This is a genomic window from Streptomyces sp. NPDC050508 (genome assembly GCF_040655155.1).
GTDB lineage: Bacteria > Actinomycetota > Actinomycetes > Streptomycetales > Streptomycetaceae > Streptomyces.
Genome location: NZ_JBFAJJ010000007.1, coordinates 1 through 230686 on the forward strand (window position 1 = coordinate 1; position 230686 = coordinate 230686).

Annotated in this window: 198 protein-coding genes, 4 tRNA genes and 2 pseudogenes; 136 read left to right on the plus strand and 68 right to left on the minus strand. The window is 69.8% G+C overall.

The features are described 5' to 3' along the window. Window positions 1-91: 91 nt before the first annotated feature. The 14 genes from AB0I69_RS20940 to AB0I69_RS21005 all read right to left on the minus strand — a co-directional run bounded on the left by AB0I69_RS20940 (window position 92) and on the right by AB0I69_RS21005 (window position 19172). Window positions 92-1843, minus strand: a complete 1752-nt coding sequence (locus AB0I69_RS20940) for an FHA domain-containing protein (RefSeq protein ID WP_363097135.1) — start codon at window positions 1841-1843, stop codon at window positions 92-94. A 41-nt stretch (window positions 1844-1884) separates the two neighbouring features. Next, window positions 1885-3231 carry a VWA domain-containing protein gene (locus AB0I69_RS20945; RefSeq protein WP_363097136.1) on the minus strand — a complete coding sequence of 449 codons (1347 nt, stop codon included), beginning with the start codon at window positions 3229-3231 and terminating at the stop codon, window positions 1885-1887. Window positions 3232-3329: 98 nt separating this feature from the next. Further along, complete coding sequence (locus tag AB0I69_RS20950; protein WP_363097137.1) at window positions 3330-4670, minus strand: protein phosphatase 2C domain-containing protein; 1341 nt, start codon at window positions 4668-4670, stop codon at window positions 3330-3332. Beyond that, complete coding sequence (locus tag AB0I69_RS20955; RefSeq protein WP_363097138.1) at window positions 4671-7211, minus strand: tetratricopeptide repeat protein; 2541 nt, start codon at window positions 7209-7211, stop codon at window positions 4671-4673. A gap of 26 nt (window positions 7212-7237) precedes the next feature. Then, window positions 7238-8569: a hypothetical protein gene (locus AB0I69_RS20960; RefSeq protein WP_363097139.1), complete on the minus strand. Its 1332-nt coding sequence runs from the start codon at window positions 8567-8569 to the stop codon at window positions 7238-7240. A gap of 69 nt (window positions 8570-8638) precedes the next feature. Then, window positions 8639-9697 carry a glutamate ABC transporter substrate-binding protein gene (locus tag AB0I69_RS20965; RefSeq protein ID WP_363097140.1) on the minus strand — a complete coding sequence of 353 codons (1059 nt, stop codon included), beginning with the start codon at window positions 9695-9697 and terminating at the stop codon, window positions 8639-8641. 14 nt (window positions 9698-9711) lie between these two features. Next, complete coding sequence (locus AB0I69_RS20970; RefSeq protein ID WP_363097141.1) at window positions 9712-11157, minus strand: hypothetical protein; 1446 nt, start codon at window positions 11155-11157, stop codon at window positions 9712-9714. A 185-nt stretch (window positions 11158-11342) separates the two neighbouring features. Continuing rightward, a complete protein-coding gene (locus AB0I69_RS20975; protein WP_363097142.1) occupies window positions 11343-12314 on the minus strand; it encodes a BadF/BadG/BcrA/BcrD ATPase family protein in 972 nt (323 codons plus the stop codon). Beyond that, entirely contained in the window at window positions 12305-13570 is a 1266-nt protein-coding gene (locus AB0I69_RS20980) for a 6-phospho-beta-glucosidase (RefSeq protein ID WP_363097143.1), read from the minus strand. The genes AB0I69_RS20975 and AB0I69_RS20980 overlap by 10 nt, the downstream gene beginning before the upstream one ends. Before the next feature lie 89 nt (window positions 13571-13659). Then, a complete protein-coding gene (locus AB0I69_RS20985) occupies window positions 13660-14553 on the minus strand; it encodes a carbohydrate ABC transporter permease (protein WP_363097144.1) in 894 nt (297 codons plus the stop codon). A 2-nt stretch (window positions 14554-14555) separates the two neighbouring features. Continuing rightward, window positions 14556-15497 (minus strand): sugar ABC transporter permease, encoded by a 942-nt coding sequence (locus AB0I69_RS20990; protein ID WP_019065641.1) that lies wholly within the window; start codon window positions 15495-15497, stop codon window positions 14556-14558. Between the two features lie 7 nt (window positions 15498-15504). Beyond that, entirely contained in the window at window positions 15505-16842 is a 1338-nt protein-coding gene (locus tag AB0I69_RS20995; protein ID WP_363097145.1) for an ABC transporter substrate-binding protein, read from the minus strand. 106 nt (window positions 16843-16948) lie between these two features. Further along, on the minus strand, window positions 16949-18160 hold the full coding sequence (locus tag AB0I69_RS21000) for an ROK family transcriptional regulator (protein WP_363097146.1): 1212 nt from the start codon (window positions 18158-18160) through the stop codon (window positions 16949-16951). A 178-nt stretch (window positions 18161-18338) separates the two neighbouring features. After that, window positions 18339-19172 carry a hypothetical protein gene (locus AB0I69_RS21005; protein WP_363097147.1) on the minus strand — a complete coding sequence of 278 codons (834 nt, stop codon included), beginning with the start codon at window positions 19170-19172 and terminating at the stop codon, window positions 18339-18341. Window positions 19173-19590: 418 nt separating this feature from the next. Here AB0I69_RS21005 and AB0I69_RS21010 point away from each other — a divergent pair, with 418 nt between their 5' ends. Beyond that, window positions 19591-20112 (plus strand): hypothetical protein, encoded by a 522-nt coding sequence (locus AB0I69_RS21010; RefSeq protein WP_363097148.1) that lies wholly within the window; start codon window positions 19591-19593, stop codon window positions 20110-20112. A gap of 200 nt (window positions 20113-20312) precedes the next feature. On the opposite strand, the gene AB0I69_RS21015 is transcribed toward AB0I69_RS21010, so the two are convergent. Together AB0I69_RS21015 and AB0I69_RS21020 are read right to left on the minus strand one after the other, a co-directional pair. After that, window positions 20313-20486 carry a DUF397 domain-containing protein gene (locus tag AB0I69_RS21015; protein ID WP_363097149.1) on the minus strand — a complete coding sequence of 58 codons (174 nt, stop codon included), beginning with the start codon at window positions 20484-20486 and terminating at the stop codon, window positions 20313-20315. 3 nt (window positions 20487-20489) lie between these two features. Then, a complete protein-coding gene (locus AB0I69_RS21020) occupies window positions 20490-21371 on the minus strand; it encodes a helix-turn-helix transcriptional regulator (RefSeq protein WP_363097150.1) in 882 nt (293 codons plus the stop codon). Window positions 21372-21511: 140 nt separating this feature from the next. On the opposite strand from AB0I69_RS21020, the gene AB0I69_RS21025 reads away from it, so the two are divergent. The 4 genes from AB0I69_RS21025 to AB0I69_RS21040 all read left to right on the plus strand — a co-directional run bounded on the left by AB0I69_RS21025 (window position 21512) and on the right by AB0I69_RS21040 (window position 22980). After that, window positions 21512-21958: an ATP-binding protein gene (locus AB0I69_RS21025; protein ID WP_363097151.1), complete on the plus strand. Its 447-nt coding sequence runs from the start codon at window positions 21512-21514 to the stop codon at window positions 21956-21958. A 62-nt stretch (window positions 21959-22020) separates the two neighbouring features. Continuing rightward, window positions 22021-22374, plus strand: a complete 354-nt coding sequence (locus tag AB0I69_RS21030) for a hypothetical protein (protein WP_363097152.1) — start codon at window positions 22021-22023, stop codon at window positions 22372-22374. Continuing rightward, entirely contained in the window at window positions 22367-22618 is a 252-nt protein-coding gene (locus tag AB0I69_RS21035) for a hypothetical protein (RefSeq protein WP_363097153.1), read from the plus strand. The genes AB0I69_RS21030 and AB0I69_RS21035 overlap by 8 nt, the downstream gene beginning before the upstream one ends. 41 nt (window positions 22619-22659) lie before the next feature. Next, a complete protein-coding gene (locus AB0I69_RS21040) occupies window positions 22660-22980 on the plus strand; it encodes a hypothetical protein (protein WP_363097154.1) in 321 nt (106 codons plus the stop codon). 80 nt (window positions 22981-23060) lie between these two features. Here the strand turns inward: AB0I69_RS21040 and AB0I69_RS21045 are convergent, their stop codons facing one another. Then, window positions 23061-24155 (minus strand): mechanosensitive ion channel family protein, encoded by a 1095-nt coding sequence (locus tag AB0I69_RS21045; RefSeq protein ID WP_363097155.1) that lies wholly within the window; start codon window positions 24153-24155, stop codon window positions 23061-23063. A gap of 323 nt (window positions 24156-24478) precedes the next feature. On the opposite strand from AB0I69_RS21045, the gene AB0I69_RS21050 reads away from it, so the two are divergent. Then, window positions 24479-25015 (plus strand): HNH endonuclease, encoded by a 537-nt coding sequence (locus AB0I69_RS21050; RefSeq protein ID WP_019063156.1) that lies wholly within the window; start codon window positions 24479-24481, stop codon window positions 25013-25015. A 98-nt stretch (window positions 25016-25113) separates the two neighbouring features. Here AB0I69_RS21050 and AB0I69_RS21055 read toward each other — a convergent pair whose 3' ends face one another. Genes AB0I69_RS21055 through AB0I69_RS21065 form a run of 3 tightly spaced genes read right to left on the minus strand, consistent with a single transcriptional unit; the run spans window position 25114 to window position 27700 of the window. Next, a complete protein-coding gene (locus AB0I69_RS21055; protein ID WP_363097156.1) occupies window positions 25114-26475 on the minus strand; it encodes an ABC transporter permease in 1362 nt (453 codons plus the stop codon). Then, window positions 26472-27170 carry an ABC transporter ATP-binding protein gene (locus tag AB0I69_RS21060; RefSeq protein ID WP_363097157.1) on the minus strand — a complete coding sequence of 233 codons (699 nt, stop codon included), beginning with the start codon at window positions 27168-27170 and terminating at the stop codon, window positions 26472-26474. Before AB0I69_RS21060 ends, AB0I69_RS21055 begins: the two co-directional genes overlap by 4 nt. Further along, window positions 27167-27700, minus strand: a complete 534-nt coding sequence (locus AB0I69_RS21065; RefSeq protein ID WP_363097158.1) for a PadR family transcriptional regulator — start codon at window positions 27698-27700, stop codon at window positions 27167-27169. Before AB0I69_RS21065 ends, AB0I69_RS21060 begins: the two co-directional genes overlap by 4 nt. A gap of 218 nt (window positions 27701-27918) precedes the next feature. Between AB0I69_RS21065 and AB0I69_RS21070 the strand changes: the two genes are divergently transcribed. The 3 genes from AB0I69_RS21070 (at window position 27919) to AB0I69_RS21080 (ending at window position 30750) form a co-directional block, all read left to right on the plus strand. Further along, window positions 27919-28230, plus strand: a complete 312-nt coding sequence (locus AB0I69_RS21070) for a hypothetical protein (RefSeq protein WP_363097159.1) — start codon at window positions 27919-27921, stop codon at window positions 28228-28230. Next, the gene (gene malQ, locus AB0I69_RS21075; protein ID WP_363097160.1) at window positions 28231-30402 is read left to right on the plus strand and encodes a 4-alpha-glucanotransferase; all 2172 of its coding nucleotides are present in this window, start codon (window positions 28231-28233) and stop codon (window positions 30400-30402) included. Between the two features lie 66 nt (window positions 30403-30468). Next, a complete protein-coding gene (locus tag AB0I69_RS21080) occupies window positions 30469-30750 on the plus strand; it encodes a hypothetical protein (protein WP_363097161.1) in 282 nt (93 codons plus the stop codon). Window positions 30751-30846: 96 nt separating this feature from the next. Here AB0I69_RS21080 and AB0I69_RS21085 read toward each other — a convergent pair whose 3' ends face one another. Then, a complete protein-coding gene (locus AB0I69_RS21085) occupies window positions 30847-31440 on the minus strand; it encodes a TetR family transcriptional regulator (RefSeq protein ID WP_363097162.1) in 594 nt (197 codons plus the stop codon). 113 nt (window positions 31441-31553) lie between these two features. Here AB0I69_RS21085 and AB0I69_RS21090 point away from each other — a divergent pair, with 113 nt between their 5' ends. Continuing rightward, window positions 31554-33029 carry an FAD-dependent monooxygenase gene (locus tag AB0I69_RS21090; RefSeq protein WP_363097163.1) on the plus strand — a complete coding sequence of 492 codons (1476 nt, stop codon included), beginning with the start codon at window positions 31554-31556 and terminating at the stop codon, window positions 33027-33029. 49 nt (window positions 33030-33078) lie between these two features. On the opposite strand, the gene AB0I69_RS21095 is transcribed toward AB0I69_RS21090, so the two are convergent. Further along, window positions 33079-33573, minus strand: a complete 495-nt coding sequence (locus AB0I69_RS21095) for a MarR family transcriptional regulator (RefSeq protein ID WP_363097164.1) — start codon at window positions 33571-33573, stop codon at window positions 33079-33081. A 121-nt stretch (window positions 33574-33694) separates the two neighbouring features. Here AB0I69_RS21095 and AB0I69_RS21100 point away from each other — a divergent pair, with 121 nt between their 5' ends. The 3 genes from AB0I69_RS21100 (at window position 33695) to AB0I69_RS21110 (ending at window position 36817) form a co-directional block, all read left to right on the plus strand. Then, window positions 33695-34774, plus strand: coding sequence for an EamA family transporter (locus tag AB0I69_RS21100; protein WP_363097165.1), 1080 nt, complete (start codon window positions 33695-33697; stop codon window positions 34772-34774). Continuing rightward, a complete protein-coding gene (locus AB0I69_RS21105; RefSeq protein WP_363097498.1) occupies window positions 34756-35937 on the plus strand; it encodes a sigma-70 family RNA polymerase sigma factor in 1182 nt (393 codons plus the stop codon). The genes AB0I69_RS21100 and AB0I69_RS21105 overlap by 19 nt, the downstream gene beginning before the upstream one ends. 106 nt (window positions 35938-36043) lie before the next feature. Then, window positions 36044-36817 (plus strand): SDR family oxidoreductase, encoded by a 774-nt coding sequence (locus AB0I69_RS21110; protein WP_363097499.1) that lies wholly within the window; start codon window positions 36044-36046, stop codon window positions 36815-36817. 81 nt (window positions 36818-36898) lie between these two features. Here AB0I69_RS21110 and pepN (AB0I69_RS21115) read toward each other — a convergent pair whose 3' ends face one another. Then, window positions 36899-39472: an aminopeptidase N gene (gene pepN, locus AB0I69_RS21115; RefSeq protein WP_363097166.1), complete on the minus strand. Its 2574-nt coding sequence runs from the start codon at window positions 39470-39472 to the stop codon at window positions 36899-36901. Window positions 39473-39584: 112 nt separating this feature from the next. Between pepN (AB0I69_RS21115) and AB0I69_RS21120 the strand changes: the two genes are divergently transcribed. Continuing rightward, window positions 39585-40067: a DUF1203 domain-containing protein gene (locus tag AB0I69_RS21120; protein WP_363097167.1), complete on the plus strand. Its 483-nt coding sequence runs from the start codon at window positions 39585-39587 to the stop codon at window positions 40065-40067. 79 nt (window positions 40068-40146) lie between these two features. On the opposite strand, the gene AB0I69_RS21125 is transcribed toward AB0I69_RS21120, so the two are convergent. Then, window positions 40147-41163 carry an aspartate-semialdehyde dehydrogenase gene (locus AB0I69_RS21125; protein WP_363097168.1) on the minus strand — a complete coding sequence of 339 codons (1017 nt, stop codon included), beginning with the start codon at window positions 41161-41163 and terminating at the stop codon, window positions 40147-40149. Window positions 41164-41351: 188 nt separating this feature from the next. Between AB0I69_RS21125 and AB0I69_RS21130 the strand changes: the two genes are divergently transcribed. Beyond that, on the plus strand, window positions 41352-41873 hold the full coding sequence (locus tag AB0I69_RS21130; protein WP_363097500.1) for a sigma-70 family RNA polymerase sigma factor: 522 nt from the start codon (window positions 41352-41354) through the stop codon (window positions 41871-41873). Window position 41874: 1 nt separating this feature from the next. Then, entirely contained in the window at window positions 41875-42627 is a 753-nt protein-coding gene (locus AB0I69_RS21135; protein ID WP_363097169.1) for a hypothetical protein, read from the plus strand. Window positions 42628-42681: 54 nt separating this feature from the next. Here the strand turns inward: AB0I69_RS21135 and AB0I69_RS21140 are convergent, their stop codons facing one another. Both AB0I69_RS21140 and AB0I69_RS21145 read right to left on the minus strand, forming a co-directional pair. Next, window positions 42682-45975, minus strand: a complete 3294-nt coding sequence (locus AB0I69_RS21140) for a S8 family serine peptidase (protein WP_363097170.1) — start codon at window positions 45973-45975, stop codon at window positions 42682-42684. Window positions 45976-46088: 113 nt separating this feature from the next. Then, a complete protein-coding gene (locus AB0I69_RS21145; protein WP_363097171.1) occupies window positions 46089-46637 on the minus strand; it encodes a CGNR zinc finger domain-containing protein in 549 nt (182 codons plus the stop codon). 106 nt (window positions 46638-46743) lie between these two features. Here AB0I69_RS21145 and AB0I69_RS21150 point away from each other — a divergent pair, with 106 nt between their 5' ends. The 6 genes from AB0I69_RS21150 to AB0I69_RS21175 all read left to right on the plus strand — a co-directional run bounded on the left by AB0I69_RS21150 (window position 46744) and on the right by AB0I69_RS21175 (window position 53069). Beyond that, complete coding sequence (locus AB0I69_RS21150) at window positions 46744-47193, plus strand: VOC family protein (RefSeq protein WP_363097172.1); 450 nt, start codon at window positions 46744-46746, stop codon at window positions 47191-47193. 29 nt (window positions 47194-47222) lie between these two features. Then, window positions 47223-48113 carry a pyridoxamine 5'-phosphate oxidase family protein gene (locus AB0I69_RS21155; protein WP_363097501.1) on the plus strand — a complete coding sequence of 297 codons (891 nt, stop codon included), beginning with the start codon at window positions 47223-47225 and terminating at the stop codon, window positions 48111-48113. Window positions 48114-48217: 104 nt separating this feature from the next. Next, a complete protein-coding gene (locus tag AB0I69_RS21160; protein WP_363097173.1) occupies window positions 48218-48676 on the plus strand; it encodes an NUDIX hydrolase in 459 nt (152 codons plus the stop codon). A 252-nt stretch (window positions 48677-48928) separates the two neighbouring features. After that, window positions 48929-50713 carry a TIGR03767 family metallophosphoesterase gene (locus AB0I69_RS21165; protein WP_363097174.1) on the plus strand — a complete coding sequence of 595 codons (1785 nt, stop codon included), beginning with the start codon at window positions 48929-48931 and terminating at the stop codon, window positions 50711-50713. A gap of 108 nt (window positions 50714-50821) precedes the next feature. Next, window positions 50822-51958 (plus strand): serine hydrolase domain-containing protein, encoded by a 1137-nt coding sequence (locus AB0I69_RS21170; protein WP_363097175.1) that lies wholly within the window; start codon window positions 50822-50824, stop codon window positions 51956-51958. Between the two features lie 82 nt (window positions 51959-52040). Next, window positions 52041-53069: an aldo/keto reductase gene (locus AB0I69_RS21175; protein WP_363097176.1), complete on the plus strand. Its 1029-nt coding sequence runs from the start codon at window positions 52041-52043 to the stop codon at window positions 53067-53069. Between the two features lie 137 nt (window positions 53070-53206). Here AB0I69_RS21175 and AB0I69_RS21180 read toward each other — a convergent pair whose 3' ends face one another. Next, complete coding sequence (locus AB0I69_RS21180; RefSeq protein WP_363097177.1) at window positions 53207-53428, minus strand: DUF397 domain-containing protein; 222 nt, start codon at window positions 53426-53428, stop codon at window positions 53207-53209. An 81-nt stretch (window positions 53429-53509) separates the two neighbouring features. Between AB0I69_RS21180 and AB0I69_RS21185 the strand changes: the two genes are divergently transcribed. Further along, entirely contained in the window at window positions 53510-53905 is a 396-nt protein-coding gene (locus AB0I69_RS21185; protein WP_363097178.1) for a helix-turn-helix transcriptional regulator, read from the plus strand. Here the strand turns inward: AB0I69_RS21185 and AB0I69_RS21190 are convergent. After that, window positions 53837-54124 carry a DUF397 domain-containing protein gene (locus AB0I69_RS21190; protein WP_363097179.1) on the minus strand — a complete coding sequence of 96 codons (288 nt, stop codon included), beginning with the start codon at window positions 54122-54124 and terminating at the stop codon, window positions 53837-53839. The two genes, AB0I69_RS21185 and AB0I69_RS21190, sit on opposite strands and share 69 nt — an antisense overlap. 4 nt (window positions 54125-54128) lie before the next feature. Continuing rightward, window positions 54129-55010 (minus strand): helix-turn-helix transcriptional regulator, encoded by an 882-nt coding sequence (locus AB0I69_RS21195; protein WP_363097180.1) that lies wholly within the window; start codon window positions 55008-55010, stop codon window positions 54129-54131. 168 nt (window positions 55011-55178) lie between these two features. On the opposite strand from AB0I69_RS21195, the gene AB0I69_RS21200 reads away from it, so the two are divergent. Both AB0I69_RS21200 and AB0I69_RS21205 read left to right on the plus strand, forming a co-directional pair. Continuing rightward, window positions 55179-55631, plus strand: a complete 453-nt coding sequence (locus AB0I69_RS21200; RefSeq protein ID WP_363097181.1) for an ATP-binding protein — start codon at window positions 55179-55181, stop codon at window positions 55629-55631. Between the two features lie 154 nt (window positions 55632-55785). Then, window positions 55786-57000, plus strand: a complete 1215-nt coding sequence (locus AB0I69_RS21205; protein WP_363097502.1) for a glycosyltransferase — start codon at window positions 55786-55788, stop codon at window positions 56998-57000. A gap of 81 nt (window positions 57001-57081) precedes the next feature. On the opposite strand, the gene AB0I69_RS21210 is transcribed toward AB0I69_RS21205, so the two are convergent. Together AB0I69_RS21210 and pepN (AB0I69_RS21215) are read right to left on the minus strand one after the other, a co-directional pair. Continuing rightward, a complete protein-coding gene (locus AB0I69_RS21210; RefSeq protein ID WP_363097182.1) occupies window positions 57082-58119 on the minus strand; it encodes a hypothetical protein in 1038 nt (345 codons plus the stop codon). Between the two features lie 206 nt (window positions 58120-58325). Further along, on the minus strand, window positions 58326-60932 hold the full coding sequence (gene pepN, locus AB0I69_RS21215; RefSeq protein WP_363097183.1) for an aminopeptidase N: 2607 nt from the start codon (window positions 60930-60932) through the stop codon (window positions 58326-58328). A gap of 179 nt (window positions 60933-61111) precedes the next feature. Between pepN (AB0I69_RS21215) and AB0I69_RS21220 the strand changes: the two genes are divergently transcribed. Continuing rightward, a complete protein-coding gene (locus AB0I69_RS21220; protein WP_363097184.1) occupies window positions 61112-61762 on the plus strand; it encodes a disulfide bond formation protein DsbA in 651 nt (216 codons plus the stop codon). 24 nt (window positions 61763-61786) lie between these two features. Here AB0I69_RS21220 and AB0I69_RS21225 read toward each other — a convergent pair whose 3' ends face one another. From AB0I69_RS21225 to AB0I69_RS21235, 3 genes are all read right to left on the minus strand, one after another. After that, window positions 61787-61990 carry a hypothetical protein gene (locus AB0I69_RS21225; protein WP_363097185.1) on the minus strand — a complete coding sequence of 68 codons (204 nt, stop codon included), beginning with the start codon at window positions 61988-61990 and terminating at the stop codon, window positions 61787-61789. A gap of 108 nt (window positions 61991-62098) precedes the next feature. Then, complete coding sequence (locus tag AB0I69_RS21230) at window positions 62099-63526, minus strand: FGGY-family carbohydrate kinase (RefSeq protein WP_363097186.1); 1428 nt, start codon at window positions 63524-63526, stop codon at window positions 62099-62101. Window positions 63527-63786: 260 nt separating this feature from the next. Continuing rightward, window positions 63787-64839 carry a 2-hydroxyacid dehydrogenase gene (locus AB0I69_RS21235; protein ID WP_363097187.1) on the minus strand — a complete coding sequence of 351 codons (1053 nt, stop codon included), beginning with the start codon at window positions 64837-64839 and terminating at the stop codon, window positions 63787-63789. Window positions 64840-64910: 71 nt separating this feature from the next. On the opposite strand from AB0I69_RS21235, the gene AB0I69_RS21240 reads away from it, so the two are divergent. Both AB0I69_RS21240 and AB0I69_RS21245 read left to right on the plus strand, forming a co-directional pair. Beyond that, on the plus strand, window positions 64911-66353 hold the full coding sequence (locus tag AB0I69_RS21240) for an FGGY-family carbohydrate kinase (RefSeq protein ID WP_363097188.1): 1443 nt from the start codon (window positions 64911-64913) through the stop codon (window positions 66351-66353). Next, entirely contained in the window at window positions 66350-66967 is a 618-nt protein-coding gene (locus AB0I69_RS21245; protein WP_363097189.1) for a histidine phosphatase family protein, read from the plus strand. The genes AB0I69_RS21240 and AB0I69_RS21245 overlap by 4 nt, the downstream gene beginning before the upstream one ends. A 17-nt stretch (window positions 66968-66984) precedes the next feature. Here the strand turns inward: AB0I69_RS21245 and AB0I69_RS21250 are convergent, their stop codons facing one another. The 7 genes from AB0I69_RS21250 to AB0I69_RS21280 form a co-directional block, all read right to left on the minus strand. Beyond that, entirely contained in the window at window positions 66985-68346 is a 1362-nt protein-coding gene (locus tag AB0I69_RS21250) for an amino acid permease (RefSeq protein ID WP_363097190.1), read from the minus strand. 129 nt (window positions 68347-68475) lie between these two features. Then, window positions 68476-69366 carry a TauD/TfdA family dioxygenase gene (locus tag AB0I69_RS21255; protein WP_363097191.1) on the minus strand — a complete coding sequence of 297 codons (891 nt, stop codon included), beginning with the start codon at window positions 69364-69366 and terminating at the stop codon, window positions 68476-68478. A gap of 12 nt (window positions 69367-69378) precedes the next feature. After that, window positions 69379-70722, minus strand: a complete 1344-nt coding sequence (locus tag AB0I69_RS21260; RefSeq protein ID WP_363097192.1) for an LLM class flavin-dependent oxidoreductase — start codon at window positions 70720-70722, stop codon at window positions 69379-69381. A gap of 342 nt (window positions 70723-71064) precedes the next feature. Beyond that, entirely contained in the window at window positions 71065-71799 is a 735-nt protein-coding gene (locus AB0I69_RS21265; RefSeq protein ID WP_363097193.1) for an ABC transporter ATP-binding protein, read from the minus strand. Continuing rightward, the gene (locus AB0I69_RS21270) at window positions 71775-72647 is read right to left on the minus strand and encodes an ABC transporter permease (protein WP_363097194.1); all 873 of its coding nucleotides are present in this window, start codon (window positions 72645-72647) and stop codon (window positions 71775-71777) included. The genes AB0I69_RS21265 and AB0I69_RS21270 overlap by 25 nt, the downstream gene beginning before the upstream one ends. A 5-nt stretch (window positions 72648-72652) precedes the next feature. Then, entirely contained in the window at window positions 72653-73723 is a 1071-nt protein-coding gene (locus tag AB0I69_RS21275) for an ABC transporter substrate-binding protein (RefSeq protein WP_363097195.1), read from the minus strand. A 259-nt stretch (window positions 73724-73982) separates the two neighbouring features. Then, window positions 73983-75194 (minus strand): ROK family protein, encoded by a 1212-nt coding sequence (locus tag AB0I69_RS21280; protein WP_363097196.1) that lies wholly within the window; start codon window positions 75192-75194, stop codon window positions 73983-73985. Window positions 75195-75610: 416 nt separating this feature from the next. Between AB0I69_RS21280 and AB0I69_RS21285 the strand changes: the two genes are divergently transcribed. Then, window positions 75611-76192 (plus strand): biotin transporter BioY, encoded by a 582-nt coding sequence (locus tag AB0I69_RS21285; protein ID WP_363097197.1) that lies wholly within the window; start codon window positions 75611-75613, stop codon window positions 76190-76192. Window positions 76193-76286: 94 nt separating this feature from the next. Here the strand turns inward: AB0I69_RS21285 and AB0I69_RS21290 are convergent, their stop codons facing one another. Then, entirely contained in the window at window positions 76287-77015 is a 729-nt protein-coding gene (locus tag AB0I69_RS21290; protein ID WP_363097198.1) for an LPXTG cell wall anchor domain-containing protein, read from the minus strand. A 179-nt stretch (window positions 77016-77194) separates the two neighbouring features. Between AB0I69_RS21290 and AB0I69_RS21295 the strand changes: the two genes are divergently transcribed. Beyond that, window positions 77195-79240, plus strand: coding sequence for a serine/threonine-protein kinase (locus tag AB0I69_RS21295; protein WP_363097199.1), 2046 nt, complete (start codon window positions 77195-77197; stop codon window positions 79238-79240). Between the two features lie 6 nt (window positions 79241-79246). On the opposite strand, the gene AB0I69_RS21300 is transcribed toward AB0I69_RS21295, so the two are convergent. Continuing rightward, on the minus strand, window positions 79247-80677 hold the full coding sequence (locus AB0I69_RS21300) for an amino acid permease (RefSeq protein ID WP_363097200.1): 1431 nt from the start codon (window positions 80675-80677) through the stop codon (window positions 79247-79249). A gap of 214 nt (window positions 80678-80891) precedes the next feature. Here AB0I69_RS21300 and AB0I69_RS21305 point away from each other — a divergent pair, with 214 nt between their 5' ends. After that, complete coding sequence (locus tag AB0I69_RS21305; RefSeq protein ID WP_363097201.1) at window positions 80892-81377, plus strand: ribose-5-phosphate isomerase; 486 nt, start codon at window positions 80892-80894, stop codon at window positions 81375-81377. Window positions 81378-81446: 69 nt separating this feature from the next. After that, window positions 81447-82262: a DNA-formamidopyrimidine glycosylase family protein gene (locus AB0I69_RS21310; protein WP_363097202.1), complete on the plus strand. Its 816-nt coding sequence runs from the start codon at window positions 81447-81449 to the stop codon at window positions 82260-82262. Window positions 82263-82278: 16 nt separating this feature from the next. Here AB0I69_RS21310 and AB0I69_RS21315 read toward each other — a convergent pair whose 3' ends face one another. Then, the gene (locus AB0I69_RS21315) at window positions 82279-83538 is read right to left on the minus strand and encodes a GNAT family N-acetyltransferase (protein WP_363097203.1); all 1260 of its coding nucleotides are present in this window, start codon (window positions 83536-83538) and stop codon (window positions 82279-82281) included. 162 nt (window positions 83539-83700) lie between these two features. Between AB0I69_RS21315 and AB0I69_RS21320 the strand changes: the two genes are divergently transcribed. The 14 genes from AB0I69_RS21320 to AB0I69_RS21385 all read left to right on the plus strand — a co-directional run bounded on the left by AB0I69_RS21320 (window position 83701) and on the right by AB0I69_RS21385 (window position 99598). After that, a complete protein-coding gene (locus AB0I69_RS21320) occupies window positions 83701-84879 on the plus strand; it encodes a PP2C family protein-serine/threonine phosphatase (protein ID WP_363097204.1) in 1179 nt (392 codons plus the stop codon). A 178-nt stretch (window positions 84880-85057) separates the two neighbouring features. After that, window positions 85058-85390 (plus strand): hypothetical protein, encoded by a 333-nt coding sequence (locus tag AB0I69_RS21325; RefSeq protein WP_363097205.1) that lies wholly within the window; start codon window positions 85058-85060, stop codon window positions 85388-85390. Between the two features lie 59 nt (window positions 85391-85449). After that, on the plus strand, window positions 85450-85764 hold the full coding sequence (locus AB0I69_RS21330) for a pore-forming ESAT-6 family protein (RefSeq protein WP_363097206.1): 315 nt from the start codon (window positions 85450-85452) through the stop codon (window positions 85762-85764). 104 nt (window positions 85765-85868) lie between these two features. Further along, entirely contained in the window at window positions 85869-86279 is a 411-nt protein-coding gene (locus AB0I69_RS21335) for a DUF6507 family protein (protein WP_363097207.1), read from the plus strand. After that, window positions 86276-88951 carry an ADP-ribosyltransferase gene (locus AB0I69_RS21340; protein WP_363097208.1) on the plus strand — a complete coding sequence of 892 codons (2676 nt, stop codon included), beginning with the start codon at window positions 86276-86278 and terminating at the stop codon, window positions 88949-88951. Before AB0I69_RS21335 ends, AB0I69_RS21340 begins: the two co-directional genes overlap by 4 nt. A 41-nt stretch (window positions 88952-88992) precedes the next feature. Then, on the plus strand, window positions 88993-89397 hold the full coding sequence (locus tag AB0I69_RS21345; protein WP_363097209.1) for a hypothetical protein: 405 nt from the start codon (window positions 88993-88995) through the stop codon (window positions 89395-89397). A gap of 17 nt (window positions 89398-89414) precedes the next feature. Beyond that, on the plus strand, window positions 89415-89819 hold the full coding sequence (locus tag AB0I69_RS21350) for a hypothetical protein (protein ID WP_363097210.1): 405 nt from the start codon (window positions 89415-89417) through the stop codon (window positions 89817-89819). Window positions 89820-89825: 6 nt separating this feature from the next. After that, on the plus strand, window positions 89826-90539 hold the full coding sequence (locus AB0I69_RS21355; RefSeq protein ID WP_363097211.1) for a DUF6508 domain-containing protein: 714 nt from the start codon (window positions 89826-89828) through the stop codon (window positions 90537-90539). 149 nt (window positions 90540-90688) lie between these two features. Continuing rightward, complete coding sequence (locus tag AB0I69_RS21360) at window positions 90689-91234, plus strand: HD domain-containing protein (RefSeq protein ID WP_363097212.1); 546 nt, start codon at window positions 90689-90691, stop codon at window positions 91232-91234. Between the two features lie 36 nt (window positions 91235-91270). Further along, window positions 91271-91558, plus strand: coding sequence for a hypothetical protein (locus AB0I69_RS21365; RefSeq protein WP_363097213.1), 288 nt, complete (start codon window positions 91271-91273; stop codon window positions 91556-91558). A gap of 14 nt (window positions 91559-91572) precedes the next feature. Continuing rightward, the gene (eccD, locus tag AB0I69_RS21370; RefSeq protein ID WP_363097214.1) at window positions 91573-92928 is read left to right on the plus strand and encodes a type VII secretion integral membrane protein EccD; all 1356 of its coding nucleotides are present in this window, start codon (window positions 91573-91575) and stop codon (window positions 92926-92928) included. Between the two features lie 25 nt (window positions 92929-92953). Next, window positions 92954-94108 carry a MinD/ParA family protein gene (locus AB0I69_RS21375; protein ID WP_363097215.1) on the plus strand — a complete coding sequence of 385 codons (1155 nt, stop codon included), beginning with the start codon at window positions 92954-92956 and terminating at the stop codon, window positions 94106-94108. A 52-nt stretch (window positions 94109-94160) separates the two neighbouring features. After that, complete coding sequence (gene eccCa / locus AB0I69_RS21380) at window positions 94161-98138, plus strand: type VII secretion protein EccCa (protein ID WP_363097216.1); 3978 nt, start codon at window positions 94161-94163, stop codon at window positions 98136-98138. A gap of 35 nt (window positions 98139-98173) precedes the next feature. Further along, complete coding sequence (locus AB0I69_RS21385; RefSeq protein ID WP_363097217.1) at window positions 98174-99598, plus strand: DUF6177 family protein; 1425 nt, start codon at window positions 98174-98176, stop codon at window positions 99596-99598. Between the two features lie 24 nt (window positions 99599-99622). On the opposite strand, the gene AB0I69_RS21390 is transcribed toward AB0I69_RS21385, so the two are convergent. Beyond that, a complete protein-coding gene (locus AB0I69_RS21390; RefSeq protein ID WP_363097218.1) occupies window positions 99623-100729 on the minus strand; it encodes an acyltransferase family protein in 1107 nt (368 codons plus the stop codon). A 304-nt stretch (window positions 100730-101033) separates the two neighbouring features. Between AB0I69_RS21390 and AB0I69_RS21395 the strand changes: the two genes are divergently transcribed. Beyond that, window positions 101034-101228: a hypothetical protein gene (locus AB0I69_RS21395; protein WP_026178055.1), complete on the plus strand. Its 195-nt coding sequence runs from the start codon at window positions 101034-101036 to the stop codon at window positions 101226-101228. A 77-nt stretch (window positions 101229-101305) separates the two neighbouring features. Here AB0I69_RS21395 and AB0I69_RS21400 read toward each other — a convergent pair. Then, a tRNA-Gly gene (locus AB0I69_RS21400) sits at window positions 101306-101379 on the minus strand. 164 nt (window positions 101380-101543) lie between these two features. Between AB0I69_RS21400 and AB0I69_RS21405 the strand changes: the two genes are divergently transcribed. The 5 genes from AB0I69_RS21405 to clpX all read left to right on the plus strand — a co-directional run bounded on the left by AB0I69_RS21405 (window position 101544) and on the right by clpX (window position 106288). Beyond that, window positions 101544-101620: transfer RNA gene (locus AB0I69_RS21405), tRNA-Pro, on the plus strand. A 181-nt stretch (window positions 101621-101801) separates the two neighbouring features. Beyond that, window positions 101802-103169 carry a trigger factor gene (tig, locus tag AB0I69_RS21410; protein ID WP_363097219.1) on the plus strand — a complete coding sequence of 456 codons (1368 nt, stop codon included), beginning with the start codon at window positions 101802-101804 and terminating at the stop codon, window positions 103167-103169. 338 nt (window positions 103170-103507) lie between these two features. Then, window positions 103508-104110, plus strand: a complete 603-nt coding sequence (locus AB0I69_RS21415; protein ID WP_363097503.1) for an ATP-dependent Clp protease proteolytic subunit — start codon at window positions 103508-103510, stop codon at window positions 104108-104110. A 50-nt stretch (window positions 104111-104160) separates the two neighbouring features. Beyond that, window positions 104161-104841: an ATP-dependent Clp protease proteolytic subunit gene (locus AB0I69_RS21420; protein WP_363097220.1), complete on the plus strand. Its 681-nt coding sequence runs from the start codon at window positions 104161-104163 to the stop codon at window positions 104839-104841. A gap of 160 nt (window positions 104842-105001) precedes the next feature. Beyond that, window positions 105002-106288 (plus strand): ATP-dependent Clp protease ATP-binding subunit ClpX, encoded by a 1287-nt coding sequence (gene clpX / locus AB0I69_RS21425; protein WP_328683355.1) that lies wholly within the window; start codon window positions 105002-105004, stop codon window positions 106286-106288. A gap of 90 nt (window positions 106289-106378) precedes the next feature. On the opposite strand, the gene AB0I69_RS21430 is transcribed toward clpX, so the two are convergent. Further along, the gene (locus AB0I69_RS21430; protein WP_363097221.1) at window positions 106379-107308 is read right to left on the minus strand and encodes a hypothetical protein; all 930 of its coding nucleotides are present in this window, start codon (window positions 107306-107308) and stop codon (window positions 106379-106381) included. A 135-nt stretch (window positions 107309-107443) separates the two neighbouring features. On the opposite strand from AB0I69_RS21430, the gene AB0I69_RS21435 reads away from it, so the two are divergent. The 15 genes from AB0I69_RS21435 (at window position 107444) to AB0I69_RS21505 (ending at window position 127002) form a co-directional block, all read left to right on the plus strand. Next, the gene (locus tag AB0I69_RS21435; protein WP_363097222.1) at window positions 107444-110068 is read left to right on the plus strand and encodes a valine--tRNA ligase; all 2625 of its coding nucleotides are present in this window, start codon (window positions 107444-107446) and stop codon (window positions 110066-110068) included. Between the two features lie 183 nt (window positions 110069-110251). Then, the gene (locus tag AB0I69_RS21440) at window positions 110252-111739 is read left to right on the plus strand and encodes a folylpolyglutamate synthase/dihydrofolate synthase family protein (RefSeq protein ID WP_363097223.1); all 1488 of its coding nucleotides are present in this window, start codon (window positions 110252-110254) and stop codon (window positions 111737-111739) included. Between the two features lie 5 nt (window positions 111740-111744). After that, window positions 111745-112110: a DUF4233 domain-containing protein gene (locus tag AB0I69_RS21445; protein WP_363097224.1), complete on the plus strand. Its 366-nt coding sequence runs from the start codon at window positions 111745-111747 to the stop codon at window positions 112108-112110. A gap of 99 nt (window positions 112111-112209) precedes the next feature. Next, window positions 112210-112623: a nucleoside-diphosphate kinase gene (ndk, locus tag AB0I69_RS21450; RefSeq protein WP_363097225.1), complete on the plus strand. Its 414-nt coding sequence runs from the start codon at window positions 112210-112212 to the stop codon at window positions 112621-112623. 276 nt (window positions 112624-112899) lie between these two features. Continuing rightward, entirely contained in the window at window positions 112900-113919 is a 1020-nt protein-coding gene (locus tag AB0I69_RS21455; protein WP_363097226.1) for a rod shape-determining protein, read from the plus strand. 178 nt (window positions 113920-114097) lie between these two features. Next, window positions 114098-115030: a rod shape-determining protein MreC gene (mreC, locus tag AB0I69_RS21460; protein ID WP_363097227.1), complete on the plus strand. Its 933-nt coding sequence runs from the start codon at window positions 114098-114100 to the stop codon at window positions 115028-115030. Window positions 115031-115051: 21 nt separating this feature from the next. Then, window positions 115052-115720 (plus strand): rod shape-determining protein MreD, encoded by a 669-nt coding sequence (mreD, locus tag AB0I69_RS21465; protein ID WP_363097228.1) that lies wholly within the window; start codon window positions 115052-115054, stop codon window positions 115718-115720. 79 nt (window positions 115721-115799) lie between these two features. Next, the gene (gene mrdA, locus AB0I69_RS21470; RefSeq protein ID WP_363097229.1) at window positions 115800-118064 is read left to right on the plus strand and encodes a penicillin-binding protein 2; all 2265 of its coding nucleotides are present in this window, start codon (window positions 115800-115802) and stop codon (window positions 118062-118064) included. Then, complete coding sequence (gene rodA / locus AB0I69_RS21475) at window positions 118061-119257, plus strand: rod shape-determining protein RodA (protein WP_363097230.1); 1197 nt, start codon at window positions 118061-118063, stop codon at window positions 119255-119257. Before mrdA ends, rodA begins: the two co-directional genes overlap by 4 nt. A gap of 88 nt (window positions 119258-119345) precedes the next feature. Further along, a complete protein-coding gene (locus AB0I69_RS21480; RefSeq protein WP_363097231.1) occupies window positions 119346-120875 on the plus strand; it encodes a CYTH and CHAD domain-containing protein in 1530 nt (509 codons plus the stop codon). Window positions 120876-120953: 78 nt separating this feature from the next. After that, entirely contained in the window at window positions 120954-122924 is a 1971-nt protein-coding gene (locus tag AB0I69_RS21485; RefSeq protein WP_363097232.1) for a TIGR03960 family B12-binding radical SAM protein, read from the plus strand. Between the two features lie 372 nt (window positions 122925-123296). Next, window positions 123297-123698, plus strand: coding sequence for a hypothetical protein (locus tag AB0I69_RS21490; protein ID WP_363097233.1), 402 nt, complete (start codon window positions 123297-123299; stop codon window positions 123696-123698). After that, on the plus strand, window positions 123686-124180 hold the full coding sequence (locus tag AB0I69_RS21495; RefSeq protein WP_363097234.1) for a hypothetical protein: 495 nt from the start codon (window positions 123686-123688) through the stop codon (window positions 124178-124180). The genes AB0I69_RS21490 and AB0I69_RS21495 overlap by 13 nt, the downstream gene beginning before the upstream one ends. Then, complete coding sequence (locus tag AB0I69_RS21500; RefSeq protein ID WP_363097235.1) at window positions 124177-124620, plus strand: hypothetical protein; 444 nt, start codon at window positions 124177-124179, stop codon at window positions 124618-124620. The genes AB0I69_RS21495 and AB0I69_RS21500 overlap by 4 nt, the downstream gene beginning before the upstream one ends. A 1467-nt stretch (window positions 124621-126087) precedes the next feature. Next, on the plus strand, window positions 126088-127002 hold the full coding sequence (locus AB0I69_RS21505) for an aminoglycoside phosphotransferase family protein (protein ID WP_363097236.1): 915 nt from the start codon (window positions 126088-126090) through the stop codon (window positions 127000-127002). Between the two features lie 3 nt (window positions 127003-127005). Here the strand turns inward: AB0I69_RS21505 and AB0I69_RS21510 are convergent. Next, window positions 127006-127737: pseudogene (locus tag AB0I69_RS21510) on the minus strand (sporulation protein); the annotation flags it as partial. Between the two features lie 105 nt (window positions 127738-127842). Between AB0I69_RS21510 and AB0I69_RS21515 the strand changes: the two are divergent. Both AB0I69_RS21515 and AB0I69_RS21520 read left to right on the plus strand, forming a co-directional pair. After that, window positions 127843-129081 (plus strand): IS256 family transposase, encoded by a 1239-nt coding sequence (locus tag AB0I69_RS21515; RefSeq protein ID WP_363097504.1) that lies wholly within the window; start codon window positions 127843-127845, stop codon window positions 129079-129081. Between the two features lie 498 nt (window positions 129082-129579). Then, window positions 129580-130407: a hypothetical protein gene (locus tag AB0I69_RS21520; protein WP_363097237.1), complete on the plus strand. Its 828-nt coding sequence runs from the start codon at window positions 129580-129582 to the stop codon at window positions 130405-130407. Window positions 130408-130441: 34 nt separating this feature from the next. On the opposite strand, the gene AB0I69_RS21525 is transcribed toward AB0I69_RS21520, so the two are convergent. Continuing rightward, a complete protein-coding gene (locus AB0I69_RS21525) occupies window positions 130442-132061 on the minus strand; it encodes a recombinase family protein (RefSeq protein ID WP_363097238.1) in 1620 nt (539 codons plus the stop codon). A gap of 228 nt (window positions 132062-132289) precedes the next feature. Here AB0I69_RS21525 and AB0I69_RS21530 point away from each other — a divergent pair, with 228 nt between their 5' ends. Continuing rightward, entirely contained in the window at window positions 132290-134347 is a 2058-nt protein-coding gene (locus AB0I69_RS21530; protein WP_363097239.1) for a restriction endonuclease, read from the plus strand. A 13-nt stretch (window positions 134348-134360) separates the two neighbouring features. Here AB0I69_RS21530 and AB0I69_RS21535 read toward each other — a convergent pair whose 3' ends face one another. Continuing rightward, window positions 134361-135053, minus strand: a complete 693-nt coding sequence (locus AB0I69_RS21535; RefSeq protein ID WP_363097240.1) for a DUF899 family protein — start codon at window positions 135051-135053, stop codon at window positions 134361-134363. A gap of 175 nt (window positions 135054-135228) precedes the next feature. Next, window positions 135229-136113: a hypothetical protein gene (locus AB0I69_RS21540; protein WP_363097241.1), complete on the minus strand. Its 885-nt coding sequence runs from the start codon at window positions 136111-136113 to the stop codon at window positions 135229-135231. 318 nt (window positions 136114-136431) lie between these two features. Between AB0I69_RS21540 and AB0I69_RS21545 the strand changes: the two genes are divergently transcribed. Further along, window positions 136432-137583 carry a glycosyltransferase gene (locus AB0I69_RS21545; protein WP_363097242.1) on the plus strand — a complete coding sequence of 384 codons (1152 nt, stop codon included), beginning with the start codon at window positions 136432-136434 and terminating at the stop codon, window positions 137581-137583. A gap of 19 nt (window positions 137584-137602) precedes the next feature. Here AB0I69_RS21545 and arsM read toward each other — a convergent pair whose 3' ends face one another. Next, window positions 137603-138496, minus strand: a complete 894-nt coding sequence (gene arsM / locus AB0I69_RS21550; RefSeq protein ID WP_363097505.1) for an arsenite methyltransferase — start codon at window positions 138494-138496, stop codon at window positions 137603-137605. Window positions 138497-138602: 106 nt separating this feature from the next. Between arsM and AB0I69_RS21555 the strand changes: the two genes are divergently transcribed. From AB0I69_RS21555 to AB0I69_RS21565, 3 genes are read left to right on the plus strand one after another with little or no spacing between them, the layout of a single operon-like run. Further along, complete coding sequence (locus AB0I69_RS21555) at window positions 138603-138983, plus strand: metalloregulator ArsR/SmtB family transcription factor (RefSeq protein WP_363097243.1); 381 nt, start codon at window positions 138603-138605, stop codon at window positions 138981-138983. Further along, the gene (locus AB0I69_RS21560) at window positions 138980-139741 is read left to right on the plus strand and encodes an MIP/aquaporin family protein (RefSeq protein WP_363097244.1); all 762 of its coding nucleotides are present in this window, start codon (window positions 138980-138982) and stop codon (window positions 139739-139741) included. The genes AB0I69_RS21555 and AB0I69_RS21560 overlap by 4 nt, the downstream gene beginning before the upstream one ends. Next, window positions 139738-140193, plus strand: coding sequence for an arsenate reductase ArsC (locus AB0I69_RS21565; RefSeq protein ID WP_363097245.1), 456 nt, complete (start codon window positions 139738-139740; stop codon window positions 140191-140193). Before AB0I69_RS21560 ends, AB0I69_RS21565 begins: the two co-directional genes overlap by 4 nt. 9 nt (window positions 140194-140202) lie before the next feature. On the opposite strand, the gene AB0I69_RS21570 is transcribed toward AB0I69_RS21565, so the two are convergent. Then, window positions 140203-140688: an Rrf2 family transcriptional regulator gene (locus AB0I69_RS21570; protein ID WP_363097246.1), complete on the minus strand. Its 486-nt coding sequence runs from the start codon at window positions 140686-140688 to the stop codon at window positions 140203-140205. Window positions 140689-140814: 126 nt separating this feature from the next. Between AB0I69_RS21570 and AB0I69_RS21575 the strand changes: the two genes are divergently transcribed. Further along, window positions 140815-141552: an NAD(P)H-binding protein gene (locus AB0I69_RS21575; RefSeq protein ID WP_363097247.1), complete on the plus strand. Its 738-nt coding sequence runs from the start codon at window positions 140815-140817 to the stop codon at window positions 141550-141552. 5 nt (window positions 141553-141557) lie between these two features. Here AB0I69_RS21575 and AB0I69_RS21580 read toward each other — a convergent pair whose 3' ends face one another. After that, a complete protein-coding gene (locus AB0I69_RS21580) occupies window positions 141558-142406 on the minus strand; it encodes a helix-turn-helix transcriptional regulator (protein WP_363097248.1) in 849 nt (282 codons plus the stop codon). Window positions 142407-142560: 154 nt separating this feature from the next. On the opposite strand from AB0I69_RS21580, the gene AB0I69_RS21585 reads away from it, so the two are divergent. Beyond that, window positions 142561-143313 carry an SDR family oxidoreductase gene (locus tag AB0I69_RS21585; RefSeq protein ID WP_363097249.1) on the plus strand — a complete coding sequence of 251 codons (753 nt, stop codon included), beginning with the start codon at window positions 142561-142563 and terminating at the stop codon, window positions 143311-143313. A gap of 13 nt (window positions 143314-143326) precedes the next feature. Here AB0I69_RS21585 and AB0I69_RS21590 read toward each other — a convergent pair whose 3' ends face one another. Both AB0I69_RS21590 and AB0I69_RS21595 read right to left on the minus strand, forming a co-directional pair. Continuing rightward, a complete protein-coding gene (locus tag AB0I69_RS21590) occupies window positions 143327-144160 on the minus strand; it encodes a hypothetical protein (protein WP_363097250.1) in 834 nt (277 codons plus the stop codon). A 101-nt stretch (window positions 144161-144261) separates the two neighbouring features. Further along, window positions 144262-144813: an isochorismatase family cysteine hydrolase gene (locus tag AB0I69_RS21595; protein ID WP_363097251.1), complete on the minus strand. Its 552-nt coding sequence runs from the start codon at window positions 144811-144813 to the stop codon at window positions 144262-144264. A gap of 144 nt (window positions 144814-144957) precedes the next feature. Between AB0I69_RS21595 and AB0I69_RS21600 the strand changes: the two genes are divergently transcribed. The 17 genes from AB0I69_RS21600 to AB0I69_RS21680 all read left to right on the plus strand — a co-directional run bounded on the left by AB0I69_RS21600 (window position 144958) and on the right by AB0I69_RS21680 (window position 167653). Then, window positions 144958-145572 (plus strand): TetR family transcriptional regulator, encoded by a 615-nt coding sequence (locus AB0I69_RS21600; protein ID WP_363097252.1) that lies wholly within the window; start codon window positions 144958-144960, stop codon window positions 145570-145572. Between the two features lie 210 nt (window positions 145573-145782). Beyond that, the gene (locus AB0I69_RS21605) at window positions 145783-146862 is read left to right on the plus strand and encodes a hypothetical protein (RefSeq protein ID WP_363097253.1); all 1080 of its coding nucleotides are present in this window, start codon (window positions 145783-145785) and stop codon (window positions 146860-146862) included. 46 nt (window positions 146863-146908) lie between these two features. Further along, window positions 146909-147688, plus strand: coding sequence for a TIGR03936 family radical SAM-associated protein (locus AB0I69_RS21610; RefSeq protein WP_363097254.1), 780 nt, complete (start codon window positions 146909-146911; stop codon window positions 147686-147688). Between the two features lie 263 nt (window positions 147689-147951). Beyond that, window positions 147952-151977 carry an Rne/Rng family ribonuclease gene (locus tag AB0I69_RS21615; protein WP_363097255.1) on the plus strand — a complete coding sequence of 1342 codons (4026 nt, stop codon included), beginning with the start codon at window positions 147952-147954 and terminating at the stop codon, window positions 151975-151977. A gap of 230 nt (window positions 151978-152207) precedes the next feature. Next, on the plus strand, window positions 152208-152528 hold the full coding sequence (gene rplU / locus AB0I69_RS21620; RefSeq protein WP_006374708.1) for a 50S ribosomal protein L21: 321 nt from the start codon (window positions 152208-152210) through the stop codon (window positions 152526-152528). A 14-nt stretch (window positions 152529-152542) separates the two neighbouring features. Continuing rightward, the gene (rpmA, locus tag AB0I69_RS21625; protein ID WP_019063244.1) at window positions 152543-152797 is read left to right on the plus strand and encodes a 50S ribosomal protein L27; all 255 of its coding nucleotides are present in this window, start codon (window positions 152543-152545) and stop codon (window positions 152795-152797) included. Between the two features lie 151 nt (window positions 152798-152948). Continuing rightward, a complete protein-coding gene (obgE, locus tag AB0I69_RS21630) occupies window positions 152949-154385 on the plus strand; it encodes a GTPase ObgE (RefSeq protein ID WP_363097256.1) in 1437 nt (478 codons plus the stop codon). 174 nt (window positions 154386-154559) lie between these two features. After that, window positions 154560-156110, plus strand: coding sequence for an alkaline phosphatase D family protein (locus AB0I69_RS21635; RefSeq protein WP_363097257.1), 1551 nt, complete (start codon window positions 154560-154562; stop codon window positions 156108-156110). Between the two features lie 96 nt (window positions 156111-156206). Further along, on the plus strand, window positions 156207-157373 hold the full coding sequence (locus tag AB0I69_RS21640) for a hypothetical protein (RefSeq protein ID WP_363097258.1): 1167 nt from the start codon (window positions 156207-156209) through the stop codon (window positions 157371-157373). 148 nt (window positions 157374-157521) lie between these two features. Then, window positions 157522-159015, plus strand: coding sequence for a bifunctional cytidylyltransferase/SDR family oxidoreductase (locus tag AB0I69_RS21645; RefSeq protein ID WP_363097259.1), 1494 nt, complete (start codon window positions 157522-157524; stop codon window positions 159013-159015). Window positions 159016-159074: 59 nt separating this feature from the next. Continuing rightward, window positions 159075-161117, plus strand: coding sequence for a hypothetical protein (locus tag AB0I69_RS21650; protein ID WP_363097260.1), 2043 nt, complete (start codon window positions 159075-159077; stop codon window positions 161115-161117). 155 nt (window positions 161118-161272) lie between these two features. Beyond that, on the plus strand, window positions 161273-162463 hold the full coding sequence (locus AB0I69_RS21655; protein ID WP_363097261.1) for a glycosyltransferase family 2 protein: 1191 nt from the start codon (window positions 161273-161275) through the stop codon (window positions 162461-162463). A 247-nt stretch (window positions 162464-162710) separates the two neighbouring features. Then, window positions 162711-163817: a glutamate 5-kinase gene (proB, locus tag AB0I69_RS21660; protein WP_363097506.1), complete on the plus strand. Its 1107-nt coding sequence runs from the start codon at window positions 162711-162713 to the stop codon at window positions 163815-163817. Between the two features lie 146 nt (window positions 163818-163963). After that, the gene (locus AB0I69_RS21665) at window positions 163964-164422 is read left to right on the plus strand and encodes a hypothetical protein (RefSeq protein WP_019063252.1); all 459 of its coding nucleotides are present in this window, start codon (window positions 163964-163966) and stop codon (window positions 164420-164422) included. Window positions 164423-164504: 82 nt separating this feature from the next. Continuing rightward, window positions 164505-165791 (plus strand): glutamate-5-semialdehyde dehydrogenase, encoded by a 1287-nt coding sequence (locus AB0I69_RS21670; protein ID WP_363097262.1) that lies wholly within the window; start codon window positions 164505-164507, stop codon window positions 165789-165791. Between the two features lie 120 nt (window positions 165792-165911). Then, window positions 165912-166493 carry a hypothetical protein gene (locus tag AB0I69_RS21675; protein WP_363097263.1) on the plus strand — a complete coding sequence of 194 codons (582 nt, stop codon included), beginning with the start codon at window positions 165912-165914 and terminating at the stop codon, window positions 166491-166493. Window positions 166494-166582: 89 nt separating this feature from the next. Next, window positions 166583-167653, plus strand: coding sequence for a hypothetical protein (locus AB0I69_RS21680; RefSeq protein WP_363097264.1), 1071 nt, complete (start codon window positions 166583-166585; stop codon window positions 167651-167653). A 43-nt stretch (window positions 167654-167696) separates the two neighbouring features. Here the strand turns inward: AB0I69_RS21680 and AB0I69_RS21685 are convergent, their stop codons facing one another. Then, complete coding sequence (locus AB0I69_RS21685) at window positions 167697-168845, minus strand: M48 family metallopeptidase (protein ID WP_363097265.1); 1149 nt, start codon at window positions 168843-168845, stop codon at window positions 167697-167699. Between the two features lie 101 nt (window positions 168846-168946). On the opposite strand from AB0I69_RS21685, the gene AB0I69_RS21690 reads away from it, so the two are divergent. The 11 genes and pseudogenes from AB0I69_RS21690 (at window position 168947) to AB0I69_RS21740 (ending at window position 175003) form a co-directional block, all read left to right on the plus strand. After that, window positions 168947-169108, plus strand: a complete 162-nt coding sequence (locus AB0I69_RS21690; RefSeq protein ID WP_019063257.1) for a hypothetical protein — start codon at window positions 168947-168949, stop codon at window positions 169106-169108. Between the two features lie 120 nt (window positions 169109-169228). After that, entirely contained in the window at window positions 169229-169390 is a 162-nt protein-coding gene (locus AB0I69_RS21695) for a hypothetical protein (RefSeq protein ID WP_266768615.1), read from the plus strand. Between the two features lie 67 nt (window positions 169391-169457). Continuing rightward, complete coding sequence (gene nadD / locus AB0I69_RS21700) at window positions 169458-170147, plus strand: nicotinate-nucleotide adenylyltransferase (RefSeq protein ID WP_363097266.1); 690 nt, start codon at window positions 169458-169460, stop codon at window positions 170145-170147. A gap of 16 nt (window positions 170148-170163) precedes the next feature. Beyond that, window positions 170164-171864, plus strand: coding sequence for an LCP family protein (locus tag AB0I69_RS21705; RefSeq protein ID WP_363097267.1), 1701 nt, complete (start codon window positions 170164-170166; stop codon window positions 171862-171864). A gap of 153 nt (window positions 171865-172017) precedes the next feature. Continuing rightward, on the plus strand, window positions 172018-172461 hold the full coding sequence (gene rsfS, locus AB0I69_RS21710; protein ID WP_043676438.1) for a ribosome silencing factor: 444 nt from the start codon (window positions 172018-172020) through the stop codon (window positions 172459-172461). Further along, a complete protein-coding gene (locus AB0I69_RS21715; RefSeq protein WP_033285926.1) occupies window positions 172458-173123 on the plus strand; it encodes a histidine phosphatase family protein in 666 nt (221 codons plus the stop codon). The genes rsfS and AB0I69_RS21715 overlap by 4 nt, the downstream gene beginning before the upstream one ends. A gap of 93 nt (window positions 173124-173216) precedes the next feature. Further along, window positions 173217-173289 (plus strand) — tRNA-Ala (locus tag AB0I69_RS21720). A 271-nt stretch (window positions 173290-173560) separates the two neighbouring features. Beyond that, window positions 173561-174318 (plus strand): annotated as a pseudogene (locus AB0I69_RS21725) (hypothetical protein). A gap of 69 nt (window positions 174319-174387) precedes the next feature. Continuing rightward, entirely contained in the window at window positions 174388-174561 is a 174-nt protein-coding gene (locus AB0I69_RS21730; RefSeq protein ID WP_019063265.1) for a hypothetical protein, read from the plus strand. A gap of 3 nt (window positions 174562-174564) precedes the next feature. Continuing rightward, window positions 174565-174798, plus strand: a complete 234-nt coding sequence (locus AB0I69_RS21735) for a hypothetical protein (protein WP_003976229.1) — start codon at window positions 174565-174567, stop codon at window positions 174796-174798. 132 nt (window positions 174799-174930) lie between these two features. Further along, window positions 174931-175003: transfer RNA gene (locus tag AB0I69_RS21740), tRNA-Ala, on the plus strand. Window positions 175004-175126: 123 nt separating this feature from the next. On the opposite strand, the gene AB0I69_RS21745 is transcribed toward AB0I69_RS21740, so the two are convergent. Both AB0I69_RS21745 and AB0I69_RS21750 read right to left on the minus strand, forming a co-directional pair. Continuing rightward, the gene (locus AB0I69_RS21745; RefSeq protein ID WP_363097268.1) at window positions 175127-176740 is read right to left on the minus strand and encodes an NADH-ubiquinone oxidoreductase-F iron-sulfur binding region domain-containing protein; all 1614 of its coding nucleotides are present in this window, start codon (window positions 176738-176740) and stop codon (window positions 175127-175129) included. Continuing rightward, window positions 176737-178071, minus strand: a complete 1335-nt coding sequence (locus AB0I69_RS21750) for a cytochrome b/b6 domain-containing protein (RefSeq protein WP_363097269.1) — start codon at window positions 178069-178071, stop codon at window positions 176737-176739. Before AB0I69_RS21750 ends, AB0I69_RS21745 begins: the two co-directional genes overlap by 4 nt. A gap of 430 nt (window positions 178072-178501) precedes the next feature. Between AB0I69_RS21750 and leuS the strand changes: the two genes are divergently transcribed. The 8 genes from leuS (at window position 178502) to holA (ending at window position 189848) form a co-directional block, all read left to right on the plus strand. Beyond that, window positions 178502-181381 (plus strand): leucine--tRNA ligase, encoded by a 2880-nt coding sequence (leuS, locus tag AB0I69_RS21755; protein ID WP_363097270.1) that lies wholly within the window; start codon window positions 178502-178504, stop codon window positions 181379-181381. A gap of 151 nt (window positions 181382-181532) precedes the next feature. After that, window positions 181533-182264, plus strand: coding sequence for a hypothetical protein (locus tag AB0I69_RS21760; RefSeq protein WP_363097271.1), 732 nt, complete (start codon window positions 181533-181535; stop codon window positions 182262-182264). A gap of 126 nt (window positions 182265-182390) precedes the next feature. Continuing rightward, window positions 182391-183236 carry a DegV family protein gene (locus AB0I69_RS21765; RefSeq protein ID WP_363097272.1) on the plus strand — a complete coding sequence of 282 codons (846 nt, stop codon included), beginning with the start codon at window positions 182391-182393 and terminating at the stop codon, window positions 183234-183236. Between the two features lie 664 nt (window positions 183237-183900). Further along, on the plus strand, window positions 183901-184791 hold the full coding sequence (locus tag AB0I69_RS21770) for a ComEA family DNA-binding protein (RefSeq protein WP_363097273.1): 891 nt from the start codon (window positions 183901-183903) through the stop codon (window positions 184789-184791). Window positions 184792-184904: 113 nt separating this feature from the next. Then, window positions 184905-187493: a ComEC/Rec2 family competence protein gene (locus AB0I69_RS21775; RefSeq protein WP_363097507.1), complete on the plus strand. Its 2589-nt coding sequence runs from the start codon at window positions 184905-184907 to the stop codon at window positions 187491-187493. Between the two features lie 99 nt (window positions 187494-187592). Then, window positions 187593-188450: an arylamine N-acetyltransferase gene (locus tag AB0I69_RS21780; RefSeq protein ID WP_363097274.1), complete on the plus strand. Its 858-nt coding sequence runs from the start codon at window positions 187593-187595 to the stop codon at window positions 188448-188450. Between the two features lie 51 nt (window positions 188451-188501). Next, on the plus strand, window positions 188502-188756 hold the full coding sequence (locus AB0I69_RS21785) for a hypothetical protein (RefSeq protein ID WP_363097275.1): 255 nt from the start codon (window positions 188502-188504) through the stop codon (window positions 188754-188756). Between the two features lie 105 nt (window positions 188757-188861). Then, entirely contained in the window at window positions 188862-189848 is a 987-nt protein-coding gene (gene holA, locus AB0I69_RS21790; RefSeq protein WP_363097276.1) for a DNA polymerase III subunit delta, read from the plus strand. Between the two features lie 198 nt (window positions 189849-190046). Here the strand turns inward: holA and rpsT are convergent, their stop codons facing one another. Continuing rightward, on the minus strand, window positions 190047-190313 hold the full coding sequence (gene rpsT, locus AB0I69_RS21795; RefSeq protein ID WP_363097277.1) for a 30S ribosomal protein S20: 267 nt from the start codon (window positions 190311-190313) through the stop codon (window positions 190047-190049). Window positions 190314-190602: 289 nt separating this feature from the next. On the opposite strand from rpsT, the gene lepA reads away from it, so the two are divergent. After that, window positions 190603-192477 carry a translation elongation factor 4 gene (lepA, locus tag AB0I69_RS21800; RefSeq protein WP_363097278.1) on the plus strand — a complete coding sequence of 625 codons (1875 nt, stop codon included), beginning with the start codon at window positions 190603-190605 and terminating at the stop codon, window positions 192475-192477. 249 nt (window positions 192478-192726) lie between these two features. After that, window positions 192727-194601: an AMP-dependent synthetase/ligase gene (locus AB0I69_RS21805; RefSeq protein ID WP_363097279.1), complete on the plus strand. Its 1875-nt coding sequence runs from the start codon at window positions 192727-192729 to the stop codon at window positions 194599-194601. An 88-nt stretch (window positions 194602-194689) separates the two neighbouring features. On the opposite strand, the gene AB0I69_RS21810 is transcribed toward AB0I69_RS21805, so the two are convergent. Both AB0I69_RS21810 and AB0I69_RS21815 read right to left on the minus strand, forming a co-directional pair. Continuing rightward, the gene (locus AB0I69_RS21810; protein WP_363097280.1) at window positions 194690-195274 is read right to left on the minus strand and encodes a response regulator; all 585 of its coding nucleotides are present in this window, start codon (window positions 195272-195274) and stop codon (window positions 194690-194692) included. Next, window positions 195271-199428, minus strand: a complete 4158-nt coding sequence (locus tag AB0I69_RS21815) for a HAMP domain-containing protein (protein ID WP_363097281.1) — start codon at window positions 199426-199428, stop codon at window positions 195271-195273. Before AB0I69_RS21815 ends, AB0I69_RS21810 begins: the two co-directional genes overlap by 4 nt. Window positions 199429-199530: 102 nt before the next feature. Here AB0I69_RS21815 and AB0I69_RS21820 point away from each other — a divergent pair, with 102 nt between their 5' ends. The 3 genes from AB0I69_RS21820 to AB0I69_RS21830 all read left to right on the plus strand — a co-directional run bounded on the left by AB0I69_RS21820 (window position 199531) and on the right by AB0I69_RS21830 (window position 203337). Further along, window positions 199531-201435, plus strand: a complete 1905-nt coding sequence (locus AB0I69_RS21820; protein WP_363097282.1) for a SpoIIE family protein phosphatase — start codon at window positions 199531-199533, stop codon at window positions 201433-201435. A gap of 31 nt (window positions 201436-201466) precedes the next feature. Continuing rightward, window positions 201467-202699 carry a radical SAM family heme chaperone HemW gene (gene hemW, locus AB0I69_RS21825; RefSeq protein WP_363097283.1) on the plus strand — a complete coding sequence of 411 codons (1233 nt, stop codon included), beginning with the start codon at window positions 201467-201469 and terminating at the stop codon, window positions 202697-202699. Window positions 202700-202767: 68 nt separating this feature from the next. Beyond that, window positions 202768-203337 (plus strand): Uma2 family endonuclease, encoded by a 570-nt coding sequence (locus AB0I69_RS21830; protein ID WP_363097284.1) that lies wholly within the window; start codon window positions 202768-202770, stop codon window positions 203335-203337. Here the strand turns inward: AB0I69_RS21830 and AB0I69_RS21835 are convergent. Together AB0I69_RS21835 and AB0I69_RS21840 are read right to left on the minus strand one after the other, a co-directional pair. After that, complete coding sequence (locus AB0I69_RS21835; RefSeq protein ID WP_363097285.1) at window positions 203315-204124, minus strand: DUF3097 domain-containing protein; 810 nt, start codon at window positions 204122-204124, stop codon at window positions 203315-203317. The two genes, AB0I69_RS21830 and AB0I69_RS21835, sit on opposite strands and share 23 nt — an antisense overlap. Window positions 204125-204155: 31 nt before the next feature. Then, window positions 204156-204881 (minus strand): MBL fold metallo-hydrolase, encoded by a 726-nt coding sequence (locus tag AB0I69_RS21840; protein ID WP_363097286.1) that lies wholly within the window; start codon window positions 204879-204881, stop codon window positions 204156-204158. A 181-nt stretch (window positions 204882-205062) separates the two neighbouring features. Here AB0I69_RS21840 and hrcA point away from each other — a divergent pair, with 181 nt between their 5' ends. The 10 genes from hrcA (at window position 205063) to AB0I69_RS21890 (ending at window position 215862) form a co-directional block, all read left to right on the plus strand. Next, a complete protein-coding gene (gene hrcA / locus AB0I69_RS21845; protein WP_019074081.1) occupies window positions 205063-206079 on the plus strand; it encodes a heat-inducible transcriptional repressor HrcA in 1017 nt (338 codons plus the stop codon). Continuing rightward, window positions 206080-207213, plus strand: a complete 1134-nt coding sequence (gene dnaJ / locus AB0I69_RS21850) for a molecular chaperone DnaJ (RefSeq protein WP_328683406.1) — start codon at window positions 206080-206082, stop codon at window positions 207211-207213. It abuts the gene before it with no gap. Between the two features lie 100 nt (window positions 207214-207313). Then, the gene (locus AB0I69_RS21855; protein ID WP_363097287.1) at window positions 207314-208390 is read left to right on the plus strand and encodes a nitronate monooxygenase; all 1077 of its coding nucleotides are present in this window, start codon (window positions 207314-207316) and stop codon (window positions 208388-208390) included. Continuing rightward, window positions 208387-209139: a 16S rRNA (uracil(1498)-N(3))-methyltransferase gene (locus AB0I69_RS21860; protein ID WP_363097288.1), complete on the plus strand. Its 753-nt coding sequence runs from the start codon at window positions 208387-208389 to the stop codon at window positions 209137-209139. The genes AB0I69_RS21855 and AB0I69_RS21860 overlap by 4 nt, the downstream gene beginning before the upstream one ends. A 16-nt stretch (window positions 209140-209155) precedes the next feature. Continuing rightward, complete coding sequence (locus tag AB0I69_RS21865; RefSeq protein ID WP_363097289.1) at window positions 209156-209548, plus strand: VOC family protein; 393 nt, start codon at window positions 209156-209158, stop codon at window positions 209546-209548. Between the two features lie 144 nt (window positions 209549-209692). Continuing rightward, window positions 209693-210199 carry a hypothetical protein gene (locus AB0I69_RS21870; protein WP_363097508.1) on the plus strand — a complete coding sequence of 169 codons (507 nt, stop codon included), beginning with the start codon at window positions 209693-209695 and terminating at the stop codon, window positions 210197-210199. 45 nt (window positions 210200-210244) lie between these two features. Beyond that, window positions 210245-213463, plus strand: coding sequence for a S41 family peptidase (locus AB0I69_RS21875; protein ID WP_363097290.1), 3219 nt, complete (start codon window positions 210245-210247; stop codon window positions 213461-213463). Between the two features lie 123 nt (window positions 213464-213586). Beyond that, a complete protein-coding gene (locus tag AB0I69_RS21880) occupies window positions 213587-213940 on the plus strand; it encodes a histidine triad nucleotide-binding protein (protein ID WP_363097291.1) in 354 nt (117 codons plus the stop codon). A gap of 6 nt (window positions 213941-213946) precedes the next feature. Further along, a complete protein-coding gene (locus AB0I69_RS21885; protein WP_363097292.1) occupies window positions 213947-214852 on the plus strand; it encodes a ribonuclease Z in 906 nt (301 codons plus the stop codon). A gap of 20 nt (window positions 214853-214872) precedes the next feature. Then, window positions 214873-215862, plus strand: a complete 990-nt coding sequence (locus AB0I69_RS21890) for an adenosine deaminase (protein ID WP_363097293.1) — start codon at window positions 214873-214875, stop codon at window positions 215860-215862. Here AB0I69_RS21890 and AB0I69_RS21895 read toward each other — a convergent pair. Both AB0I69_RS21895 and AB0I69_RS21900 read right to left on the minus strand, forming a co-directional pair. Next, window positions 215859-217079, minus strand: coding sequence for an MFS transporter (locus AB0I69_RS21895; RefSeq protein WP_363097294.1), 1221 nt, complete (start codon window positions 217077-217079; stop codon window positions 215859-215861). The two genes, AB0I69_RS21890 and AB0I69_RS21895, sit on opposite strands and share 4 nt — an antisense overlap. 224 nt (window positions 217080-217303) lie before the next feature. Then, a complete protein-coding gene (locus tag AB0I69_RS21900) occupies window positions 217304-218086 on the minus strand; it encodes an IclR family transcriptional regulator (RefSeq protein ID WP_363097295.1) in 783 nt (260 codons plus the stop codon). 147 nt (window positions 218087-218233) lie between these two features. On the opposite strand from AB0I69_RS21900, the gene AB0I69_RS21905 reads away from it, so the two are divergent. From AB0I69_RS21905 to AB0I69_RS21915, 3 genes are all read left to right on the plus strand, one after another. Then, window positions 218234-219130: a 5-dehydro-4-deoxyglucarate dehydratase gene (locus tag AB0I69_RS21905; protein WP_363097509.1), complete on the plus strand. Its 897-nt coding sequence runs from the start codon at window positions 218234-218236 to the stop codon at window positions 219128-219130. Then, window positions 219127-220416, plus strand: coding sequence for a glucarate dehydratase family protein (locus tag AB0I69_RS21910; RefSeq protein WP_363097296.1), 1290 nt, complete (start codon window positions 219127-219129; stop codon window positions 220414-220416). The genes AB0I69_RS21905 and AB0I69_RS21910 overlap by 4 nt, the downstream gene beginning before the upstream one ends. 198 nt (window positions 220417-220614) lie before the next feature. After that, window positions 220615-221772, plus strand: coding sequence for a PfkB family carbohydrate kinase (locus AB0I69_RS21915; RefSeq protein ID WP_363097297.1), 1158 nt, complete (start codon window positions 220615-220617; stop codon window positions 221770-221772). 49 nt (window positions 221773-221821) lie between these two features. Here AB0I69_RS21915 and AB0I69_RS21920 read toward each other — a convergent pair whose 3' ends face one another. Next, window positions 221822-222547: an FAD binding domain-containing protein gene (locus tag AB0I69_RS21920; protein WP_363097298.1), complete on the minus strand. Its 726-nt coding sequence runs from the start codon at window positions 222545-222547 to the stop codon at window positions 221822-221824. Between the two features lie 326 nt (window positions 222548-222873). Here AB0I69_RS21920 and AB0I69_RS21925 point away from each other — a divergent pair, with 326 nt between their 5' ends. From AB0I69_RS21925 to AB0I69_RS21945, 5 genes are read left to right on the plus strand one after another with little or no spacing between them, the layout of a single operon-like run. Continuing rightward, window positions 222874-225000 (plus strand): PhoH family protein, encoded by a 2127-nt coding sequence (locus tag AB0I69_RS21925; RefSeq protein ID WP_363097299.1) that lies wholly within the window; start codon window positions 222874-222876, stop codon window positions 224998-225000. 12 nt (window positions 225001-225012) lie between these two features. Then, window positions 225013-225510 carry an rRNA maturation RNase YbeY gene (ybeY, locus tag AB0I69_RS21930; RefSeq protein ID WP_363097300.1) on the plus strand — a complete coding sequence of 166 codons (498 nt, stop codon included), beginning with the start codon at window positions 225013-225015 and terminating at the stop codon, window positions 225508-225510. Window positions 225511-225542: 32 nt separating this feature from the next. Beyond that, window positions 225543-226850, plus strand: coding sequence for a hemolysin family protein (locus tag AB0I69_RS21935; RefSeq protein WP_363097301.1), 1308 nt, complete (start codon window positions 225543-225545; stop codon window positions 226848-226850). Continuing rightward, a complete protein-coding gene (locus AB0I69_RS21940; protein ID WP_363097302.1) occupies window positions 226847-227206 on the plus strand; it encodes an MmcQ/YjbR family DNA-binding protein in 360 nt (119 codons plus the stop codon). Before AB0I69_RS21935 ends, AB0I69_RS21940 begins: the two co-directional genes overlap by 4 nt. 42 nt (window positions 227207-227248) lie before the next feature. After that, complete coding sequence (locus AB0I69_RS21945) at window positions 227249-228283, plus strand: S66 peptidase family protein (RefSeq protein WP_363097303.1); 1035 nt, start codon at window positions 227249-227251, stop codon at window positions 228281-228283. 4 nt (window positions 228284-228287) lie between these two features. Here AB0I69_RS21945 and AB0I69_RS21950 read toward each other — a convergent pair whose 3' ends face one another. Next, window positions 228288-229712, minus strand: coding sequence for an MFS transporter (locus AB0I69_RS21950; protein ID WP_363097304.1), 1425 nt, complete (start codon window positions 229710-229712; stop codon window positions 228288-228290). Between the two features lie 144 nt (window positions 229713-229856). Between AB0I69_RS21950 and AB0I69_RS21955 the strand changes: the two genes are divergently transcribed. Beyond that, window positions 229857-230672 (plus strand): helix-turn-helix transcriptional regulator, encoded by an 816-nt coding sequence (locus AB0I69_RS21955; protein WP_363097510.1) that lies wholly within the window; start codon window positions 229857-229859, stop codon window positions 230670-230672. Window positions 230673-230686 lie beyond the last annotated feature (14 nt).

A 230686-nucleotide genomic window follows, 5' to 3' on the forward strand; every position in this document is an offset into this window, starting at 1 on the left:
TCGGCCACCGCACCTCCAGCGATCGGATCGGACGTCACCGCACATCCAACCGCCACGACCACCAACCCGGCCAACCGATGCGGTCACAGCACTAGCCGCGGCGGACCGTGATCGTCGTCCACGCGCCGACGTGCACCCGGTCGCCGTCCTGCAGCGGCACCGGCACGAAGGGCTGGATCGGCTCCTCGCCGCCGTTGACCGTCGTACCGTTCGTCGAGTTCTGGTCGACGACCGCCCAGCTGCCGTCGGGCTGCTGGACCAGTACCGCGTGCTGGTGCGAGACGCCCGGGTCCTCCGGCGGCACCGACAGGTCGATGTCGGGGGACTCGCCGGTGGAGTGGCGGCGGCGGCCGATGGTGATCTGGTTGCCGATGAGCTGCCGCTGCTGCTCGGGGGAGTACGCGGGCAGGTTGAGACCCGCGGCCTCCGGGCCCGAGCGCTGCATCATCGCCAGGAAGTAGTCGCGGTCCGGGCCGATCGTCGCCAGCCATGTCGTCGGCTGCTGCTGGTACGCCGGGCGGGGCGGGGGCGGGGCCTGGGTCGCACCGGGCTGCGGATAGCCGTAGCCGCCACCGCCCTGACCGGGACCGCCAGGTCCACCGGGACCGCCCGGAGAGCCGGGGGTCGGCGGGGAGATCACCCAGTCGTCGTCACCGCCGCCGAAGGACGGACCGCCCTGCTGCGGACGGTTCGTCTCCTGCGGGAACCCGGGCGGGGCCGGCGGCGCGGACTGCTGGAACGCCTGCGGGGCGCCGCTCGTCCCACCGGGGCCCGCGGGCGGGGTCGGTCCGGGCGGTGGCGGGACCGGCCGCGACGGGTCGGGGCCGAAGTTGGAGGGACCCTGCGGGTTCGGGGGCTCGTTGCCGAACGGTCCGGGCGGACCCTGCCGCTCGCCGCCGAAGGCGCCGGGCCGGCCGCCGCCGAACTCGCCCTGGCCGGGGCGCTCGTTGCCGAACTGGCCGCCGGGACCCGGGGGTTGCTCGTTGCCGAACGGTCCGGGCCGGCCGGACGCCTCGTTGCCGAAGGGCGCGGGCGGACCGGGGGGTTCGGTGCCGAAGGGGCGCGGGGGGCCGGACAGGTCGTTGTTGCCGAAGGGCGGGGGACCGCCACCCTGCCGCTCACCGCCGAAGCCCTGCGGGCCGGGTCCACCGGGGCCGCCAGGACCGCCGGGTCCGCCTTGCCGGTCGTTGCCGAAGCCCTGCTGCGGGCCGGGACCGCCAGGGCCGCCCTGTCGCTCGTTGCCGAAGCCCTGCGAGCCCGGACCGCCGGGGCCTCCGGGTCCGCCCTGTCGCTCGTTGCCGAAGCCCTGCGCACCGGGTCCGCCCGGACCACCGGGCCCACCCTGCCGTTCGCCGCCGCCGAAGCCACCGGGGCCGTTGGGACCGCCAGGCGCACCCGGTCGTCCCGTCGGTTCGGTGCCGAACGGGGGTATCGGCTCGGCGGGCCGGTTCATCTGTGAGGGGCGTGAACCCTGGTACTCGTAGGAGTCACCGCCGTACGACTGGCCGGGCGGGGGCTGCTGCTGGAAGCGTGCGGCCGGGCTCGGGCCGGGGGCCGACGGGCGCGGGGCGGCCGGGGTGTACGAGGTCGCCGTGTTCGTGAGGAAGTTCCATCGGCACTCCTCGCAGAACGGCGCACCCCCCTCACGGGGCGTACGGCACTGCGGGCAGAGCTCCGCCTCGGCGGACGGGTTCGGGCGACCGCCGGGCGCGGGCGGCGGGAAGCCGTAGCCGCCGCCGGGGGGCGGTGGAGGGGGCGGGGGTACGGCACCGGCCATGCGGTGACCGCAGACCTCGCACCAGTCGTCGGAACCCGACTGGTGTCCGTTCGGGCAGGTCGGCATGTCGGCGCGTCCCCCTTTCGCACAGGGTCGTTCTAGCTAGGTCACTTCTTTACACGAACAGTCTTTGTGGACCGTGTTTCGAGAGTCATCTCGTCGGCCTCCGCGACCTTCGCCTTCAGTCGCACAGTACCCGCCGCGGCATCGACCACGTCCACCACCTTCGCAAGCAGTTTCGCAGTATCCGCGTTTCCGGAGACGCTGGCGAGCTGAACGGCCCGTCCCAGTTTGGCCGTTGCTCCATCGACATCACCCGATTTGCGGAGATCAAGCCCTTGTTGGATGACTTGTGCCAGTTCGGCCTGGCCGGTGTAGTGCGCGACCTGCGGATTGATGGACGTGGACGCCACCATGTCGTCGGTCCACACGGCCTTCACCAGGCCCTGGGCGCCCAGGTTTTGGGTACTTCCGTCGGGCTGCGGGACGACCAGCGAGACCCGGGCGGCGAGCATCTCCTGGCCGATGCCGGCCTCGGGGACCTCGACGCACACGTGGTAGTCACGGGACTCGTCTCCCCAGGACCCGGTGGGGTAGTCCCCGGCGCGGGGGCCCGCCTCGGTGCGGCGGTCGGTCAACTCCTCGACCCTGGGCGCGACTTGCTTGACGAACTTGATGGCGGTGCCCACCGGCGTCCACAGCCGCAGCGCGACGTCCGCGACCTCCTTGCCCATCGCCGCCTCCATCATCTGCGTGAAGTCGGTGGCGAGGTTCGCCGGGTCGGCGACGATGTCGGCGGTGCCGAGCAGCGCGGAGGCGATCCCTGTGACTTCTTTCACTTCCCAGTCGGTGCCGACGCCCCGGGCGTCACAGGTGAACCGTCCGGCGCAGGAGCCGAGCGCGGCCTTCAGGTCCTCCGGCGCCTCGTGCTCGTTGCGACCGTCGGTGAGCAGGATGCCGTGGCGGATGGAGACGTCCGCCGAGGACAGCAGCCGGTCGGCCAGCCGCAGCCAGGTGCCGATGGCCGTACCGCCGCCCGCGCTCAGCTTGCGCAGCGCCTGCTTGGCCTGGTCGCGGGTCCGGGAGTCGGCGACCGCGAGCGCGCCGCCGCCCGGATAGACCTCCTTGGCGACATGCGTGCCGCCGATCACCGCGAAGTGCACCCCGTCACGCAGGGTGTCGATCGCGGCGGCCGTGGCGTCCCGGGCGTTGCGCATCTTGGTCGGGGGATAGTCCATCGACCCCGAACAGTCGACCATGATCGCCACGGCCGCGTCCGGGCCCTGACCGGCCGAGTACAGATGGGGCGCCGCGACCGCGCTCCCGACGGTGCCGCCGCCGGTCGAGGTCACGGTGACGATCGCGTTGACCTCGCGTCCGCCCTCCGGCAGGTACTCGTTCTGGTACACGTCGACCGAGAACTGTGGCACGTTCGACTTCGAGAAATTGGCCATGCCTACTCTGATCCCCCTCAAGTACCCCACCTGAATGGGGCGATGACTATATGCGGACCGGTCCCCACCGGTCCGAGGCCGCCCCCGTTTGTACGGCCTCAGCCGATTACTGCCCCTTGCGGCGGGGCCGGGAACGGCACGACGGCCACTGTTACGTTGTCGTGGCCCCCGCCGTCCAGCGCGTGGCCGACCAGGACCTGGGCGCTGTGCAGCGGGCGGACCATGGCATCGGGGGGCACGACCTCGGCCATCTCCTCGGCCGACTCCGCGTAGTTCCACAGGCCGTCCGTGCACACCACCACTACACCCGGCCGGTCCGGCTTGAAGGAAGCCGTGTGCGGCTCCAGTTCGTACGCGTCCGCGCCGAGCCAGCCGGTGATCGCGTGGGCGCGCTCGTCGGCGTAGGCCTCCGCCTCGCTCATCAGGCCCGCGGCGACCATCTGCGCCGCCCACGAATCGTCCTCGGTGAGCCGGGCCGGCGGTGAACTGCGGTCCACCGGGATCCAGTAGGCGCGGCTGTCGCCGACCCAGCCGACCACGAGGAGCGCCGGGGTGACGACGGAGGCGACCAGGGTGCAGGCCGGCGCGTTCTGGTGCGGGGCGTGCTCGCGGGCCGTCGCGGGCTCCTCGGCAAGGGAGTTGACCGCGTGCGAGGCCGCGATGATCGCCTCGTGCATCGCCTGCTGCGGGTGCGTGCCCTGCGGCAGCGCGGTCAGCAGCGACTCGCCCGCCTTCCGGGACGCGGCCAGCGAGGCCGCGTCGGGCCGGGTCGCCGAGGACACCCCGTCGCACACGACCGCCACGAGCGCGGGCGTCCCGTCGGGCAGCGCGCACTGTCCTACGGCGAAGGCGTCCTCGTTGCGATGGTGGCGCAGCCCGCGGTCGCTGACCGCCGCGAGGGGGCCCAACTCCTGTTCCATGTGGTCGCGTTCGCGGGGCTGGGCGTGCCCGCAGTTCTCGCAGTAGCCGTCGGGGTCGACCCGGCCGGACCGGCAGGCCACACACACCTTGGTGCCCTCCGCGGGGGTCGGCGGGTCGGCGGCGACCCGCGGGTCCGGCGCCTGCAACGGGTACTCGTCGGGCTCCGGCGGCCGGTCGAACCGTACGCCCGTGGCCGGGGACAGCGGCGAACCGGACGGCGGGAGCGGGGCGTTGGACGGCAGCGGGGTGCCGCCCGAGTCCGTGCCGGCCAGATCCGTCGGCAGATGGACCGTCGGCGGGCTCTCGGAGCCCTCGGGCTGGGGTACCACGGGCCAGTCCACGTCCGCGGCCTCCTCGGGAGGGTGCGCCGAGCCGTTCATGGTGAGCGTCGGGTGGTCGTCCGGCGGTGCGGGCACCGCGGACAGGTCGTATCCGCACGCACCGCAGAAGCGGTCACCCGACTCCAGCGGCTCTTCGCAGCTCGGGCAGGCGGAGAGCTGGGGCATCTGCGACATCAACTACACCCACGTCCGGGGGCGGTAACGGTTGGCACGTTCCACCAGGTCGATCCTCTCCTCGCCGCCCCGCGCCAGCCGGGCCAGCGTGCGGTACGAACGCTCCAGGCCGAAGCGGAGTCCCCGCTCGTCCAGCTCGCTGCCGAGCAGCTCCCGCCGCGTCGGCGGCACGGAACCCTGGCCTCCGGAGAGTATCCAGTCGAGGGCACAGCCGAGGACCTCGGCCGACAACTGCTCGCGCCGGACCGCGTCCAGACCGTATCCCTCCAGCGCTTCCACCTGCCCGGCGGACGCCGTCAGATCGTCCAGGAACGGCGTGTCGCCGGCCGTAGCGGTCCGCCGCCGAAGCCGCGCCCGTACGGCGGCCACCCGCGCGGCCGTGTAGTGGATCGACGCCTCGGGCACCGACTCCAGCGCCCGTACGGAGCCATGGCGGTCGCCCGTCGCGAGCTGGACGCGGGCCAGCCCGAAGGCCGCGCTCACATAGCTCGGGTCGGTCGACCACACCAGCCGGTAGTACTCGGCCGCGTTGTCCAGCTGCCCCAGCACCTCGGCGCACAGCCCGAGCGCCAGCTTCGGCGCGGGCTCGCCCGGGAAGGCGTCGTAGATCGCGTCGAAGGACAGCGCGGCGGCCTCGAAGTCACGGGTCGCCAGCGCGGCCACGCCCGTGTACCAGACCACCCGCCAGTCGTCGGGCCGCTCGTCCTCCAGCTTCGCCAGGGCGTCCAGCGCGGTGTACGAGTCGCCGTTCTCCAGCCAGGCCCGGATCTGCCGCAGCCGGGTCTCGACGGACGGCGACGGCGCGGACGCGAGGGCACCGAGCAGTTCGGTCGCCGCGGTCGTCATCAGGCCCGCCAGGAAACCCGCGTTGGGGTCGGTCGGGTCCACGTGCGGGACGGGCAGGGCGAGCGCGACGGCGGGGGAGTCGACCTGCTTGACGATGCCCGGCGTACCGCCGTTGAGCCCGTTGACCGCCGCGTCGCCGGCCGGCCGCTCGGCGACCGCGGTGCGGGAGCGGGCGGCCAGGACTCGCTTCGGCGGCTGCACCACCCGCGCCCCGAGCGACGACACGTCGCCGTCCAGCTTCGGGAACAACTCCGTGTCCGTGACCTTCAGTTCGGGCCCGAACAGGGTGGACAGGGACGGGCGGGCGCGGCCGGTCTGCAGCGAGACGACCTCGCGCAGGACACCCGTCAGCTGCTCGGCCATCTCCTGCGCGGAGGCGAACCGGCGGGCCGGGTCGGGGTCGGTGGCGCGGACCAGGAGCCGGTAGAACGACTCGTAGCGGCGGAAGACCTCGATGTTGTCGGGGTCGGGCAGGGAGTCCACGAAGACGTTCGTGTAGCCCTGGAAGTCGAAGGTCATCACCGCGAGCGTGCGGGCGACCGTGTACAGGTCGCTCGCCACCGACGGGCCGACCTCCGCGACCTCCGGCGCCTGATAGCCCACCGTGCCGTAGATGGCCGACTCGTCGTCGTCCATTCTGCGCACCGCGCCCATGTCGATCAGCTTGAGCTGGTCCTCGGTCTGGATCGCGTTGTCGACCTTGAAGTCGCAGTACAGCAGGTTGCGGCTGTGCAGGTGGCCGAGCGCCTCCAGCGCCTCGATGCCGTACGCGCACGCCTGCTCCACCGGCAGCGGATCGCGCTTCCCGGTCGCCGTACGACGGTCGTTGGCGATCTCCTTGAGGGACTTGCCGCCGACGTACTCCATGACGATGTAGCCGTCCAGCGAACCCGTCCGCTGGTCCAGGTGCTCCACGAAGTTGTAGATCCGCACGATGTTGGCGTGCTCGATCTCGGCGAGGAAGCGCCGCTCGGAGATCGCGGCGGCCATCGCGTCCTCGTCACCGGTGTCGAGGAGACCCTTGAGCACCACCCAGCGGTCGGAGACCGCACGGTCCACGGCGAGGTAGACCCAGCCCAGGCCGCCGTGCGCCAGACAGCCCATGACCTCGTACTGGCCGTGCACGACGTCACCGGTGGTCAGCTTGGGCGTGAACGAGTACGGGTTGCCGCACTTGGTGCAGAAACCCTCCGTACGCCCCGGGCTGTCGCCGCGGGCCCGCCCCACCGGCGCACCGCAGTCCGAGCGCGAGCAGAACCGCTTCCGCTCGGGCACCTCCGGGTTCTCCAGGACCATCTCGCGCGGGTCGGGCCGCGGCACGGCCGGCACCTGCACCAGGCCGACACCGAGCCGGCCGCGGCTGGAGGTCCCCGACGACGAGCCGGAGCTGCGCACCGACACCGAGCGGCTGGAGGACTGCCCCGACTCCGAGCGCGAGAGCCGTCCCGACACCGAGCGCCGCGACTTCGACGACTGCGACGACGTACGCGAACTACGGCTGCTGGCACGGGAACTGCTGCCCGAACCCCGCGAGCCCCTGCCGCCGCCGGTCATCCCGGTGGGCGGCGAGCTGATCGCGCCGCTCTGCGACACCACCGGCGCCAGACCGCACGTGTCGCAGTACAGCTCGCCGCCGCCCACGTCCTCGTACGACCCCTCGCAGCCGGGCCGTTGACACTTCCGCTGTGCCTCACTCATGACCGACCCCGCTTCTCCCTCGTCACTCACGCGCCCGGCCCCCTCAGGTCCTCGGGACCACCCTGCGGCTGTGCCCGCGGAGCACTGAGCTGCTCGGCTGCCGCGTGCTGGTAGCGCAGCACCGCCTGTTCGGCGACGCGCAGGTCACAGGGCGCGCTCCACAGCATGCGGCGCGCCGCGTCGTACCGCTCGATGAGGAACGGGTCCTCCGCGAGGCCGTGCCGGGCGACCTTCGCCTTGTACGCGTCGAGGCGGCCGCGCAGCTCCGCGCGGACCGCCAGCGGCTGGGTGACCGCCGTCAACGACTCGCGGGCGCGCAGCAGTTCGTCCTCCGCCTTCTGCTCCAGGGACTCCAGGAGCGGGGACAGCCGGTGCCACTGGGCGTGTCTGCGGTACTCGGCGGCCGTCGACAGCTGCTCCTGCAGCACGGTCGGCGGTCCGCTGACGACCGGCACCTCCGTGGCGGCGATCTTCGCGAGGACCTCGCCGCGCGCGGTGCGCGCCTCGGCGAGCGTGCGGTCCGCGCGGGAGAGCACGTCCCGCAGCTTCACCAGGCGTGCCTCCGCGTCCTGCCGGACGGTCAGCACGGCGTCGATCTCGCGGCGTACGTCCTCCAGGGCGCGCGCCTCTCGGTCGTAGATCGTGGTGTCCGGTCGGCCTCCGCCGGGTGCCGAACTGCCCTGCGCGCGCACCCAGAAGGCCAGCGGGTCGGAGATGACCCGCTCGCGCAGGCCGGTCAGGGTGTGGGTGATGCGCTCCAGGTCGTCGCCCGCCGGGTGTTCGCCCGGGCGGACGCCGACGGAGTGGGCGAGCTGGCGGGTGCGCTGCAACTCCGCGGCCAGTAAATCGATCCGGGCGGGCAGCGCCGACCACACCGCGTCGGACGTGACAACCATGTCAAGAGAGTTCGCGTACAGGTCGTTCATCTCGTCGACGAGCGCGCTCAGCGAGAACTGGTGGCTCAGCTTGCTCGAACCGCCGGTCAGCGTCGGCATGTTGGCCGTCGCCGTGGTGGAACCGGCGACCGTGACGGACTCGCCGCGCAGCAGCTCGGTCAGCTCGACCAGGTCCTCACGGCTGGACCAGCGGCGCCGCGAGCGGATGCTCTGGGCGGCGTGGAACGCGTCCGTGTACGCGTCGAAGTACGCCCACAGCAGCGTGATCGACGCGTCCGTGGACACCCAGCGCTCCTTGGTCGTGCCGGTGAGCTCGGCGCCTTCGAGGAGTCTGCGGCCCGCGTGGTCCTGCAGGGCGAGGAGCGAGGTCTCGATGGCCTCGTGCTCCGCGCCGAGCCGCGCCAGCGCACGGTCCACCTCGTCCCGGTCCATTACCGGCCCGGGGGGTCCCGTGACGCCCATCGATCACCTCTCGCTGCGTTGTGTTCCGTCGGTGGTCCGTGTCTGTGCCGTTCGGTGGTCGACGATCCGTCACTTGTACTGCGGTACGGGCGGGTTGGCCGACTTCGAGTCGGCCTGCAGGGTGGGCTGCAGCCATTTCGTGTACGACGCCCGCCAGCCGGTGGGGCTGGTGCGGTAGGTCTCCAGTATCCGGTTGACCCGGCGTACCAGATCGGTGGCCTTCAGATTCATCGCCACGCCGTAGTACTCGGTGGTGAAGGGGCTGCCCTTCAGCTCCACCGTCGGGTCCTGCGCGGCCTGGCTGGCGGCGAGCGCGCCGTCGGTCACCACCGCGTCGGCCTCGCCGAGTTGGAGCTTCACCAGACAGTCCAGCTGGTTGGGGACGGGCTTCATGATCTCGACGCTCGCGGGGATCTTGTGGCCCTTGTCCGCGTTCAGATGGTCGTTCGCCGTGGAGGTCGCCGCTGAGCAGATCCGCTTGCCGGCGAGGGAGTTGTTGTAGCCCGTGATCGTCGACACCTTCGGGGCGAGGACCTGCTGGCCGGTGACGAAGTACGGGGCGGAGAAGGCGACTTGCTCGGCGCGGGTGCAGGTGATCGTCATGGTGCGGACGACCATGTCGACGCGGTTCTTCTGGATCGCCGGGATGCGCTCGTTGGTCGGGATGGCCAGGAACTGGATGCTGTTGTCGGTGTAGGCGCTGCCGAAGATGTTCTTGGCGATGGCCGTGACGAGGTCGATGTCGAAACCCGCCAGGTCACCCTTGGCACTGTTCGGATCGCGGTAGCCCCAGCGGTAGCTGTTCTGGTCGACGCCCACCCGCAGGACGCCGCGGGCCTTGATGGCGTCGATCGTGGTGCCCCCGGCGTCCGACGGGGACGGGCTCTGGTTCTGGATGGTGCTCTCGTCGCACTTGGGGGCCTTGGCCTGGGTGCCCTGGGTCGTGCGCTGTCCGTCGAGGTCCGCGCCGGCCTCGCCGCGCGACTGGGTGAGCGGCAGCAGCAGGACGAACGCGACCGCGAGGACGCAGACGGCCGCCATCGCACCCACCCCGCCCCAGCCCTTCAGGCTGATCCGCAGGCGTCGTACTGCCCTCAGGCGGCGAAAAAAGTCACTGCGTGCTCGCATGGTCACGCCCCCCTTCACCGGTACTCCGACAGCCTGCGCCCGATGCCCAGTACAGCGCCGGCCGCGCCCAGCACGGCGAGCACCGCGGCGCCGACGGTGAGGCCCGTCATGGCGTCCAGGCCGTCACCCGCGGACCGCTGGAACTCCTTGGTCTCGTGGGTCAGCGCCTGATCCAGCGAGGCGTCCACGGACTTGAAGCACTCGGCCGTCGCGCCGTCCTTGCCGATGACACCGTCGCGGGCCTTCTGGTAGTCGCCCGCGTTGTTGTCGTCGCTGACCTTGTTGTGGCGGGATATCCACACCGTCATGGAGCTGTTGGCGACCGCGACGGGCTTGCGGCCCGCGGAGTCGTCGGCGAGCGAGTCGGCCTTTTTCAGGCCCTTGCCCAGCGCGGCGATCTCCTGGTCGTAGCCCCAGTCGTAGGCGTCCATGACCGTGCCGTCCGCGAGTTGATGGGTCTCGGCGCCGCGGCTGACCAGCGTCAGGTTCTCGTCGCTTCGGGCCTTCAGGGAGGCGATGCGGGCGTCGTGCAGCACGTTGAGCGACTTGACCCCGTGGTCGTAGGAGTCGTTGAGGCCCGCGCGGGCGACGGTGTGGCCGACGACCACCCACAGCAGGACGACGGCGGTGGTGGCGGAGGCGGCGACCAGGCCCTGGTTCAGCACGCGGTTCGTGCGCTGGTAGTGGCGCCGCTGGGCGTAGGCCAGACCGCCGAGTGCGAGGACCCCGAGACCGATCGCGAACCAGGGGTACGGTGTCGCGTCCGCGTAGTCGGCGCTCAGCCGCGCGTTCTCGTTCTTGTAGAGCTCCTGGGCCTTCGGGAGCATCTGGTTCTGCATGGTGTCGTTCGCGGCGCGCAGATAGGCGCCGCCGACCGGGAAGCCCTGCCGGTTGTTGGCGCGGGCCGACTCGACCAGGCCCTTGTATTCCGGGAGGAGTTCGTTGAGCTTCTTGATGATGGCCGCGGACGACGAGCCCGGGTCGGTGTTGGCGGCGGCCGTGACGAGCTTCGAGGCGGCCGTCTTGATGTCGAGCTCGTACTGGTCGCGGGTCGCCTGGGTCTCCTGCAGGCCCGCCAGATAGCCGCTGGCCGCCATCGTGTTGGCGTCCGCGAGCGAGCGGTAGATGTCCGCCGCGTCGGAGCTGAGCGGCTGGCTGTGGTGGAGCACGTCGCCGGCGGCCGTGGCGCGGCTGTCGGTCTGCCAGGCGGTGACCGCGCCGAACGCCACCACCAGCACGGCCAGCAGCGCGCCGATGGCCCGCAGTCGGCCCGGCTCGGTGGTGGCCGCCGCGCGCAGCCGGTCGACGCCCTCGGCGAACGCCGTGCGGCGCGCGGGTGCGGCGTCCGGCGTGCGCCGGGGCGCGGGCGCCCCTGACCGGCCCGACTGCGGTGGCAGCACCGGCATCGTGGGCGCGCCGGAGCCCGGTGGCGCCGTACTGCTCTTCGGCGGTTGTGTCACTGCTGACCTCCCCCAGGGTCATCCCGTCGTCGCAAGTATCGCCGCCAGGACTGACATTCCGCACGGGCCTTCACTGGATCTTGATCGGATCGCAGCGTGATGTCCGGATTTCCGGCACCACACAACGCCCCGCACCGCCCCCTTGTCCATGAATACGCCGTGGGAATCTGTTCGGTTCCCGGGTGTCAGTGCTCGTAATAGGCCCTGGCCCGCGCGTGTGCCTCGGCCGGGACGCCCACGTGGTCCAGGCCGAGCAGGACGGCGCCGAGGACCGGCCGCGCGGTGACCACCGTCGCCACCGCCTTGGGCGCTCTGGCAGCCAGCAACTCCCTTATACGGTCGTCCAGTTGGGGATGCCGGGCGGCGAGGACGCTGCCGCCGAGCAGCACCGGCGCCTCCTCGTCGAGCAGGTCGAGGCGGGTCAGCGCGACCGTCGCCATCGCCACCACCTCGTCGGCCAGCCTGTCGACGATGGAGCGGGCCACCCGGTCGCCGTCCACAGCCGTCGCGAACAGCACCGGCGTCAACTCGTGCCGGCGACGGTGCGCGACGTGTTCGAGATGCAGGGCTTCGAGCAGGTCGTACATCGAGTCCAGGCCGAAGTACGCCGGGAGCGTGCGCGCCAGCGCCGTAGGGCCACCGCGTCCGTCCTCGGCGCGTGCCGCGTGCCACAGGGCCTCTTCCGCCAGGCCCCAACCGCCGCCCCAGTCACCGGAGATACGGCCCAGCGCCGGGAAGCGGGCGGTGCGGCCGTCGGGCCGCATGCCGACGCAGTTGATGCCGGCCCCGCACACCACGGCGACACCGCGCGGCTCCGGGATGCCCGCCCGCAGCACCGCGAACGTGTCGTTGCGGACCTCCACGCTCGTGCCCCACCCGCGCGCGTGCAGCGCGGCGGCCAACTGCTCCTCCTCCACGGGGAAGTCGGCGTTGGCGAGACAGGCCGACACATGGTCGACCGCGCTCACCCCCGCGTCCGCGAAGGCGCGGGCGACGGCTTCGGCGACGTTGTCCACGGCCGTCTCGACGCCCACGACCGGCGGCCGGAACCCGCCGCCGCGGGCGGTGGCGAGGACTTCCCCGTCGGCCGCCACGACCGCGACGTCGGTCTTGCTGTTGCCCGCGTCGACGGCGAGGACACTTGCGGTCAGGCCCACGCGAGGTGCTCCCGGTTGTGCGCGATCAGCTGGTCGGTCAGGGCTTCGGCGTACTCGTACTGGCCGATCAGGGGATGCGAGAGCAGCGCCCGGAACACCCGGTCCCGGCCACCGCGCAGCGCGGCCTCCAGAGCGAGGTCCTCGTACGCCGTCACGTTGGCCATCAACCCCGCGTACAGCGGATCAACTTCCGCTACGGCAAGGGGAGTCGCGCCCTTGGCGCCGACGGCGGCCTGCACCTCGATCACCGCGTCGTCCGGCAGGAACGGCAGCGTGCCCCTGTTGTACGTGTTGACGACTTGGTAGGGGCTGCCGCCCGCGCCGAGCAGCGAGGCTGCCAGGTCGACGGCGGCTTCGGAGTAATAGGCCCCGCCGCGCTTGGCGAGCAGCGCGGGCTTCTCGTCGAGGGCCGGGTCGGCGTACATCTTCAGCAACTCACGTTCCATCTCGGCCACTTGGGAGGCCCGGGACGGCTTGGTGCGCAGTTCCCGTACGACCTCGTCGTGCGCGTAGAAGTAGCGCAGGTAGTACGACGGGACCACGCCGAGCCGGTCGAGCAGGACCCGGGGCAGGCTCAGGTCGGCGGCGATGGCGTCGCCGTGTTCGCCGAGCAGCTTGGGCAGCACGTTCTCGCCCTCGGGACCGCCCAGCCGCACACCGGTTTCCCAGGTGAGGTGGTTGAGGCCCACATGGTCGAGGTGCACATCGTTCGGGGTGACACCGAGGAGTCCGGCGAACTTCCGCTGGAATCCGATCGCCACGTTGCACAGGCCGACTGCCTTGTGTCCGGCCTGGAGCAGGGCGCGGGTCACGATCCCCACCGGGTTGGTGAAGTCGATGATCCAGGCGTCCGGGTTCGCACGGCGGACCCGTTCCGCGATGTCGAGGACCACCGGTACGGTCCGCAGCGCCTTGGCGAGGCCGCCCGCGCCGGTCGTCTCCTGGCCGACGCAGCCGCACTCCAGCGGCCAGGTCTCGTCCTGCTCACGGGCCGCCTGCCCGCCGACCCGGAGCTGGAGCAGCACCGCGTCGGCGCCCTCGACGCCGGCGTCCAGGTCGTCCGTCGTGACGATCCGGCCGGGGTGCCCCTGCTTGGCGAAGATGCGGCGGGCCAACCCGCCGACCAGTTCCAGGCGTTCGGGTGCCGGGTCGACGAGGACGAGTTCCTCGACGGGCAGGGTGTCCCTCAACCGGGCGAAGCCGTCGATGAGTTCGGGTGTGTAGGTCGAGCCTCCGCCGACCACGGTCAGTTTCACTGGAGGTTTCCTCGCTTCCGGGCGCCGGGGACGGTTTTCATCTGCCGGGGGTCCTGGGGTTGTCCCCCGGGAAGGCACAGCATGCGGGGTTAACCCTTCACTCCGGTGAGCGTGACGCCCTCGACGAACGCCTTCTGCGCGAAGAAGAACACGAGGATCACAGGGGCCATGACCAGCACGGTCGCGGCCATGGTGAGGTTCCAGTCGGTGTGGTGCGCGCCCTTGAACGACTCCAGGCCGTAACTCAGCGTCCAGGCACCGGGGTTCTCGGACGCGTAGATCTGCGGCCCGAAGTAGTCGTTCCAGGCGTAGAAGAACTGGAAGAGCGCCACAGCGGCGATACCGGGCTTGGCCATCGGCAGGACGACCCGCACGAGCGTCTTGAAGTCGCCGCAGCCGTCGACCTTCGCCGCGTCCAGGTACTCGTTCGGGATGGTCATCAGGAACTGGCGGAGCAGGAAGATCGAGAACGCGTCCCCGAACGCCATCGGGATGATCAGCGGCCACAGGGTGCCGGACAGGTCCAACTGCTTTGCCCAGAACAGGTACATGGGGATGATCACGACCTGCGGCGGCAGCATCATCATCGAGATGACCAGCATCAGCGACAGATTCCGGCCCCGGAAGCGGAACTTGGCGAGCGCGTACGCCACCGGGATCGACGACACGACGGTCAGGACGGTGCCGAGACCGGCGTAGATCAGCGTGTTCTTCCACCAGGTGAGGAAGCCCGGGGTGTCGAAGACCTTCTTGTAGTTGCCCCACTCCCAGGTGTGCGGGATGAGGTCGCGGCTCAGGGCCTGGCTGTCGCTCATCAGCGAGGTCAGGAACACGAACACGAAGGGGAGCGTGAAGAAGAGGGCCGCGGCGACGCCGAGCGAGTGGACGGCGATCCACTCCATGAGCGCCTTGCGGCGGGCGACGCGCTCGGCGGGGGTCACCGGCGCCCTCAATTCCACGGGCTTGTCGAGTACTTGGGCCATGGTCAGTCACCTGCCAGGTTGAGGCCGCCCCGGCGCCGCATCAAGAACGCGGTGAACACCATCGACAGGGCGAACAGGACGAGTGCCACCACGCAGGCCGAGCCGTAGTCGAAGCGCTGGAAGCCGAGGTTGTAGACGAGCTGGGGGAGGGTGAGCGTGGACTTCTCCGGGTAGCCGGGTTCGAACTGCGTGCCGGCGCCCTGGATGACGCCGGACGCGACCTTCCCGGCGATGAGGGGCTGTGTGTAGTACTGCATGGTCTGGATCACGCCGGTGACGACGGCGAACATCACGATGGGCGAGATGTTCGGCAGCGTGACGTACCGGAACCGCTGCCAGGCCGAGGCGCCGTCCAACTCCGCTGCCTCGTACTGCTCTTGGGGTACGTCGAGCAGCGCGGCCATGAAGATGACCATGAGGTCGCCGATGCCCCAGAGGGCGAGCAGGGTGAGGGCCGGCTTGGACCAGGTGGGGTCGTTGAACCAGCCCGGGGCCGGGATGCCGACCTTCTCCAGGATCGAATTGACCGGTCCCGTACCGGGGTTGAGGAGGAACGCGAACGCCATCGTCGCGGCCACCGGCGGGGCGAGGTACGGCAGGTAGAAGAGCGTGCGGAAGACGCCCGTCGCCGTCTTGATCTTGGTGATCAACAGGCCGACGCCGAGCCCGAACACGACCCGGAGCGAGACCATCACCACGACCAGCCACAGGGTGTTGCGCATCGCGGGCCAGAAGTACGGATAGTTCTTGAAGACGTACGTCCAGTTCTTCGTCCCCACCCACGTCGGCGGCTTGAAACCGTCGTAGTGCATGAACGAGAAATAGACCGTCGAGATCAGCGGGTACGCGAAGAAGACCGCGAAGCCGATCAGCCAGGGCGACATGAAGGCGAGTGTCCGAAGCGCCGACCGGCGGCGCTTCGACGCCAGGGTAATTGTGCTCATCCCGCTGCTACTTCGCCTGCGCGATGTCCGTGTCGATCTGCTTGGCCGTGCTCTTCAGGGCCGAGTCGAGATCCTTGACCTTGCCGCTCTCGTAGTCGTACCCGAGGTTCTGAATGGTCGTCAGATACACACCGCCGTTGATGGAGGCGGGACTTGTCGTCGAGTACTGGTTCGACGCGATGTCCAGGAACGTCTTGAAGCGCGGGTCGTACTTCAGCTTCGGGGACTTGAGGGCGGCGAGGGTGGAGGGCACGTTGTGGATGCCGTTGGAGAAGTTCACCACCGCGTCCGTGTCCGTGGTGATGTACTTGACGAACTCCCAAGCGGCGTTCTGCTTCTTGCTGTTGGCGGCGATCCCGGTGATCGTGCCGGTGATGTAGCCCTTGCCGTACTGCGCGACCTGGTCGTCCGGCACGGGCAGCGGGGCAACTCCGATGTCCAGCTTGGGATTTGCGGCCGTGGCCATCCCCAGCCGCCACTCACCGTCGAGCTGCATCGCGACCTGGCCGGTGTGGAAGGGGTGCTTGTCGCCCCACTCGTCGCCGAGCGTGGAGCGGTAGCTCTCCAGCTTCTTGAAACCGCCGAGTTCGTCGACGAGCTTCTTCTGCAGGGTGAAACCGGCCTTGAACGCGGGGTTCGTGGCGAGCGCCGACTTGCCGCTCTTGTCGAAGTACGTCGGCGAGAACTGCGCGAAGAGGTGCTCGGTCGTGGTCTCCCAGCCGTGGTAGTCCGGCATGAACCCGAGCTGCGAGTACGAGTCACCCTTGCTGATCGTCAACTTCTTGGCGTCGGCCTCGAATTCGGACCACGTCTTGGGCGGGCTGGTGATGCCGGCCTTCGCGAACTCCGTCTTGTTGTAGTAGAGGCCGTACGCGTCGCCCAGCAGGGGTGCGGTGCAGCGGTTGCCGTCGAACTGGGTGTACTCGTTCATCGCCTTCGGGAACGTCGTCTCCGGGTCGATGCCCGCCTTCTTGAAGAAGGGGTTGAGATCGACCAGGGCGCCCGAGGAACAGAACTTGCCGACGTTGTTCGTGGTGAACGACGAGATCACGTCGGGTGACTTGCCGCCGCCGGTGCGCAGCGCCTGGTTGATCTTGTCGTCGGTCATGTTGCCGACGACGTTCACATGGATGTTGGGGTGCGCCTTCTCGAAGCCGGCGACCAGCGACTTCACGGCGCTCAGCTCGGAGGCCGCGCTCCAGGCGTGCCAGAAGTTGATGGTGACGTCCTTCGAGGCGTCGTCGGAGGCGCCGGACGAGGACTGGCCGGTACAGGCGGTGGCGAGGAGGGCGAAGGAGGCGGAGGCGGCGACTGCGAGAGCCGCTTTCCTGGACATTCCGGGCATGGCAAGGTCTCCCAAGGGCGGGGCGGGGCAAGGTGGTTGGGGGAAGCCGAGGGGGTGGGTCGAAGTCGGTCCGGGGGAGCCGGAGTTGGCCGATCAGGAACGGGGTTCAGCGCGAGGTGTCGAAGACCTCGTCGCGGGTGGTTGCCAGCGCGCTCTCCAACGCGCCGCGCAGCACGGGGTGTTCATGGACGTCGCCGACGACGAGCCGGGGCCGTGACGCCGCCAGCTCCTCCAACTCGGCCTGGACGAGGGCGCGTAGAGGTTCACCGCCCGCGGTCAGCGATCCACCGCTGAGGACGACGAGTTCGGGGTCGAGCACCGAGACGAGCGAGGCGAGACCGGTGGCGAGGTGGGTCGCGTAGATCTCCAGGAGCCGCCGCTGGGGTCCGGTGGTGTGGTCGGCGGCGGTGGCGACGAGGGCGGTGGCGACCTCGGCGTAGGGACCTGTCGGGATCTCGGTGATGCCGAGTTCGCGGGCGAGCCCGGGCAGGGCCTGCGAGCCGGCCAGTGCCTGGTAACCACCGCTGTTGGCCTTGGTCACCTGGCGGACCAGGGGTGCGCCCGGCACCGGCAGGAAGCCGACCTCGCCCGCGCCGCCGGTCCAGCCGCGGTGCAGCCGGCCGCCGAGGACCAGGGCGGCGCCGAGACCGCCCTCGTTCCACAGCAGCACGAAGTCGCCGTGCCCGCGGGCCGCGCCGAGCCGCTGCTCCGCTATGGCGACGAGGTTGACGTCGTTCTCGTACTCCACCGGCATCGGCAGCGCGGCGGCGAGTTCGTCGAGGAGGGCCGGGGAGTGCCAGCCCGGCAGGTGCGAGGCGTACCGCAGCCGGCCGGTGTTGGGGTCGAAGGCGCCGGGGGTGCCGATGACGAGGCGGTGGATGTCGTCGCGGGCGAGCCCGGCGGCCTTCACCGCACCGTCGAGGGCATCCGTCACCTGCTGCACGACGGGCTGGGCGGGCCGCCGGCCGGGGGTGGCCAGCTCGAACTCACCCACCGTGCGACCGGTGACGTCGGCGACGGCGGCACGGATGCGCTCCGGCGTCACATCGAGCCCGGCGGCGTACGCGGCGCTCGGATTGACCACGTACAGCTGGGCGTTGGGGCCCGGGCGCCCCTCGCTGGTCCCGGTGGCGAGGACGAGCCCCGCCGCTTCGAGTCGGGCGAGCAGCTGGGAGGCGGTCGGCTTGGAGAGGCCGGTGAGCTTGCCGATCCGGGTGCGGGACAGCGGGCCGTGCTCCAGGAGGAGGTCCAGGGCGGCGCGGTCGTTCATGGCGCGCAGGACGCGAGGAGTGCCCGGGGTGCCGGAGGTTCCTGCCATGTCTTACGCCACCTGCCTCTCTGACTTTCGAACTACCCAGCGTGTCACGTGATCACTGTTAGGAAAGTTTCCTATTGGGTGGGAGGAACGTAAGCCCGGGGCGAAGGGGGCGTCAATAGACACCGCCCCCGAGGCAACAGACTCGTTACCTGCGGGGGCGGTGGGGAAGGCGCTGGTGTTACTTGACGTCGATGAAGTCGCCGACGGCGGTGGCCGCGCCGGTGGTGGCGGTGCCGGCGAAGGTGTAGCGGAAGTAACCGTCCTTGACCGCCTTCACGGTCGTCTTCAGCGCACCGCCGGTGGTGGAGGTGACCGTCTTGACGGTGGTGTAGGTGCTCGAACTCTTCGCGCGGAACTGCAACTTGGCCGGCTGTGAGACATAGCCGGTGTACTTGCCGGTCTCCCAGTCGGCCCGCGTCAGCGCGCCGGTGACCGTGATGGTCTTCCCCTTCTTCACCGGCTCCGGGGAGGCGTTCACGGTGAGCTTGGCGGCGCGCTGGATCTTGACCTTGCCCTTGCCGCCCCAGGCCGCGAAGTCGGTGGAGTAGCTGATCTGCTCGTCCGAGTCGTCCAGGTCGGCGTCGATGTGGGCGTAGACGCCGGCGACGTTCCAGGTGGTCGCATCGGTCCTGTCGTACAGGCTGTCCCCGGGGTCGATCGCGATCGTGTCGGAGCAGGACTCGGTGACCGTGGTGTCCGTCGTCGCGGTCGTCGTGCACGTCGGAGACATGCCGGCGTCGAGCTCGTTGTCGGAGTCCGCGAGTCCGCCGCGGTAGAGCATGATCCCGGCGAACGTCGTCTTGTAGTCGATCGTCACGTCGGACGGCCGCGTCAGCGTGTACGTGACGGGCACCTTCACCGTCGCGGTCGTCCCTACGACGATCGCCTTCCCCTTGTTGACCGTCACCCCGCTGAAGACCAGGGCCGGCGTCGCGGCCTGCGCGAGCGGCGCGGCCAGACCGGTCAGGGCCAGGGCACCGGTCAGGGCGGCGCCGATGGCGAGCTTTCTCATTCTTGTCCCCACATTCGAAACGGACCCCTGGGCATTGCGCTCCAGAACAAGGGCCCGTCGTGGGGCGACCTTAGGCATGGGGAGGCTGCGAGGGGAATGAGTAAGAGCTGTGAAGGTGCCCGCATCACGGGTTCGTCACGATGGGTAAAGCCGCAGGTGGGGGTGGGGTGGCGGGATTTTGATGATCTGCCGGATTTGCGGTCACGGTGTTGGTCGTGGGTGGCGTGAATCGTGCGCGGCTGAGGCCGATTTGTGATGTCAGGGACCTGAATTGCCAGTCGCCTCACAGGTTTTTGACTTTTGATCAGCGGCGTTTGCGGATCGAGGGGGATCGAGAGGACGAAAGGACGGGGTGTGGGGCGTGAGGGTGTTGGTGGGGTGCTGGCGTGATGCGGCGCGTGCGTTCGCCGTGTTGTTCGTGACGATCGAGATCCTTCTGGAGGCCTTCGACCGGGACGGCGTCACCTGGGGCGAAGCGGGCGAGGACGTCGCGCTGTGGGCTGTGGTCGGCGCCGCCTGGGCAGTCATGACATGGCTGTTGCTACGACGACGGGCCCGTACCGCGGGCATCCTCCTCACCCCGGATGTCCTCGCCGGCCGCCAGACCCGCCAACTCCGCGCGCTACGGCCCTCCGTGGGTTGGTCCGACCGCATGCGCACGGAACTCAAGGCATCGGACCGCGCCTCCGTCGCCGCCGAGAAGGGCCGCGAGGAAATCTGGTTCCACTGGCGCCCGGGCTGCCGTAAGCGCACCGTCTGGGGCTCGATCACCTTCGACGAACCTTCGGGAACGGTCCGGCTCGATCTGCGGGACGGCGCGGCGTACACGGGGGGTGGGGAGTTGCGCAGGGGGGCGGCGTTCGTCGCGTTGTGCCAACTGGCCCGGGAGTTGGGGCTGGTGGAGGCCGAGAGTCGGTGGAGGGACGGGGATCCGGCGTGACACGCGATGTACGTGGAGGACGACGACTGGGGGTCTTCGAAGTTGGGCGGTGTGCGGGGGTGCTCGGTGTCGGGGGGTGGGGCGCGGGAATGTGACACTCGGTGCCGGAAGTGTCACATTTTTGGTGGGGAGGGTGCGGGGTGGCGGGCACCAGGCAAAGGGCCACGCCGCCCAAGTCCGAGACCCGGCAAGGGAGCTGGTCAGCGCAGGGCTGCGGTGAACTTCGTCCAGGTGGTGGGGGTCAGGCGGAGTATCGGGCCGGTGGGGGACTTGGAGTCCCGAATGGCTATGGTGCCGGGGATGTTGCGGGCGACTTCGAGGCACTCGTTGGACGGCGTGCTGTAACTGGACTTCGTGAAGTTGAACTGGAGCACGGTTCACATCTCCTTGCGCAGGCTGTCGATGAGGGTTGCGGAGTCGCGCGGGGCGAGGCTGAGCCGCGATGTCCGATCGAACAGCACGCTGTAAGCGTTGCTCTCCACCTCGTTCTCCACCCACACCATGCCCGTGATGGTGTCGCTCTGGACCACGTCGAGGGCCTCGTCCTCCGCGAAGGAGATGATGCTGAACGGGCCCGCGATGCACGGGTGCGCGCCGGCTCGGAACGGGAGTACTTGAAGGCGTACGTTCGGTAGCTCGGCCAGTTCGAGCAGGCGCTCCTGCTGAGCGCGCATGACGACAGGGCCGCCAACTTCCTGGCGCAGCGCGGCTTCCCAGATCACTGCGTACACCTGGAGCGGATGTTCGCCCAGCAGTCGCGCTTGGCGCTTCTGCTTGATCTCGGCGCTGCGCTCGATGTCGTCCGGGTCGTCCCAGGTGCCCTCGGCGACCGCCAGTGCGCGTGTGTACTCGGGGATGTGGAACAGGCCGGGAATCAGTGACGACTGCCAGTTGCGGATGTGGGTCGCCACGTCCTCCATTGCGATGTACTCCGCCATGGTTCCGGTGTCGACCGAGTCACGCCACCAGCCTTTGGCCTTGCGTCGCTCGCGGTCCAGCTTCGCCAACTCCAGCAGTCGTCCTACGACTTGGCTGTCCTCGGTGCCGTAGAACTCGCACAGGACCCGGATGTCCGGGTCCCGCATCGGTACCCAGCCGCGTTCCATCTTCACGATCTTCGTGCCGGTCGCGTTGATCGACTCGGCCGCCTGTTGCTGAGTCTTTCCGGCGGCGTCGCGCAGGCGCAGAAGTTCTCCACCGAGCTTGCGGCCCAAGACAGTTGACGCCCGGTTGTTCGCGGGCTGGGTTGATCGGTTCACGGTCACAGTCTGTCTCTTGTGCGTCACGGGGTCGACTCCCTTTCGCCCCTTGGGGAAGAACTTCCCCGAATCGATTGCTTCCGGGAAGGCGAGCCGCTACTTTCGGTGCTCGACCCGCTACGAAGAGAGGCGCGTTTCCCATGACCGAAGCCCCACCCGCTCCCCACGAGGACCGCCTCGACTACACCCCCCTCGCCCGCAGCGTCACCCTCGCCCGACGCCGCTCCGCAAGGCTCGTAACCGAGTGGGGGCATCCCGCCCTCGCCGGTGATGTCGCCCTCGTCGTATCCGAGTTGATGACCAACGCCCTGCTGCACGGCAGCCTGCGGGACCGGCTGATCCGGGTACGGATCAACGTCTCCGGGGTCACCCTTCGCGTCGAGGTCAGCGATCCGCGCGGTGAACGGTCGCCGAGCCCGTGCTCAGTAGGGGACACGGATCAGTTCGGGCGAGGATTACTCCTGGTCGGAGCCCTGGCTCATCGCTGGGGATGGGAGCCCCGGTCCGTCGGCAAGACCGTGTACGCGGAGTGGGTGCTCGGGGCTGACCCCGCCGTGGGCAATCCGCTCGTGGGCGTGAGGGAGTGACGGGAATGGCGTTAGCGTGGGCACGTGCCACAAGGGCGCTCGGTAAGTGGAAGGGGCGGCCGATGACCATGCCGTACACGGAGGGGGACGCTCCGCTGATCCCCCGTCCGCATCTCACGCTTCCGGCACTTCGGCAGGCCGTGGCCACCGTCGTCCCCTCTCGCCTCCCGGAGTTCTTCGAGGACGTGCAGAAGGCGTTCGTGCGGGCCGGTGACGAGGACAGCGTCGTACCGATCCGCATGTTCTACCGGGAGTGGGGCGTGATCGTCGAGATCGAACGCCACCCGGAGACGGCGCGCCGCCTGCACGCCGCCGAACAGGCGATCAACAGCGCCGACCCCTCTGTACGCGAGCGTGCCATCCGTGAGGCCGGGGAGATCGTACGGGCGGCGCACCGTGAGGTCGCGGGTGGCTGACTGGCGCTGGGAGCTGTTCCAGGACGACCTGCTGGACGGACTCCCGGGTGCGGCACGCGCCGAGACGGAACGGCTGGCCAACGAGATCGCCGTACGCGAGTCCATGGTCTTTCTGGAGGGTGCGACCTATACCGGACCTGGTCCCGGAGTGCGTACCGAGAGCCGCGGGCTGCTCATGCTCACCTACCTGACGGATGTGCGTGGGGAGCGGATCGTGGTGGTTCAAGTGGGCTGGTTCGGCTAACGGTTCACCGATTGTGTGACGGTGATGAGTGGGAGCAACAGGTGAGTGAGCAGTCCTGGTACGGCGTCCGGTGTGTGTTCCGGCATCGCGAACTCGGCGTCTACGAGGAGCGGTTGACCCTGTGGCGGGCGTCCTCGCTCGGCGAGGCCATCAGCCGTGGGGAGTTGGAGGCGCACGAGTACTGCGCGGACCTCGACGGCGTCGAGTACGCCGACTTCGCGGAGGCGTACCGGATGTTCGACGAGCCGGAGGAGGGTGCCGAGGTCTTCTCGCTCATGCGGGAGAGCGGGTTGCCCGCCGGCGAGTATGTGGGGCGGTTCTTCGCTACGGGGGCGGAGCGGGCGGGGTTGGGAGAAGCCTGATGGCGGGTTGAGGTGACCTCACCGAACAGGGGATGCGCGATGCCCACCTGGCCCCGTACACCCCCCTGCACTCCGTACGACTACCGCCCCGTCGGCCGCTGCGAAGAAAGAGGCGAAGTGTTCGCCACCTGAGGCGAATCCGAGTTCGAGTACACCGACGGCGCCGCAACCGACTCCGTCGGATCCGCCGCATCGTCCACTAGGTCCGCCGTCGCACCCCCCACGATGCGGATGTTCGCCTCGTCGAAGGCCCGCTTCACCCGCCACCGCAGCTCGCGCTCGACGCTCACCGACTTGCCCGGCATGGTCTTGGCGGAGAGGCGGACGACCATCGAGTCGATGAGGACGCTGTCGAGGCCGAGGACCTGGATCGGGCCCCACAGCAGCTCGTTCCAGGGTTCTTCCTTGCTCATCCGCTCGGAGACGGAGTCGAGTGTGGCCTTCACCCGGTCCAGGTTCTCGGAGGCGCGGACCGTGACGTCGACCCCCGCCGTCGCCCAGCCCTGGGAGAGGTTGCCGATGCGCTTGACCTCGCCGTTGCGGACGTACCAGATCTCGCCGTTGTCGCCGCGCAGCTTGGTCACGCGGAGGCCGACCTCGATGACCTCGCCGGAGGCGACGCCCGCGTCGATCTGGTCGCCGACGCCGTACTGGTCCTCAAGGATCATGAAGACGCCGGAGAGGAAGTCCGTGACCAGGTTGCGGGCGCCGAAGCCGATCGCCACGCCCGCGACACCGGCCGACGCCAACAAAGGGGCGAGGTTGATCTCGAACGTCGCCAGCACCATCAGCGCGGCCGTGCCCAGGATCACGAACGACGCCACCGAGCGGAGGACCGAGCCGATCGCCTGGGAGCGCTGGCGGCGGCGCTCGGCGTTCACGAGCAGGCCGCCCAGCGCCGTGCCGTCCACCGACTCGACCGTACGGTTCATCCGGTCTATCAGCTTGGTGATCGCCCGCCGCACCGTCATTCTCAGGACCGCCGCGATCACCACGATCAGCAGCACCCGGAGCCCGATCGCCAGCCATGTGGACCAGTTCTGCTCCACCCAGCTGGCGGCGTTGGTCGCGCTCTCCTGGGCGTCCTGGAGCGAGGGCACGGTCACCGCGGTCTCCGAGGGGCTCGGAGACGGCGACGGCGAGGCGGCGGCCAGTAGGACGGCGGACAAGGACACGGCAGGTACCTCCAGGTGCTGCGTCTGCCCCCGGCACGGTCCGGCACGGTCAAGGTCACGAATAGGTCACCGAGAAGGCAGGCCCACCACACTATCGGGGCATCGTGTGTGGATCGTTGCCATGTTCAGGGGAGAGGCTGTGCTCAGCCGGGAATGAACAGGTGGGACCGACCCACACCCGTCCCGGCCCCGCATCACATGTGGTCGAAAACACTCCCAGCCCGTTACCGGGACATGGTGGCGCTTCCACCAGGCATGAGGGGAGACTGACTACAGATCGTCCCGGCGCGAGCCACGCGCCGCCGACGCACAAGGAGGCATCCGTGCCGCATGTCCTGGTCCTCAACGCGTCGTACGAGCCACTCGGCGTCGTACCGCTCCGCCGCGCGCTCGTCCTCGTCCTGGAGAACAAGGCTGTCTCCCTTGAGGAATCCGGCGCCTTTATGCACAGCGCAACCGTCACAGTCCCCGCACCCAGCGTGGTCCGGCTCAAGCGATTCGTGCGGGTTCCCTATCGGGGGCCCGTTCCTCTCACCCGGCGGGCGCTGTTCGCGCGCGACGGGGGCCGGTGCATGTACTGCGGTGGCGTCGCAACCAGCGTCGACCATGTCATTCCGCGCAGCCGCGGGGGCAAGCACGTGTGGGACAACGTGGTGGCGTCCTGCCGCCGCTGCAACCACACCAAGGCCGACCGACACCTCTTCGAGATCGGCTGGCGGCTGCGCCACAAACCAGCCCCACCCACCGGCCTGGCCTGGCGCATCATCGGGACAGGTCATAGGGACCCGCGCTGGCTGCCGTACTTGCAGCCATACGGCGCGGAGGACGCGATGGCCCGGATCGACGGCATCTCCGCCTGACGATCCGGGCTTTTGTGTACCCCCTGTACGGCGCTACCCGTGTACGGCGGTACGGAGTCGTCCGCCCCGGCAGTCCCCTGTGCCGCCGGGGCGGACGGTCATGCGTACCGCAGCTCGCCCGGGCGTACCGAGCGGCGCAGCAGCGGCAGTGACGTGGCCGCCGCCAGCACGCAGCACGCGTACACCCCGACCGGGACCAGCAGCAGCGCGCCGTACGGCACCGGCACGTCCGTGTGCCGCGAGACCGCGGCGCCGTACCAGAAGCTGATCGTCGCGCCGCCGAGGCCCGCCACCGCGATCGCCGGGAACAGCGGCAGCGCGGTCTCCAGGAGGAGCGCGCGGGCCAGTACGGCGTGCGGCACCCCGGCGGCGGCCTGCGCGGCCAGGCCCCGGCGCCGGGTGGCGAGGGACTCGGCGGTGCCGACGGCCAGGGCTGTCAGGACGAGCGCGAAGGCGACGAGGATCGCGGCGGCCGTCAGGTCGATGCCGGTCGTGTAGTAGGCCATGCTCGTGCCGAGGTGGCCCTCGCGGCGCATCTCGTTCAGGTCCGCGAGCAGCACCTGCCGTACGCCCGCGAAGCCCGAGCCGACGACCGTCAGCAGCAGCAGCGCCGCGTGGGTACGGGCGTTCGACCAGGGGTCCTCGCGCATCCGTTCCGCCGCGATCAGCAGCGCGGGGCGAGAGGTGCGGGCCGCGAAGCCCTCACCCAGTTGGCGGGACGAGGCGCCGGAGAGCCAGATCGCGATCAGGCTGAACAGCACGGCCAGCACCAGCACCAGCACCGCCACCGGGCCGAGACCGAAGGAGACGGGGCTGCCGAAGAGCGGGGTCAGGGCGATCGCCACCGCCGTCACCGCGAGCAGCCGGGTAGCCGTACCGAACAGCCGCCCCGGTCCGCGCACCGGCCGTACCCGCCGCACCCGGCCCAGCGGATCGGCCACCACCCGGCGCAGCGCCCCCGCGCTCACGACCGCCCCCAGCACCGGCACGGCCAGGGCCACCAACACGACACCGGCCCAGTCCGTGGCATCCGGCGGCAGCAGCGGTACGACGGCCGCCGTCGCCACCACGGCACCGGCCAGGCACGCGAGCCCCGCCTCCAGCGCCGCGATCCGCCGCACCTGCCAGGGCGCGGCCCCCGCCAGCCGCAGCGCGGCCAGCCGCCGGTCCCGGTGCACCGCCCCGATCCGCGCACACTGCCCGAGGAACCCGAGCACCGGAATGAGCAGCAGGCCGAGTGCCAGGCTCACGTTCTGCCGGTCACTGGGCGAGTCGAACAGCCCCGACCCGAAGGACACGGCGTAGAACCCGTCCAACGACTGCAGCGCTACGACCGCCAGTCCGATTCCCGTCGCCAGCGCGGCCCCGACCGCCGTGAGCCCGACCCGCCACCACTCCCGCCGGTCCGAACCCCGGGTCAGCAGCCAGGCCAGCCGCAGGTCGGACCCCAGGGACCTCATGCCGTCACCCCCGCCGTCGCCACGGTCCCGTCCGTCAGCCGGATCTCGCGGTCCGCGTACGCCGCGACCTGCGCGTCATGCGTGATCAGCAGGACCGCCGTACCGGACTCGCGGGCCGTGCTGATCAGGGCCGTCATCACCTGCTCGCTCGCCAGGGAGTCCAGCGCGCCCGTCGGCTCGTCCGCGAAGACGACCTTCGGGGCGGTGACCAACGCCCGGGCGAGGGCGACCCGTTGGGCCTGGCCGCCGCTCATCTCGCCCGGCCGCAGCTCCGCCTGTCCGCGCACCCCGAACCGCTCCAGCCACTCGCCGGACCGCGCCTGCGCGTCGGTGCGGGTGGCTCCGGCCAGCAGCAGGGGCAGCGCCACGTTGTCGACGGCCGTCAGCTCCGGTATCAGCTGGCCGAACTGGAAGACCACCCCGAACTCGGTGCGCCGCAGCTCGCTGAGCCGCTTCTCGGACAGTTCGTCCAGCCGCTCGCCGGCGTACGTCACCGACCCCTCGTCGGGGCGGACGATCCCGGCCAGGCAGTGGAGAAGGGTGGACTTGCCGCTGCCGCTGGTCCCCGTCACGGCGAGGATCTCGCCGACGCCCAGGTCGGCCGAGGCACCGCTCAGCGCCCGGGTCCTGCCGTGCGTCTTGGCGAGGTCACGGGCCGCGAGCAGCGGCACCGCCGTACCCCCGTTGTCGCTCATGCTGTGTCGACCTCCGCGGTCAGAGTGGTCAGCCGGGCCGCCGTCGTCGCCATCCAACGGAGGTCCGCGTCAAGGTGGTTGAGGGCGTAGTCCGCCGAGAGCACGGTCGCCAGATCGGTGCCCTTGGCGGTCTTGACCGCCGTGAGCTCCCGCATCCGCTCCATGTGGGCGGCGCGTTGGGACCGGAGATACGCCTCCGGGTCGCCGTCGGCCAGGATCGAGACGACGACCTTGGCGAAGATCTCGTTCGTCACGAAGGGCGCGGGCGGCGCGATCTCCCCTGCCCAGCGGGCGAGTTCACGCGAACCGTCGACGGTCGAGCGGTACGCCGTCCGCTCCGGGCCGCCGTCCGAACCGGTGCCGTCGACCTCCGCGAGACCGTCCCGGACCAGGCGCTGCAGGGTCGTGTAGACCTGCCCGTACGCCAGCGGGCGGGCCTGCGGAAAACGTTCGTCGTGCCGTCGCTTGAGGTCATAGCCGTGGCTCGGTCCTCCGGCGAGCAGGCCCAGCAGGATGTGGCGGGTGCTCATGGAGCTCAGTATGCACTGGATACATGTACTGAGTGAATAGTGATCAGCGGGAAAAGTACGGGGAGTGCGGTACGGGAGTGGCTGCGCCGCCACCTGTACCCCAACCTGGAGGTCTGCCGTCGCGCCCACTGGGTAGGGCTGCGGTGACCCTCCCCCACTCTCGGCTTCGCTCGAGCGGGGGGACCCCCATGCACGCCCGACACGACAAGGAGGCCCCCATGGCCGCAGCATCGGCATCGCTTCCGCGCCCGGCCCGCTCCAAACCCACCCCGGAGCCGCCCGCCGACCTCGCACCCGACCTGTTCTTCGTCAACTCCGAGGGCGCCTGGGCCGAGACCCCGCTGACCAGCGAACCGCCGCTGACCGACGCCGAACCCCTCACCAGCGAGCCCCCGCTCGCCGACGCCGCCCCGCTCACCAGCGAGTCCGCCACGATCGCCGCACCGCTGACCAGCGAGGCCGCCGCGTTCGACGACCCGATGAGCGGTGAATCCGGCGCGTTCGCCGACCCGGACTCGACGAGGCCCTAGATGACCGCACCCCGGCCGGCCGACACCCTCGGCGAGGACCTGTCCCGGCTCGCCGAACTGCACGGCGTCGCCACCGCCTACAGCCCCTCCCCGGACCACGCCGTCCCGGCCTCGCCCGGCGCGGTCGTCGCCGTCCTGGCCGCCCTCGGCGTCGACGCGAGTACCCCGCAGGCCGCCCGCGCCGCGCTCGCCGCCCGCCAACAGGAGCTGGCCGAACGGCTGTTGCCGCCGACCGTCGTGGGCCGGCCCGGCAGCACGCCCGCCGCGCTCGACGCGCTGCCCGAAGGCACCGTGGTGCACATCGAGACCGAGCAGGGCGAGTCGCCGGCGAGTGCCGGGCAACTCCCGCCCGGCGTGCACCACTTGACCGCCACCGCACCGGACGGCCGCACCGCCGAGGCTCATGTCGTCATCGCCCCGGACCGGTTGCCCACGCCCACGGGACGGTCGTACGGGCTGATGGTGCAGGTGTACTCGCTCCTCTCCCGGCACTCCTGGGGCATGGGCGACCTCGGTGACCTGGGTGAACTCACCGCCTGGGCCGGGAGATCGCTCGGGGCCGGGTTCGTACAGGTCAACCCCTTGCACGCGGCCGTACCGGGCGCGCCCACCGACCCGTCGCCGTACCGCCCGTCCTCGCGCCGCTTCCCCGACCCGGTGTATCTGCGGGTCGAGGACATCCCCGAGTTCGCGTACGTCGGGGAGGCGGAACGGGAGCGGCTGCGCGGGCTCCTCGAACGGGCCGCCCGGCTGCGTGAATCCGTCCTGGAAAAGGGCGCGTTGATCGACCGCGACGCCGTGTGGGAGCTGAAGCGGGAGGCACTGGAACTCGTCCGCGAGGTCCCCCTCGGACCCGGACGACGGGCCGCCTACGTCGACTTCCTCGCCCGCGAGGGCGAGGCGCTGGAGGACCACGCCACCTGGTACGCCCTCGCCGAGGTGCACGGCTCGAACTGGCGGGAGTGGCCGGCCGCCCTGCGCGACCCGCGCTCACCCGAAACCGCCCGCGCCCGCACCGAGTTGATGGACCGCGTCGACTTCCACTCCCGCCTCGCCTGGCTCACCGACACCCAACTCACCACCGCCCAAAGGGCCGCACGGGAAGCGGGCATGCCGGTCGGGATCGTGCACGACCTCGCGGTGGGGGTGCATCCCGACGGCGCCGACGCATGGGCGCAACAGGACCACTTCGCGGCAGGCATGTCGGTCGGCGCACCCCCGGACGCCTTCAACTCCCTCGGCCAGGACTGGGGTTTGCCCCCTTGGCGCCCGGACCGCCTGGCCGAGTCGGGCTACGCCCCGTACCGCCGCCTGCTCCGCGCGCTCTTCCGCTACGCCGGTGCCCTGCGCATCGACCACGTCATGGGCCTGTTCCGCCTCTGGTGGGTCCCACAGGGCCGGCCGCCCACGGAGGGCACCTACGTCCGCTACGACGCCGAGGCCATGCTCGCGATCCTCGCGCTGGAGGCCTCGCGCGCCGGGTCGGTGGTGATCGGCGAGGACCTCGGGACCGTGGAGCCGGGTGTGCGCGAGACGTTGCAGGAACGCGGGGTGCTCGGCACGTCGGTGCTGTGGTTCGAGCGGGACTGGGAGGGCGACGGCCGTCCCCTCGCCCCCGAGCAGTGGCGCGCCGACTGCCTGGCCACCGCCACCACCCACGACCTGCCGCCCACCGCGGCCCGCCTCACCGGCGAACACGTCGAACTCCGCGACCGGCTCGGCCTGTTGACCCGGCCGGTGGAGGAGGAGCGGATCGAGTCCGCCACCGACGTCGGCGAGTGGCTGGCCCTGCTGTCCCGGCTCGGCCTCTACGAACACGCCACGGGCGGCGGCCGGCCCGCGTCCGAGGAGGAGGCCGAGATCCACGCCGTCCACCGCTTCCTGCTCCGCACCCCCGCCCGCATGATCGGCATCTGGCTCCCGGACACGGTCGGCGACCGCCGCCCGCAGAACCTTCCCGGCACGTGGGACCAGTACCCGAACTGGCGCCTGCCCGTCGCCGACGCGGAGGGGCGTCCCGTGACACTGGAGGAACTCGCCGCGTCCCCGAGGCTGCACGCGCTGGTGGACGTGCTGCGGGTGGGGTTGGGGGCGGGTTCGGAGGACAGCTCAGAAGACAACTCAGGAGGCGGTTCAGGAGACAGCGGAGACAGTGGGGACGGGGGTCCGTGAGGCCCGTACGCCCCATACGGCACCCCCGGGCGCGCGGCTCGTTCGGGCGTTCGCTACTTTTGCGGTGTGGACAAGAAGAACGCCCTGCGCGCCGGCGCCCTGGCTGCCGGTACGACGCTGATGATGCTGCTCATGACGTCCCCCGCGCTCGCGCTCACCCGCGACGACGGTGACGACCCGGGCAAGGGCCTGAGCGTCGCCGAGACGCTGGGGCTCTATGTCCTGTGCCCGCTCGCCCTGTTCGCGATCATCGCGGGGCTCGTGCTCGCCCTGGACAAGTCCAAGGACCGCGCGCCGAAGGCCAAGTCCGGCACGAAGGCCGGCAGCGCCGTCGACGCGAAGGTCTGACCTTTCCCAGGCCTGACCTCACGTTTTTCCGGAGGGCGTCCGCATCACCCACAGCGGTGAGGCGGGCGCCCTTGGCATGTCTTCCGGTATGTCCGCTCACGGGCTGGGCGCCGTCAGGTAGCGCTGCACCGTGGGCCCGAGCCAGGCCACGACCTCCTCGCGGGCCAGCGCCACCGTCGGCGCGAAGCGCAGTACGTACCGCGTGAGCGCGAGCCCCAGGAGCTGGGAGGCGACCAGCCCGGCCCGCGCCGGAGCCTGCTCCGGGTCGGGGCACGCCTGCCGCGCGACCGGCATCAACTGGTCCCGGAAGATCCCCTGCATCCGCTCGGCACCGCCCTGGTTCGTGGCGCCGACCCGGAGCATCGCCGTCAGCTCCTCGTTCTCCTCCCACATGGCGAGGAAGTGCGTCACCAGCGCCCGCCCGACCTCGTCCCGCGCGGTCGAGGTCAGGTCCGGCAGCCGCAGGTCGTAGGAGACGGCCGCCGCGAACAGGCCCTCCTTGTTGCCGTAGTAGCGCATCACCATCGACGGATCGATCCGCGCGTCCTTGGCGATGGCGCGGATCGTGGCGCGCTCGTAGCCGTCGGCGGCGAAGCGCTCGCGGGCGGCTTCGAGGATCGCGTTGCGGGTGGCGTCGGAGCGGCGACTGCTGGTGCCGCTGCTGGTGCTTGGGGCGGTGCTGTCGTTCATGCCAACAAGCGTAGGCCAACGCGTGTTGACAGTCCAGGAGTCGAGTTTTATGTTGGTCAACGAGCGTTGGTCAACAAGTGTTGGCAAACGGACGTTGGCATTTGGAGGCCACCATGAACGGCACCAGCACCAGCACCAGCACCAACACCAACCGAACCGACCGCACCGTCATCGTCGTCGGCTCCGGCCCCACCGGTCTGCTTCTCGCCGGTGACCTCGCCACCGCCGGCGTTCCGGTCACCGTGCTGGAGAAGCGCCCCCAGAAGATCAGCAACCTCTCCCGCGCCTTCGTCCTGCACGCCCGCACCCTGGAGCAGCTCGACGCCCGCGCGCTCGCCGACGAGCTGGAGGCGGCCGGTCAACCCCTCGACCGGCTCCGCCTGTTCGGCCGCCTCACCGTCGACCTCACCCCCCTCCCCTCCCGCTTCAACCACCTCCTCGTCCTCCCGCAGTACGAGGTGGAGAAGGCGCTGCTGCGGCGCGCGGTCGAGGCCGGGGTGGACTTCCGGTACGAGACCGAGATGGCCGGGCTGTCGCAGGACGCGGACGGCGTGACCGTCGAGGTGCGCGGGCCCGGCGGGGCGACCGAGTCGCTGCGCGCCGCGTACGTCGTCGGCGCCGACGGGATGCGCAGCGCGGTGCGGGACGCGATCGGGCTGACGTTCCCCGGTCACTCCGTCATCCGTTCCGTCGTCCTCGCGGACGTGCTGCTCGACGAGCAGCCCGAGACCCTGCTCACCGTGGCCACCGTCGGCGACGCCTTCGCCTTCATCGCGCCCTTCGGCGACGGCTACTACCGCGTCATCGGCTGGAACCGCGCGCACGACGTCGCCGACGACGAACCCCTCGGCCTCGACGAGGTCAAGGAGATCGCCCGGCTCGCCCTCGGCCGTGACTACGGGATGCGCGACGCCCGCTGGATGTCCCGCTTCCACAGCGACGAACGCCAGGCGCCCGCCTACCGGGTGGGCCGCGTGTTCCTCGCGGGCGACGCCGCGCACGTCCACACCCCGGCCGGCGGCCAGGGCATGAACACCGGCCTCCAGGACGCGGCCAACCTCGGCTGGAAGCTGGCCGCGGTGATCGACGGCCACGCGCCGCACGCCCTCCTCGACACCTACCAGGCCGAGCGCCACCCCGTCGGCAAGGCGGTCCTGCGCAGCAGCGGCGGCATCGTCCGCCTCGCCATGGCCAAGCGCCCCTGGACCCTCGCCCTGCGCGCGGCCCTCACCACCGTCCTCGACAAGGTGCCCCCGGCCCGCCGCAAGGCCATCGCCCAACTCACCGGCATCGGCTACGCCTACCCGGCCCCCCGAGGCTCCCACCACCTCGTCGGCACCCGCGCCCCGGACATCTCCCTCGCCGACGGCGGTCGCCTCTACGAGGCCCTGCGCGGCGGCCGGTTCGTACTGATCACGCCGGACCCGTACGAGAGCCAGGGCGCCCGCAAGGACCGGCTGGCCGTGGAGCGCTGGGCGAGCGACCGCCGTACGGCCCTGCTGGTGCGGCCCGACGGATACGTGGCCTGGGCCGCGGACACCGCCGACCCGGTTGGGGTCGAGGCGGCGCTCGTCGAGCATGTCGGCTGAACGGGCCGTAGAGCAGTCGGTCGAACGGGTCGGCCGGGAGCGGGACTTGCTACCGCTCGGTCGAGGTCAGCAACTTCCTCAGCAGGTCGGCCAGTTGGCCGGCCTGTTCGGTGTCGAGGCCGGACAGGGCCGCCGTCTGGGTGGCGAGCCCGGAGCCGACCGCCTCGTCGATCAGCGCCAACCCCTTCTCCGTCAGGGTGACTTGGAGGCCGCGGCGGTCGTGCGGGTCGGGGGAGCGGCGGAGCAGGCCGGCCCGTTCCAGTTTGTCGAGGCGGCCGGTCATGCCGCCCGTGGTGAGCATCAGCGTCGCGGAGAGCTCGCGCGGCGAGAGGGTGTACGGCTCGTCGGCGCGGCGCAGGGTCGCGAGGACGTCGAACTCGCCGCGCGAGATGCCGTGCGGCGCGTACGCCTTCTCCATGCGGTCGCCCATGGCCCGGGAGAGCCGGAAGATCCGCCCGAAGACCTCCATCGCGGCGGTGTCGAGGTCGGGCCGCACCGCCGCCCACTGCTCGACGATCGCGTCGACGGGGTCCTTGTCGTTCATGGGACGAGTATCCGCCGGTCAGCCGGTCGGTCGCAAGAAAGTGGATCACAGGTTAGTGGCTTGACGGTAACTAGCTCAGCGCTAAGCTAGTTGCCAGTGACCTATCTGAAGGGTGTGCCCCATGCCCACCACGAGCCGCCGCTCGACTCTCATAGCCCTGACCGCCCTCGCCCCCGTCTCCTGGGGCACCACCTACGCCGTCACCACCCAGTTCCTCCCGCCCGACCGACCGCTCTTCACCGGCCTGATGCGCGCCCTCCCCGCCGGTCTCGTGCTCCTCGCGCTCGCCCGGGTGCTGCCGCGCGGTGCCTGGTGGTGGAAGGCGAGCGTGCTCGGCGCGCTGAACATCGGTGCCTTCTTCCCGCTGTTGTTCCTGTCGGCGTACCGGCTCCCCGGCGGCATGGCGGCGGTCGTCGGCTCGGTCGGGCCGCTGATCGTCGTGGGCCTCTCGGCACTCCTGCTGGGGCAGCGGCCGACGGCCCGAAGCATGCTCACCGGCGCCGTTGCGGCCTTCGGCGTCAGTCTCGTCGTACTGAAGGCGGCCGGGGCGCTCGACCCGGTCGGCGTGCTCGCGGCCCTCGCGTCCGCGGCCTCGATGTCCACCGGCACCGTGCTGACCAAGCGGTGGGGCCGCCCCGACGGCGTCGGCCCGCTCGCCCTCACCGGCTGGCAGCTCACCGCGGGCGGCCTGCTCATCGCGCCCGTCGCCTTTCTGGTCGAGGGGGCGCCGCCCGCGCTCGACGGCCGGGCGATCGGCGGTTACGTCTACCTCGCGCTGGCCAACACGGCGGTCGCGTACTGGCTCTGGTTCCGCGGCATCGGGCGGCTCTCCGCCACCCAGGTCACCTTCCTCGGGCCACTCTCCCCGCTGACCGCGGCCGTCGTCGGCTGGGCGGCGCTCGGGCAGGCGCTCACGCCGGTGCAGGTGGCGGGGATGGCGCTGGCGTTCGGCGCGACGGTGGCCGGGCAGATCGGTCCGCGTACGTCTCGTGTTCGCGTTCGGGAGGTAGCGTCACGCGGGAATACCGTGACGCAACGCCGGAGGCGCTCGTGGCCGAAGAGTTCTGCCCCAGTTGTGGCAAGCCGCTCACCGCGCGGGCGGGCCGTACCGGTCGGCGTTCCGTGTACTGCTCCGCCGCCTGCCGGCAGAAGGCCTACCGGGAGCGGCAGGGGAGCGTCGGGATCGGTGTCGACGGGCTGATCAAGGAGATCGGGCGGCAGGTGGAGGAGCTGGTGCCGCAGCCGCCTTCCGTCTTCTACTCCGGCGTGACGGAACTGTCCTCGTCCGTCGCACGGCTCCGGCGGGTGGCGCGTACGGCGCGGGACACCGCTCAGGAATCCGTCACCCCCGTGCCCGTCACGGATGTCGCGGGGCTCGCGGAAGTCCCCGTCGACGAAGGCGAGTTCGCCGCCCTCGTCGAGTCCCACCGCCGTGAGATCCAGGTCCACTGCTACCGCATGACCGGGTCCTACGACGACGCCGAGGACCTGGTGCAGGAGACGTTCCTGCGGGCCTGGCGGGCCCGGGACACCTTCCAGGGGCGGGCCGGTGCCCGTACCTGGCTGTACCGCATCGCCACCAACGCCTGCCTGGACTTCCAGCGCCGTACGGCCCGCCGCCCCAAGCGCTACGAGCCGTTGCCCGGCATGAACCACGGCACCGGAGAGCCACCCGCCCGTATCACCTGGCTACAGCCCTACCCCGACGACGAGTTGCCCTCCGCGGAGGAGCAGCCGGAGGCCGCCGCGGTCTCCCGGGAGACCCTCGAACTGGTCTTTCTGGCCGCCGTCCAGCATCTCCCGCCGCGCCAGCGCGCGGTGTTGGTGCTGCGGGACGTGCTCGGGCTGACCGCCGTGGAGACCGGCGAGGCGCTCGACATGACCGTGGCCTCGGTGAACAGCGCGCTGCAACGGGCCCGTCCCACCCTGCGCGACCGGCTGCCCGGCCGGCGTGCGGACTGGACGGCCGACGGGCCCACCGAGCACCAACGCGCCCTGGTCAAGCGGTACATGGCCGCCGCCGAACGCCTCGACCTGTCCGAGGTCGCCGCCCTGCTCAGCGAGGACGTCACCCTCACCATGCCGCCGAACCCGTTCTGGTTCACCGGCCGTGACGCGCTCGTGGAGTTCCTGAGTGTCAGTCTCGACGCCAACTCGCCCATGTTCCTGGGGCATTGGCGTCATCTCCCCGCCCGCGCCAACGGGCAGCTGGCGGCCGGGGGTTATGTCCGCAGGCCCGGTACGACCGTCTACCGCGCCCAGGTCCTCGACGTGCTCCGCTTCGACGCCGACGACCGGATCGTCGAGATCACGTCCTTCGAACCGCACCTGTTCCCGGCCTTCGGACTGCCTCTGCGGTTGTGAGCGATGAGTGGTGGGCCCCCTGTGCGTCTGTACTGCCGACACGAACGACTCGTACGAGTCGTATGACTCGAACGACACGGACATGACGACTCGCAAGGAGATCACCATGCTGCTCACCGACAAGACCGCGGTCATCTACGGCGCCGGTGGCTCGATCGGCGGTGCGGTCGCCCGCGCCTTCGCCGCCGAGGGAGCCCGCGTCCATCTGGTGGGACGCACCCTGAAGACGCTGGAAGCCGCGGCCGCCCATATCAAGGACATCGGTATCAAGGACGCCGAGGTGGCCGTCGTCGACGCGCTCGACGAGACGGCCGTGGAGGAACACCTCGCCCGCGTCGGGGACGTGGACGTGTCCTTCAACCTCGTCTCGCGCGGCGACGTACAGGGGATGCCGATCACCGACATGCCCGTCGACGACTTCCTGCGGCCCGTGCTCAACGGCACCCGCGCCAACTTCATCACCGCCCGCGCCGCCGCCCGCCGCATGGCCGAGCGGGGCAGCGGTGTCGTCCTCACCCTCAACAGCGGTTCCGCGCACGGCAGTCCGATGATGGGCGGCACCGGTCCGGCCGACGCGGCGACCGACAGCCTCGTGCGCAACCTGGCGATGGAGCTGGGCCCGCGCGGGGTGCGTGCCGTAGGACTGTGGGCCGCCGGTATCCCGGAGACCCTCACCGTCGAGAAGCTCGGCGCGGTCAACCCCGACCTCAACGAGGCCGCGATCCAGGGCATCATCGACCACCTGTCGAGCCTGCGGATGACCCGCCGCAACCCCACCCTTGCCGAGATCACCGCGACCGCCGTGTTCCTCGCCTCGGACCACGCGGCGAGCATCACCGGCACGTTCGTGAACGTCACGGGCGGGATGTTCCCGGGCTGAGCGGGACAGCGGTACACGGGAAGGGGCGCCCGGCATCGTGCCGGGCGCCCCTCATGGCCGTAGAAGAACCGACCGAACCGACTACGAAGCCGCCGCGTCCGCGGCCTGGGCCTTGAGTGCGCGCTCCACGCCCGAGCGGGACTCCGAGACCAGGCGGCGCAGGGCCGCGTTGGGCTCGGCGGCCGTCAGCCAGGCGTCCGTGCGGTCCAGGGTGTCCTGGGAGACCTGGATCGACGGGTAGAGGCCGACCGCGATCTGCTGGGCGATCTCGTGCGAACGAGTGTCCCAGGCCCCCTTGACCGACTCGAAGTACTTCTCCGTGTACGGCGCCAGCAGTTCGCGCTGGTCGGTCTGGACGAAGCCCGAAATCACCGCTTCCTGAACGGCGTTGGGGAGCTTGTCGGACTCGACGACCTGCGCCCAGGCCTCCGCCTTCGCCTCCTCGGTCGGACGGGCGGCACGCGCGGTCGCCGCGTGACGCTCACCGGCGGCCGTCTTGTCCCGCTCGTACTCGCCGGCGATCTCCGACTCGTCGAACCGGCCCACGGACGCGAGCCGTTCGACGAACGCCCAGCGCAGCTCGGTGTCGACGGCCAGCCCCTCGATCGTCTGGGTACCCTCCAACAGGGCGTCCAGCAGGTCGAGTTGCTCCGGCGTACGGGCCGTGGCCGCGAACGCGCGGGCCCACGCCAGCTGGTGGTCGCTCGCGGCCTCCGCGGAACGCAGATGCGCCAGCGTGGCGTCCGTCCAACGGGTCAGCAGGGCCTCGCGGGCGGCCGGGTCGGCGTACAGCTCGATCGCCAGCTTCACCTGGCGGTGCAGCGACTGCACGACGCCGATGTCGGACTCCTTGCCGATGCCCGACAGGACGAGGGACAGGTAGTCGCGGGTCGCGAGCTCCGCGTCCCGCGTCATGTCCCAGGCCGAGGCCCAGCACAGGGCGCGGGGGAGCGAGGACTCGAAGTCGCCGAGGTGCTCGGTGACGAACGCGAGGGACTGCTCGTCGAGGCGGACCTTCGCGTACGACAGGTCGTCGTCGTTGAGCAGGACCACGTCCGGACGACGCTTGCCCACCAGCTGCGGTACGGCGGTGAGTTCGCCGTCCACGTCCAGCTCGACGCGCTCGTCGCGCACCAACTTGCCGGTGTCCTCGTCGAGTTCGTACAGGCCGACCGCGATGCGGTGCGGGCGGAGGGTGGGCTCGCCCTTCGCGCCCTCCGGGAGCGCCGGGGCCTGCTGCCGGATCGCGAAGGCGGTGATGACGCCGTCGGCGTCGGTCTCGATCTCCGGGCGCAGGATGTTGATGCCGGCCGTCTCCAGCCACAGCTTCGACCAGGTCTTCAGATCACGCCCGGAGGTCTCCTCCAGCGCGCCGAGGAGGTCGGAGAGCCGGGTGTTGCCGAACGCGTGCCGCTTGAAGTACGCCTGCACGCCCGCGAAGAACTCGTCCATGCCGACGTACGCGACGAGCTGCTTCAGGACGCTCGCGCCCTTGGCGTACGTGATGCCGTCGAAGTTGACGAGCACGTCGTCGAGGTCGTTGATCTCGGCCATGATCGGGTGGGTGGAGGGCAGTTGGTCCTGCCGGTAGGCCCACGTCTTCATGGAGTTGGCGAACGTCGTCCAGGAGTGCGGCCAGCGCGACTGGGGGGCGTACGCCTGGCAGGCGGCCTCGGCGTAGGTGGCGAACGACTCGTTCAGCCACAGGTCGTTCCACCACTCCATGGTGACCAGGTCGCCGAACCACATGTGGGCCAGCTCGTGCAGGATCGTGGCGGCCCGCACCTCGTACGCGGCGTCCGTGACCTTCGACCGGAACACGTACTGGTCGCGGATGGTCACCGCGCCCGCGTTCTCCATCGCGCCCGCGTTGAACTCCGGGACGAACAGCTGGTCGTACTTCTTGAACGGGTACTGGTAGGCGAACTTCTCCTGGAACCAGTCGAATCCCTGCCGCGTGACCTCGAAGATGGCGTCCGAGTCGAGGTATTCGGCGAGCGAGGGCCGGCAGTAGATGCCGAGGGGCACGCTCTGCCCGTCCTTCTCGTACACGCTGTGGACGGAGTGATAAGGCCCGACGATCAGCGCGGTGATGTACGTCGAGATACGCGGCGTCGGCTCGAACACCCAGGTGTCGTCCCGGGGTTCGGGCGTCGGGGAGTTGGAGATGACGGTCCAGCCGGAGGGCGCCTTCACGGTGAACTGGAAGGTGGCCTTCAGGTCGGGCTGCTCGAAGCTCGCGAACACGCGCCGTGCGTCCGGCACCTCGAACTGGGTGTACAGATAAGCCTGTTGGTCGACGGGGTCGACGAACCGGTGCAGTCCCTCACCGGTGTTGGTGTAAGCGCAGTCCGCGACGACTCGCAGGACGTTCGGCCCTTCCAACAGCCCGGCCAGGGCGATCCGCGAGTCCTTGAAGACCTCGTCGGGGTCGAGCGGGTCGCCGTTCAGCGTCACCTCGTGGACCGTAGGGGCCACCAGGTCGATGAAGGACGCGGCACCCCCCTCGGACACGTCGAAGCGCACCGTCGTCGCGGACCTGTAGGTCTCGCCCTCCTGCGCGCCGGAGAGGTCGAGATCGATCTCGTACGAGTCAACGGTGAGCAGCGTCGCCCGCTGCTGCGCCTCTTCGCGAGTCAGGTTTGTGCCAGGCACGCGGTCATCTCCTCGTTATGTGTGGGTTGCGCCATCCTTCCACGGGACCTGTGGAGAACGCGATGTCCGGTTCCCGCCGGTGAGCGGGGCGGACGAGCGCGAGCCTGGGTTCATGACGACGTACACGGCACGACCCATTGACCCCACGGTCCTGAAAGAGCTGCGCTCTGCTGACGATGCGGGACGCCGAATGGTTCCCGTGATCGATGAGGAGGGAGGCGCTCCGCTCCGCTGCTGCCTGCGCCGCAGCGAGCCCGGCGAGCGCATCGCCCTCGTCTCGTACGCCCCGCTGCGCCGCTGGGCGGCGGAGGCGGGGGCGTACGACGAGGTGGGGCCGGTGTTCGTTCATGCGGAGGAGTGCGGGGGGCCTGCGGCGGGTTCCGGGTATCCGTTCGCGGGGGCGCACCGCGTGCTGCGCCGCTACTCGGCCGAGGGCCACATCCTCGGGGGCGAGCTGGTCGACACCCTTGACGACGACGCCTTCCGGAGGGCCTTCGACGACCCGTCCGTGGCACTGGTCCACGTCCGGGCCGTCGAGTACGGCTGCTTCCTTTGCGAGGTACAGCGGCCCAAAATCAGCCCCTCCGGCGTCTGAGGAGCGGGGTCTGGGGCGGAGCCCCAGAAGGATGGGACGGGTAGGGGCGGCGGGGGCGAAGAAACAGCCCCCGCCCGCGTCAGCCCTTCAGCTCCGCCGCCACCAGCTCCGCGATCTGCACCGCGTTCAGCGCAGCGCCCTTGCGGAGGTTGTCGTTCGAGATGAACAGCGCGAGCCCGTGCTCGACCGTCTCGTCGGCGCGGATACGCCCGACGTACGACGGGTCCTGGCCGGCCGCCTGGAGAGGCGTCGGGATGTCGGTCAGGGCGACACCCGGCGCGCCGCCCAGCAGCTCCGTCGCCCGCTCCACCGGGAGCGGCCGGGCGAAACGGGCGTTGACCTGGAGGGAGTGGCCGGAGAAGACCGGGACACGGACACAGGTGCCGGAGACCTTCAGCCCGGGGATCTCCAGGATCTTGCGGGACTCGTTGCGGAGCTTCTGCTCCTCGTCGGTCTCGTTCAGACCGTCGTCGACGATCGAGCCCGCGAGCGGGAGCACGTTGAAGGCGATCGGGCGCTTGTAGACCTGCGGCTCGGGGAAGTCGACCGCCGAACCGTCGTGCGTGAGCTTGTCCGCCTCGGCGACGACCTTCAGCGCCTGCCCGTGCAGCTCGGCCACACCGGCCACACCGGAACCGGACACCGCCTGGTACGTGGCGACGACCAGCGCCTCAAGCCCCGCCTCCGCGTGCAGCGGCTTCAGGACCGGCATCGCGGCCATCGTCGTGCAGTTCGGGTTGGCGATGATGCCCTTGGGGCGGTCGATGATCGCGTGCGGGTTCACTTCCGAGACGACCAGCGGGACCTGCGGGTCCTTGCGCCAGGCGGACGAGTTGTCGATGACGACCGCGCCCTGCGAGGCGACCTTCTCGGCCAGCGCCTTCGAGGTCGCGCCGCCCGCGGAGAAGATGACGATGTCGAGGCCGGTGTAGTCGGCGCTCGCCGCGTCCTCCACCGTCACGCCGTCCAGGACCGTCCCCGCCGAGCGGGCCGAGGCGAACAGCCGCAGCTCGTCGATCGGAAAGTCCCGCTCCACGAGAATCCTGCGCACGACCGTGCCGACCTGACCGGTGGCTCCGACGATTCCGACCCTCACAGCGACTCCTTCACCTGTTCCTGTACATCTGCGGCGTTTCCATCATGCGGCCGACCCTGGTCCACCTGTCCAATTCTTTGCCACGCATGCCCGAGGAGTGGGACACCGCGCTCGGCAGTGTGACGTACGCCTCCGAACGTTTCCGTGCGCTGCGGCGTCGTAGAGGAAACGCGGTGAGGGGGTGGCTTGTGCTGCGCAGAAAGACCCGCCGGGTCCAGGAGGGCGATGATCCTCTGGACGCGGCCCAGGAGCGGCGGGTGCGGGCGGTGCTCGCGCTCGGCGGGGTGCCGCAGGCGGATCTGCCGGACGGCGTCCAGCAGGTACGGCTGCGGTTGCTGGAGCGGGCGGCGAAGGGCGACGAGGCGCCGCGCGACGTCTCGGCGTGGGCGGCGGTCGTCGCATCGAACTTCGCCATGGACTGGCACCGCGCCAAGCGCCGCCAGGAACGGCTGGGGGAGCGGCTGGCCTCCCTGCGCCAGCTGGAGTCCCCCTCAGGCGAGGACACGAGTGTCCTGTCCGTGGCGGTGGCCCGAGGGCTGGACGAGCTGCCCGACCAGCACCGCCAGGTGCTCGTCCTGCGCTTCTTCGCCGACCTGCCCGTGCGCGGGATCGCCGAGGAACTCGGCATCCCGGAAGGCACGGTCAAGAGCCGGCTGCACTCCGCGGTCCGCGCCCTGCGCGACCGCCTGCACGAGGACGAGGTGGTGTGACGTGGCTGCCGAGTACGACGGCGTGGACGCGCTGATGGCCGCGATCACGGACGAGCCGTTGCCGCACGCGGCCCGCGCGGACGCCGGGTTCATGGCCGAGCACACGGTCGCTACGGCCGAAGTGGCGCTGTTGAGGGAGCAGTTGGGGCTCATCGGTCACGCGCTCTCCGCACCGGAGCCGGAGCCGGAAGCCGCGCCGAAGCCCGTGCGCACACCCCGTCCCGCCCGACGTCGCCACCCCGGCCTGCGCGCCCTCGCCTACGGCACGCTCGCACTCGCGGTCGTCGCCACGATGATCACCGGGCTCGCCTGGCTGGCCGGGCACAACGGGGCCTCGAACGACGCGTCGGGCAGCAGCGCGGACTCGGGGGCGAAGAGCAGCAACGCCCCGTCGAAGATGTCCGGCGACGGCCCGCCGCCGTCCGACCCGGAGCTGGCGCTGGCCTGCGACCGGCTCGTCGTCGAGGGCACGGTGGCCCGGGTGGAGACGCGGGTGGACGATCCCTGGTCCCGGATCGTGCTGACCGTGATCCGCTCCTACAAGCCCGCCAAGGGCCCGTCCCAGGTGTCCTTCCTCCTCGACGGCGGGGCGGACCCGAAGCCACACAAGGGCCAGCACGTGCTGATCGGGGTCGGGCGGGGCCAGCGGAACGCGAGCCTCTGGGCCGTCGGCGACGACCGTGTCGCCGCGAACCGTGACTGGATCGTCAAGGCCCTACCGGGCGCCCGCACCACCACCTGCCCCGCCGACTGAACGGGAGAGGGGCGGGCGTCCACCGGACACCCGCCCCTCGTCGATCGGTCGGCGTTACGACGTGACCTTCTCGATCTTCACGCTGCCCAGGCCTGCGACCGTGCCGTGGGTGTTGACCAGCTGCACCTGGCCGAAGAACTCGCGTCCCGCAGGGGCGGGGGCCAGGGCGGTGACACTGCCGGAGACCGTCGCCGAGGCGCCCGTGGCGAGCTTCACCGGCGTCGAACCGTCGACGCTGACCGCGCCGAGCGCCGGGGAGAAGAACACGTCCCGGTAGTCGTACGCGGTCGAGCCGGACGGCACCGAGTAGCCCACGACCTCGACCGTGTACGTACCGGCGGCCGGGTTGGCGATGGAGACCGCTTCCTCCGAGTCGCCGTCGGCGGACTGGCCGACGACGGTCCCGGCGGCGTTCTTCACCGTCAGGTCCAGGTCCGCCGCCGTGTCCGAGACGTTGCCGATCGCGACGTCCAGGGAGGTGGCGCCGGCGGGCACGTCGACCGTGGTGGTCTGGGTGACGCCCTCGGTGATGGTGGGCCGCGCGGTCAGCGAGGAGCCGAGCGGGCCGCCCTTCAACGTGCCGTCCAGCGCCGCGTAGTTGTTCGTCACCTTCCAGGAGGCGGTGGCCGGGACGCCGACCTTCGCCTCGGGCACGGTCACGGTCTCCGGGTCGAAGGCCGCGCCGAGGACGGTGGCGTCCAGCTTGTACGGGTTGTCGAGCAGCGGCGACGTACGGCGCGCCTCGACCTCGATCTCCCAGACACCGGCCTGCGGGTCGGCGTACGACCGCACGTCGGGCTTGCAGCCGTTGCCGTCCAGGTAGTTGTTGTAGCAGTACGGGGTGCCGGTGTCCTCGACCGGAACGCCGTACGGGTGGATGGAGATGAACCGCGTCTGGCTCTTGTCCTTCAGCCCGCTCATCGCGACCTCGAAGGCCTTGGCGCCCTCGGGGACGGTCACGAAGTACGACCGCGTGCTGTTGCGCTGCACCGAACTCGCGGTGGAGTAGGTGTAGTTGACGGGCGTCGAGACCACGACCGTGGTGAGGATCTGCTTGTCGAGGCCCTCGGTCTTCGGGTCGTCGACCTCCAGAATCGCGCTCTTGATGCCCGAACTCCTGGGCGCCGCCTGCACCTTGACGGTCACCGGCTGGTTCAGCGGGAGCTTGACCTCGTCCGAACCGACGATCCGGAAGGTGCCACCGGCGTTGTTCGCGAAGTTCAGCTCGTGCCGAACCGCCTTGTCCGCACCGGTGGTTCGGGTGATGACGACGTCGTACGTCTTCTTCGCGCCGGCCTTGAGGCCGCCCTCGCGGTCGTACAGTCCCGTGCCGAAGCCGGGGGTCTTCAGCGCGAAGTCGATCGCCGTGTCGACGGGAGCCTTCACGGTGTAGTCGTGGGCGGTGGCGCCGTCCTTGATGGACTTCCACGCGTCCACGATGTCGATGAGGCCCGCGCCCTCCTCGTACGCCTGAACACCCTTGATGTGATCGGCCGTTGAGGTCAGCGCCGTGCGCAGGGTGGCCGGGGTGAGGGCGATGTGCTTCTGCTTGGCGGCGCTCAGCAGCAGCGCCGAGGCGCCCGCGGCCTGCGGGGAGGCCATCGAGGTGCCCTGGAGCATCGAGTAGCCGGCCGGCAGCGAGTAGCCCGCCTCGGCGACCGGGGCGCCCGGCAGCCAGGTCTGGGTGGAGTTGATCGCGGCGCCGGGCGCGACGAGCGTCGGCGTGAAACCGCCGTCCTCACGCGGGCCGCGCGAGGAGAACGGCAGCAGCTGGTACGAAGTCGACACCTGCGAGCCGTAGTTGGCGGCCCACGTCTGCTTCGAGATCGCGGCGCCGACCGAGATCACCTTGTCGGCCAGGCCGGGGTCGCCGATCGTGTTGGCGCCAGGACCGGAGTTGCCGGCCGAGATCACGAGCTGCACGCCGTAGGTGTCGATGAGCCGGGTGTACAACTCGGCGCGCGCGTTGTTGCCGTCGTTCAGCGCGGGCAGGCCGCCGATCGACATGTTGACGATGTCGACACCGCGGTTGGCGACGAGGTCGATCATGCCCTCGGTGAGCGCCACGTTGGTGCAGCCGCCGGTCCAGGTGCAGGCCCGCGACGAGACGATCTTCGCGCCGGGGGCGGCGCCGTTCATCTTGCCGCCGAACAGGCCGTTGGCGGCGGTGATGCCGGCGACGTGCGTGCCGTGCTCGGACTCGATGACGCCGATGTTGACGTAGTCGGCCTTCGCGCCGGACGCGTTGTAGACGACGTCCTTGCGGATCTCCACGACGAACGGGACGCGTTCGACGACGTCGGTCGACGGGTCGTCCGTCCCGAAGTAGCCGATCTGGAAGCCGTCCTTGTACGGCTTCATGGGCTCGTCGTCGGTGAAGTCGAGATTGTCGTTCGTGTCGACACGCACGGTGCCGGACGCCGGGTCGTACAGCACGCCCCAGGCGTCGGTGGTGTCACCGTCCCGGTTCAGGTCGCCCTTCTCGTCACCCCCGGCGGTGGCGGACTCGTACATGTAGCTGAACTTGTAGTCGCCCGCGGGCGCCTTGAACGCCTCGGTGCCCTGGGTCGTCGTGGTGATGGAGAAGGACGGGCCGGAGACCGCCGTGGTCATCCGCCGCCAGGTGCCGTCGCCGTCGTTGACCGGGTCGGTGGAGGTGACCCAGTCGACGATCTTCCGCTCACCGGTAGTGGTCTTCTGCAGTGCCGGGTGGCCGAGGTCGACGCCGGAGTCGAGGATGCCGATCGTGACGCCGCGGCCGTCCGCCTTCGGGTTCTTCTTCACGAAGTCGACGGCGCCCGTCTCGAAGGACGGGTTGTACGGGTTCTCGGCGGGGGTGCTCTTGCCCGGACCGGAGTAAGTGGCCGCGGTGGACGTGCTCTTGGCGCCCTGCGCGGTGTCCGCGCTCGGCGTCGGATCGTCGAGCGCGATCTCCTGCCGCAGGTCGATGGCGTGCACCGAGGACAGCTTCGAGGCGGCGGCGATCACCGAGTCCGCCCTGCCGGTGGGGACGGTGGCGCGGACGTAGCCGAGCTTGTCGTAGGTGCGGCCCACCAGGCCGCCCTTGACCGCGTCCAGTTGCCCGGCGACCTGCTCGGTCGCGCCCGGCGCGGTGGCGATCATCATCGTGACGTTCTTGTCGCCGTCGGCCTTGGCCGTGGCGAGCAGATCGGCGTCGTCCGAACCGAGCTTGGCGGCGGCGGACTTGACGGTGCCGTCCGTGGGGGTGGTGGTGGACGGTGTGTCGGCGGAGAAGGCCATGGGTATCGGCCCGGCCGCGGAGAGCGCGGCGACGAGACCGGCGGCCACGGTTATTCGGGCCACGCGTCTCTGGGGGGTGAGGGTCATCGGCATCCCTTGTAGGTGAAGAATCCAGTGCCGGACGAGCGCACAGCTTTACCCAAGGGACAGTTGTTTGGGAAGTGTTGACCGAAACCCTATGAACGTATGGGGAAAACCCCCTATTCGCTCCGGGGGTTCGAGCGCGCGTAGTGGCGGGACGCCTTCGCACGGTTGCCGCAGGCCGTCATCGAGCACCAGCGGCGGGTGCCGTTCCTCGACGTGTCGTAGAAGTGCAGGATGCACGCCTCGTGGGCGCAACGGCGGATGCGGTCGGGGGCGGCGGCGAGCAACTCCAGGTAGTTGCGGGCGGCGAGCCAGCCGGGGCCCCACCGGGGGTCGTCGAACTCGGGGATCTCGCCGGGGCCTTCGGTGGTGAGAGTGGCCCGGATCCGTCCCTGTTCGAGCACGAGGTCGAGGTCCTCCGCACCCTGTGCCAGCGAACCGTCCACCACCGCGTGGAGCGCGTCGCGCGCGATTTTGGTGTGCAGCAGGGTGATCGGATTCGCCTCGAACCGCTCGCCGAGCCCGGTCGAGCCGAGCCATACGGCGAGCCCGCGGGGGCTGGAAAGCAGGTCCTGCACGGCCCCGTCCCGCATCCACCGCGTGTTGAGCAGATCGAGGGCGAGCGGTTCGCCGACGAGCGGGCGGGGGTCGGAGGTCGTCGTCACGGAGGTGTCCCTTCTGATCTAACCGGTCAAGACTACGTGACCGGTTGACCCTCTCGATTCTAACCACTAACGTCATTGACAACGGTTAGACGAGAGGAGAGCTTTCATGACCCTGCACGCCGGCCACATCGGCCTGAACGTCACCGACCTCGACCGTTCGCTCGCCTTCTACCGGGACGTCCTTGGCTTCGCGGTACTCGCCGAGGGCAAGGAGGACGACGACCGCCGGTACGCGTTCCTCGGCGACGGCGGCGACCACCCCGTCCTCACCCTCTGGCAGCAGGCACAGGGGCCGTACGGCGGCGACCGCGCCGGTCTCCACCACCTCGCGTTCACGGCCGACTCGATCGAGCAGGTCGAGCGCTACGAGGAGGCACTCAAGGCCTACGGCACCGACTTCGCGTACGAGGGCGTGGTCGCCCATCGCGAGGGCGCGGTCTCCGGCGGCATCTTCTTCCACGACCCGGACGGCACCCGCCTGGAGATCTCGGTGCCGAGTGGCGCGGAGGGTGCTCCGGCTCCGGATAGCGAAGCCCCGACCTGCGGTTTCTTCTAGCCATGGAGGCCATGGAGGCCATGGGGGCAATGGGGGCCTATCACGCGGGCTCCCGCGCCGTGCAGGACCGGGTGGGGGTGCGTGAAGTCGCCGACCACGTCGGGCAGATCATCGGCCAGGGCATCAAACCCGTGGCCGCGGCCTTCCTCGAACTCCAGCCCCTCCTGATCCTGGGCGCCGCCGACCCGGCGACGGGCAGGGTGTGGGCCTCACCGCTCACAGGCGCCCCCGGCTTCGTACGTGCGACGGGCCCGCACCAGATCTCCATCACCGGCGGCACCCGCACCACCGACCCCCTGACCCCGGCCCTCACCGAGGCACGGGACCTGCCGGTCGGCACGATCGCCCTCGACCCGCGCACCCGCCGCCGTATGCGAGTCGACGGCCGACTCCGGCGCACGGCACGGGGGTTGGCGATCGAGGCGGAGCGGGTGTTCTCCAACTGCCCCAAGTACATCCAGCGGAGAGAGTTTTACGAGACGGTCGTCGGCCGCGAACCCGCGCAGCCCCGGCGCGGCACCGAACTCACCTCAGCACAGGCCGAGTTCATCGCGGCGGCCGACACCTTCTTCTTCGCCACCGTCCACGAGCACGGCGCCGACGCCAGCCACCGGGGCGGCAACCCGGGCTTCGTACAAGCGACTTCGCCCCGCGAGCTGATCTGGCCGGACTACTCGGGCAACGCGATGTTCCTGAGCCTGGGCAACCTGCTCGCCGACCCGCGCGCCGGACTCCTCTTCCTCGACTGGACGACGGGCACCACACTCCAACTCACCGGCGAGGCAAGGACGGAGTTCGGTGGGGAGGGGGAGCGCAGGGTGCGTTTCACTCTCACCGAGGTGGTCGAGACCCCAGCCGCGATCCCACTCCGTTGGTCGGCCCCCGAATACTCCCCTGCCAATCCAACCCCGGCGCGCTGAGCGCCCCCTCAGGGGCGCGGGGAACTGCGCGACCAGCCACGACGGCGCGACAGCCGAACGAATTCGCATTGCGGCCCTTCCCGCAGAGCACCTAACGTCTCCGGATGCGCAAAAAGCTGAGGGTCGCCGCCTATGCCGTCTGCGTCCGCGACGGCCAACTCCTGCTGGCCCGTTCACCGGCCGACGGCGGGGGCCACGAGTGGGTACTCCCCGGCGGCGGCATGGACCACGGCGAACATCCGAACGACACGGTCGTACGCGAGCTGGAGGAGGAGACCGGCTACCACATCGAGGTCACGGGATTCCTCGGCATGGACTCGATCCACCACGTCCTTCCGTGGAGCTACCGACGCAAGGTGGACCAACACGGCCTCCGGCTCGTGTACGAGGGCCGGATCGTCGGCGGCGAGCTCCGCGACGAGATCGGCGGTTCCACCGACATGGCCGCCTGGCATCCGCTGGACGACGTGTCGGGCCTGCGCCGGGTCCCGTTGATCGACGTCGCGCTGCGGCTGTGGCGGGAGCGGCCGGCCGCCGGCCGGGTCGAACGCGTCCCGGAATAGCTTCAGTACCCCGTCAGATGAACGCTGAGTAGCCGCTTCCCGGCGGCTCGACGAGCGTTCACGAACGCACAGGGGGCGCCAAGATCCACGTACGGTGATCGGCGCTACACGTTGCCGTCTCGTTTACGCGCAGGTCATCCCCGATGCCAAGCATCCAGTACGAGCGGGAAGTTCGCGACCGCGATCGAAAACCGATCGCCGTGAACCCCCGCGACCACTGCCGACGCAGTTCGTACTCGGGGAGATCGCGCCATGTCGCGCACACGCTCTGTCGCCAGCTCCGCGCTGGGGGTCAACCGCCGTACCGTCCTCGCCGCCACCGCGGCCGTGTCCGTCTCCGCAGGCGTCGGTTACGCCCTACGGCCCACCGACAGCCAGGCCGCAACGGCGGACGCCGGCCATGCCGCCAACGCTGCCAACGCCGCCGCCGAGGCGCCCGTGGCGCACTCCCGGGTGGCACCGGCCGCACCCCTGGCCCCGTACACCAAGGGCACCACCCTCGCCACGGTCGCCGCCCCGCGCGCCGGCTCCGGCTACCGCCGGCTCGGCGACGGCGCCGGCTGGAAGCGCGTCGTGCGCGCCGACCTCGCCGCCGCCAAGTCCGGGCGCGCGGGCCGCCGTACGGCACTCGCGTCGTTCGTGCAGTTCACCGACCTGCACCTGATGGACACCCAGCACCCGCTGCGCCTGGAGTACCTGCGCTCGACCGACAAGCACGCCTGGCGCCCGCACGAGGCGCTGACCGTGCAGGGCGGGATCTCGCTGGTCGAGCGGGTCAACGCGCTGCGCGGCGCCCCGGTCACCGGCTCCCCGCTGCACTTCGTCATGACCACCGGCGACAACACGGACAACAACGCCAAGTCCGAGCTGGAATGGTTCATGAAGATCATGAGCGGCGGCCGGTTCACCCCCAACACCGGTGACCCGCGCCACTACGAGGGCGTCCAGAACAGCGGCCTCAAGCTGTACTGGCAGCCCGACTCGACCGTGCGCGACGGCGACAAGCAGGTCGGTTTCCCGCACCTGAAGGGCTTCCTGGCCGCCGCGATCCGCGAGGTGCGCAGCCCCGGCCTCAACCTGCCCTGGTACTCGACGGTCGGCAACCACGACGCGCTCCCGCTCGGCTGCTTCGGCTCGCACGCGGACCCGTACCTCACCGAACTCGCCATCGGCGGCAAGAAGTTGATGACCGCGACGGCGGCCGAGGCGAAGAAGCTGCAGAACTCGATCCGGGACGCGAAGGACCCCAAGGGCACCGGCTACCGCGACTTCCTCAAGGCCCATGCCCGCTCCGCGCGTTCGATCACGCCGGACGAGAACCGTGCCCCGTACACCTCCGCCGAGTACCTCAAGGCCCACCTCGACCCGGCCTACCAGGGCCTCGGCCCGGTCGGCCACGGTTACTCCTCCGCGAACGTCGATGCGGGCACCCAGTACTACGCGTTCCGTATCGCCGACGACGTGATCGGCATCAGCCTCGACACCACGGACGCGGGCGGCCACTACGAAGGGTCCATCGGGGCAACGCAGTTGAGGTGGCTCGACAAGACACTCCGCGACAACAAGGACTCGTACGCGGTGATCTTCAGTCACCACACCAGCAAGACGATGGACAACACCCGCCCCGACCCGGCGCACCCCACCGAGCGCCGCTACGAGGGCGACGCGGTCGTCGCCCTCCTCGGCAGCCACCCGAACGTGCTGGCCTGGGTCAACGGCCACATCCACCGCAACGTCATCACCCCGCACGCGGCGCCCGACGGTCGCAGCTTCTGGGAGATCTCGACGGCCTCGCACGTCGACTATCCCCAACTCGCCCGCGTCATCGAGCTGGTGGACAACAAGGACGGCACACTGTCCGTCTTCACCACGCTGATCGAGTCCGCGGCCCCGCACCGCACCGACTTCTCCGACCTCACCCAGACCGGCCTCGGGGCCCTGTACCGCGAACTGTCGTACAACGCGCCGGGTTCCAGCACGGTGCTGGGCGGCGACGCGAAGGACCGCAACACGGAGCTGATCCTCAAGAAGGGCTGAAACTCACTCAACTGGCGTACACCGGAGCAACCTTCGTATCGGACGACCGTGTCCATCCCCCCGACCGAGCCGAACCGGGCTCAACCGGGCTCAACAGAGGGGGAAGACATGGCAGTTCGCGTGGCAGTGATGGGTGCGACGGCGGTGGCACTGTCGGTGGCGCTGGCGGGTCCCGCGATGGCGGCGCCCGCCGGAGGGGACCACACGGCGACCCGGCAGGCGATCAAGGCGGCCGTGGCGGACGGCGTACCCGGCGTCACGGCCACCGTGCGGGACGGCGGCACCACCTGGTCGGCGACAGCCGGCGTGGGCAACCTCCGCACCGGCAAGCCGCGTTCGGCCGACGACCGCTACCGGATCGGCAGCATCACCAAGGCCTTCGTGTCGACGGTGCTGCTCCAACTGGAGGCGGAGGGCCGCCTGTCGCTCGACGACACGGTGGAGAAGTGGCTGCCGGGCACGGTCCACGGCAACGGCAACGACGGCGCGCACATCACCGTCCGCCAACTCCTGAACCACACCAGCGGCATCTACAACTACACGCAGGACGACGACTTCGACCGCGCGTACTTCACCAAGGACGGCTTCTTCCAGCACCGTTACGACACGAAGACCCCGGCCGACCTGGTGGCGATCGCGATGTCCCACAAGCCGGACTTCACGCCGGGCACGTCGTGGCATTACTCCAACACGAACTACGTCCTGGCCGGCATGGTCATCCAGAAGGTCACGGGCCGCTCGTACGCGACGGAGATCCGCGACCGCGTCATCAACCCCCTGCACCTGAAGGCCACTTCACTCCCCGGCACGAAGGTGACGGTGCCGAGCCCGAGCAGCCGCGCCTACAGCAAGCTGGCGGAGGAGGCGACGGGACCGACGTACGACGTCACGAAGCTGAACCCGTCCATCGCCTCCTCGGCGGGCGAGATGATCTCCGACTCCGCCGACCTGGACCGCTTCTACGGCGCTCTGCTGGGCGGAAAGCTCCTCCCTGCGAAGCAGCTCAAGGAGATGCAGACGACGGTCCCGGCGGGCGACAGCCCGACCACGCGCTACGGCCTCGGCATCTCCGACATCAAGCTGCCCTGCGGTGTCCATCTCTGGGGCCACGACGGCGGTATCCACGGCTCGTCGTCGGCGGTGGTGGCGACGCCCGACGGCCGTCATTCGCTGGCGTTCAACTTCAACGGGGACTGGTCGGGGGACGCGGGGGCGGTGGTGGTGGGGGAGTTCTGCGGTAAGTAGGGCTTGGCTTGCATAAGCGGAACGGCGTTCCGTATGGTGTTCCGGAACGCTGTTCCGCTTACCTGTCCTCCCGAGGAGAGCCATGCACTACCGCACACTGGGCCGCACCGGCATCAAGGTCAGCCCCTACTGCCTGGGCGCGATGATGTTCGGCGCGATCGGCAACCCCGACCACGACGACTCCGTCCGCATCATCCACAAGGCGCTGGACGCGGGCATCAACTTCGTCGACACCGCCGACGCGTACTCGCGCGGCGAGTCGGAGGAGATCGTCGGCAAGGCGCTGAAGGGCCGCCGGGACAACGTCGTACTGGCGACGAAGGCACACCTCCCGATGGGCGACGACCCCAACGAGCGCGGAAACTCCCGCCGTTGGCTGGTACGCGCGCTGGACAACTCCCTGCGCCGCCTCGGCACCGACCACGTCGACCTGTTCCAGATCCACCGCCCCGACCCGGACACGGACGTGGAGGAAACCCTCTCGGCCCTCACGGACCTGGTGCACGCGGGCAAGGTGAGGGCGGTCGGCACCTCATCGTTCCCGGCGTCGGACATCGTCGAGGCGCAGTGGGTGGCGGAGCGACGCGGCTTGGTGCGCTTCCGCACAGAACAGCCGACGTACTCGATCCTCAACCGAGGCATCGAACGCGAGGTGCTGCCGGTCTGCGAGCGCTACGGCATGGGCACGCTGGTCTACAGCCCCCTAGCGGGCGGCCTCCTGACCGGCCGCTACCGCAAGGAGGGGCAGGCGGACACCCACCGCTCAGCCTTCGGCTTCAAGCACCTCACCGACGAGCACCGCCTGGACACGGTCGAGCAGCTCATCGCCCTCGCCGAGAAGGCGAACCTCTCGCTGACCCACCTCGCCCTGGCCTTCGCGATCGCCCACCCCGGCGTCACCTCGGCGATCATAGGCCCCCGCACGATGGCCCACCTCGACGACCTGCTCGCGGGCGCGGACACCGTCCTGTCCGACGAACTCCTCGACGAGATCGACGAGTTGGTACCGCCCGGCACGGACGTGGGCACGCTCGACATGGCGTACGCCCCGCCGGCGATCCAGCGGCCGGTGCTGCGCAGGCGGGCGCTTGAGGAGCGCGTGGCCGTCTGACCGGGGTTCGGTGTCGGTGGGTGCCGTCTCGCGCCTGGGGAGGGTGAGGCGTGGAAGTGTGACACTTGGAGCGGAAGTGTCACACTTTTACGGAGAGGGTCTCGGTGGGGGGAGTCCGGACTCGACGTCGGCGGTCGTCAGCCGCGTGAGTCCGTCTCGCGGAGGTGGGAGAGGAAGGGTGCCCATGCGGTCGCGGGGAGGAGCAGGGCGGGGCCGGTGGGGTTCTTGGAGTCGCGGACCGCTATGCCGGTGGGGGTGAGGTGGGCGGCTTCGATGCAGTTCTGGCCCGGGTCGCTGTAGGAGGACTTGAACCAGGCTTGCTGTGGGGCGAGTTCGGAAGCAGTGGGGTATGTCGGCATGACCTACACCTCTCGTCGGAGTCGTCGGTAGTGGTGCAGTGCGGCTGTGATTACTCTTCGAGCGGATCGAGGAGGACGGTCGTGAACCACGCTCAGTGGAAGACCCGGCGGACCAGGAGGCTTCTTTGCGAGTCCGTCGAGGAGTCCCCGGCCTATGCGGAGGCGGGGTACGCGTTCGCTTTGGGGCAGGCGGTATATGGCCGACGTACCGAACTGGGCTTGTCGCAGACCGAGTTGGCGCGCAGGGCAGGGATGACCCGGCCGCACGTTTCCACTATCGAGGGCGGCGGAACCGTACCCACCCTGCCCCTGCTCGCCCGGCTGGCCAAGGCGCTGGACGCCTCGGTGGCCATTGACCTGGATGGCGATACGTCGGCGTTTGCCTTCATCGCACGGGGCGGGCGTTCGTCAGTCGCGCGAGTCCGTCTCGCGGAGGTGGGAGAGGAAGGGTGCCCATGCGGTCGCGGGGAGGAGTAGCGCCGGGCCGGTGGGGTTCTTGGAGTCGCGGACGGCGATGCCGGTGGGGGTGAGGTGGGCGGCTTCGATGCAGTTCTGGCCCGCGTCGCTGTAAGAGGACTTGAACCAGGCCTGTTCCGGGGCGAGTTCGACGCAGTTGTTTCCGGTGCCGTCGCTGTAGGAGGACCTGAACCAGGCGTGCTCGGGGGCGATGTCGGGTGCGGTGCGGCGCGGATTCATGGGTCTACAGCTCTCGGTCTAGGCGGTGCAGGAACTCCGGGGTGTCCTCGGGTGGCAGTGCTGATGCTGCCATGGCGTTGAAACGGCGCGCGAACCGGTCGACTTCACGTGGCTTGTCCGAAGTGGATACGGAACCCCAGGCGCTGTCGGCCTGGACACGTGGTGGCAGCTGGTTGCCGAAGTCGAGGATCGCGAAGTCGTTGATCGAGCGGTAGCTGGGGCGGAACGGCAGCACCTGGACGGTGATGTGGTCCCAACCCGACAACTCCTCGATGCGCGCGAACTGTTCACGCATTACGTCGATGCCCCCGATCGGATACCGCAGGGCGGCCTCCCCCAGGATGACGTGCAGTTTGACGGGACTCTCCCGCGTCAGGATCTCCTGGCGCAGCATGCGCAACTCCACGCTGCTGCGGATGAACTCCGTCGTGTACTCCTCGATCGGCTTCTGCACTTCATGGACGGCGCGGGCGTAACGCTCGGTTTGGAGCAGGCCGTAGACCAGGGTCGGGTGGTACGCCTTCATGGAGTGAGCCTCCGGCTCAAGCCCCACAAATCCCGGCATCCCCGCTGGCATCAACCCCCGGTACTGCGTCAGCCAGTCCTGCTGGTTTGAATCCCGGTTGAGGCCGATCAGCGACTCGACGACCTCCTCGTCGGTGACCCCGTACTTGTTCAACAGCTTGCGCAGGTCGCCCACGTTGCGGAAGTTCAGGGATCCCGACTCGATCCGCTGCAATGAGGCCTCCGAGATACGAAGTCCCACGACCGCCTGCTTGCGGGTGAAGCCCCCACCTCGGTCGCCCAAGCCGCAGTTCTCTCGCAACTGGCGTAGTTGCAAGCCGAGTTCCAGGCGTTGGGCCGTGCGCCCGCGCTTCGCTGCCATGTGCACCTCTCTCCGCCCGTGTACGTACGGCTGGTAGCCGTGCGCAGAGTGTGACATCCCGTGCGAGGGTCGCGCAGTCGGTTGTGCAGAACTCGGCATAGTCCAATTTGCAGCCGCCTGATTAATCAGCTGCGTTTCGATTGAAGTCGAACGGCGTCTCCCGTCACCGTGGTTGGGCACCCCCACCCGAAAGGAACCCCCCCATGCCCCCACCCTCCTCACCCCCGACTGGTCCATGAGCTACCCCATGCCCCCCCCCGAAGCGTCCGCCTCGCCCGGCTCCACACCCGCCGACGCCTCACCCTCTGGAACTGGCCCGGCGACATCGAAGACGCCGTCCTCGTCACCTCCGAGCTCGTCGCGAACGCGGTCCGGCACGGCAAGGTCCCCGGACACGAGGTCTGGCTGCGGGGCGCCGTAGACGAAGAGACCACCGTGCTGACGATCGACGTATCGGACCCGGTACACGCGTTCCCCGTGGTCAGGCAGGCTCCCGGAGACGAGAACGGGCGCGGACTCCTCGTCGTCGCCGGGCTCACCGAATCCCTCGATTGGTTTCTGCGGGGAGACATCGGCAAGACGGTTCGCGTCCAGCTCGCCGTAGGCCCCCGTACCAATTGACCCCCGGATAACCAACCGGACCCAGACACGAGACGCCCAGTTCATTCGGACGAAATGTCCGTGCCGCCTCATAACGGCTAACCCGCTGTTCACGGGGATGGCTCGATTCATACGCAAGGCGGGTGGTCGTGTGCGCGCTAGACACGAACTGCACGTGCTGTCGGTCTACGAAGGCTTCTTCTCCGGGGGAGCCCGAATCGTCCACAGCGACGTCGTTCTGGGACTGGTGGAGGGCGGCCAGCATCATTCGGTGCTGAGCATCCACGGTGAGGTCCACCGAGAAGCAACCCGGCAGGCCATGGAGAACGACGCCTGCTACCAGCAACTGACCGCGGCCGGAGTCGGTGTCTCCACCCTCGGCCGCAGCTTCGGCGGTGACCGGGACCCGGACGGGACCGTCACCGGCGGATTCACCGGGCCCGAGCTCGCCGACGCGGCCCGCGCCCTGGCGGACGCCGACGTCGTCCTGTCGCTCAAGGAACAGCCGCTCTCCCTCCTCAACCAGGCGGGCCTGCCCCGCCGCCCCGTCGTCGTGTGCCTGCACCGTTCGGACCCCGAACACCAGGGCGCCGCCCTCGACGAACTGAAAACCGCCATCGCCGACGGCAAGGTCGTCGCCGCCGTCTGCTGCGCGGAGTCCACCCGCGACGCCTACCAGGCCGCCGGCATCCCGCCCGAGGTCCTCCACGTCATCCCCAATGGCGTGGATCTGTTCCGCTTCCGGCCCGATCCCGCCCGGCGGCTGGCCCTCCGTGCCTCCCTCGGAATTCCGGATGCCGCACCCGTCGTAGTGTTCGCCGCCCGCTACGCCACGATGAAGAACGTCCCGCTCTTCCTCCGCGCCGCCCACGAGTGGCTACGACGCGAACCCGCCGGCCACGTCCTCATGTGCGGCACGGGCATGACGGACGACCAGCCCGCCCTCTCCGCCGACATCGACGACGCCTTCGGGGAGGACAGGGAGCAACTCGCCGAGCGGCTTCATCTCCTCGGTGTGCGGCGGGACATGGAGACCGTCTACGCCGGGTCGGACGTCGTCGCGCTGACTTCCTCCTTCGGCGAGGCCGCGCCCCTCTGCCTCATCGAGGGCATGATGTGCGGAGCCGTACCCGTCGCCACCGACATCGGCGACAGCGCGTCCATCGTCGCCGGGCACGGCATCATCACACCCCCCGACCCGGACGCCGTCGCGTCGGCCTGGACCGAGGCGGTCATCGGCCGCGCGGAGTTCGCCAAGGCCCACGCCCGCAGCCGCGAACGCTTCAGCCGTACGCGCATGATCGCCTCCTACGCCGCCCTCATCGACGGCCTCCACGCGGGACACACGACGACGAGCGCCGCCCCGCCGCCGTTGCCCGAGCCCCTGTAAACAACCGGCGCACATATGAGGAGGGGCCACCGACCCCCGGTGGCCCCTCCTCTCCCCTCCTGATCCCGCCCCGGTCCGTCACTACCGGGGCAGCACCACGACATACGCGGCCGGATCACGGTCCGCCGACGCCATCAGCGCCGTACGGACCACCGCCGCCTGTTGCTCCATCGCGTCCCGGAGCTTCTTGGGGGTGATGTGGACGACCGTGATGCCGAGCCGCTCCAGGTGCTCGCGCTTGCGGGCGTACTCCGACCACAGGGCGTCCTCGTCCTGGCGGGGCGCGCGGGTGTCCAGCTCTACCGCGACCGCCTGCTCGGGCCAGTACGCGTCCAGGCCGCCCAGGTGCGGGCCGCCGGGCAGCCGCAGGTCGACGTTCCACACCGGGTCGGGAAGGCCGTACTCGCTCACCATCCGGTAGAGGCGGTCCTCCGCGATGGCGCGGCCCTCGGCCAGCAGCGAGTCCACCGCGTCCACCACGTGCGGCCGGCCCAGCAGCTTCGCGTCGTTCAACTCCCGTACCACCGCTGCCGGTTCGCAGTGGCCGCCGCGTACCGCCTCGGTGAGCAGCCGGCGTACCGCGTTCGCGTCCGAGAGTTCGGCCACCGCGTCCGCGAGAGCCCGCGGCACCGGGGCGACCGGGACGCCCTTCACCTGCTGCGCGACCGGGAGCGCCGAGGTGCGGACGATGCGGGCGCAGCCCGTCGAGCGCAGCCGGCGCATGCGGGGGACCAGGACGTCGATGTGGTCGAGGGAGGGGAGCGGCGGGGCCGACGTGAAGCCGTGGAGGGTGAGGGCGGCCAGGCCCGTGACCATCGTCTCCGCGTACGTCGGGCGGTGCGGCTCCTCCGCGCCGGGCTGGACCGGGACGCCGGTCGTCCGCTCTCGTGCCGCGTACGTCAGGACCGCGTGCAGCCGCTCCTCGCCGGTGGGCGGGCCGGGGTGCAACAGGACGACGCCGGGGAGGAGTTGCTGCCACGGCCCGTCGGGGCGGCACTGCTCGTTCACCTCGGCGGCCGGGACACCGTGCGCACGGAGCTGAGCCGTCGTCAGGACCCGGCGGTGCACCTCGGAGAGGTGGCTGAGGGGGCGGGGGGAGAGCGGGGTGTTGTGGTTCATGCAACGGGGTTTCCCGCGCCGGATCCGCTCCCTAACCGCTGTTACACGCCCGTCGACAAATCCGGACAACGCGGTACTAAAGGACAGGCGTTCGGATGCCGAGTAGGCGCCGAAAACCCCTGGTCCGGATGGGGCGGACCAGGGGTTACGGGGGCGATTACCTGTATTCAGTAACGGTCACGGAGAGGCCAATCGCAGGCCAAGGCTCAGCCCTGAGAGCCGTCGGAACCCCGACCCTCGTTGTCCGCCGCCTGCGCCCGCAGCGCCCGCGCCAGATCGTCCCGCGCCTCCAGCACCAGCCGGCGCAGGGCAGGCGCCGCCCCCTCGTGGGAGGACAGCCACGCGTCCGTCGTGTCCAGCGTCGCCTGCGCGTCCTCGGCGGCCGGGTGCGCCGGGAACAGCCCCCGCACCACGTCCACGCCGATCTGGATCGACCGCTCCGCCCACACCCGCTCGATCGCCGCGAAGTACTTCTCCGTGTACGGCGCGAGCAACTCCCGCTGCGACGGCTGCGCGAACCCCGCGATCGTCGCCTCCACCAGCGCGTTGGACAGCGCGTCCGACTCCACGACCTGCGCCCACGCCTGCGCCTTGACGGCCGCCGAGGGGCGGGCGGCGAGACAGCGGACCTGGTGCCGCTTGCCGGACGCGGTGTCGTCCCGGGCCAGTTCGGCGGCTACGACGGCCTCGTCGGCGGCACCGTGCGCGGTCAGCGGCTCCAGGAACGCCCAACGCAGCTCCTGGTCCACGGCCAGGCCCTCGATCTTCTCCGTACCGTCCAACAGGCCGCGCAGCAGCGCCAGTTCGTCCGGCGCCGACGCCACCGACGCGAAGAAACGCGCCCACGCCAGCTGCTGCTCACTGCCCGGCTCGGCGCCCCGCAGATCCCGTAGCGCGATGTGCGCCAGGATCTTCGCGCCGCTCTCACGCCACCACGGCGGCGAGTAGTTGACCAGCGCCGAGTTGGCCCAGGCGTGCAGCATCTGCAGGACACCGATGTCGGTCTCCCGGCGCCCGAACCGCGCCACCAGGTCGATGAAGTCGGGTGCGAGCAGCAGCGCGTCCCGCGTCATGTTCCACAGCGCCGACCAGCACAGGGCACGCGCCATTGGATCGGTGAGCGCGCCCAGGTGCTCGCGCAGGGTCGCCAACGAGGTCGCGTCGAAACGGGTCTTGCAGTACGTGAGGTCGTCGTCGTTGACGAGCACCAGCTCCGGAGCGTCCGCACCGGCCAACTCCACTACGACCGTCCGCGGACCGTCGACGTCCACCTCGGCCCGCTCGTACCGCACGAGCCGGTTGTCCTCGCGTCGGTAGAGGCCCACCGCCACCCGGTGCGGCCGGAGTTCGGGGTGGGATTCCGCCGCCTCCTGAAGCACCGTCAGCTCGGCGACACGGCCGCCCTCCACGTCCAACACCACCTGCGGGGTGAGGGAGTTGACCCCGGCCGTCTGCAGCCACGACCGCGACCAGGACGCCATGTCCCGCCCGCTCGTCTCCTCCAGCACCGAGAGCAGGTCACCCAGCCGCGTGTTGCCGTACGCGTTCCGCTTGAAGTAGCGGCGCGCGCCCTCCAGGAACGCGTCCTGGCCGACGTACGCCACCAACTGCTTCAGTACGGAAGCCCCCTTGGCGTACGTGATCCCGTCGAAGTTGAGCTTGGCGTCCTGGAGGTCGCGGATGTCGGCGGTGATCGGGTGCGTGGAGGGAAGCTGGTCCGCGCGATAGGCCCACGCCTTGCGGCGGTTGGCGAAGGTGATCCAGGCATCGGTGAACCGGGTCGCGCCGACGTTCGCGAACGTGCCCATGAAGTCGGCGAACGACTCCTTCAGCCACAGGTCGTCCCACCACTCCATGGTGACGAGGTCACCGAACCACATGTGCGCCATCTCGTGCAGGATGACGTTGGCCCGGCCCTCGTACGACGCCCGCGTCACCTTCCCCCGGAAGATGTACTCCTCGCGGAACGTGACAAGACCCGGGTTCTCCATCGCGCCGAGGTTGTACTCCGGCACGAACGCCTGGTCGTACTTCCCGAACGGATACGGGTAGTCGAAGTGGTCGTGGAAGAAGTCCAGCCCCTGCTTCGTCACCAGGAACACGTCGTCGGCGTCGAAGTACGGCGCCAGACCCTTGCGGCACATCGCGCCGAGCGGGATCTCCAGCGTCGTACCGTCGTCGAAGGTACGGGAGTAGGAGTCCGTGACGTAGTGGTACGGGCCCGCCGCGAACGCCGTGATGTACGTCGAGATCGGCTTCGTCTCCGCGAACTTCCATACGCCGTCGGTCAGTTCGCCGACGCCGTTGCTCCACACCGTCCAGCCCTCGGGGGCCCGCACCTCGGCGCGGAACGGCGCCTTGAGGTCCGGCTGCTCGAAGTTGGCGAAGACCCGGCGCGCGTCGGCCGGCTCGTACTGGGTGTAGAGGTAGACCTCGCCGTCCTCGGGGTCGACGAAGCGGTGCATGCCCTCGCCGGTGCGGGAGTACGCGGCCTGCGCGTCGACGATCAGCTCGTTCTCGGCGGCCAGGTCCTCCAGCTGGATGCGTGTGCCGTCGAAGACCGCGCCCGGGTCGAGGTCCTTGCCGTTGAGCGACACGGCGGTCACGGCCGGTGCGATCAGGTCCGCGAAGCTCGCCGCGCCCGGCTCGGCGCACCGGAACCGGATCGTGGTCACGGAACGGAAGGTCCGCGGCCCCTCTCCGGCATCGTCGCCCACCGCCGAGCGCAGGTCGAGGGACACGTCGTACCCGTCGACGGACAGCAGGGCGGCCCGCTCACGGGCCTCGTCGCGGGACAGATTCTCACCGGGCACGGAGGCACTCCCTCGGATTCGTGTTCGATCAACAGTGTTCGATCAACAGTGTTAGACATGCGGTGTTCGCTATGCGGTCAGGGCCGATCCTGCCATGTGCCCCTGACGCCGGGCACCCGGGAATGAGGTGGGGAGGGGCGGTGTTGCCGTGGGGAAACGGCCGTATTCCGAGGAGCGCCATGTCTGAGACCGCCAAGACCCCCGTGGACTTCTGGTTCGACCCCCTGTGCCCCTGGGCCTGGATGACCTCCCGGTGGGTGCTGGAAGTGGAGAAGGTCCGGGACATCGAGGTCCGCTGGCACATCATGAGCCTGGCGGTGCTCAACGAGCCCCGGCTGGACGAGCTGCCCGAGGAGTACCGCGAGCTGCTCGCCACCAAGGCGTGGAAGCCGATCCGCGTGGTCACCGCCGCCTGGCAGAAGCACGGCTCGGACATCCTCGGCCCGCTCTACACCGCGCTCGGCACCCGCATCCACAACAACGGCGAGGGCCCCACCGTCGAGGCCGTCGCCGGCGCGCTCGCGGACGTCGGCCTGCCCGCCGACCTGATCGACTACGCCGACCAGGAGGACTTCGAGTTCGACGCCGAGCTGCGCGCCTCCCACAAGGAGGGCATCGACAAGGTCGGCCAGGACGTCGGCACCCCCGTCATCGCCGTCCCCGGCCCCGACGGCGAGCAGATCGCCTTCTTCGGCCCGGTCGTCACCCCCGCCCCCAAGGGCGAGGAAGCCGCACGCCTGTGGGACGGCACGGTCGCGGTCGCCTCGGTCCCCGGCTTCTACGAGATCAAGCGCTCGCGCACGAAGGGGCCGGACTTCAGCAACCTGTAGGAATCACTCGCCGACCTGTAGGCCTCACTCGTCCGGCTTGGGGAAGAACCCGCCGTCCTGCCAGTTGAGATGCCGCTGGAAGCGCCTGCAGCCGGGGACGGCACAGCGTATGTACGCCTCGGGGGCGAAGTCCTTCTTCTGCCCCCGGACGTACCGTTTCTCCTTGTCGTCGAGCTCACGGAACTCCCGCAGCGGCCCGCGGCAACCGGGGCACCACTTGTGCACCATGGCCAACCTCCACACAAGCCGAGCCTCGACGACCGAGCGCCCTGGCCCTGCGAGCGTAAGCGCCCGTAGGGCAAGGGCGCAGCCGGGAAACGGACCCGTGACCCGGAATCAGGGCTGCCGCTCCCGTCCCCGCGCCACCGCCAGACGCGCCAGATGATCCTCGTACCCCTTGACGTAGTACGCGACCCGCCCCGCGTCCGGCTCGACCACCTCCGTCGGCCGCGTCCAGGCCCCCGCGTCCAGCGCGACCCCGTACCGCTCCGCCGCCGCGAGCACGGCGCCCCGCGCCCCCACCTCTCCCTCGACGACCCGCAACGGCCGGCCCAGCACCTCGGAGAGCAACCGCATCCAGGCCGGACTGCGCGTACCCCCACCGCACACCGCCAGCGAACCCGTCAGACCCGCCGCCTCCAGACAGTGCCGGGCCGCGTAACCGATGCCCTCGCAGGTCGCGCGGATCAGGTCGGCAGGCGTCGACTCCAGGGAGACACCGGTCAGTTCGGCGCGCAGACGGGGCTCGACGAAGGGCGCGCGCTCGCCCGACGGCGCGAAGTACGGCAGCACCCGGACCCCGTTCGCGCCGGGCGGGGTCGCCGCGAGTAACGCGTCCACCTCCTCGTGCCGGACGCCCGTCGTCGACAGCACCCAGTCCAGGGCCGCCGTACCGACCATCGCCGGCATGGCACGCAACCAGTGGCCCGGCCGGTCGAGGGAGATGTACAGCCCGGCCGGTTCACCACTCAGGTCCAGCTCCGTGGTCGCGACGAGACTGGCGAGACAGGTCCCGACGATGAGCAGCCCGTCGCCCGGTTCCGTCACCCCCGCACCGAGCGCGCAGGCGGGCAGGTCGTACGGCCCGTTCGCGATCCGCGTCCCCGCCGGCAACCCCTCCCCGCGCGTCTCGGCCGTCGCGACCGGGTCGCTGACCGGGGCCAGCAGCCGCCGTCGCCGGGTCAGGCCGAGAAGCTCCACGACACCGTTGTCGTACGACCGCGTCCGAGGGTCCAGGAACGGCATCGACGCGTCCGACACATCAGTGGTCGCCCGCGCCCCCGTCAGCCGCTGGAAGACCATGTCCTTGCAGTACAGGGCGGTCGCCGCCGCGTCCAGCGACTTCGGCTCGTGCGCCGCGAGCCAGGCCAGCAGCGGCCCCGGACACCCCGGGAACATCGCGCTCCCCGTCCGCCGGAACACCGTCTCGAACGTCCCGTCCGCCAGCCACTGGTCGAGCAGTTCATGCGCCCGCCCGTCCATCCAGGACGCCGCCGCCCGCACCGGCCGCCCCTCGGAGTCCACCAGCCACACCCCGTCACCCTGCCCGGTGAGCCCGGCCAGCTCGAACGGCCCGTCGACCTCCGCGGTGAGTTCGTCCAGTACGGCGACGACCGCACCGTAGACCTCGTCCATGTCCTGCTCGACGAACCCACCGTGCATCGACAGCCCCACCGGGCGTGCGGCTACGGCGAGTTGGCGACCGGTGGCGTCGAAGGCGGCGGCTTTTACGGTGGATGTGCCTACGTCGATTCCGATGTACATGTGGGGGGCCTCCTGGGGGGTCTTTTTTGGGTGGGTGTTAACGGGGTATGAAACGCGGCGGAAGCGGGCCCGTGTTGATCAGGCACCCACGCGCGCGCACCTCCTTTGGTTCGGTCGCCTTCGGGGCGCTTTAAGCCGGTGTCGAGAGCCCCACCGTGCTCGACCCTTCGGGCCTCCGCGCGCTGGGTCTCTCGACACCGGCGCGCCCCTACGGCTCCCTCTCGGCCGGCGCGTGGGGACAGTGGGAGGTTGGTGGGCCCTCAACCGAGTTGGTGTGCGAGAGGCTCCCGGCGTGCCCAGCGACCCACCTCCGCCGCCGCTATGCGTGCCGCCTTCTCGGCCACGGACCGGGAGGCACCCCCGAGATGCGGGGTGAGGACCACCCGGTCGGCGAAGCCGAACAGCCGTGCCCCGGCGGGCAACGGCTCCCGCGCATACGTGTCCAGAGCCGCCGCCGACACCTGCCCGCTCTCCAACGCGTCGCACAACGCGTCCTCGTCCAGCAACGGACCCCGCGCCACGTTCACCACCACCGCACCGGGCCGCAGCAGCGCCAGCTCACGGGCGCCGATGAGACCACGCGTCTCGGGGGTCAACCGGGCGTGCAGGGTGATGACTTGGGAACGATGGAGGAGTTCGTCGAGCGTCGCGACGCGCAGTCCGTGGATCTCACCGTGCACATAAGGGTCGTACACCATCACCCGCGCCCCGAACGCACACAGCACCCGCGCCACCCGGCTGCCGACCGCGCCGTACCCGACGAGCCCGACCGGCAGATCCTCCAGCTCCAAGCCACTGCGCTCGTACGTGTAGTAGGCGGCCCCGGCCTCCCAACTCCCCTGCCCCGCAAGGAGTTCATGGGCCTGCGGGATGCGGCGCAAGGCCGCCAGCATCATCCCGACGGTGAACTCGGCGGTCGCGGCGGCATTGCGGCCGGGCGCGAAGCACACCCGTACGTCGTGGGTCTTCGCCGCGTCCAGGTTGACGTTGACGGGTCCGCCCCGGCACACGACGACCAGCTGCAGATCAGGGCAGGCCTCCAGCACGCGCTCCGTGACTGGCCCCATCTGGGTGACCAGCACCTGGGCGTCACCAGTGCCGCCATTGCTCCGCAGGGCGTCGATCAACTCGTCTTCGGCATCGCTGGCTTCCTCCACCTCACCGACGGCCCCGAAGGGCTCCAGAGGCCAGCCGAGCTTCAACTCCCTTACCGTGAAGGGGTGTTCGCGCAGTTCCTCGGCTATGGCTGCTGTGATCAGCGAAGGCAGTACGAAATGGTCACCGGCGGCGACGACACGCAGGGTCTCGGTCATCGTGGGGCTCCCTCCCTCTCCGCCACGATGAACGGGGAACGCCGAATACGTAACCCCTGTGGGAGGTCCGGATGATGTTCGAGGGCGAGGCCGAAGCGTGGCTGGGGATCGACCTGGGCACGCAGAGCGTCCGCGCGCTGCTGGTCACCGCCGACGGCACGGTCCTCGGCAGCGGCACCACCCCGCTGACCAACCACCGGGACGGCGTACGGCACGAACAGGACCCGGGGGAGTGGTGGGAGGCGGTGTGCTCGGCGTCCCGAGCCGCGCTGATGGGGCGCGGGTCGTCGCGGGCACAGGCGATCGGCGGGCTCGCGGTGTGCGGCACCTCCGGGACCGTCCTGCTGACGGACGACCAAGGGCGCCCGCGCACACCGGGGTTGATGTACGACGACGGGCGCGCGGTGGCGGAGGCGGCACGGGTCGGAATGCAGACGAGCTGGGCGCTGCCGAAGGCGTTGTGGCTGCTGGAGGAGTTCGGCCCCGGACGAGTGACCCACCAACCCGATGTGATCACCGCGAAGTTGACGGGCGGGACGGTCCCGACCGACTCCAGCCACGCCCTCAAGACGGGCTACGACGCTGAGCGCGAGGCGTGGCCGCCCCAACTGGCCCACTTGGGCGAGGTGTTGCCGGAGGTGGTCCGCCCCGGCACCCGGCTGGGTGAGGTCTGCCGGGGCGCCGCCGAAGCGACCGGCATCCCCGCCGGTACCCCGGTCATCGCGGGGATGACGGACGGCTGTGCGGCCCAGATCGCGTCCGGGGCGCTGCGCTTCGGCGCCTGGAACTCGGTGCTTGGCACCACGCTGGTCCTCAAGGGGGCGTCGGCGAGGCCCGTCCGGGACGACGCCGGGGTGGTCTACAACCACCGTGCACCGGACGGGAGTTGGCTGCCGGGCGGGGCGTCGAGCGTGGGGGCGGGTGCGCTGCCGGTCGTAGCGGATCCGGCGGCGATGGACAGCCGGGCGGCCGGGTACGAGCCGTCGGGCGTCCTGACGTACCCCCTCGCCTCACCCGGCGAACGCTTTCCCTTCCTCGCCCCGGACGCCACCGCCTTCGTCCTCGGCACCCCCGTCTCCGAGGCGGACAGCTGGGCGGCGGTGCTCCAGGGCGTGGCGTTCACCGAGCGGCTGTGCCTCGACTACCTGCACCACCTCGGCGCCCCGATAGACGGCCCCCTCACCTTCACGGGCGGCGCGGCGCGCAGCGCGTACTGGAACCAGCTCCGCGCCGACATCCTCGGCCGCCCGGCCCGAGTGCCGGAACAGATCGAACCGGCCCTGGGGATGGCGGTGTTGGCGGCCTACGGAACCGGGTCGGCGGCCTCGCTCGTCGCCGCGGCCGACCGCATGGTCCGTATCCGCACGGTTCTGGAACCCCGCGCGTCCCACACGGCCCGCTTCACCGAGCCGTACGCTCGCCTGGTGGACGAACTGGAGAGCCGAGGCTGGCTGCCGACCCCGCTCGCGACCCACACCCGCGCCCGTCTGAACCAGGACACGATCGACTCATGAGCACCACACTCCTCCTCGCCCGCCACGGCCAGACCGTCTGGCACGCCGAGAACCGCTACGCCGGCATCAGCGACGTGGCCATGACGGACACGGGCGTCGCGCAAGCGGAAGCCCTCGGCCACTGGGCGGCGGCGCATCCGGTTGACGCGATCTGGACCTCCCCGCTGTCCCGAGCGGTCCTCACGGCGGCCCCCGCCGCCCGCGCCCTCAACCTCACCCCGCACACCGAACCCGCCCTGCGCGAATGCGACTTCGGGGTGGTGGAGGGCCGCACGCTCGCGGAGTTCGAGGCGGAGGACCCCGGGGCGGCGGAGGCATTCCGCGCCGATCCGGTGGCTCACGCGTTCCCCGGGGCCGAGGACCCGACGGCAGCCGCAACACGCGGCGCTGCCGCCCTGCACCGCATCGCGGCCGCCCACCCCGGCCAACGCGTCCTGGTCGTCGCGCACAACACCCTGCTCCGGCTGGTGCTCTGCCGGATGCTGTCGATTCCGCTCGGTGAATACCGGCGGGTGTTCCCGCGGCTGCGGAACGCGGCGGTCAGTGAACTCCGGGTGCAGGAAGGGGCGGTCGCCCTGCTGTCGCTCAACGTGCCGTGCGGGAAGGAGAGTTAAGGACCGAGTGAGGACGGTCAGTGCGTGGCGCGGCGTCGCTGCCACGCGTACCCCACCCCCGCCAGCGCCAGCGTCATCGCCCCCGTCGCATACAACTGCACCCGTGTCCCCGGCTCCCTGGCCATGAGGACGAAGACCGCTGCCATGCCCGCCAGTGCGACCCAGGTCAGCGCCGGGAACGCCCACATGCGGACGACCAGTTTCTCCGGCGTCTCCCGCTCCAGTTCGCGGCGCAGGCGCAACTGCGAGGCCGCGATGAGGATCCAGACGACCAGGATCGCCGCGCCGATCATGTTCAGGAGCCAGGCGAAGACGTCGTCCGGGCGCCAGTAGCTGAGGACCACGCAGACGAAGCCGACGACGCACGACACGAGGACGGCGGTGCGCGGAACCCCGGACGACACCCGGCCCAGCGCCCTGGGGCCCTGGCCGCGCTCCACGAGCGAGTACACGATGCGCGAGGAGCCGTAGATGTTGGCGTTCATCGCGCTCAGCAACGCCACCAGCACCACCACGTTCATCAGTTGGCCCGCGCCGGGGATGCCGAGGTGGTCGAGGGTGGCCACGTACGGGCCCTTCTCCACGACCTCCTTCGAGTCCCAGGGGACCAGGGTGACGATGACCGCCATCGAGCCGATGTAGAAGAGCGCGATGCGCCACATCGCCGTGCGGACCGCGCTCGCCACGCCCCGCACCGGGTTCTCCGACTCGGCCGCCGCGATCGTGACCGTCTCCAGGCCGCCGTACGCGAAGATCGAGGCGAGCAGGCCGACGACCAGGCCCTCGCTGCCGTGCGGGAGGAAGTCGGTGAGGTTCGAGGTCCCGGGGGAGTCCGTGCCGGGCAGGACGCCCGCGACGGCCAGCACGCCGAGGACCAGGAACAGGGTGATCGCGCCGACCTTCAGGGTCGCGAACCAGAACTCGAACTCGCCGAAGTTCTTCACGGCGACGAGGTTCGTCGCACAGAACACGACCATGAACAGCGCCACCCACGCCCACTCGGTCGTCCCGGGCAGCCAGCCCGTCACGATCCTCGCGGCGCCGATGCCTTCCAGGCCCACGCCCGTGCAGAGCAGGATCCAGTAGGACCAGCCCGCCGTGAAGCCCGCCCAGGGGCCGATCGCCCGCTCGGCGTGGGCGGAGAAGGAGCCTGACGACGGGTACGCGGCCGACATCTCGCCGAGCATCCGCATCACCAGCATCACGAGGACGCCGGAGAGGGAGTAGGCGATGACTATCGACGGGCCGGCTGCGGCGATCCCCGCGCCGGAACCGACGAACAGACCCGCGCCGATCACCCCGCCGAGGGCGATCATCGACAGGTGGCGCTGCTTGAGACCGGGGGAGAGGGAGATGTCCGCCGTGGGGGTGCTGGGCATGGTCGCGAATCGTCCAGTACATGAGAGCGGGCAAAAACCCGGACAGTCTGCCAACCTCCCTGGTCCGTCAGGGAGGTTGACCAGCATGCGGACCGAGCTGCTACGGACCGTGGTTACTCCGTTACTCCTTTACTCCGCTACGGATGTGTAGTGCGAGGCGTCGCCCTCGATCGCGTAGCTCTCCTTGCCCTCGATGCCGACCGGGATGTCACCGGCGACCGTCACGCGGTTGAGGCGGCGCGGCTGGTCGTCGTAGTTGTCGATGGCGTAGTGCTGGGTGATGCGGTTGTCGAACAGGACGAGCTGGTTCGGGGACCAGCGCCAGCGCAGGATGTTCTCGGGGCGGGTGACGTAGGACTGGAGGAGGTCCAGGATCTTGCGGGACTCGCCCGTCGAGAGGCCGACTATCCGCTGCGCGAATCCGCCGATGAACAGGCCGCGTTCGCCGGTCAGCGGGTGGACGCGGACTACCGGGTGGACCGTACGGAACTTGATGGACGTGAACTGGGCGCGCTGCGCGGCCCGTTCGGTGTCGATCTCCTCGTCCGGTACGGCGTAGTCGTAGTCGTTGGTGTGCTCCGCCCAGAGGGCGTCCGCCAGGACGCGCAGCGGTTCCGGTAGATCGCGATAGGCCGCCGCCGAACTGGCTATCAGGGTCTCGCCGCCGTACGGCGGGATCGTGATGCTGCGCAGGGTGCTGGCCTGGGGCGGGTTGAGGACGAACGTCACGTCCGTGTGCCAGTGGTTGGCCCGGCCGCGCTCGCTGTCGACCGGCAGCACGTTCGGGGCGCCGTCGACGGCGGGCACCGTGGGGTGCGCGGTGGTCAGGTCGCCGAAGTGACGGGCGAAGGCCGCCTGGCCCTCGTCGTCGAGGTGGACGTCGTCGAAGACCAGCGCCTTGTGGATGTTGAGGGCCTCGCGGAGGGCGGCTGTCTGCTCCTCGTCGAGCGGCTTGTTGATGTCCACGCCCGACACGCGGGCGCCGATGTTCGCGGTGACCTTCTGGATCTCGATGGACATGGTGAAGTCCTTTCAGACGAGGGCGGGTTGGGTGGGTCGGGTGTACTGGTTGGCGGGGCGGGGGAGGCCGTAGCGCTCCCGGAGGGTCGTGCGCGGGCCGTACTCCGTGCGGAGCAGGCCGCGGGCGCGGAGGAGCGGGACGACGTGGTCGACGAAGGCGTCGAGGCCGGAGGGCAGGACCGCGGGCATGATGTTGAAGCCGTCGGCGGCGCCCTGCGTGAACCACGTCCCGATCGCGTCGGCGACCTGCTCCGGCGTACCGGCGAAGGTGAGATGCCCACGTCCGCCGCCGAGCCGGCCGATCAGCTGCCGTACGGTGAGCCGGTCGCGGCGGGCGAGTTCGACGACGAGCGTGTAGCGGCTCTTGGCTCCCTCGATGGCGTCCTCGGGCGGCAGGTCGGCCGGGAGCGGGGCATCCAACTCCAGGGTGCCGGGCGTCAGTTGCAGCAGGCTCTCCAGACGGTCCACGCCGTGCGTGTACACGATGTGGTCCTCAAGGATCTGCTCGTTCGCCCGCGCCTCGGCCTCCGTCGACCCGAGCACCGGGACGATCCCGGGCAGCACCTTGATGTGCTCGGGGTCCCGACCGGCCGCCGCCGTACGGGACTTGAGGTCCTTGTAGAAGGCCTGCGCGTCGGCGAGGGTCTGCTGAGCGGTGAACACCGCCTCCGCGTACCGCGCCGCGAACGCCTTGCCGTCCTCGCTCGACCCCGCCTGCACGAGGAGGGGGTAACCCTGCGGCGCGCGGGGGACGTTGAGGGCACCCGCGACACTGAAGTACGTCCCCTGGTGACGCGGCGGGTGGACCTTGGCGTCGTCGCCCCACACACCGGCCGCCTTGTCGGCGACGATCGCGTCGTCCTCCCAGCTGTCCCAGAGCTTCAACGCCACATCGAGGAACTCGGCGGCCCGTGCGTACCGTTCGGCGTGCGCGGGCTCGTGCTCCAGACCGAAGTTACGGGCGGCCTCGGCACCGGCGGTGGTGACGATGTTCCAGCCGGCCCGGCCCCCGCTGATGATGTCGAGAGAGGCGAACTTGCGGGCCAGGTTGTAGGGGGAGTTGTAGGACGTGGACGCGGTGGCGATGAGTCCGATGTGCTCGGTGGCGGTAGCCAGCGCGGTGAGCAGGGTGAGCGGTTCCAGTGCACCGGCGGGCCGTTGGGCGAGGTTGCCCCACAACTGCGGCCCGTCAGCGAGGAAGAGGGAGTCGAAGGTGCCGCGCTCGGCGATCCGGGCGAGATGTATGTAGTGGTCCAACTCGACGTGGGCGTAGGGGTTGCTCTCCGGGAGACGCCAGGAGGCCTCGTGGTGACCGGTGTTCATGAGGAAGGCGTTCAGGTGGAGTTGGCGGGGCATGGCAGGTCCTTTGGGTGGGAGTTCCGGTGCGTGAATCAGCCGTTGGGCGACTTCTCAACGCGGGCTGCGCAAATCGGTCTGTTGGGCGACATCTCAATGCCAGGCCGGGCAAATCAGCTCGCCGGGCGACCTCTCAGCGGAGGCCGCGCAAGTCAGCCCGTTGGGCGACTTCTCAGCGCAGGCCGCGCATAGCCAGCCCGTTGGGCGACCTCCGAACGCAGGCCGGCATTTTTCAGCCTGTCCGGCGTTTGAGGACGAGGCCCCTTCAGGGCCGATGGGGGTCTGGGGGCGCAGCCCCCAGCAGACGGCACGAGCAGCGGACGCTCACCTCGCAGCGGACGCTCACCGCGAATCCGACGTCACACCGAGCGCCGCCAACAACCGCTCCCGATACTCCGCACGCGGCACCTCAGGATCGATGGCCAGATCAAGCCCGATCCGCCCCTCCTCCAGCACAAGCACCCGATCCGCAAGCACAATCGCCTCATCCACGTCATGCGTGACCAGCAACACCGAGGGCCGATGCCGCTCCCACAACTCACGCAACAACACGTGCATCCGAATGCGGGTCAGCGCATCCAGCGCCCCGAACGGCTCATCCGCCAGCAGAAGTTCAGGCTCACGGACAAGCGAACGAGCCAACGCGGCCCGCTGCGCCTCACCCCCGGACAACTCGTTGGGCCAGGCCCGCTCACGCCCCGCGAGCCCCACTTCCGCAAGGGCCTCGCGGCCCTTCACGGCGGCTTCCTTGCCCTCTGCCCCCAACAGCACGTTGTCGAGAACCCGCCGCCAGGGCAGCAACCGGGAGTCCTGGAACACCACCGACACCCGCTCAGGCGCGGTGAGTCGACCGCTCCCGGAGACCTCGTGATCAAGCCCCGCGATGGCCCGCAGCAACGTGCTCTTGCCGGAACCGCTGTGCCCGAGCAGCGCGGTGAACTGCCCGGCCGGCAGATCCAGATCGATGTGGTCGAGAACCGTACGCCCGTCGAACGACCGTGTAAGCCCCCGGAGTTGGACCGCAGGGACCGCAGAGACGGCGGGCGCGGTGGTCAGTTGCTGAGTGTGCGGCGCCATGACAGCACCCTCCGTTCGACGAGACGGACCGCGCTGTCGGAGAGCAGACCGAACACGCCGTAGATCAGCAGGCCGACCAGGATGACGTCCGACTGGCCGTAGTTCTGGGCCTGGAACATCATGTAACCGAGGCCGCTGGTGGCGTTGATCTGTTCCAGGACCACCAGACTCAGCCAGGAACCGGTCACCCCGAGGCGCAGGCCCACGAAGAAGCCGGGCAGGGCGCCGGGGATGACGATCTGGCGGACGAACTGGAGCCTCGACAGGCCCTGGACCTCGGCGAGTTCGACGTAACGGTGGTCGATGCCGGACAGCGCGGCGTGCAGGTTGAGGTAGATCGGGATGTAGACGACGATCGCGATGATGGCGATCTTGAAGGTCTCGCCGATGCCCAGCCAGAGGATGAACAGCGGGATCAGACCCAGGGTCGGGATCGCCCGGTTGAGCTGCACGGTCCCGTCGATCAGCGCCTCGCCGACCCGGCTCAGCCCGGCGGCCAGCGCGAGGACGACACCGGCGGTGAGGCCGAGCGCGAAGCCGTAGGCGGCACGCTCCAGGGAGGTCAGCATGTCCGTGGGCAGCGTGCCGGACGTCCACAGTCGGCCGGCGGTCCTCAACACCGTCCAGGGCGCCGGGATCGCGGCCGGGTCCAGCTGCCCGGCGGCGGAGGCGACCGCCCACAGGGCGAGGAAGAGGGCGGGCCCGACGATCCGGGAGGCGGGCAGGCGCTTGCCGGGAGCGAGACCGCGCCGCCGCCGGCGCGGCACGCGGGGGGCGGTCCCAACGGCGGTCACCGGCACGGTGGTTGTAGTGGTGGCCCCGGCCGTCCGGGACGTGGAGGTCGTCATGGCCGTCACTTCCGGTACTCCGCCGCCACGGCCTTCGCCGCGATCCCCTCGAAGCGCCGGTCGAAGAGCGAGTCCACCTTGAACTCCTTCACGAAGCCGCCCTCCGCGAGCAGATCGGCGGTCTCCTGCTCCCACTTCACGGCCTCGTCCCAACTCGGCGGGAACAACGGCTTGTTGGCGAGAGCGGTGACCGACTGGGCCTGCGCGAGGGTCAGGTTCTGCGTCTTGACGTAGAACTCCTCGTTCCAGGTGTCCGGGTTCTCGTACGCCCAGACCTGGCCCTGCGCCCACTGCGGGATGTACGCGGCGATCGCGGCGGCCTTCGCGGAGTCGGCCAGCACGGCGGACGGCGCCCACAGCAAGTTGAGCAGGTCTACGACGTCGGTGGTGATCGCGCGGGCGCCCTTCGCCTCGTACTGCTTGAGGTAGGCCGGTGCCTGGCTGTTGGCGAGCGGGGCGATGTCGACCTGGCCCGACTGCAGGGCCGTGAAGAACTGGTTGCTGGTCAGCGGGACCAGTTTCACCTCGTCGTACTTCAGCCCGGCCGCCTTCAACGCGCGCAGCAGGACGACGCCTTGGGCCTGCCCCTGCGAGAACGCCAGCTTCTTGCCCTTGAAGTCCGCGACCGTGCGGATGTCACTGCCGGGCTTGGTGGCGAAGAGGTAGTTGGGCTTGCGGGTGACGTCGATCGCGACGATCTTCGCGTCGAAGCCCTGGTAGTGCGCCTGGATCGGCGGGATGCCGGCGTTGTTGGCGAGGTCCAGGGACTTGGCGCGGAACGCGTTGATGACATCGGGACCGGCTCCGATGTTCACCCAACTCGACACGGTGAACGGCAACTTGGGCAGTTTCGCCAGCTTGAACTGGAGCTGCTGGGTGTTCAGGTACGAGGAGATCTTCAGGCTCGTGCCGGACGGCACCTTCGCGGCGAGCGGGGCGGACAGACCGGCCCCCGACTTGGCGGCCGCGGCACTGCTGGTGGCGCAGCCGCTGAGGCCGGCGATGCCCGCGGCGGCACCGAGCACGGAGGTGAGGAAGAGTCGCCGGTCGACGCCGGGCGCACGGGAATGGGGCATGGGAGGACTCCCTGATCAAAAGTCGCGGGAACGCGGGAACGCGGGAACGCACGCGGAATTCACGGACGGAGAAAGACGGAGCAGTCCGGAAAAAGAAATGCAGGCAGGATGAGACCGGCGCTCGGGGCGCGTCAACGGGTCAGCAACAAGAAGTGCGACAACTCATCTGCAGGCTCATGACCAGGATGTTCCCGGTCATGCGCACCCCCTGTCAACATTCCGAGTTTCTGAATTAAATACGCCCCGGTGACACGCTCGGTCACACGCTCAAGGGATCCCGGTACAGCACATCGAGCATCACCGAACCGCCCGCCACCGCCAGCACGGAATCCGGGAAACTCGTCGGCACGACAGCGGACGCCCGCGCGTCACCGACCTCCTCGCGCAGCGCGCGCAGGCAGTCCTCCCGCCGTACGACCCCCAGCTCGGTGACGACCACCGTCTCCGGGTTGAGGATGTCGAGCAGCAGCCCGACCGCCCGCCCCACCATGCGCGCCCGCTGCGTCAACAGCCGTACGGCGACGGGGTCTCCGCGCTCGGCCGCGGCCACGACGTGGGTCGGGTTCATCCCGTCGACGATCCCCGCCTCTCGGGCCCGTCGGCACAACGTCCGTTCACTCAGCTCGACTTGGAGGCAGCCGACGCGCCCGCAGTCGCACGGTTCCGTGCCGCCGCGCAGGGGCAGATGGGCGATCGCACCGGCCTGTGAACGGGGACCGTGGTGCACCTCGTCGTTGGTGGCGAAGGCCGCGTCGACCACATTGCCGACGAAGAGGTGCAGGACACTGCGGCTGCCGCGGGCCCGCCCGAAGAGCCGTTCCCCGTTGACCAACGCCCGCGCGTGGCCGTCCACATGGACCGGCAGTCCGGTGCGGGCGCCGAGGATCTCGCGTACCGGCACGTCCCGCCAGCCGAGCAGCGGATGTTCGACGATGGTCCCGGAGTCCCGGTCGACCCAGCCGCCGGCGGCGACGCCGACCCCGAGCGGTGTGCTTCCGGCGGCCTCGGCGAACAGCGCGCCCAGACCGTCGGCGGCCCGGGCCAGTACCCGGGCGGGCTCGGTGCGGTCACCCGCGGTGTCGTGCCGCAGGCGCCGCTCGGCCACCACCCGCCCGCGCAGATCCAGCAGCGCGACTGTCGTATAGGGCACGGCCACATGGACCCCGCCCACAACGAACCGTGACGCGTCCAGGTCGACGGGCACATGGGGCCGGCCCACACCGTTCGAGCGACGGGGTGCGGCGGACTCCCGTATCAGGCCGAGTTCGGCGAAGCGGGCGCAGTAGTCGGTCACCGACGCCGGGGACAGCCCGGTCAGCCGGGAGATGGTGCTGCGGGCCACCGGGCCGTGCTCCAGCACCGAGCGCAGGATGACACTCGCGTTGGTGCGCCGCCGGTCACTGTCGGCGGCGCGGGGCACGGGGGAGTTGGGGGAGCGGGACGTGAGAAGTGGTGCCGCGTTACGGGGCATGGGGATCTTCCTCGGGAACGGTTCCGACAGTGCGCCGTCTCGGATTCGAGGCGCACCGGATCCGCTCCGCCCGCCTCAGGGGCGGTAACAGGTCGCCGCGGCCTGGCGTCGCAGGTCGACATAGCGACGCGACGCGAAGTTCCGGGCCTGGGCAACCATGTGCTCGAAGTTAGCAAAACGGCCCACGGCTGCCCAGACGGTGACCGGTGTGCGAGACGGCACGGGTGCCGGTGTGCGAGACGGCACGAGGCCCGCGTGACCGGCGTCACGCCCGGGCGCGTGTAACGGGCATCCTTTGTCCGGAGCCCACCAAGCGCGCGCCGAAGCCTTTGTCGAACGCTGACGGTGATCGGCCCGAGGACCCTGGGATAGCGTCACAAAGTCCCCCTGTACCCCCGTCAACCTGCGGAGTCCCCTTGAGTACCGCCGTCGCCACCGCCCGCCCCGGACAGGTCCTCGCCGACCTGCTGCCCGCCTCCCGCGTCCGGGACATCGCCCTCGTGCTCGGCGGCGCCGCGCTCACCGGCCTCGCCGCCCAGCTCGCCGTGCCCGTGCCGGGCTCCTCGGTCCCGGTCACCGGCCAGACCTTCGCCGCGCTGCTCGTCGGCACGTCCCTCGGCGCCGGCCGCGGCTTCCTCTCGCTCGCCCTGTACGCGCTGCTCGGCCTCGCCGGCGTGCCGTGGTTCGCCGCCGGCACCCACGGGGCGGGCGCCTCCTTCGGCTACATCATCGGCATGCTGCTCGCCTCCGCCGCCGTCGGTGCCCTGGCTCGCCGCGGCACCGACCGCTCGGTCCTCCGCATGGCCGGCACGATGCTGCTCGGCGAGGCGATCATCTACGCGATCGGCGTCCCGTACCTGGCGTTGAGCCTCGACCTGTCGACGAGCGCCGCGATTGCCGCCGGCCTCACCCCGTTCCTCATCGGCGACGCCCTGAAGGCAGCCCTGGCGATGGGCGCGACCCCGACGGCCTGGAAGTTCGTCAACAAGCAGCGCTGACAAGGCAGTAGAGCTGACAAGGCAGTAGAAAGGGAGGGCTGGGTGCTCCCGCAACCCGGCCCTCCCTTGCCCTTCTCGCCTTCTCGCCCTTGCCCTAGCCTTCCAACGACCGCTGCCTGGGCCGTCGTTGAGACCAGTACAGGCCCGCCGCGCCCGCCGCGATCAGCGCCGCGCCGGCCGCGCCGAGCGGCAGGACGTCACTACCGACGCCGGTCTTGGGCAGCGTGTCGCCACCCGGGGCCACCGGCTTGTTGTCGGTGCCGAGCAGCAACGGGGTGGCCGGGGCGTTCGGCGACGGGTTCGTCGTGCCGAACGGGACCGGGCCCTGCTGCCAGAACGTCTTCTTGCCGTCGGCGGACATCACCGGCAGACAGATCTTCCCGGCCTTGCTCAGGTCGTACGTCGCATCGACGGCGTACGACTTCGACTTCCCCGCGGCGAGAGCGCCGACGGAGCACGTGAACCCACTGTTCGAACCGGCAGGCAGATCCTTTTCGGAAATCGCCGAACAGCCCTGCACATTCGTGACCTTGAGGCCGTCGAAACCGACGACCAGGAGATGGAGATCGCCGCTCTCCTTGGTCCCCTCGTTCTTCACCGTGGCAGTGATCGCCGTCTTTTTCGAACTGTTGTCGACCGAGATCTTCTCCGGCAGGAGAGTGGTCAGCTTCACGCCCGCCGGAGCCGGGTCCACGGCTTTTCCCCCCTTACTGCTCCCCGGTCCCTGGTCATCCGCCGTGGCAGTGAAGGAAAGAATCATCACCGCCGAGAAAGATGCCGTGAGCAGCGACCCCGTGATGGCTGTCGCACGACGAGAACTCATGTTCGTCCCCCTTGCGTTCCCCTGTGTCCCCCTGGGACTGCGCCTGAATTCGCAGTACTTGAAGAGGTACCACAAGATTTCTCCGCACTATGCTGGTACGGCATGAAGTGTGACCATTGTGTTTTGTAGGGGAACGGTTGAGGCGATCGTTGAGGGGGTGCAGCGGATTGCCGGGGAGCATGGGGAATTCGGGGAGTGGCGGTACTCCGGGGCTAGTGGTGACCGGGCGATATCGGTTGGTCGAAAGTATCGGTCAGGGGGGAATGGGGCGGGTGTGGCGAGCCGCCGACGAAATGCTCGACCGGCAGGTCGCGGTCAAGGAAATACGCATAGACGGCCTCGGCGCGGAGGACACCCGCACCCGCCGTGAGCGCACCCTGCGCGAGGCCAGGGCCACGGCCCGGATCGACCATCCCAACGTCGTGCGCGTCTACGACGTCGTGGACGAGGGCGAACGCCTGTGGATCGTCATGGAGTTGGTCGCCGGCCGCTCGCTGGACCGGATCATGAAGGAGGACGGCCCGATCGGCCCACGGGAGGCGGCCCGCATCGGACTGGGACTGGTGGCGGCCCTGCGTCAGGTGCACGCGAGAGGCGTCCTGCACCGGGACATCAAGCCCGGCAACGTGCTCATCGAGACCCGCGGACAACGCGTCGTACTCACCGACTTCGGCATCGCCGCGATCCAGGACGCCGAGGCGCTCACCATGGTCGGCACGCTCGTCGGCTCGCCCGACTACATGGCACCCGAGCGGATCTCCGGCCGCCCGCAGGGACCGCCCTCGGACATCTGGTCCCTGGGCGCGACCCTCTGCGCGGCCCTCGGCGGACGTTCCCCGTTCTCCCGCGGCACAACACTGGCGACCCTGCACGCCGTTCTGTACGAGGAGCCCGAACTCCCGTCCGCAGCGGGCCCGTTGCACGACATCCTCGCCGCGCTGCTGGAGAAGGAGCCCTCGGTCCGTCCGGGGCTGGAGGAGGCGGAAGGGGTGCTGTTTCCGGTGGCGTTCCCGCCGGCGGGCCAGGAGAGTGAGGAACCGGCGGCGGCAGAACCGGAGTTGGCGCAGGAGCCGGCCGAGGCCCACCGGGAGTCACCGACCCCGCCCTTCCTGGAACCGTCGCTCGTCCGCGCGGCACGCGACCCCCGGATATACGACCCGGACCCCGACCTCGACCCGGGCCTCGATCCCCACCCCGTCGAGGACGCCATACCGACGCAGCGCCCCGCCGTGGAAGAGCCGGCCTCCGCCGCAGAAGCCGCCTCCGAGTTGAGCTCAGAGTTGAACTCCGAGGCCTCGTCCGAAAACTCCCGGCGAACCGCCCCACGCAAGGCCGGTGTCTCCCTCGTACGCGCCGAGCAACGCGAACTTGCCGAACAGGCCGAAGCGTTGATCGAGCGAGAGCGCGTGCCCGTCCCGTCCCGCCCGCCGCGCATCGACCTCGGCCCCCATCCGGCTCGCCTGCTCCGCGGCGGTGAACTCCCGGGCCCTGCCCAGCCGTTCACCCCGGACCGGAGCCGCCACACTCACCGCATCCATCGCGGTCGTATCGTGCTGATCGCCGCCGCGGCCGTGGTGGTCGTAGGCGCGGTCGTCGGGACGATCCTCGCGAACTCCGGCGGCTCGTCCGACGACACGGTCACGGGCTCGGCGTCGAAGACATCGAGCCCGTCGAACGCGTCGACCGGCACGTCGACCGGTGCCTCGTCCGGCACCTCTGCCTCGTCCGGAACCTCATCAGCACCGACCGAACCGTCCGCCTCCCCGTCCCCCACCGTCGAGGGCACCTCCCGCCCACCGAGCCTGCCCCCGGGCACGCATCAGGAGGCGGGCGGGTTCGCCTGGGCCACGCCCACCGGCTGGCGGCGTGATCTGAAGACGGGGGCCGAGGTGCACTACACGTCCCCGGACGGCACTCAGGAACTCGTGGGCAAGTCCTCGCTCGCCCGCGGTGACCTGATGCAGACCTGGGAGGCCTCGGAGCGCAACGCCCACCAGGGGCAGAGCTACCAGAAGATCCGCCTCGACAACACGACGTTCCGCGGCTACCCGGCGGTGGTCTGGGAGTACACGTTCACACTCAAGGGCGTCCCCTGGCACGCCCGGCTGCTCGGATTCGACGAGGACGGGAAGTCGTACCAGATCAACACCTGGTACCAGCCGGGCGTGGAGACCCAGGCCCTGAAGACCTACGACAAGGTCAAGAACAGCTTCGTAGTGCTGTGAACTCCCTTAGCCCACGGACACCTTGTCGGTGTCGGTGTCCGTCTCGGCCGCCGTGACCGCCTGTCCGCCCCGCACCCGCTCCTTGATCACCGAGACCGCCACCACGGCCAACGCGACCATCAGGGACAGCAGAACGGTCGTACGGCCGCTGCTCTCGCCCTCGGTGTCGGTGAGCATGTAGCCGAGGACGAACACGATCAGGGCGATCGTCGCCCAGGTCAGATACGGGTACAGCCACATCCGCACGACGAGCTTCTCCGGCGACTCGCGCTCGATGATTCGCCGCAGGCGCAGCTGCGACGCACAGATCACCAGCCACACGAACAGGGCGACCGCACCTGAGGAGTTGACGAGGAAGAGGAAGACGGTGTCCGGGAAGGCGTAGTTGAAGAACACGGCGACGAACCCGAAGACGACGGAGGCGATGATCGCCGCCATCGGCACACCGCGGGAGGTGGTCTTGGCGAACGCCTTCGGTGCGTCGCCGCGTCCGCCGAGCGAGAAGGCCATGCGGGAGGCCGTGTAGAGGCCGGAGTTGAGGCAGGACAGCACCGAGGTCAGCACGATGAAGTTCATGATCTGACCGGCGTGCGCGATGCCGAGGGAGTCGAGGGCGGCGACGTAGGAGCCCTGCGCCTTGATCGACGGGTCGTTCCAGGGGAGCAGGCAGACGACGACGAAGATCGAGCCGAGGTAGAAGACGCCGATGCGCCAGATGATGCTGTTGGTCGACTTGGTGACCGCGCGCTGCGGGTCCTCGGACTCACCGGCGGCCAGCGTGGCGATCTCGCTGCCCATGAAGGAGAAGACGACCAGCAGGACACCGGTCAGGATCGCGCCGGGCCCGTTCGGCAGGAAGCCGCCGTGCTCGGTGAGGTTGCCGAAGCCCGCCTTGTCGGTGTGGGCGCCGGGCAGCACGCCGAAGATCGCCAGCGCGCCGACGACGATGAACGCGCCGATCGCCACGACCTTGATCCCGGCGAACCAGAACTCGAACTCGCCGTAGGAGCCGACCGATACGAGGTTCGTGGCGGTCAGCACCACCATCACGATGAGCGCCCAGCCCCACTGCGGTACGGCCGGTATCCACCCTTCGAGGATCTTCGCGCCGGCGGTCGCCTCGACGGCGAGCACGACGACCCAGAAGAACCAGTACAGCCAGCCGATCGAGAAGCCGGCCCAGCGGCCGAGTGCGCGGTCGGCGTGTGCGGAGAACGAGCCGGACGTGGGGTTCGCGGCCGACATCTCGCCGAGCATGCGCATCACCAGCACCACGAGCGTGCCGACGAGCGCGTAGGAGAGAAGGATGCCGGGGCCGGCGGTCGCGATGCCCGAGCTCGAACCGACGAACAGGCCGGCGCCGATGACGCCGCCGATCGCGATCATCGAGAGATGTCGGTTCTTGAGTCCTGCCTGAAGGCCGGAACCAGAAGTCATGGGGGGAATTCCTTTACGCCGGTTGGGATGCCGGTGGGGGTGCTCGTACGAGCGGCGTACGAGTCGGTCCAGTGAATCGGAGGTAAAGGAATTCCTGAACCTTTGAATCCAGATCGTTACTTGAGGTTTCCTTGAGGTTGCGAGGCGTTGCCTGTATTTAACGTGGTCGGGCCCCGGAGCTGCTTCCCGGAAACAGCCGTGTCACACTCGACCCATGCGCGTGTATCTCGGCTCCGACCATGCGGGCTTCGAACTCAAGAACCACCTCGTCGAGTGGCTCAAGGAGGCGGGCCATGAGCCCGTCGACTGCGGGCCGCACATCTTCGACGCCCAGGACGACTACCCGCCCTTCTGCCTCCGCGCCGCAGAGCGCACGGCCGCCGACCCCGAGGCCCTCGGCATCGTGATCGGCGGCTCCGGCAACGGCGAGCAGATCGCGGCGAACAAGGTCAAGGGCGTGCGTGCGGCCCTCGCCTGGAGCGAGGAGACCGCGTCGCTCGGGCGGCAGCACAACAACGCGAACGTCGTCGCGGTCGGCGCGCGGATGCACACGGAGGACGAGGCGACGAAGTTCGTCGAGACGTTCCTGGCGACGCCGTTCTCCGAGGACCCGCGGCACATCCGTCGGATCGACATGCTGACGGAGTACGAGACGACGGGGGAGCTGCCCCCGATCCCGGCGCACCACCCGAAGCAGTAGGCACGCTTTTCAAGGCCCACCCGTCAAGTGACCGAGACGGGTGGGCGGGTGGGAAAGGAAGTTCGTCAGGTGCCAGAGGGGCACACGATCCACCGACTCGCGCTGGACTACGGCAGTCACTTCGCCAACCGAGCTGTACAAGTCACCAGCCCCCAGGGCAAGTTCAGCAACGCCGCCGCGCTATTGAACGGGACGGAACTCACCCGCACAGAAGCCCACGGCAAGCATCTCTTCCTCGGTTTCCGTGACGAGGAGTGGATCCACATCCACCTGGGCCTGTTCGGCAAGGTGAACTTCGGCGGAGCCCCCGCACCCCTGCCCACGGACACCGTCCGCCTACGTCTCGCGAACGACGCGTCGTACGTCGATCTCCGCGGCCCCACGACCTGCGCCCTGATCACGGACACCGAGAAGCAGGCGATACACGACCGCCTCGGCCCCGACCCCCTGCGCCCGGCGAAGGACACGGACCCGAGCGCGGCGTACCGGCGCATCTCCCGCAGCCGTACGACGATCGCCGCACTCCTCATGGACCAGAAGGTCATCGCCGGCGTCGGCAACGTCTACCGCGCCGAGGTCCTCTTCCGGCACGGCATCGACCCGTACCGCGCGGGCAAGGACCTCACGCCCGCCGAGTGGGACGCGATCTGGGCCGACCTCGTCGGGCTGATGCGCGAGGGCGTCCGCAACAACCGCATCGACACCGTCCGCCTCGAACACACCCCCGAGGCGATGGGTCGCCCGCCGCGCGTGGACGACCACGGCGGCGAGGTCTACGTCTACCGCCGGGCCAACCGGCCCTGCCACATCTGTGGCGGCGAGATCCGCACCGCCGACCTCGCCGCCCGCAACCTCTTCTGGTGTCCCAACTGCCAGAAGCGGTAGGGCTGTTCCGGACGTTCTAGAACCCGTGCGGCAGCCAGGGCGCGACCGTCGACCCGAACGCCACCGAGGCCTCCGCCAGCGCCCCGGCCCGCAGCTCCCGCACCCGCCCGGCGCCCGCGAGTGACGCGAGGGACGCCCCGCCGAGATACGCGGCCGCCAACTCCCGTACGGGCAGGGCGAGATCGGCCGGTTCCCCGGTCCGCTTGCAGGACGCGCCCTTCGCGTCGCCGGTGAGCCGCCAACGCCCCTTGTTCCAGGGGCAGAAGACGTCCTCGACGTCGAACACGACGTCCACCGGCGTCTGGTACGTGCGCGCCTCCAGCGCGGCCCCCAGGTCCACCAGCCGTACGTGCAGCGAGTCCCGCTGCCGGACGGCGCACCGGCGGATGTCGGAGACGAGATGCTGCCAGGCGTCGTCGACGGGACGGCTGCGCATCGAGACCCTCCCCGTCAGGTCGATGTCGAAGAGGAACCGCCACAACGCCGCGTACACCGCCGGGTCCAGCGCCTCCAGATCGCGCAGCAGGACCTCGCCCTTCGGACCGTAGGCATCCCACTCGGGCTTGATGAAGTACCGTGTGTAGCCGACGACTTCACCTTCCCGCTCCGCGACCACGCACTGCAGCGGCGACGAGCCCTCCCGCTCGCTCGCCGGGTCCAGCAGCGGCAGATCCTCCCAGCCGGGCCGCCGCGCCAGCATCCCCGGCCGCCCGGCCACCTGCCGCGCGTACACCGCCTCGCACTCGTCGCGCACGGCCGCGGGGTCGGCGAAGCGCAGCCGTACGTCGTCCGTGCCCGGCGGCACCGAGAGCCGCACGCGGTCGGTGTCGATCTCGGCGGTCGTCGTCATCGTCGCGATGCCGTAGCCGAACCGGCCGTAGATCACCGGCTCGGAGGCCGTCAGTACGGCCAGCGGCTCGCCCCAGGACCGTACGTCGTCCAACTGCCGCCGCATCATCGACGTCAGGATGCCCCGCCGCCGGTGCGTGGCGGCCACGCCGACCATCGTGATGCCCGCTGCGGGGACGGAGGCGCCGCCGGGCACGGTGAGGCGGAAACTGAACGCGCCCGCCGTCCCCACGCACGCGTCCCCGTCCCAGACGCCGAGGGAGCGGTCGAACTCGGTGAGCTGTTCCCACAGCTCACGCTCCTCGGGTGACTCCGGGGCGCCACCGAAGGCGGTGACGAGGCTGTCGTACCAGGTGTTCCACTCGTCCCGGCGCAGCACCCGCAGCTCGGTCCGCCCGGCCCGCGTATTTCTCGTATCTGTCCCCATGAGCCATGCCTATCAGGGCATTGCGGGACGAGCCAGGGAATTTCCGCTCGGCGCCCGCACAGCGGCCTCTGGTGAAGTTCACTGTGAAGTTGAACCTCGCAGGGGGGACAAGTGGGACCTCCCGTGCCAAGCGGCTGGTCGGATGGATAGGGTCCCGAACTAATGGCAGCAGGACGAGAGCGGCGCGCGGAGGCCGACACGTTCATGGCCCGGTTGAGGAAGCTGGTTCACCGGGTCCGCACCGGCCTGCGCAGAAGTGCCGTCGACTACTTCCGCGGGGACGGCTCGGACTGGGTCGCGCTGGCCGGGCTGCTGATCACGATCCCGGTGATCGTGGCGATGACGCTGGCCAACGCGGTGTGGTTCTCACCGGCCGCGCTGGTCCTGCCGATCGTCGCGGGCGGCCTGCTGCTGCGGCCCGCGAGCCTGCTCGGCCTGTACGCGGCGGCGGCCACGGGTCTGATCGTCGAGTCGGTGAAGCTCGGCCCGTACACCGAGGGCCCGGCACGGGTGACTCCGGGCGTGGTGCTCGTGGTGGCCGCGTGCGGCTTCTTCGGGCTGCTGATCGCCCAGTTCCGCAGCCGGGTGGGCGTGCCCTGGCGGCGCGGCGGCACCATGCTCTTCGACCTGCGCGAGCGGATTCGCGTACAGAGCAAGCTGCCCCAACTCCCGCAGGGCTGGCACCGGGAGATGGCGCTGCGGCCGGCGGGCGGGCAGTCGTTCTCCGGCGACTTCGTCGTCGCGGCCCGCACGAACGGCGGCCGGACGATGGAGGTCGTCCTCACCGACGTCTCCGGCAAGGGCATGGACGCGGGCTCCCGCGCCCTGCTGCTGTCGGGCGCCTTCGGCGGCCTACTGGGCTCCCTGCCGCCACACGCCTTCCTGCCCGCCGCCAACGGCTACCTCCTCCGCCAGGACTGGGACGAGGGCTTCGCGACCTCGATCCACCTCGTCCTGGACCTCGACTCCGGTGACTACGAACTCTTCTCCGCCGGCCACCCGCCGGGCCTCCAGCTCAGCGCGGGCAGCGGACGCTGGGAGGAGAAGGCGGCCGAGGGCCCGCTGTTGGGTGTGTACGACGGCGCGCAGTTCGACCCTGTGAAGGGATCGCTGCGGCCGGGGGACGTGTTGATGCTGTTCACAGACGGTCTGGTGGAGACCTCCGACCGGGACATCGTCGAGGGCATCGACCGCCTCACCGGCGAGGCCGACCGCTATGTCGCCGGCGGCTTCCACGGCGCCGCCTGGCACCTGATCGAGGCAGTCGCAAAGGACGTCAACGACGACCGAGCCCTGCTGCTGGTCTGCCGGGAGGGCCCGACGGCCCAGGCGGGGCGCTGACGCGTCACCGGCGGCCGACGCGGTTCCTTCCCCGAGCTTCGGTTTCGGTGAGGAAAGTTTGCTGACTTTGTGATGGTGCAGGCCCCAGGTTGCCCGGACGATTCGGAAGTTGATACTGATGAATCCGTATGTGACACGAGCGGCGCACGCCGCATGAGCCTGTACGGGGGGAGCCGACATGAAGTTCGACATGGGTGCGCAGGCGCTGTCGACGTTGATGCGTGACTCGCGCGGATCGAGTCAGGATCTGGGGACGCTGATCCGGCAGTTGGTGCAGGCGGCTGAGCCGTTGGAGGGGAAGTTCAACGGTGGGGGCCGCGCGGCTTTCGATCAGTTCAAGGCGCGGGCGGACGGGATCACGAAGGAGCTGAACTCGTCGTTGGCGGCGATTCTGGGTGGCCAGTCCGGAATGGACAGCGCGTTCAGTACGGGTGACGACGAGCAGCGTGACAACGCCCGGCAGCACATGGGGTCGGCCAATTTCGACGCGGCGCGGTTCTCGGGCCGCTGAGAGTTCGGTTCGTTCAGGTCGTTCAGGTCGTTCAGGTTGTTTTCGGGGAGTGGTGTGTGATGGCGGGTGCGGGTGCGGATCGTCGTTCGTACGACACGACGGCGTCGGCGGACGTGCAGGGGAATCTCGCAGGGGTGATCGCCCAGTTGGAGGCGGTGATCTCCGGGCGGGACAAGCAGGTGAAGAAGGCGATGGCGGACTTCACCGCTGATGGTGTGGCGGATGAGTACCACGGCAAGGAGCACCGCTGGAACCAGGCCTCGCAGGAGGTCCGGAACATCATTCAGCTGCTGAAGACGACGATGGAGAAGAACGACTCGACGGCGCATTCGACGTTGGCGAAGGCGAAGTCGGCGGTGGACAACATCGGCTGAACCGTGGCCGGTTGGTGGTTCGTCGGTGGTTCACCGGGGCTGCCGCGGCTGTTGTGGTTCTTGATGGTTCGTGACGGCCGGGTGCCGGGTTCACGGGGGTTGGTATGACGGGCTGGGATCTGCATCCGCAGGGCATCCAGTATGTGCTGACGACGACGGGTACGACGGCGTCGCATCTGGAGACGTACGCCAAGGACTACGGCGCGCATCTGCAGTCGGCGGCGTCGAGCGCGGGCACGATCTCCGCGGACGGCGGATCGGGCGGGGCGTCGGGCGGTCAGGGTGGCAAGGACGGCGGGAAGGCACAGGGCGGCCTGGTGGCGTTGGCGCTGTCGCAGTACGCCGAACACGCGATGAAGGACCTGCAGTTCATCGCCGCGCGGGCGGGTAAGTCGATGCAGGGCGCGGTGGACGCGACGACGGCGTATCTGAACGGCGACGACGCGATGGCCGCAGAGGTGCAGCGCAAGGCGTCCATGCCTGGGGTGACGATGCCGGGAGTGGGCCAGAAGTGATCAATCCGGAGGAGATTCCTGAGTTCACCGGTGATCTGGAGCAGTTGGAGAAGGACTACGGCGCTCTGAAGAAGGACGCCGGGAACATCCGCTCCACGGGTGCGGACGTGCACTCGCAGTTCCAGGGGCTGTCGGCGTACTACCACGCTCCTGAGGCGGAGGCGTTGTTCGCGTCGACGAAGCCGGTGTCGGATCGCTCGGACACCTTCGCCACGGATCTGGAGACGGTCTCCTCGGCGCTGTCGGGATATGCGACCGAGATCCGTCCGCTGGTGGCGAAGCTGAAGCAGTTGAAGACGGAGGCGACAACATTCGTCGCCTCGGTCAAGGGGGACGACGACTGGGAGTACGACGGGGACAAGGTCGACAAGCACAACCGGATCCGGGATGACATCACGGCGGCGGTGGCGGCGTTCTGGGCCGCCGAGCGTACGTGCCACAACGAGATCACGGCGTTGTGGCACGGCACGCAGATGGTCGCAGGTGACGGCTCGGACAAGAAGAACCAGTACGGCTACAACGCGTCGGACCTGAAGGACGCGAAGCTGCCGTGGGGTGACCCGGTGGAGCAGAAGCACCACTGGTACGACGTCGGGCACTGGGTGAAGTCCTTCGTGTGGGACGGCCTGATCGTGGACGGCGTCTGGGGCACCATCAAGGGTCTGGGGACGCTGGTCGGGTTCGGCGGCTGGGACGCGATGGGGCAGGCGTGGAAGGGCCTGGCGCAGTTGGCGACCGGGCTGACGCTGTCGATGATGCCGGGTGCCCAGACCCTTTTCTGGGCGTTGCCGGACAAGGACATGCCGTCGTGGTTCCGTGAGTCGCGCAACACGATGAAGCAGACGGGGAAGGCGCTGCTGGCGTGGGACGAGTGGGGCAAGAATCCCGCGCGTGCGGCGGGTGCGGTCACCTTCAACGTCCTCACCACTGTCTTCACCGGTGGAGAGGGTGCGGCCGCGGCCGGGGCCGGCAAGGCGGGCGCGGTGGCCAAGGCGGTCTCCCTGGCCGGGAAGGCCGGCAAGATCATCGACCCGATGACGTACGTCATGAAGGGTGCCGGCGCCGGCCTGTCCAAGGTCGGCGACATCGCCAAGAACCTGAAGGGCATCGGCAAGGTCGACATCCCGACCCTTCCCGACGGCTCGGTACACCTCCCCGACGGCCGCCTCCTGCAGCCGAACGGAAACCTCCTCGACCACGCCGGCAACGTCGAGACGACCCCGATCCCGAAGGAAGCGGCGCCGGGACTCCCGTCCCATTGGACCGTCCCGGCGTCGGAACCGGCGTCCGTGGGCGTCTCTCACGCGGCGGACAACGGGGTACACGGGGGGCTCCCGCACGCGGCGGACAGCGTCTCCGGCGGGGTTCCCCACTCTGTGAGCAACGCCGTGCATGGCGGTGTCCCGCATGTTCCCGGGAACGGGATCCACGGCGGCATTCCGAAGTCCGTCGGGGACGGTGTCCACGGCGGGGTTCCCCACTCTGCGAGCAATGCCGTGCATGGCGGCAAGCCGCATATTCCGGGGAACGGGATCCACGGTGGTATCCCGAAGTCCGTCGGTGACGGTATCCATGGCGGGGTTCCGCACTCTGCGAGCAACGGCGTTCACGGAGGCGTCCCGCACGTCCCCAGCAACGGCATTCACGGAGGCGTCCCGCACGGCACGGGCGACGCGGTCCCGGCGGGCGCACACGTCGGTACGACGCCTTCGGCGTGGTACCACGAGACCCCGACGGCCCCCGCGCACGAGGTGCCGCACACCACCCCGCACGACGCTCCGCCGACCGCCCCGCACACGGGCGGCCACGACCCGCAGACGCTGCACGAGCCGGGCCACGACGCACCCGCGCACGACGGCGGCCATGACGGGCACGGTCACGACGGCACTGACCACCACGGCGACGTCGGCCACGGCGACGCAGGGCACGTCGATCCGCACGGTGGGATGGACACTGCCCTGCACGGCGCCGACGCCGGTCACCTGGGCACGGACGTGCCGGGGCACCGGGCCGGGGAGCCGTTCGAGTACAAGCCGTCCATGTCGAACGATGAGTTCGAGGCTCTCACGCCCGAGCAGCAGCACGCGGCGGCACTGGCCGAACTGGCGCACGGCACGAACCCCGCGCCCAGCGTCAGCAACGCGGCAGGGCTGGAGTACGGCCACGCGCACTGGAAAGAGTTCATGGACGGCCTCGACCCCGAGAGGAAGGAAGGGCTGGTCACCTACACCGGCTCCGCTTACGATCCCATCAACAACCATCTCCGTTTTGACACCAAAGTGCCCGATTCGATCTTGCACACCATCGACGAGATGGACAAGGTCATGGACGCTCGCCCCGTGCCCGAGGACATCATGGTTGTCCGCGGCACCGGCATCGGCCACCTCGGGCTCGATTCGCCGATGGAGTTGCAGGGCGGTGTCTGGGACGACAAGGCGTTCACCTCCACTGCAATCGGCAAGACGCCTCCGCCACCTTTCGACGCCAAGCCGGTGTGGATGCATCTGCGGGTGCCCAAGGACACGCCTGCCCTCTGGCTGGAGTCCATCACCCAGGTCAAGGGAGAACGTGAACTACTCCTCGCCCGCGGTACCGAGTACAAGGTGACGCGGGTCTTCGTGGACGAGGCGGGCAAGTGGCATGCGTACGGAGAGGTTCTGCCGAGGCCGTAGCTTCTTTGCGGAGCAGGGAGTGGCAAAGGAATGTGGACATCATGAACACTGAACGACCGATCAACCCGCGCTTTGACGATGACCTGCACTTCAACCTCGTGAAGCCGGGCCCGCCGAGGTACCAGACTCGGACCGAAAAGCCTGTGCGGTACTTCGAGGTGGCCGACAGAGAGAACGGTTTGGTTCTCGGATACGTGTGGGCCGGTGACGAGGATGACGCCGCCGCGTGGGAACCTCGGCAGGCTGCCGGACCCAGAGGGTTGATGGAGGGCCTCGGTTGGTTCAACCGTCTGGAGAAGGCCAAGGGACGGGGTATCCGACCGTCCCAGGCCATCGAGGAGATGCTGGCCGAACCGGCGACAGGCAAATTCGGCCGGGCCCTGCCGGACTCCCTGACCGACGCCCCGAACGCCGCGGCGGTCAAGGCCCTTGCCAAGGGTGACTAGCAGGGATGCGCACCGCCATGAGCAGTGAACGACCGATCAACCGGCGCTTCGACGAGGACGTGCACTTCAACCTCGTGTCTCCAGGGCCGCCGAAGTACCGGAACCGGACCGATAAACCGGTGCGGTACTTCACGGTGGTCGACAAGGAGGGCGGCGCGGTTCTCGGGTATGTGTGGGCCGGTGACGAGGACGAGGCCGCGGCGTACGAGCCGCGGCAGGCCGCAGGGCCTCGGGCGGTGAACGAGGGCGGCTTCTGGATCCGGCGGCTGCGCAACGCCAAGGAACGCGGCCTTCGGCCGTCCCAGGCCCTCGCCGAGTTTTCGGCCGGCCGGGACCCGGCCGGTAAGGGCCGTCCCCTGCCCGGCTCCCTCACCGACGCCCCGAACGCTGCCGCGGTCGAGGCCCTCGCCCAGGAGACCTGACCCCCCATGCAACACCCCGTCCAGTACGTCGCCGTCGAGACCCCCGACGGCGACGTCGTCGGATACATCTGGGCCGACTACGTCGAAGGCACCCTGAAGTGGACGCGGCGCGCAGCGACCGGTGCCGATGGGTATCGCCTCGGTGAGACATGGGCGGCCAAGGTGGCGGAGGCCGGTGAGGGAGGGCTCCCCCTGGCCGGCGCGCTGACCCGGCTCGCCCGTGACGCCGGCACCGGGCCCCCGGTCGGCGTCCGCGGACCCGAGGCCGTGGACGAACTCGCCCGCGCCGTCACCGAGGCCGACGACCGGCGCTTGCTGGCCCAGCTCGACCACGGCGACATCGAAGCCTGGCAGGAGCTGGCCGACGCCTACGTCGCCCTCACCGACGACGACCGTGACATCCGCTGGGGCGGAGGCGAGAAGAACGCGAACGGCGCGACCCAGTGGCCGTATCCGATCTACAGCGAGCCGCTGTGGCGGGTCGTCAGGGCCCTCTGGGGCATCGGTGCCGTCACCCCGGAGTACCGCTGGAGCTCCGCTCCGCCTCCCGCTGTGCCGCCCCATGGACGGCTGCGTCCCGCGGACGCCGTACGCGCCGCCACCTTCCTCGCGGTCGGTGAGCGCGTCAACGAGGGATCGGTGGACGAAGCCGTCCGGAACGGTCTGTTCGACGCCATGGTCGTCGCGCTCCTGGACCGGCACGCCGCACACGCCTCCTAGTGAGCCGGATTCGAAATCGGGACACCAGGTGTGCAGGTTCTGCGGAGGTTTCGGCGCCGTTCCCGGCAGTCCGGCCTCCCCGGGTACGCCGCCCCCGCGTCCATGTTTTATGTTGCACGGGCGAAGTCACGGGGACAGGGGGATGCGGTATGCCGTACGACGGGTTGCCCGCTCCTGTCATGACGCTCGCCGAGGTCGAGTCCGTCGCCCGTGCCGCGCACGCCGCCCAGCGGGACAAGGCCGGCCGGCCCTACGTCGAACACCTGGAGGCCGTCGCCGAAGGCGTACGCGCCCGCGGTGGCGGTTGCGAACTCATCGCCGCCGCCTGGCTGCACGACGCGGTCGAGGACGGTGTGCTGAGCGCGGAGTGGCTGGCGGCGGCCGCGCTCACCCAGCGCACCAAGGACGTCGTACGGGCCGTGACCAAGCGGCCGGCCGAGCAACCGCAGGCGTACGCGGAGCGGATCCTGGCCACCGAGGGCGCACGGCTCGTCAAGGCGGCCGACCTCGCGCACAACGCCGACCCGCGCCGGCTGGCCGTACTCGACGAGCCCACCGCACGGCGTCTGACGCGGAAGTACGCCGCCATGCGGCAGTACCTCGGCATCACCGCCGAAAACCCGGATATCCCAGGCATCCCTGACATCCCCGATATTCCTGGCATCCCTGAAACCTCCACGACCTCCGACGACTGACGACCGCACAGAGAACACAGGCACAGGACCAACTCAATGGCACGGGACTACGACAGCCAACTGCTGGAGTCGGTGGCGGTGCGCCGGCGCCGGATGCGCGACGCGCTGCTCTTCGGCGCGCAGCGCACCCGGCGCTCGGCCGACGAGCGGCTCGGGAAGGTGTTCGCGGGCATCGCCATCGCGGCCGTCCTGTGCGCCGGATGCGTCGGGTGGTCCTTCCTGCAGGCCACCCTGAACAAGCAGCAACAGCAGCAGGAGCAGCAGCAGTACAGCAGCCCCTCCGCACAGCCGTCCTCGGCATCCTCGGCCACAACTTCGCGATGAATGGGTTCCGGTAAGTGGTGAGTACAGCAACGACGTCCCGGACACAACTGAGCCGGGTCACCCTGGTCGGTGAGCGCCGGCGCGTCGACATCGTCCTGCCGTCGGACACCCCGATCGGCCAACTGCTGCCCGACATCCTGCAGTTGCTCGACGACCGGGCCGCCGCGCGGCCCATGACACGGCAACTGATCACCTCCGACGGCTCGGTGCTGCCGCACGAGGCCACGCTGTCGTCGTCCGAGGTGCCCGACGGCGCCGTGCTCCAGCTGGTGCGCGCCCATGCCGCGCCGCCCGCGCCCGTCGTGCACGACGTCACCGACCAGGTCGCCGACGACCTCGATCTGCGTGCCTGGCGCTGGCGGCCCGCCGCACGCCGGGCCAGTTCCGGGGTGGCCACCGTCGTGTTCGCCGTGGCCGCGGCCCTGCTGGCCCGGCGCGAGTTCGCGCTGGAGTCCGTCACCATCGCGCTCGCGGCCGTCACGGCCGTGTTCCTGGTCGCCGGCGCGCTCGTCTCGAAGATCGGCGACGGCAACCGCGGGCTCGCCACGGCGCTGCTGCTCGCCTCCGGGGGGCTCGGACTGCTCGCCGCCTGGACCGCCGCCGACGCCTACGGCTGGTCAGGACCGGCCCGGCTGGCCGGTGTCGTCGCGGCGCTGGTGCTCACTCTTGTGCTGCTCGCCTACTTCTCCCCGCTCGGCCGTGGCGCGCTCCTCGGGGCCGGCGCCACCGCCTTCATCACCCTGGTGTGGGAGGCCGTCGCCGCCGTGCAGGACCGGCCGGACCGGCTCGGTGCGGTGATGGCCGTGTTCTCCGTCGTGCTGCTCGGCGTGCTGCCGCGGCTGGCGCTGATGGCCTCGGGGCTGACGGGACTCGACGACCGGCGCTCCGCGGGCGCGTCGGTCAGCCGCCACCAGGTCGCCAACGCACTCGCCGCGACGCACCGCGGGCTCGCGCTGATCACCATCGCCACCGCCGTCTCGGCCGCCGCCGGCGGCTGGCTGCTGACCGCGGCCGGGCGGCCGACCGTGTGGACGGTGGCCCTCACCTCGCTCACCGCCGTGGTGCTGCTGTCCCAGGCCCGGGCTTTCCCGCTGGTCGCCGAGGTCGTGGCGCTGTTCTCCGGCGCCGCGCTGCTCGTCGTACGGCTCGCGGTGGAGTGGGTGGACCGCGCGGGCGGCGCCGGGGCGCTGGTACTGCTGTGCGTTGCCGGAGTGCTGCCGCTGCTGGTCCTCGCGGTCCAGCCGCCCGAGCATGTGCAGGTGCGGCTGCGGCGGACCGGCGACCTGATCGAGTCCCTCGGCGTGATCGGGCTCTTCCCGCTCGCCGTCGGGGTGTTCGGCATCTATGGGCAACTGCTCAACAAGTTCTGAGGCCAGGGCAGGAGTGAAGGGCGACATGCCGAGCGGGGACAACTGGCAGAGCGACGTGCTGCGCGATCTGAGGGGCGGTACGCCTCAGCATCAGCAGCCTGTGCCGCAGCAACAGCCACAACAGCCACAGTCACAACAGCAACAGCCACAACAGCCACAGGCGTACCCGGACCTGCCTCCTCAGCACCAGCAGCAGGCGTACCCCGACCCGCCTCCTCAGCACCACCAGCACCACCAGCCCCCGCCGGCGCAGCGCGTCACCCCCGACTCCCGGCCCGTGCTCGACAAGCGGCTCGCCGCCGCCGCGCTCAAGCCGCGCCGCGGTGAGGCGTTCGGTACCCGTGCCCTGCGCGCCGTACGCCGTACCGTCTCCTCCTCGGCGGCCCGTGAGGTCGCCGACAGCGCGGCGACCGCCGAGGTGCTGCAGCAGGCGGTCACCACCGGGCGGCAGATCGCGGTCACGTCCATCCGCGGTGGCTCCGGCAAGACGACGGTCGCCGCGCTGCTGGGCGCCGCCTACGCCCACTACCGCCAGGACCCGGTGCTCGTCGTCGAGGCCGACCCGGCGCTCGGCTCGCTGCCGCTGCGGCTCGGCGCGGAGACCCTGCGCTGGACCACCGGTGACCTCGCCGGACTGGTGGAACCGCAGATGTCGCTGCTCGACGTCACCGGCTACCTGGTCCAACTCCCCGGCAACGCCTGGCTGTTGCCCGGCAGCCAGGGCCAGGTCGGCGCCATGCTCGACACCGCGGGCTACGAGCGGGTCATGGTGTCGCTGCGCCGTTTCTTCGGGGTGACCGTCGTCGACTGCGAGACCCTGCCCGCCGAGGTCGCCCGTACCGCACTGTCCGCCGCGCAGGCCCGGGTGCTCACCGTGCCCGCGACGCTGGAGGGCATCGCCAGCACCCGCGCCGTCCTGGAGTGGATGCGCAACCTGCCCCCGTACGTGCTGGCCTCCACCGTCGTCGTCCTCACCGAGGTCGCACCGCACGCCGGCGTCGACCTGGGCAGGGCGACCCGGGAGCTGACCGAAGCCGGAGTCACCGTGCGGGTCCTGCCCTACGACCGCCACCTCGCGTCCGGCGGCACCATCCGTACGGATCTCCTCGCCCGGGCCACCCGGCACGCCGCCACCCGGCTGGCCGCCGACGTCTTCCAGCTCTCCCAGAAGCAGCGCTGACCGCCCGAAAAGAAGGGACCGAGGAATCCAACCCGAGGACCAGGCAACGTAGATGAGCACCCGACTGATCCACCGTCCCGCGCGCACCACCCGCCCGCCGGCCGCCCCCGAGCCGCGCACCATAGAGGCGCCGCCCAACCTGCCCGAGGGCAAGGCCGGTTCCGTGCTGCACTCGCTGCTGCCGGTCGCCGGGGTGATGTCGTCCGTCGTGATGATGACCATCGTGCGCAACAGCCAGTTCGCCGGGCTGGGCGCGATCATCCTCGTCGTCACCCTGGCCGGCTCCCTCGCCATGGCCTTCTCCCAGCGGGGCAAGGCCCAGCGCGTCCGCCGCACCCAGCGCGAGGCCTATCTGGCCTACCTGGAGGACCTGCGCGAACAACTGGCGAAGGAGGAACGCGAACGACGCGAGCGCGCGCAGGTCCTCAACCCGCCGCCGGACGCGCTGTACGACATCGTGCGCGACCCCGCCCGCCTGTGGGAACGGCGCCGGACGGACGGGGACTTCCTGCGGGTGCGCGTCGGCACCGGTCAGATGCCGGTGCGCGATCTACAGGTCGCCCAGCAGGGCTCCTCCGCGCTCACCCCGCCCGATCAGTTCATGCTCAACGAGGCCTCCGCGCTGACCTCCCGCTTCAGCACCGGCACCGAACTGCCGCTCACCGTCCCGCTCGACCGCGTCGGCAACATCAGCGTCATCGGCCCGCGCGAGGACACCCTGCGCGTCGCCCGCGCGCTGCTCGTCCAGGCCGCCGCCACCCACGCGCCCGACGACGTGGCCCTGGCCGTCGCGGCCCCCGGCGACCGGCTGGCCGACTGGGAGTGGGCCAAGTGGCTGCCGCACCTGCTGGACACCGAGCAGTCCGACGGCCCGGTCGCCGCCCGCCGTATCGCCCCCTCGCTGCCCCAGCTCGCCCGGCAGATCGGCGGTGAGCTGCGCCGCCGCGCCTCCTACGCGGCCGAGGTGCGCCGCGGCATGTCCGGCCAGGACGCGCTCGGCATGACCTCCCGGCTCCTCGTCGTCGCCGACGCGCACGGGGACGACGCCGTCGACCTGCCGCGCCCCGACGACGCGGTCGGCCTGCGGGACATGGGCGTCACCGTGCTGCACCTGCTCGACGAGCGGGTACGGGAGCCCGGCAGCGTCGGTGTGCGCATCACCGTCGACGGCGCCCGGATCGTCATCGAGGACCTGCGTGAGGCCGAGCCGATCAGCGCCCACGGCACGGTCGACGAGGTCGGCACCGCCTTCGCCGAGGGCCTGGCCCGGATGCTCGCCCCGCTGCGGCTGTCCGCGGAGTCCCTGGTCGGTGCCCCGCTGACCGGTCCGGTCGACTTCGCGGAGCTGCTCGGCATCGACGACGTCGCCGACCTCGACCTGGACCGGCTGTGGGCGCCACGCGGCGAACGCGCCTTCCTGCGCGTCCCGATCGGCGTCGGCGACAGCCACGAACCCGTGCTCCTCGACCTGAAGGAGTCCTCCGAGCTGGGCATGGGCCCGCACGGCCTCTGCGTCGGTGCCACCGGTTCCGGCAAGTCGGAGCTGCTGCGCACCCTCGTCCTCGCGCTGCTCGCCACCCATCCGCCGGAGGATCTCGCGCTGGTCCTCGTCGACTACAAGGGCGGAGCCACCTTCGCGCCCTTCGCGGACGTCCCGCACGTGGCGGGTGTGATCACCAACCTGGAGAACCAGGCCGGTCTCGTCGAACGCGTCCACGCCTCGCTCGCCGGCGAGGTCAAGCGGCGCCAGCAGGTCCTCAAGGAGGCGGGCAATGTCGCCGACATCGGTCACTACGCCGCCCTCCGGGCCGAGAAGCGCCCCGACCTCGACCCGCTGCCCCACCTGTTCGTCGTGATCGACGAGTTCGGCGAACTCCTCACCGCCAAGCCGGACTTCATCGACCTGTTCCTGTCCATCGGCCGCATCGGCCGCTCCATCGGCGTCCACCTGCTGCTGTCCAGCCAGCGCATCGAGGGCGGCAAGCTCAAAGGCCTGGACACCTACCTGTCGTACCGGCTCGGCCTGCGCACCTTCTCCGCCGACGAGTCCCGCACGGTCCTCGACACCACGGACGCCTTCCACCTGCCCCCGCTGCCGGGCTTCGGCTACCTCAAGGTCGACACCAGCCACTACGAGCGGTTCAAGGCGGGCTACGTCTCCGGTGCCTACCGCGGCCCCGTCCAGCGCGACACCGAGGACACCGGACCGCTCGCCCTGGAGTATCCGGCGTACAACACCCTGGGCCAGGACAAGAGTTCGGGGCCCGAGGAGCCGCAGATGCGGCGCCGGGAGACCGGGCTGACCGAGATGGGCGTCATGGTCCGGCAGATCGAGAACGCCGACACGAGGCCCGTACGCCAGATCTGGCTGCCTCCGCTGCCCGGCGCCGTCGCCCTCGACCAGGTCGCAGGACCCGTCGAGGTGGGCGCGCGTGGCATGCAGCTCGCCCGGCGCCGAGGCCCGCTCCAGGTGCCGCTGGGCATCCTGGACGATCCGGCCCGGCAGCGGCAGGGCCAGTGGTACCTGGACCTCACGGTGGCGGGCGGACACGCGGTCGTCATCGGCGGCCCCCAGTCCGGCAAGACCACCCTGCTGCGCACCCTGGCCCTGTCCCTGGCCCTCACCCACACCCCGCAGGAGGTCGGCGTCTACGGCCTCGACCTGGCCGGCGGCGGTCTGCAGGCGCTGTCCGGCCTGCCACACGTGGGCGGGGTGGCCGGCCGGGCCGACCGGGAGCGGTGTGCCCGCACCGTCGACTCCGTGCGCGGCATGCTGGACCAGCGCGAGGAGCTGTTCCGCCGCCACCACATCGACTCCCTGGAGCAGCTGCGCACCCTGCGCGCCGCGGGCCGCGTCCCCGAGCTGGCCTCCACGGAGATCGTGCTGCTCATCGACGGCTTCGGTGCCCTGCGCGACGACTTCGAGGAACTCGACGAAGGGGTCGGCGACATCCTCAAGCGCGGCAGCGGCTACGGCATCCACGTGGTCGCCGGCATGCTGCGCTGGAACGACGTGCGCATCGCCGCCCAGTCCCAGTTCGGCACGCGGGTGGAGCTCCGGCTGAACGACGCCGGCGAGTCCAGCATCGAGCGCAAACTCGCGCAGACCCTCTCGCCCGACGAGAAGGGGCGCGTCCTCACCGACACCAAGCTCTTCGCCCAGGTCGCCCTGCCCCGCACGGACGGCGTCGCCGACACGGCCGACCTCGGCACGGTCCTGGAACACACGGCCCGTACGATCCGGGCGACCTGGTCCGGCGAGACCGCCCAGCCGGTCAGGGTGCTGCCGCACGTCCTGGAGCCGCACCTGCTGCCCGGCCCGGCGGCCGAACCGCGCCGGGTCCCGATCGGCCTCGACCAGACGCAGCTGGCGCCCGTCCTGCTCGACCTGTTCGAGCACGACCAGCACCTGCTGATCATGGGCGACAGCGAGTGCGGCAAGACCAACCTGCTCAGGGCCGTCGCGGAGGGCCTGATCGAGCGCTACAGCGCGGACGAGCTGGTCTTCGGGGTCATGGACCCGCGCCGTGGACTGCGCGGCGCCGTCCCGGAGGAGTACCGGGGCGGCTACGCCTACAACGCCAAGCTGTGCGCGGGTCTGTCTGCGGGCATCGCCACCGAACTGGAGAAGCGGCTGCCCGACGAGAGCGCGGACGGCGCGGACCTGGAACCCGGCAGCTGGGGCTCGGGCCCGCGGATCGTGATCCTCGTCGACGACTACGACGTCCTCACCACCGCAGGCCAGCAGCCGCTCGCCCCGTTCCTGCCGTACATCCCCTCGGCCCAGGACATCGGCCTCCACTTCGTCCTCACCCGCCGGGTCGCGGGCGCCTCCCGAGGCCTGTACGAGCCGCTGCTGCAGAGCCTGCGCGAGTCCGGCGCCTCGGCGCTGGTGATGGCGGGCGACCGCAGCGAGGGCCAGCTCTTTCCCGGTGTGTACGCCGGCCAACAGCCGTCCGGTCGCGGCGTCCTGGTCCGCAGGGGCGAGCCGAACCGACTGATCCAGACCGTCCACGCGGGCAACAGGTAGGACCCGGTGGGAACAGGCAACGGGACGAGGTACCCATGACGAAGGATGTCGTCGCTCTCACCAGGACGATGCCCGACCCGCTGAGCGTGCTCGCGGGGCTGCTGGCCGGTGGCCCGGACATGCTGGCGGGCGTCGAGGGGGACGGCGCGGTGGTGCAGCTCTGCGACGAGCGGGGCCGTCCCCTCGTCTCTATCGAGGCACCCCTGCTGGTGCGGGTCAGGGGAGAGGCGCAGCGGCTGCTCGGGGCGACCGAGCCCGAGGTGCCGTACTGGTGGACCGAGGCCCGTGCCACCACCGGCGTCAAGGAGGCCGAGGAACTCGCCGGTACCTTCGCGGCCCGCGTCGCCACCCTGGTCGGCGGCACCGCCTGGCCGCCGCAGGCGGCGCGGTCGCTGGCGGTGGTCGACACCGACGGGGTGCGTGCGGTGTCGGCTCCGGCCGCGGCGCAACCCGCCGTGGACGTGCTCACCGACAAGGTCGCCGTGGTGATCCAGGACCGCCCGGTGGTCGCGATGACCGCCTGGCTCTCGAACGCCTTCAAGGCCGTCGCCAACGCCGGACTGGGCCTGCAGATCGTCACCCCCGCCGGCACGCGCCTGTCCCCGGCGGTCCGCGGCAACCTGCCGGGCTGGCCCTCGCGCTGGGTGGTGCAGGACGAGAAGGACGGCTACTACGACGGACTGTCCGGAGCCGTACTGCGCTGGGACAACGGCCTGTTCGTGACGGTCGGGTCCCCGGACGCCACGTCGGAGGACCCCCGCACCTCCGTGGCCGAGTCGTTCACCCCCGAGGTCGCCGACGACGGCGAATGCCAGCTGGCCGTGTCCTTCCGGGCCGTCCACCCGGCGGACGAGCGCCTCGTGCTCGGCGGCGCGCTGGAAGCCGTATGGCGTGAGCTCACCGGTGAGCCGCCGGCCGGCTGGGGCACCGAGGAGCCCGCCAACCTGCCTTGGTCGCTGCGCCAGTTGACGGATGTGGCGTACGAGCGGGCGCCCGAGCCGACCTGGCTGGTGGTCGTCGGCAGTCCGGAGCGCCCGGGCCTCGCGACGGTTCGGATCAGCCGTACCGAGGGCGGTGTGGAGGAGGACGTCACGCTGGCGTTCGGCTACGGCCCGGGTGAGACGGTGCCGACGGACGCCGACGTGACCCGGGCGGCGGAGGTCCTCGCCACCCGGCACGATCTGCAGTCGATGCTGGTCCAGGTCCGCCGGGCCCGCCGCGACCTGTCCGTACCGCCGCGCTTCGAGGGGCCCGGCGTCCCGTACGCCTTCGTCCTCGGTGCCGAAGAGGTACGTGAGATGCCCGGCGACCGGGCCAGGCGCACCCCGCTGCCGTGGCAGCCGCGCGAGTTGGGTCCGAAGAGGCGTCCCGCGTTGTACTACCCCTTCCGGGGCGACCCCTCGGACCTAGCGGGATGGGCGGACTTCGAGCGCCTGATGAGGCACCTCAAGGGCGCCTGAGACACCTCGGCGGTGCTCGGGTGCTCAGCCCACCAGCACTCTCTGTCGCTCACGCGCGACTTCGGCCGCTTCCTGCCTGAACGCCCACTCCATGCCCGGCTCGACCGCGAAGCGGAACACCCGTCGTACGGGTGGGGTGCACAGCAGCGTGACGGCGGTGACCGCGAGGGCGGTCACGAGGGCCACGCCGTAGGGCCGGTGCAGCCAGGCGTGGTCGAACAGGCCCGCGTAACCGGCGCCCTTGATCAGGAACCCGTGCAGCAGATAGCCGTACAGCGTGCCCGCGCCGAGCGCCGTGAACCACGTCTTCCGGCTCGGCACCCAGGAGTAGAAGCCGGCGGTCAGCAGCAGCGAGCAGCCGAACATCGCGAGCATCATCACCGGCCCGACCCACCAGGGAGCGCCGAACTCCTGGGCGGAGTCGTGGTGGTAGAACCAGCCGGCGTTCATCCGCGGCACCGCCCACCAGCCGACCACCAGCGCGCTCACGAACACCGGCACGGCCAGGATCCGCATCTCACGGCGGCGCACCAACTGGAAGTGCTCGGGCTTCAGGACGAGGCCGAGCACGAAGTACGGCAGGAACTGCGCCAGCCGCTGCAGATCGAAGTCGTCGGTCATCTTCGGGGTGCAGGACGCGAGCATGGCGATGCCGAGGGCGATCGGCAGGGGGTGGCGGACCAGTTTCCAGATCGGGGTGGTCAGCCGCCAGATGAACAACGCGCACAGGAACCAGGTCAGATACAGCGGGTCGAGGAGGGTGATCTGCTGGTGCGGGTCGTCGTTGGCGTAGCGGCTGAAGAGCGAGTAGGCGATCTCGAAGAGGATGTACGGCACGGCGACTCCGGTGAGGAGCCGCTTCAGCCGGGCGGGGCTCAGGTCGAAACTTCGGGAGAAGTAGCCGGAGATGATGATGAAGGCCGGCATGTGGAAGCTGTACACGACCATGTACAGGCCCTGAAGCACTCTGTTGTCGCCCTTGAGGGGCTCCCAGGAGTGCCCGATGGCGACCAGCAGGATCGCCAGGTACTTCGCGTTGTCGAAGAACGCGTCGCGCTGTTTGGTCTGTTCGTTCTGTTCGTTCTTTTTGCTCTGTTCGTTCTGGCCGGAGGGCGTGGCAGCGTGGAACATCTGAGGCACCCTAGCGTTGCCTGTGGGAATCGGTAAAACCATCGGACGCGCGTCCGAAATTTATCCGAGATGTCACGATTCATGCCCATCAAAAGTCGCAAATAGGCATGCCGGGAACGCTCGTTCGTGTGCTTGTGCCAATAGTTCGAACGAACTGCGAACGCGTCTCTTCCGAACCTTTGCGACCAACGATGCGTCACCCGCCGCATAGGTGGGCCGCGTTGGTGGCACGATGGTTCTGGCGGGGTGCGCGGGGTCGCGTCCCCGGGCCGGGAGTGCGGACCGACCGAGGGTGTGATCAGTTGTGGCCATTTCACTGTCTGTGGTGCTGCTGTTGGCGATCATCCTGGTGGTGTTGATCCGAGGGGGATCGATCAAGGCGGGCCCAGCCATAGTCGCGATCCTCTTCGGCTTCTTCCTCGCCTCGACCGGCATGGCACCGTCCATCAACCGGTTCCTGAACTCGATAGCGGAGACGATCAACTCGATCAGCTTCTGAGCCCGGACCGGGAGCGTTGCCGGGAACGACTCAGGGCCAGGCGGAGAAATGATCCTCCGACCTGGCCCTGAGATGCCTGGAGCGGGCGACGGGAATCGAACCCGCGTAGCTAGTTTGGAAGACTAGTGCTCTACCATTGAGCTACGCCCGCACATGACGCGCCGCAGGTCAGACGACCGCGGCACAGAAGGCATCGTAGCGGGTCGGGTGCCCTCGGCGCACACCGCATTCCCCATGCCCCTTCCGGCACCCCGGCGCTCGTGAAATGCGGCGGCCCGACCGGCTGCGGGCATGTACCCTACGTGTCGCACCAGACGGGGTGTGGCGCAGCTTGGTAGCGCGTCCGCTTTGGGAGCGGAAGGCCGTGGGTTCAAATCCCGCCACCCCGACCACCTGCCGGACCTCCGGGACCGGTACCTAACGAGATCGCCTTTTGGGGGGTCTCGTCGCTGCGGCTACTATGCAAGCTGCGCGCCCGTGTGTCTCACACTCTGAAGTCCTCCGGGCGACCAGAAACCGCCGGACCTGTCTGGGTCCGCAACCCAAGAAGTCAGCCCCCAAGGAGACCGAACCGTGAAGAGCGCCGTGGAGACCCTGAACCCGACCCGGGTTCGGCTCAGCATCGAGGTGCCCTTCGAGGAGCTCAAGGACAGCCTCGACGCGGCGTACAAGAAGATCAACCAGCAGGTCACGGTGAAGGGCTTCCGGAAGGGCAAGATCCCGGCTCGCGTCATCGACCAGCGGTTCGGCCGCGGTGCGGTCCTGGAGGAGGCGGTCAACGACGCGCTTCCGAAGTTCTACACCGAGGCGGTCAACGAGGCCGAGCTCAACGTCCTGGGCCAGCCCGAGGTCGACATCACGGACCTGAAGGACGGCGAGACGCTGAACTTCACCGCCGAGGTCGACATCCGCCCGGCCATCGAGATCCCGGACTACTCGGGCATCGAGGTCGAGGTCGACGCCGTAGAGGTCAGCGAAGAGGACATCGACGAGTCGGTCGAGCAGCTCCGCGAGCGCTTCGCGGCGACCTCCCCGGTCGAGCGCGCCGCCGTCGACGGTGACGTCGTCACCCTCGACCTGGAGGCCAAGGTCGACGGCGAGGTCCTTGAGGACGGCGTCGCCGAGGGTGTCTCCTACACCATCGGTTCCGGCGAGCTCCTCGAAGGCATCGACGAGGCCGTGACGGGCCTGGAGGCCGGTGGCGAGGCCACCTTCGCCTCCGAGCTCAAGGGCGGCTCCGCGGCCGGCCAGGAGGCCCAGGTCACCGTCAAGGTCACCCAGGTCGCCGCCCGCGAACTGCCCGCGCTGGACGACGAGTTCGCACAGCTCGCCTCCGAGTTCGACACTCTGGAGGAGCTGCGCGCGGACAGCCGCAAGCGCCTGGAGAACATGAAGCAGTACGACCAGGCCACGCAGGCCCAGGAGCGCGTCCTGGAGAAGCTGCTGGAGCTCGTCGAGGTGCCCGTCCCCGAGAAGCTCCTTGAGGACGAGATCAACACCCGCAAGCACAACCTGGAGCACCACCAGCTCGGCCAGATGGGCCTCGACCTCGAAAAGTACCTGGAGATCCAGGGCAAGACGGCCGAGGAGTTCGACACCGAGACCAAGGAAGCCGCGGTCAAGGGCATCAAGACGCAGTTCGTCCTCGACGAGCTCGTCAACAAGGAGAAGCTGAACGTCAACCAGGAGGAGCTCACCGAGCACCTCATGCGGCGCGCGGCCTCCTCCGGCATGTCCCCCGACCAGTTCGCCCAGGCCGTCGTCGAGGGCGGCCAGGTTCCGCTCCTGGTCGGCGAGGTCGCCCGCGGCAAGGCCCTGGCAGTCGTCGTAGAGGCCGCCACGGTCAAGGACACCAACGGCGAGATCGTCGACCTGGACGACGAGGACGACGAGACGGCCACCGAGACGGCCGAGGCCGTCGAGGAGCCGACCGAGGCGTAAGCAAACGCACACGAGGGCCCTGGGGACATCGAACCCCGGGGCCCTTTTGTCATACGCCCATTGGACGCGCCCGAAGGGGCGCGGGGAACTGCGCGACCAGCCCCCACGAACCCGCAGCCCCGCCACGAACCGAACCCACCCCACCGCGAGGGATTCCGCTCAGGCCAGCGCAGCGATGTGCTGACAGCGAACAGTTCCCTTTGCGGGATTCCCCGGAGGGACCCGCGCGTTAGGGTCCATGAATACGAGGGCAGGGGAGTCCCCGTTGCCCCCGGCAGTACACGTGAGACGGCCCGGCGCCGTCGTAAAGACGAGCAGGTGGATACGTGACGAATCTGATGCCTACAGCCGCCGGCGAGCCCTCTTTCGGTGGCCTCGGCGACCAGGTCTACAACCGGCTGCTCGGCGAGCGGATCATCTTCCTCGGCCAGGCGGTCGACGACGACATCGCGAACAAGATCACCGCGCAGCTGCTGCTCCTTGCCTCCGACCCGGAGAAGGACATCTTTCTGTACATCAACAGCCCCGGTGGTTCGATCACCGCGGGCATGGCGATCTACGACACCATGCAGTACATCAAGAACGACGTGGTGACCATCGCCATGGGCATGGCGGCCTCGATGGGCCAGTTCCTGCTCAGCGCCGGCACCCCCGGCAAGCGCTTCGCGCTGCCGAACGCCGAGATCCTGATCCACCAGCCCTCGGCCGGCCTCGCCGGTTCCGCGTCGGACATCAAGATCCACGCCGAGCGGCTGCTGCACACCAAGAAGCGGATGGCGGAGCTGACCTCCTTCCACACCGGCCAGACGGTCGAGCAGGTCACCCGTGACTCGGACCGCGACCGTTGGTTCGACCCGATCGAGGCCAAGGAGTACGGCCTCATCGACGACATCATGCCCACGGCCGCCGGTATGCCGGGCGGCGGCGGCACCGGGGCCTGAGGCCCCAGGACAGCCCCCAGCCGACCGCCACAGCCCCCAGGAGAGAGACAGTGAACGACTTCCCCGGCAACGGCCTGTACGAGCACGCACGCGCCGAATACACGGCTCCCGCCGCCGAGTCCCGTTATGTGATCCCGCGTTTCGTCGAGCGCACCTCGCAGGGCGTCCGTGAGTACGACCCGTACGCGAAGCTCTTCGAAGAGCGCGTGATCTTCCTCGGTGTCCAGATCGACGACGCGTCCGCCAACGACGTCATGGCGCAGCTGCTGTGCCTGGAGTCGATGGACCCCGACCGCGACATCTCGATCTACATCAACAGCCCGGGCGGCTCCTTCACGGCGCTGACTGCGATCTACGACACGATGCAGTTCGTGAAGCCCGACGTCCAGACGGTCTGCATGGGCCAGGCCGCGTCCGCCGCCGCCGTCCTGCTGGCGGCCGGTACGCCGGGCAAGCGCATGGCGCTGCCGAACGCGCGCGTGCTGATCCACCAGCCCTACAGCGAGACGGGCCGGGGCCAGGTCTCCGACCTGGAGATCGCGGCCAACGAGATCCTCCGCATGCGTGCCCAGCTGGAGGACATGCTGGCCAAGCACTCGACGACGCCGATCGAGAAGATCCGCGAGGACATCGAGCGCGACAAGATCCTCACGGCCGAGGACGCCCTGGCGTACGGCCTGATCGACCAGATCATCTCCACCCGGAAGATGAACAACGCCGACGTCCGCTGACCCGGACCTGTATCGTCCACCACCCCTCGGCACGGTCCACGTGGAAGTGAACCGTGCCAAGGGGGGCCCGAACGGGGGGCCCGGCAAGGTACCGTCGGACATAAGGCAGCACCAGGAGCCGCTGGACCTAGGCGTCTCCCAGGCGAAGGGGAAGCACACCGTGGCACGCATCGGTGACGGCGGCGATCTGCTCAAGTGCTCGTTCTGCGGCAAGAGCCAGAAGCAGGTCAAGAAGCTCATCGCAGGGCCCGGTGTGTACATCTGCGACGAGTGCATCGACCTCTGCAACGAGATCATCGAGGAAGAACTCGCGGAGACGAGCGAGGTGCGCTGGGAGGAACTCCCCAAGCCCCGCGAGATCTACGAGTTCCTTGAGGGCTATGTGGTCGGGCAGGAGTCCGCCAAGAAGGCGCTCTCCGTCGCGGTGTACAACCACTACAAGCGCGTCCAGGCCGGTGAGCACGGCGGCGGCCAAAACCGCGAGGACGCCATCGAGTTGGCGAAGTCCAACATCCTGCTGCTCGGCCCCACGGGCTCGGGCAAGACGCTCCTGGCACAGACCCTGGCCCGCATGCTGAACGTCCCGTTCGCGATCGCCGACGCGACCGCGCTCACGGAGGCGGGCTACGTCGGCGAGGACGTCGAGAACATCCTTCTCAAGCTCATCCAGGCCGCTGACTACGACGTCAAGAAGGCCGAGACGGGCATCATCTACATCGACGAGATCGACAAGGTCGCGAGGAAGAGCGAGAACCCCTCGATCACCCGTGACGTGTCCGGCGAGGGCGTGCAGCAGGCCCTGCTGAAGATCCTGGAGGGCACCACCGCCTCCGTCCCGCCGCAGGGCGGACGCAAGCACCCCCACCAGGAGTTCATCCAGATCGACACGACGAACGTCCTGTTCATCGTGGGCGGCGCCTTCTCGGGCCTGGAGAAGCTCATCGAGTCCAGGGCCGGCGCCAAGGGCATCGGCTTCGGCGCGACGATCCGCTCGAAGCGGGAGCTGCAGGCCAAGGACCAGTTCGAGGACGTCATGCCCGAGGACCTGGTCAAGTTCGGCATGATCCCCGAGTTCATCGGCCGGCTGCCCGTCATCACCTCGGTCCACAACCTGGACCGCGAGGCCCTGCTCCAGATCCTCATCGAGCCGCGCAACGCACTCGTCAAGCAGTACGAGCGCCTCTTCGAACTCGACGGCGTGGAGCTGGACTTCGAGCGCGAGGCCCTCGAAGCCATCGCCGACCAGGCCATCCTCCGCCAGACCGGCGCCCGCGGCCTGCGCGCCATCATGGAGGAAGTCCTCCAGGGCGTCATGTACGAGGTCCCGTCCCGCAAGGACGTGGCCCGCGTCGTCATCACGGCGGACGTCGTCCTGTCGAACGTCAACCCGACCCTGATCCCGCGCGACGCGCGCGGCCGGGGCCCGGGCGAGCAGAAGACGGCGTAGCGACAAGTCCTTTCACTGCGAAGGGGCCCAGGTCAGTCCAACTGACCGGGGCCCCTTCGCAGTTGAGCCGTGGCTACGTCGTCTACGCCATCAGGCCTTGACGCGCACGTCGTTGCGGACCTTCGCGGTCAGCGCCGCCGCGTCCGAGAGGGAGCTGCTCTTGCCCGCCGCCAGGGCGGCCATGTCGTACGACAGCACATAGGCGACGGTGCTGTGGTCGCCCCAGATGCAGAACGGCATCTTCGCCGTCGTACCCTTCGAACTGCTCTCGATCTCCTGGCACTTCATGACACCGTTGCTGAAGCCGGCCGGGGTGAACGCCTGCGGGCTGCCGACGAGCTTGCCGTCGGAGGAGGAGCCCGACGAGGAGTCCTTCTTCATCTGGGCGAACATCGCGTCGACGACCTTGGCCGGGTCGTCGATGCTGCCGTACACACCGGAGATCAGCAGCTGCTTGGCGGTGAGACCGGTGCCCGAGGTGTAACCCGCGCTGACGTCCTTGGGGTTGTCGATGCCCCACGACTGCGCGTCCTTGAGGTCGGAGTCGGTCATCTTGCCGGAGCCGGAGTCGCTCTTCTTGTACTGACCGTCGAGGATCGTCGCCGGCGTCGTCAGCTTGTGCGCGCCGTCGTCGCCCACGCCGCCGCTGCCGCTGCCGCCGCCGATCACGAAGTACGCCCCGACCGCGATGGCGGCCACGACCGCCACCGCGCCGATGACGATCCCCGTCCTCTTCTTCCCGCCACCGGGCGCGGGCGGCTGCGGAACACCGTACGGAGGCTGGCCGTACGGCGGCTGCTGGCCGTAGGGGCCCTGCGGCGGGACGCCCTGCGGGGGCTGGGGCTGCTGCGGGTAGCCGTAGCCGGGTTGGGCGGGCGGAGCCTGCTGGGGGTAGCCGTAGCCGGGCTGAGGCGCGCCCTGCGGCGCCTGCTGAGGAGGCTGGCCGTAGGGGCCCGGCTGACCGTACGGGCCGGGCTGCTGAGGCTGCCCGCCGTACGGGCCCGGCTGGTTGTAGCTCATTCTGGGTTCCCCTCCAGATGCTTATGTGTTCCCGACATCCTGGCGCAGCCACAGGAACCACATGGCATTGGGGGGCGCACCGTTACAGAACAAACGCGTTTCGGGACACCCCTGCGACACCCCTAAACTGGGCGCGTGACCGAGAACGCTCAGCAGCAGCCATCAGCGCCCGACTCCGAACTGCCGACCCAGTACGCGCCGGCCGACGTAGAGGGGCCGCTGTACGAGCGCTGGGTGGAGCGGGGGTACTTCGAGGCGGACGCGAAGAGCGAGAAGCCGCCGTACACCATCGTCATTCCGCCGCCGAACGTCACGGGCAGCCTGCACCTCGGGCATGCCTTCCAGCACACGCTGATGGACGCGCTGACCCGCCGTAAGCGCATGCAGGGTTTCGAGTCGCTGTGGCTGCCGGGCATGGACCACGCGGGCATCGCCACCCAGAACGTCGTCGAGCGCGAGCTCGGCAAGGAGGGCAAGTCCCGCCACGACCTGGGCCGCGAGGCGTTCGTCGAGCGCGTCTGGCAGTGGAAGGACGAGTACGGCGGCAAGATCCTCGGCCAGATGCGCCGGCTCGGCGACGGCGTCGACTGGAGCCGCGAGCGCTTCACCATGGACGAGGGCCTGTCCCAGGCCGTCCAGACCATCTTCAAGCGGCTCTACGACGACGAGTTGATCTACCGCGCCGAGCGCATCATCAACTGGTGCCCCCGCTGTCTCACCGCGATCTCCGACATCGAGGTCGAATACCAGGACGACGACGGCGAGTTGGTCTCCATGAAGTACGGGGAGGGGGACGACACCATCGTCGTCGCCACGACCCGTGCCGAGACGATGCTCGGCGACACCGCCGTCGCCGTCCACCCCGACGACGAGCGGTACAAGCACCTCGTCGGCCGGCACATCAAGCTGCCGCTCACCGACCGCACCATCCCGGTCGTCGCCGACACCCACGTCGACCCCGAGTTCGGCACCGGCGCCGTCAAGGTGACCCCGGCGCACGACCCGAACGACTTCGCGATCGGCCAGCGTCACGGCCTGGAGTCGCTGACCGTCATGGACGAGCGCGGTGTCATCACCGTGCACGGCCCGTTCGAGGGCCTGGACCGCTTCGAGGCGCGTTCCGCGATCGTCGCCGCGCTGCGCGCCGAGGGCCGGATCGTCGCGGAGAAGCGGCCGTACGTCCACTCCGTCGGCCACTGCTCCCGCTGCAAGACGACCATCGAGCCGCGCCTTTCCATGCAGTGGTGGGTCAAGGTCGCCCCGCTCGCGAAGGCGGCCGGCGACGCGGTCCGTGACGGCCGCGTCAAGATCCACCCCCAGGAGATGGAGAAGCGCTACTTCGACTGGGTCGACAACCTTCACGACTGGTGTATTTCAAGGCAGTTGTGGTGGGGTCACCGCATCCCCGTCTGGTACGGCCCGGACGGCGAGGTCGTCTGCGTCGGCCCCGACGACGAGCCGCCCACCGGTGAGGGCTGGACCCAGGACTCCGACGTCCTGGACACCTGGTTCTCCTCCGGCCTGTGGCCCTTCTCGACCCTCGGCTGGCCCGAACAGACCCCGGATCTCAAGAAGTTCTATCCGACCGACGTCCTGCTCACCGGCCACGACATCATCTTCTTCTGGGTCGCCCGGATGATGATGTTCGGCCTGTACGCGATGGACGGTGAAGTCCCCTTCAAGACCATCGCGTTGACGGGTCTGGTCCGCGACCAGTTCGGCAAGAAGATGTCCAAGTCCTCGGGCACCGCGGTCGATCCGCTGGACTGGATGAACGCGTACGGCTCCGACGCCGTCCGCTTCACCCTGGCCCGCGGCGCCAACCCCGGTACGGACGTGCCGATCGGCGAGGACTGGGTCCAGGCCTCCCGGAACTTCGCCAACAAGATCTGGAACGCCACGCGCTTCGCGCTCATGAACGGCGCGACGATCGAGGGCGACCTTCCGCCGGCCGAGAAGCTGTCGGCCACGGACCGCTGGATCCTCTCCCGCCTGAACGAGACGGTGACTCAAGTCGACGCGCTCTACGACGACTTCCAGTTCGCCAAGCTCTCCGACGCCCTCTACCACTTCGCGTGGGACGAGGTCTTCGACTGGTACGTCGAGCTCTCCAAGACGACGTTCATGGCCGGCGGCGAGCCCGCGAAGGTCTCCGGCCGCGTCCTCGGCGAGGTCCTCGACGTCACCCTGAAGCTCCTCCACCCGATCGTCCCGTTCGTCACGGAGACCCTCTGGACGACCCTGACGGGCGGCGAGTCGGTGGTCGTCGCCGAGTGGCCGAAGGACTCGGGCTTCCGTGACACGGCTGCCGAGCGTGAGATCGAGACGCTCCAGCAGGTCATCACCGAGGTCCGCCGTTTCCGCGCCGACCAGGGTCTCCAGCCCGGCCAGCGCGTCCCGGCCCGCCTCACCCTGGACGGCACGGCTCTCGCACCTCACGAGGCCGCCATCCGCCAGCTGCTGCGCCTCCAGCCGGAGGGCGACGCCTTCGCGGCGACGGCCACCCTGCCGGTCGGCGGTGCCACGGTCGCCCTCGACCTCTCCGGCACGATCGACGTCGCGGCGGAGCGGAAGCGCCTCGCGAAGGATCTGGCGGCGGCGGAGAAGGAGAAGGCCCAGGCGACGGCCAAGCTCGGCAACGAGGCGTTCCTGGCGAAGGCCCCGGACAACGTGGTCGAGAAGATCCGCGGCCGCCTCACCAAGGCCGACGAGGACATCGAGCGCATCAAGGCCCAGCTGGAGGGCTTGCCGCAGGCGTAAGGGTTTGTAGTCGGGTGGGGGCCCCGGTGCGTATTCAGCACCGGGGCCCTTCGCCTGCCATCGGGCGCCGGGACCTTTCAGCACCGGGCGCCCTCCCGTACCTAAGGGGCGCGGGGAACTGCGCGACCAGCCCCCACCGGGCCCGCGGACGAAAGACAACCCAACCTCCGTAGACTGACTGGCGTGACCGACAGCGACCCCTTCGACGAGATCATCGACGCCGAGACCGACCGCGACCCCGACCTCGCGGTCATCGAGGCCGGCAGCCGCACCCTCCGCACCCAGGGCACCGGCGCCCCCCAGGCAGACGTACCCGGCCGCCCGGAAGACCCCGAGGTGGACAAGGCCCTCCGCGACGTGGAGGCGGACCTCGCCACCCGCTGGGGCGAGACCAAGCTGGAGCCGTCGGTCAGCCGTATCGCCGCGCTGATGGACGTCCTGGGCGACCCGCAGCGGTCGTACCCCTCGATCCACATCACGGGGACGAACGGCAAGACGTCCACGGCCCGCATGATCGAGGCGCTGCTCGGCGCCTTCGAACTGCGCACCGGCCGCTACACCTCCCCGCACGTCCAGTCGATCACCGAGCGCATCAGCCTCGACGGCGCCCCGATCTCCGCCGAGCGGTTCATCGAGACGTACGAGGACATCAAGCCGTACGTCGAGATGGTCGACGCGCAGCAGGAGTTCCGGCTGTCCTTCTTCGAGGTGCTGACCGGCATGGCGTACGCGGCCTTCGCGGACGCGCCTGTCGACGTGGCCGTGGTCGAGGTCGGGATGGGCGGGTCCTGGGACGCCACCAACGTCATCGACGCCGATGTCGCCGTAGTCACCCCCATCGACCTCGACCACACCGACCGCCTCGGCGAGACGACCGGCGAGATCGCCACCGAGAAGGCCGGGATCATCAAGCAGGACGCGACCGTGATCCTGGCGCAGCAGCCGGTGGACGCGGCGCAGGTGCTGCTGAAGAAGGCTGTCGAGGTCGACGCGACCGTGGCCCGTGAGGGGCTCGAATTCGGGGTCGTGTCGCGGCACGTCGCCGTCGGCGGGCAGCTCATCAATCTGCGCGGCCTCGGTGGCGAGTACGAGGAGATCTACCTCCCGCTGCACGGGCCGTACCAGGCGCACAACGCAGCCGTCGCGCTCGCCGCCGTAGAAGCCTTCTTCGGGGTGGGTGCGCAGCGGCCCGATCCGCTCGCGATCGACACCGTGCGGAAGGCCTTCGCGTCCGTCACCTCGCCGGGGCGGCTGGAGGTCGTGCGGCGGTCGCCGACCGTCGTGCTGGACGCTGCGCACAACCCCGCGGGCGCCCGTGCAACCGCCGAAGCCGTCGCCGAGGCCTTCGACTTCAGTCGGCTGATCGGCGTCGTGGGCGCGAGCGGCGACAAGAACGTGCGCGGGCTGCTCGAAGCCTTCGAGCCGATGTTCGCCGAGGTCGTCGTCACGCAGAACTCCAGTCATCGCGCGATGGACGTGGACGAGCTGGCCGCGATCGCCGTCGAGGTGTTCGGCGACGAGCGCGTGCAGGTCGAGCCGCGGCTGCCCGACGCCCTGGAGGCCGCGATCACGCTGGCCGAGGAGGACGGCGAGTTCGCGGGCGGCGGGGTGCTCGTGACCGGTTCCGTCATCACCGTGGGTGAGGCCCGACTGCTCCTGGGGAGGGGCTGACTTCCGTGCGTGTGCTCTGTTCCTCGACCTTGATCGGCGAGTTCTTCGTGATCGGCTTCGCCGGGCTGGTGGCCATGAAGGAACCCGACCTGGCCACCTCCACCGTGTGGACGGTCAGCGGCATCGCGATGTTCCTGTCCGTCGCGCTGTGCGGCGTGGTGACCCGGCCGGGCGGCATCGCGCTGGGCTGGGCGCTGCAGATCGCGCTGATCGCGGCGGGCTTCGTCGTGCCGTCCATGTTCTTCCTCGGGGCGATCTTCGCGGCCCTGTGGTGGGCCTCCGTCCACTACGGCCGGAAGATCGACGAGGCGAAGGCGAGGTTCGCGGCGCAAGCGGCGCAGGCCGCCTCCACTACACCTGACGCTGCGTAATGGACGCATGGACACGCCCTGTAGCCTCGGGTTTGTCGTGAGACGACTGTGACACGACCGTGAGTCGACCCGCACATCATGATCCGAAGGAGTCCCGTCGTGACCCAGCGCACCCTCGTCCTGCTCAAGCCCGACGCCGTACGTCGTGGTCTGACCGGCGAGATCATCAGCCGGATCGAGCGCAAGGCCGGCTGGCAGATCACCGCGCTGGAGCTGCGCACCCTGGACCAGGACACCCTGGAGCAGCACTACGGCGAGCACAAGGGCAAGGTCTTCTACGAGCCGCTGGTGGAGTTCATGGCCTCCGGCCCTGTCGTCGCCCTGATCGTCGAGGGCGACCGGGTCATCGAGGGCGTACGCCAGTTGGCCGGTCCGACCGACCCGATCGCCGCCGCGCCGGGCTCGATTCGCGGGGACTTCGGGGTCATCGTGCGGGAGAACCTGATCCACGCCTCGGACTCGGAGGAGTCCGCCCAACGTGAGGTGAAGATCTTCTTCCCCGGGCGGGCCTGAATCTCCATCAGTAACCCACATGCCTGACCAGGGACGGCCGCGATTTTCCGGCCGTCTCTTGGCATATGCGTGCCGATCGGGGGAACGAGTGCCCCCGTTGGGCCGTCTCCACAAGCGAGGCGGTGCCTCACATGCTGACAATGGCGAAGACCCTCGCGCAGTGTTCGTGATGGCGCGTCTACGATGGAAGCCTTCACGTCACTGCACCCACTTCGCCGACCTGAAAAGCCCTCAAAAGCTCCCAGGAAGGCCAGACGAATCCTGATGGGGAACTCAATGTCGTTCATCGGCCGTGACATGGCTGTCGACCTCGGGACCGCCAACACGCTGGTGTACGTCAGGGGTCGCGGGATCGTACTCAACGAGCCGTCCGTCGTCGCGATCAACACCAACACCGGTGGAATTCTCGCGGTCGGCGCGGAGGCGAAGAAGATGATCGGGCGCACGCCCGGCAACATCGTTGCCGTGCGTCCGCTGAGGGACGGTGTCATCGCCGACTTCGAGATCACCGAGCGCATGCTCCGCTACTTCATCCTGAAGATCCACAAGCGGCGCTATCTGGCCCGCCCCCGTGTCGTCGTCTGTGTGCCCTCGGGCATCACGGGCGTCGAGCGCCGTGCCGTCATCGAGGCGTCGTCCCAGGCCGGCGCCCGCCAGGTGCACATCATCGAGGAGCCCATGGCCGCGGCCATCGGTTCCGGCCTGCCGGTCCACGAGGCCACGGGCAACATGGTGGTGGACATCGGCGGCGGCACCACGGAGGTCGCGGTCATCTCGCTCGGTGGCATCGTCACCGCCCAGTCCATCCGCGTCGCGGGCGACGAGTTGGACAACGCGATCATCCAGCACATCAAGAAGGAGTACTCACTCCTTCTCGGTGAGCGGACGGCCGAACAGATCAAGATCACGGTCGGTTCGGCGTACGACCTCGACACTGACGAACACACCGAAATCCGCGGCCGGGACCTCGTCTCCGGCCTGCCCAAGACCGTCGTCATCTCCGCGGCCGAAGTCCGCAAGGCCATCGAAGAGCCGGTCAACGCGATCATCGACGCCGTGAAGACGACCCTCGACAAGTGCCCGCCGGAGCTGTCCGGCGACATCATGGACCGCGGAATCGTTCTGACCGGCGGCGGAGCCCTGCTGAAGGGTCTCGACGAGCGGCTGCGCCGGGAGACCGGTATGCCGATCCACATCGCCGAGGACCCGCTGGACAGCGTGGCGCTCGGCTCCGGCAAGTGCGTCGAGGAGTTCGAGGCACTCCAGCAGGTTCTGGACGCCCAGCCGCGCAGATGACGTAACGCTTCGATTCCGCCGTACGGGATGATCTCCTCTCGTGCGGCGGATCGTTGATACGGAGGCATAGGCTCCGACATAAGCCTCCGTATCCGTCTGCGCGTACAACACGTGCACGTACAACACCTGCATACCCGAACCTCTGCACATTTCTATGAGGAAGGCACGGCCGCCGCACGTGAGGGACACACGAGAGAGCCGGCTGCTCCTGGTGCTGCTGATCGCCGTCGCGTTCGCGCTGATCACGGTGGACATCCGGGGAGGGCAGGACTCGCCGGTCGAGGGTGCCCGCCGGGCCGCGGCCACCGTGTTCGGTCCGATCGAGAACGGTGTGTCGTCCGCCGTCAACCCGGTCGGTGACGCGGTCTCCGCGGTCCGCGACTCCGGTGAGCGGCACGACCGGCTCGCCGTCCTGGAGAAGGACAACGCGGCTCTCAAGGCGAAGCTCGGCAGCGACGACCGCAACCGCAGCCGCCTGAACCAGCTGGACAAGATGCTGAAGGTGGCCGGCGAGGGCCAGTACGGGATCAAGGGCGCCCAGGTCATCGCGATAGGAGCCGCCCAGAGCTTCTCGTGGACGATCACCATCGACGTCGGCGCCAACGACGGCATCAAGCGCGACATGACCGTCCTGAACGGCAACGGCCTCGTGGGCCGGGTGACCACCGTCGGACCCGACGCCTCCACCGTGCTCCTCGCCAACGACCCCGACTTCACCGTCGGCACCCGCATGGAGGGCAGCGACGAACTCGGCTTCGCCTCCGGTGAGGGCGACGGCCCGCTGCGCGTCGAACTCCTCAACGGCAAGGCTGAGGTGCAGAAGGGCGACCGTCTTGTCACCTTCGGCTCGCAGGGCGACAAGCCGTTCGTGCCCGGCGTCCCGGTCGGTGTCGTCTCGCGCGTCGACCCCTCCGGCGGCGGCCTGACCCGCACGCTGTACGTCACGCCGTACGTCAACTTCACCAAGCTCGACATCGTCGGCGTGGTCGTGGAAGCCCCGAAGAAGGACCCGCGCGACACGGTCCTGCCCGCGAAGCCCAAGCCGACCCCGATCCCTACGGTGACCGTCACGGTCACCCCGTCCGCGAGCGCTTCGGCCACCGGCCAGTAACAGCAGTAGGAGCTCAGCCCCATGCGTGTCAACCGGATCCTGCTCTCCGTGCCGCTGGTCGTCGTCGCCCTCGTGATCCAGGTGAGCGTCCTCGCCCGCCTCCACCTCCCGGGCGCCGTCCCCGACCTGCTGCTCCTCACGGTCCTCGGCCTGGCCATGGTCTACGGCCATGTCACGGGCGCCCTCATCGGCTTCGGCGCGGGTCTCCTCGCCGACCTGGCCCCGCCCGCCGACCACGCGGCCGGCCGCTACGCCCTCGTGCTCTGCGTCATCGGCTACCTCGCGGGCCTCGCGAAGCCGGAGAACGGCCGCCTCAAGTCGGCCACCGGCCCGATGGCCGTCGTGGTCGCCGCCGCGATCGGCGCCACCCTCCTCTACGCCGGTGTCGGCGCCCTCGTCGGCGACACCGCCGCCCGCCATGTGGGCCTGGGCAGCCTGCTGTTCACGGCCTCCCTGTACGACCTGCTGCTCGCCCCGTTCGTCGTCCCGGGCGTCATGGCGCTGGCCCGGCGCGCCGACAACGACCCGCTCGCCGAGACCAACGCCGCCAAGTCGGCCGACATCTCCTCGGGTTGGCTCTCCTCCGGCACCGGCCTGAAGATCGGCGGCCAGCGCGGCGGCCTGCGGATGAAGACCGCACGCGCGCGCGTGGCCCGTGCCGGGCGCATCAAGGGGGTCAAGCGGCTGTGAGGGCAGGGGAGTTGGCGTACCGCCGCACAGGTAGGTCGTATATGACTCATACACACATCGAGAGGGGGAGGCAGCACAAGTGACCAACATCCCGGAGACCGGTCGGACTCCACGGGTTCAGATCAGGCTCGTCGTCATCCAGATCCTCGTCCTCTCCCTCCTCGGCACCCTCGGCGGGCGCCTCTGGTACCTGCAGATCCGTGAGGGCGCCGCGTACCAGAAGGAAGCGTCCGGCAACCACGTCCAGCAGGTCGTCGAGCCCGCGGTGCGCGGTTCGATACTGGACGCGCGCGGTGTGCCCCTCGCCGACAACGAGACCCGGCTCGTGGTCTCCGCCTCCCGTACCGACCTGTTGAAGCAGGCGGACGACGGCAAGGCCGTCCTCACCAAGCTGGCCGGCGTGCTGGGTCTGAAGCCCGAGGACGTCATCCAGAAGGTCCGGCTGTGCGACGCGAAGACCCCGCAGCCCTGCTGGAACGGCTCGCCCTACCAGCCCATCCCGATCACCGACAAGGCCACCGCCAAGCAGGCCCTGCAGATCCGTGAGCGCGCCGAGGACTTCCCCGGCGTCACCGCCGAGCCCGAGGCCGTCCGCCGTTACGCGGCCCCCGGTGACGCCAACGCGGCCCAGGTGCTGGGCTATCTCTCGCCGGTCACCGACAGCGAGATCACCCAGGCCAAGGACTCCGACTCGCCGTATCTGCGCTCCGACCAGGTCGGCCGCTCGGGCCTGGAGCGCGAGTACGACAAGGAGTTGCGCGGCAAGGCCGGCGTCACCCGCTACGAGGTGGACAACCTCGGCCGCGTCATCGGCAAGGCCAAGTCCGATGCGGCGCAGCCCGGTTCGAACCTCGTCACCAGCATCGACGCCCGAGTGCAGCGCGTCGCCGAGTACCAGCTCGACAAGGCGATGAAGACCGCCCGCGAGCAGTTCGACAAGATCACCGGCGAGAACTACAAGGCCGACTCCGGTGCCGTGGTCGTGATGGAGGCCAAGACCGGCCGGATCGTCGCCATGGCGTCCGCGCCGACGTACGATCCGAACGTCTGGGTCGGCGGCATCTCCGCCAAGGACTACAAGCAGCTCACCGGCAAGAACTCCGACTACCCGCTCCTCAACAGGGCCATACAGGGTCAGTCGGCGCCCGGTTCGACGTTCAAGGTGGTCTCCACGGCCGCCGCGGTCGAGGCCGGCTACACGTGGGACGGCGGCTACCCCTGCACGAGTTCGTACTCGGTGGGCGGCCAGGTCTTCAAGAACTTCGAGGGCGAGAACTTCGGCCCCATCTCGCTGGGCCGCGCGCTCGAAGTCTCCTGCGACACGGTCTTCTACGGTCTCGCGGACGCCCAGTGGAAGAAGGACGGCGGCATCAACCCGAAGAAGGGTGAGCCGAAGGACTACTTCTACAAGGCGGCCCACCAGTTCGGCCTCGGCAAGACGACGGGCGTCGACCTCCCGAACGAGGTCACAGGCCGCGTCCCGGACCGCAAGTGGAAGCAGCAGACCTACGAGGCCAACAAGGCCTACTGGTGCAAGACCGGCAAGAAGGACGGCACGTACGTCGAGAAGATCGCCTACGAGAACTGCCTCGAAGGCAACAAGATGCGTGAGGGCGACTCGATCAACTACTCCATCGGCCAGGGCGACACCCTCGTCACGCCGATCCAGGAGGCCATGATCTACGGCGCCCTCGCCAACGGCGGAACCGAGTACGTCCCGACCATCGGCAAGGCGATCGTCAGCGCCGACGGCAAGACGGTCCAGGAGATCAAGCCGCAGGTGAAGGCGAAGCTGCCGATCAGCGCGGCCACGCACAAGGGCATCGACAAGGCCCTCGCGGGCGTGGTCACCAGCGGTACCGCGGCCTGGAAGTTCCAGGGCTGGCCGCAGGACAAGATCACGCTGCACGCCAAGACGGGTACGGCGGAGGTCTACGGCAAGCAGACCACCTCCTGGTTCGCCACGTACACCAAGGACTACACGGTCGTCATGACGATCGCGCAGGCCGGTACGGGTTCCGGCGCCTCCGGTGAGGCCGTGCGCAACATCTACAACGCGATGTACGGCGTCCAGGCCGACGGCTCCATCGACAAGAAGAAGGCGCTGCTGCCCACGCCGCAGACGAGCCTCCCGAAGGTCCGCGCGGACGGCACGATCGCCTCCCCGAAGATCACCGCCGACCCGGCCAAGGAGCTGGAGAAGCAGCAGGAGAAGGCGACCGAGCAAGGCGTCACCGCCGCGGACAACGGCCAGCAACCGGCCACCTCGCCCTCACCGTCCACCACCAACAGCAACACCCGTAGGCGTCCGCGCAGAAGGGGAAACCGGAGGATGCTCACATGACCGGCAACAGCTTCTCCGTCTCCGGATACGGGCCCGACCGGGCCGGCTGGACGCGGGTCTTCGCCCGTGACTCGCTGGCCCGCCGGCTGGACTGGCCGATACTGCTGTCGGCGATCGGCCTGTCCCTGATCGGCTCGCTGCTGGTCTTCTCGGCGACCCGCAACCGCACCGAGATCAACCAGGGCGACCAGTACTACTTCCTGATCCGGCACCTCATGAACACCGGCATCGGCATCGCCCTGATGATCGCCGTCGTCTGGATCGGCCACCGCACCCTGCGCGTCATCGTCCCCTTCCTGTACGGCGCCTCGGTGTTCGGCATCCTGCTGGTGCTCACCCCGCTGGGCTCCACGGTCAACGGCGCGCACTCCTGGATCGTGCTCGGCGGCGGCTTCTCGCTCCAGCCCTCGGAGTTCGTGAAGATCACGATCATCCTGGGCATGGCGATGATCCTCGCCGCCCGGGTCGACGCGGGCGACAAGCCCTACCCCGACCACCGCACGGTCCTCCAGGCCCTCGGCCTCGCCTCGGTCCCGATGATGATCGTCATGCTGATGCCCGACCTCGGGTCGGTCATGGTCATGGTCATCATCGTGCTCGGCGTGCTGCTGGCCTCCGGCGCCTCCAACCGCTGGATCTTCGGCCTGCTCGGCGCGGGCACCCTGGGCGCGATCGCGGTGTGGCAGCTGCACTTCCTGGACGAGTACCAGATCGCCCGCTTCGCCGCCTTCGCCAACCCGAGCCTCGACCCGGCCGGCGTCGGCTACAACACCAATCAGGCCCGCATCGCGATCGGCTCCGGCGGCCTCACCGGCGAGGGCCTCTTCCACGGCTCCCAGACGACGGGCCAGTTCGTCCCCGAACAACAAACAGACTTCGTGTTCACCGTCGCGGGCGAGGAGTTGGGCTTCGTCGGCGCGGGCCTGATCCTCATCCTCCTCGGCATCGTCCTCTGGCGCGCCTGCCGCATCGCCCGCGACTCGACCGAGCTCTACGGCACGATCGTCGCCGCCGGAATCGTCGCCTGGTTCGCCTTCCAGGCCTTCGAGAACGTCGGCATGACCCTCGGCATCATGCCGGTCACCGGCCTGCCACTGCCCTTCGTGTCGTACGGAGGCACGTCGATGTTCGCGGTGTGGGTGGCGGTGGGGCTGCTGCAGTCGATCCGGGTGCAGAGGCCCATGTCCGCCTAGCCGTTACCTGTCCATTCGCCCGAGTTTCCTCGATGTTCATTCCGGACGCCCTCTGCCATCCTGGCTCGTCAGGAACTAGATTCAGGTCATGGCGGACACAAAGCGCGAAATCGAGCGTAAGTACGAGTCCGACGAGAGCGGTCTGCCCGACCTGACCGGCGTCGCCGGGGTCAAGGCCGTCATCGACAAGGGCGTCGCGCAACTGGACGCCGTCTACTACGACACGGCCGACGAGCGCCTCGCCGCGGCCTCGATGACCCTGCGCCGCCGCACCGGCGGCTCCGACGCGGGCTGGCACCTGAAGGTGCCGGTCGCGCCCGGTGTCCGCGACGAGATCCGGGAACCGCTCTCCGACACCGTGCCGCGCAGCCTCGCCGCCCTGACCCGCTCCCGCGTGCGCGAGGCCGAACTGCGCCCCGTCGTACGGCTGCGCTCCGACCGCGACGTACGCCACCTCGTGGACGCCGAGGGCAAGCTCCTCGCCGAGGTCAGCGTGGACGCCGTACACGCCGAACGCCTCACCGAGGGCGGCGGCACCGTCCAGTGGACCGAGATCGAGGTCGAACTCGCCGACGACGGCGACCCGGACTTCCTCGACACAGTGGAGAAACGGTTGCGCAAGGCGGGCGTCCGCCCGTCCGCCTCGGCCTCCAAACTGGCGCGGGCGCTGCAGGAGACGTCTCGCCCGTCGGGGTCGGGAAAGAAGAAGCGCAAGGCGCCGCCGTTGCCCGAGGAGCCCGCGGTTCCCGTCACCGCCGGCGACCACGTCCTCGCGTACGTCCGCGCCCAGCGCGACGCGATCCTCGAACTCGACCCGGCCGTACGGCAGGACGCCTACGACTCCGTGCACCGCATGCGCGTCGCCACCCGCCGGATGCGCAGCACCTTCCGCTCCTACGGCAAGGTCCTCGACCGCGGGGTCACCGGCCCGATCGGCGAGGAACTGAGATGGCTGGCGGGCGAGTTGGGCGTGGACCGCGATCGGGAAGTCATGACCGAGCGGCTCACGACAGTCCTCGGCGAACTGCCCCGCACCCTGGTCTCCGGCCCGGTCCGCACCCGCCTGCGCACCTGGGCCAAGGCCCGGCACGGCGGATCGCGCCGCCGGCTGATCGGCGTCCTGGACTCCAAGCGCTATCTCGCACTCCTCGACACCCTCGACGCCGTGGCCGCCGACCCGCCCCTCCTGAAGGACGCCGGCGGCACACCGGAGAAGGTGATCGCCAAGGCCGTACGCAAGGACTTCGGAAAGGTCTCCGCCCTCGTGGAGGAGGCGATAGAGGCGCCGCCCGGCGCGGACCGTGACCTCGCCCTGCACGAGGCCCGCAAGAAGGCCAAGCGGACCCGGTACGCGGCGGAGGCGGCCACTCCGGCCCTCGGCACTCCGGCCCGTGCCCTCGCCAAGTCCATGAAGTCCCTGACCAGCCTGCTCGGCGAGCACCAGGACAGCGTCATGGTCCGCGAGACCCTGCGCGAGCTGTCCGCGGTGGCGCATGCGGCGGGGGAGAGCTCGTTCACGTACGGGGTGCTGTACGGGCGCGAGGAGCAGCGGGCGGCGGCAGTGGAGGCGGCGCTGCCGGAGATGTGGAGGGAGATCGGGGCCGAGACGGCCGTCTGAGCGTACGGGGGAGTCCCCCGATCGCGTTAGGCTGGATGGTCACCCGTCCGTTCAGTCCCGCTCACGAAGGTTCGCGAGATGCCTGCCGAAGTCGCTGCGGCCGCAGAGTCCGTTTTTCCGCAGCTCGAAGCCCTGCTCCCGCAGGTGCAGAAGCCGATCCAGTACGTCGGCGGAGAGCTCAACTCCACGGTCAAGCCGTGGGAGTCGTGCGATGTCCGCTGGGCCCTCATGTACCCGGACGCGTACGAGGTCGGCCTCCCGAACCAGGGCGTCATGATCCTCTACGAGGTCCTGAACGAGCAGGAGGGCGTCCTCGCCGAGCGCACGTACAGCGTGTGGCCGGACCTGGAGGCGCTGATGCGGGAGCACAAGGTCCCGCAGTTCACGGTGGACAGCCACCGCCCGGTGGGCGCGTTCGACGTGTTCGGCCTCAGCTTCTCCACCGAACTCGGCTACACGAACATGCTGACGGCCCTGGACCTGGCGGGCATCCCCCTGGAGTCGAAGGACCGGACGCTCGACGACCCGATCGTGCTGGCCGGCGGCCACGCGGCCTTCAACCCCGAGCCGATCGCCGACTTCATCGACGCGGTGATCATCGGCGACGGCGAGCAGGCCGTACTGGACATGACGAAGATCATCCGCGGCTGGAAGGCGGAGGGCCGCCCCGGCGGTCGCGAGGAGGTCCTCTTCCGCCTGGCGAAGACCGGTTCGGTCTACATCCCGGCCTTCTACGACGTCGAGTACCTGCCGGACCACCGCATCGCGCGGGTCGTACCGAACAAGAGCGGTGTCCCGTGGCGGGTGAGCAAGCACACGGTCATGGACCTCGACGAGTGGCCGTACCCCAAGCAGCCGCTGGTCCCGCTCGCCGAGACGGTCCACGAGCGCATGTCGGTCGAGATCTTCCGCGGCTGCACGCGCGGCTGCCGCTTCTGTCAGGCGGGCATGATCACCCGCCCGGTCCGTGAACGCTCCATCACGGGCATCGGCGAGATGGTCGAGAAGGGCCTCAAGGCGACGGGCTTCGAGGAGGTCGGCCTGCTGTCCCTCTCCTCGGCGGACCACTCGGAGATCGGCGAGATCGCGAAGGGCCTGGCGGACCGCTACACGGAGGACAAGGTCGGCCTGTCCCTCCCGTCGACCCGCGTGGACGCCTTCAACGTCGACCTGGCGAACGAACTGACGCGCAACGGCCGCCGCTCCGGCCTCACCTTCGCCCCCGAGGGCGGCTCGGAGCGCCTCCGCAAGGTCATCAACAAGATGGTGTCCGAGGAAGACCTCATCCGCACGGTCTCGACGGCGTACGGCAACGGCTGGCGTCAGGTGAAGCTGTACTTCATGTGCGGCCTGCCGACGGAGACCGACGAGGACGTCCTCCAGATCGCCGACATGGCGATGAAGGTGATCGCCGAGGGCCGCAAGGTCTCCGGCCAGAACGACATCCGCTGCACGGTGTCGATCGGCGGCTTCGTCCCCAAGCCCCACACCCCCTTCCAGTGGGCACCGCAGCTCTCGGCGGAGGAGACGGACGCCCGCCTCACGAAGCTCCGCGACAAGATCCGCGGCGACAAGAAGTACGGCCGCTCGATCGGCTTCCGCTACCACGACGGCAAGCCCGGCATCGTCGAGGGCCTGCTCTCGCGCGGCGACCGCCGTATCGGCGCGGTCATCCGCGCGGTCTACGAGGACGGCGGCCGCTTCGACGGCTGGCGCGAGCACTTCTCCTACGACCGCTGGATGCGCTGCGCCGAGAAGACGCTGCCCGCCTTCGGCGTGGACGTCGACTGGTACACGACCCGCGAGAAGACCTACGAGGAGGTCCTCCCCTGGGACCACCTCGACTCCGGCCTCGACAAGGACTGGCTCTGGGAGGACTGGCAGGACGCCCTCGACGAGACGGAGGTCGAGGACTGCCGGTGGACGCCGTGCTTCGACTGCGGGGTGTGTCCGCAGATGGACACTTGGCCACAACTGAGCGACAGTGGGAAGAAGTTGCTGCCGTTGACGGTCAAGAAGGACGGTCCGGCCGGCGGACACACGCACTGACGTGAGCGACGCGTTGGGGCGGATCGCTGAGGTGCTGGGGGACGGCGGCGAGGAAGAGGTGGCTGCCGTCCTGAGGATGCTCGGTGCGCAGAGCGGGCGGCGGGCAATCGTGCAGGAGACGCCGAGAACGCCCCTGCCGCCCCCTGGAGGCTTGGCGACTGTCCATTCCGAGGTGGAGTGGGTCTGAGGGGCGGCGGGCCGAGACAGCGTCGTGCACGGGCTTGGTTGATCACCGTCACCTACGTCCCTCACGGCGACCAGCCTTATCCGCAGCCATGAGTGCTAGGCATGCCATCAACGACTACGCCCCGCTACCGTTGGTGCGTCGTCGACTCGGGCAACGACGCCCCACGGGTCCGGTAGTTTGGTCTTGTGACAGATGTTCTGGTGGGGGATCTGATGATTGCGCGATTCGCCCCGTACAGTGCGGAAAAGATCAAGGAAAAAGCAGAGCGTGACTACGAGCGGTTGCGCCTTGAGGGCAAGGCCCCGTTCTATGGGATCTCCACGTACGCCATCGTGCGCCCGGACGAGGAGACAACCGTTGAGGATCTGATCACACACATCTGTCAGACCGTGAAGATCAACGGTAGGAAAGTCGCTGTGACTACCCGGCGACACCTTGAGGCAGAGGGGTTCCGAGTGGAACGCTCAGAGCCTCCACGGCATCATCATGACGTGATCCTGGGCAACGAACTGCGCGACAGCGACGTTAAAAGGTTGGAAGCCGTTTTGAAGGCCGACATCAGGAGTAACCCTTCATGGGCAAGGTAACGGAAACCTCCACCCGCCCCCGCGTGCGCATCGAGATCGATCTGAACTCTCGCGACGAGGAGGGGCGTGTTCCTGCGTACATCGAGGACGCCGACGGCTTCATTCAGGCGGGCGACGTCGTCACGGCCTTCGAATCCGAGGATGAAGTCGCCGCACCGGCAGTCGTCAAGAAGATCGCACACGGCTTCGCCTATCTGGACGTCGACTGGGACGCAATGACAGAAGACCGTCCGCAGCCAGTAGCTCACCCCTTCACTGCCGCCCTCGCCGACAACCGCAGCGCGACCTCCTCTGGCGCCAGCTGGGTGCCCGTCAAGATCAAGCAGATGGTGACCCCCATACTGGCGACAGCCGCTGCCTTCGCTGCGGCCACGTCCGGTGCAGCGGTCACCGGTGCGCCCGGCATGAATACGCAGAACCCTGTCAACTCCATCTCAGTGCGTGACGTGACGACAGCCATGGAAGCAGGCGACACAGCGTGAAGCTCAACATGGCAGCCCTTTGCGACCGGGCAACCGTCAGAGAAGGGCTGCTGCACATCCTCGGGGCAGGCGTAACGCAGACGTCTCTCTCGTTGCCCGCCGCCGCAGACCTCGATCTCGCTGTATTGATTCGCGCAGAAGCACTGAACGAGCTCAGCGGCCAGCACCGCCTCACCGTCACGGTGCGGCACGAAGATGGCACCGAGGTCGGCAAGGTGCAGCTGGGGTGGGAGACACCCGATATGCAGGCGCAAGACGAGCTGGCGCTGTCCAAGCAACCCCTACCGCAACTTCCCATCTCCGTCCCCCTGCGCAGCCTCCTGCTGAATCAAGAGGGCGAGCACTACGTGCATCTGGACGTGGATGACACCGAACTGGCCACCGTGTCATTCAACGTCACCAAGGCGGATCTGCCCGGGGTCACCGTTCAGCTTCGATGATGTCCTGGTTACCCCACGCCGGCACGGAGATCACAGCGCTGGAAAAACGATCAGCACTGCTAAATCCCATGCCCGTAGTGCACTTGTGCCCACGCGCCACACCGACCCCCGCCCCGAGCGGGGGTTTTCGCTGTCGAGCCCGGGGGAACCTCGCTGCACCTGATCCGCGCCGCTGGCGATTCCAACGGGCCTGTCCACCACCCGCAGGAAGAGGCGGCTGCCGTCCTCAGGGCGCTCGGTGCGCAGGCGATCGTGGGGGAGACGCCGAGGACGCCCCTGCCGCTCTCTAGGGGCGCTTCAACCGCCACTCCGAAGTGGAGGGTCTGAGGGCTGACAGCTCGGCAGAGGGCCACATGCGGCGACTGTCGACCGAGTGGCTGCTCTCGGTTCGCGAGGGGTACTCGCTGGCCTCCTAGCTTTGCGATATCCCCCACGGAGGAGAGGCGGGCACGTCGGAATGCGAGCCACTCGTAGGCGGACCGCTGCCGAGCGGTCCTCAGTGGGGGGAGAGAGAGACCCGAGTGGTGGTCGTCCTCCTCAGGGCTGCGCCAGTCAGTGGACGTGAAACGGCCACCGTGACCCCAGGTGGGTGGGGCCGCGGCGGCCGATGGCGACGGGTACGTTGGTTTGCTTACCGCGTCATCCGAGACCTCACGTGGGTGACCACTTCACGAGCTGACACGTCCAAAATCGACCTCCGCCCGGATCCGGGATGGCTGCTTCCCTCGCCATCTGGGTGAGGCTGGCTCCCTCCCACTGCAGGCGGCGGTATGGCCCCGCCCTTGGCCGGGATCGCGAAGAACGGCATCAGCAGAGTGGTCGCGGCACTCACCGAGAGGGCGGTTGGCACGAACGACCATCCCAACCCAAAAACGCAAATACATGCAAGTGCATATATAAAAGACATTGTGGCCAAGAAGCACCGTTCGGCGAGATGGCGGGCTTCGATGATCCACAAAGTGGTCTGTAGTCCGATCAGGGCTCCCATCACGATGCTGAGCAAGAGAGCTTCATCAAGTTGTAGTCGATGAGTTGTGGTGGCCGACAGAACGAAGCTGACGAGTCCTGCGATCGCCAGCGCGAGAGTGTGTGGTGTCCTCATGGGGCCTCGATATTGATCGGTATGGCGGAGTGGAGCTGCAGTGCACTACATGATTGCTGCTTCATGTGACGCCTCCTTGGCCTGATTGATATGAAATATTCACGAACCCGTCACATGTAACGTTACTTTCGAGACTGCGCCTTGTGAATGGCATCACAATGACTACTTTGTGTTGTGGAGTGCGCACGTGGCCACTCCCGTGGAGGAGCCTCTACTTCGTCACCTCGCTGCTCCCTCGTAGTTGCCCGGTCTCGTACTGGACCGTTACTCCCCGATACGGTCGGGATCGTGTCCGGTGCACGCGGGTTGGTCACCCGTCGATGTGCACCGGTTGATCGCGCGCGACTAGGGGAGCTGGTACGGGCATGGCGGTTGACGCTGCTCGCACGGAAGAGGGGTTCACGTCGGCGAGGGCTACGCGGGTGATGGTCGCCGCGTGCCAAGCTGCGAGACTCGACGACAGAGGCGCGGAGCTGATCCGCCTCGGGGAGAACGCGCTGTTTCGGCTGGCCTCCGTGCCGGTGATCGTGCGTGTGGCTCGGGGAGAAGAGTGGTTGCCTACGGCTCGCGTCGAGGTGGCTGTGTCGCGGTGGTTGGAGAGGGAAGGGTTCTCGGCTGCTCGCATCATCGAGGATCTGGAGCAGCCGTTCTTGATCGATGGCCACCCGGTGACCTTCTGGCATCTGATCGTCGAAGGCGACCGCAAGGCAACGTATGGGGAACTGGGCGGCGTGTTGCGAGATCTGCACTCGCTGACCGTGCCGGAAGGCCTGGTACTCCCGTCGTTCGATCCCTTCGACAAGCAACAGCTACGGCTCGACCGTGCCGTGATCCCGGACGATGACAAGGTCTTCCTGCGAAAGCGGTGGCGGGAACTGCAAGACAAGTACGCCGAGTTGAGGTTCGAGACGCCCAAGGGGCCGGTGCACGGGGACGCTCATGTGCAGAACCTCATGGTCGACGACCAGGGACGCGTCATCCTCATCGACTTCGAAGCCTTCTGCTACGACCATCCTGAGTGGGATCTCATGGTCACGTCTGTCGAGCACTACAGCCTTGGGTGGCAGACCGACGAGCAGTACGCCGACTTCGTGGGCGCCTATGGACGGGACCTGCACGACTGGGAGGGGTACGAGACGCTGCGGGGCATTCAAGAGTTCGGTATGACGACGTGGCTGATGCAGAACGTGCAGGAGGACGAAGCGACGGCGGCCGAGTACCGCCGGCGTATCGCTGGTCTGCGCGATGACGACGGGCCGCGGGACTGGCGGCCCTGGTAGCGGCTACTCGTCGTCCTCGTCCAGGCGGTTGAGCGCGTCGCGCACCTTCTCGTTGAAGGCGGCCACGGTGGGGTTCGTGGCGTGCAGGCTGACTTCGTTTTGGAAGTCGGTGACGTAGCGCTGGAAGCGGTTGGACTGGAGGGAGTCGCCACCGTCGACTGCGAGGCTCGCGGTGGTGACGGCGGCTTCCAACTCGCCGTTGAGTAGCTGGCTTTGGGCGAGCACCATCCGGCAGAAGCCCAGGGTTCGGGCGTACTTGGGGTCGGTGCTGTCCACCGCTCGCTGGGCCTGGGCGACGGCGTCTCGGCGCATCCTGAGATCGCGGAAGCAGTGGCAGAGTTCGCCCATCAGTTCTGCGGAGTCGAAGTAGCTGATCCAGGCCGGGTCTTCGGCGGTGTGGGCGCGCTCGAAGTGGCGTTCGGCCTCGTTCATGGCGCGACCTGCCGCGTTGGGGTCGCCTGCGTTGGACAGGGCGCGGGCTTCCATCGCTGAGCTCAGCGCCATGACGCGGGGAGTCGCTCGGCCCTTGGCGCCCTCGACTGCGGCCCGGGCTAGTTGGATGGCTTGGGCGTGGTTCCCTAGGTAGTTGGCCTGGTGGCTGAGGTTGCCGAGGATGCGGGCGCCGAACATGCGGTCGTCGATGACTTGGGACAGGCGCAGTGTTGAGGTTAGGTATCGGTGGGCGAGTCGGTGGTTGCCGACGTCGTACGCGGTCCACGCGAGCAGCTGGGAGAGGGTCTGTACGCTCACCGGTGTAATTGATGATCATGGAAGAGACGTCAAGTGACTGACACCGTGACCGAGTTCGTGGACGCCGATGACCAGGCGGATCCGTCGCCCGTGGCCGCGACGGTCGAGCAGAGGCTGATCGACCAGCTCGTCGAGCAGGCCCGCAGCAAGGGGCTGCAGCTGACTGGCGAGGGCGGGCTGCTGCAGCAGCTGACCAAGAAGGTTCTGGAGTCCGCCCTGGAGGGCGAGATCACCGACCATCTCGGCTATGACAAGCATGATCCGGCGGGCAAGGACGGCGGCAACTCCCGTAACGGCACCCGTTCCAAGACGGTGCTGACGGACATCGGGCCGGTCGAGATCGACGTGCCCCGCGACCGGGAGGGCTCCTTCGAGCCGGCCATCGTCAGGAAGCGGCAGCGCCGGCTGACCGGCGTGGACGAGATGGTGCTCTCGCTGTCCGCGAAGGGCCTCACGCATGGCGAAATCTCCGCGCACCTGGCCGAGGTCTACGGCGCGGACGTGTCCAAGACGACCATCAGCACCATCACCGACAAGGTGATGGACGGCATGGCGGAATGGCAGAACCGGCCGCTCGACCGCGTCTACCCAGTCGTCTTCATTGACGCCATCAACGTCAAGATTCGCGATGGCCAAGTAGCGAACAGGCCGATCTATGTGGCCCTGGCGGTCACCGCCGAGGGACACCGCGACATCCTCGGCCTATGGGCCGGCGACGGCGGCGAAGGCGCGAAACACTGGCTTCGAGTGCTCTCCGAGCTCAAGAACAGGGGCGTCGAAGACGTCCTCATGCTGGTCTGTGACGGGTTGAAGGGGCTGCCCGACGCGGTCGGCGAGGTCTGGCCCCGAACTGTGGTGCAAACATGCGTGGTTCACCTGCTGCGGGCGTCGTTCCGCTACGCGGCCAGGCAGGACTGGGACAAGATCGCCAAGGCGCTCAAGCCCGTCTACACCGCGCCGACCGAGGACGCGGCCACGACACGGTTCCTGGAATTCGCCGAGACCTGGGGCAAGAAGTACCCGGCGATCGTCCGCCTCTGGGAGTCCAGCTGGCCCGAGTTCACACCTTTCCTGCAGTTTGATGCAGAAATACGCCGCATCGTATGCACAACGAACAGCATCGAGAGCGTCAACGCCCGTATCCGCAAGGCCGTCCGCTCCCGCGGGCACTTCCCCACCGAACAGGCCGCCCTCAAGTGCGTCTACATGGCCGTCATGAGCCTCGACCCGACCGGCGCCGGCCGCAAACGCTGGACCATGCGCTGGAAGGGCGCCATGAACGCCTTCGACCTCGCCTTCGACGGCCGCCTCACCGCAGGCCAACTCTAGCCACACCAAACCCAGTTACACCGCTCGCTTTACAGACCCGGCCGGAATTGCCGATGACCTCTCAGAGTCTCGACGGCTTGGCGCGGAGGCGACGAATGAGGGGGAGTGGTGCCGATAGCCGCCCCGCCTCAACATGAACTTCGGCAGTCTGGGGTCGAGGCGCTGCCCCGGTCTGGCAGTGACAGGCTTACCAGCCTGATCGAAAGCGAGATCGTGATTGTCGACGACGACGGCATGGAAGAGCCGTTTGACCCGGCGTCATGGTTCAGGCGGCCAACTGCCTCGTAGCCTGTGTTGATTGACGGTGAGTCTGGCGGAGGGTGTGGAGTGGCGGAACCAAGTGCAGCGCAGCGGCGGATCGTTGCAGGTGCCCGTAATGCGACTCGCATCCTCACTGTTGGGTCGGGGGTGGTTGTCGCTGTCATCGCTGCGCGGATCGTCACTAGTGGACAGTCTGTTCAGGTATCGACAGTTACGGTGCCTGTGAACAGATGCTGGTTGGCCCTGGCTGCGCTGACTGTGGCTCACATCTTCGTCTCGGTCTTCCTGGTACGCCACATTGAGCAGTACCTAGACACCCTTCCGTCCGGCACGCGGGCAGGCTGGGTCTTCGACGAGATCACTTCTGACGGTAACGGCTTTGTTCACGGTCTAGTGTCCCGCGCTGTGCCGCGTCGTCCTGGCGGGGTAGTGCATCGCATGTCTTGGGCCGATCCCTCTACTTGGGTGGCGTGCTTCTTCGCCGTCCTGGCTGTCCTGGCAGTTGTTCCCTGGCAGTGGGAGAAGAGCGGGCCAACCTGGAACGGCGGCATGTACATGCTTGCTGTCGCGATCGCCTTAGCGGTCGCCAACTGGTGGGCCGGTTCGTGGTGGCTGATCGCGTTGTCACGCTTGGAAGCCGTCCGGACCGAGGCGAACAAGCCGCCTCAGGGACGGATCACTCTTGCTGAACTTGTCGGAATGCGAAACGCGGCCGGATCTAGCCGCAGGTATTGGGAGGCGCGCCGAGATCAATTCCAATGGCTACTCCAGAGATACCGCAGGTTGGCTGCGTATCAAGTTGCGATTGTGGAGCCGGGTCGTCGAGGTTGGACCAATCAGAACGGAGCGCTCGCCCAGGCGATCACGACGACTGAGCGAGCGCAGTTGGCGAGCCTCTACCTGGCTCTTCAGTCCCGATATCCGGAAGCAGAGCTGCCGCTCACCCCTTGGTTCGTAACAGATGATGACCGCGGACAACGCGGGCGCGATTTCCCGATTGTCCATGTCATCCCGAAGCCCTCCCTGAGGGAGAGGTTCAGGATCACCTCGGTTCCGCTTGTGTGACCCCCAACATTGGGGGCTGCGTCTGTCAGGGACGTCAGAAGGCTTTCGCGAAGTCGTCTTCCTTGATGATCAAGCGATCTCGCACGTCCTTGGGGATCATGAGCTTCATGTGGATGTGCGGGGCGCGGACACCCTTGACCTTGGTTCGCGTGATCTTGCACTTCACGCCGACTCGGAGCAGGTCCGCTGACATGGCCTCCATGCCGCCGTCTTCCCAACGAGCCCTGAACGTCTTGCCGTTGTGCACAGCAACCCACCGGTCCACCGTGGCGTCGGGGTCCATGGCCTCCAACTGCTTGATGAGACCGTCCAACGTCGTCTCGGCCTGCTCCTTCGTGAAGCGTGTCTTCGTGAAGCGGCCTCCGGGTTCAAGGCCGGTCATGTAGTAGCTGACGGACTCTTCGAGGCGCTTCTGTTCCTTCCGCGCCTCGGCCCCCTGGCGGTACTCACGCACCATCACCGGTTCGTCTCCGAGAACCTTCAGGACGTCCTCGACCAACTGGGCATAGATCTCAAGGGGATTTGGCGCCCCCAGGCCTCCCGCCTTGCACCCGGAGCAGCGGAGGTAGGTGTACGCCCTACCCTTGGTCGTCGTCTTCTGCACCGTTGTGTTGGTGCCGCAGTCGTGGCAGGTGAGCACTCCAAGGAACTGCGTCGCGCCGCCGATCTGGCGGGCGGGCTGGTTCTTGCCTCGGCGGTCCAGCACCTCTTGGAGACTGGAGAACTCGTCTTCTGTGAAGACGGGCTCTGCCACTCGGATGGGCTTGCCGTCCTTGCCCAGGATGAGTTTCGAGCGACGTACGCCGCCGTCTTTGTCCTCTTCCACCCGGTAGCCCATGAGCGCGGGGTTCCGCAGCCTGCGAAGTAGTGTCGAGGCTGTGAGTCCTGGTCCGCAGAGCCCGGATCGCACAAGCACTTTGACCATGCGGCGGGCGGAAGCCTCTCGCTTCCGCATGGCGGCCATACGGCACCAGTGCAGAGCCTTGTACGCGTTCTGGTTGTGGGCGAGAACGACGTTCCCGTCCTCATCCACCGCTGTCTCGTAGCCGTACGCCGGCTTGCCCACAAGCCACTCGCTCTGCGTCTTCGTGTACTCCCAGAGGCTCGCGACGCGCGTGCTCGTGTTGGCGGCCTCGATCTCAGCGATGCCACCGACGATCGTGACCATGATCTTCCCGGCCGTCGTGGTCAGGTCGATGGAGTCGTTCTTGGAGACGAGGTTCTTCCCGTACTTCAGGCACCAGTCGATCATGGTGCTGAGGTCCGAGAGGCGGCGTACGAAGCGGTCCAGCTTCCAGAAGAGAACCTCGTCGAACTCGGGCGCTCTGTTGTTGAGCCAGTCTCCGAGCTGCTTGCGCTTCCACGGAGGGACCTTCGTTGCCGACACGTTGAGGTCGCTTGCTACACCGACGACTCGGGAGCCACGGTCCAAAGCCAGTTTGCGTAGATCAAGCTCTTGCCGGGCCGGTGACGTTGTGTCGTCGGTCAGGACCGACAGTCGCACGGACAACAGAGCCCGTGGAGCATCGTCGGGCAAGAGGGCATCTGCCCTCCGTAACTCCTTCAGGACTGCTAAGTCGGCCTTGGTCCACTCGTCCTCAACTGCGTACTGACGGCGGTCAGTTGCCGTACGCGCCCTAGTTCGCTTCGCCATGACCTCGACGGTAGCGGTTTTGGGTCCGTTGGTGAATAGCCGCAGATGGACACGTCCATCCAGATCGGCCCCACGGGCAAGACCCTGCTGCCGTTGACCGTGAAGAACGCGGCGTCCGCCGGTGCTTCCGGTGGGCATGTGCACTGAGGATCGTCTCGTCACACCTGGTTGCGGGGGCAACCGGAGCTCTGTCGGCGCTGCCGACGTCCTGGGGAGGGCTTGCCGTACATGAGTCGTCGCTCTAGTGGTTTTGTCGGCGTCTGGGCCGAGATGCAACGTCAGCAGCAGCGTCAGCTCGAAGCCGAGGCGAGACGGCAGCGGGAGCAGACGCGGCAGGCGAACGCCTACCAGCGGCAGGTCGCGCAGAGCCACAAGGAGTTCCGGCAGGCCGAGGCCCGACGGCGTACCGAGGAACTGGAAATACAGGTCGCCTCTCTGCAGGGGTTGCTCGCCGTCGGCTGCCGGGCGCCGGCTTTCCGAGCGGCCTCGCTGCTGCGCTCCGCGGAGGTCCAGCCCTTCTCGCCGGGGCCGTTGGCCGCTCCCGTTCCGATGCCGGATCCGAACCAGTACCGGGCCCAGGGCGGGTGGACCGCGAGCCGTCGCGCGCAGGCGGAGGCCGAAGCGCGGGCGCGTTTCGAACGGGACTGGCATGCGGCGCAGGCCGCGGAGGCGCAGCGGCAGCAGCAGTTGGCGGCCAACCGGCGCGAGCACACGCAGTGGGTGGAGGGGCAGCTGGCGGAGGTGCGCCGGCACAACGCCGGTATGGCCGAGGTGACCGAAGGGGTCCGGGGCAGAGCCCCCGACTCCGTAGTCGAGTACTTCTCGGCCGCTCTCTACTCGTCGACGGCATGGCCGGAGGGGTTTCCCCGGCAGGTCACGGCGGCGTACGACGCGGCGGCCGGGCAACTGGTGCTCGACTGGCAGCTGCCGTCGTACGACGTCGTGCCCGAGACGAAGACGGTGCGGTACATGCCCACCCTCGACCAGGACAAGGAGACCCCTCGTCCGGTGGGCCAGCGGCGGGCGTTGTACCGGGAGGTGCTCGCGCAGTGCATGCTGCTGGTGCTGCACGAGCTCTTCGCGGCGGACGAGTTCGGTGCGCTGGAATCGGTGGCGTTGAACGGGTTCGTGGACGACCACGATCCGGCGACGGGCCGGGAGGCGCACATCTTCCTGGCGACCCTCATGGCACCGCGGTCCCTGTTCTCCGGACTGCACCTGGAACAGGTGGACGCGGTCAGTTGCCTGACCGACGGGCTGCGCGGGCAGCTTTCCTCCCGGCCCGACCAACTCGGCCCCGTACGGCCCGGTCGTAAGCCGCAGGACGTCGGGAACCGTGTCGTCACCCATGGCGGCGACGAGGAACCGGACCTGTACGAGATGGATCCGATCGCCTTCGAGTCGCTGGTCGCCGAGCTCTTCCGGGCCATGGGGATGCAGGCCGTGACGACCCAGCGCTCGAACGACGGTGGCGTGGACGTCGATGCCGTGGACCCCACCCCGATCCGCGGCGGCAAGATCGTCGTCCAGGTGAAGCGCTACCGCAACACGGTGCCGCCCACGGCCGTACGCGACCTGTACGGCACTGTTCAGGACGCCGGCGCGAACAAGGGTGTCCTGGTGACGACCGCGGGGTTCGGCCCCGGCTCGCACACCTTCGCCAATGGCAAGCCGCTGGAGCTCATCTCGGGCGCTGAACTCATCGACCTGCTGCATCGGCACGGGCTGAGGGGACGCCTGGGGGAGGGCGGTCGCCCGGTGCCGGTACGGCCGTCGGTGCCCAGCGCCGCCACCCCGTCCGACGACTACAACGTGTTGGGCATGTCCTGGTCCGGGACCGTCGCGCTGGATGTGTGCGCGCTCGTGTGTTCCGGCAACAGGGTCCTCAGCGACGACCACTTCGTGTTCTTCAACAACCCCCGGTCCCCGGACGGTTCGGTGAGCGTGCTGTCGGCCACGCCTCCGGACAGAGCGGCGATCCGCGTCTCCTTCGACGCGTTGCCGCCGGGCGCGGACCGGTTCGTTCTCGTGGCCGCCGTCGACCCCGAGGCCAATCCGGAGGCCGATCTCTCCGGGTTCACGAACGCCTGCATCCGGCTGCTCGACCCCGCGATGACGGAACTCGGCCGTCTTGAGGTCTCGGACGGGCGTCCCCGGGAGACCGCCCTGGTACTCGGTTCCTTCCGGCGCAGGGGAAGCGGCGACTGGGACTTCGTGCTCGGCGGCAAGGGCTATACCGGGGGTCTGGAGCAACTGGTCCGGGACTTCGGGATCGACGTCGAGTAGCGGTGGTCGCCGATCAGCCGTCGGAGCCCGGGCCGTAGAGCGCCGCGATGTCCTTGGACGTCGCCCATCGGCTGTAGGTGGGCGACTGGGGCCAGGCGTCGGGTGAGTCCTGCCACTCCTCCTGGCGTCCGTACGGCAGCACGTCGATCAGCGCGAAGCTGTGGCTGAGCTGCTCGGTGCCGCGGCCGTTGGTGTGCCAGGTGCGGTAGACGGTGTCGCCGTCGCGCAGGAACACGTTGACCGCGAATCCTCCGTCGGGCGGTGCGCCGACGTCGGCGCCGAACGAGCTGTTCGCGGTCGAGTACCACGGCATCCGGTTGCCCACCCGCTGCTTGTAGGCGAGCGCCTCGTCGATCGGGCCCTGGGTGACGACGACGAATCGCGCGTCGTAGTTGTCCAGGAACTCCAGGCGGGTGTACTGCGAGGTGAAGCCCGTGCAGCCCGGGCACTGCCATTCCTTGCCGGCGAACCACATGTGGTTGTAGACGATCAACTGCCGCTTGCCGTCGAAGACTTCCGCCAGACGGACGGGGCCGTCCTCGCCGTCGAGGGTGTACTCCGGCATCTCGACCATCGGCAGGCGGCGACGCTCGGCGGCGATGGCGTCGAGCTCCCGTGTCGCGGCTTTCTCCCGGGCGCGGAGTGTGTCGAGTCGGTGCTCCCACGTCGCGGTGTCGACGACGGGGGGTAGGGCGTCTGCGGTCATGGTTCCCTCACAGAGCTCGTGCGTGGCTGTCCCTTGTACGGAGGCAGACCTCGCCGGGCTCCGGAACTCATCGGTCGACGGCCGACGAGTCGGCGGGATGCCCGGAACCGGGCGCTGTCCGCCCCCGGCCCGGTCACGTCGTCGGAGGTGACCGGGCCGGATGGGTGCCGGACGGTCAGTTGTTGCTGTTGCCCGGTTCGGGGGAGTTCAGCGCGGTCCACGGGCCGGGGCAGGTCAGGGCGGCCGCGGTGCTCGCCGTGTGGCTCTCGACGCAGATGGTCTCGAAGACCAGACCCGTGGTGGTGATGACGTCGTACTTGATGCCTGCCAGGTCCTGGTTGCCCTGGCTGTGCTCGTTGACGGACACACCGCAGACGAAGCCGTTGGTGCCGCCGTTCGGATAGCCCGTCAGGGTGCTGAGGTCGGTCCACCTCATGGTGTGGTCCTTGGCGGGGCGGACGTCACGGATGCCCGCGTAGGTGATGGTTCCGCTCAGCGCTGCGCGGACCTCGTACACCTCCTGGTCCTGGAACCCGTCGATGTCGGCGCACGGCCCGGTGGCGCCAGTGGCTCCCGTGGGACCCGTCGGGCCGGTCGCGCCCTGTGCTCCGGTGGCGCCGGTGGGACCCGTCGGGCCCTGGTCGCCCTGCGGCCCGGTGGGCCCGGTCGGACCGGTGGCTCCCGGTTGGCCGGGCTGGCCCTGTGCGCCGGTCGCGCCCGTGGCTCCCGTCGGTCCCTTGGGGCCGGTCGGACCGGTGGCTCCCTTGTCACCCTTGGGTCCCTTGGGGCCGGTCGGACCTGTCGGGCCCGTCGGTCCCTTGCAGTCGCCCTTGCCGCCGCCTTCGGTCGCCCGGGACTTGTGATGGGGCGGCTTGCAGTGGTCGCCGCCGTGGCCTGCGGCTGCCTTGGCCTGATCGGTCACGGTGCGCGCCGCCGCGGCGGCCGGGTTCGCCACGCCGGACGCCAGGACCAGGGCGAGCGAGGCCACCATGCCCGCCTTCCTGAACCTGTCGCGGGCCAGCGGCCCGAAGAGCGAGGACGTATGGGACTCAGGACTCATGTGCGTGCTCCTTGAGAGGCCGGTCCGGGAGATGTCCCGAATCCGAGTGCGGGTGCGATGGCGAGTGCGAGCTTGGCCTGAGAGGGCTCGGTGACCGGCGTAGCGGTACGCAACGCGCCCGTTTGTCGTCGTATCGGACTAATCGGCGTGTCTGGTGGGCGTTTTTTTACCTGTGATCACCCGTCCGGCCTCAGTCGCCGCTGTTCGAGGGCTCTCGGGCCCGGCCTTCCGCGTGGATGGACGGTCGCGGAGCGGGCGCGTGCCACTGTGGCCCGCGTGTTTCCGACGGGACGTGAGCAGTCCGGGACGGGTGAGGCCGTGAAGCAGCAGACCCTCTGCCTGTGCATGATCGTCAAGAACGAGTCGCTCGTGATCGAGCGCTGTCTGGAGGCCGTCCGCCCGCTCGTCGACTACTGGGTGATCTCCGACACCGGCTCGACGGACGGCACGCAGGACCTGATCCGCAAGGTGCTGGACGGTGTTCCGGGTGAACTCCACGAGGAACCCTGGGTCGACTTCGGGCACAACCGGACCCGGAACATCCAGCACGCCCACGGAATGGCCGACTACCTGCTCACGCTCGACGCGGACCACGTCCTGCGCCAGGACGCCCCGTTGCCCCGGCTGACGGCGGGCTCGTACATGCTGCGCTACGACGCACCCGGCACCCAGCACCGGTTCAAGCACCTGATGCGGGGCGACCGGCTGTGGCGTTACGAGGGCGTCACGCACGAGTACCCGTGCACCGACGGACCCGACGTCCAGGAGAACCTGGACGCGCTCGTCATCGAGGACCAGGCCGACGGCGGGTGCCGCAGCGACAAGTTCGAGCGCGACGCGCGGCTGCTGAGGCGCGAGTTCGAGCGGGACCCGGACAATCCGCGCACGGTCTTCTACCTGGCCAACACCGAACGCGACCTGGGGCACGCGGAGGAGGCCGTCGCTCTCTACGAGCAGCGGGCCAGGATGGGCGGTTGGGGCGAGGAGGTCTACTGCTCGCTCCTGGAGGCCGGAATCCTGCGGGCGGAGCAGACCGACGACTGGCCGGGGGCGATGGACGCGTTCTCCCGAGCGTGGGACGGGCGTCCCCAACGGCTGGAGGCCTGCTACGAGTTGGTGTCCCGCCTACGGGTCGCGGGCCGCTACCGCACCGCGCACGCCCTTCTCGGTGACGTCGTCGGCAGTCCCGAACCGGACGATCTGCTCTTCACCAAACCCTGGGTGTACCGATGGGGGCTTCTCTTCGAGTTCTCGATCACCGCCTACTGGGTGGGCGAGTTCGCGGCCTCCGTCGAGGCGTGCGACAGGTTGCTGGCCCTGCCGGACCTGCCCGCCTCCATCCGCCGGCAGACCATGACCAACCGGGAGTTCGCCGTCCCGCACGTCACCGCGGTCCCCCGGCCGGCGAACCCCGCACGCAGGCCGAAGGCCTCCCGGGCGGGCAAGGCGGCCAGGGGCAGGAAGAAGTAGGCGGCGACGGGCCGTCCGGTCAGCCCTGGCAGGCGCAGCCGGCCGCCGACTTCGACTCGGTGACGGTGAGCGCCGGATCCGCGGACGTCTCGGCGTCGGTGCAGCACGCGTCCACGCCGCAGCACGGGTCGGCCGACGTGGCCGTCGGTGCGGTGCCCTCGACGGGCAGGGGCTTCGACGCGCGTACGACGGCGGAGTGCATGCCGTCGGCGACGGGGTGCGTGGGAGTGATCTCGACGCCTGTGAACCCGGCTGCTTCGAGACCTTCCCGGTACTCCGTGAAGGACAGGGCACCGGCGATGCAGCCGACGTAGTCCCCGCGTTCGGCGCGCTGTGCCGGGGTCAGGGTGTCGTCGGCGACGACGTCGGAGATGCCGAGGCGCCCGCCGGGCCTGAGTACGCGGAAGGTCTCGGCGAAGACGGCGGGCTTGTCGGTGGACAGGTTGATGACGCAGTTGGAGATCACGACGTCGATGGTGCCGCCGGGCAGCGGGATCGCCTCGATGGTGCCCTTGAGGAACTCGACGTTGGCCACCTGGGCCTTCTCGGCGTTGGCCAGGGCGAGTTGGAGCATCTCGTCGGTCATGTCGAGGCCGTAGGCCTTGCCGGTGGGGCCGACCCTGCGGGCGGAGAGCAGGACGTCGATGCCGCCGCCCGAGCCCAGGTCGAGGACGCGCTCGCCTTCGTGGAGGTCGGCGACGGCGGTGGGGTTGCCGCAGCCGAGGGAGGCGGCGACGGCCTCGGCGGGCAGGGTGCCGCGTTCGTCGGCGGTGTAGAGGGTGGAACCGAAGTTCTCGTCCACCTCCACGGCCTGCGGGCCGCAGCAGGCGGCGCCGCCCTCGGTGACCTGGACGGCCGCGGCGGCGTAGCGCCGACGGACGGTCTCGCGCAGGTCGGTGGACTGCTCGGGCATGGCTGGTACGGCTGGGATGGCTGACATGGGTCACTCCTGAACGGCTTGTATTGACGTTCGTCGATTCAACCTTGCGCCCTGGATCGAGGGATGTCAATATAGACGCATGTCGAAACAAGAGCTGAAGGTCCTCGGCCGGGACGCCGACGACGGCTGCTGCCAGGGGCTTGCGTCGGCTCCGCTGGACGAGGACCGGGCGGCCGACCTGGCGAGGATCTTCAAGGCGCTGGGGGACCCGGTCCGGCTGCGGCTGCTGTCGATGATCGCCGCCCGCGGCCGGGGCGGCGAGGTGTGCGTGTGCGAGCTGACGCCCGCCTTCGAGCTGTCCCAGCCGACGATCTCGCACCACCTCAAACTGCTGCGGCAGGCGGGACTCATCGACTGCGAGCGCCGCGGCACCTGGGTCTACTACTGGGTGCTGCCCGGAGTCCTGGACCGGTTGGCCGCCTTCCTGACCGCCGCCGAGCCCGCCGCCGCGCCGGCGTGAGCGCCTCACTGGCGCGGCGCGCGCTGGCGGAAGGTGTCGGTACGGCCGCACTCGTGACGGTGGTGGTCGGTTCCGGCATCCAGGCGTCCGAGCTGTCGCACGACGTGGGCGTGCAACTGCTGGCCAACTCGCTCGCCACCGTCTTCGGGCTCGGGGTGCTGATCGCGCTCCTCGGGCCGGTCTCCGGCGCGCATCTCAATCCTGTCGTCACCCTCGCGGCCTGGATCACCGGACGGGCCGACGGCGACGGGCCGAGCGGGCGGGACGTGGCGGCGTACGTCCCCGCGCAGATCGTCGGAGCGGTCGCCGGCGCGGTCCTCGCCGACGCGATGTTCGCCGAACCGCTGGTCGCATGGTCCACACGCGACCGCTCCGCCGGCCACCTGTGGCTGGGCGAAGTCGTCGCGACGGCCGGACTGGTGGCGCTGGTCCTCGGCCTGGGCCGGGTGGGACACGCGCGCCTGGCACCGGTGGCGGTGGCTTCCTATATCGGGGCCGCGTACTGGTTCACCTCCTCTACGTCCTTCGCCAACCCGGCGGTGACCGTCGGGCGGGCGTTCACGGACACGTTCGCCGGGATAGCGCCGTCCTCGGTCGCCCCGTTCGTCGCCGCTCAACTGGTCGGCGGGGTCCTCGGGTTGGGCTTGGCGGCGGCGGTCTTCGGGCGCCCCGGATCCGCTTCCGTGCCCGCGTCCGCGCCCATTTCCGCACCCGCCTCCGCCTCACCTCCCGCTCCTCTCCGGAAGACATCGCCATGACTGCTCCCGCCGACCGCCCGTCCGTACCGTCCGAATCGCCGGTGCCGTCCGCACCTCCCGTGCCGTCCGTCCTGTTCGTCTGCGTCCACAACGCGGGCCGCTCCCAGATGGCGGCGGCGTTCCTCGCCCACCTCGCCGGGGACCGGGTCGAGGTCCGCTCCGCCGGTTCCGTTCCCGCCGACGCGGTGAACCCGGCGGTGGTGGAGGCGATGAGGGAAGTCGGCGTCGACATCTCCGCCGAGACGCCGAAGGTGCTCACGGTCGACGCGGTGCGGGCGTCGGATGTCGTGATCACGATGGGGTGTGGCGATGCCTGCCCGGTCTTTCCGGGCAAGCGGTACCTCGACTGGCAGCTCGACGACCCGGCCGGCCAGGGGGTCGACGCGGTGCGCCCGATCCGGGACGAGATCGAGCGGCGGATCCGCGGACTGGTGGGGGAGCTGACCGGCTGACGGCGAGAGTCAGCCGTGGTGCCCCTCGGATGACGCCAGCCACACACCGACCCCCGCCAGCGTCCCCTTCCCGGAGTCCGATTCCACGTCGCCCGCCAGGTCGGCGATCGTGACGGACCGCAGGGCGTCCCGGCGGGCCGACTCGGCGGCGGCCATCGTGCGGGCGATCGCGCAGGGTGTGGCGCAGGCCTCGGGCGGGGTGGCCATCGGGCCGCGTTGGCGGATCTCCGTGCACACGAAGGCCGGGTCGGGGCCGTCGATCGCCTCGACGACGTCGAGCACAGTGATCGACTCCGGGGAGCGGGTCAGGACGTAGCCGCCCGACTTTCCCTGCACCGATCGCACCAGCCCGGAGCGGGAGAGGGCCTGCAACTGCTTGGCGAGGTAGGTCGGTGACACATCGTGGAACTGGGCCAGGCGCGCGGCCGGTACCGGTGCCTCCGTCGAGGTCAGCACGACACAGCAGTGCAGGGCCCACTCGACTCCGCCGGACATCTTCACTCCCTCATTTTAGGCAGACGCCCGTTGACTCGGACACGAGCTGTCCGGGTATTATCTCGGATAGAAAGTGTCCGGGTTTGGTGTCGAGATGACGTCAGGCAGCTACGGAAGGCGTGTGTCATGAAGTTCGCAGTCATCGGCGGAACGGGGCTGATCGGGTCGCAGGTCGTGCGGAACCTGAACGCGGCCGGGCATCAGGCGCTGCCGCACTCCCAGTCCACGGGCGTGGACATCATCAGCGGTCAGGGGCTGGAGGCGGCCGTCGCGGGCGTCGACGTCGTCGTCAACCTCACGAACTCGCCGACCTTCGACGACGCCTCGCTCGCCTTCTTCCAGACGTCGATGGACAACCTGCTCGCCGCGAGCGAGAAGGGCGGGGTCGGCCACTTCGTCATCCTGTCCATCGTCGGCGTGGACCAGGTGCCGGGTCTGGACTACTACCGGGCGAAGGTCCTTCAGGAGGACATCCTCAAGAGCGGCCCGGTCCCGTACTCCATCGTCCGCGCCACGCAGTTCATGGAGTTCATGGACGCGACCCTGGCCATGACCACCGACGGCGACACCGTCCGCCTGCCGCGCACGCCGATCCAGCCGATCGCCGCCGCCGAGGTCGCGCGCGTCGTCGTCGAAGTCGCCGCGGGCAGCCCCCTGAACGGCGTCCTGAACATCGGCGGCCCGGACGTCTACCCCCTCGACGAACTCGGCCGGCTCACCCTGACCGCCAAGGGCGGCACGGGCTCCGTGGTCACCGACGACACCGCCGGCATGTTCGCCGTCGTCCCCGGTGACGTCCTCACCGCCCCGGACGACGCCCGCATCACCGCCACCCACTACACGGACTGGCTCGCCGGGCACTGACTCGCTTACGGCCGGGGCACTTTCAAGGTCTCAGCCGCGTGCAGGGACCCCAACCGGGCCAGCGACTCCGCGTCCCCCGTGCCCGGCTCGGCCGTACCGACCAGCAGGCACTGGCCGGGGGCGCTCTGCACGTCGAACGTCTGGTACGTGAGCGTGATCCGGCCCACGTCCGGGTGGTTGAAGGTCTTGGCCTGGCGGCCGGGGCGGCGGACGCTGTGGTCCTGCCAGAACGTCGCGAACTCCGCGCTCCCGCCGAGGAGTTCGGCGATCAGCGCGCTGAGCTCCCGGTCGTCCCGGTCGTGTCCCGTGGCCAGTCGCAACGCCTCGGCGGAGCAGCGCGCGACGTGCTGCCAGTCGGCGAAGAGGTCCCGGGCGGCGGGGTCCAGGAAGAGCGTGCGGACCATTCTGCGGCGGTCGCCCAGGGGTGCGAGAAGCGCGTCGGCCAGCGCGTTCGACGCGAGGACCTCCAGGCGCCGGTTGATGACGTACGCCGCCGCCGTGGGGAACGCGTGCATCAACTGGAGCAGCGCCGGGTCCACCTCGTCGGACGGCTCGGCGGGAACGGGCCTCGGGACCAGGCCGGCCAGGCGGTACGCGTGCCAGCGGGCGTCCGTGTCGAGGCGCAGGGCCCGCGCGATGGCGTCGACCACCTGGCCGGAGGGGCTGCGTTCCCGGCCCTGCTCCAGCCGGGCGTAGTAGTCGGCGCTGACCCCGGCCAGCACGGCGACCTCCTCGCGCCGCAGCCCGGCCACCCGGCGCGCCCCGGAACTGGGAAAACCCACCTCCGCGGGCGTCAGCCGGGAGCGCCGCGCACGCAGGAAGTCACCGAGCGCGTAACCGTCCGAACCGTCCATTCCACCAGCCTACGGCGCCCCCTCGCTTCCTAGGAGTGGTGCACCCAGGAAGCCTCGTCCTGCCTCATCGGGCGGATCCCGCCGATGCTCGGAAGGTGCGGTGGATCACCGCCGCGCGCTGATCGGCTTTCCGCGAACGTGCTGAGGGGTCCCCATGACTGCCACCACCGTCCCGTCCGTCTCCCGTACCGGCAAGGTCGTCCTGATCACCGGCGCGAGCAGCGGTATCGGCGAGGCCACGGCCCGGCTGCTGGCCGCGGCCGGCCATCGGGTGTTTCTCGGCGCCCGCCGCGCCGACCGCATCGCCGCCGTCGCCAAGGACATCCGGGCGGCCGGGGGCACGGCCGACCACCACGAGCTGGACGTGACCGACCTGGAGAGCGTGCGGGCCTTCGTCCGGGCCGCGCAGGAGTCGTACGGCCGTGTCGACGTGCTCGTCAACAACGCGGGCGTGATGCCCCTGGCGATGCTGGAGGCCCTGAAGGTCGACGAGTGGAACCGCATGATCGACGTGAACATCCGAGGCGTGCTGCACGGCATCGCCGCGGTCCTGCCCGTGATGCGCGAGCAGGGCGCGGGCCACATCGTGAACGTCGCCTCGGTCGCCGGACACCGCGTCGACCCCACCGCGGCCGTCTACTGCGCCACCAAGTCCGCCGTCCGCGCGATCTCCGAAGGGCTGCGGCAGGAGAGCCGCGACCTGCGCGTCACCGTGGTCAGCCCCGGCCTCACCCGCAGCGAACTGACCGACGGCATCAGCGACTTGGGCATGCGCGCGGTCGCCGAGGACATGATGGGCATCGCCATCCCCGCCACGGCGATCGGCGAGGCGATCGTCTACGCCGTCAACCAGCCCTCGGACGTCGACGTCAACGAGATCGTCGTCAGGCCCACGGCGCAGGGCTGAAGTCCGGTCCGGGTCAGGGCAGTTGACTGCTGCTCGCCGAGGCGGACGGAGGCGCGTAACTCGGGTGCAGCGACGAGGAGAGCGGGGCCAGCCCGCCGCACAACGCGGTGGGGAAGGCGGGCTCCACGTGCTGGACGGCCCCGCAGCCTCCGGCCGCGCTCGTGGTGATCGGTTTCCAACCGGCGGGCTCCGCACGGAAGAACCAGCGGTCGCCCAGCCGGGACGTGCAGCCGGACGGCGTCGCGGTCGTGTCGCCGCAGACCGGGCCCGTGCGCCAGGAGAAGTCGAGGACCAGCCACTTGCCGTCGCAGTGTTCCGCGTCGCGATAGGTGTGCGCGGGGGCGTCGGCCGCGATCAGCGCCTGTTCGTAGGAGGCGGTGGTGCAGCCGGTGGGCGCCGGGTGGCAGCCGAGTCGCCCGCACAGCCGCAGCGCGGGCAACTTGGCGCCGTCGGCGGTGAATTGCGTGTAGTTGTCGACGACCAGTTCCCGGCTGCCCAGGGGTTCGGGCAGCCGGACCCGCGTCGAGGCCTTGCGTTCCCCGGTGCAGCCGGAGCGTCTGTCCCCCGACGGTGAGGAGAAGGTGACCTGGACCCACACGGTCTTCTGCGAGGCTTCGGTGAATGCGGCTTTGAACGCCCGTACGCACAGGTGTTTGCCGTCGGGTACTCGGGCGGTCAGGGTCAACGTGCGCCGGTCGTCGGCCAGTTGGGCCGCCGTGACCGCGGAGGGCTGCGCCAGGGTCCAGGGGATCGACTCGGTCGACGTCGCCTCGCCCGTGTCACCGGCGACCCGTGTCCCGCAGGCGCCGAGGAGCACTACGGCTACGGCGCAGAGTGCGGTGACCACCGCGGCCCCGCGAGTTCTTCGTGGTCGCACGAACGCTCAATCCCCCCGGATCGCACCGGAGTTGACTCCGGTCCAGCAAGTACCGGCACCAATATAGGCAGTCAGCGCGCGGCGACCCAGTCCGCCACCGTCGTGACCTCCGCCTGCATCGGGAACACCTTCTCCGTGAGGACCCGGTGCACCTCCGGGTCGTTGTCGAGGCAGCCGTCGGACAGGACGGTGAGGGTGAAGTCCAGGTCGGCGGCCTGGCGCAGGGTGGACAGGACGACGCCGCTGGTGGCGATGCCGGTGAGGACCAGGTGGTCGATGTCGTTCGCCCGCAGGACCATGTCGAGGTCGCTGCCGGCGAAGGCGCTGACGCGGCGCTTGGTGACGAGGATGTCGCCGGATGCGGGGGCCACGTCCGGGTGGATCTCGTTGGCCTGGCCGGCGGCGGCCGACGCGGGCGAGCCCGCGAGCCTGCCGAACAGCTTGTTGCGGGGGCTGATCTCCGGGGCGCCGGGGCGGAATCCGACGGTCACGTGGATCACGGCGACGCCGCCCGCACGGGCCGCGTCGATCGCCTTGCGCAGGCGCGGCAGATAGGCCGGGTCGGGGTAACGGTCCACGATCATGCGCTGGACGTCCATGACGAGGAGGGCTTGCTTGGACACCGCTGTCCTTTCGGACGGGGGAGAGTGAAGGTCAGGGGGCGGGCTAAGTCATCAGGTGATTACTTGCCTAACGTAACCATGCCCTGTAGTCATGTCAACGAGTGATTACTTGAGCTGGTCGAGGGTGGTAGAGGGAGGTCGCCGGTGGTGACGACTGAGGGTGACGGACCCCGTCGGCGGGACGCCGCGGCGACCCGGCAGGCGCTCCTGGAGGCCGCGAGCAGCCGCTTCACCCGGCTCGGGTACGACCGCACGACGCTGCGGGACGTCGCCGCCGACGTCGGGGTCAACCTCGCGCTCATCAAGCGGTACTTCGACTCGAAGGAAGGGCTCTTCAAGGCGGCTCTCGCCTCAACTCCCCGTTTCCTGGGCCGGGACGAGGAATTCCCCTCGGACCGGGCCGGCCTCGCCGAGGCACTCAGCCGCCAACTGTCCGCCGGTGCCTGGCCGGAGTTCGGCGAACACCCCGTGCTGATGCTGCTCCGCGACTCCGGCGACGAACGCGTGGACGCCCTGCGCCGCAAGGCCCTGGACGAGTTTACCCACCAGGTGCTGGAAGCCTCCGGCGGAGGACCGGCGGGGGAGGACGACGAACGACTGCTGCGGGCGGAACTCCTGGTCGCACTGGGCGTCGGCGTCGCCGTCGTACGGTCCGCCGTAGGCCTGCAGCCCCTACGGGACGCCACCGCCGACCAACTGGCCGCACCGCTGCGGGAGATCGTGGACGCGCTGCTTGCTCCTCCTGCCGACGATCGCTGAGGTCCCGCACACTGGTCGTCGTGCGGGACGGGGTGATCATCGGGATGGTCTGAACGCGTCACCGTGCACCCCTCACCCCGCCTCCTGCACACCGACGTCAGCCGTACCGACCCGTACCCTTGATCAAGCAGGTGGTGGGGAGTTCGAGGCGAGCGGGGCGGGAAGTTGCGGTACTGGATCCGGACGGGGGGCTGAGGCGTCTTGGCCGGTATGGACGCCCCCAGGAAATTCGAGAAGCCGCCCTCCGTGCGGCCGTCGCCGCAGCCGCCCGAGGGGTGTCTCGCCGTCGCGATCCGTGTCCCGGTGCGGATCGTCGTGCTCGTGCTGGTCGTGCCGGTGCGGTTGGTGTGGGACGCGCTGGTGGTCGGCGGGCGGTTCCTGTACCGGACCGTGCTGCGTCCGCTGGGGCGCGCGGTGTTCGTCTGGCCGTGGGTGGCGCTGTGGCGGTACGGCGTCGTACCCCTCGCCAAGGCGCTCGGTTGGCTCGCGAAGGTACTCCTGGTCGTGCCCCTCGGCTGGCTGTACCGGTATGTGCTGACCCCGGTCGCGCACGGGACCGGCGCCGCCCTGGCCTGGCTGTACGCGCGCGTGCTGACACCCGTCGGGCACGCGTGCGCGTGGGTCCTCAAGGGGGCGGGGGCCGCACTGGCCGCCGGCGGGGCGGTCATGGCGTGGCTCGCCCGGTATCTGCTCGTCCTGCCCGCCGGATGGCTGTACGCGTGGATCCTCACCCCCGTCGGGCACGGGATCGCCTGGTGCGGCCGGGGGCTCCTGTGGCTGGCGACGACGGTCGGCACCGGGATCGGCACCGTCCTGTACTGGACCGCCCGGATTCTGCTCGTCCTGCCCGCGGTCGCCCTCTGGCGCTGGATCCTCACACCGGTCGGCCGCGTGCTGGCCGTCGTCGGGCGGGAGATCCTGGACGCCCTCGGGCACGCCTGGCGGATCGCGGGGCACATCTCGCTCGCCGTGGGGCGGTTCCTCGGGACCCTCTTCCGGTGGATCTTCGTGGAGCCCGTGAGCTGGGTGTACCGGACGATCCTCACCCCGGTCGGACACGTCGTACGGGACCTGGTGCTGCGGCCCGCAGCCGGGGCCGCACGCAGTGTGGGCAGGGTCACCCGGCAGGTACTGACCGCCGCGCGCGACTCCGCCCGGCAGGCCCGTGCCGACTTCCGGCGGCTGGTCCTCGGCGAACCGCGACAGCCGGAGCCGGTGGAGCGACGGGAACCTACGGGCGACGAGACACGTACTCTTGGTAGAAGTACGACCGTTCTCACGAAGGACTAGGACACTGGGCAAGCGACAGCCCGAAGGCCCGCCGCCCGCACCCGCGGTGCAGCGCATCCGACTGCGCTACACCAAGCGCGGCCGCCTCCGGTTCACCAGCCACCGAGACTTCCAGCGCGCCTTCGAGCGTGCGCTGCGCCGCGCCGAGGTGCCGATGGCGTACTCGGCGGGGTTCACGCCGCATCCGAAGGTGTCGTACGCCAATGCCGCACCCACCGGCACGGGCAGTGAGGCGGAATACCTGGAGATCGCGCTCACCGCCGAGCGCGACCCCGACAAGCTGCGCGAGCTGCTCGACGAGTCGATGCCCGTCGGGCTCGACATCATCGACGCGGTCGAGGCCCGGACCTCCGGGCTCGCCGACCGGCTCACGGCTTCCGTGTGGGAGCTGCGGCTCGACGGGGTGGCACCCGAGGACGCCGAGCGCGCGGTGGCCGCGTTCAACGCGGCCGAGAGCGTCGAGGTCCAGCGCATGGCCAAGAACGGCATGCGTACGTTCGACGCCCGCTCCGCCGTAGCAAGTCTCGAAGCCTCTTCTGAGACGATCGGTCCACAGGCTGATAGGCCTACCGACCAGGCCTGTGCGATACTGCGGCTGGTTGTTCGGCACGTGACGCCTGCCGTTCGACCCGACGACGTCCTGTCCGGTCTTCGCGCCGTGGCCGACCTGGCGCCGCCGGTCGCCGCAGCGGTGACCAGGCTGGCGCAGGGGCTGTTCGATGAAGAGACCGGCACGGTGACCGACCCGCTCGCGCCCGACCGCGAGGCAGCAGTGACCGGAAATACCACGGTCGCCGAAGCTGCCGCCGCGAAGGCGCCGGCGTAGGGAAGGTTCCGCGCAGGGACCGATGTCGTAGCGCCGCCCTCGGACTCGGGAGCCACCTGGGTCGGGCAGCGCACCGACCACAAGACTTTCGCCAGGCCGTCCGCATCTGGGCGTACGGAACCGGCGAGACAGGACACAGAGAGCTCCCGTGCGGCGCCCGCGCCCCGGACGGCGGCACCGCGCAACGCGCGAGCCGCGGACGTCACCGGCATCCATGCCGGACCAGGCGCGGCGCCCGGGAGCCTGACGGGAGAAACGCCCGCATGCTCGAACCGACCGAACCCACCGAGGGTTCCGAACTGAACACCCCCAGCGACACGCTGCCGCCGCGCCGCAGGCGCCGCGCCGCGTCTCGCCCGGCGGGACCGCCGACCGGCGCCGAGGGCGCGGTCGAAAGCAACGCTCCGGCCATACCGGCCGAGGCGACCGACGAGAAGCAGGACGAGAGCGTCGAGGTCACCGAGCCCGTTGCGGCCGAGGTGACCGAAGGGGCTGTCGAGGCACCTGCTCTCACAGAGGAAGCCGCGCCCGCCGGGCGTACGCGCCGTCGTGCCACCCGCCGGGTGTCCGCGCCCGAGGCGAGCGTCGTGCCCGACGCGGGCGAGATCGTGGTGCCGGCCGTTGCCGCCGCCGCGCCTGCCGCCGTCGAGGAGGCCGCGCCCGCCGCGTCCGACGAGGATGCCGCCCCGCGCCGGAGCCGTCGTCGTGCCACGCGCCGGGTGACCGCGCCCGAGACCGTCGCCCCCGAGGCCGTGGAGGAGCCCGAGGCTCCCGCCGTCGTGGAGGCGTCTGTGGAGGCGCCCGCAGAGGAAGAGGCCGCGCCCGCCGGGCGTACGCGCCGTCGTGCCACCCGGCGTGCCTCCGCGCCCGCCGGTGCGCCGCAGGCGGCCGAGGCCGCTGAGGTCGTCGAGGCCGCCGAGAGCAACGAAGCGATCGCAGCGCCTGCTGCCGTCGCCGCAACCGAAGTGACCGAAGGTGCCGCGCCCGCTGCCTCCGACGAGGATGCCGCCCCGCGCCGGAGCCGTCGTCGCGCCACGCGCCGTGTGTCCGCGCCTGCCGGGACGCCCGTGGGCGAGGAGGCCCCTGTGAACGACGAGACCGCCGCGGACACCGCGGAGACCAAGGCCGCCGCCGAGACCGAGCCCGTCGAGGACTCCGGGCCGCGTCGTCGGCGCCGGTCCGTGCGGACCGCCGCCGGAGGGTTCTCCGCGCCCGCGCCCAAGACCGGGAACACCGCCGAGGACGAGGACGGACCGCGTCGGCCGAGGCGGCCCGCCGTGGCCGTGTTCCAGGCGCCCGTCTTCACCGAGCCGATGTTCCAGACGCCGGAGCGGGCCGCGGCTGCCGCTGCCGCCGAGGCGGTGGAGGACGACGAGGAAGAGATCGTCGTAGCCGAGCCCGTCGTCGTGGAGGCCGTCGAGGAGGAGACCGGGGGACGCCGTCGGCGTCGTCGCCGGGGTGCCGCCTTCGAGGCCGAGCCCGAGACGCCCGCCGTTGTCGAGGCCGTCGTCGTGGAGGAGGAGCCCGAAGAGGCCGACGAGGCCGAGGACTCCGCCGACGGTGACGAGGCCGAGGAGACCGGTTCGCGCCGTCGCCGTCGCCGTGGTGGCCGCCGCCGTCGCCGTGGCGAGTCCGCCACCGGTGAGGACGAGGGCGACGATAACGAGGAGTACGCCGCCGAGCAGGTAGCGCAGGACTCCGAGGACACCGCCGAGCAGATCGAGGAAGACGCCGAGGACGCGGACGAGGACCAGGGCGGTTCCGGGTCCAGCAGCAGCCGTCGTAGGCGCCGTCGGCGTCGTCGCGCCGGTGACTCCTCCGGTGAGGCCGAGACGCCCTCGTCGTCGGACGACCCCGAGCGCACCGTCGTCAAGGTCCGCGAGCCGCGCGCCAAGAAGGACGAGCACCCCAGCGACGAGGTGCAGTCCATCAAGGGCTCGACGCGTCTCGAAGCCAAGAAGCAGCGCCGCCGTGAAGGCCGCGAGCAGGGGCGCCGTCGCGTCCCGATCATCACCGAGGCAGAGTTCCTGGCCCGCCGCGAGGCCGTCGAGCGCGTGATGGTCGTCCGCCAGAGCGGCGAGCGCACGCAGATCGGCGTCCTGGAGGACGGCGTGCTCGTCGAGCACTACGTCAACAAGGAGCAGTCGACCTCGTACGTCGGCAACGTCTACCTGGGCAAGGTCCAGAACGTGCTGCCCTCGATGGAGGCCGCCTTCATCGACATCGGCAAGGGACGGAACGCTGTCCTTTATGCCGGTGAAGTGAACTTCGAAGCGCTCGGCATGGCCAACGGGCCGCGGCGCATCGAGAGTGCGTTGAAGTCCGGGCAGTCCGTGCTCGTGCAGGTGACGAAGGACCCGATCGGGCACAAGGGCGCGCGCCTCACCAGCCAGGTCTCCCTGCCCGGCCGCTACCTGGTCTACGTGCCCGAGGGCTCCATGACCGGCATCAGCCGCAAGCTGCCCGACACCGAGCGGGCCCGGCTGAAGACCATCCTCAAGAAGATCGTCCCCGAGGACGCGGGCGTCATCGTGCGCACCGCCGCCGAGGGCGCGAGCGAGGACGAGCTGAGCCGTGACGTCGAGCGGCTCCAGGCGCAGTGGGAGGACATCCAGAAGAAGTCGAAGAGCGGCGGCGGTTCGAACGCCCCGACTCTGCTGTACGGCGAGCCGGACATGACCGTCCGCGTCGTGCGCGACATCTTCAACGAGGACTTCACCAAGGTCATCGTCAGCGGTGACGAGGCGTGGGACACCATCCACGGCTACGTCTCGCACGTCGCCCCCGACCTGGCCGACCGGCTGTCCAAGTGGACCTCCGAGGTCGACGTCTTCGCGACGTACCGCATCGACGAGCAGCTGATGAAGGCGCTGGACCGCAAGGTCTGGCTGCCCAGCGGCGGCTCGCTGGTCATCGACAAGACCGAAGCGATGATCGTGATCGACGTCAACACCGGCAAGTTCACCGGTCAGGGCGGCAACCTCGAAGAGACCGTGACCAGGAACAACCTGGAGGCGGCCGAGGAGATCGTGCGCCAGCTGCGGCTGCGCGACCTGGGCGGCATCGTCGTCATCGACTTCATCGACATGGTCCTGGAGTCCAACCGGGACCTGGTCCTGCGGCGCCTGCTCGAATGCCTCGGGCGCGACCGTACGAAGCACCAGGTCGCCGAGGTCACCTCGCTGGGCCTCGTGCAGATGACCCGCAAGCGCGTCGGACAGGGCCTCCTGGAGTCCTTCTCCGAGACCTGCGTCCACTGCAACGGCCGTGGCGTGATCGTCCACATGGAGCAGCCGACCTCGGTCGGTGGCGGCGGCAAGCGCAAGCGGCGCGGACGCGGTGGCGACGGGAGTGGGCAGGACGCCCACGACACGCACGAGCACGACCACGAGCACGATGTGGCCGACGACGAGGTCGAGACCGAGGCGGAGGTGGCGGCCGAGGTCGCCATGCCGGTGCCGTTCACGGAGACCGAGTTCAGGCCCGACGAGGACCTGTACAGCAGCGCCGCCGAGGCCGAGGCCGCGGCCACCCGCGGTGGGCGTTCGCGGCGCCGGACCAGTCGACGGGCGTCGGCTCCGGCCGGTGCGCCGAGGGCCGAGGCCCGTGAGGCGCGGCAGGCGCGTGAGGTCCGCGAGGAGGCCGAGCCGGCCGCTGTCGCGCAGGCCGCGCCCGTCGCCGTGGAGGCCCCGGTCGTCGAGGCTCCGGTCACTGTCGAAGCGCCTGTGGTCGACGTGGCCCCTGTTGTCGACGACGCCGCGCCCAAGGGCCGTACGCGCCGTCGGGCGACCCGTAAGGCGACCGCGCCCGCCGGTTCGCCGGCGGGGGCCGAGGAGGCCGCCGTGGTGACGGTCACCGAGGCCGCCGCGCCGGTCGTCGTCGAGGCACCCGCCCCGGCGCAGGTCGAGCAGCCCGAGGCGGCGCCTGTCGAGAGTGCGGCTCCGGCCCGCCCGCGGCGTCGTGCCGTGCGCAAGGCCACCGCGCCCACCGCGTCCGAGGAGGCGGCCGTCACGGTCGTACCGTCGGCCGTGGTGGAGGAGGCGCCGGTCGCGGAGGCTTCTGCCGAGGCCGAGGCTCCGGCCAAGAAGACGGCCGCGCGCAAGACGGCCAAGAAGGCCCCGGCGAAGAAGGCGGTCGCCAAGAAGGCGGCGGCCACCAAGACCGCGGCCAAGAAGACGGCCGCCAAGAAGACGACGGCCAAGAAGGCCGCCAAGACCACGTCGAAGAAGACCGCGGCGGCGGAGCAGACGAACCCGTCCTCCGTCACCGCCTCCACCGACGAGGGCTGAACCTCAGGGGTGTGCGGCCGGTCCATGTGATCGGTCGCACACCCTCAGGGGCCCGGTTTGACCCGTTCGGCTGCGGCCCCGTAACCTTGACTGTCGGCGTGTCCACTGGTGACACGCCACATCCCCGTAAACCTCTTCCTCCCGGGCGTGTTCCGCCGGGAGAGGCCGTCTGCTCTGCAGGGCGGCTGGACTGCGGGGGTGCCGTCCCTGAGCAAGAGAGTGAGATCCGCGTGTACGCCATCGTGCGCAGCGGTGGTCGCCAGCACAAGGTTGCTGTCGGCGACATCGTTGAGGTTGACAAGATTTCCACTGCCAAGGTTGGCGACACGGTCGAGCTCTCGACCCTGCTCGTTGTCGACGGCGACGCTGTGACCAGCGACCCGTGGGTCCTGGCCGGCATCAAGGTCCAGGCCGAGATCGTGGACCACCACAAGGGCGTCAAGATCGACATCCTTCGGTACAAGAACAAGACCGGCTACCGCCGTCGTCAGGGCCACCGCCAGCAGTACACGGCGATCAAGGTCACTGAGATCCCCGCGGCTGCGAAGTAAGGGACTGAGGAGAGATGGCACACAAGAAGGGCGCATCGTCCACCCGGAACGGTCGCGACTCCAATGCCCAGCGGCTCGGCGTGAAGCGCTTCGGCGGTCAGGTCGTCAACGCTGGTGAGATCCTGGTCCGCCAGCGCGGCACCCACTTCCACCCCGGTTCGGGCGTCGGCCGTGGCGGCGACGACACGCTGTTCGCGCTGAACGCCGGTGCGGTGGAGTTCGGTACCCACCGTGGCCGCAAGGTCGTGAACATCGTTCCGGTCGCCTGAAGCATCAGGTAGCTGAATCAGGCAACTGATCGGAAGCTTTCGCGAGGCGGACCTCACTTCCCTTCCGGGAAGCGGGTCCGCCTTTCGCGTGTTGACGTAGAGACATAGCTCAACCAAGAGACATCGCTGTACGTAACTGGAGGCACATCCCATGACCACCTTCGTGGACCGCGTCGAGCTGCATGTCGCCGCGGGTAACGGAGGCCACGGCTGTGCCTCCGTCCACCGTGAGAAGTTCAAGCCGCTCGGCGGCCCGGACGGCGGCAACGGCGGAAGGGGTGGGGATGTCATCCTCATCGTCGACCAGTCCGTGACCACGCTGCTCGACTACCACCACTCCCCGCACCGCAAGGCCACCAACGGCAAGCCCGGCGAGGGCGGCAACCGCTCCGGCAAGGACGGCCAGGACCTGGTCCTGCCGGTGCCGGACGGCACCGTCGTGCTCGACGGCGAGGGCAACGTGCTCGCCGACCTCGTCGGCCACGGCACCTCGTACATCGCCGCGCAGGGCGGCCGGGGCGGCCTCGGCAACGCGGCGCTGGCCTCGGCCCGCCGCAAGGCCCCCGGTTTCGCGCTGCTCGGCGTGCCCGGTGACCTCCAGGACATCGTCCTGGAGCTGAAGACGGTCGCCGACGTGGCTCTCGTGGGCTACCCGAGCGCCGGCAAGTCCTCGCTGATCTCCGTGCTCAGCGCGGCCAAGCCGAAGATCGCCGACTACCCGTTCACGACCCTGGTCCCGAACCTGGGCGTCGTCACGGCCGGCGAGACGGTCTACACGATCGCCGACGTGCCCGGCCTCATCCCGGGCGCCAGCCAGGGCAAGGGCCTCGGCCTGGAGTTCCTGCGCCACGTCGAGCGGTGCAGCGTCCTCGTGCACGTCCTGGACACCGCGACGCTGGAGTCCGAGCGTGACCCGATCTCCGACCTCGACATGATCGAGGAGGAGCTGAAGCAGTACGGCGGGCTCGGCAACCGCCCGCGCATGGTCGTCCTGAACAAGATCGACGTCCCGGACGGCAAGGACCTGGCCGAGATGGTGCGCCCCGACCTGGAGGCCCGCGGCTACCGCGTCTTCGAGGTGTCGGCCGTCGCCCACACGGGACTGCGTGAACTGTCCTTCGCCATCGCGGAGTTCGTCGCCGCGTCGCGTGCCGCGAAGCCGAAGGAGGAGGCGACCCGGATCGTCATCCGCCCGAAGGCGGTCGACGACAGCGGCTTCACCGTCGTACAGGAGGAGGACGGCCTCTTCCGCGTGCGCGGCGAGAAGCCCGAACGCTGGGTCCGCCAGACCGACTTCAACAACGACGAGGCCGTCGGCTACCTCGCCGACCGGCTCAACCGCCTCGGTGTGGAGGCGTCGTTGATGAAGGTCGGCGCGCGCTCCGGTGACGGTGTCGCGATCGGTCCCGAGGACAACGCGGTCGTCTTCGACTGGGAGCCGACCGTCATGGCCGGTGCGGAGATGCTGGGCCGGCGTGGCGAGGACCACCGGCTCGACGAGCCGCGGCCGGCGACGCAGCGGCGTCGGGACAAGCAGGCCGAGCGGGACGAGGCGGCGCAGGAGTTCGACGAGTTCAAGCCCTTCTGAGGCATCCGCAGGGCGTTACCAAATCTGGCTGAGACCCGTTGCTCTCGGAGTAACGGGTCTCTTGCTGTGCGCTCATTTGTCATGGACGCGATACTTACTGTTCAACGGGCGGGACTCCGCGCACTGTGAGGCTTCAAGTGACCCAAGAGGCCAACGTCGCAAGGGAGTTCACCGATGACCGGAGCCGTATCACCCGATCGACGACGTTTTCTCGCGGCCGGCGCGGCGGTGCTGGGGGCCGCCGCCTCCGCCCAGCTCTGGCTGCCGACCTCCGCCCGAGCTGCCGAAACCCCGCTGCCCGACGGTGTGTTCAGCCTCGGTATCTCCTCCGGCGACCCGCTGCCCGACGGCATCGTGCTGTGGACGCGGCTCGCCCCTGACCCGCTCAACGGCGGCGGCATGCCCGACCAGGTGGTCTCCGTGGAGTGGGAACTCGCCGAGGACGAACGATTCAGAAAGCGCGTGCGCCGCGGAATCGCGCCGGCCCGGCCCGAGTACGGGCACAGCGTTCACGTGGATGTACGAGGGCTGCGCCCGGGCCGTGACTACTGGTACCGCTTCCGCGCCGGCGGTCAGCTCTCCGCCACCGGCCGCACCCGCACCGCGCCCCACGCGAACAGCTCCGGCGGCCGGCTGCGCGTCGCGCTGGCCTCCTGCCAGAACTGGCAGAACGGCTACTTCACGCCGTATGCCGACATGCTGTCCCAGGACCCCGACTTCGTGCTCTTCGTCGGCGACTACATCTACGAGTCGGCGCCGTCGAACGCGGGGCCGCGCCGGCACGAGGGCACCGGGGAGCCGTACAGCCTGGTCCAGTACCGCAACCGGTACGCGCAGTACCGCACCGACCCGGACCTCATGGCGATGCACGCCAACACCCCCTGGGTGGTGACCTTCGACGACCACGAGGTGGACAACGACTGGGCGGGGGAGGTCCCGCAGGACCCCGACAAGCAGTCGCACGACGCGTTCGTGGCGCGGCTGACGGCGGCCTTCCAGGCGTACTACGAGCACATGCCGGTGCGCGCGAGCGCCGTGCCGAACGGGCCGCACATCCAGATGTACCGGCGCCTCGAATTCGGCCGTCTGATGCGCCTGAACGTCCTGGACACCCGGCAGTTCCGCAGCGACCAGGCGACCACGCAGGCCGGCGCCGAGGACCCGGCGATGACCATGATGGGCGCCGAACAGAAGCAGTGGCTGCTGGACGGGCTGCACCACTCGCCCGCCCGCTGGAACGTCATCGCCTCGCAGATCATGATGGCCGAGACGGACACCCTGCTCGGCGCGGGCAAGCAGTGGTTCTACGACGCCTGGGACGGCTACCAGGTCGAACGCAACGCCCTGTTGGAGGACTTCAAGAGCGTCCGCAACCCCGTGGTGCTCAGCGGCGACCGGCACCTCACGATGATCAGCGATCTGAAAGCGGACTTCGCCGATCCGGACTCCGACGTCGTCGGCGCCGAGTTCGTCGGCACGTCCATCTCCAGCAACGGCGACCAGGACCAGGCCGCCTTCCACGCCCAGTGGGACCCGCTGATGGCCGACAACCCGCACTGGAAGGTGATCGACGCCCACCGCGGCTACCACCTCTTCGACATCCGGCGGGACGGCATCGACGCGCAGGTGAGGGTCGTGGACACCGTCGTGAAGCCCACGGCGACGCCGAGCACCTACGCCTCGCTCCGCGTGGAGGCGGGCGACCCCGGCGTCAGCGTGGTCTGAGTCCCGTGAAACCTGTGTGACGGGAGCCTGGGACTCATCTGTGTCCCAGGCTCCTCTCAGGTCAAACTCAGGAACAACTCTTACCTTCCATTAACCATGGAGACGGACTGTATTAAGGAAGCGCTGCCCGCCGGGACCCGGCTGCTGCACATCGGCCCGCACAAGACCGGGACCACCGCCATCCAGGGCGCGCTGTTCGCCGCGAAGGACACGATGCCCGAGCACGGCGTCGACTTCCCCGCGCACAGCAGACACCCGATGGAAGCGGCCCTCGCCGCCTGCGCCCGGCCCGCGATGATGGGCGACACCGTGCCCACGGACAAGCACTGGACGCGCCTCCTCGACGCCGTGCGGGCCACCGGCGACCGCACCTCGGTGATCAGCAGCGAGTTCTTCGCCGACGCCGAGGACGACGAGACCATCGCCCGGATCGTGGAGCAGCTCGGCGGCGAGCGCGTGCACATCCTGATCACCCTGCGCCCGCTGGCGAGGATCATGCCCTCGCAGTGGCAGCAGTACGTGCAGAACGGCCTGCGCATGGGCTACGACAACTGGCTGGAGCACATGCTCCGCAAGGCGCCGTACGAGCAGCCCAACCCCAGCTTCTGGCGGCGACACCGGCACGACCGGCTGGTGGAGCGCTGGGCCCGGGTCGTGGGTCCCGAGCGGGTGACCGTCGTCGTGGTCGACGACAGTGACCGGGACGGGCTGCTGCGCACCTTCGAGGCGCTGCTCGGACTGCCCGCGAATCTCCTGCGGCCGGTTCCGGACGCGGCGAACCGTTCCCTTACCCTCGCCGAGACCGAAATGCTGCGGAAGCTCAATGTCGAATTCCGCGGCAATGGGCTCCCCGATGAGCTGTATTCCAAGCTCGTGCGCAACGGCGCGGTCATGCATATGAAGAATTCGTGCAGCCCGACCTCGCAGGACGTGAAGATCACCACGCCTCAGTGGGCGGTCGAGGCCGCGGGCGCGATCGGCGCCGAGATGGCGGGGACCATTGCCGCCACGGGTGTACGGGTCGTAGGGGACACGGCGCTGCTGTCGGCCGTACCGGAAACCGTGGAGAAGAAGGTGTCGGGGGTGCCGCGGATCGCTCCCGAAGTGGCCGCGCAGGCGCTCTACGGGGCGCTCGCGGCGGTCGCTGCGGTGCCCGTGCGGCACAGTGCGCCGGCGAAGGCGCGGACGGTTCACCAGACGTCGTCGAAGGAACTCGTGCGGGTTCTCGGTCACCGTTGTCTGAAGAAGTTGCGTCGCGGCTGAGTGCGTCATCGCTCGGTCACCGGCAGTGCAAGATGAATGACAGGTGTCGCGCACATATGCGGCGGAGGTCACTCGCCTTGCACTGCGGTAACCGCGAGTGGGACCATTTGCGAGTTCCCCGTTGTCCCGAGGTAGGTCAAGGTCACCTGTGTCGCACATAGCCAAGCCCCGCACCACCGCAGTGATCCTGGCCGGCGGTACCGGTCAGCGCGTGGGTCTCTCGATCCCCAAGCAGCTGCTGAAGATCGCCGGCAAGGCAGTCATCGAGCACACCCTGACCACCTTCGAGAACGCCGACTCGATCGACGACATCATCGTCCTGATGGCACCGGGCTACGTCCCGGACATCGAGAAGATCGTCGCCAAGGCCGGTTTCCAGAAGGTCACCAGGATCATCGAGGGCGGCTCCACGCGCAACGAGACCACCGAGCGCGCCATCGCCGCGCTCGGCGAGGGCCTGGCCGAGGGCGAGGACCGCAACGTCCTCTTCCACGACGCCGTGCGCCCCCTGCTGTCGCAGCGCGTGATCGACGACTGTGTGGTGGCCCTGGAGCGCTTCCAGGCCGTGGACGTGGCCATCCCGTCCGCCGACACCATCATCGTGACCCGCACGCACGGCGACGACGGCGAGTTCATCACCGAGATCCCGGACCGCTCCCGGCTGCGCCGCGGCCAGACGCCCCAGGCGTTCAAGCTGTCCACGATCCGCCGCGCCTACGAGGTCGCCGCCGGTGACCCCAACTTCCAGGCCACGGACGACTGTTCGGTCGTGCTCAAGTACCTGCCGGACGTGCCGATCCACGTCGTCGCGGGCGACGAGTACAACATGAAGGTCACCCAGCCCGTCGACGTCTTCATCGCCGACAAGCTCTTCCAGCTCGCCTCCACGGCCGCGCCCGAGCAGGTCGACGAGGCCGCCTACCGCCAGCTGCTCACCGGGAAGACGCTGGTCGTCTTCGGCGGCTCGTACGGCATCGGCAAGGACATCGCCGAGGTCGCCGAGGGCTACGGCGCCACGGTGTACGCGCTGGGCCGCTCCACCACCGGCACGCACGTCGAGAACCCCGAGGAGGTCGACGACGCGCTGTCCAAGGCGTACGCCGAGACCGGGCGCATCGACTACGTCATCAACACCGCGGGCGTGCTGCGCATCGGCAAGCTGGCCGAGACGGACAACGCGACCATCGAGGAAGCGCTGAAGGTCAACTACCTGGCGCCCGTGCAGATCGCCCGTTCCGCGTACAAGTACCTCGCCGAGACCAAGGGCCAGCTGCTGCTCTACACCTCCAGCAGCTACACCCGCGGCCGTGCCGAGTACAGCCTGTACTCCTCGACCAAGGCCGCGATGGTGAACCTCACGCAGGCCCTTGCCGACGAGTGGGCCGGCGACGGCATCCGCGTGAACTGCATCAACCCGGAGCGCACCGCCACCCCGATGCGCACCAAGGCGTTCGGCCAGGAGCCCACGGGCACGCTGCTCTCCTCCGAGGCCGTGGCCCGTACCTCGCTCGACGTGCTGCTGTCCGAGCTGACCGGCCATGTCATCGACGTCCGCCAGCAGGACCCGACGGCGGGCGCGGCCAGGGCCTCCGGTTTCGAGGCCGCCCTCGCCTCCGTCCTTGACGTCCAGGACGGCGTTTAATTAAGCCTGACTCTGAGATCCCGGTAAATTACTCAAAACCCCCAAGAGCAGGTTTATCAGTGATTTCCACCGCAATTCGCGTGGCCCGGGTGGGCAGCGCAGCTGAGCTGGCCGCCGCCGTCCTCATGATGCTGGGATTCCCGGCCCTCATGCTGGCCGCGCTCATCCCGAGCGTTCCCGCCTTCGCCGCCGCGGCCGTCGTGACGTACGTCGCGGACCACTATCTGCACCGCCAGGCCAGCTACCTGATCAATCGCCTCAGCAAGGTCAGGGCGGGCCTGTCCATCCGCTTCCTGATCCGCCAGCTCCTGCTGATCCTCCTGCTGGCCCGCATGGACCTCTCGGACCACCTGATCTTCTACGGCGCGATCGCCTGCTTCATCGCCTTCTACGGCCTCCAGGCCCCGCACGGCGCTGTCGTCACGCTGATCCGCAACCGCCGCCGGATGCCGGTCGCCACCCGCAACGTCGACCTCGGCTCGCGCATCAACATCCCGGACGCCCCGCCGTTTGGCCTGCTGGAGCGCTCCGCCGAGAAGATGCTCCACCTCGACCTGTTCGCCGTCGTGGGCCTGCTGATCTCCGCACAGCTGGACTCGGCCGTCGCCGCCTTCATCGGCATCGGCGTCACCCTGTTCCTGGGCACCTTCTACGTCCTCGCGCTCGTCCCGTACATACGGGGCACGAAGATCCCGCCGACCGCCGAGGTCATCCTCGAAGCCGTCGACGACTGGCTGCACGAGTACAAGCCGCAGACGGTGCTCTGCTTCTCCGGCTCCAAGGACTCGGCGTACCAGGTCAACATGTGGCTGGAGACCATGGAGCAGCTGGACACCCGGCCGCTGGTCCTGCTCCGCGAGCGCGTGATACTGCAGAACCTCGCCCCCACCAAGGTCCCCGTCATCTGCGTGCCCGGCGGTGTGCACCTGATGAACATGGACCTGTCGACCGTGCGCGTCGCGCTGTACGCGGCGAACGTCGGCAAGAACATCCACCTGCTGCGCGTCCCCACCATGAAGCACGTCTTCATCGGTCACGGCGACAGCGACAAGCTGGCCAGCGTCAACCCGTTCAGCAAGGTCTACGACGAGGTGTGGACCGCCGGCCGCGCGGGCCGCGACCGCTATGCCATCGCCGACGTCGGTGTCCGCGACGACGACATCGTCGAGGTCGGCCGCCCGCAGCTCGCCCCGATCCAGACCTGGCAGGGCGTCCCCGAGGGCCGTATCCCGACAGTGCTCTACGCCCCCACCTGGGAGGGCTGGGACAACGACCCCGGCAACACCTCCCTCCTGCTGGCCGGCGAGAACATCGTGAAGAAGCTGCTCAAGGCCGACCCGCCGGTCCGTGTCCTGTACAAGCCGCACCCCTTCACCGGCACCGTCAGCGCCGCGGCCGGCTCCGCGCACCGCAAGGTCGTCGCCCTGGTCGAGAAGGCCGCCGCCCAGCGCGCGACCGACCCGCGCTTCCAGGCCGACGCGGCCGTCCAGACCAAGGCCAAGGCCGATCTGGCCCGCATCGAAGCCCGGATCACCGAGCTGTCCGGCGGCGCCGCCGACAAGGGCGACGAGGCCGAGCTGACCCGTGACGGCGTCGTCGACCTGGCCAAGTACGAGGAGATCGCCCGGCTGCGCGCCGAGTGGAACGACGCGTACTGGAAGTCCTTCGGCACCTTCGAGCACCGGGTCATCTCCGGCGCCGAACCGCGCCTGTACGACTGCTTCAACGTGTCCGACGCGATGGTCTCCGACATCTCCAGCGTGGTCTCCGACTTCATCGCGAGCGGCAAGCCGTACGCGGTCACGGACTCCGCGAAGCTGGGCGTGGAGGAGTTCAAGCGGCAGAACACCGCGGTGCGCGCCGCCGTGATCCTCTCCAACAAGGCAGGGGAACTGGGCGAGTTGCTCGCGGCGGTCCGCGCCCCGGACGCCGACCCGATGGCCGAGGACCGCAAGGAACTCAAGGAGTACCTGCTCGGCCCGGACGAGCCCACGTCCATCGAGCAGTTCAACACCGCGGTACGGGACCTGGCGCTCAAGTCCGAGGCTCGCAACGTCGGCCAGGAACGGTCGGCCGCGACGGAGGCCGAACTGACGAGCTGACCTGCGCGAGTCAGAATTTGGTCAAGAAGAGCCCGGTTTTCGAGGAGTGATCCTCGAAAACCGGGCTCTTTTGCGTATCCCCTGCTGACGGAGCACAACCGATCCACAGGGTCGGCCGTCTTCCAGATGGCGATTCAATGGACAAAGGGGAACGCGTGACCGGGACGCAGCCTGATGTGACCGTGGTCATCGGGGCCTACGAGGCGATGCCCTACCTAGTCGAGTGCCTGCGCTCGGTCGAGGCACAGACCCTGGACCCGGCCCGTATCGAGGTCATCGCCGTGGACGACGGCTCGACGGACGGCACGGGGGAGTACCTGGAGGAGTTCGCGGCCCGCGCCGCGACCCACGTCACGGTGATCCGCCAGGAGAACTCCGGCGGCCCCAGCTCCCCGCGCAACGTCGGCCTCGGCAAGGCGAGCGGGCGCTACGTCTTCTTCCTCGACGCCGACGACCGGCTCGCCCCCGAAGCGCTGGAGCGCATGGTCGCGATGGCCGACCGCAACGGCACGGACGTGGTGCTCGGCAAGGTCGAGGGCATCAACCGCGTCCCGCCCAAGGCGGCGTGGGTCGAGACGCTGGAGCGCACCGACGTCTTCCACTCCAACATCAAGTTCACGCTGAGCGCCCAGAAGCTGTTCCGCCGCGCGCTGTTGGAGCGGCACAGCATGCGGTTCGACGAGTCGCTGTTCACCGGCGAGGACGCGCTGTTCACGATGGAGGCGTATCTCCGGGCCGACGGCGTCTCCGTGATCGCCGACCACACCTGCTACTACCTGGTGGGCCGCGACGACGGCAAACACGTGACCAAGAGCGGCAGTTACACCCTGCGCTTCGACTCCGCACGCGCCCTGATGAACCTCATCGCCGAGATGGTCCCGCCGGGGGTGGAGCGCGACAAGCTGATGGTCCGCCCGTTCCTGGTCACGCTGCTCCCGCAGTTCGGCCCGAAGTACGTGGCGGACAGTGAGCAGGTCCGACGCCACAAGTTCGAGTTGGCGAAGCCGCTGATGGACGCCCACTGGACGCCCGAGGTGGCCCTCCGCCTCAAGGTCAACGAACGTCTGCGACTGCACTTGGTCGCGCAGGAACGTCCCGAACTCCTGTTGGACATGGTCGAGTTCATCAAGTCGAAGAAGCGCCCCGATGCGGTCTTGGAGAGGGGTGGCCGTCGCGTGTACCTGGCGTATCCCCATTTCCGCTCCGCGGAGGCTGCCCTGCCCGACTCCCTCTACTTGGCCGAACCCCGTGAGGCCCGAGAGGTTAAGGGCTACCGGGAGGGAGCGGTGGGCACACTCCTGCGCCGGGTGACGAGGAAAGCGCGTCGGATGTTGAGAGCCGCTTGAGTTCATAGTGCGGGCCGGTGGGGGCTGGTCGCGCAGTTCCCCGCGCCCCTGAAAAACGCAGGCCGGCCCGGGTCTTTTAGGGGCGCGGGGAACTGCGCGACCAGCCACGACGCACCCGCACCCGAAACTCAACCCATCTGTCCGCGAACTGGACCAACGTGCACACCCCAGCCCGGTTCGCGTAAATTGCCGCGGGTCACCCGAACTACCCGAGGGGATTCCGCACGTGGCAGCCGCAAGGCAGGCCGTGACCGAGGCCCGCAGGATCGTCGTCAAGGTGGGTTCCTCCTCCCTGACCACCGCGGCCGGCGGCCTGGACGCCGACCGCGTCGACGCACTCGTCGACGTCCTCGCCAAGAGCCGCAGCGGGGGAGAGAAAGAGGTCGTCCTCGTCTCCTCCGGTGCCATCGCCGCAGGCCTCGCCCCGCTCGGACTGCGCCGCCGCCCCAAGGACCTGGCCCGCCAGCAGGCCGCCGCCAGCGTCGGCCAGGGCCTCCTCGTCGCCCGCTACACCGCCTCCTTCGCCCGGTACGGCATCCGCGTCGGACAGGTCCTGCTCACCTCCGACGACATGAGCCGCCGCTCCCACCACCGCAACGCCTCCCGCACCCTCGACAAACTCCTCGCCATGGGCGCCCTCCCGATCGTCAACGAGAACGACACCGTCGCCACGGACGAGATCCGCTTCGGCGACAACGACCGGCTCGCCGCCCTCGTCGCCCACCTCGTCCACGCCGACCTGCTCGTCCTGCTCTCCGACATCGACGGCGTCTACGACGGCGACCCCAGCCGGCCGGGCACCTCGCGGATAGCGGAAGTCCGCGGGCCCGCCGACCTCGCGCACGTCGAGATCGGCAGCGCGGGCAAGGCCGGCGTCGGCACCGGCGGCATGGTCACCAAGGTCGAGGCGGCCCGTATCGCCGCCGCCGCCGGCATCCCCGTCGTGCTGACCAGCGCGGTCCACGCGACCGACGCGCTGACCGGCGGCGACACGGGCACGTACTTCCACGCCACCGGAAAGCGCTCCGCGGACCGGCTGCTCTGGCTCCAGCACGCGTCCACCCCCCAGGGCTCGTTGACGCTCGACGACGGTGCCGTGCGCGCGGTCGTGCAGCGCAGGATGTCGCTGTTGCCGGCCGGAATCGCCGCCGTCGAGGGCGAGTTCAGCGCGGGTGATCCCGTCGAACTCCGCGACAGCGCGGGGCATGCGGTCGCCCGGGGTCTCGTGAACTTCGACGCCAAGGAGATCCCCCAGCTGATCGGCCGCTCCACCAGGGAACTGGCGCGTGAGCTGGGACCGTCGTACGAGAGGGAAGTCGTACACAGGGACGACCTGGTGATCCTGCACCCGTAAAACAACCGAAACGTCCGCCTCCCCGCGGTGGACCTTCCGTAAAAGCGCCACGCGGACGCCTTCGGCCTGCTCAACTTTGTCTCAGGGACAAATTCCGCGCGAGCACTGCAGCTCGACCTTTGCGTAAGGAGGCCGTCGTGAGACGAGTGCGCCCTGGGGCGGCGGCGTCCCGCGGTGGTGCCACCTCTCGCGCGCCCGGCGAGGAGCGCACGCTGACGAGCGTCGCGGCCGGCGCCCGGTACGAGGGCGAGGAACCCAAGGACCTCCCCCGGCTGTGGCATGTCACCCTCAGCGTCTCCGGCGGCGAGGCCCCGCTGAAGGAGGTGCGGCGCGGTCTGGAACAGCTCGCCCACGACCACCCCTTTCTGCTGACCAGCCGCTACGCCAACGACCACGCGGAGATCCGCTACTGGGAAGAGGCCCGCGACCTGCACGACGCCGCCGCCGTGGCCCTCCGCCTGTGGGGCGAGCACCGCCAGACCGCCAAGCTGCCGCCGTGGGAGATCGTCGGCCTGGAGGTCATCGACCGCGAGACCTACCACCAGCGCATCTCCGAGGGCTACGGCCCGCTGCCCGCGACCCCGGTCGGCGTACATCCCTTTTGAGCCGTCTTCGGGGCCTTCCGCGCTTGTCTCGCGGTTTGGGACAGCCGCTGGACGCCCCCGCAGGGCGCACTACCCTTCCCTCATGACCACGCTCTCGCCGTACGACTCCCTGTCCCCGGTCACGCAGGCCGCGTACCGCGCAAAGTCCGCCGCCGCCGACCTCGCGCCGCTGCCGCGCGCGGAGAAGGACGACGCGCTGCTCGCCATCGCGGACGCGCTGGAGGTCCGTACGAGCGAAATCGTCGAGGCCAACGCCAAGGACATCGCCAAGGCCCGCGCGGCCGGCACCAGCGAGACGGTCATCGACCGGCTGACGCTGACCCCCGAGCGCGTGCGGGCCATCGCCTCGGACGTACGGGACGTCGTCGCGCTGCCCGACCCGGTCGGCGAGGTCGTCCGCGGCTCGACCCTCCCGAACGGCATCGACCTGCGCCAGGTCCGCGTCCCCCTCGGCGTCGTCGGCATCATCTACGAGGCCCGCCCGAACGTGACCGTGGACGCCGCCGCCCTGTGCCTCAAGTCCGGCAACGCCGTCCTGCTGCGCGGCTCCGCCTCCGCCTACGAGTCGAACACCGCCCTCGTGCGCGTCATCCGCGACGCCGTCGGCGGCGCCGGACTGCCCGCCGACGCCGTGCAGTTGGTGCCCGGCGAGAGCCGCGAGAGCGTGCGCGAGCTGATGCGCGCCCGGGGACTCGTGGACGTGCTGATCCCGCGCGGCGGCGCCTCCCTCATCCAGACCGTCGTCAGCGAGTCGACCGTCCCCGTGATCGAGACCGGCGTCGGCAACTGCCACGTCTACGTCGACGCCGACGCCGACCTCGACATGGCGATCGACATCCTGATCAACTCCAAGGCCCAGCGGCCCAGCGTGTGCAACGCCGCCGAGACCCTCCTCGTCCACCAGGACATCGCCCCCGAGTTCCTGCCGCGCGCCCTGGACGCCCTCGCCGCGGCCGGCGTCACCGTGCACGCCGACGAGCGCGTGCTCGCCTACGCCAAGGACTCCGAGGCCACGGTCGTCGAGGCCACCCCGGAGGACTGGGACACCGAGTACCTCTCCTACGACATCGCCGCCGCCGTCGTCGACTCCCTCGACAAGGCCGTCCAGCACATCCGGCTGTGGAGTTCCGGCCACACCGAGGCGATCGTCACGTCCTCCCAGCAGGCCGCCCGCCGCTTCACCCAGCTGGTCGACTCCACCACCGTCGCCGTGAACGCCTCCACGCGCTTCACGGACGGCAGCCAGTTCGGCTTCGGCGCGGAGATCGGCATCTCCACCCAGAAGCTGCACGCGCGGGGCCCGATGGGCCTGCCGGAGCTGACGAGCACCAAGTACATCGTCACGGGGGACGGGCACATCCGCCGCTGAGCCGCAGTCTCTCGGCATATGCGAGGGGCATAAGGCCTCATCTGTGAAGAGATGTCTCACCCAGCGGATGAATTTCCCTACCGTCTGCCCAAATTGACCCCCCAGGTCTACTCTGGAGAGGTGCCGGAGGACGTGGGGGGCAGGCCGTTTCCTGACGGCTGGGAGCCCGACGACGACCACGACCGCGGAATGTCGGACGAAGAGTTCGCTTCCGTGGTCTTCGACGAGGCCTTCATACGGGCGGCCGTGGTACATGAGCCGACCGCCGTCGAGCGCCTCCTTGCCGCCGCGCAGGCGAGAGCCGAGGCCTCCGAGGCCGAGGCCCGCCGCGCGCAGCACGGCAGACGCGGCCGGGGCGACGACGACCTGTTCGAGGACGCCTACGGGCGCGAATTCGGCCATGATCCGGAACTCGACGACCTGGACGACACCGATGTCGTCGAGGGCCGTTACGGCGCCCCGGGGACCTACGGCAAACCGGTCCGCTGGCACCGTCCCGTCGCCTGGCTGCTCGCCCTCGTGATGGGCATCGGCATGGTCGCGCTGGCTTTCTCGGCGGTCTACCGCGGCGCGTCCTCGGGCGGCAGGGACCGTGTCCCGCCCCCGGCCTCCACCGGAGTGGAGCAGGGCACGGCGGCGGCACCCTCCGCTTCCGCCGACAACTCCCAGCCACCGCTGTCCGCCGTACCGCGCACGCCCTGAGGGAGCTGTGAGCGGCCCGGTGAGAACCTGTCAGAACTTGTCGTGTACCAGGGCGTTTACCTGAGGCTCCGGAGACCTACTCTGAAAGTATGGGCGGTCCAGGAGACCCACCTGAGGGGACGCCCGAGGGCGCTCCCGGTGGTGGTGAGGACGAGTACCGATCCGTCGTATTCGACGAGTCGTTCGTCCGCGCTGCCCGCCTCCAGGAGTTCTCCGCGCAGGAGCGCATGGCCGACCACGCCCCCGCTGTCCGCCGCCGCCCGGCCCTGCGCCGCGGTCTCTCCCGCCAGGCGCTGATCCTGGTCATGCTGATCGCCGTCGCCTTCGGCACCGCGATCTACATGGGCGTACGGCACCCCTACACGACCCCCACGGCCCAGCAGCCCGCCGAGCCGCTGCGGATGACCGTCATCCCGCTGTCCCCCCAGGGCAAGGTGCCGGGAGCGGCCGACGCCGAGGATCTCTACGCGCACAGCCCCGCCGCGCAGTTCAGCGTCGGCGGCGAGGGCATCCCGCTGCCGGCCGCGCGGCGCACCGCGCACTTCTCGGACAGCCAGGTGGTGGCCGCCCTGAGCACCGCCAAGGACTACATCGTGGAGTCCTCGCTCTACCCGGCGGTGCTCACCGGTGGCCAGATCCGCCCCGCGCGCGTCCTCGTCGACCCGGACCAACTCGACCAGTTCGACCAGAGTTTCGAGCACCCGACCGCCGACGGCCGACACGAGCCCACCGGATGGCTGGTTCGCTTCGACCCCTCACGCGCCGAGCTGGCCGACCGCAAGATCCGCGTCCAGGGCACCCTGCAGGCCACCGAGGTCGACTCGTCCACCCTTGAGGTCACCGCCGACGGAACCTTCGTCTACGCGCTACGGCCGACCGGCTCCGGCGACAGGGCCCAGGCATCCCTGTTCACCGTCCGCCGCGAGCTGCAGTTCCGCTTCGACCGCGACGACCTGCGCATGCACCAGGCCCAGGTCATCGTCTCCTACGTCCAGGCAGGCCCCCTGTCCTGCGCCGAGGACTCCGTGACCCACCTGCGCCCCCTGCTCGCCGGCCAGACCGCCAAGGCGGGCGGCCCGGCCGGCACGGACCCGTACGCCACGGGCAGCGCCACGGCCCTGTGCGGCTCCCTGGCGACCGGCGCCCAACCGAAGGTGTGAGGCGTTCGTACGCCAACGGGGCCTGAGAGTGGACGACTTGGGCTCAGTCCTCGTCGCGCGGCGGTGTGTCGTCCGTGGGCGGCCGGTCGGACGGGTCGGCCGTGTCGGTCGAGGTGGACGTGCCGGACGACGGCTGGTCCTGCGGTGTCGTGCCCGCGAAGCCGCCGAAGCCGCGCCGTACCCGGCCGCCCAGGTCGCCCGCCCCGCCGGCGATGTCGCTGACCAGCTTCATCAGCGGGTCCTTGGAGCTCTTGACGTTGCTGGCGTAGCTCGCCGCCGACTCGCGGAACGAGTCCGTGACCGAGGTGTCCTTGTCCTCGCTGCGCCGCGGGTAGTGCCCGTCCATGATCCGCTGGTAGTCGCGGGACTCGGCCCACTTCTTCAGCTCGGCCGCCCGCACAGTGGTGAACGGGTGGGAGCGGGGCAGCACATTGAGGATCTTCAGCACCGAGTCGCGCAGGTCGCCGCCCGACTCGAACTCCTCGGCCTGCTTGAGGAACGCGTCCACGTTCATCTCGTGCAGGTGGTTGCCGCCCGCGATCTTCATCAGGCCGCGCATCGAGGCCCGCAGGTCCTGGCCGACGAGGAGACCCGCGCGGTCGGCGGACAGCTCCGACTTGCGGAACCACTCGCGCAGCGCCGTCACGATCGCCAGGATCGCGAGGTTGCCCAGCGGGATCCAGGCGACCTTCAGCGCCAGGCTGGTCAGGAACAGCAGGATCGTGCGGTACACGGAGTGGCCGGACAGCGCGTGGCCCACCTCGTGGCCGACGACCGCCCGCATCTCCTCCTCGTCGAGCAGCTCGACGAGGCCGGTGGTGACGACGATGATCGGCTCGTCCAGACCGATGCACATCGCGTTGGGCTGCGGGTCCTGGGTGACGTACATCGGCGGGACCTTCTCCAGGTCCAGGATGTAACAGGCGTCCCGCAGCATGTCGTTGAGGTGCGAGAACTGCTGGTCCGACACGCGCACCGAGTCGGACAGGAACAGCAGCCGCAGACTGCGCTCCGGCAGCAGCCCGCTGAGCGCCTTGAACACCGTGTCGAACCCGGTCAGCTTGCGCAGCGCCACCAGGGCGGAGCGGTCGGCCGGGTGCTCGTACGCACGCGAGGAGATCCCCGGGAAGCGCCTGCGCTGCCTGCTCGGTACGTTCTCGTGCCCGTTCTGCTCGTGGCCGTCTTCGGACATGTGGTCCCCCATGTGCGTGTGTGTGCCCTGAGTGCCCCCGAAGCAGAGCCCAGCCTAGGCGGAGATACCGTGGACGGGCAGTACAGCGAAGGAGTCAACACATGGAGCCCCATTCCGCAGCCGCCTGGCTCGCAGAGGCCGCGAACGCCGCCCCCCGGCAAGGATCGGGGGACCTGCTCAAGGTCGTACTGATCGTGATGTTCCTCGGCTGCATCCTGACCGCGTGGTTCCTGCTGCGCGGGTACAAACAGAAGGACGACTGAGACGCCTGTCGAGTTCCCCGCCGAGTCCCAATGGCGGAGTCGGCGTGATCGTCGTCGGGGTGCCCGATTACCATGGGCCGACATCTTTATCCCGCCCACACCGGATAGGTTCTGCTGAAGATGAGCTTCCACGGCACTGCTGCCCAGTTGGTCACTCTTGCCGCCGAGGGGGAGGGCGGGGGCAACCACGAGAGCCTCCAGCCGATCATCACCGGTGGCGGCGCGTTCATCGTCCTGCTGCTCCTGCTGTGGATCACCACCCGCTTCAACCGCGACCGCTAGGGTCTGTCCCTTCTGTCCACCGGACGGGTCCCGGGGCCTTCACACCGGGCCGGTAGGGTCTGCACGCATGGGAGAGCAGGACATGCCTACCGGTCCGGCGAACGACACGACGCGCGGCACGGAGAACCGAATGGTGAACGGCCCGCGCAACAACGGCCCGTCGAACCCCGGCAAGCGCCGTCTCGGCGTCATGGGCGGAACGTTCGACCCGATCCACCACGGGCACCTCGTGGCGGCCAGTGAGGTCGCCGCGCAGTTCCACCTGGACGAGGTGATCTTCGTCCCGACCGGCCAGCCGTGGCAGAAGACCGACCGCAAGGTCGCCCTGGCCGAGGACCGCTACCTGATGACGGTCATCGCGACCGCCGAGAACCCCCAGTTCTCGGTGAGCCGTATCGACATCGACCGCGGTGGCCCCACCTACACCACGGACACCCTGCGCGACCTGCGCGCGCTCAACCCCGACGCGGACCTCTTCTTCATCACCGGCGCCGACGCCCTCGGCGCGATCCTGACCTGGCGGGACGCGGAGGAGCTGTTCTCCCTCGCGCACTTCATCGGGGTCACCCGCCCCGGCCACACGCTGACCGACCCGGGTCTCCCGGAGGGCGGCGTCTCGCTGGTCGAGGTTCCCGCGCTGGCCATCTCCTCCACAGACTGCCGTGCGAGAGTCGCGAAGGGTGATCCCGTCTGGTACCTGGTGCCCGACGGAGTCGTGCGCTATATCGACAAGCGCGAGCTGTACCGCGGCGAGTGAGCCGAGAGGGGCACCGGTGAACGACCGATACGACGCCGGGTACGGCGGCGACCAGTACGAACTCGTCGGCTACGACGAGTACAACCAGCCTGTCTACCGGCAGGTCCCGGCCCAGGGGACCCAACAGCCCCCGCAGCAGCAGCCGTACGACCCGTACGGGCAGCAGCAACAGCAGGGCCACGGCTACGACCCGTACGCAACCGGCACCCAGCAGCAGCCGCCCGACTACGACACGGGCGCCCAGCAGGCCTACGACAACCGGCAGGCCCCCCAGGCCGGCTACGACCCGTACGCCACCGGGACGACGACGGCCTACGACCCCTACGGGCAGACCGCGACCAGCGGACAGCAGCCCCGGGTCGCCGAGCAGACCGCCTACATCCCGCAACAGGCCGGTCCCGCCGAGGACACGGAAGCCCCGGACGCACGCGAACGGGACTACCAGACAGGGCAGTTCGCCTTCGTGGAGGAGCCGACCGACGACTCCGAAGACGTCATCGACTGGCTGAACTTCACCGAGAACCGCACCGAGCGCCGCGAGGAGGCCAAGCGCCGTGCCCGCGGCCGCATGGTCGCCCTCGTCGTGGTCCTGGCGCTGGTCGCGGCCGGCGGCGTCGGCTACCTCTGGTACGCAGGGAAGCTCCCCGGAGTCTCCTCGTCCGCCTCGAAGTCCGGCACCACGACGGCCGCGGGCGCCCAGAACCGCGACGTGATCGTCGTCCACCTGCACAACACCTCGGGCGGTGGCACCTCCACGGCGCTGCTCGTCGACAACACCACCACCAAGCAGGGCACCACGGTGCTGGTGCCCAACTCCCTCGCCCTCACGGACGACGACGGCAACACGACGACGCTGGCCAAGTCGGTCGACGACGACGGCTCCTCCGGGACGCGCGACGAACTCGACACGGTCCTCGGCACCAACATCGAGGGCACCTGGCGCCTGGACACCCCCTACCTCCAGAACCTGGTCGACCTCGTCGGCAACATCAACATCGACACCAATGCCGCCGTCCCCGACCCGTCCACGACGAAGAAGGGTGCCGCGCCCCTCGTCCACAAGGGCAAGGACCAGACCCTCAGCGGCAAGATGGCCGTCGCCTACGCCACCTACCGCGCCTCGGGCGAGGCCCAGAACGCCCAGTTGGAGCGGTTCGGCCAGGTCATGCAGGGCGTCCTGCGCCAGCTGACCTCCGACCCGACGGCGGCGACCACCACCGTGCAGACGCTGGCCCAGATCCTCGACCCGTCGCTCACCGACAAGGACCTCGGCACCTTCCTCGCCAAGCTCGCCGACCTCGCCAAGGGCGGCGACTACAAGACGGCCCTGCTGCCCGTCCAGAACGACGGCACCATGACCGCGCAGGCCTCCGCCAGCGTGGTGAAGGACGTCCTCGGCGGCGCCGCGAAGAGCCCGGACGAGGGCTCGGCGGTCCGGGTCTCCGTCCAGAACGCCACCGGCGTCAAGGACGACACCGAGAAGGCCCGCGTCGTGCTCCTCAACGGCGGCTTCACCTTCCTGGAGGCCGGCACACCGTCCACGACCTCGGCCACGTCCAAGATCACGTACTCCGACGCGGCCGACAAGGAGAACGCCACCGAGGTCGCCAAGACCCTGGGCCTGCCCACCAGCACCGTGACCAAGGGCACAGTCTCCGCGAACACGGATGTCGCGGTGGTCCTGGGCGAGGACTACAAGCCGTCGTCGTCCTCGTGACGGAGACACAGTGGTGGTGACGGAGAGCACGCCCCGGAGGCCGGAGCCGGTGTCCTGCCCGGCCTCCGGGGCGTGATCCGTTATTCACGTGGGGTGCCGTCCGCGGTCCGTGAGACCCTTGAGGTCTGTTGACCGCCGACCGAAAGCCGCGTAGTGACCGCCACTGACCGCTCCATCGAGCTCATCTCCGCCGCCGCCCAGGCGGCCGCCGACAAGCTCGCGCACGACATCATCGCCTACGACGTCAGCGATGTGCTGTCGATCACGGACGCCTTCCTGCTGGCCTCCGCTCCCAACGACCGTCAGGTCAAGTCGATCGTCGACGAGATCGAGGAGCGACTCAACAAGGAGCTCGGCGCCAAGCCGGTGCGCCGCGAGGGCGACCGTGACGCCCGCTGGATCCTGCTCGACTACGTCGACATCGTCGTCCACGTCCAGCACAGCGAGGAGCGCGTCTTCTACGCCCTGGAGCGGCTGTGGAAGGACTGCCCCGAGCTGGACCTCCCCGCCGAGGCCAAGGCCACCCGCGGCAAGGCTGCCGAGCACGCCAAGCTGCGGGCCGAGGAGGACGCCTCCGAGTTCGGGGAGGTGCGGTGACCGCCGGGGCCGACGGCCGCAAGGCGGGCCGGGGCCGCCGCGTCATCCTGTGGCGGCACGGCCAGACCGCGTGGAACGTGGAGCGCCGCTTCCAGGGCACCACGGACGTCGAGCTCACCGAGACGGGCATCGGCCAGGCCCGCCGTGCGGCCCGGCTGCTGGCCTCCCTCAAGCCGGACGCGATCGTCGCCTCCGACCTGAAGCGGGCGGCGAACACGGCCGCCGAGCTGGCCGCCCTCACCGACCTCGACATCACACACGACGAGGGCCTGCGGGAGACCTACGCGGGCGTCTGGCAGGGGCTGACGCACGAGGAGATCATCGCCCGCCACGGCGAGGAGTACGCCGCGTGGAAGCGCGGTGAGCCGGTGCGCCGCGGCGGCGGCGAACTGGAGACCGAGGTCGCCGACCGGGCCGCCCCCGTCGTGCTGCGGCACGCCGAGAAGCTGCCCGAGGACGGCACCCTCGTGGTGGTCAGCCACGGCGGCACGATCCGCACGACCATCGGGCGTCTCCTCGGCCTGGAGTCCCAGCACTGGGAGAGTCTCGGCGGCCTCTCCAACTGCTGCTGGTCCGTGCTGGGTGAGGGCGCCCGCGGCTGGCGCCTGCTGGAACACAACGCCGGCACGCTCCCGGAACCGGTGCTCGGAGACGACGACTGAGCGGCCCTCCAGGGCCCCGACCCCGGATTTCACTTTCCGGCAGGTCGCAGGCTAAAGTTCTTCTTGTTCGCCCGCCGAGCGGGAAGAACACAAGGGGCTATAGCTCAGTTGGTAGAGCGCCTGCATGGCATGCAGGAGGTCAGGAGTTCAATTCTCCTTAGCTCCACAGATCGACACTCTTGAGTTGTCAAGGATCGAGAGTCGTCCACGATCGAATCGATGCGATCCCGTCCCTTTCAGGGGCGGGATCTTTTCGTCGCTGTCAGCGCCGCCGTGTGCGAAGGCCTCCCAGGCGGGCTGGCCCGTCCGCGAACAGGTCCCGGCCCGGCGTACGTCAGCGGAAACCCGGCGGCATGCCCTTGACAGGACCGGATTCCGCACCCGTTCCAAGTCCTGCCACCAGTAAAGACCCTGGCACTGACAATCGCCGTGGGCCGGTGCTCGCCGTCCTGCTCGCGGCCCCGTTCATGGCCCTGCTCGACGTGTTCATCGTGAACTCCACGCGTCCGGCGCCGACTTGCAGCTGCTGATCACCGGCGCACGGCTCGGCCACGCTCGCCTGCGGCCTGGCACAGGGCTCCACCGAGCTGATCGTGTTCCGCCTGGCCCAGGGGTCCGGCTCGGCCGACCTGCCGGGGCTGGTGCTGCTCGCCTCGGCCGTCTCGTTGCTGACGGAGTCCCGGCTGGCCCGGCGCGGAGGAGCCCCGCTGATCGCACCGCGTGTGCTGCGTCACCCGGGCCTGGTCGTCTTCGGAGCGGTCGGTCTCACCTGGCGCAGGTGGCCTACGGCCTGGCAGCGTGCGCTGACCCCGCTCGGATTCGTGATCACGATGCCGTCCGTTGCGGGAGTCGGCCTGGCGTTCGAAGGCGGCGGCCACCGCGGGGCCGTACTGTACGTGGCGTACGTCGGCGTGGGGGCGGGCTCGCGCTCGCCCTCAGTCCGACGCTGACTCGGGCGCCGGCCACCGTGCGGCCCGAGGACGCGGCGGACGCCAGCGGTCTGCCGGCCACGGTCACGCGGCTGGGTCAGCTGCTCGGGGTCGCGGTTTTCGGCACACTGTTCTTGAACCGGCTTGAGTCACTTGGGGCCCCGGGGGCGTATACCTCTGCGGAGGCGCTTTTGGCGTGCATGTTCGCGCTGGCGGGGACGGCCGCGGTGGGTGCCGTGTCCGGACTGGTACTAAGGCGTCGCTGACCGTATTGGTCCGGCCGTGGCAGAATCAAACGGCCGGAAGGGGGCGCGGCCCGACGGGAGGGAGTAGCGATGCCTGCGAGCATCATCGAGGAGGTCGACCACCTCTTCGATGCGGCGTTGATACGGGATACGATCACCCGCCTGAGCTGCCCTTCCTGCGGTTCCGCCCACGTGGCCCAAGTCCTTGGTGACAACGGCGGAGTTTCCTACGTGTGCACGGCCTGCGGCCACAGCTGGAGCTGATCGATGGGTGCACACAGGCGAAAGTGCGACTGGTGCGGCAGTGGGACGCCGATCGTCCGTGACATGGAACCGGTGAATCCCGACTACCAGTACTGGTGCGAGGAGTGCGCGCGGGCGCTGATCATAAAAGGCGACCCGATCGAGACGTACCGCGAACTTGAGGGTGAGCCGATCTACGGTCGACTCCTGGAAGAGCACTGCACTTTGAAACGGTTCTATTCGTTCGTCACCGCTTGACCCCGGCCGGGACCCGCGAGGAGGTCCCGGCGATCACGGTCACGATCACGGCGACGGAAACGATTTGGTGGTCCACCGGGTCCACCGGTAATGTTGGCGTCGCCGCCGGGGAGACCCGGTAGCACACTGCACGGGGCTATAGCTCAGTTGGTAGAGCGCCTGCATGGCATGCAGGAGGTCAGGAGTTCAATTCTCCTTAGCTCCACAGAAGTCGAAGGCGGGTCATCCCATCGGATGGCCCGCCTTCGGTGTGTTCAGGGGGAGTTGGTGCCGTTCATGGAACAACGGGCCGCCCTCTTCTTGAGAGGGCGGCCCGTTGTTCGTGTGCTCAGCGGCCCAGGGCCCGCCGGCCGCGGCCCTGGGACAGGACGGGCAGGTTGCGGGACGGACCCTTGTCCCGCGCGGTCTCCTCCTCCAGGCGCAGGGCGAGCGCCGGGCAACGGCGCACCGCGCGGAGCGCCTTCGCCTCCGCGTAGCGCGGCACTTGGGCCTGCGCGACGGTGGGGAAGCCGTCGGCGCCGAGTTCGAAGACCTCGGGGAGGATGTCCGCGCACAGACCGTGGCCCCGGCACAGCGTCCAGTCGACGTAGATCTTCTGACGGCTGGGACCGTTGTCCTCGGCCTCCGCACCGCTCGTGATGCCCGCCGGGACCTGTCCGCCCTCGAAGAGCGGCAGAACGCCCTCCACGGGCCTTCCGCAGCCGTTTCCGAGGACGTGGGCGGCGAGGTCGTCCGTGAACGCCTTGATGGTCGACTCCAGGAACATCGCGGAGCCGTCCGGGTGCGAGCACGCGCCGCGCCGTTTCACGGCCTTGGCGACCTGCTTGAGCGCCTCCAGGGCGGCCGGGCCGCCGCCGTTGAGGATGTCCTCCATGCCGCGCGCGGCGGCGGGCAGGCCGAGGTAGCAGGGACCGCACTGTCCCGCGCTCTCGTCGGCCAGCCACTGGGCCACGCGCAGTGACTCGCCCAGCGGGCAGGTCTCCTGGGTGATCGGCATGATGGCGCCCGCGCCGAGCGCACCGCCCACCGCGTCCAGGGAGTTGCGGGAGACGATCGCCTCGTTGACCGTCGCCGCGTCGATCCACTTGCCGTGGTAGCCGCCCGTCAGCACACCCTGGGGGACCGGCGGGGCGCCGGCCAACTGCAGGACGTAGCGCAGCGGTACGCCCGTGGGGACCTCGATCACCATGGGGCGGGCGACCGCCCCGGATACCGTGAGCATGACGGTGCCGGGCTCGTCGTAGAGGCCGGTGTTGCCGTAGCGCTCGGGGCCGATGCGGGCGGCGATGGCGAGTTGGGCGAACGTCTCGGCGTTCGACAGCAGGGTCGGGGCGCCGCCGACGCCGTTCTGGGAGGCGCTGACCTTGCGGCCGGGCGGGATCGCCGGGCCGCCGTCGATCGAGCGGATCAGTGACGCGGCGGCGCCGGTGACCATGCGGACCGGGTTGCGCTGGACGAACGCCTTCAGTGCCGAGCGGCGGGTGTTGCTCAGGCCGCGTTCGGAGAGCGCGGCCTCCATGGAGCGCTGCGTCGACTCACGGGTGACCCCCACCACGAGCGTGCGGGCACCCAGGGCCTCGGCGACCAGGAGGGCGCCGTCCAGGATGAGATGCGGGGCACGGTTGATGAGCACCGTGTCCTTGCGACAGGCCGGCTCGTCCTCACTGCCGTTGACGACGACGACCGGTCGTACACCGCGTTTGATCGCCGCTTCGGCGACCGAGCGCAGCTTCTTGTGGAAGGGGAAGCCCGCGCCGCCGCGGCCCTTCAGGTTGATGGCCTCGGAGAGCTTCGCGAGCTGCTCCCCGCCCATCGGTTCCAGCGGCCCGTGCACCTTGAGGTGCATGGGCAGGTCGAGTCTCTCGACAAGGTCGAAGCCAGACGTGAGCTGAGGAAGCCCGACGACGCGGACTTCTGGGACGTCGGGCAGGGCCTCGTTCACCTATAGCCTCCGGAAGGCGTGTTCCAAGGTTCGCCCGAGCCGCCCTGCGCGTCGAAGTCGTACGAAGCGTTGGGCGTTTGATCAGTGGCGGGACCGCTGTTGTACGTGTCATTGGGGTTATACGTACCGGAGGCACCGTTCGACTCACCGGTGTCGTACACGTATCCGTCGCCGTACCCGCCCGTGCCCGCATTGTTGTTGTACGTCGGGATGTTGTACCCGGTGTCCTGGAGCGGGTCGTAGGCCGACGGGGGCGCCTCGCCGACCGGCGGCGGTGACGGGATCGGCCAGCTGCCCGAGGTGCTGCCGCCGCTGTCCGCGCGCGGGACCGCCTGCGTGTTCTGCATGTCCATCGGCACGTTCATGCGCGAGGTCTGGTCGGTGACGTACGGCATCTGACCGGTGGACTCCGGCGAGGCGGTGCGGTAGGCGGCCGCGAAAGTGTTCGTGTCGGCCTCCGGGGTCATGGACCTCGTCTCGTACGCGCCGGCGGGGTCCACGCGCGGCATCGACCCGGTCTCGGTGAACGAGGGCTGCTGCGCGGCCCGTCGGCCCTCGGCCGGGCGCCGGCTCTCGTAGCCCGGCAGCGCGGACTCGGCCACACGGCCACGGCTCGCGTCGAGTTCGTCGAGACCCGGCCGCTCCTCATTGCCCAGAAGCATGGCGACCTTGTCGGCGAACTTCCGCTTGAAGGGGCGGGGTGCCGAGCGCAGGGCGAGGGCCCCGGCGACCCCGACCAGGCACAGCTCGTACGAGATCATGAAGAACGGCTTCGCCGCGCGGCCCGCGAACAGGCCGTGGACCAGCGCCGCGCACCAGGCCGGGTAGGCCAGCATGTGCATCGCGCGCCAGCGGGCGGCGACCGGCGCGGGGGACGCGAACTGGTTGCGCAGGGCGCCGGTGATGCCCACGAAGATCATGAGCAGGCCGGCCAGGGAGCCGAGGCCGATGAGCCCGGCGCTGCCCTTCACGCCGAGGCTGAAGGGGATCAGCGCGGCGATCAGGACGGTGTGGTCGAGCGCCAGCTTCACCGTGATGTGGATCACGAGGAACGCGATCGAGCCGACGGCGGTCACCCGGTGGATGCCCTGGGCCACGATCCGCTGGCGGATGTTGAGAACGACCCGGTCCTGGGCGACGAGCCCCCAGATCACCGAGCAGGTGAGCGAGACGAGCGAGAGAACTCCCGCACCGAAGTTGAGGAAGCTCTGTACCTGGCTGCCTCCGAGCAGCACGAACACGGGTATGAAGATCAGGACGACGAGGCTCACCACGCCATAGGCCGAACGGCCCGGCTTGGGGAGCGAACTGGTACTACGACGAGGGTTCATGGGGGCAACTCCGAGCAGTATCGGGAAAGCGGTCCCGCTGCCGAACTCTAAGTGGCTCCATACCGGTGGGTACGAGGTTTGAGTTATTGCGTTGTTATCAAACGACAATGCGCTTGCTGTGATGTCCCGTAGTGGGTGGTACGCGAAGGTAGTCCTTGAAGTGGGCTCGGTCCGTGGCGGTGCGGTCAGGGTGCCAAGGGTGATACGGAAGCGCGTCGCGTTGTGCTCAAGGGCTGCGGTACTCTGACGCCATGCGTGCCGTACGCCTTCTGCTTAGCGAGCCGCGCTGATCAGTCCCGACCACCGGTGAACGGTGAGGTCGGAATCAGCGCGGCGTCCCCTCCTGTGCGAGGGGATTTTTCATTTGGTGAATGTCACACCTTGAATGTCGCAGCCGCTGGCAGAGACGATCGATGGAGCTTTGAGGATCATGAGCGAGACGAACCCCGCTGCCGCCGCCGAGGTGGTCGCCCCGCACCGCTACACGGCCGCCATGGCCGCGGACATCGAGGCACGCTGGCAGGACTTCTGGGAAGCCCAGGGCACCTACGAGGCGCCGAACCCGACCGGCGACCTGGCCGGCGACCCCGAACTGGCCGCCCGCCCCAAGAAGTTCATCATGGACATGTTCCCGTACCCCTCCGGTACGGGCCTGCACGTCGGCCACCCCCTGGGCTACATCGCCACCGATGTGTTCGCCCGGTTCCAGCGGATGACCGGCCACAACGTCCTGCACACCCTGGGCTTCGACGCCTTCGGCCTGCCGGCCGAGCAGCACGCCGTCCAGACGGGCGAGCACCCCAGGGTCACCACCCTGGCCGCCATCACCAACATGAAGTCCCAGCTGCGCGCGCTGGGCCTGGGCCACGACAAGCGCCGGTCGTTCGCCACGATCGACCCCGAGTACTACAAGTGGACCCAGTGGATCTTCCTGCAGATTTTCAACTCCTGGTACGACGACGAGGCCGACAAGGCCCGCCCGATCGCCGAGCTGATCGCCCAGTTCGAGACCGGTGAGCGTGCCGTACCGGGGCACACGCGCGCGTGGCCCGAGCTGAGTGCCACCGAACGTGCCGACGTCCTGGGCGAGTTCCGCCTGGCGTACGCCTCCGACGCGCCCGTCAACTGGTGCCCCGGCCTGGGCACCGTCCTGGCCAACGAGGAGGTCACCGCCGACGGCCGCTCCGAGCGCGGCAACTTCCCCGTCTTCAAGGCCAAGCTGCGCCAGTGGAACATGCGCATCACCGCCTACGCCGACCGGCTGCTGGCGGACCTGGACGCGCTGGACTGGCCCGAGGCAATCAAGCTGCAGCAGCGCAACTGGATCGGCCGCTCCGAGGGTGCCCGCATCGACTTCCCCGTCGACGGGGAGCACATCTCGGTCTTCACCACGCGTCAGGACACCCTGTTCGGCGCGACCTACATGGTGCTGGCACCCGAGCACCCCCTGGTCGACAAGTTCACGCCGAGCGCCTGGCCCGAGGGCACGCACGACGTGTGGACCGGCTCTCACGCCACCCCGGCGGAGGCCGTCGCCGCGTACCGCGCACAGGCCGGCGCCAAGTCCGACGTGGAGCGGCAGGCCGAGGCCAAGGACAAGACCGGTGTCTTCACCGGCGCGTTCGCGATCAACCCGGTCAACGGCGAGCGGCTGCCCGTCTTCATCGCCGACTATGTGCTGATGGGCTACGGCACCGGCGCGATCATGGCCGTCCCGGCGGGCGACCAGCGCGACTTCGACTTCGCGCGCGCCTTCGAGCTGCCGATCACCTGCATCGTCGAGCCGACCGACGGGCGCGGGACGGACACGTCCACGTGGGAGGACGCCTTCGGGTCGTACGACGCGAAGATCATCAACTCCTCGAACGACGACATCTCCCTGGACGGCCTGCCCGTCGCCGAGGCAAAGGCCCGCATCACGGAGTGGCTGGCCCGCAAGGGCATCGGCGAGGGCACCGTCAACTTCCGCCTGCGCGACTGGCTGTTCAGCCGCCAGCGCTACTGGGGCGAGCCCTTCCCGATCGTCTACGACGAGGACGGCATCGCGCACTCGCTGCCCGAGTCGATGCTGCCCCTGGAGCTGCCGGAGGTCGAGGACTACTCGCCGCGCACCTTCGACCCGGACGACGCGAACACGTCCCCGGAGACGCCCCTGTCCCGCAACGAGGACTGGGTCGCCGTCACCCTGGACCTGGGTGACGGCCGCGGCCCCCAGAAGTACCGCCGCGAGACCAACACCATGCCGAACTGGGCCGGTTCCTGCTGGTACGAACTGCGCTACCTGGACCCGCACAACGACCAGAAGCTGGTTGACCCGGCCATCGAGCAGTACTGGATGGGCCCGCGCGCGGGGATGCCGCACGGCGGCGTCGACCTGTATGTCGGCGGCGCCGAACACGCCGTACTGCACCTGCTGTACGCGCGCTTCTGGTCCAAGGTGCTGTTCGACCTGGGGCACGTCTCGTCCGCCGAGCCGTTCCACAAGCTGTTCAACCAAGGCATGATCCAGGCCTACGTCTACCGGGACAGCCGGGGCTTCCCGGTGCCGGCCGCCGAGGTCGAGGAACTGGGCGGCGAGTACTACTACCAGGGCGAGAAGGTCTCCCGGCTGCTGGGCAAGATGGGCAAGTCCCTGAAGAACGCGGTCACTCCGGACGAGATCTGCGACGAGTACGGCGCCGACACGCTGCGCCTGTACGAGATGGCCATGGGCCCGCTGGACGTGTCCCGGCCGTGGGACACGCGCGCGGTGGTGGGCCAGTACCGGCTGCTGCAGCGGCTGTGGCGCAACGTCGTCGACGAGGCGACCGGCGAGGTCACCGTCGTCGACACGGAGCCCGACGAGGAGACGCTGCGTGCGCTGCACAAGGCGATCGACGGTGTCCGTCAGGACCTGCAGGGGCTGCGCTTCAACACGGCCATCGCCAAGATCACCGAGCTGAACAACCAGCTGACCAAGGCGGGCGGCCCGGTGCCGCGCTCCGTCGCCGAATCGCTGGTGCTGCTGATCGCGCCGCTGGCCCCGCACGTCGCCGAGGAGCTGTGGCGCAAGCTGGGCCGCACCGACACGGTCGTCCACCAGGACTTCCCGGTCGCCGACCCGGCGTACGTCGTGGACGAGAGCGTGACCTGCGTCGTGCAGATCAAGGGCAAGGTCAAGGCGCGCCTGGAGGTCTCCCCGACGATCTCCGACGCCGAGCTGGAGAAGGTCGCGCTGGCCGACGAGAAGGTCGTCGCCGCGCTGGACGGTGTCGGCATCCGCAAGGTCATCGTGCGGGCGCCGAAGCTGGTCAACATCGTTCCGGCGTAGTCCGGCGCAGCGGTGGGGCCGTCCGGGGCGAGAGCCTCGGGGTAGTCCCCTACGGGCAGGTTCGGGGTTCTTTTGGAACTCCGCACCTGCCCGTTGCGTTTACCGTTGAAGAGCGGCGCGGCGTGTGCCGCCCGGAGCCGGTGGAGGAGCGTTGGAAGCCGTGATCGCAGTCTTCGCCCTTCTCTTCCTGCTGTTCGTGGTCGTAGGCGGCTATGCGGCGGTCAAGGCGATCGGTGCGGCCAAGCGTGGCGTCGACCGCACGGTCGCGCAGGCCCGGCGCTCGGTCGAGGACCACACCCTGCGCGCCAAGTCCTTCGCCCAGCCCGGGCCGCAGGGGCAGGTGGCCCAACTCCGGCTCGCGCTGCGCACGTCGATGCGCGCGACCCAGGACGCGCTGCACGCGGGCGTGACCGAGGACGAGTCGCTCAAGGAGTCCCTGGGCCTGTTCGAGCGGCTCAGCGCGCACGGCCGCGAACTCGACGGCGAGCTCAGGCGCCTGGAGTCCGAGCCGGACCGCAGGACCCTCGCCGAGCGGCTGCCCGCCCTGCGCGAGCGCACCGAGCGCATCACGAAGTCGGCGGACTCACTGCGCTGGGCGGCCCGCGACCGCGCCGGGCGCTTCGCGGAGGACGACCTGGATACGCTGAGCGCCCAGATAGACGTGGAGGCCGGAGCTCTGCGGCACTGGACGAAGTCGGAGCACGCGCCACCCCCGTGGCCGGACGCCCCGGCCGCCGACGCCACGACGGGCCGGCAGACGTGGCCGGAGACCCCGCGCTCCCGCCCTGCCGCCGAGGAGCCTGCCCCGTCCGCCATCACCCCGCCGGGACGACGTCCCGTCTACCCCTGGCAGAAGAAACCCCGCCCCGAGAGCACGACTTGATCGGGCGGCACGGTGTGAGGACGCGGCGCGGTGTGAGCGTGCGGCATGGTGTGATCCGGCCGGTTCCGGCCCAGGTGAAAGGGGTCGGGCTGCCGCCCGGCCGCTACGGCAGGTAACCTCCAGCTCATGTCCCGCCATGTCGCGATCGTCACCGATTCAACGGCCTACCTGCCGCCGCTGACGATGGAGCGCCACGGCATCACAGCGGTGCCGCTGACCGTGGTCCTCGGCGACCGGGCGCTCGAAGAGGGCACCGAGATCTCGACCCGCTCCCTGGCCCAGGCCCTGCAGAAGCGGCGCCCGGTCACCACCTCGCGCCCCAGCCCCCAGCTCTTCGCGGAGACCTACCGCAGGGTCGCCGAGTCCGGCGCCACCGGCATCGTCTCCCTCCATCTCTCCGCCGAACTCTCGGGCACCTACGACGCGGCGGTCCTCGCGGCGCGTGAGGCACCGGTGCCGGTGCGGGTCGTGGACACCGGCATGGTCGCGATGGCGCTCGGTTTCTGCGCACTCGCCGCGGCCGAGACGGCGGAGGCGGGCGGCACGGTGGACGAGGCCGTCACAGCCGCGGAGAAGCGAGCCGCCGGCACCTCCGCCTACTTCTACGTCGACACCCTCGACTATCTGCGCCGGGGCGGCCGTATCGGCGCGGCGCAGGCCCTGTTGGGCTCCGCGCTCGCCGTGAAGCCGCTGCTCCAGCTGGAGGGCGGGCGTATCGAACTCCTGGAGAAGGTGCGGACGGCGTCGAAGGCGATCGCCCGCCTTGAGGAGATCGTGGCCGACCGGGCGGGCAGCGCACAGGTCGACATCGCCGTGCACCATCTCTCCGCACCCGAGCGCGCGGAGGCTCTCGCGGACCGGCTGCGGGCTCGGGTGCCCGGGCTGGCCGACTTGCATGTGAGCGAGGTCGGGGCGGTGATCGGGGCGCACACCGGGCCCGGGTTGTTGGGGGCTGTCGTTTCGCCGCGGTGACGGCCTCGCCTCTGCCTCTGCCTCTGCCGCTGGTGTCTGTCGGGCTGTACACGCCCTCGCCGGGGGTGCTCGCGGGCCGATGACCCGTGCGGGTGACGGAGTTGTCCACAACTGGGCCGTCATCCCCGGGAATTGACCAAGATCATCGCGAAGTCGCGAGATGCCCGATCCTCGGCGCATGGCACTTCGATCACGCTCACGCACAGCGACTGCGACCAGCGGCCCGGGCCGCGCCCCGTCCTCGGACGGCCGCACCCGCCACCGCCGCCCGCCGACACGAGGCCGGGCACACCGCCAGGCCTCGGCGGACGAACTCCGGCGGCGCGCGGAACTCCTCTTCGCCGAACGCACCGGGGAGCGGCGGGAGTTGGGGAACGGGCCGCCGGGTGAGAAGCCGACGGCGGGGGATGCCGGGGGTTCTCGTTCGCCGGTAGAAGAGGGGGGCGGGCTTCTGATTCCGCCGGTGGCGGAGGCTGTGGGAGGTCCTGTTCCTGTGCCACCTGTGGTCCGGGCGGCGGGACTCCGGTTTCCGCTGCCCGGCGGTGCTGCTCCGCGGAGCGTTCCGGCTCCGGCTCCGGCTCCGGCTCCGGCTCCGGCTCCGGCTCCGGCGCCGGCGCCGGCGCCGGGGGAGTGGGGGGTCCGGGTGGGGCCGCCGGTGGGTGTTGTGCCGAAGCGTGATGTCTCGTACGCAGGAGGGGACGGAGCAGGCGGAGATGTTGGAGCTGTTGGAGATTTAAGTGATACCGGAGAGGTCGGCGTCGGGGGCGATCGTGTGGCGGGGGCCTGGCGCGAGCGGGTCGGATCGGCTCTGCGGGAGCGGATGCCGGTGTGGGTGCAGACGCGGTGTGGGTTGGAGCGGCGGAGCGTGGTCGCGCTCGGTGTGCTGCTCGTGGTGGCAGCGGTCTTCGCCGTACAACACTTCTGGGTGGGCCGGACCCAGCCCGTGCGGGCCCCGGAGGTGGTGCGGGCGGCGGCTCCCTACGGGGCAGGGGCAGGGGCCGGAAGTGGAGGTGGTGACGGGGGTGGGGCCGCTGGTAAAGAGGCCGAGTCGCGTACCTCGGTAGGAGCGCGGGGCTCATCGAGTGCGGCCGGTGCCGAGATCGTCGTGGACGTCAGCGGCAAGGTCCGTAAGCCCGGGGTTCATCGGCTCCCGGCCGGTTCGCGGGTGACGGATGCGCTGCGGGCGGCGGGTGGGGTGCGTCCGGGTACGAACACAGAGGGGCTCAACCGCGCGCGGTTCCTCGTGGACGGGGAGCAGGTCGTCGTCGGGGGTCCGGCCGATGCGGCGGTGCCTGGTGCGGGCGGTGCGAACGGCGCGGGGGCGGTGGGTTCAGCCGGTTCCGCCGCGGGGGCTGCACCTGGGGCTCCGGTCTCCCTCAACACGGCCACCGCGGACCAGCTCGACACCCTGCCCGGCGTCGGCCCCGTGCTGGCCCAGCACATCATCGACTACCGCACCCAGCACGGCGGTTTCCGCTCGGTGGACGAACTGCGCCAGGTCAACGGCATCGGCGACCGCCGCTTCGCCGATCTGCGGGATCTGGTACGGCCATGACCCACGTCCACGACGACCAGTCCGAGCCTGCGACTCCGCGTCCCACGGCGCGGAACGATGCCTCCTCATCGACGCGCCGGGCCGCACGCGCCGCCGATCCGCCCCGACGCGACGTGCACGCCGCCTCCGGGAATCGGCGGGGTGTCGCGCACCCCCGGCAGGAAGGGCCGACAGATCTACGGCTCGTACCGCCCGCGCTCGCGGCCTGGGCGACGGCGGCACTGGCGTTGGACGCATCACCGGCCTGGGTCACCGGCGTCGCGGTCGCCGCCCTGACGGTGGCGCTCGTGCTGCTGTTGGCGCGACGGCGGGACGGGGTGGGCAGCAGCCGTACTCCTGCACAGCCGCGCGCTCACCCCGAACCACCCTCGACACGGCTCCACCCCCGCCGGGTCACCTGGCCCCGAGCCTCGATCGCCGCCCTGCTTCTCTCCATCGCCGCGGCTGCCGCCTCCGCCGGGCTGCACGGGGCGGACCTGCGCCGTGGCCCGGTACCCGAGCTGGCGCGGGAGTACGCGGCCGTGACCGCGGAGGTGGAGGTCGGTTCCGATCCACGGCTGACCCGGCCCCGGATCAGCGGGGACCACGCGGCTCCGGTCTCCGTGTTGATCGAGGCCGAGGTGCGGCGGGTGGAGGGGATGGACGGGACGGTCGTGGAGACGCGGGCGCCGGTGCTGTTGATCATCGACCCGGGTTCGCCCGCCGAGGGAGCCAAGGGCGTGGCGGGCGCGGTGGGCAGGGTGCGGGGATCCGGTGGTGGGCCGGAGCGCTCGCCCTGGCTGGGGCTGCTTCCGTCCACGCGGTTGAAGGTGACCGCGCGGCTGGCGCCCGCGCTGACCGGCGGGGACCGGGTCGCGGCCGTGCTGCGGGTGCGGAACCAGCCGGTGCCGGAGGTGGTGGGGGAGCCGTCCGGAGTGCAGCGGTTCGCCGGGCGGTTGCGGGCCGGGCTGCGTGAGGCCACCGACGGGCTGCCGGCGGACGCACGGGCGCTGCTGCCGGGGCTGGTCGTCGGCGACACCGCGCGGATCACACCGGAGCTGGACGAGGCATTCAAGGAGACGGACCTCGCGCACACCCTCGCCGTCTCCGGAAGCAATCTGACCATCCTGCTCGCCCTCCTCATCGGACCACCCGGCCTCGCCCAGCACGTCGAACGCCGAGGCCTGGCACCGCGGCTGGGGATCTCCCTCCGGGCGACCGCACTGCTCGGCGGGGTGCTCACGCTCGGGTTCGTCGTCGTGTGCCGGCCCGACCCCAGCGTGCTGCGGGCCGCGGCCTGCGGAGCCGTCGCGCTGCTCGCCCTGGCGACCGGGCGCCGCAGATCACTGATCCCGGCGCTGGCGACGGCCGTACTGCTCCTGGTGCTGTACGACCCGTGGCTGGCCCGCAGTTACGGCTTCCTGCTCTCCGTGCTGGCCACCGGTGCCCTGCTCACGCTGGCGCCGCGCTGGAGCGAGACGCTGCGGCGGCACCGGGTTCCGCCGCGGCTGGCCGAAGCGGTGGCCGCCGCTGCCGCCGCGCAGGCGCTGTGTGCGCCGGTCGTGGCCGTACTGTCGGCGCGGGTCAGTCTGGTGGCGGTGCCGTGCAACCTGCTCGCGGAGATCGCCGTCGCACCGGCCACGGTGCTGGGCTTCGCCGCGCTGGCGACGGCACCGGTGGCGATGCCGGTGGCCAAGGTCCTTGCCTGGGGCGCGAGTTGGCCCACCGGGTGGATCGCGGACGTCGCCCGGACCGGCGCGGCGCTGCCCGGTGGGGGAGTGGACTGGCCGGGCAGTTGGACCGGGGCGCTGCTGCTCGCCTTCGCCGTCGCGGTCCTTGTGCTGGTCGGCCGACGGTTGCTGAAGCATCCCTGGCTGTGCGGTGTCTGCGGGCTGCTTCTTCTGCTGGTCGTGATCGAGCCGGCGCCGCTCACCCGGGTGATCACGGGATGGCCGCCGCCGGGCTGGCGGTTCGCGATGTGCAATGTGGGGCAGGGCGACGCGACCGTGCTCGCGGCGGGCAAGGGCACCGGCGTGGTCGTGGACGCCGGACCCGATCCGAAGCTGGTCGACCAGTGTCTGCGCACACTCGGCATCACCAGGATCCCGCTCGTCGTGCTCACCCACTTCCACGCCGACCACGTCGCGGGACTGCCCGGCGTGCTGCGGGGCCGCTCGGTGGGCGCGATCGAGACGACGACCTTCGAAGAGCCCACGGATCAGGCCGAGTTCGTACGGAGAGCGGCAGCGGAACGGCACATCCCGATCACCCGGGCCGTAGCCGGGGAAGAGCGACGCACCGGCCCGCTCTCCTGGCAGGTGCTGTGGCCCCCGCCGGTCCCGGTACCGGACCCGGACGGCCCGAACGACGCGAGTGTCACGCTGCTCGTCCGGACGGCAGGGCTGCGACTGCTGCTGCTCGGGGACCTCGAACCCCCGGCCCAGCAGGAGTTGTTGAGGTCACCGGCGGCAGCGCTGCTGGGAGGAGTGGACGTGCTCAAGGTCGCCCACCATGGTTCCGCCTACCAGGACCCGGAACTGATACGCAGGGTGGCCCCGCGGCTGGCGCTGATCTCCTGCGGAGAACACAACCTGTACGGGCACCCCGCCCCCAGCACGGTCGCGGCGCTACGGGCGATGGGCGCGGTGGTCCTGCGGACGGACGTGGACGGGGCACTGGCGGTAGGAGGCGAGGGGGACGGGCTTCGGGTGACACGGGACTGAGGGCGGAGGGGGGCGCGGGGCGTCGGGTCGCGGGGCGATGAGGGCGGCATGGGACTGGCGCCATGGGCGCTGAGCAGCGGGTGGCGCGAGACTGGGGGCATGAATCCCGCACAGGTTGATGCCTATCTCCGCCGGTTGGGAGTCCCGCTCCCGGCGTTGCCCACCGGCGATGTCCTGCGCGAGCTGCATCTGCGTCATCTGCAGACCGTGCCCTTCGAGAATCTGTCGATTCATCTGGGAGAGGAGATCGTGCTGGAGGAGAAGCGGCTGCTGGACAAGGTGGTGGGCGCGGGCAGGGGCGGGTTCTGCTACGAACTGAACGGCCTGTTCGGTGCGTTGCTCGCCGCGCTGGGTTTCGACGTCGCGCTGCTCGCGGCACGGGTGTACGGGGACGAGGGGCGGCTCGGGATTCCGTACGACCATCTCGCGCTGCGGGTGCGGACGGTGGACGGGGGTGTGTGGCTGGCGGACGTGGGGTTCGGGACGCACAGCCATTACCCCCTGGCCTTCGAGGAGCGGGGCGAACAGGCGGATCCCGGCGGCGTGTTCAGGGTGGTCGAGTCGGGGCCGGACGCGGCCGGGGCGCGGGGCGCCGAGCCCGGGGAGGACTCGTCTCGCGCCGTTCGCGCCGTTCGGGCCGTGGACCTGGACGTCGTCCGGAACGGCGAGCCCGAGTACCGCCTGGAGGTGCGACCCCGGGTGCTCGGCGACTTCGTGGCCGGGGCGTGGTGGCAGAGCACGTCGCCGGCGTCGCACTTCACCCAGTCACTGGTCTGCTCCCGGCTCACGGGCGACGGCGGGAGGACCACACTCAGCGGTCGCCGCCTGACGGAGACGGGGCCGGACGGGACCCGGGACGTACGTGAACTGGCCACGGACGAGGAGGTGTTGGCGGTGTACCGGGAGCGGTTCGGGATCGAGCTGGGGGTGGTGCCGAGGGTGCGCAAGTCCGCGTAGGCCCGCGTAGGACCGGGGTGGGTTCGCGCGAGCCCGCGGCCGTACCGGAAAATGTCCCCCGTGAGTGATGTGAGACATGTGCTGGTGCTGCCCGACCGTGACGCGGCTCAGGAGGCGGCGGAGGTGCTCGGGGAGCGGTTCGCGCTCGACGAGGAACCGCGGCTGGTGCGAGACGCGCTGGCCGGTGAGGACGATGCCGAGGACGCGCAGTGGCTGCTCGTCCTGCGGGACGAGGACGGGCGGCTCGATCCCGCGGAGCTGGACGCGTTCGCGGGGGAGTGGGACGGCTGGCGCGAGGAGCCGTAACTGTCGCGAGTCCCCCCACGAGCCGACGGCACCGGCACAGGCCTCGCGCCCTTCTCCGCCCGCACCCGCACCGCGTTGTCAGTGGCGCGTGCGATGCTTTACGAGATGGCCAGGAAGACTGCGAATGACGACCCTCTCGCCCCGGTGACGCTTGCCGTGGGCCAGGAGGACCTCCTGCTCGACCGTGCCGTGCAGGAGGTGGTGGCCGCCGCCCGGGCCGCCGACGCCGACACGGACGTACGTGACCTGACTTCGGACCAGTTGCAGCCCGGCACGCTCGCCGAGCTGACCAGTCCGTCGCTCTTCGCGGAGCGCAAGGTCGTGGTCGTACGCAATGCGCAGGATCTGTCCGCGGACACGATCAAGGACGTGAAGGCGTATCTCGGTGCGCCCGCCGAGGAGATCACGCTGGTGCTGTTGCACGCCGGCGGAGTCAAGGGCAAGGGGCTGCTCGATGCCGCGCGCAAGGCGGGGGCGCGGGAGGTGGCCTGCCCGAAGATGACGAAGCCGGCGGACCGGTTGGCCTTCGTACGGAGTGAGTTCCGGGCGACCGGGAGATCGGCCACGCCGGAGGCCTGCCAGGCGCTGGTCGACTCGATCGGCAGTGATCTGCGGGAGTTGGCGTCCGCGGTCACCCAGTTGGTCAGCGACATCGAGGGGACCATCGACGAGGCGATCGTCGGGCGGTACTACACCGGGCGGGCCGAGGCGTCGAGTTTCACGGTCGCGGACCGGGCCGTGGAGGGGCGGGCGGCGGAGGCGCTGGAGGCGTTGCGGTGGTCGTTGTCCACCGGGGTGGCGCCGGTGCTGATCACCAGTGCGCTGGCGCAGGGGGTGCGGGCGATCGGGAAGCTGTCGTCCGCGCGCGGCGGGCGGCCGGCGGATCTGGCGCGTGAGCTGGGGATGCCGCCGTGGAAGATCGACCGGGTGCGGCAGCAGATGCGGGGCTGGACACCGGACGCGGTCTCCGTCGCGCTGCGGGCGGTGGCCGAGGCGGACGCGGGAGTGAAGGGCGGGGGGGACGACCCGGAGTACGCGCTGGAGAAAGCGGTCGTCGCGATCGCCCGGGCGGCCCGGTCCCGGGGAGCCTGACCGACTCCCCCCAGGGCGGGACACCACAGGAAGATGGGGAAACAGCAATGCCCCCGAAGTGGGTCCGGGGGCACTGTACGTGGCGTGGCGACCACGATGTCTGTCCGTGAATCGAGGTAGAGGGCTCGACGTTTTCCTCACGGTGGATTGCTACTGGTCCGGTCCGCGCGAGCGCGGGCCGAGGCAAGTGCGGAAGGATCAGCCCTTGAGCGCGATGACCTTGGAAGCAAGCGCCGACTTCTTGTTGGCGGCCTGGTTCTTGTGGATGACGCCCTTCGCGACGGCCTTGTCGAGCTGACGCGCAGCAGCGCGCTGGTACTCGGTGGCCTTCTCGACGTCACCCGCGGCAGCGGCTTCGCGGGCCTTGCGGATCGCGGTCTTCAGGGAGGACTTGACGGCCTTGTTGCGCAGCCGAGCCTTCTCGTTGGTCTTGATCCGCTTGATCTGGGACTTGATGTTCGCCACGAATGAGCCTTTGCAGGTTCTGGCACGGGGCCGCACGGGTCCCGGGCCGATGATTTTTCTTGGGGTGCGTCCCGTGCCCGAACTTGTGCAAGAGAGGGCATGAGACACAGCCACCCAGGCTACCAGCCGCCCACCGGCCCACCCAAACCGGTCCCCGAGAGGCCTCCGGCGAACCTCTCGCACCGGCCCAAACCGGACGGCACCTCCCACGCGTGGGACGATGGAGCCTACGTATCGATCCGACCCGAGACCGCAGACACTGCGGACGCCTCAAGAATCAGGACCCTGCGTGCCCGCGATCCCCAGCCATGTGCCCGAGCCGAGCCGTACCGACCCGGCGCTGATCCGCAATTTCTGCATCATCGCGCACATCGACCATGGCAAGTCCACGCTCGCCGACCGGATGCTCCAGCTGACCGGAGTGGTCGACCAGCGGCAGATGCGTGCTCAGTACCTCGACCGCATGGACATCGAGCGCGAGCGTGGCATCACGATCAAGTCCCAGGCGGTGCGTCTGCCGTGGGCCCCCACCGAGGGGGCCGACAAGGGCAGTACCCACATCCTCAACATGATCGACACCCCGGGACACGTCGACTTCACGTACGAGGTCTCGCGGTCGCTCGCCGCCTGCGAGGGCACCGTGCTGCTCGTGGACGCCGCCCAGGGCATCGAGGCCCAGACCCTCGCCAACCTCTACCTGGCGATGGAGAACGACCTCACGATCATCCCCGTACTGAACAAGATCGACCTGCCGGCCGCGCAGCCCGAGAAGTTCGCCGAGGAGCTGGCCAATCTCGTCGGGTGCGATCCCGACGACGTGCTGCGGGTGTCCGCCAAGACCGGGCTCGGTGTCGACGTACTGCTCAACAAGGTCGTCAAGGAGGTCCCGGCGCCGGTCGGGAACGCGGACGCGCCCGCCCGCGCGATGATCTTCGACTCGGTCTACGACTCCTACCGCGGTGTCGTGACGTACATCAGGGTCATCGACGGGCAGCTCACCAAGCGCGAGAAGATCCGGATGATGTCCACGAACGCCACGCACGAGCTGCTGGAGATCGGGACGAACTCGCCGGAGATGCTCGGTGCCGACGGGCTCGGGGTCGGCGAGGTCGGCTATCTGATCACGGGTGTGAAGGACGTCCGGCAGTCCAAGGTCGGTGACACGATCACCACCCTGCACAAGGGGGCGACCGAGGCGCTCGGCGGTTACAAGGACCCCAAGCCCATGGTCTTCTCGGGCCTGTATCCGCTGGACGGGTCCGACTACCCGGAGCTGCGCGACGCCCTGGACAAGCTCCAGCTGAACGACGCCGCGCTGGTGTACGAGCCGGAGACCTCGGCGGCGCTGGGCTTCGGGTTCCGCGTCGGCTTCCTCGGGCTGCTGCACCTGGACGTGATCCGGGAGCGGCTGGAGCGCGAGTTCGGGCTCGACCTCATCGCGACGGCACCGAACGTGGTGTACCGGGTCGAGATGGAGGACGGCAGCGAGCACGTCGTCACCAACCCGAGCGAGTTCCCCGAGGGGAAGATCGACAAGGTCTACGAGCCCGTCGTGCGCGCGACGATCCTCGCGCCGTCGGAGTTCATCGGTTCGATCATGGAGCTGTGCCAGACCCGGCGCGGCACCCTGCTCGGCATGGACTACCTCTCCGAGGACCGCGTCGAGATCCGCTACACGCTGCCCCTCGCCGAGATCGTCTTCGACTTCTTCGACCAGCTGAAGTCCAAGACCCGCGGCTACGCCTCGCTCGACTACGAGCCCACCGGCGAGGTGGACTCCAGCCTGGTCAAGGTCGACATCCTGCTGCACGGCGACAAGGTGGACGCTTTCTCGGCGATCACGCACAAGGACGCGGCGTACGCGTACGGCGTGCGGCTGGTCGCCAAGCTGCGGGAGCTGATCCCGCGGCAGGCCTTCGAGGTGCCCATCCAGGCCGCCGTCGGCTCCCGGGTCATCGCCCGCGAGACGATCCGCGCCATCCGCAAGGACGTCCTCGCCAAGTGCTACGGCGGTGACATCTCCCGTAAGCGGAAGCTGCTGGAGAAGCAGAAGGAGGGCAAGAAGCGGATGAAGATGGTGGGTTCCGTGGAGGTTCCCCAGGAGGCGTTCATCGCGGTGCTGTCCAGCGACGACAGCGGTCCCGGAGCCAAGGGCAAGAAGTAGCGGCCCCGTACACCGAAATTCCGGATGATACCGAGGCGATTCCCGGGGCCCGTTGCGCTTTCGCGCGGCGGGCCCCGCGTCCTGGCTCTGTACGGAGTGGTCCTGGCTCTGTAGGAAGCGACAGTCCGCCGCCCCTTACGCACCGGCCGGTCGCGGCTTACTCTGATCACTGCTCGATAGTTACTCGCGAGTTAAACAACAGCCGCAGCAACGAGCCAGCCGCACTGTCGCGGGCCCCCGGAGGATGTCGTGAGCGACACACAGACCCTGATCGAGAACCGTCCGCCGTCCGTGGCGGGCCTCTTCCTGGACCGCGTGGCCGCCACGCCGGACGCCGAGGCCTACCGCTACCCGGTGCCGGCGGCTTCGGGCGAGGGCCCCGACGACTGGAAGTCGCTGAGCTGGGCGCAGGCCGCCGAGCGGGTCTTCTCGATCGCGGCCGGTCTGATCGAACTGGGCGTACAGCCCGAGCAGTGCGTCGCGCTCGCCTCCTCCACCCGGATCGAGTGGATCCTCGCCGACCTGGGCATCATGTGCGCCGGCGCCGCCACGACCACGGTGTACCCGCAGACCAACGCCGACGAGTCGACGTTCATCCTCTCCGACTCCGGCAGCAGGGTCCTGGTCGCGGAGGACGCGGCGCAGCTCGCCAAGGCGCGGGACAAGCGCGCCGAGCTGCCCGAGCTGACGCACGTCGTGGTCATCGACCCGGCCGGCGTCGAGACCGGCGACTGGGTGCTCACCCTCGCGGAGCTGGAGCAGCGCGGCGCCGCGTACCTGGAGAAGAACCCGGACCTGATCAAGGAGCGGGTCGGGGCCATCACCAAGGACCAGCTCGCGACGATCATCTACACCTCGGGTACGACCGGCCGCCCCAAGGGCGTCCGTCTCCCGCACGACAACTGGTCGTACCTGGCGAAGGCCATCGCCGCGACCGGGCTGCTCAGCCCGGAGGACGTGCAGTACCTGTGGCTGCCGCTCGCGCACGTCTTCGGCAAGGTGCTCACGTCCGGCCACATCGAGATCGGGCACGTCACCGCCGTCGACGGCCGCGTCGACAAGATCATCGAGAACCTGCCGATCGTGCAGCCGACGTACATGGCGGCCGTCCCGCGCATCTTCGAGAAGGTCTACAACGGCGTCGCGGCCAAGGCGCGGGCCGGCGGCGCCTCCAAGTACAAGATCTTCCAGTGGGCGGCCGAGGTCGCCCGCGAGTACGCCAAGGTCACCCAGGACAACTTCCGCCGCACCGGCGTGGCCACCGCGCCCTTCGGTCTCGCAGCCAAGCACAAGGTCGCCGACGCGCTGGTCTACGCGAAGATCCGCGAGGCCTTCGGCGGCAAGCTGCGCGCGTGTGTCTCCGGATCGGCCGCGCTCGCGCCCGAGATCGGCTACTTCTTCGCCGGCGCCGGCATCCACATCCTGGAGGGCTACGGCTTGACCGAGTCCTCCGCGGCCTCCTTCGTGAACCCCGGCGAGGCCTACCGCACCGGCACGGTCGGCAAGCCGCTGTCCGGCACGGAGGTGCGCATCGCGGACGACGGCGAGATCTTGCTGCGCGGCCCCGGCATCATGGAGGGCTACCACGGGCTGCCCGAGAAGACCGCCGAAGTCCTGGAGTCGGACGGCTGGTTCCACACCGGCGACATCGGCGAGCTGTCCCCCGACGGCTACCTGCGCATCACGGACCGCAAGAAGGACCTGATCAAAACCTCCGGCGGCAAGTACATCGCGCCCGCCGAGGTCGAGGGCCAGTTCAAGGCCGTGTGCCCGTACGTCTCCAACATCCTGGTGCACGGCGCCGACCGGAACTTCTGCACCGCCCTCATCGCCCTCGACGAACCGTCCATCCTGGAGTGGGCGAAGGAGAACGACCTGGCGGGCAAGTCGTACGCCGAGATCGTCGCCGCGCCCGCGACGGTCGCCATGGTCGAGGCCTACGTCAAGGAGCTCAACGAGGGTCTCCAGCGCTGGCAGACCATCAAGAAGTTCCGCCTCCTCCCGCGCGACCTCGACGTCGAACACGGCGAGATCACCCCGAGCCTCAAGCTGAAGCGCCCGGTGGTGGAACGGGAGTACAAGCACCTGATCGACGAGATGTACGCGGGCTCGCGCGAGGCGTGACTGTTCAGGTGGGGGCCGGGCCAACCCCCTGGGGGCGCGGGGAACTGCGCGCCCAGCCCCACCGACCCGCGCGTAACGAACTGCCTACCTACCTGGACGAGCGCCGCCGCAACTCCCGCACCAGTAGCCCCATCTCCCGCACCTGAACCCGGAGTTCGTGCACCTCGTCGACCGCGCTGGCCGCCATCCGCGCCTCGATCTCCTTGAGCCGCAACGCCAGTTCGTCGAACTGCCCCTGCTCACGCGCCAGCATCCGCTCCAACAGCTGGTTCTTGCGGTGCAGTTCCAGGAAAACGGTGACCTTGGCCCGCAGCACCCAGGGATCGAACGGCTTGGTCAAGTAGTCGGCGGCACCCGTGGCATAACCCCGGAACGCGTACCCCGCGTCCGAGTCCGTGCCGGTCAGGAAGATGATCGGGACGTCCTTGGTCTGGTCGAGCCGTTTGATGTTGGCGGCGGTCTCGAACCCGTCCATGCCCGGCATGCGGATGTCCAGCAGGACGACGGCGAAACGTTGCCGCAGCAGCGCCTTCATCGCCTCCTCGCCCGAACGGGCGCGTACCAGTGGCTCGTTGAGGGACCCCAGGACGGCCTCCAGCGCGACCAGGTTGTCCTCCATGTCGTCGACCAGGAGGATGCTGGCGCGCTCGTCGGTCGTTGCCTCAGCGCTCATGATGACCGGCCTGACTCAGTCGTCGGCGGCATCGCCGCTTCCCCTGATGTACCCGGTTCCGGCTCCGCCGTCCCCGGGTCGGTGTCCACGGCCTCGGGGTCCAGGAGAGCGCAGACGACGGTCAGCAGTTGGTCGACGTCCACCGGCTTGGGTACGTAGTCGTTGGCGCCCCGCGCGATGGACTTCTCCCGGTCGCCGGGCATCGCCTTGGCGGTGAGCGCGACGATCGGCAGGCCGGTCCAGCGCGGGGCGCGGCGGATGGCGGCGATGGTCTCGTACCCGTCCATCTCCGGCATCATGATGTCCATCAGTACGAGTTCGACGTCCGGGTTGCGCTCCAGGGTCTCGATGCCCTCGCGGCCGTTCTCCGCGTACAGCACAGGCATACCGACCCGGCCCAGGACATGGGTGAGCGCGAAGACGTTGCGGATGTCGTCGTCCACGATCAACACCCGCCGCCCCGGCAGCACTTGACCCGCCCGCCCGGCCTTCCACGCCTCCAGTTTGGTGGGCGTCGGCCACGAGTCGTCCACCTCGTGCCCGGTGAACGGCTCGGTGGACAACTGCTCGGGCATCACCGGCAGTTCCCGGTCCTCGGCGGTCGGCCCGGTCGCCGAAAGTCCGGGGCTGACGATCGGGACGTAGAGAGTGAAGGTCGAGCCGCAGCCCGGCTCGCTCTCCGCGACGATACGGCCGCCGAGCAGCCCGGCGATCTCCCGGCTGATCGACAACCCCAGCCCCGTACCGCCGTACTTGCGGTTGGTCGTGCCGTCGGCCTGCTGGAACGCCTCGAAGATCACCGGGAGTTTCTCGGCGGCGATCCCGATGCCGGTGTCGGAGACGGCGAACACGATGACCTCGTCGCTGTCGTCGGAGTAGCGGTGCTCGGGGTCCTTGACGCGGTTGACGCGGAGTTCGACGCGGCCGGTGGCGGTGAACTTGATGGCGTTGGACAGCAGGTTGCGCAGGATCTGCTGGAGCCGCTGCTCGTCCGACCACATCTCGCGCGGTACGTCCTCGCCCACCGACACCTCGAAGGCGAGCCCCCGGTCCAGGGTGAGCGGGCGGAAGGTGGCGTGGACGTAGTCGAGGAGCTTGATGAGCGGGAGCCGCTTCGGGCGTACGTCCATGCGGCCGGCCTCGATCTTCGACAGGTCGAGGATGTCGTTGATGAGTTGGAGGAGGTCCGAGCCGGAGCGGTGGATCGTGGTCGCGAACTGCACTTCTTGGTCGGAGAGCCGGCCGTCCGGGTTGTCGGAGAGCAGCCGGGCGAGGATCAGCAGCGAGTTGAGTGGGGTGCGCAGCTCGTGGCTCATGTTCGCCAGGAACTCCGACTTGTACTGCGAGGAGGTCGCCAACAGGGCTGCCTTCTCCTCCAGTTCGGCGTTCGAGCGCTGCAACTCGGCCTGCTGTTTCTGGAGTTCGTCCGAACGTTCCTGCAACTGTATGGCCAGCCGCTGGGACTCGCCGAGCAGGGACTCCGTGCGGGAGTTGGCGATGATGGTGTTGATCGCGACGCCGATGGTGTTCACGAACTGGTCGAAGAAGGCGAGGTGGACGTCGGAGAAGCGGGAGAAGGAGGCCAGTTCGATCACGCCGAGGAGCTTGTCCTCGAAGATGATCGGGATGATGACCACGCTCGCCGGGGCGGCTTCCCCGAGCCCGCTGTTGATCTTGATGTAGTCCGGCGGGGCCTCCTCCACCAGGATCCGCTTCTTCTCCCGCGCCGCCTGCCGCACCAGCCCGTGCACCGGCATGCCGCCCGTGTCCACGGTCGCGCCCTGCGCCGACCCGTACCCCGCGATGAAGGCAAGTCCCTTGGCCGGGATGGCCGTTCGCAGGCTGTCCTCGTCGGGATCGGCCAGGAAGAACGCCCCGTACTGGGCGTTCACCAGCGGGGTCAGCTCGCGCAGGATCAGGTCGGCGACCTCCATCAGGTCCCGGTGCCCCTGCATCAGGGCTGCCAGCCGGGCCAGGTTGGACTCCAGCCAGTCCTTCGCGCGGGTCGTCTCGCGGAGGTTGGCCACCATCAGGTTGATGTTGTCCTTCAGCTCGGTGACCTCGCCCTGGGTCTCCACCGTGATCGAGCGGGACATGTCGCCCTGGGCCACCGCCGACGCCACCTCGGCGATCGCGCGGACCTGCGTGGTCAGGTTCAGCGCGAGTTCGTTCACGTTGGTCGTCAGGCGCTTCCAGGTGCCGTAGACGCCCTCCACCCGTGCCTGGCCGCCGAGTTGACCCTCGGAGCCGACCTCGCGGGCCACCCGGGTGACCTCGGAGGAGAAGGAGGAGAGGGTGTCGACCATCGTGTTGATGGTGGTCTTGAGTTCGAGGATCTCGCCGCGCGCGTCCACGTCGATCTTCTTCGACAGGTCGCCCTGCGCCACCGCCGTCGCGACCTGGGCGATGTTCCGGACCTGTGAAGTCAGGTTGTCGGCCATGTAGTTGACGTTGTCGGTCAGGTCGGCCCAGACACCGGAGACGCCCAACACCTGGGCGCGTCCGCCGAGTCGGCCATCCGTGCCGACCTCGCGGGCCACCCGGGTCACCTCGTCGGCGAAGGCGCGCAGCTGCTCCACCATCGTGTTGACGGTGTCCTTGAGTTCGAGGATCTCGCCGCGCGCGTCGACGGTGATCTTCTTCGACAGGTCGCCGTTGGCCACGGCCGTCGTCACCTGGGCGATGTTCCGCACCTGCGAAGTCAGGTTCAGGGCCATGAAGTTGACGTTGTCCGTCAGGTCCTTCCAGACCCCGGACACACCGCGCACCTGCGCCTGGCCGCCGAGGTTGCCCTCCGTGCCGACCTCGCGGGCCACGCGCGTCACTTCGTCCGCGAAGGCGGAGAGCTGGTCGACCATCGTGTTGATCGTGGACTTCAGCTCCAGGATCTCGCCCTTGGCCTCCACGGTGATCTTCTTGCCGAGGTCGCCCTGTGCGACGGCGGTCGACACCAGCGCGATGTTCCGGACCTGCGAAGTCAGGTTGTCCGCCATGAAGTTGACGTTGTCGGTGAGGTCCTTCCAGACCCCGGAGACACCCCGCACCTGCGCGCGTCCGCCGAGGTTGCCCTCGGTGCCGACCTCGCGGGCGACGCGCGTCACCTCGTCGGCGAAGGCGGAGAGCTGGTCCACCATGGTGTTGATGGTCGACTTCAGTTCGAGGATCTCGCCCTGAGCGTCGACCGTGATCTTCTGACTCAGGTCGCCGTTGGCCACGGCGGTCGTCACCTGGGCGATGTTCCGGACCTGTGAGGTCAGGTTCGACGCCATGAAGTTGACGTTGTCGGTCAGGTCCTTCCAGACCCCGGACACGCCCCGCACCTGCGCGCGCCCGCCCAACTGGCCCTCGGTGCCGACCTCACGGGCGACGCGCGTCACCTCGTCGGCGAAGGCGGAGAGCTGGTCGACCATCGTGTTCACGGTGAGCTTGAGTTCGAGCAGCTCGCCGGTCGCCTCGACGGTGACCGTCCGCGTCAGGTCGCCGCGCGCCACCGCAGTCGTCACCAGGGCGATGTCCCGCACCTGTGCGGTCAGCCGGGACGCCATGGTGTTGACCGCCTCGGTCACATCACGCCAACTGCCGGACAGACCGGTCACCTTGGCCCGCCCACCGAGCCTGCCCTCGGTGCCGACCTCGCGGGCGACCCGGGTCACCTCGCCGGTGAACAGGGAGAGTTGGTCCACCATCTTGTTCACGGCGCGGCCGAGCCGTCGTAGGTCACCGCGCAACTGCCTGCTGCCGTCGTGCAGATCGACCCGCTGGGTCAGGTCGCCGCCCGCCACCGCGTCCAGGACCCGGGTCGCGTTGGCGGCCGGGGCGACCAGGGCGTCGAGGAGCTGGTTGACGTCGTTGACCCGAGCGGTCCAGCCGCCCTGGCCGGGGCTGGCCGAGAGGCGTTCGTCGAGGCGGCCGTGGCGCACCAGCTCCCGCTTGACGCGCTGCGCCTCGGAGTTGAAGTGGTTGTTGCGGTCCATGATCTGGTTGAAGGCGGCGGTCAGTTCCGCCACCATGCCGTGGCCCGTCTCCGGCGCCTTCGTGAAGTCGCCGTCACGGGCGGCCGTCATCACGGCGAGCAGCGGACGGAGATCCGATGCTCGAATCCAGTCCTCTTTGTGTCCGTCTTCGAGCACACGCGTAGCACTGTTCTCACTCATGGCGGCCCACTTCGGTAACTCGGCGCTTATGCGCGCGGTCAGTCTGTCACTCTGTCCGCATCGATCGAGGCGTATTCGTCCGAACTGCTCCGGGAGCTGCGCATGGGGGCCATTCCGACGCAACGGGAGACCACTTGGCGCACTCCCGATGCGCCCGCGCACTTTGGCGCGGACCCGCGCACGACGGTGCGCGCCACGCTGTCCGGAAGCCCCCTGGCGCCCGGCTCCGCCCGCTGCCTGGTGCGTGCCGCGCTCCTCCAGTGGGCCGAACTCGGCCTGCCCGGCACCGAGAAGCTCACCGACCGGCTGGCCGACGACGCGATGGTCGTCGTCAGCGAACTCGTCACCAACGCCGTCGTGCACGCGGGCACGGACGTCGAGCTGGTGTGCCGACTTGAGGACACGGACTCGATCGTCGTGGAGGTCGCCGACCATCACCCCTCCCGCGCCCCGCGCGACAACAGTGTCGAACCGGCGTACGAGACACCGGAGTTCGGGCGTGGCCTGCGCCTCGTCTCCACCCTCGCGGAGGCCTGGGGCGTCACCTACCGCACCGGCACCAAGACCGTGTGGGCCCGCCTGCCTGCCGAAGGAAGCGCCGCCGCCGAGGAGTTGGAGACGTACGCGGGGGAGCGCGGCCTCCGTGTCGCCGAGATCCTCGCCCCCGAACCGCAGCGCGCCGAGCGCGACCGGGACTGGCTGGGCCGCGGCGCCCTCTCCTTCCTCGCCGAGGCATCCGACCTCCTCGCCGGACAGCTCGACGAGGACCTGGTCGCCGCGCTCGCCGGACAGCTGATCGTGCCCAGGCTGGCCGACTGGTGCGCCGTATGGCTGGAGGACGAGTCGATGGGCCGAGGCGGCGGCTGGGGCGAGGGCGCCGGGGCCGGCGCCGGGCCGCGCCTCGCCCGTGTCTGGCACGGCAGCGAGAACCGCATCGAGGAACTGCGCCGCGCCCTGGAGAAGGACCCGCCCCGCCCGCCGGACTCCTTAAGGCCCGTCTCCTACCCCTGGCCCACCGACGCCCTCGGCCCGCACGGCACCCACGGCGCGGCACTGTCGTACCGGCTGATCGCGGGCGGCCGTCCGCTCGGCACGCTGGTCATCGGGCGGTCCGGGCTGCCCCGCTTCCCCGACGAGGTCACCGGCCTGGTCGAGGACCTCAGCCGCCGGGTCGCGCTCGCGATCGGCGCGGCCCGCCAGTACGCCCGCCAGGCCACCATCAGCCGCGTCCTCCAGCGCGGCCTGCTGCCCGGCGCCGTCGCCGAGATCCCCGGCGTGCAGAGCGCCCTCGTCTACGAACCGTGCGACAAGGGCGGCCCCAGCGGCGACTTCTACGACCTCTTCCCGGCCGGCGACGGCCGCTGGTGCTTCGCCCTCGGCGACGTCCAGGGCAAGGGCCCCGAGGCCGCCGTAGTGATCGGACTGGCGCGCCCCTGGCTGCGGCTCCTCGCCCGCGAGGGCTACGGCGTCGCCGACGTCCTCGACCGCCTCAACCAGCTCCTCCTCGACGACGCCACCGAGGCCGCCGACGCGGCGGCCCACGCCCTGGTCGCCGCGGGCGGCATGCCGGGCCCGGTCGGCGACGGCCCCCGCTTCCTCTCCCTCCTCTACGGCGAGCTGGTCCCCTTCGACGGCGGCGTCCGCTGCACCCTCGCCTCCGCCGGACACCCGCTGCCGCTGCTCCTCGGGCCGGACGGCAGCGTCGGTACGGCAGCCCGCCCGCAGACCCTCCTCGGCGTCATCGAGGACGCCACGTACACCAGCGAGACCTTCGAACTGCGGCCCGGCGACAGCCTGTTGTGCGTCACGGACGGGGTGACCGAGCGGCGCTCCGGGTCGGTCCAGTTCGACGACGGCGACGGCCTCGCGACCGCGCTCGCCGGGTGCGCGGGGCTCAGCGCGGAGCTGATCGCGGAGCGGATCAAACGCCTGGTCCACGAGTTCGGCGGACGCCCTCCGGAGGACGACCTGGCGCTGCTGGTGCTCCAGGCGGAACAGGCGGAGTAGACAGTCGTACGGGTGCTGGACAATGGAAGACATGCCTTCCGCACTCCCCGACGGCGATCCCGTCCCCGACGACGGCGCCCTGCCCGCACAGGCGCTCGCCGGATCGGCCGACCGCCCCCTCGGGTTCTATCTGCACGTCCCGTACTGCGCGACCCGCTGCGGCTACTGCGACTTCAACACCTACACGGCGACCGAGCTGCGCGGCACGGGCGGAGTGCTGGCCTCCCGCGACAACTACGCGGACACCCTGATCGACGAGGTCCGGCTGGCCCGCAAGGTCCTGGGCGACGACCCGCGCCCGGTCCGCACGGTCTTCGTCGGCGGCGGCACGCCCACGCTGCTGGCGGCGGGCGATCTCGTACGGATGCTGGGCGCGATCCGCGACGAGTTCGGCCTCGCGCAGGACGCGGAGATCACCACGGAGGCGAACCCGGAGTCGGTGGACCCCGCCTACCTCGCGGCCCTCCGCGACGGCGGCTTCAACCGCGTCTCCTTCGGCATGCAGAGCGCGAAACAGCACGTCCTGAAGATCCTGGACCGCACCCACACCCCCGGCCGCCCCGAGGCGTGTGTCGCGGAGGCCCGCGCGGTCGGCTTCGACCACGTCAACCTCGACCTGATCTACGGCACCCCCGGCGAGACGGACGACGACTGGCGCGCCTCCCTCGACGCCGCCCTCGGCGCGGGCCCCGACCACATCAGCGCCTACGCCCTGATCGTCGAGGAGGGCACCCAGCTCGCCCGCCGCATCCGCCGCGGCGAGGTCCCGATGACGGACGACGACGTGCACGCCGACCGCTATCTGATCGCCGACGAGGTGATGTCGGCGGCGGGCTTCGACTGGTACGAGGTCTCGAACTGGGCAACGTCGAATTCCGGCCGTTGTCTGCACAACGAGCTGTACTGGCGCGGCGCCGACTGGTGGGGCGCGGGCCCCGGCGCGCACTCGCACGTCGGCGGGGTGCGGTGGTGGAACGTCAAGCACCCGGGGGCGTACGCGGGGGCGCTGGCGGCCGGCCGCTCCCCGGGCGCCGGCCGGGAGATCCTCTCCGCGGAGGACCGCCGGGTGGAGCGGATCCTGCTGGAGCTACGGCTGCGGGAGGGGGCACCGCTGGACCTGCTCCGGCCGGAGGGGCTCGCGGCCTCGCGCCTGGCGCTGGGGGACGGGCTGCTGGAGGCGGGGCCGTACGAGGAGGGGCGGGCCGTGCTCACGTTGCAGGGGCGGTTGCTGGCGGATGCGGTGGTACGGGACCTGGTGGACTGATCACTCGGGGGAGTGAACCGGGGCGGGAGGCTGATCCGGTCGCTGATCCACTTTCCTAGGCTGCCGTTGTGAGCGACCGGCGAATCACCAGGTTCTTTGCGGAGTTCGAGCCCCCTGAGGGCTTCAGAGCCGAGCTGCTCCGGGGGGAGATCGTGCTGACGGCCAGCCCTGACCTGGTGCACAACGCGATCGTGGAGACGGTTCGGGACCAGATTCCCAGGAGGGGCTGGAGACGGCTTCAGACGCAGCGAGTGGCGATCCCCGAAGAGCCGAGTGAGCCGCAGCCGGACCTTGTGGTGATCGAGCGCGGTGCCGGCCCCGATGGCGGAAGACTGATGCCTGCCGAGGTCATCACGATGGTGGTCGAGGTCGTCTCCACGCGCAGCGTCCATCGCGACTACGAAGTCAAGCGCTCGATCTACGCGGCGGCAAAGGTACCCGGGTACTTGGTCATCGACCCGGTCATGGCCCAGTGCGTCCTGTTCACCGAGCCGACGGGCACGGGCGATGCCGCGGACTACCGATGCCGGCGCATCACCAAGTTCGGGGAGCCCGCCCCGTTGGAGCCCATCGGCGGCGAGCTCGACACCAGCGAATTCGCCACCTACGAGAACGTCACGCCCCACCGCTGTCCGTGACGAAGTCGATCAACTCCTCCACCCGCCCCAGCAGTTCCGGCTCCAGGTCCTTGTAGGACCCCACCTTGGCCAGAATCGCCTGCCACACCGCACCGGTGTTTTCCGGCCAACCCAGGGACCGGCACACCCCCGTCTTCCAGTCCTGCCCGTGCGGGACGCGGGGCCAGGCGGCGATGCCCACGGAGGACGGTTTCACGGCCTCCCAGATGTCGATGTACGGGTGGCCGACGACCAGCGCGTGCTCGCTGGTGACCGACTGGGCGATGCGCCACTCCTTGGTGCCGGGGAGCAGGTGGTCCACCAGGATGCCCAGGCGGGCGTCCGGGCCCGGAGCGAACTCCGCCACGATGGCCGGCAGGTCGTCGACGCCCTCCAGGTACTCGACCACCACGCCCTCGATGCGCAGGTCGTCGCCCCACACCCGCTCGACGAGCTCGGCGTCGTGCCGGCCCTCCACGTAGATCCGCCCGGCGCGAGCCACGCGCGCGCGTGCACCGGGGACGGCCACCGAACCGGATGCCGTACGAGTGGGCCGTAGCGGACTCGACACAGGCCTGACCAGGGTGACCACCCTGCCCTCCAGCAGGAAGCCCCTCGGCTCCATCGGGAACACCCGGTGCTTGCCGAAGCGGTCCTCCAGGGTGACCGTGCCGGCCTCGCAGCGGATCACCGCGCCGCAGAAACCGGTGCCCGGCTCCTCGACCACCAGGCCCGCTTCCGCGGGGACCTCGGGGGCGGGCTTGGGCTTCTTCCACGGTGGGGTCAGGTCGGCGGAGTACTGGCGCATTCGGATGACGATAGGAGAACCCCGACAGGCGTCACCGCGACACGCCGAAACGCGTTGCCAACGCGTCCCGTTGGGCCCGTACGAACCCCGCGTCCACCACCGCTCCGTGACCGGGCACGTACAGCGCGTCCTCCCCGCCCAGGGAGAGGAGCCGGTCAAGCGCCGCAGGCCAGTGCGACGGTACGGCGTCGGGGCCCGCCTGGGGTTCACCGGACTCCTCGACCAGGTCGCCGCAGAACACGACCGCCGGGGAGCCGGGGACGAGGACCGCGAGATCGTGGGCCGTGTGTCCGGGGCCGACGTCGGCGAGCAGGGCCTCCCGGTCGCCGCCCAGGGGGAGTGCCAACTCGTCCGACACCTGGTGACGCGGGTACGTCAGAGCGGCTACGGCCTCGTCGGCCACGCGCGCGTGCAGCCCGTTTCGGACAGCGTCCGTCCGTAGATCCTCGCGCTCGCGCGTCAACACGTGCTCCACGCCCGCCGCGCCGAACACCTCCGCGTCCGTGAACGCCGCAGCCCCGAAGACATGGTCGAAATGGGCGTGGGTGAGCGCGAGATGGGTCACACGGTGCCCGGCGAGCGCCTGCGCCTCCGTACGCAACCGCGCGCCCTCCGCCGGACTCGACCCGGCGTCGATCATCAGCGCCGAACCCGCCCCGACGACCAGCCCGACCGTGCAGTCCCAGCCAGGCAGCCGGCACCGCCCCACCCCGGCGGCCAGCCGCTCCCACCCCGCCTCTTCCCAAGTCACCGTCATACGGCGACGCTAACGGTGACGGTACCCAGGGCGTGACATCGCAGGACCGGCCTTGCCCGGGGTGTACCCCACGGCCGTACACTGGGCCGGGGAACGCTGGCACTCGCGCGCACAGAGTGCCAGAAAAGGGCGGGCTCGCGACAAGCGGCGACAAAGGCGACCAGAACTGGAGGTGTGCGCGATGCTCAGCGAACGCAGGCTTCAGGTGCTGCGCGCCATCGTCCAGGACTATGTCGGCACCGAGGAGCCGGTCGGGTCCAAGGCGCTCACCGAGCGGCACAGCCTCGGCGTCTCCCCGGCGACCGTGCGCAACGACATGGCGGCCCTGGAGGACGAGGGGTACATCGCCCAGCCGCACACCAGCGCCGGGCGGATTCCGACCGACAAGGGCTACCGGCTGTTCGTCGACAAGCTCGCCGGCGTCAAGCCGATGACCGGCCCCGAGCGCAAGGCCATCCAGAACTTCCTCGACGGCGCGGTCGACCTCGACGACGTCGTGGGCCGTACGGTCCGGCTGCTCGCGCAGCTCACCCGGCAGGTCGCCGTCGTGCAGTACCCCTCGCTGACCCGCTCGACCGTCCGGCACGTGGAGCTGCTGTCGCTGGCCCCCGCGCGCGTGATGCTCGTGCTGATCACCGACACCGGGCGGGTCGAGCAGCGCATGGTCGACTGCCCGGCCCCGTTCGGGGAGAGCTCGCTCGCGGATCTACGCGCGCGGCTCAACAGCCGGATCGCGGGCCGCCGCTTCGCGGACGTACCGCAGCTCGTGCAGGACCTGCCGGAGGCCTTCGAGAACGAGGACCGCGGCACGGTCGCGACGGTGCTCTCCACCCTCCTGGAGACCCTCGTCGAGGAGACCGAGGAGCGATTGATGATCGGCGGCACCGCCAATCTCACCCGCTTCGGACATGACTTTCCCCTCACCATCCGCCCCATCCTGGAAGCACTTGAGGAACAGGTCGTTCTCCTCAAGTTGCTTGGTGAGGCGGGGGATTCGGGCATGACCGTACGGATCGGTCACGAGAACGCCTACGAGGGACTCAACTCCACATCGGTGGTGTCGGTCGGCTACGGTTCGGGCGGCGAGGCAGTCGCCAAGCTCGGCGTGGTCGGACCGACCCGCATGGATTACCCGGGAACGATGGGAGCGGTACGCGCAGTGGCACGGTACGTCGGACAGATCCTGGCGGAGTCCTAAGTGGCCACGGACTACTACGCCGTTCTCGGCGTGCGTCGCGACGCGTCGCAGGATGAGATCAAGAAGGCCTTCCGTAGGCTCGCGCGCGAGCTGCACCCGGACGTGAATCCGGATCCGAAGACCCAGGAGCGGTTCAAGGAGATCAACGCCGCTTACGAGGTGCTCTCGGACCCGCAGAAGAAGCAGGTCTACGACCTCGGCGGCGACCCCCTCTCGCAGGCGGGCGGCGCGGGCGCGGGCTTCGGAGCCGGTGGCTTCGGGAACTTCTCGGACATCATGGACGCGTTCTTCGGTACGGCGTCGCAGCGCGGACCGCGCTCGCGCACCCGCCGCGGCCAGGACGCCATGATCCGGCTGGAGATCGAGCTCGACGAGGCCGCCTTCGGCACGACGAAGGACATCCAGGTCGACACGGCCGTCGTCTGCAACACCTGCAACGGCGAGGGCGCGGCCCCCGGCACCTCCGCGCAGACCTGTGACATGTGTCGCGGTCGCGGTGAGGTCTCGCAGGTGACCCGGTCCTTCCTGGGCCAGGTCATGACGTCCCGCCCCTGCCCCCAGTGCCAGGGCTTCGGCACCGTCGTGCCGACACCGTGCCCGGAGTGCGCCGGTGACGGCCGCGTCCGCTCGCGGCGCACCCTCACGGTCAAGATCCCGGCCGGTGTGGACAACGGCACGCGGATCCAGCTCGCGGGCGAGGGCGAGGTCGGCCCCGGTGGCGGCCCCGCCGGTGACCTGTACGTCGAGATCCACGAGCTGCCGCACGCGATGTTCCAGCGCCGCGGCGACGACCTGCACTGCACGGTCACCCTCCCGATGACGGCGGCGTCCCTCGGCACGAAGGTGCCGTTGGAGACGCTGGACGGCATGGAGGAGGTCGACATCCGCCCGGGCACCCAGTCCGGCCAGTCGATCCCGCTGCACACCCGAGGCATCACGCATCTGCGCGGCGGCGGCCGGGGCGACCTCATCGTCCACGTCGAGGTCACCACCCCGACCAAGCTGGACGTGGAGCAGGAACGTCTACTCCGGGAGCTGGCGAAGCTGCGCGGCGAGGAGCGGCCCATGGGGACGTTCCAGCCGGGTCAGCAGGGCTTGTTCTCCCGGCTGAAGGACGCGTTCAACGGTCGCTGACCGTGGGTTCGAAGAGCGCCGACCGCCGGGCATGCGCCTGTCCTATGCCGGGCGGAAGGCCGGATTCGGACTTGTTCGGAGGACGTGACAACATGCCGTCATGTCCTCCGCACTGACCGATCTCTTCCCTCATCCGATCGTGCAGGCCCCCATGGCGGGCGGTGTCTCCGTCCCGCGCCTCGCGGCCGCCGTGTCCGAGGCCGGCGGGCTGGGATTCCTCGCCGCCGGGTACAAAACGGCCGACGGCATGTACCAGGAGATCAAGCAGCTGCGGAGCCTGACGGCCCGCCCCTTCGGCGTGAACCTGTTCATGCCGCAGCCGGAGTACGCGGACAAGGCCGCCGTCGACGTCTACGCCCACCAACTGGCCGGTGAGGCCGCCTGGTACGAGACGGAGCTCGGCGACCCGGACAGCGGCCGCGAGGACGGCTACGACGCCAAGCTGTCCGTCCTGCTCGACAACCCGGTGCCGGTGGCCTCCTTCCACTTCGGCATCCCCACCCATGACGTACTGGACTCGCTGCGCCGGGCCGGCACCTTCACCCTCGTCACCGTCACCACCGTCGAGGAGGCCCTCGCCGTGGAGCGGGCCGGTGCCGACGCGGTGATCGCGCAGGGCGTCGAGGCCGGCGGCCACCAGGGCACCCACCGCGACCTCCCTGAGAACGACGGCTCCGGCGTCGGCCTGCTCTCCCTCGTCGCCCAGATCCGCGAGACGGTGAGCCTCCCGATCGTCGCCGCCGGCGGTCTGATGCGCGGCAGCCAGATCGCCGCCGCCCTCGCGGCGGGCGCGAGAGCGGCCCAGCTCGGCACGGCGTTCCTCGCCGCACCCGAGTCCGGCGCCCACACGCTGCACAAGCTGGCGCTCACCAACCCCCTGTTCACGCGTACCGAGTTGACCCGCGCGTTCTCCGGCCGCCCGGCCCGCGGCCTGGTCAACCGCTTCATGCGCGAGCACGGCCCGTACGCCCCCGCCGCCTATCCGGAGGTCCACCACCTCACCTCGCCGCTGCGCAAGGCCGCCGCCAAGGCCGGGGACGCGCAGGGCATGGCGCTGTGGGCCGGGCAGGGCCACCGCATGGCACGCGAGCTGCCGGCCGGCCAGCTGGTCGAGGTACTGGTCGCCGAACTGGCGTCCGCCCGGACAGCGTTGTCCACCGGGGGAGATCTCCGATGACCGCCCCGGTGTTCGTCGTCGACTCCCTGGCGGGCGTGGGCCCCGGCTCCGTCGCCGAGGTGGACGGCCCCGAGGGACGGCACGCCGTTTCCGTACGGCGGCTGCAGCCCGGCGAGGACGTCGTGCTCACGGACGGGCAGGGCCGGGGCGCCGCCGGTGTGGTCCTCAGGGCGGAGGGCAAGGACCGGCTGATCGTCGAACTCCACAATTTTCCCGTCGAGGCCGAACCCACCCCCCGCATCACCGTCGTCCAGGCCCTCCCCAAGGGCGACCGCGGCGAGCTGGCCGTGGAGACGATGACCGAGACCGGTGTCGACGCGATCGTCCCCTGGGCGGCCTCCCGTTGCATCACGCAGTGGAAGGGCGAGCGGGGCCTGAAGGCCCTCGCCAAGTGGCGGGCCACCGCCCGGGAGGCCGGCAAGCAGTCCCGCCGGCTGCGCTTCCCGGAGGTCGCGGACGCCGTGACGAGCAAGCAGGTTGCGGCACTTCTGGCCAAAGCCGACTTCGCCGCCGTACTCCACGAGGACCGCGACTACGGCAGCGAGCCCCTCGCCACCGCCGAACTCCCCGCCGAGGGCCAGATCGTGCTGGTCGTGGGCCCCGAAGGCGGCGTCTCGCCCGAGGAGTTGGCCCTCTTCGAGGAAGCCGGGGCGAAGGCCTGCCGGCTCGGGCGTAGCGTGCTGCGCACATCGACCGCCGGAACCGCGGCCACGGCCCTGCTCCTGGGCCGTACCGGACGCTGGTCCTGAACCAGGGGAGACTGCCGTGGAACTCGCCCACGTACGCCTGCTCGTCACCGACTTCGCCGCCTGCTACCGCTTCTACGCCGAAGTCCTCGGCCTGAAGCCCCAGTCGGGGGCGGCCGAGGGGCCCTACGAGAAGTTCAGCCCCGCCGTCGGCTCGGCCGGGATCGCCCTCCAGGACCGCGCGATGATGGCCCAAGTCCTCGGTGAACTGGGGGACTTGGCGACCGGGCACCGCTCGCTCGTGGTCCTGCGCGTCGACGACCTGGACGGGTACTGCGAGCAGATCGCCGCCCGGGGTGCGACCCTGCTGCACGGCCCGGCGCCGATGACGGACCGGATGCGGGTCGCGCATCTCAAGGACCCCGAGGGCAATGTGGTGGAGCTTCAGGAGTGGCTGCTGCTGCGGGGCTGACGGATCGTGCGCCGGGTGACCGCGCCCCCGGCGCACGCGTGGCCGTATGCGCTCTTCCGTGTGCGCCCTGACGGTGGCAGGCTGCCGTCCATGGGGGTGTTGAGGCGAAACCGGCGTCGGCCGCGCGGGCGACGGGTGGCCGCTGTGGCGGGGCTCGCGATGGTGACCGTGGGCGGGGCCGTGGCGTGCCAGCCCGGCGATCTCAGCGCGGCGACCGTCGCGTACACGACCGACAAGACGGCGACCGCGGAGCTCAAGCGGGACCATGTGAGCGTGCGCTATCTGACCTGCACGGGCAACTACGGCAGCGGCAACAAGGCCTACACGCCAGGGAAGACGCCCTCGCCGACCGAGAGTACCGTCGTCTCCGTGGACTGCCAGGGACAGACGAACGACAACCGGAGCATCACCGTCACCGGCAAGGTCACCCGGGCCGTCGACGGCGCCTGTGTGCGCGGTGACCTGGTCGCCAAGGTCGGCGGCAAACAGGTGTTCCACGTGACCGGGCTCGGCGACTGCAACGCGGCGACACCGTCGTCCGTGTCCAACCCGAACCCGTCCCTCACCTACGGCCCGGGACCGACCGTCACCGTCACCAAGACCATCTGGTGCAAGGGCGACCCGACCTGCTGGCCCGTGGAAGGCAAGTGATCCAAAGGGCTGTCGGCGGATACCGCCGATGCATAACCTGATCAGGTGACTCAGCCCTCAGTGTCCGCAGCCCAGGCCTATCTCCGCTTCCCGCACCTGCACGGCGAGTTGGTCGCCTTCACCGCCGAGGACGACGTGTGGCTGGCGCCCCTCGACGGCGGCGGCCGGGCCTGGCGGGTCAGCGCCGAGAACGTGCCGGTGACCCACCCCCGCATCTCGCCCGACGGCACGACCGTCGCCTGGACCTCCACCCGCGACGGCGCCCCCGAGGTGCACATCGCCTCCGTCGACGGCGGGCCCGCCAAACGCCTGACGTACTGGGGCAGTTCACGCACCCAGGTGCGCGGCTGGACCGCCGACGGCGAGGTCCTCGTGACCAGCACCCAGGGCCAGGCGAACCTCCGCCGCAGCTGGGCCCGCGCGGTCCCGCTGGACGGCGGCCCCGCAACCACCCTGCCGTACGGCCTTGTTGGAGACGTCGCCGTCGGCCCCACGGCCACCGTCCTGCTCTCCGCACCCATGGGCCGCGAGGCCGCCTGGTGGAAGCGCTACCGGGGCGGCACGGCGGGCAAGTTGTGGATCGACCGCGAGGGCGACGGCGAATTCACGCGCCTGCACGAGGAGTTGGACGGCAACATCGAGTACCCGGTGTGGGCGGGGGAGAGGATCGCGTTCCTCTCCGACCACGAGGGCACCGGCGCGCTGTACTCCTCCCTCGCGGACGGCTCCGACCTCCGCCGCCACACCCCGCTCGACGGCTTCTACGCCCGGCACGCGTCCGGTGACGGCACCCGGATCATCTACTCCTCCGCCGGTGAACTCTGGCTCCTCGACGACCTGGACGGTGCCGAACCGCGCCGGCTCGACATCCGCCTCGGCGGCCAGCGCACCGACCAGCAGCCGTTCCCGGTGACCGCGTCCCGCTGGTTCGGGTCCGCGTCGCCCGACCACACCGCGCGCGGCAGCGCGGTCTCCGTGCGCGGCGCCGTCCACTGGGTCACCCACCGCTCCGGCCCCGCCCGCGCGCTCGCCGTCACCCCCGGCGTCCGCGCCCGGCTGCCCCGCACCTTCCGCGCCGACGGCGAGGAGTGGGTGGTGTGGGTGACCGACGCCGAGGGCGACGACGCCCTGGAGTTCGCCCCCGCCACCGGCCTCGCGCCCGGCGCGACCCCGCGCAGGCTCGCCGCCGGACAGCTCGGCCGCGTCCTCGCGCTCACCGTGGCCCCCGACGGCAGCCGGGTCGCCGTGGGCTCGCACGACGGACGCGTCCTCCTCATCGAGCGGGAGACCGGCGAGGTCCGCGAGGTCGACCGCAGCGAGGACGGCGACGCATCGGGCCTCGCCTTCTCCCCGGACTCGGCCTGGCTCGCCTGGTCGCACCCCGGCCCGCGCCCGCTGCGCCAGCTCAAGCTCGCCAACACCACCGACCTGTCGGTCACCGAGGCCACCCCGCTCCGCTTCCAGGACTACGCCCCCGCCTTCACCCTCGACGGCAAGCACCTGGTCTTCCTCTCCACCCGCTCCCTCGACCCGGTCTACGACGAGTTCGTCTTCGACCTGGCCTTCGTGGTCGGCGACCGCCCGCACCTGATCACCCTCGCCGCGACCACCCCGTCCCCCTTCGGACCGCAGCGGCACGGCCGCCCCTTCGAGGCCCCCGACAAGGACGAGACCCCCGACAGCGAGGGCCGCCCGACCACCCGCGTCGACCTCGAAGGCCTCGCCGACCGCATCGTCCCGTTCCCCGTCGAGGCCGGCCGCTACACCAACCTGCGCGCGGCCAAGGACGGCGTGCTGTGGCTGCGCCACCCGGTGGAGGGAGTCCTCGGCGCCACCCGCGCGACCCCCGAAGACCCCGACCCCAAAACCGAGTTGGAGCGCTACGACCTCGCCCAGCAGCGCATCGAGCACCTCGCCGGAGACGCCGACCACTTCGAGGTCAGCGGCGACGGCAAACGCGTCCTGCTGTGGACCGACCACAAGCTGAGGGTCGTACCGAGCGACCGCCGCGCCTCCTCCGAGGACGACGACAGCGACACGAACATCAACGTCGACCTGTCCCGCATCCGCCAGACCGTCGACCCGGCCGCCGAGTGGCGGCAGATGTACGACGAGACCGGCCGCATCATGCGCGACAACTTCTGGCGCGCCGACCTGGGCGGCATCGACTGGGACGGCGTACTCGACCGCTACCGCCCCGTCCTGGACCGCGTCGCCACCCACGACGACCTAGTCGACCTCCTCTGGGAGGTGCACGGCGAACTCGGCACCTCGCACGCCTACGTCACCCCGCGCGGCGGCCACGGCCACGGCGAGCGGCAGGGACTGCTCGGCGCCGACATCTCCCGTCACGAGGACGGCAGTTGGCGCATCGACCGCATCCTGCCCTCCGAGACCTCCGACCCGAACGCCCGCGCCCCGCTCGCCGCCCCCGGCGTCGCCGTACGCGCGGGCGACGCGATCCTCGCGGTCGCGGGCAGGCCCGTCGACCCGGTGACCGGCCCCGGCCCCCTGCTCGTCGGTACGGCGGGCAAGCCCATCGAGCTGACCATCTCCCCGTCCGGCGGCGGCGACCCGCGGCACGCGGTGGTCGTCCCCCTCGCGGACGAGGAACCGCTGTACTACCACGCATGGGTGGCCGACCGCCGCGCCTACGTCCACGAGAAGTCCGGCGGCCGACTCGGCTACCTCCACGTCCCCGACATGCAGGCGCCCGGCTGGGCGCAGATCCACCGCGACCTGCGCGTCGAGGTGGCCCGCGAGGGTCTGGTCGTCGACGTCCGCGAGAACCGCGGCGGCCACACCTCCCAACTCGTCGTCGAAAAACTGGCCCGCCGGATCGTCGGCTGGGACCTCCCCCGGGGCATGCGGCCGTACAGCTATCCCGCGGACGCGCCCCGCGGCCCCGTCGTAGCCGTGGCCAACGAGTTCTCCGGCTCCGACGGCGACATCGTCAACGCGGCGATCAAGGCGCTGGGGATCGGACCGGTGGTCGGTACGCGTACATGGGGCGGAGTCATCGGTATCGACAGCAGGTACCGGTTGGTGGACGGCACGTTGATCACCCAGCCCAAGTACGCGTTCTGGCTTGAGGGTTATGGGTGGGGGGTGGAGAACCACGGGGTGGATCCGGACGTGGAGGTGGTGCAGCGGCCTCAGGATTATGCGGCGGGGAGGGACGCACAGCTGGACGAGGCGATCCGCTTGGCGTTGGAGTCACTGGAGACCGTTCCGGCAAAAAACCCGCCCACTTTGCCCACCTAAAGGGGCGCGGGGCTGTGTCGATTTGCGGCTCCGCCGCGTGGGCGCGACCAGCCCCCACCCACCCGCACCCGACGACGATACGATGCCCCGCGTAAAGCACCCCCAGCCTCGGAGGAAACCCACATGTCAGGGGACCCGCAGGACGACTGCCTGTTCTGCAAGATCGTCGCAGGCCACATCCCGGCGACGATCATCCGAGAGACAGCCACCACTGTCGCGTTCCGAGACATCAACCCCCAGGCCCCGACCCACGTCCTGGTGATCCCCCGAGTCCACTACCCCGACGCCGCCTCCCTCGCCGCCGCCGAACCGGCAATCGCCGCAGACGTACTGCGCGAGGCCGGCGAGGTGGCGACCGACGAGAAGCTGGACAGCTACCGCGTCATCTTCAACACCGGCAGCGGCGTAGGCCAGACCGTGTTCCACGCCCACGCCCACGTCATGGGCGGCCGCGGCATGCAGTGGCCGCCCGGATAACCAGCCATGTCCGTACGCGAGTTCGTGGTCCTCGGCACCGCCAGCCAGGTCCCCACCCGGCACCGCAACCACAACGGCTACCTCCTCCGCTGGGACGGCGAGGGCATCCTCTTCGACCCCGGCGAGGGCACCCAGCGCCAGATGCTGCGCGCCGGGGTCGCCGCGCACGACCTCAACCGCATCTGCGTCACCCACTTCCACGGCGACCACTCCCTCGGCCTCGCGGGCGTCATCCAGCGCATCAACCTGGACCGCGTCCCGCACCCGATCACCGCGCACTACCCGAAGTCGGGCCAGCGCTTCTTCGACCGCCTGCGCTACGCCACGGCGTACCGCGAGACGGTCGGCATCACGGAGTCCCCGGTGTCGGAGGACGGAGTACTCACCACCACGCCCGCCTACACGCTGGAGACCCGCAAGCTCTCCCACCCCGTCGAGTCCTACGGCTACCGCCTCACCGAACCCGACGGCCGCCGCATGCTCCCCGACCGCCTCGCCGCGCACGGCATCAAGGGCCCGGACGTGGGCCGCATCCAGCGCGAGGGGACGATCGGCGATGTGACCCTCGACGACGTCAGTGAGGTACGGCACGGGCAGCGTTTCGCGTTCGTCATGGACACCCGGCTGTGCGACGGGGTGCACGCCCTGGCCGACGGCTGCGACCTGCTGGCGATCGAGTCGACCTTCCTCGACGAGGACGAGCAACTGGCCGTGGACCATGGCCACTTGACCGCAGGACAGGCGGCCCGGGTGGCGCGGGAGGCGGGCGTACGACATCTCGTCCTGACCCACTTCAGCCAGCGCTACTCCGAGCCGGAGGAGTTCGAGCGTCAGGCACGGGCGGCGGGCTTCGAGGGTGAGCTGACCGTGGCGCACGATCTACTCAGGGTGCCGGTTCCGAAACGGCGGTAAAACACCCGTACGATACTTCGATGCCCATTCCCAAAGCCGAACTGCACCTGCACATCGAAGGCACCCTGGAACCCGAGCTGGCCTTCGCACTCGCCGCCCGTAACGGCGTCGAGCTGCCGTACGCGGACACCGAAGAACTGCGCAAGGCGTACCTCTTCGAGGACCTCCAGTCCTTCCTGAACCTCTACTACGAGCTGATGGCCGTCCTGCGCACCGAGCAGGACTTCGAGGACCTCGCCAACGCCTATCTCGCCCGCGCCGCCGCGCAGGGCGTACGGCACGCGGAGATCTTCTTCGACCCGCAGGCGCACCTCGCGCGGGGCGTGGACATGGGCACCGTGGTGGAGGGCCTGTGGCGGGCGCTGGGCAGCAGCGAGCCCCACCACGGCATCTCGACCCGCCTGATCCTCTGCTTCCTGCGTGACGAGTCCGCCGAGTCGGCCATGGAGACGCTGGACGCGGCGAAGCCGTACCTCGACCGGATCACCGGCATCGGCCTCGACTCGGCCGAGGTCGGCCACCCGCCGGCGAAGTTCCGCGAGGTGTACGAGGCCGCCGCAGCGCTGGGCCTACGACGGGTCGCGCACGCCGGTGAGGAGGGCCCGCCGGCCTACATCACCGAGGCGCTGGACGTCCTCGGCGTCGAGCGCGTCGACCACGGGCTGCGGTGCATGGAGGACGCGGAGCTGGTGGCGCGGCTGGTGCGGGACCGTATCCCACTGACGTTGTGCCCGCTGTCGAACGTACGGTTGCGCGCGGTGGACGTCCTCGCCGAGCACCCACTCCCGGCCATGTTGGACGCGGGCCTGCTCTGCACGGTCAACTCCGACGACCCGGCGTACTTCGGCGGGTACGCGGGCGACAACTTCGACGCGGTGCGCTTGGCGCTGGGCCTGAGCGAGGACCGGTTGCGGGAGTTGGCCAGGAACTCCTTTGTGGCGTCCTTCCTGGAGGATGACGAGGAGCGGCGGGCGGGGTATCTCGCCGAGGTGGAGGCCTACGAGTTCTAGGCGGCAGGCGTCGTGTCGTAGATATGGGGTGCCGGTGTCTCCAACGGGATGGTCTCCACTGGGATCTCGATGATCTGGGACACCTGCACCCGGCGCCTGCCGGTGTACAGCGCGACCCCGGTCATCGGTACCGCGATCACCACCAGCCCCACCGCGAGGATCGCGCCCATCGCCGGGAACCCGGCCCGCGCCGACAGCACGCTGCCCGCCAGTGGCCCCGCCGCCGTCCCCAGGGACGAGGCCGAGCCGACGAGGACCGCCCAACGCCCGCGCGGATCAAGGGAGGCGGCGAGGCCGAGGACGTACGACAGGACGATCGGGTAGAGCGTGTTCCAGGCGATCTCGCCGGTCGCGAACGTCCTCAGGTCGTGCGCGGACGCGCTGAGCACGATGCAGCCCGCGATGAGCGCCGTACCCGCGCCGATCGGCACCGCACGCCCCAGCCGGGACCCGAGCGCGCCCGCGCCGATCACGCCGACAAGGCCGGTGCCGAGCGCGACCGCGAACACCGCGCCGACGGTGACCTCGGAGAGATGCGCCTGGGTGAGGCCGATACGGCCGCTGACGCCCCAGAGGGAGTTCTGGGCGAGGGACCAGCACAGCAGGGTGGCGGCGAGGACCAGTCCGGCGCGGCGGTGGGGGAGGCCCGCGGTCTCCACGCGTGCGTGCCCGGTTGCCGTACGGACCGGGAGGCGGCCGGTCAGCGGCCATACGGCGAGTGCGGTGAGGGCGATGGCGGCCAGCGGCTGGCCGTGGCCGGTGCCGAGGTGCGGGACCGTCAGGTAGACGGCTGCCGCGAGCGCGGACACGCAGAGCAGGCCGACGGTGGAGGCGCGGTGCGGGTCGCGTTCGGCGGCGATTCCGGACGCGGCGACCGTGGTGGCCGTACCCGATCCGAAGCCGCCGACCACCGCGCCCGCGATGACCGCGGGGACGGCGTGGGTGAGGGCGGCCGAGCCGTACCCGAGGACGGCGAGGGCGAGGCCGATCCGGGCGAGGGTGCGCGGGCCGACCCGGTCGACGCGCGAGACGAGCAGAAAGCCCGCCGCGGCCGAACTCAACAGCAGGGCACTGCCGATGGCACCGGCCTGCGTGGCGGACAGCGGAAGCCCGGCGTCGAGACGGCCGACGGTGGTGGGCAGGAGGTAGGGGGCGAGGTACCCGGCCGTGAAAAGGGCGACTAGGGGCCAGGGCGTGGTGGTGCTGCGGGCGAACACGGGCGTTCCCAGGGCATGCGAAAGAAGCGGCTCAAAAAGGGGGATTGGGCGACGACCGTCGACGGACAGGAACGCGCGGCCAATTTGTATCAAGCACGCGGTTCACGAAAGAAGGGCGGGGTGTGTGATCTGGGGCACGTTCAGTTTGGAGCCGGGGGGACCGGGTAAACGAGTGCCCAATTCCGGGTGCCGGGTGGCGCAGCCCCCCCCAGAAGGCGCGCCCACTACCGCCAGTGCACAGCTCCACCGGCCGCAGCCGACACACCCTCGATCTTCGCCCGGATCTCCCGCATCACGGCAACGATCTGCCCCTCGTGCTCCGCCGTCAGCCGAGCGACCGGCACCGAGCAACTGATCGCGTCCAGCGGCGGGCTGTCGTACCGCAGGGCGAAGCCGAAGCCGACGATCCCGACGACGCCCTCCTCGCGGTCGATCGAGTAACCCCGGGCGCGGATCGAAGCGAGGTCCGCGGCCAACGCGTCCCGGGACGTGTGCGTGTTGGGCGTGGCGGCCTCGTACGGCCCGGGAGGCAGCTGGGCGTCCGGCCGTTCGGCGAGGAGCGCCTTGCCCAGGGCGCCCACATGGGCCGGGAGCCGCCGCCCCACCCTGCTGATGGTCCGCAGGTACTCGTGCGACTCCCGCGTCGCGAGATACGCCACGTCCCGCCCGTCGAGCCGCCCCAGGTGGATCGTCTCGCCGAGCGCCTGGGACGCCTCGTCGAGATACGGCCGTACGACCCTCACCCGCGGGTCGGAGTCCAGATAGCTCGTGCCGGTGAGCAGGGCGTGGATGCCGATGCCGTAGAGCGAACCGGTGATGTCGGTGCGGACCCAGCCGTGCGCGATCAGGGTCTGGAGCAGGGCGTACATCGAGCTGCGCGGCACGCCCAGCGCGTCGGCGAGTTCCTGGAGGCGTGCGGGACGGTCGCCGCGCGCGGCGAGCAGTTCGAGCAGCTCGACCGTACGGGCGGCGGACTTCACCTCGCGGACGCCACCGGGCTCTGACATGGGGTGATGTTAGCGAGCGCGGGTGCCCCATTGACGGTCGCGGTTCGCGTATCTAATCTCTGTCTTCATACGTGGATAACGTCTACATAGGGAGATGGCGCAGTGAACGGCGACACGGAGACCGTGGTGCGCAGGCTCCGGGACGGGATGGCGGGCGGCGTGCTCTCCTTCCCGCTCACCTCCTTCCACGACGACGGCTCCCTCGACCCCGACGGCTTCCGCACCCATGTCGCGGCCCGGATCGCCACCGCCCCCGGCGCCGTCTTTCCCGCCTGCGGCACCGGCGAGTTCTTCTCGCTCGACGAGGACGAGTACCGCACGGTCGTCACCATCACCGTCGAGGAGGCGGCGGGCCGCGTCCCCGTCGTCGCCGGTGTCGGCTACGGCTGGGCGCAGGCCGCCCGCTTCACCCGCATCGCCGAGGAGGCCGGCGCCGACGCGCTCCTCGTCCTGCCGCACTACCTCGTCACCGCCCCGCAGGACGGCCTCGTGGCCCAGCTGGAGCAACTCGCCACCCGCACCCGGCTCCCGCTCATCGCCTACCAGCGCGGCCAAGTCGCCTACGGACTGGACGCGTTCAGGCGGATCGCGCAGATCCCCGGCGTCATCGGCCTCAAGGACGGCCACAGCGACCTCGACCGCCTCCAACGCCTCACGCTCGCCGCCCCCGAGGGCTTCCTCTTCTTCAACGGCGCCTCCACCGCCGAGATCCAGGCCCGCGCCTACGCCACCGTCGGCGTCCCCGCCTACTCCTCCGCCGTCCACGCCTTCGCCCCCGAGATCGCGAACGCCTTCTTCGCGGCGTTGCGGGACGGCGACGACAAGACGGTCGAGAAACTGCTGCGCGACTTCTACGTCCCGCTCGTCGAACTCCGCGACCGCGTACCGGGATACGCCGTGTCGCTCGTCAAGGCGGCGGCCCGGCTGCGCGGCCACCCGGTGGGACCCGTACGCGCCCCGCTCACCGACCCCTCGGCCGCCGACCTGGCCGACCTCACGACCCTGCTCACCACCGGACTCGACCTCGTAGGAGCCGCGCTGTGAACCTCACCATCGCCGACGTCCGCCTGACCCCGATCCTCGTCGCGGACCCACCCCTCCTGAACACCCAGGGCGTCCACCAGCCCTACACCCCGCGCCTGATCGTCGAGATCGAGACGGCCGACGGGATCACCGGCCTCGGCGAGACCTACGGCGACACCAAGTACCTGGAACTGGCCCGCCCGTTCGCAGAGAAGCTGATCGGCCGTCAAGTCAGCGACACGAACGGCCTGTTCACCGTCGCCGACGAGCTGGCCGTCGACAGTTCGCGGGTCTCCGGGCAGGTCGACGTCGGTGGACTGCGCGGGGTCCAGACCGCCGACAAGCTGCGGCTGTCCGTCGTCTCCGCCTTCGAGGTCGCCTGCCTCGACGCGCTCGGCAAGTCGCTCGGGCTGCCCGTGCACGCCCTGCTCGGGGGCAAGTTGAGGGACGCGGTGGAGTACAGCGCGTACCTGTTCTACAAGTGGGCCGACCACCCCGAGGGCATCGCGGCCGAGAAGGACGACTGGGGTGCCGCCGTCGACCCGGCCGGAGTCGTCGAGCAGGCACGGAAGTTCAAGGAGCGGTACGGCTTCACCTCCTTCAAGCTCAAGGGAGGGGTCTTCCCGCCCGACGAAGAGATCGCCGCCGTACGGGCGTTGGCGGCGGCCTTCCCCGACCACCCCCTCCGCCTCGACCCCAACGGCGCCTGGTCCGTGGAGACTTCACTGAAGGTGGCGAAGGAACTCGGGGACGTCCTCGAATACCTGGAGGACCCCGCCCTCGGTACCCCGGCCATGGCCGAGGTGTCCGCCGGGACCGACGTGCCGCTCGCCACCAACATGTGCGTGACGACGTTCGCCGAGATCAAGGAAGCCTTCACGCGTGACGCCGTACAGGTGGTGCTCTCCGACCACCACTACTGGGGCGGGCTGCGCAACACCCAGCAACTGGCCGCCATCTGCCGCACGTTCGGCGTCGGCATCTCCATGCACTCCAACACCCACCTCGGGATCAGCCTCGCCGCGATGACCCACGTCGCGTCGACCGTCCCCAACCTCCACCACGCCTGCGACTCCCACTACCCCTGGCAGTCCGAGGACGTCCTCACCGAACGCCTCACCTTCACCGACGCCAAGGTCACCGTCTCCGACGCACCCGGTCTCGGCGTCGAACTCGACCGCGCCAAGCTGCGGTTCCTGCACCAGCGGTGGCTCGACGACGACGGTGCGCTGCGCGAGCGCGACGACGCGGCGGCGATGCGCATCACCGACCCGGAGTGGGTCACGCCTTCGATGCCGCGCTGGTAGGTGCGGGCCGCGCAGCCCGGGGTGACCGGATTCGGACGCGCCCGCCACGGGCAGTCGCGGGGCGCCCGCGCGCACCCTACGGCCCCGACCTGCGGTGGTCCGACACCGGTGCGACGGGCGGGCCCGGAGCGGGAGCCGCCCTCACGCGCGCGTGGTGGTGCACACTGGCCTGATCCGTATCACGTCAGGGAGCGCACCGTGACCGCGTCCAACGCGTCCACCGGAAAGGGACCGTCGTCCCGCAGCGAAGGGCCGTCCTGCGGGGTCGATCCGCTGGCCGGGCTGCGAACGCCGGACGATCCGCCCTGGGACGTGTATCTCACCGGCACCGTCTTCCTCGACATCATCTTCACCGGGCTCGAATCCGCCCCCGTGCGCGGCACCGAGTCATGGGCGCGCGGGATGGGGTCGAGCCCGGGCGGCGTGGCGAACATGGCGACCGCGCTGGCCCGCCTCGGCCTGCGGACCTCACTAGCCGCGGCCTTCGGCGACGACCACTACGGCGAGTACTGCTGGGACGCGCTGGAACAGGGCGAGGGCATCGACCTCTCCGCCTCCCGCTCGGTGCCCGGCTGGCACTCCCCGGTCACCGTCTCGATGGCGTACGAGGGCGAACGCACGATGGTCTCCCACGGCCACGAGCCGCCCCCGGAGGCCGTGTTCGGCCAGGAAGGCGCACCGGCCTGCCCGCCACGCGCGCGTGCCGCCGTCGCCTCCCTCACCCCCGGCAAGCAGGCCCCCTGGGTCGCCCAGGCCGCGAGCGAGGGCACCCGGATCTTCGCCGACGTCGGCTGGGACGACACCGGGGCCTGGGACCTCGCCGGACTCGCCGACCTCGCGCACTGCGAGGCGTTCCTGCCGAACGCCGAGGAAGCCATGCGCTACACCGGCGCCGACTGCCCCCGCGCCGCCGCCCACGCCCTCACCGAACACGTACCCCTCGCGGTCGTCACCCTCGGCGCGGACGGCGCGTACGCGGTGGACCGGCGTACCGGGGAGTCCGCCGAGGTCCCGGCCATCGCCGTCGAGGCCCTCGACCCCACCGGCGCCGGCGACGTCTTCGTGGCCGGCTTCGTCACCGGCACCCTGGCCGGCTGGCCGCTCGCCGACCGCCTCGCCTTCGCCGGACTCACCGCCGCCCTCTCCGTCCAGGAGTTCGGCGGTTCGCTCTCCGCACCGGGCTGGTCCGAGATCGGCGCCTGGTGGCGCAAGGTGCAGTCGGTCGAGGGCCAGGACCCGACAGCCCTGAACCGGTACGCGTTCCTGGCGGGACTCGTACCGGAGGAGCAGGGCAGCGGCAGTCCGTGGCCGCTGCGGCGGGCGGTGCCGACGATCGGGTTCGGCAGGTCGACGTAGGAGGCAGGAGACACGCGTGGACCGGTAGCCAGCTGTTCGCCGCTCGGGCTCAGCGGGCCCCCGCAGCCCCCGCCCGCTCCACCACCCCGGTGACCTCTTCCCGTACCGCCTCGAAGACCGCCTCCGGCAACGTGCCGAGCGGTGTGAGCGCCAGGGTGCCGAGGACCCGGGAGGCATCGGTGTCGTAGGGGACGGCCTCGCTGAGCACGTCATAGCCGTCACGGACAGCGACACGCAGCGTGGGCCGGTCCGCCCCCGTCACGGCGACCGCGACCACGAACGGAACCTCTCCGCGCAGCACACCGGTCAGCTTGCGATAACCGCTGGCCATCGGCTCACTCCAGTGCAGACGCAGCAGCAGGGGCCGCTTCGCCAGCAACTCCGCGAGGTCGGTCTCGACAGGACCGTCCGGCTCCAGGACCACCGCGTGGGCGTCCAGCACCAGCGCGGCCGGCAGCAGACAGCGCAGCGTGCTGCCGACGATGTTCCCGCCGACCGTCGCGGTCCGGCGCACCGCACCGGTGCCCACCCCGCCCGCGGCCCGCCGCAGCACCTCCGGCACCCGCTCGTCGATCTCGTGCAGCAGTACGGCCGCGCCGAGCGTCCCGTCCCCGATCACCCTCGCCTCGGGCACCTCGCGCAGGGACACCGCCTGCTCGGGAAAACCGTCCCGTTGCCAGCCGGCCCACACAAGCGTCGCCCCGCCGACGGGTACCGCCCCCTCGGCCAGACACTCCTGCGCTTCGGACACGGACGTGGGCAGACGCACGAACACAGCGGCCGACCTGCTTTCCCTCACGGCCCGGGGGTGGGAGCCACGGCCCACCGGCCGGATTTCCTGCTGACACCTGGCTGACACAGCGCATTGTCCATACATACGAGGGAGCGCGAACAGGGCTCACGGCGACACCCTGTGCGCTCGCCCTGCGCCGGGTACGCCCCTCCGGAAGACGCGCGTCCACCCGGTATTTCGTGGCCCGACGGTCACCGAAAAGCCCTACGGCGTTGTCAGTGGCCCGGCGTACCCTGGGAATCGCCAGGCCGCCCTTGTGGCGGGCGAGTCTTTTCGAGGAGGACGAGCAAGGCCTACAGAGCCGGCCCATGACTCAGACACCCACAGCTCACACCCCCGCGCAGGGGCAGGCGAGAGCAGAGTTCACCGTCCCCGCCCAGCACCCCATGGTGGCCCTTCTGGGTTCCGGCGATGCCCTCCTGCGCGTGATCGAGAAGGCCTTCCCGGCGGCCGACATCCACGTCCGGGGCAATGAGATCAGCGCGGTCGGCGACGCCCGCCAAGTCGCCCTCGTCCAGCGCCTGTTCGACGAGATGATGCTGGTGCTGCGCACCGGGCAGCCGATGACGGAGGACGCAGTGGAACGCTCGATCGCCATGCTCAGGGCGAGCGAGAACGGGGATGGTCCCGAGGAGACACCCGCCGAGGTGCTCACCCAGAACATCCTGTCCTCGCGAGGCCGCACGATCCGCCCCAAGACCCTCAACCAGAAGCGGTACGTCGACGCGATCGACAAGAACACGATCGTCTTCGGCATCGGCCCCGCCGGCACCGGCAAGACCTACCTCGCCATGGCCAAGGCCGTCCAGGCCCTCCAGTCCAAGCAGGTCAGCCGCATCATCCTGACCCGCCCGGCGGTGGAGGCGGGCGAGCGCCTCGGCTTCCTCCCCGGCACCCTGTACGAGAAGATCGACCCGTACCTGCGCCCCCTGTACGACGCCCTGCACGACATGCTGGACCCGGAGTCGATCCCGAAGCTGATGGCGGCGGGGACGATCGAGGTGGCACCGCTGGCATATATGCGTGGGCGTGCGCAACCTGTCTTCACGAACGTCCTGACACCGGACGGCTGGCGCCCCATCGGCGACCTTCAGGTCGGTGACCTGGTCGTCGGCTCGAACGGTGAGCCGACCCCGGTCCTCGGCGTGTATCCGCAGGGGGAGAAGGACATCTACCGCGTCAGTGCCCAGGACGGTTCCTGGACCCTGTGCTGCGGCGAGCACCTGTGGACGGTCCGCACGGCTTCGGACAAGCGCCGTGACAAGCCGTGGCGTGTCCTGGAGACGCAGGAGATGATCGGCAACCTGCGGGCGGCACACGCTCGCCGCTATGAGCTGCCGATGCTCACGGCGCCGGTCTCCTTCCCGGAGCGTGAGGTCCCCATGGACCCGTACGCACTGGGCCTGCTGCTCGGTGACGGATGCCTCACGGGCTCCACGACTCCGTCTTTCGCGACGGAGGATCCGGAACTGGCCGAGGCGCTGGAAGGCGCGCTGCCGGGTGTCGTCGTGCGGCACAAGAGCGGACCCGACTACGTGCTCAACCGGATCAAGTCCCCCGGTGATGTGGTCACGTTGGCGAACCCCGTCACCCGGGTTCTGCGTGAACTGGACCTGCTGCGCACCCGCTCGCACACCAAGTTCGTCCCGGACGACTACCTGTACAACACCGCCGAAGTACGGCTGGCCGTTCTCCAAGGCCTGCTCGACTCCGACGGCGGACCGGTGACGCAGTCCGACCGCACGTGCCGGATCCAGTTCTCGTCCACATCGATCCTGCTGCGCGACGACATCATCGCCTTGGTGCAGTCGCTGGGCGGCGTCGCCTACACACGCCGTCGACCTGCCGAAGGCCGCAAGCAGGGCACCGCTCTGGCGGCGCACCGCCATGACAGCCATGTCGTGGACATCCGTCTCCCGGAAGGCATCGAACCCTTCCGCCTCGCCCGCAAGCGCGACAAGTACCACGCGGCCGGAGGCGGCGGACGCCCGATGCGTTTCATCGACAGCATCGAGCCCGCGGGCAGGGAGGAGACGGTCTGCATCCAGGTGGCGGCCGAGGACTCGCTGTACGTCACCCAGGACTACCTGCTGACGCACAACACCCTCAACGACGCCTTCATCATCCTGGACGAGGCCCAGAACACGAGCCCCGAGCAGATGAAGATGTTCCTCACCCGGCTCGGTTTCGAGTCGAAGATCGTGATCACCGGTGACGTGACGCAGGTCGACCTGCCGAGCGGGACGAAGTCGGGGCTTCGGCAGGTGCAGGACATCCTGGAGGGGCTCGACGACGTGCACTTCTCCCGCCTGTCGTCGGCGGACGTCGTCCGGCACAAGCTGGTCGGCCGTATCGTCGACGCGTACGAGAAGTACGACAGCGAGAACGGTACGGAGAACGGCACCCACAAGGGTGCCCGTGACAAGCGGAAGTAGATCAGCACGACCATGTCGATCGACGTCAACAACGAGTCCGGAACCGAGGTCGACGAGCAGGCGATCCTCGACATCGCCCGCTATGCGCTCGCGCGGATGCGCATCCACCCGCTCTCCGAGCTCTCGGTGATCGTCGTGGACGAGGACGCCATGGAGCAGCTTCATATCCAGTGGATGGATCTGCCGGGTCCGACCGATGTCATGTCCTTCCCGATGGACGAGTTGCGTCCGCCGAGCAAGGACGACGAGGAGCCTCCGCAGGGGCTCCTCGGTGACATCGTGCTGTGCCCGGAGGTCGCCAAGAAGCAGGGCGAGGAAGCCGAGACACAGCACACCATGGACGAGGAGCTCCAACTGCTCACCGTCCACGGTGTGTTGCACCTGCTCGGCTACGACCACGAGGAGCCCGACGAGAAGGCCGAGATGTTCGGTCTGCAGGCCGCCATCGTGGACGGCTGGCGCGCGGAGAAGGGCGTCGACGGCCCCTCCCCGGCCCCGACGGTCTCCTAGGGCACGGGTTAGGGCACAGGTAAGTACGCCTCATGAGTCCTCAGATCGTCGTCGGCGCCATCGCCCTGGTCGTGGTCGCCTGGCTCGCCGCCTGCGCGGAGGCGGGCCTCGCGCGCGTCTCCAGCTTCCGCGCCGAGGAGGCCGTACGGTCCGGTCGGCGCGGCAGTGCCAAGCTGGCGCAGGTCGCCGCCGACCCGACCCGCTATCTCAACGTGGCGCTGCTGGTCAGGGTGGTCTGCGAGATGGCCGCCGCCGCGCTGGTCACCTATGAGTGTCTGCAGGTGATCCACGGGACCGCGGCAGCGCTCTTCGCCGCGATCGGCGTCATGGTCCTGGTGTCGTACGTCGCGGTCGGGGTGTCCCCGCGCACGATCGGGCGTCAGCATCCGCTGAACACGGCGACCGCGGCGGCGTACGTGCTGGTGCCGCTCGCGCGGATCATGGGGCCGATCCCGTATCTGCTGATCCTCATCGGCAACGCGCTTACTCCCGGCAAGGGTTTCCGGCGCGGTCCGTTCGCGTCCGAGGCCGAGTTGCGCGCGCTGGTGGACCTCGCGGAGAAGGAGTCGTTGATCGAGGACGAGGAGCGCCGGATGGTGCACTCGGTCTTCGAGCTCGGCGACACCCTCGTGCGTGAGGTGATGGTGCCGCGGACCGATCTCGTCGTCATCGAGCGGTACAAGACGATCCGTCAGGCCCTCACCCTCGCGCTGCGCTCCGGCTTCTCGCGTATCCCGGTGACCGGGGAGAGCGAGGACGACATCGTCGGGATCGTGTATCTGAAGGACCTGGTCCGTAAGACGCACATCAGCCGGGACGCCGAGTCGGAGCTGGTCTCGACGGCCATGCGGCCCGCGAGCTTCGTGCCGGACACCAAGAACGCCGGTGATCTGCTGCGCGAGATGCAGCAGGAGCGCAATCACGTCGCCGTCGTCATCGACGAGTACGGCGGCACGGCCGGCATCGTCACCATCGAGGACATCCTTGAGGAGATCGTCGGCGAGATCACCGACGAGTACGACCGTGAGCTGCCTCCGGTCGAGGAGCTGGGCGACGACCGATACCGGGTCACCGCCCGTCTGGACATCGGTGACCTGGGCGAGCTGTACGGCTTCGAGGCGTACGACGACGAGGACGTGGAGACGGTCGGCGGGCTGCTCGCGAAGGCCCTGGGGCGGGTCCCCATCGCCGGTGCCTCCTCCGTCGTGGAGCTGCCGGACGGTCGCGAACTACGGCTGACGGCGGAGGCCTCGGCCGGGCGGCGGAACAAGATCGTGACGGTGTTGGTGGAGCCGGTGGGGCCGGCCGACCCGTCCGAGGAGGAGGCGAAGCCGGAGTGAGTCCCGAGGAACTGCGCGCGTTCTGCCTGTCGTTCAACGCGACGGTGGAGGACTTCCCGTTCAGCCCGGACATGTCCGTCTTCAAGGTGCTGGGCAAGCTCTTCGCCCTGACCCGTCTGGACGGCAACCCGCTCACGGTCAACCTGAAGTGCGACCCGGAGGACGCGATCCGTCTCCGGGAGGAGTACGAGGGGCTGATCATCCCCGGGTATCACATGAACAAGCGGCACTGGAACACGGTGACGGTGGACGGCGACCTTCCGGACCGGCTCCTCAGGGAACTGATCGAGGACTCGTACGACTTGGTCGTGGCCGGTCTGCCGAGGGCGGAGCGGTTGCGGCTGGACCGGCCGTAAATCCCGGTGAGCGGCTGGTGAAGGCGTGTCAGAATCCGGCGTATGGCTGCTGCTGTGCGATATCCGCGTCCTCTGCGCCCCGGTGACCGGGTCGGAGTCACGTCTCCGTCCAGCGGGGTCCCCGACATCCTGCGCAAGCGGCTCGACGTCGCGGTCCGGGAGGTCGAGGCGCGCGGGTACGAGGTCGTCGTCGGCCGGTGCATGGACGGGTCGGGCCATGTCAGCGCCCCCGCCGCAGAGCGTGCCGCCGAGCTGACGGACATGCTCACCGATCCCGGCATCCGGGCCGTGGTGCCGCCGTGGGGCGGGGAGACCGCGATCGACCTGTTGCCGTTGCTCGACTTCGGGCGGATCGGGCGGGCCGAACCGACCTGGGTGGTCGGCTACTCGGACATCTCGACCCTGCTGGCGCCCCTGACCCTGCTCACCGGAACCGCGACCCTGCACGGCAACTCCCTTATGGAGACGCCCTATCGGCCCCCCGAGGGGCTGCTGTCCTGGCTGGACATCGTGGCCTCGCCGCAGGGGGAGCCGTTCACACAGTCCCCGCCGAACCGCCATCGCAGCCCGGGCCGGGACGACTTCGTGGGGCATCCGGAGGTCCGGGACCTCACCCTGGACACCCCGGGGCGCTGGACCCGCCTCGACGGCGAAGGCGACCTCGACATCGAGGGCCGGCTGATCGGCGGTTGCGTCGAGACGCTGACCAACCTCGCCGGGACGCCGTACCTGGACGTCACGTCCTTCGCGCGGAGGGTGGCTCCCGAGGGGCTGCTCGTGTATGTCGAGGCCTGCGAGGACAGCGCGTTCACCATCTGCCGGAATCTGCACGGCATGCGGCTGGCCGGGTTCTTCGACGCGGCGAACGCCGTGCTCGTCGGCCGGACCCACGCGCCCGACAGTCCCACCCTCACCCAGCACGAGGCCGTCATGGACGCGCTCGGCCCGCTGGGCGTGCCGGTCGTCGCCGATGTCGAGTGCGGGCATGTCGCGCCGTATCTGCCGCTGGTGAACGGAGCGCGCGGCCGGGTCGTCCACACGGCCACGCGCTCCGAACTCGTCCAGACCTTGGACTGACATCTCATACGGTGGCCGTGTGGGCCTTTCGGTCCCTGCCGAGGCCTACGGCGACCAGGACCGCCGCCCCGAGCACGATCGCCGCGTCGATGCCGACCACGGTGTGGACCCCCGCCATCAGGTCGCCCGAGGTGGTGGCGAGGACGCCCAGGAGCGGGATGCCGACGGTGATGCCGACCTGCTGGGTGGAGGTGACCAGCCCGGTGGCCAGGCCCTGTTCCTCGTCGGGGACACCGGAGGTGACCGTCAGGCCGTAGGAGATGATCGCGCCCAGGTGGCACATGCTCGCCAGGGAGACGGCGGCCGTGGCGAGCCAGACCGACCAGGTGTGGGTGTTGAGGGCGAGGAGGGTGGCGACGAAGGTCGCCTGGCCGGTGAGCGAGGCGATCAGGGTGCGGCGGGCGCCGATGCGGCCGATGACCTTGGGGGCGTAGACGCCCGCGACCGCCGAGAGGATGCCCTGGACGCCGAAGACCAGGCCCGTCTCGAAGGACGACAGGTGCAGGATCTCCTGGAGGTACAGGGTCAGGACGAAGATCACCGTCGACATCATCGAGAAGGTGACCAGACCGCCCAGGTTGCCCCAGGCCACCGTGCGGCGGCGCAGCATGGGGAGGGAGACCAGGGGGTGGGCCGTGCGGGACTCGACGTACGCGAAAGTGGTCAGGAGCAGTACGCCTGCGATCAAGGTCGTGATGACGTCGGTGCGGGCGAAGCCGTGGTCCGCCGCGGTCGACAGGGCGTAGATCAGGGCCAGCAGGCCGCCGGTGACCGTGATCGCGCCGGGGATGTCGAGGCGCGGGCGGTCCGGGGTGCGGGACTCGGGGAGCAGGGCGGGGGCCAGGGACAGGACGATCACCGCGAACAGGGTGAGCAGGGCCATCGTCGAGCGCCAGCCGAACGCGTCGGTCAGGACGCCGCCGGCCACCATGCCGGTCGTGTAGCCGAGCGAGAGCAGGGTGCCGGAGATGCCGAGTGCGCGGTCGCGGGCCGGGCCCTCCGGGAAGGTGGTCGTGAGGAGGGACATGCCGGTGGGGACGATGGTCGCGGCGCCCAGGCCTTGGAGTGCCCTGCCGGTCAGGAACGACGCCGGGTCCCAGGCGAACGTGGCCAGCAGGGAGGCCGTACCGAAGAGGGCCAGGCCGGTGAGGAACAGTCGGCGGCGGCCGTAGAGGTCGCCGATGCGGCCGAACAGGAGCAGGAAGCCGCCGGACGGCAGCGCGAACGCGGTGACCGCCCACTGGAGGCCCGACTGGCTCATGCCGAGGTCGGCGCCGAGGGTGGGCAGGGCCACGTTCAGGACGGAGAAGTCCAGGGCGACCATGAACTGGGCCGCGCAGAGGACGAAGAGGACGAGCTTGTCGCGCGTCGAGAGTTTCGGAGTGCCGAGTGGTTCGTGGACGGTGGGAGAGGTCGTGTCGGTCGCCATGCGTCGAGCTTCCCGGCGTCGGAATAGCCGTGGGGAGCCGCAAGTTGTGCTGGTGGTGGCACCACCAGGCAGCACGAGGGGGATGTGTACGTGGCTGAGGATGCCCTGAAGAGTCGTCGGCTGAGCGAACTGCGTGAGTTCCTGATGAGCCGCCGGGCCCGGGTCTCGCCGGCCGAGGCGGGGCTGCCGGACGGCGGGGCGCGGCGCCGTACACCCGGGCTGCGGCGGGAAGAGGTCGCCGTGCTCGCGGGCGTCGGCGCCTCCTGGTACCAGTGGCTGGAGCAGGGGCGGGACATCTCGGTGTCGCCGCAGGTCCTCGACTCCGTCGCCCGGGTGCTGCGGCTCAGCAACGCCGAGCGGCGGCATCTGTATGCGCTGGCCGGGTTGAATCCGCCCGCGGCCGAACCCGCCGCCGACCACGGGTGTGAGGGCATACGGCGGCTCATCGACGCGTGGATGCCGTTTCCGGCGCACATCATGGACCGCTACTACAACTGCGTGATCTACAACGACGCGGCGGGCTGGGTGCTCGGCATGCGGCCCGAGAACACACAGAACTGCCTCGTCGACTTCTTCACCGATCCGCTCTACCGGGCCCGTTCGCAGAGCTGGGAGCGGAACGCGCGGACCGTCGTCGCGCAGTTCCGGGCGATGTGCGCGGACCGTCCCGACGACGAGGGCTTGCAGGCCGTGCTGGCCGAACTGACCTCCGTGAGCCCGGAGTTCGGTGCGTTGTGGGCGCGGCGGGACATCCAGGACGCCGGGGTGATCCGCAAGGAGCTGGACCATCCGCTGGTCGGTCTGCTGTGCGTCGAGTCGACGGCGTTGAAGGTGCCGGCGCGGCCCGATCTCACGATCGTGCTGCACACGCCGTTGGACGAGGCGAACACCGTGGCGAAGCTGGAGTGGCTGGCCTCGCCGGAGGGGCGGCGGGGCGCGATGTACCCCGTGGCGGGATGACCGGCCTGGTCCTT

What these genes read in the sequence shown, in the direction of transcription:
- AB0I69_RS21180 (WP_363097177.1), bottom strand. Translation starts at nt 53,428, where the DNA reads ATGCCGACATACCCCACTGCTTCCGAACTCGCCCCACAGCAAGCCTGG.
- AB0I69_RS21495 (WP_363097234.1), top strand. Translation starts at nt 123,686, where the DNA reads ATGGGCAAGGTAACGGAAACCTCCACCCGCCCCCGCGTGCGCATCGAG.
- AB0I69_RS21575 (WP_363097247.1), top strand. Translation starts at nt 140,815, where the DNA reads ATGAAGTTCGCAGTCATCGGCGGAACGGGGCTGATCGGGTCGCAGGTC.
- AB0I69_RS21880 (WP_363097291.1), top strand. Translation starts at nt 213,587, where the DNA reads ATGTCAGGGGACCCGCAGGACGACTGCCTGTTCTGCAAGATCGTCGCA.
- AB0I69_RS21055 (WP_363097156.1), bottom strand. Translation starts at nt 26,475, where the DNA reads ATGAGGTCCCTGGGGTCCGACCTGCGGCTGGCCTGGCTGCTGACCCGG.
- AB0I69_RS21950 (WP_363097304.1), bottom strand. Translation starts at nt 229,712, where the DNA reads ATGGCGACCGACACGACCTCTCCCACCGTCCACGAACCACTCGGCACT.
- AB0I69_RS21780 (WP_363097274.1), top strand. Translation starts at nt 187,593, where the DNA reads ATGAATCCCGCACAGGTTGATGCCTATCTCCGCCGGTTGGGAGTCCCG.
- AB0I69_RS21155 (WP_363097501.1), top strand. Translation starts at nt 47,223, where the DNA reads ATGGGGGCCTATCACGCGGGCTCCCGCGCCGTGCAGGACCGGGTGGGG.
- AB0I69_RS21415 (WP_363097503.1), top strand. Translation starts at nt 103,508, where the DNA reads ATGCCTACAGCCGCCGGCGAGCCCTCTTTCGGTGGCCTCGGCGACCAG.
- AB0I69_RS21690 (WP_019063257.1), top strand. Translation starts at nt 168,947, where the DNA reads ATGGAGCCCCATTCCGCAGCCGCCTGGCTCGCAGAGGCCGCGAACGCC.
- AB0I69_RS21210 (WP_363097182.1), bottom strand. Translation starts at nt 58,119, where the DNA reads ATGAACCACAACACCCCGCTCTCCCCCCGCCCCCTCAGCCACCTCTCC.
- AB0I69_RS21765 (WP_363097272.1), top strand. Translation starts at nt 182,391, where the DNA reads ATGTCCCGCCATGTCGCGATCGTCACCGATTCAACGGCCTACCTGCCG.
- AB0I69_RS21330 (WP_363097206.1), top strand. Translation starts at nt 85,450, where the DNA reads ATGGCGGGTGCGGGTGCGGATCGTCGTTCGTACGACACGACGGCGTCG.
- AB0I69_RS21345 (WP_363097209.1), top strand. Translation starts at nt 88,993, where the DNA reads ATGAACACTGAACGACCGATCAACCCGCGCTTTGACGATGACCTGCAC.
- AB0I69_RS21605 (WP_363097253.1), top strand. Translation starts at nt 145,783, where the DNA reads ATGGACGCCCCCAGGAAATTCGAGAAGCCGCCCTCCGTGCGGCCGTCG.
- AB0I69_RS21360 (WP_363097212.1), top strand. Translation starts at nt 90,689, where the DNA reads ATGCCGTACGACGGGTTGCCCGCTCCTGTCATGACGCTCGCCGAGGTC.
- AB0I69_RS20955 (WP_363097138.1), bottom strand. Translation starts at nt 7,211, where the DNA reads ATGAGTGAGGCACAGCGGAAGTGTCAACGGCCCGGCTGCGAGGGGTCG.
- obgE (WP_363097256.1), top strand. Translation starts at nt 152,949, where the DNA reads ATGACCACCTTCGTGGACCGCGTCGAGCTGCATGTCGCCGCGGGTAAC.
- AB0I69_RS21635 (WP_363097257.1), top strand. Translation starts at nt 154,560, where the DNA reads ATGACCGGAGCCGTATCACCCGATCGACGACGTTTTCTCGCGGCCGGC.
- AB0I69_RS20985 (WP_363097144.1), bottom strand. Translation starts at nt 14,553, where the DNA reads ATGGCCCAAGTACTCGACAAGCCCGTGGAATTGAGGGCGCCGGTGACC.
- AB0I69_RS21430 (WP_363097221.1), bottom strand. Translation starts at nt 107,308, where the DNA reads ATGAGCTACAACCAGCCGGGCCCGTACGGCGGGCAGCCTCAGCAGCCC.
- AB0I69_RS21735 (WP_003976229.1), top strand. Translation starts at nt 174,565, where the DNA reads ATGGGTGCACACAGGCGAAAGTGCGACTGGTGCGGCAGTGGGACGCCG.
- AB0I69_RS21325 (WP_363097205.1), top strand. Translation starts at nt 85,058, where the DNA reads ATGAAGTTCGACATGGGTGCGCAGGCGCTGTCGACGTTGATGCGTGAC.
- AB0I69_RS21365 (WP_363097213.1), top strand. Translation starts at nt 91,271, where the DNA reads ATGGCACGGGACTACGACAGCCAACTGCTGGAGTCGGTGGCGGTGCGC.
- AB0I69_RS21275 (WP_363097195.1), bottom strand. Translation starts at nt 73,723, where the DNA reads ATGCCCCATTCCCGTGCGCCCGGCGTCGACCGGCGACTCTTCCTCACC.
- AB0I69_RS21355 (WP_363097211.1), top strand. Translation starts at nt 89,826, where the DNA reads ATGCAACACCCCGTCCAGTACGTCGCCGTCGAGACCCCCGACGGCGAC.
- hrcA (WP_019074081.1), top strand. Translation starts at nt 205,063, where the DNA reads ATGCTCAGCGAACGCAGGCTTCAGGTGCTGCGCGCCATCGTCCAGGAC.
- AB0I69_RS21150 (WP_363097172.1), top strand. Translation starts at nt 46,744, where the DNA reads ATGACCCTGCACGCCGGCCACATCGGCCTGAACGTCACCGACCTCGAC.
- AB0I69_RS21290 (WP_363097198.1), bottom strand. Translation starts at nt 77,015, where the DNA reads ATGAGTTCTCGTCGTGCGACAGCCATCACGGGGTCGCTGCTCACGGCA.
- AB0I69_RS21025 (WP_363097151.1), top strand. Translation starts at nt 21,512, where the DNA reads ATGACCGAAGCCCCACCCGCTCCCCACGAGGACCGCCTCGACTACACC.
- AB0I69_RS21270 (WP_363097194.1), bottom strand. Translation starts at nt 72,647, where the DNA reads ATGACGACCTCCACGTCCCGGACGGCCGGGGCCACCACTACAACCACC.
- AB0I69_RS21100 (WP_363097165.1), top strand. Translation starts at nt 33,695, where the DNA reads ATGCCCACCACGAGCCGCCGCTCGACTCTCATAGCCCTGACCGCCCTC.
- AB0I69_RS21065 (WP_363097158.1), bottom strand. Translation starts at nt 27,700, where the DNA reads ATGAGCACCCGCCACATCCTGCTGGGCCTGCTCGCCGGAGGACCGAGC.
- AB0I69_RS21580 (WP_363097248.1), bottom strand. Translation starts at nt 142,406, where the DNA reads ATGGACGGTTCGGACGGTTACGCGCTCGGTGACTTCCTGCGTGCGCGG.
- AB0I69_RS21235 (WP_363097187.1), bottom strand. Translation starts at nt 64,839, where the DNA reads ATGACCGAGACCCTGCGTGTCGTCGCCGCCGGTGACCATTTCGTACTG.
- AB0I69_RS21390 (WP_363097218.1), bottom strand. Translation starts at nt 100,729, where the DNA reads ATGTTCCACGCTGCCACGCCCTCCGGCCAGAACGAACAGAGCAAAAAG.
- AB0I69_RS21195 (WP_363097180.1), bottom strand. Translation starts at nt 55,010, where the DNA reads ATGGCAGCGAAGCGCGGGCGCACGGCCCAACGCCTGGAACTCGGCTTG.
- mreD (WP_363097228.1), top strand. Translation starts at nt 115,052, where the DNA reads ATGCGTGTCAACCGGATCCTGCTCTCCGTGCCGCTGGTCGTCGTCGCC.
- AB0I69_RS21955 (WP_363097510.1), top strand. Translation starts at nt 229,857, where the DNA reads ATGAGCCGCCGGGCCCGGGTCTCGCCGGCCGAGGCGGGGCTGCCGGAC.
- AB0I69_RS21455 (WP_363097226.1), top strand. Translation starts at nt 112,900, where the DNA reads ATGTCGTTCATCGGCCGTGACATGGCTGTCGACCTCGGGACCGCCAAC.
- AB0I69_RS21240 (WP_363097188.1), top strand. Translation starts at nt 64,911, where the DNA reads ATGATGTTCGAGGGCGAGGCCGAAGCGTGGCTGGGGATCGACCTGGGC.
- AB0I69_RS21375 (WP_363097215.1), top strand. Translation starts at nt 92,954, where the DNA reads ATGCCGAGCGGGGACAACTGGCAGAGCGACGTGCTGCGCGATCTGAGG.
- AB0I69_RS21905 (WP_363097509.1), top strand. Translation starts at nt 218,234, where the DNA reads ATGGCGGGCGGCGTGCTCTCCTTCCCGCTCACCTCCTTCCACGACGAC.
- AB0I69_RS21245 (WP_363097189.1), top strand. Translation starts at nt 66,350, where the DNA reads ATGAGCACCACACTCCTCCTCGCCCGCCACGGCCAGACCGTCTGGCAC.
- AB0I69_RS21140 (WP_363097170.1), bottom strand. Translation starts at nt 45,975, where the DNA reads ATGACCCTCACCCCCCAGAGACGCGTGGCCCGAATAACCGTGGCCGCC.
- AB0I69_RS21280 (WP_363097196.1), bottom strand. Translation starts at nt 75,194, where the DNA reads ATGCCCCGTAACGCGGCACCACTTCTCACGTCCCGCTCCCCCAACTCC.
- AB0I69_RS21320 (WP_363097204.1), top strand. Translation starts at nt 83,701, where the DNA reads ATGGCAGCAGGACGAGAGCGGCGCGCGGAGGCCGACACGTTCATGGCC.
- AB0I69_RS21530 (WP_363097239.1), top strand. Translation starts at nt 132,290, where the DNA reads ATGAGTCGTCGCTCTAGTGGTTTTGTCGGCGTCTGGGCCGAGATGCAA.
- AB0I69_RS21000 (WP_363097146.1), bottom strand. Translation starts at nt 18,160, where the DNA reads ATGGCAGGAACCTCCGGCACCCCGGGCACTCCTCGCGTCCTGCGCGCC.
- AB0I69_RS21255 (WP_363097191.1), bottom strand. Translation starts at nt 69,366, where the DNA reads ATGTCCATCGAGATCCAGAAGGTCACCGCGAACATCGGCGCCCGCGTG.
- AB0I69_RS21335 (WP_363097207.1), top strand. Translation starts at nt 85,869, where the DNA reads ATGACGGGCTGGGATCTGCATCCGCAGGGCATCCAGTATGTGCTGACG.
- AB0I69_RS21250 (WP_363097190.1), bottom strand. Translation starts at nt 68,346, where the DNA reads ATGCCCAGCACCCCCACGGCGGACATCTCCCTCTCCCCCGGTCTCAAG.
- AB0I69_RS20995 (WP_363097145.1), bottom strand. Translation starts at nt 16,842, where the DNA reads ATGCCCGGAATGTCCAGGAAAGCGGCTCTCGCAGTCGCCGCCTCCGCC.
- AB0I69_RS21685 (WP_363097265.1), bottom strand. Translation starts at nt 168,845, where the DNA reads ATGTCCGAAGACGGCCACGAGCAGAACGGGCACGAGAACGTACCGAGC.
- AB0I69_RS21585 (WP_363097249.1), top strand. Translation starts at nt 142,561, where the DNA reads ATGACTGCCACCACCGTCCCGTCCGTCTCCCGTACCGGCAAGGTCGTC.
- AB0I69_RS21260 (WP_363097192.1), bottom strand. Translation starts at nt 70,722, where the DNA reads ATGCCCCGCCAACTCCACCTGAACGCCTTCCTCATGAACACCGGTCAC.
- AB0I69_RS20965 (WP_363097140.1), bottom strand. Translation starts at nt 9,697, where the DNA reads ATGCGAGCACGCAGTGACTTTTTTCGCCGCCTGAGGGCAGTACGACGC.
- rodA (WP_363097230.1), top strand. Translation starts at nt 118,061, where the DNA reads ATGACCGGCAACAGCTTCTCCGTCTCCGGATACGGGCCCGACCGGGCC.
- AB0I69_RS21570 (WP_363097246.1), bottom strand. Translation starts at nt 140,688, where the DNA reads ATGTCCGGCGGAGTCGAGTGGGCCCTGCACTGCTGTGTCGTGCTGACC.
- holA (WP_363097276.1), top strand. Translation starts at nt 188,862, where the DNA reads ATGGCCAGGAAGACTGCGAATGACGACCCTCTCGCCCCGGTGACGCTT.
- AB0I69_RS21480 (WP_363097231.1), top strand. Translation starts at nt 119,346, where the DNA reads ATGGCGGACACAAAGCGCGAAATCGAGCGTAAGTACGAGTCCGACGAG.
- AB0I69_RS21190 (WP_363097179.1), bottom strand. Translation starts at nt 54,124, where the DNA reads ATGAATCCGCGCCGCACCGCACCCGACATCGCCCCCGAGCACGCCTGG.
- AB0I69_RS21565 (WP_363097245.1), top strand. Translation starts at nt 139,738, where the DNA reads ATGACTGCTCCCGCCGACCGCCCGTCCGTACCGTCCGAATCGCCGGTG.
- AB0I69_RS21175 (WP_363097176.1), top strand. Translation starts at nt 52,041, where the DNA reads ATGCACTACCGCACACTGGGCCGCACCGGCATCAAGGTCAGCCCCTAC.
- AB0I69_RS21535 (WP_363097240.1), bottom strand. Translation starts at nt 135,053, where the DNA reads ATGACCGCAGACGCCCTACCCCCCGTCGTCGACACCGCGACGTGGGAG.
- AB0I69_RS21945 (WP_363097303.1), top strand. Translation starts at nt 227,249, where the DNA reads ATGGCTGCTGCTGTGCGATATCCGCGTCCTCTGCGCCCCGGTGACCGG.
- AB0I69_RS21070 (WP_363097159.1), top strand. Translation starts at nt 27,919, where the DNA reads ATGGCCGCAGCATCGGCATCGCTTCCGCGCCCGGCCCGCTCCAAACCC.
- AB0I69_RS21090 (WP_363097163.1), top strand. Translation starts at nt 31,554, where the DNA reads ATGAACGGCACCAGCACCAGCACCAGCACCAACACCAACCGAACCGAC.
- AB0I69_RS21615 (WP_363097255.1), top strand. Translation starts at nt 147,952, where the DNA reads ATGCTCGAACCGACCGAACCCACCGAGGGTTCCGAACTGAACACCCCC.
- AB0I69_RS21225 (WP_363097185.1), bottom strand. Translation starts at nt 61,990, where the DNA reads ATGGTGCACAAGTGGTGCCCCGGTTGCCGCGGGCCGCTGCGGGAGTTC.
- AB0I69_RS21680 (WP_363097264.1), top strand. Translation starts at nt 166,583, where the DNA reads ATGGGCGGTCCAGGAGACCCACCTGAGGGGACGCCCGAGGGCGCTCCC.
- AB0I69_RS21505 (WP_363097236.1), top strand. Translation starts at nt 126,088, where the DNA reads ATGGCGGTTGACGCTGCTCGCACGGAAGAGGGGTTCACGTCGGCGAGG.
- AB0I69_RS21300 (WP_363097200.1), bottom strand. Translation starts at nt 80,677, where the DNA reads ATGACTTCTGGTTCCGGCCTTCAGGCAGGACTCAAGAACCGACATCTC.
- hemW (WP_363097283.1), top strand. Translation starts at nt 201,467, where the DNA reads ATGCCTTCCGCACTCCCCGACGGCGATCCCGTCCCCGACGACGGCGCC.
- AB0I69_RS21315 (WP_363097203.1), bottom strand. Translation starts at nt 83,538, where the DNA reads ATGGGGACAGATACGAGAAATACGCGGGCCGGGCGGACCGAGCTGCGG.
- AB0I69_RS21750 (WP_363097269.1), bottom strand. Translation starts at nt 178,071, where the DNA reads ATGAACCCTCGTCGTAGTACCAGTTCGCTCCCCAAGCCGGGCCGTTCG.
- arsM (WP_363097505.1), bottom strand. Translation starts at nt 138,496, where the DNA reads ATGCCCGAGCAGTCCACCGACCTGCGCGAGACCGTCCGTCGGCGCTAC.
- AB0I69_RS21060 (WP_363097157.1), bottom strand. Translation starts at nt 27,170, where the DNA reads ATGAGCGACAACGGGGGTACGGCGGTGCCGCTGCTCGCGGCCCGTGAC.
- AB0I69_RS21385 (WP_363097217.1), top strand. Translation starts at nt 98,174, where the DNA reads ATGACGAAGGATGTCGTCGCTCTCACCAGGACGATGCCCGACCCGCTG.
- AB0I69_RS21540 (WP_363097241.1), bottom strand. Translation starts at nt 136,113, where the DNA reads ATGAGTCCTGAGTCCCATACGTCCTCGCTCTTCGGGCCGCTGGCCCGC.
- AB0I69_RS21840 (WP_363097286.1), bottom strand. Translation starts at nt 204,881, where the DNA reads ATGACGGTGACTTGGGAAGAGGCGGGGTGGGAGCGGCTGGCCGCCGGG.
- AB0I69_RS21525 (WP_363097238.1), bottom strand. Translation starts at nt 132,061, where the DNA reads ATGGCGAAGCGAACTAGGGCGCGTACGGCAACTGACCGCCGTCAGTAC.
- AB0I69_RS21230 (WP_363097186.1), bottom strand. Translation starts at nt 63,526, where the DNA reads ATGTACATCGGAATCGACGTAGGCACATCCACCGTAAAAGCCGCCGCC.
- AB0I69_RS20960 (WP_363097139.1), bottom strand. Translation starts at nt 8,569, where the DNA reads ATGGGCGTCACGGGACCCCCCGGGCCGGTAATGGACCGGGACGAGGTG.
- AB0I69_RS21095 (WP_363097164.1), bottom strand. Translation starts at nt 33,573, where the DNA reads ATGAACGACAAGGACCCCGTCGACGCGATCGTCGAGCAGTGGGCGGCG.
- AB0I69_RS21855 (WP_363097287.1), top strand. Translation starts at nt 207,314, where the DNA reads ATGTCCTCCGCACTGACCGATCTCTTCCCTCATCCGATCGTGCAGGCC.
- ybeY (WP_363097300.1), top strand. Translation starts at nt 225,013, where the DNA reads ATGTCGATCGACGTCAACAACGAGTCCGGAACCGAGGTCGACGAGCAG.
- malQ (WP_363097160.1), top strand. Translation starts at nt 28,231, where the DNA reads ATGACCGCACCCCGGCCGGCCGACACCCTCGGCGAGGACCTGTCCCGG.
- AB0I69_RS20945 (WP_363097136.1), bottom strand. Translation starts at nt 3,231, where the DNA reads ATGGCCAATTTCTCGAAGTCGAACGTGCCACAGTTCTCGGTCGACGTG.
- AB0I69_RS21005 (WP_363097147.1), bottom strand. Translation starts at nt 19,172, where the DNA reads ATGAGAAAGCTCGCCATCGGCGCCGCCCTGACCGGTGCCCTGGCCCTG.
- AB0I69_RS21885 (WP_363097292.1), top strand. Translation starts at nt 213,947, where the DNA reads ATGTCCGTACGCGAGTTCGTGGTCCTCGGCACCGCCAGCCAGGTCCCC.
- AB0I69_RS21730 (WP_019063265.1), top strand. Translation starts at nt 174,388, where the DNA reads ATGCCTGCGAGCATCATCGAGGAGGTCGACCACCTCTTCGATGCGGCG.
- AB0I69_RS21085 (WP_363097162.1), bottom strand. Translation starts at nt 31,440, where the DNA reads ATGAACGACAGCACCGCCCCAAGCACCAGCAGCGGCACCAGCAGTCGC.
- AB0I69_RS21810 (WP_363097280.1), bottom strand. Translation starts at nt 195,274, where the DNA reads ATGAGCGCTGAGGCAACGACCGACGAGCGCGCCAGCATCCTCCTGGTC.
- AB0I69_RS21220 (WP_363097184.1), top strand. Translation starts at nt 61,112, where the DNA reads ATGTCTGAGACCGCCAAGACCCCCGTGGACTTCTGGTTCGACCCCCTG.
- AB0I69_RS21350 (WP_363097210.1), top strand. Translation starts at nt 89,415, where the DNA reads ATGAGCAGTGAACGACCGATCAACCGGCGCTTCGACGAGGACGTGCAC.
- AB0I69_RS21820 (WP_363097282.1), top strand. Translation starts at nt 199,531, where the DNA reads ATGGGGGCCATTCCGACGCAACGGGAGACCACTTGGCGCACTCCCGAT.
- AB0I69_RS21900 (WP_363097295.1), bottom strand. Translation starts at nt 218,086, where the DNA reads ATGTCAGAGCCCGGTGGCGTCCGCGAGGTGAAGTCCGCCGCCCGTACG.
- AB0I69_RS21265 (WP_363097193.1), bottom strand. Translation starts at nt 71,799, where the DNA reads ATGGCGCCGCACACTCAGCAACTGACCACCGCGCCCGCCGTCTCTGCG.
- AB0I69_RS21120 (WP_363097167.1), top strand. Translation starts at nt 39,585, where the DNA reads ATGACGACGTACACGGCACGACCCATTGACCCCACGGTCCTGAAAGAG.
- AB0I69_RS21925 (WP_363097299.1), top strand. Translation starts at nt 222,874, where the DNA reads ATGACTCAGACACCCACAGCTCACACCCCCGCGCAGGGGCAGGCGAGA.
- AB0I69_RS21815 (WP_363097281.1), bottom strand. Translation starts at nt 199,428, where the DNA reads ATGAGTGAGAACAGTGCTACGCGTGTGCTCGAAGACGGACACAAAGAG.
- AB0I69_RS20940 (WP_363097135.1), bottom strand. Translation starts at nt 1,843, where the DNA reads ATGCCGACCTGCCCGAACGGACACCAGTCGGGTTCCGACGACTGGTGC.
- leuS (WP_363097270.1), top strand. Translation starts at nt 178,502, where the DNA reads ATGAGCGAGACGAACCCCGCTGCCGCCGCCGAGGTGGTCGCCCCGCAC.
- AB0I69_RS21640 (WP_363097258.1), top strand. Translation starts at nt 156,207, where the DNA reads ATGGAGACGGACTGTATTAAGGAAGCGCTGCCCGCCGGGACCCGGCTG.
- AB0I69_RS21030 (WP_363097152.1), top strand. Translation starts at nt 22,021, where the DNA reads ATGACCATGCCGTACACGGAGGGGGACGCTCCGCTGATCCCCCGTCCG.
- AB0I69_RS21110 (WP_363097499.1), top strand. Translation starts at nt 36,044, where the DNA reads ATGCTGCTCACCGACAAGACCGCGGTCATCTACGGCGCCGGTGGCTCG.
- AB0I69_RS21785 (WP_363097275.1), top strand. Translation starts at nt 188,502, where the DNA reads ATGTCCCCCGTGAGTGATGTGAGACATGTGCTGGTGCTGCCCGACCGT.
- AB0I69_RS21695 (WP_266768615.1), top strand. Translation starts at nt 169,229, where the DNA reads ATGAGCTTCCACGGCACTGCTGCCCAGTTGGTCACTCTTGCCGCCGAG.
- AB0I69_RS21890 (WP_363097293.1), top strand. Translation starts at nt 214,873, where the DNA reads ATGCCCATTCCCAAAGCCGAACTGCACCTGCACATCGAAGGCACCCTG.
- AB0I69_RS21170 (WP_363097175.1), top strand. Translation starts at nt 50,822, where the DNA reads ATGGCAGTTCGCGTGGCAGTGATGGGTGCGACGGCGGTGGCACTGTCG.
- AB0I69_RS21835 (WP_363097285.1), bottom strand. Translation starts at nt 204,124, where the DNA reads ATGCGCCAGTACTCCGCCGACCTGACCCCACCGTGGAAGAAGCCCAAG.
- AB0I69_RS21860 (WP_363097288.1), top strand. Translation starts at nt 208,387, where the DNA reads ATGACCGCCCCGGTGTTCGTCGTCGACTCCCTGGCGGGCGTGGGCCCC.
- eccCa (WP_363097216.1), top strand. Translation starts at nt 94,161, where the DNA reads ATGAGCACCCGACTGATCCACCGTCCCGCGCGCACCACCCGCCCGCCG.
- AB0I69_RS20990 (WP_019065641.1), bottom strand. Translation starts at nt 15,497, where the DNA reads ATGAGCACAATTACCCTGGCGTCGAAGCGCCGCCGGTCGGCGCTTCGG.
- AB0I69_RS21305 (WP_363097201.1), top strand. Translation starts at nt 80,892, where the DNA reads ATGCGCGTGTATCTCGGCTCCGACCATGCGGGCTTCGAACTCAAGAAC.
- AB0I69_RS21160 (WP_363097173.1), top strand. Translation starts at nt 48,218, where the DNA reads ATGCGCAAAAAGCTGAGGGTCGCCGCCTATGCCGTCTGCGTCCGCGAC.
- AB0I69_RS21485 (WP_363097232.1), top strand. Translation starts at nt 120,954, where the DNA reads ATGCCTGCCGAAGTCGCTGCGGCCGCAGAGTCCGTTTTTCCGCAGCTC.
- AB0I69_RS21165 (WP_363097174.1), top strand. Translation starts at nt 48,929, where the DNA reads ATGTCGCGCACACGCTCTGTCGCCAGCTCCGCGCTGGGGGTCAACCGC.
- nadD (WP_363097266.1), top strand. Translation starts at nt 169,458, where the DNA reads ATGGGAGAGCAGGACATGCCTACCGGTCCGGCGAACGACACGACGCGC.
- AB0I69_RS21670 (WP_363097262.1), top strand. Translation starts at nt 164,505, where the DNA reads ATGACCACGCTCTCGCCGTACGACTCCCTGTCCCCGGTCACGCAGGCC.
- AB0I69_RS21935 (WP_363097301.1), top strand. Translation starts at nt 225,543, where the DNA reads ATGAGTCCTCAGATCGTCGTCGGCGCCATCGCCCTGGTCGTGGTCGCC.
- rpmA (WP_019063244.1), top strand. Translation starts at nt 152,543, where the DNA reads ATGGCACACAAGAAGGGCGCATCGTCCACCCGGAACGGTCGCGACTCC.
- AB0I69_RS21555 (WP_363097243.1), top strand. Translation starts at nt 138,603, where the DNA reads ATGTCGAAACAAGAGCTGAAGGTCCTCGGCCGGGACGCCGACGACGGC.
- AB0I69_RS21295 (WP_363097199.1), top strand. Translation starts at nt 77,195, where the DNA reads ATGGGGAATTCGGGGAGTGGCGGTACTCCGGGGCTAGTGGTGACCGGG.